Genomic DNA, 221,196 nt, shown 5'->3' on the forward strand with positions numbered 1-221,196 from the left:
GCGCAATGAAGTCTGGACCAGCCGTGGCTGCCAGGGCGATTTCGAGGTGGCCGACGAGGAGGGCCGCTTCGTCGATGTGCCGCGCCGCCTGACCTGCGAATCGAAGTCGAAGAAGCGCCGCTTCTGCGGCGCCAGCATCTCGGTGGGTGCTGTGGTCTCCGAGCAGCTGTCCAGCACGCCCTGCGAGGAAGGCAGCACCTGGGGCTGGAACCGCAACGGGATCTGGGTGGACGGCGGCTGCCGCGCCGAATTCTCGGTGAATTGAGCCGGGACAGGCTCCAACCACGCGGGGCGTGGCCCTACAATGGGCCCATGAACACTGCCTCCGACATCGACTACGCTCGTTACGACCACATCCGCCCGATCCTGTGGACCGGCGATGCCTTGCAACTGCTGGACCAGCGCAAGCTGCCGTTCGTGGTCGAGCACGTGGTCTGCCATGACAGTGACGAGGTTGCCAGCGCCATCCACGCGCTGACCGTGCGTGGCGCGCCGGCGATCGGTATTGCCGCCGCGTGGGGCGTGGTGCTGGCGGCACGCGAGGTGCAGGCCGCCGATGGCGCGCATGCGCTGCAGCAGCTGGAGCCGGCCCTGCAGCGCCTCAATGCGTCGCGCCCGACGGCGGTCAACCTGGCCTGGGCGCTGGCGCGCATGCGCCGTTGCCTGAACGCCGCCGGCGCAGACTGGAAGGCGTTGCTGGAGGCGGAAGCGCAGGCGATTGCCAATGAAGACCTGGCCGCCAACCGCCACATGGGGGCGCTGGGTGCTGGCCTGATCGAGGCCGGCAGCGGCGTGCTGACCCATTGCAATACCGGTTCGCTGGCCACCGCAGGCTTCGGCACGGCGCTGGGCGTGATCCGCGCTGGCATGGCCCAGCACCGCATCGCCCGCGTGTTTGCCGGCGAGACCCGGCCCTGGCTGCAGGGCGCCCGCCTGACCGTGTGGGAACTGCAGCAGGATGGCATCGACGCTACCCTGATCGCCGATTCGGCTGCCTCGCACCTGATGAAGACCGGCGCCGTGCAGTGGGTGATCGTCGGCGCAGACCGCATCTGCGCCAATGGCGATACCGCCAACAAGATCGGCACCTACCAGCTGGCCATCGCGGCCCGCCATCACGGCGTGAAGTTCATGGTCGTAGCGCCGTCCTCGACGGTGGACATGGACACCGTGGACGGCAGCCAGATCGAGATCGAGCAGCGCGATCCGGGCGAACTGTACGGCGTGGGCGGGACCCGCACCGTGGCCGAGGGCATCGCCGCCTGGAACCCGGTGTTCGACGTCACCCCGGGCGAGTTGATCGACGCCATCGTGACCGAGCGCGGGGTGATCCTGAACCCGACCGCCCACAACATGCGCACCGCCTTCGACGGCTGAGGCGGGACAGGATCGAGGATGTCTGTAGAGCCGAGCCCATGCTCGGCTCAGCCAGCGAATCCGCCGCAGCCGAGCATGGGCTCGGCTTTACAGGGCGGTATGGGGCCCTAAGTTCCTGATTTATGCCGGTAAAATCCCCATGAAGGGAGGCGGAAAACGGCCTGTTGTGGTAGTATCCACAGGTTGAATCGAGGTTCCGGCGCGACCCCCTCCCGCAGAGGGCTGCGCCGGACTGGACCGCTACCAGACAACGGAACCCGAATGGCAGAAACCGCCAAGGAAATCATCCAGGTCAACCTGGAAGACGAGATGCGCAAGAGCTACCTCGATTACGCCATGAGCGTGATCGTGGGCCGCGCGCTCCCGGATGCGCGCGACGGCCTCAAGCCGGTGCATCGTCGCGTGCTGTTCGCGATGAACGAGTTGAACGCGCACAGCAACAAGCCTTACTTCAAGTCGGCGCGTATCGTCGGTGATGTCATCGGTAAGTACCACCCGCATGGCGATCAGTCGGTATACGACACGCTGGTGCGCCTGGCTCAGCCGTTCTCGCTGCGCTACATGCTGGTCGACGGCCAGGGTAACTTCGGTTCGATCGACGGCGACTCCGCTGCGGCGATGCGATACACCGAGGCGCGCATGTCGCGCCTGGCGCATGAGCTGATGGCGGACATCGACAAGGAAACCGTCGATTTCCAGCCCAACTACGATGAAAAGGAACTGGAGCCGACGGTCATGCCGACCCGGTTCCCGAACCTGCTGGTCAACGGTTCGGCCGGTATCGCGGTGGGCATGGCGACCAACATCCCGCCGCACAACCTGAGCGAATCGATCAACGCCTGCATCGCGCTGATCGACAACCCGGACATCGATGTCGACGGCCTGATGGAATACATCCCGGGCCCGGATTTCCCGACTGCCGGCATCATCAACGGCACTGCCGGCATCGTCGCCGGCTACCGCACCGGCCGTGGCCGCGTGCGCATCCGTGCCAAGGCCGATATCGAAGTGGCCGACAACGGCCGCGAATCGATCATCGTCACCGAAATTCCCTACCAGGTGAACAAGGCGCGTCTGATCGAGAAGATCGCCGAGCTGGTCAAGGAAAAGAAGATCGAAGGCATCAGCGAGCTGCGCGATGAGTCCGACAAGGACGGCATGCGCATCTACATCGAGATCAAGCGCGGCGAATCTGCCGAGGTTGTGCTGAACAACCTGTACCAGCAGACCCAGATGGAGTCGGTGTTCGGCATCAACATGGTGGCGCTGGTCGATGGCCGCCCGCAGTTGATGAACCTCAAGCAGATGCTGGAGGCGTTCGTCCGTCACCGCCGCGAAGTGGTCACCCGCCGCACCGTGTTCGAGCTGCGCAAGGCGCGCGCCCGTGCCCATGTGCTGGAAGGCCTGACCGTCGCGCTGGCCAACATCGACGAGATGATCGAACTGATCAAGACCTCGCCGAACCCGAATGAAGCCCGCGAGCGCATGCTGGCACGCGTGTGGGAGCCGGGCCTGGTCGGTGCGATGCTGGGTGCCGCCGGTGCCGAAGCATCGCGTCCTGAAGACCTGCCCAAGGGTGTGGGCCTGATCGAGGGCGGCTACCAGCTGACCGAGATCCAGGCCACCCAGATCCTGGAAATGCGCCTGCACCGCCTGACCGGGCTGGAGCAGGACCGCCTGACCGACGAGTACAAGCAGCTGCTGGAAGTGATCGCCGGGCTGATCCACATTCTGGAAGATCCCGATCGCCTGCTGCAGGTCATCCGCGAGGAGCTGGTCAACGTCAAGGCCGAGTTCGGCGACGAACGTCGCACCGAAATCCGCCACAGCGAAGAAGACCTGGACATCCTCGACCTGATCGCACCGGAAGACGTGGTGGTCACCGTGTCGCATGCCGGTTACGTGAAGCGGCAGCCGGTGAGCGTGTACCGCGCACAGCGCCGCGGTGGGCGTGGCCGCAGTGCGGCGGCGACCAAGGAAGAGGATTTCATCGAACAGCTGTGGCTGGTCAACACGCACGACACGCTGCTGACCTTCACCAGCTCGGGCAAGGTGTTCTGGCTGCCGGTCTACCAGCTGCCGGAAGCGGGTTCCAACGCCCGCGGCCGTCCGATCATCAACTGGATTCCGCTGGAACCGGGCGAACGCGTGCAGGCCGTGCTGCCGGTGCGCGAGTACGCCGATGGCCAGTTCGTGTTCTTCGCTACGAAGAACGGTACGGTCAAGAAGACCCCGCTGGGCGAGTTCGCCTTCCGCCTGGCCCGCGGCAAGATCGCGATCAACCTCGATGAGGGCGATGCCCTGGTCGGCGTCGGCCTGACCGATGGCCAGCGCGACATCCTGCTGTTCGCCTCCAATGGCAAGACCGTGCGCTTCGGCGAGGACAAAGTCCGCTCGATGGGCCGTACCGCAACCGGCGTGCGTGGCATCAAGATGCCGGCCGGCGAGGAAGTGGTCAGCCTGATCGTGGCCGAAAGTGCCGGTGGCATAGAGGACGAGAACGAGGACGACAACGGTGTCGAGGAAGCCACCGCCAATGGCGATGCGGTGATCGATAGTGCCGATGACGCCAGCGTGCAGTACATCCTGACCGCCACCGAGAACGGCTACGGCAAGCGCACCCCGCTGCCGGACTACCCGCGCAAGGGCCGTGGCACCCAGGGCGTGATCGGCATCCAGACCACCGAGCGCAACGGCAAGCTGGTCGCTGCGGTGCTGATGGGCTCGAATGACGAAGTCCTGCTGATCTCCGATGGCGGCACCCTGGTGCGTACGCGTGGCTCGGAAATCAGCCGCGTCGGCCGCAACACCCAGGGCGTCACCCTGATCCGCCTGTCCAAGGATGAGAAGCTGCAGGCGGTGGAGCGCTTGGATGCCTCGATCGATGAGGACGAGGACGAGGTGGCGGTCGCCACCCCCGCCACGACCGACGGCGCGCCGGCTGCGGCCAGCAGCGAGGACGCCGCGCAGGAATGACCCTGCCGCTGTGAGAGGTACCCGACGACGCCGGCCCTGTGCCGGCGTCGTCATTTCTGCGGATCTTCGTGGTGGATTCTCCGATCGCTGCGGACCCTCCGATCGCTGCGGTAGAGTCGACTGTCAGTCGACTGCTCTGCGCAGGGCGATGAAAAGCCCGCGCTGCGCGCGATAGTCGACTAACAGTCGACTCTACCCAGCCGACAACCACCCAGCCGACGATCACCCCGTCAGGTCCACCCAGAAAATACGCGCGCGCTTCACATCGGCGGTGGGATAAGGGCGCATGCTGCCCCCGGAGATCGACGATGTCCGCCACGCCGCAGTCCGCTCCCGCCCGCGCCTCCCGGCATCCCCTTGTCACCGTGCTGTCGCTGCTGCTGGTCGTGCTCGGCCTGGTCATCGGCGGCCTGGGGGCGTGGCTGCTCAGTCTCGGGGGCTCGGCCTACTACGCCATCGCCGGGGCCGGCCTGCTGGCCAGCGGCATCCTGCTGTTCGGCAACCGCCGCAGCGGGGCGCTGCTGTACGCATTGGTGTTCATTGGTACGCTGCTGTGGACCTGGTGGGAGTCAGGCAGCGTCTACTGGCGCTGGGTGCCGCGGCTGGGCCTGGTGACCGCGCTCGGCATCGTGCTGGCGCTGCTCGCGCCGACCCTTCGCGAACCGGTTTCAAAGCGGCTGTCGCGCAGCGTGGCGGGCGTCCTGATGCTGGTGTTCGTGGCGGCCTTCGGTCTGGCTTTCGCCCCGCATGGCGAAGTGGATGGGCACTTGCCATTCCCGGAAGGCGCAGCCAGTGCCGGACTGGAACCTACGCGCGATACCACTGGCCTGCAGCCGGCTGACCAGCCCGCCGAAGGCGACTGGCCGGCCTGGGGGCGCAGCAATGCCGGCACCCGCTACTCGCCGCTGCAGCAGATCACCCCGGCCAACGTGGCCACGTTGCAGCTGGCCTGGCAGTTCCGTACTGGCGACATGCCGAACAAGCGCTGGGGTGCGGAAACCACGCCGCTGAAGGTCGGCGACCGCGTGTACCTGTGCACCGCGCGCAACCGCCTGATCGCACTCGACGCCGCCAGTGGCAAGGAATTGTGGCGGTTCGATCCAAAGGTGAGGGATGCTTCGATTCCGTATACCGCCGCCTGTCGTGGCGTGAGCTATTACGAGCAGCCCAGCACGCCGACCATTGCCGATGCGGCGTTGGCCGATGCCGCTGCGGATCTGGCCCTTCCCGAGCCACCGCCAACGGTCACCCGCAGCGCCGCACCCGGCAGCCGTCCGGCGTGCTGGGCGCGCATCATCGAAGGCACGCTGGACGGGCGCATCATTGCAGTGGACGCGGACAGCGGCCGTCCGTGCGTGAATTTCGGCAACAACGGCCAGGTCGACATCACCCTGGGCATGGGCGAGGTCCCACCGGGCTATGTTTCGATCACCTCGCCACCGGCCATCGTGCGTGGGGTGATCGTCACGGGTCACCAGGTGCTGGATGGGCAGCGCCGCGATGCGCCGTCGGGCGTGATCCAGGCCTACGACGCGGTCAGCGGCAAGCTGCGCTGGGCGTGGGACATGGACCAGCCCGAGCGCAGCGGACTGCCGCCACGCGAGCAGACCTATACGCGTGGCACCCCGAACATGTGGACCACGGCCACCGGTGATGAGGCGCTCGGGCTGGTCTACCTGCCGCTGGGCAATTCAGCCGGCGACTACTGGAGTGGCTCACGCACGGAAAACCAGAACCGCTACTCGACCTCGCTGGTGGCGATCGACGTTAGCACTGGCAAGCCGGCCTGGCATTTCCAGGCCGTGCGCAAGGATGTGTGGGACTACGACCTCGGTTCGCAGGCCAGCCTGATCGACTACCCGACGGCTGCAGGCAAGGTGCCGGCGATCCTGCTGCCGACCAAGCAGGGTGACATCTACATTCTCGACCGCCGCAACGGCCAGCTGCTGACCGCTGCCGAAGAGCGCAAGGTACCGGTGGGTGGCGTCGAGCCCGAGCAGCGTTCACCCACCCAGCTGTTCTCGCTGTACCACACGCTGCGTCGCGAGCATGACCTGACCGAGCGTGACATGTGGGGCATCACCCCGATCGACCAGCTGGTCTGCCGCATCCAGTTCCGCAAGGCGTACTACGAAGGCTTCTACACGCCGCCCAGCAGCGAGCGCCATTCCATCGAATACCCCGGCTACAACGGCGGCTCGGACTGGGGCAGCGTGTCCATCGACACGCGACGCGGCGTGATCGTAGCCAACTACAACGACATGCCCAACTACAACCGGCTGGTGCCACGCGCGGAGGCCGACCGGCTGGGCTGGTTGCCGCGCGAGAAGATCCGCGCCGACAAGGGCGCTGGCGAGGGCGCCGGCGATCCGCAGGTCGGCACGCCGTATGCCATCGACGTCAACGCCGGTTGGCGCCTGCCATTCACCGGCCTGCTGTGCAAGCAGCCGCCCTATGGCGGCATCCGTGCCATCGACCTGCGCACCGGCAAGCTGCTGTGGGACCGCCCGTTCGGCAGTGCGCGCGGCAATGGTCCGTTCGGCATCCGTTCCGGCCTGCCGATCGAGATCGGCACGCCGAACAACGGTGGTTCGGTAGTGACCGCCAGCGGCCTGATCTTCATCGCCGCCGCCACCGATGACCTGCTGCGCGCCATCGACCTGAAGACCGGCAAGGAGCTTTGGCATGCCAAGCTGCCTGCCGGCGGCCAGGCCAACCCGATGGTGTACGAGCAGGGTGGGCGCCAGTACGTGGTGATCATGGCCGGGGGCCACCATTTCATGGAAACCCCGAACGGCGATTACGTGATGGCGTTTGCGCTGCCCAGGTAGGGCCGACAGGGTATGACCGGCTGGGTAGAGCCGACCGGGTAGCGTCGACTGTTGGTCGACTGCTCTTCTCTCCCACGCTGGAAAGCCCGCGCTTCGCGCGATAGTCGACTAACAGTCGACTCTACCCAGTCGACTCCACATACCCTGATGCTGTATCGAGAGGATCCCTGATTCTGGCATTGGCAGAGAACCGATGCCGGAAATCCATGCGGGCGGGCATTCTCGAACTCATGCCAAGTCCCCAATTGCTTGCCGGCCGGCGATCCATCGCGGGCAACGTCTACACCATCACCATGGTGTGCCGGAACCGCCATCGCGTCTTCGATTGTCCTGCCAATGCCGACCTTGCCATGCAGCTCCTCGGATCGATGGATCGGGAAGGCCTGACTGCATCACTTGCCTGGATCATCATGCCGGATCACCTTCACTGGCTGGCTCAACTTCGTGGTCAATCGCTGGGCTACTGCGTGCAGCGTTTCAAGGCACGCAGCAGCTTTCTAATAAACCGACGGCGAGGGAGCCGGGGGGCAATCTGGCAGGCGGGTTATTACGATCATGCGATCCGCAGTGACGCGTCGCTGCACAGGCACGCTTGCTACATTCTGGCAAATCCCGTTCGAGCCGGTCTTGCCGCGCAGATCGGTGACCATCCGTATGGATGGTGCCGCTGGCCGTTGAGTGAGCTTGAATCCGCAGGCGAACGCGCATGGTGATGGAACCGGCCGGGCAGAGTCGACCGGGTAGAGTCGACTGTTAGTCGACTGCCTTTCTCGCTGCCGCCGAAGAGCCCGCGCTGCGCGCGTTAGTCGACTAACAGTCGACTCTACCAGTTGCCGCTACGCGGATGGTGCCGGCACCCGCACCATCTTCGTCATCAAGTGTTCCACCACGCCCGCCGGGTCCGCCGTGCGGCCCACATGCGTGCTCGACATCTGCACAACCGAACTGCGCTTGGCGGTAAGGAAATGGAAGCGCGCACGCGCGGGCAGCTGTGCGATCGGCCCGGCGCTGGCGTCGCCGCGACAGATCGCCACGATCGCATCCAGCCACGGCTGCAGCGCCTCCTGGTCCAGCGCCGGCGCGAAGGCGCGCAGGCGCGCAGGATCGATCTCGATGGCCGCCTCCAGATGACGCACACCAGGGCAGGAGACGATCACCCCGACGTTGATGAACTCCTCGCGTTCCACCCGCGGTACCACGCGGATGACCGCATAGTCATACGTGTGCAGCGTGGGCACGGATGGCCTCCTGCACGAACACCGCACGCACTTTCAGGCGATGCTTGAGATAGTCGATGTAGCCTTGGCGATAGGCCTGCGGGCTTTCGAATGCCGGCTCGTTGACCAGCCAGCTGTCCGGCACCAGGCCGACGATGCGCTCGATCTCGGCATCGGTCAGGCGCGCGGCCAGTTCGGCATCCACCTCGGCGACGCGGCTGGCGAACGACAGCAGCACGTGGTCGCGGATCAGCACGAACGGCTTTTCGCAGGCATCGCCGGCGTTGGCCCAGTCGTGATGGAAATACATGGCGGCACCGTGATCGATCAGGTACAGCTTTCGATGCCACACCATCAGGTTCGGATTGCGCGTGGTGCGATCGACATTGCTGGTGAGCGCATCGAACCAGACGATGCGCGAGGCCAGGTCGGCGTCCACCGGCATCGCCGCAGGGTCGTAGTTGATGGCACCGGGCAGGTAGTCCAGGCCCAGGTTCAGGCCCTCGCTGGCGCGGATCAGCTCCTGGATCTCCGGGTCCGGTTCGGTGCGGGCGAACTCGCGGTCCAGCTCGACGAACAGGATTTCCGGAATCGGCAGGCCCAGCGTGCGCGCCATTTCGCCGGCGATCAGCTCGGCGATCAGCGCCTTCGGGCCCTGGCCGGCGCCACGGAACTTCAGCACGGCCATGCCGTCGTCGTCGGTCTCGACCACGGCCGGCAGGGAGCCACCTTCCCGCAAGGGCGTGATGTAGCGGAGGGCATGTACGGTGCGCATGGGCGCATTCTAGCGTGGTGCAGGTGCAACCCCCTGATCGGCGAGGACCGAGTTCGGCCTTCACCTGTCCCTTCCGCCTGTGATGGCAGCATCGTGCTCCAGGAACCCTTGGGTTCATGGGCGTACTGGCACTCTCGATGCAGAGGCTTCAGGCCGGGCATTTGCTCGGCTGCCAGCGACGCGCACTGCGAAGCGGAAACCTCATCCACGATGTCCTGCAGGCTACGGAGGTGCACCGATGAGCGACGAATTCACTCCCATGCTGCCGCCCTTGGACGACGCCAAGGTCGAGGAAATGATCGGCAAGGTCGTACTGGTAGGGGTGACCCGCTATGGCGGCGACGGCCAGGTAAAGGGGCTGGAGCAGTATGCCGGCACGGTGCTGCGCATCAGCGCCGACGAGGGCGTGGTGCTGGCCGACGAGAATGATGGCCACGAGCGCTATCTGCCGCCGATGCTGGACCAGTACCAGCCAGCCGAGCCTGGGGAGTACCGCATGCACACCAGCGGCATGATCGTGGTCGATCCCGATTACCTGGCCACCTGGGACCTGCACGCGCAGCAGTAGTGCCAGGCCACGCCCGGCAGGTGCCGGCAGTTCCGCGGCACCTGCCGGGGCTGCACTTTGCCCCATCCGGCCACTAGCCCTTCCGGCCCATTCACGACAACCCCTGCGGTGCTAGATTCGGGTTCATGCCCGATTCCGGGTACCCATTCACACCCAGGGGATAAGGATGCTGATCCGTCGAACCTCTCTGGCGGCGGCCGTTGCCGTTGCCACCGTCGGCCTGCTGGCCGCTGGCCCGGCGCTTGCCGACTACGCCAAGCCGCCGGAACACCTGCTCAAGGTGCTGAAGGCACCGCCGCCGCCGGCGCCGAACGTGGCCCCGGGCGGCCAGCGCCTGCTGCTGACCACCGCGCAGACCTACCCGTCAATCAGCCGCGTCGCCCAGCCTTACCTGAAGCTGGCCGGCGTGCGCCTGGAGCCGAAGAACCGCAGTCGCCATGACACCCCCGGTGGCTACGGCATTCCGGCCTGCGTGGCCGACTTCACCCTGGTCGATATCGGCAGCGGCAAGGAGACCAAGGTCAACCTGCCGCAGGGCTGCGCCACCGGCGCGTTGTGGTCGGCCGATGGCAGCCACTTCGCCTTCCAGAATGCGGTCGATACCAGCGTGCAGCTGTGGGTGGGCGATGCGGCAACCGGCCAGGTGAAGCAGGTGCCGAATGTGCAGCTGAACCCGATTTTCGGCTATACCGTGCAGTGGCTGGGCGGCAGCCAGAACCTGCTGGTGAAGCTGGTGCCGGCCAACCAGGGCCCAGCACCGTCCAATGGCGGCGTGCCGACCGGTCCGGACGCGCAGGAGTCGCTGGGCAGCAGCGGCGAAAGCAGCACCTACGAAGCCCGCGACACGCTGACCAGCGTCCATGACGAGAAGCTGTTCGCCTATTACGGTACCTCGCAGCTGGCCGTGGTCGATACCGTCGCCAACCGCGTGCGCCCGGTCGGGCAACCGGCGCTGTTCAATGAAGTCAGCGCCGCGCCCGATGGCGTGCACGTGCTGACCGAATCGATCAAGGCACCGTATTCGCATGCGGTGACCTACCAGCGTTTCGCCAACGACGTGGCCGTGCTGGACATCGCCAGCGGCAAGTCCACGCCGATCGCCAGCCTGCCGTTGGCCGACCGCGTGCCGGTGCACGGCGTACCGGAAGGTCCGCGCGGTTTCGACTGGCGTGCCACCGATCCGGCCACCCTGGTCTATGCCGAAGCGCTGGACAAGGGCGACTGGAAGGTGAGCGTGCCGCATCGTGATCGCGTGCTGATGCTGAAGGCGCCGTTCAACGGCAAGCCGGTCGAGGTCACCCGCACCGCACAACGCTTCGAAGGCTTCGCATGGACTGCCGATCCGGCCGTGGCGTTCCAGTTCGAGAACGACGAGAACCGCCACTGGATGCAGACCCGCATCGTCGATGTGGACCAGCCGAAGAAGGAAGGCCGCCTGCTGTGGGACATGTCCAGCGATGAGCTGTACGGCAACCCCGGCAACCTGGTCTTTACCCGCCTGCCGAATGGCGCGCAGGTCGTGCGCCGTGAGGGCAACCATGTGTTCCTCAGCGGCCGTGGCGCGTCGCCGCAGGGCGACCGTCCGTTCCTGGACCGCCTCGACCTGGGCACGCTGAAAAGCGAGCGCCTGTTCCGCAGCAGCGCCGATGCCTACGAGCAGTTCCTCGGTTTCAGCAACACGCCGGGGCGCTACCTGACCTGGCACCAGTCGGTGATCGATCCGCCGAATGCCTTCGTCCGCCAGCAGGGTGAGGCGGTGGCCGACGCGAAGACCGGCGAGGCGCAGTTCGCGTCCACCGCGACCGCGCTGACCAGGCTGGTCGACCCGACCCCGGAAGTGCGCCAGATCAAGAAGCAGCTGGTGACCTACAAGCGTGCCGACGGCGTGGACCTGTCGTTCACCCTGTACACGCCGCCGGGCTACAAGGAAGGCCAGCGCGTGCCGGCGATCCTGTATGCGTACCCGGCCGACTTCGCCAATGCCGCGCAGGCCGGCCAGGTGTCCGGTTCGCAGCAGACCTTCACCCGCCTGCAGCCGTACCGCCTGATGCTGCTGGCCGGCTACGCGATCATCGACAACGCCTCGTTCCCGATCGTGGGTGACCCGAAGAACGCCTACGACACCTACCTGGAGCAGCTGGAAGCCGACGCCAAGGCGGCGGTGGACAAGGCCGTGGACATGGGCGTGGTCGACCGCAACCGCATCGGCGTGACCGGTCACAGCCATGGCGGCCTGATGACCGCCAACCTGATCGCGCACACCAAGCTGTTCAAGGCCGGTGTGGCGACCAGCGGTTCGTACAACAAGACCTTCACCCCGTTCGGCTTCCAGAACGAACGCCGCTCGGTCTGGCAGGCGCAGGACGTGTACCTGAAGGCCTCGCCGTTCTTCTATGCCGACAAGATCAAGCTGCCGCTGCTGCTGGTCCACGGCGAGGACGACGCCAACCCGGGCACCGAGCCGTTCCAGTCGCGCAAGCTGTACCAGGCGATCCGCGGCAACGGCGGCACCACCCGCCTGGTGATGCTGCCGAACGAACCGCACTGGTACACCGCGCTGGAATCGAACGAGCAGCTGGTGGCGGAAATGCTGAACTGGTTCGACACCTACGTGAAGAACGCCAAGTAAGGGAACAGAAAGGCCACCTCCGGGTGGCCTTTCTGTCTCGGGATGTGAGTGGGCAGACGGCCTGGATCCGGATGCGCAATCGGGAATCGGAAAGCCACCTGCCATGCGGCATCCGGGTCCACCCGGGCTGCTAAGCTGGGAATGGAAACGGACCAGGAGACATCGATGCATCGCAATGGAATGCGCGCCATCACTTTTGTCATCGCGACGCTGTTGGCCGGGATGACACACGGAGTGGAAGCGCAGGCTCTGCGGGCAGATGACCGCAGCTACTTTGGCAGCGCCTCCCTTGAACGTGAGGCATGGCAGAACCTCGAGCGCAGCACCCATGCCCTCAAGGCCCTTCAGGCGCCGCCAGACGTGCGGTTCCAGCAGGCCGAGCAGCTGTATGGCGAGTGCCTCCGGCATCATGGCTACCTGCATCTTCAGGCAGCGCGCAATGCTGATGATGCCCGGCTGGCCAACACCCAGGGCGAAGTGGCCGGCACATGTGGACGCATCGCGGCGATTGCCAAGCAGGCATTACGTGATGCGCCCGCGCAGGCTGCCTGGATCGAGCCGCATGCCGACCTGCGTGAACGGGCGTTGCGGGAGGGTGTGCAGCCGGCCAATGCAGCGCTGGTGGATGCGGTCGACACGTTGGCCGACCCGGCGCTGGACAGCTTCGGGCGACTGCACCGGCAGCTGCTGCAATCGGCGCCCTTTGCGCGCTTCGAACATGAAGGCGGCACGTTTGACAGCCGCACCGATGCGCGAGCCCTTTCCCGCCTGCCGGACCGTTCACTGCGCGAAGCGGCATGGCGTGCCTACTGGCAGGGAATGGCGTCGCGGCGCCGCGAAATGGCAACGGTGCTGCTGGGCCTGGTCCGCCTCAACGAGCAAGCGTCGGAACTGCAGGGCGATGGAACTGCGCCTGACCGCAGCTACCGGCACATGGGCCTGGATCAGGCCGCCGTCGACGCGACACTGGCGGCGGTAGCGCGCCACGCGCCGCTGCGACGCAACTATCAACAGATGCAGTTGACCCATCTTGAGCGCATGGGCCAGGCCTCCCCAAGGATCTGGGACATGGGCCTGCCTGATGCGGGCTATATCCCTCCGCCGCTTGACCTGGCGCAATTGCGTGATGCGGCAGCGGCATCGATGCAGGTGCTGGGGCCGGACTACGTGACAGGGCTGCGCGGGCTGCTCGATCCTGCGGGCGGACACATGGATCTGGGTGGATCGGCAGGGCGGCGCGCGATGGATGCGTTTTCGATCAGCGCCCCTGGCGCGCCTTCGCTGCTGTTCGTTGGTCATCGACAGGGCGATCTGGAGGGGGATGTCCAGATCGCTCACGAAGCCGGCCATGCCATGCATGGGCAGTGGATGCAGCGCGGTGGCGCATCCTCGTTCCAGCGCAACGGCAACAAGTGGTTGACCGAGGCCTTCGCCATCTACAACGAACTGAAGTTCCGCGATCAGCTCTATCGGCAGGCCAGCGATCCACGTGCCAAAGCGTATTACCTGAAGTCGTTGCTCGATGACATCATCCTGCAGCTGTTTGTATCGTCTGAAGAGGCCGATCTGGAACAGTCCATCTATCAGCAAGTGGCCGCCGATGAGGTTGGCAACGCAGACGCGCTTGATGCGCTGACGGTGAAGGTACTGGGCCGGTATGGGGGCGCATCGGAGCAGTATCCCGAGCTGCGCAGCACCTGGGTATCCAAGCGGCTGATGTATGAGGATCCGCTTTACCTGGCCAATTACCTGTATGCCGGATTGATTGCGGTGCAGCTCTTCGCACAGGACCAGCAGGATCCGGAGGGATTCAGGGAGCGCTACCTGGCCGTCCTGGGCGAAGGGTTTGATCGCCCGCCGCAGCAGCAGGTCGAGCAGTTGCTGAATGCGAAGCCCGACTGGCCACGCCTGGTCGAGGAGGATCTGGGCCTCTTCCCGCAGTACCTGGCGCAGCTGCAGGTACTGCACGCGGAAATCGAGCGCCAGCGCGGTCGCTGAGCAGGCGACAGCCTGCTGCTGCCGGCACCCGGGTGATGTACGCGGTGCGCAGCGAGCCGGACGCGCTTTCCGCGGTCCTCGACTCGGCCAGCAATGCGCTGGCCGCGCGCGAAGCGAACCGGATGGTGCCCCAGGGTGACCTCGTGTCATTGGCCGTTGCGATTGCGTAACCGTATGTGATGCGGGTGCAATGGCGTGCGGAAGCTGCGATACGCTGCAGGCCTGTTGCTGTCTGCCAGGGGTTTCACCAATGAAGTCCAAACGTATCGCTGCAGTGTTGGCGCTGGTGATGACGCCGATCCTGCATGCGCAATCACTCCCCTCCGAACTGGCGCAGCTGGGCATTGTTGCCGGCATGCCTTATGCCAAGGCCAAGCGCCTGATGGATGCGGCAGGGTGGCAGGCGAGTCCGGTCCAGGGCGCGCCTGAGTCACTCGAGGGCTTTCCGGAAGTTGGATGCCAGAAGGGCGCCAAGCAATGCGCAACAACCTTCGAAAAGGGCGGGCAGCAGGTCGCGATGCGGCTGGGCACTACCCTGGCAGGGCAGCCGTTCGTACAGGGCGCTGATTGAGCGCCTGCTGCGCTCACGCCAGCGGCAGACGGTCCTGCGCGTGCGACAGGCGGTCGTGCAGCGCACGCACGTGCTCGGCCTTGGCATGGATGCGCGCGGTATCACCGAAACTGCGCAGGTAGGTGCACGCGGCAAAGCCAGCGCTCTTCTTTTCGTATTCGGCAATCCAGGCCAGACGGTCCGGGTTGTTGGCCTGTTCGGCTGACCACGCGGCCACCGGTGGGCGGATGCGGTATTTCAGGCCGACGCGCCAGGGCTTCGGTGTCAGTCGCGCACGGAAGCAATGCTGCAGCCGACACATGCGCGCGTACAGGGCGTCGGTACCCAGCGCCTTGAAGAAGGCCTGCAGTTGCTCGTCCTCGGGCGAGAACGTGGCATGCATGACCAGCACGCGTAGTCCGGCTGGCGTGCGGTAGGCGCGCAGATGCCAGTCCGGATGCTGTTCGCTGAAGGCCACGACCCGCTGCAGCGCCACACCTTCGGCGCCACCGGCGGCGGCCAGCCGCCGCCTGCGCTGCATCAGCATCGCGGCATTCACCAGCACTACGGCCGCCACGCCCAATACTACTCCCACCAGCCAGTGCCACAGCAGGGTGCCGACGATGGCGCCAGCAAACAGCAGCGCTGCGGCGATGACAGCGGGCATCACGCAACCCGCCGGTGGCTGCGCATGGTCGATATCGGCGAACAGCACGTCAGGGGTATTGAGGCAGAGCGCACCGTAGCTGTTGCGGGTGATGATGACGTCGCCGTCGCGCTGCACGATCTGCTCGCGGATCGGAACGCCCTCCACGCCGTAGTTGCTGCGCACTTCGCGACGCGGCAGCACCTGCCCGGCGAGGATGGCATTGAGGGCTTCGTTGGCGCGGCGGTCGGCGTGCACCTGCGCCTCGGCAGGGCCTTCGTCGGACCAGCCGAAGCGGCGCACGACCACCGGCCGGCCACGGAAACGGGCCTGCAGGCGGGCTTCGGCCCAGTACGCGGGAACGATCATCATCGTGCGGTGCTCCATCTTCCATGGCAGGTGCCGAGGCGAGTCTGGCACAGCGCCGGTGCGCCCGCATCCGCCTGCTGCACTGGGCCGGGCGGAGTGATAGATTGCGCGCTTCGCATGCACTCCACCAAGAACGGAGCGATGTTCATGATCCTGCGCGGCCTGTTGGCCCTGGCCTGTGCCGGGGCGGTAGGCGTGGCCACCGCAGCGGTACCGGCAGGGCCGCAGATCCTCACCGAGGATGTCAGCCGTTTCTATGCACTTTATGACAGCGCTGGCGGCAAGCCCAGCGTTGCGCAGCTGCGTGGATACCTGGCCGAGGGTTCGGCGGGCCTGGCCGAACTGGCGAAGGTGCGCCGGGTCACCCCCGAGCGCATTGCCGAGTCCATCGCCAACCAGCCGGAACTGTATGCGCAGGGACGAAGCTGCCTGGCCGAACTGCCAGCGGTGAAGCAACGCCTGACGCAGGTGTTTTCCAACCTGCAGGCGATCTACCCGCAGACCCGGTTCCCGCCGGTGACCATCGCGGTGGGCCGTGGCCGTCCGGTCGGGCTGACCTCGAAAAGCGGGGTGATCATCGGCCTGGAAGCGCTGTGCGCAGCCGATTTCATGAATCCCAATGTGCAGGACCGCTTCGTGCACGTGATTGCGCACGAGTACGTGCACATCCAGCAGACGGGCCTGACCGACTTCGAGCCGGGAGACCCGCATGCGACGGTGCTGCGTGTTTCGCTGGGGGAGGGCATCGCCGAGTTCATCGCCGAACTGATTTCCGGCAACGTCGGCAACGGGCGCCACGCGGCCTGGACCCGTGGCCGGGAAGTGCATATCGAAAGCGCCTTCGCGCTGGATCTGGACAGCACCGATCTGTCGCCGTGGCTGTACAACTACATGCCGGGCTCGCAGGAACCCTACGACCTGGGGTACTGGGTGGGTTACCGCATCGCCAAGGCCTATTACCTGCAGGCCAAGGACAAGCGTGATGCGGTGCGCGCGCTGATCCAGCAGGACAACCCCAAGGCGATCCTGGCTGCCAGTGGCTGGACGCCCGGCATGTGGATGCCGGCCAAGGTGACCGGCGTGGCAGCGCGCGCGGCAGCACGCTGATTGCAGGCCGGGGCGCTAGACTGCCACCGTGAACCGGGAGAGTCTCCATGCGTATTCCTGTAGTGCTTGCCGGAACGTTGGCCATCGCCTTCAGCATTGGCTTGACCGTTCCGACCGCGGCTGCTGAAACGGGCGCGGTCAATCCGATGCTGCTCAAGCCCGTAGAGCAGCTGCGCCCTGATGAGATTCGTTTCATGCAGCAGCGCCTGGCTGATTGGCCGCAGCTGCAGCACTATCGTGATGCCAACGCGCGACTGCCCGCGGCGGCGCCGGGCCAGCCACGCGTGGTCTTCTTCGGCGACTCCATCACCGAAGGCTGGGGCAGGGAAGGCAGCGCGGCTTTCTTCCCCGGCAAGGGCTGGCTCAACCGCGGTATCAGCGGCCAGACCACGGCACAGATGCTGGTGCGCTTCCCGCAGGACGTGCTGGCGCTGAAGCCACAGGTGGTGGTGATCCTGGCCGGTACCAACGATATTGCAGGCAACACCGGTCCATCCACGCAGGCGATGATCGAAGACAACCTGCACGCGATGGTGGACCTGGCCCGCGCACATGGCATCGCCGTGGTGCTGGCATCGGTGCTGCCGGTCAGCGATTACCCATGGATGCCCGGGATCGCGCCTGCGCCCAAGGTGCGTGCGCTGAACACGGCGTTGAAGCGCCATGCCGATGCACAGCAGCTGGTCTATCTGGACTACCACACGCCGATGGCCAATGCCGCCGGCGGACTCGATCCGCAGCTGGCCGAGGATGACGTGCATCCTACGGCGAAGGGCTATGCGGTGATGGCGCCGCTGGCCGAAGCGGCAGTCAAGCGCGCGCTGCAGCAGAGGTCGCAGCGGCAGGCAGGCTTGTCGACCACCACGTATCGAAACTGATCAGCAGCGGATCTACCGCCCTGTACTGGGGCATCAGCCTACTGCGGCGCGGCGGAAAGCGCCCCATGCAGGTCGCCCCCATCTGTGCCTCAGGCATCGTCCTGCTTCAACGCCGCATCGGCCGCCAGCAGCGCCTCGGCGGCTGCACTGAGCGACGGCGACGGTGGGGCGACCACGCCGATCGCTTCCATCATCTTCGGCATGCCCAGGAACTGGCGCGCGCGGCGGTCGTAGATGCCGGTGACCAGCAGCGCACGTGTGGCGATCTTCTGCTCGGGCCCGATCAGCACGCGCTGCTCCATGATGCCGCGCGAGCCGACCCAGCCCACCAGGCGCGTTTCCAGGGTAAAGCGCTGGAACGGCTTGAGTTCGCGGCGGAACTGGATGGTGCCGGCACCGACGATCGGCGCCCACTTCTCGCGCAGCGCCACCCGGCCCAGGCCCATGCGCAGGATCAGGTCCAGCCGGCCCAGATCGAAGATGTTCCAGTAGCGGCCGTTGGTCATGTGCAGGTTGCTGTCCAGGTCGTTGGGCAGTACCCGGAACTGCAGCCGTGAGACCCCGAACGGGGCCTCCAGCTTGGGCCGGAACAGGCTGCAAAGCAGTAGATGGAGCAGGCGGAACCAGAGATTCATGGCTATGACGACTGTTATAGAACGGCCGGTACGCTAATCTATGACGACTGTCTTAGCAAGGCGATCGCCGTGAGTCCACGACCCTCTGATGCCCCGCAACGGGTGATTGATGCCGCAGCACAGATGCTGGCGCGGGTAGGCCTCAATGCCACCAGCATCCGTGAGGTGACCAAGCTGGCCGAGGCCCCATTGGGCTCGACCTACCACCATTTTCCCGGCGGCAAGCAGGAGCTGCTGGCGCGTGCCACTCACATGGCTGGCGACAAGGTGGAAGCGCTGCTGGTGGAGTTGCTGAAGGGCGGGGCGGTGCAGGGTCTGCAGCAGTTTCTGGCAATGTGGCGCGAGCGCCTGCTGCGCTCCGGGTTCCGGGCGGGCTGTCCGGTACTGGCCGCTGCCGTGGAGGAGCCGGTGGAGGCAGTGCCGAGCCAGCCCCGTGCAGCAGCTGCTGAAGTGTTCGCACGTTGGCAGGGGCATCTGGCCGCAGCCTTCATTGCCGACGGCCACCAACCTGCTGTGGCGGATGGGTTGGCCAGCCTGGTGATCGCCAGCGTGGAAGGCGCCGTGGCGATGTGCCGCGCACTGCAGGACATCGCCCCGTTCGACCAGGTCGCAGCGCAGTTGCTGAAGGCCGCCGCGCCACCTGAGCGCTAGAATGCACCCGAACGCGCTACTGCGTGCCCGGCAAGGATGTCCGCATGTTGCACCACCTTTCCCTCGGCGTTCGTGACCTTGATATCGCAGGCCGCTTTTATGACGCCGCGCTCGCCGCACTCGGGTACCGCCGGGTGTTCGAGGACGAGACCGCGATCGGCTATGGGGTGGCCGATGATGAAGACGCGTTGTGCCTGAAGCTGCGTGATGACGCCGCAGCGCCGGGCCCCGGCTTCCACCTGGCGTTCGCTGCAGCGTCCGCAGCGGCGGTGGATGCCTTCCACGCAGCAGCCATCGCCAACGGAGGCGCTGACAATGGAGCGCCCGGACTGCGCCCCGATTACGGTGACTTCTACTACGCCGCGTTCGTGGTCGACCCCGAGGGCCATCGCATCGAGGCGGTGACCAAGGCGCGGCCGGCGTGAAGCAGCCGGGCATTCCGGCGCCAGCCCGCTGAAGCTGCCAATCGCATGCCGTAGCCCGGCATGGCCCATACCAGGCCGACGATCGGCCAGCGCCCGTCCGCCCCTGGTACTCCCCAAGCCGTAGAGGCACGCGCAGTTTTCGATCCTGCCCGACTCTGCGCTATTATCCGCCGGGGGCCTCGGAACGTGGCCCGGCTTCAACCAACCCTGACAAGGACAAGCGCATGGATGTCGCTGCACGCAGGAACAGGACGTTGTTTCGTTGGATCATGGTGGCACTGCTGGCGGTACTGATGCCGTTTGCAGCGCTGGCACAGCCCGCAGCCGGGCAGGCCGATGGCGCCGAAGCCGCCACTGCTGCGGATGAGGCGCAATGTCGCGCCTGCAGCTATGAACGCATCGGGCCCAAAGTCGATATCGGGCTGGTTGCACTGGTGTCGCTGCTGGTGGTGGGTCTGCTGATCGCAGCGTCGCGGGAATGGGGCAGCACGTCGCAGCGCTGGACCTGCCGCACGCTGGCTCTGTTGCTGGTGGGCATCGGCCTGGCGTTGTTGTGGTGGGCTGGCAGCGTCGTCTACCTGGGCTACAACCCGTGGCAGGAAATGGCCGCCCCCGTCGGTGGCTCGCTCACCTCGACACTGCTCACTACCTCACCGAAGTGGCTGGCGGCGCTGGTGTTGATTGGTTTCGCGCCTTCCATCTGGAAGCGCAGCGAACGCCTGCCGGCCTGGCGTATCGGCTGACCCTGGAACGACGGCGCCGGGTCAGACCCGGCGCCGCCTGTGGCCATCAGTCAATGCGCCAGCGCACGCCCGCATAGACGCCACGCCCTTCGCCCGGGGTCGAGCGCGCGACATCCCTGCCGGCATCGTCGTAGCCCGGCGTGACCGTGGCCGAGTAGTGGCGGTTGCCGATGTTGCGCATCTCCGCCCAGGCCTGCCAGCGACCACCGGGTGCCTCGTAGCCGATGCGGCTGCCGAAGATCACGTGGCTATCGGCCCAGTAGCTGTTGGCGTAGTCCACCGCGATGCGCGAGGCGTATTCGCTGTTCAGCGCGGCGTACAGGCCGGAGGCATGATCGAAGCGCAGCTCGGCCTGGTAGCTGTGGCGCGGCAGGCCCGGCAGGCGGTTGCTGCCGAAGCGCGCATCGTGGCGGTAACCGAAATCACTGAAGGTGTACGCCTGGCGCAGTGACAGGCGCCCCGGCGCGGCCTGCCACAGCGTGCTGTCCAACCCGGCTTCGATGCCACGGTGCACAGTGGGGCTGGCATTGTTCTCGGCGATGAACAGGTTCGGCACCGGCTGCAGCTCCACGCTCAGCAGCTCGTGCTTGACGTGCGCGTAGTAGCCGGTCAGTTCCCAGCGACCCAGCGCCGCGTCACCGCGCGCGCCCAGTTCCAGCGTGGTGGCGGTCTGGTTCTGCATCGGCACCGGCGCGCGCTGGCGGCCGGTAGACGGGCCATTGCCCGGCCCGAAGTACTGGTTCGAGCCCCAGATCATCGACCACGGGTGCGGCGCCTCCACCGAACGGCTGAGGTTGCCGAACCACTGCGTCTGCGCGCTGTGCTGCCAGGTGAAGCCCAGTCGCGGCGCGTAGTCCCAGTCGTGGTCGCGCAGGCGGCCTCCGCTGCTCGGCCAGGTCACCTGCACGTCGCGGCGGGTGCTGATCAGTGCCAGCCCGGTCTGCATGCGCAGGCGGTCGTTGAAGGTGAGGGTGTTGCTGACGTGCAGCGTGCTGTCGGTGCCGTGGTGGCGGAAGTCACGCGTGCGCGTACCGGCGGCATAGCCGTTGCTGGCAAAGCGCAGCGACTCGCGCACATCGGCGTCCAGATCGTGGGTGACGCGCAGACCGATCGTGGTTTGGCTGTCCAGGCCGAACAGCCGGTGGCGGTGGTGGTAGTCCAGCGTGGCGTTGAGGTTGGCGTAGTCCAGCTGCTGGCGGTACAGGCTCTCGTTCAAGTCCATCGGGTACGTGTGGTAGACCAGCCCGGCCTGCAGCGAAGAATCCTCGTCGATCTGCAGCGTGGTGACATTGGCCACCCAGGTGCTGCCCGGCTGCGGGCGGCGCGCATCGATGGCCAGGTTGGCCGCGTTTGCCGCATGCGGATCGTTGCGGATCTGATCGCGGGTCAAGCGACCGGGCGTTTCGTGATTGGTTTCGCGGTAGCGCACGAAGAAACGCGTCTGCAGGTCGGGCGTGATCTGCCAGCCGATGTTGGCCATCGCGCCCTTGCCGTCGCCGCGCGCATGGCGCTGATAACCATCGAACTCGGTATCGGTGTAGGCCAGGAAGTAATCGAGATCTCCGTTGACACCGCCCCAGCTGATGCCGCGTTTCTGGTAGCCACGGCTGCCCGCTTCGTAGTGCAGCTGCACGCCGGCCGAATCACGGCCGCTGCGGCTTACATAGTCGATGGCACCGCCCAGCGCCAGCGCGCCGCGCTCGAAACCATTGGCGCCCCGCAGCACTTCCACGCGTGAAAGCCACAGCGGTTCGAGCAGCTCGTAGGGCGTGCCGCCCGGTCCGGTCAGCGGCAGCCCGTCGATCGAAACTGCAATACCAGACGCATGGGCACCCGGGCCACGGTTGATGCCCGAACCGCGGATCGAGATCTTGGTGCCCTCGTTGCCCGGCGACTGCGCGCTGATGCCGGGCTGGGAGGCCAGCACATCGGCGCTGCTGGAAAGGCGGCTGTCGGCCTTGGCCACGTCGATGACGTTGCTGGCGCCGGGTACACGCTTCAGCGCCTCGCGCGCCTGCGCGCTGGCATCGGCAGCAGCGGAGACCTGCACAGCATCCAGCGTGGTGGCCTGCGGGGCTGCGGCGGCGGTGGAGGAAAGGCCGAGGGAAACGGCCAGGAACAACTGCGACGGGGTGGGGCGGTACGACGAGAGCGACATACGGAAATGCTGTAAACCACGAAGGTGGCGCGCAAGTTAACAGGTCGACGGCGCCACGTCACCCATCGGCGGCGTATGGCCGCCCGCCGCGTTCCTGTAGAGCCGAGCCCGCGCTCGGCTAATCGCGCAGCGCGGGTTGTCTGCGATCGCCATGAAGATCAGCCGAGCATGGGCTTGGCTCTACAGCAGGGTTTACGGCGAAGGCTTCGCCAGCGTCTTGGCCTTCGCGTACAGCGCCTTGGCAATCTCTGCATCACCCAGCGCCGCATGACACTCGGCCAGGCTGTCCCACGCATTGGTCGAATCTGGATACAACGCGGTGTTGAGCGCGAATACTCTCAGTGCGTTGCCTGCACCGAGGCTTTCGCGGATGGCGTAGCCATCGGCATTGATCGCACGTTCCAGTTCGCCGGTGGGCACGCCATGGCCAACGCGCAGCCAGCTACGCATCTGCGTTGTCGCATCGGTGCTGTCATCCAGCGCATACGCGATCAGCCGCTCGGACAGCACCGCATGCGGAAACTCCTGCGGCGCGGCGACCGCCATCGTGCTCTCCACCAGCGTGCTGGACCAGACATTGCGGGCGCTGCCGTTGGTCAGGTACACGAACACCCAGTAGCCGCCGGCCAGCGTGCCTTTGTAGGCCAACCGCGCACGAACGCGGGTGCCGCCATCATGGCCGACCTGGGTGTAGCCGTCGCTGCGGGTGGTGTCCCAGCCGGTGGAGAAGAAATTGCTGCCGCCACCGCTCAGTTTCTGCGGCTGCCAGAGTTCTTCCAGGGTCGCCGTGCGCACCAGCTTGCCGGTGGCCAGTGCCTGCAGGAAGCGGTTCATGTCGCCCACGGTGGTCTGCAGGTCGGCATGGCCCCAGCCGTAGTCCGGCCAAGGGTCTTCATTGGCCGGCTGCAGTTGGCCGTCCTTGCCGATGTAGGGCACGGCCGCTCGTTGCGTCGGCACACTGGCCCCGCCCCAGGAGGTGCTGGCCATCTTCAGCGGTTGCAGGATGCGTTCGCGCGCGATGGCCGGGTAGGGCTTGCGATAGTGCGCTTCCAGCAAGGCGGTCAGCACCAGGTAGTTGGCCTGGGTGTACTGCACGCGGCTGCCGGTGGCGAACTGCATCGGTGCAGCACCGGCCACCTTCAGCGCAGTGCCAAGGTCAGGCGCTACACCGGGGTAGCCCTTGCTCACCCAGCGGTTATCCACCCGGTTGTAGTACTCGCCGATACCCGAGCTGTGGTTGAGGAAATCACGCACGTGGATCGCCTGCCATGCAATCGGCAGGTCCGGAACATAACGGCTGGCCGGCGCGTCAAGATCCACCTTGCCCCGGTCCACCAGTTGCATCACCAGCGTGCTTGTCAGCAATTTAGCCATTGACTGCGCGGCGAAGATGGAATCGACGGCGGCAGGTGTGTGCGTAGCGCGATCACGTTCGCCGCTGGCGCCCTGGTACAGCACCTGGCCGTTGTGTGCGACCAGTACCGCCTGGCCGGCGATGCCGTAGCGTTCGCGGTTGGCCTGCAGTTGGGTGTCGAGCTGATTGGAAAGATCGCCGGGGGACTCACGCGCCGAAGCGACCGGAGCAGCGAACAGGGCGCAGAGCAATGCGGCAGCAAGGGTGCGGTACATCGCGGTGATCCATCAGCGGTGATGGCGCATGTTGGTCAGCGGCGGTCGACGGGTCAAGCGGAGGCGGGCGCCTATGTGAATGCGTGAATTTCCAATGGCCTGTCGTAAACAGCTCTTCGCGACGGATGAGGCACCAGATATAAGAACGCCTCAGTCCAAACCGACGAGATAGCCTTGCATGGGAGGGTTAATGGAGGAGGATGAGGATTTCGCGCTCTTCATCGAGAGCTTCGGAGAGGCAACTGAACACGATCCGGTGCCAGAGACCAGCTTCTCCAAGTGGACGGGCATCTTGCCCGAATCGCTTTTGAGCTATTGGCGTCGGGATGGATGGGCGAACTATGGCAACGGACGCCTGTGGACGGTGAATCCCGAGGACTACGACGGCCTGATGCGCGCGTGGTTGGCCGGTACTCCATTTACACAGATCGATACCTACCATGTGTTTGCCAGAAGCGGGTTTGGACGCCTCTACCTGTGCGGCGAAGCATCAGGTGCGGGCTTGAACATCGATCCAGTCAGCAGTGAAGTGTTTGCTCTTCAGAACTGTTTGAGGCCGAAGTCTCTTGCGCGACAGGACGGTGGCATCAAGGCCTTCTTCGCCTGCGCGGAGCTCGACGATTTTGATCTGATGGATGGGGATGAAGAACTGCTCTTCGATAGGGCTGTGAACACTTGTGGGAACTTGCTGGCGGATGAGATGTCTGGCTTTGAGCCAGCGTTGGTTTGCGGCGGAGAAATCACCATTGAGAATGTGCGCAAGCTAAAGATTCAGCCGCACCTGCACATGCTCAGAGAGTTCGCCACACCTGCGTTTCCACGCTATGCGATTGATGTAAAACCGCTGGCCCGGAAGTGATCCAATCAAGTCGAATCATGTAGAGCCGAGCCCATGCTCGGCTGCCTTCCTGTCAGGCGTCGTGACCCTGGAAGCATTGAGCCGAGCATGGCTCGGCTCTACAGGTGCCTTGCGGCAGTGCCGGCTGCTGGCCGGCACCCCTGTGATCAGCCCAGGATTCCGGGCAGATCCAGTCCCTTCTCCTTCGCGCAGTCGATCGCGATTTCATAGCCCGCATCTGCATGGCGCATCACGCCGGTGGCCGGATCGTTCCACAGCACGCGGCCAATCCGCTTCGCCGCTGCCTCGGTGCCATCGCACACGATCACCATGCCGGCGTGCTGCGAGAAGCCCATGCCCACGCCGCCACCGTGATGCAGCGACACCCAGGTTGCGCCACTGGCGGTGTTGAGCAGGGCGTTCAGCAGCGGCCAGTCGGACACCGCATCGGAACCGTCGGCCATCGCTTCGGTTTCGCGGTTTGGCGAGGCCACGCTGCCGCTGTCCAGGTGGTCACGTCCGATCACCACCGGCGCCTTCAGTTCGCCGTTGGCGACCATCTCGTTGAACGCCAGGCCGAGTCGATCACGATCACCCAGACCGACCCAGCAGATGCGTGCCGGCAGGCCCTGGAACTTGATCTTCTCGGCGGCCATGTCCAGCCAGCGGTGCAGGTGCGGGTTGTCCGGAATCAGTTCCTTCACCTTTGCATCGGTCCTGGCGATGTCTTCCGGATCACCGCTCAGTGCCGCCCAGCGGAACGGGCCGATGCCGCGGCAGAACAGTGGGCGGATATAGGCCGGCACGAACCCCGGGAAATCGAAGGCATTGGCCACGCCTTCTTCCAGTGCCATCTGCCGCAGGTTGTTGCCGTAGTCCACGGTCGGCACGCCCAGCGCGTGGAAGCCGAGCATGGCGCGGATGTGGTTGGCCATCGATGCACGCGCAGCCTTCTCCACTTCCTTCGGTGCACTCACACGCTTCTCATCCCACTGTTCGACCGTCCAGCCCTGCGGCAGGTAGCCGTTCACCGGGTCGTGCGCGGAGGTCTGGTCGGTCAGCAGGTCCGGCTTCACGCCACGCTTGAGCAGTTCGGCCAGCACATCGGCAACGTTGCCGAGCAGGCCCACCGACTTCGGCGTGCCGGCCTTGCACGACTCGTCGATCATGCGCAGCGCTTCGTCAAGATTGTCGGTCCAGGTGTCGAGGTAGCCGGTGCGCAGGCGCATGTCGATGCTGCTCTTGCGGCACTCGACGGCCAGGCAGGAGGCGCCGGCCATCACGGCAGCCAGCGGCTGTGCACCGCCCATGCCGCCGAGGCCGCCGGTGAACAGCCACTTCCCGGTCAGGTCGCCACCGAAGTGCTGGCGGCCCATTTCCACGAAAGTCTCGTAGGTGCCCTGCACGATGCCCTGCGCGCCGATGTAGATCCAGCTGCCGGCGGTCATCTGGCCATACATGGCCAGGCCCTTCCTATCCAGCTCGTTGAAGTGGTCCCAGTTGGCCCAGCGCGGCACCAGGTTGGAATTGGCGATCAGCACGCGCGGTGCATCGGCGTGGGTGCGGAACACGCCCACCGGCTTGCCGGACTGCACCAGCAGGGTCTGGTCGTCGTCCAGGCGCTTGAGCGTTTCGACGATGGCATCGAAGCTCTCCCAGTCGCGCGCGGCACGACCGATGCCGCCATACACCACCAGTTCCTGCGGGCGCTCGGCCACATCGGGGTGCAGGTTGTTCATCAGCATGCGCAGCGGTGCTTCGGTCAGCCAGCTCTTGGCGTTCAGCGTGGTGCCGGTCGGCGCGGCGATGGTGCGGGACGGGTCGTTGCGGGTCATGCGGCGCTCCGGTTCGTAGCGAATTCAAGGCAGGCGTTGAGCACCTGCGCCAGGGTGTGGCGCAACGGTGCGGCGTGGTCGGGGTCGAGCGGGGTGGGCCAGCTGTGTTCGTCTACCTGGTCGGGCAGCGGCTCGTGCATGTAGCCGCGGCAGGCAAGTTCCATCTGCAGGCTGTGCACGCCGCCGGCGATGTTGCTGTAGTGGCGGGTGATCCAGCCGCCCTTGAAGCGGCCGTTGCGCACTTGGCTCATGCCGCTGATCTTCAGCAGGTTTTCCACCACGTCGCTCAGGGCGTTGTCGCAGGAGGTGTCCGGTGCGCCGGACGGACCGGCAGTCCCCAGGTTGAACTGCGGCAGTTCGCCCTCGAACAGGTGCGGGATATGCGAGCGGATCGAGTGCGCGTCGTACACCACCACGGTGCCGTGGCGTGCGCGCAGGCGCGTGATCTGCGCCGCCAGCGCATCGTGGTAAGGCAGGAAATACGTGTCGCGGCGACGGGCGATTTCCGCTTCATCCGGTTCGCGCCCGGCGTGGTATAGCGGCTGGTTGTCGAAGGTGGTCAGCGGGCACAGGCCGGTGGTGTTCTGCCCCGGGTACAGCGAGACGCCGCTGGGATCGCGGTTGAGGTCGATCACCGAACGCGAGATCGCCGAGCGCACCGTCGTCGCGCCCATGCCGCGCACGAAGTCGTACAGCTCGTGCACCCACCAGTCGGCATCGCGGCGGGCCAGCCACGGCGAGTGGTAGTCGCCGATCAGGTCGTGCGGCAGCTCGCTGCCGGTATGCGGGAAGCTGACGATGAGGGGGGCGTCGCCTTCGTGCACCGTCAGCCATTCGGGACGGGTATTCATGCGTGGGGTTCCACGGTTGGCAGCAGGTCGGTCAGGCCCTGCGCCAGCGCGCCACTGCGCACCAGATTCGTGGCGGTCACCATGTCCGGATGGAAGTAGCGGTCTTCTTCCAGCGTCGGCACCTGCGCGCGCAGCGTGGCACGCACGTTTTCCAGCGCGGCGCTGGAGCGCAGCGGCGCATGGAAATCACAGCCCTGCGCAGCGGCCAGCAGCTCGATGCCGATCACGTTGGCGGCGTTCTCGGCCATCTGCATCAGCCGGCGTGCGCCATGCGCGGCCATCGACACATGGTCTTCCTGGTTGGCCGAGGTCGGGATCGAGTCAACGCTGGCGGGGTAGGCGCGCTGCTTGTTTTCCGAGACCAGCGCCGCAGCGGTCACCTGCGGAATCATGAAGCCGGAATTCAGGCCCGGGCGCGGGGTCAGGAACGCCGGCAGGCCGGACAGCGCCGGGTCCACCAGCATCGCCAAGCGGCGCTCGCTGATAGAACCGATCTCGCACACCGCCATCGCCAGCATGTCGGCGGCGAAGGCTACCGGCTCGGCGTGGAAGTTGCCGCCAGACAGCGCTTCGCCGGTATCGGTGAACACCAGCGGATTGTCGGACACGCCGTTGGCTTCGATTTCCAGCGTAGTCGCGGCCTGGCGCAGGATGTCCAGCGCCGCACCCATCACCTGCGGCTGGCAGCGCAGGCAGTAGGGATCCTGCACGCGCACGTCGTTGTCACGGTGTGATTCGCGGATGCCTGAGCCCTGCATCAGCGTGCGGAGCGTGGCGGCGGTGGCGATCTGCCCGCGCTGGCCACGGATGGCATGGATGCGCGGATCAAACGGCGTGTCCGAACCCTTGGCCGCTTCCACCGACAACGCGCCGGTGACCAGTGCCGCCTGGAACACGGTTTCGATTTCGAACAGGCCGGCCAGCGCATAGGCGGTGGAGAACTGGGTGCCGTTGAGCAGGGCCAGACCTTCCTTTGCGCCCAGATCGATCGGCTGCAGGCCGGCCCGCGCCAGTGCGTCGGTTGCGGGCAGGCGTTCGTCACCGATGTAGGCTTCGCCCACGCCCAGCATCACGCCGGCCAGGTGCGAAAGCGGTGCCAGATCGCCGGAAGCACCCACCGAGCCTTGTGCCGGCACCACGGGCAATACGCCCTTGATCAGCATCGCTTCGAGCAGCAGCAGGGTTTCCTCGCGAATGCCCGATGCGCCTTGCGCCAGGCTGACCAGCTTCAGCGCCATCATCAACCGCACCACGCTGGCCGGCATCGGTTCGCCCACGCCAGCAGCGTGCGAGAGCACGATATTGCGCTGCAGGGTGGCCAGGTCTTCGCGCTCGATGCGCACGCTGGCCAGCTTGCCGAAGCCGGTGTTGATGCCATACACCGGTGCGCCTTTGGCGACGATGGCAGCCACCGCCGCAGCGCTGGCGCGCACCACCGGCAGCGCGGCCGGGTCCAGTGCAAGCGGCGCACCGCGATAGACCTGCCGCCACTGGGCGAGAGTGACATGGCCGGGGCGAAGAACCAGGGTGTTGCTCATGTGTTGCTCCAAGAGGCAGGCAGGTCGGGCTGTCCGCGCACCACGCGCGCGTGCAGCGGGTTGAATCCAATGCGATAGACCAGGTCGGCGGGGGCATCGATGTCCCAGATCGCCAGGTCGCAGTCCAGGCCCACGGCGAGGCGGCCGATGCGGTCGCTGCGCCCGAGCGCGCGCGCCGCTTCACGGGTGAAGCCGGCGATGCACTCGTCCACGGTCAGGCGGAACAGGGTGGCGCCCATGTTCATCGCCAGCAGCGGGCTGGTCAGCGGCGAAGTGCCCGGGTTGCTGTCGGTGGCCAGCGCCAGCGGCACGCCGGCCGCACGCAGCGCGGCGATCGGCGGGAGGGTGGTATCGCGGGTGAAATAGAAAGCACCGGGCAGCAGCACGGCGACGGTACCGGCAGCGGCCATCGCGGCAATGCCGGTATCGTCCAGATGTTCGATATGGTCGGCCGACAGTGCACCGAAGCTGGCGGCCAGTTCAGCACCATGCTGGTTGCTCAGCTGCTCGGCATGGATCTTCACCGCCAGCCCGTTGGCGCGCGCTGCTTCGAAGACCTGCCGCGCCTGCGCCGGCGAGAAGGCGATGTTTTCGCAGAACACATCCACCGCTTCGGCCAGGCCTTCCGCGGCGATGGCCGGAATCATCACGTCGCACACCTCGTCGGTGTACTCCTGTGCCTCGCGGCCCGGCGGAATCGCGTGCGCGCCGAGGAAGGTGGTCACCACGTTGACCCGGCATTGCTCGCCCAGCGTGCGTGCAACCTGCAGCTGCTTGCGTTCGTCGGGCAGGGTCAGGCCGTAGCCGGACTTGATCTCGATCGTGGTCACGCCCTCGGCGCGCATCGCCAGCAGGCGCGGGCGGCTCTCGCTGGCCAGTTGCTCGGGCGTGGCAGCGCGGGTGGCGCGCACGGTGGAGACGATGCCGCCGCCGGCGCGGGCGATCTCGGCATAGCTGACGCCCTGCAGGCGTTGCTCGAATTCGTTGGCGCGGTTGCCGGCGTAGACCAGGTGGGTGTGGCAGTCGATCAGGCCGGGCGAAATCCAGCGGCCTTCGCCGTCGATGCGGGTGGTCGGCTGCAGGTGAGCGTCGCTGCCGGCCGGGCCAACGTGGACGATGCGGCCGTCGGCGCTGGCCAGTACGCCATCGCGGATGACACCCAAGCCCTTGCCGTCGAGGGTGATCAGGTGGACGTTGGACCAGAGGGTATCGACGTGCATGGCATCCACAACGCGGCTGTGCTTATATGTCTATACAATATAGGCGTCCATTTCGGGTTGTCCAGCCATGTCCGATTCGCGTTCCCCGCACAGTTTCCATGCTGCCCACGCCCTGCTGGCCGAGGGATGGGCCCGCGATGTCCGCCTGCAGGTGCAGGACGGCCGCATCACCGCGATCCACACGGGGCAGGGCGCCCAGCACGGCGACACCCGCGTCGGCATCCTCGTGCCGGGCCTGCCCAACCTGCACAGCCACGCCTTCCAGCGCGGCATGGCCGGCCTGACCGAGATCGGCGGCGGTGACGGTGACAGCTTCTGGAGCTGGCGCGAGCTGATGTACCGCTTCCTGGCCCACCTGCGGCCGGACGCGGTGCAGGCCATCGCCGCCCAGGCCTACATGGAAATGCTCGAAAGCGGCTTTACCCGCGTCGGTGAATTCCACTACCTGCACCACGACGCCGATGGTCGCGCCTATGCCAACCGCGCCGAGATGAGTGCACGGATCGCGGCGGCAGCCGAGCAGACCGGCATCGGCCTGACCCTGCTGCCGGTGTTCTATGCGCATGCCGATTTCGGCGGGGCGGCGCCGAATCCAGCGCAGCGGCGCCTGATCCACGACGTGGAGGGTTTCGCGCAGCTGCTGGAGGCCGCCAAGCCGGCATTGGCCGCGCTGCCCGACGCGGTGCTCGGCATCGCACCGCACAGCCTGCGTGCGGTCACCGGCGAGGAACTGAGTGCGTTGCTGCCGCTGACCGACGGCCCGGTGCACATCCATATCGCCGAGCAGGTGCGCGAAGTGGAGGCCTGCCTGGCCTGGAGCGGCCAGCGCCCGGTGCAGTGGCTGTACAACCATGCGCCGGTGGATGCGCGCTGGTGCCTGGTGCATGCCACCCACATCACCGATGACGAGCGCGCGGCCATTGTGGCCAGCCAGGCCGTGGCCGGCCTGTGCCCGATCACCGAGGCCAACCTGGGCGACGGCCTGTTCCCGATGCAGGCATTCGCGCGCGAGGGCGGACGCTTCGGCGTCGGCTCCGATTCCAATGTGCTGATCGATGCGGCCGAAGAACTGCGCCTGCTTGAATACGGCCAGCGGCTGACCCAGCGCGGTCGCAACGTGCTGGCGCCGGATGCCACCCGCAGCACCGGTCGCTTCCTGTTCGAAGGCGCACTGCACGGTGGTGCACAGGCGCTGGGCGTGCCCGCTGGCCTGCAGGTGGGCGCCAGTGCCGACCTGGTCGAACTGGATGCCGGGCACCCCGCGCTGCAGGCGCGACAGGATGACGCATGGCTTGACAGCTGGGTGTTCGCCGCACGTAATGGCGCGCTGCGATCGGTCTGGCGCCATGGCCGCCAATGCGTGGCCGGGGGCCGCCACCTGCAGCGCGAGGCGATCACCACCGCCTTCGCCGCCGCCCTGCGCGGCGTGCTGGGCTGATCGCCTCCCGCTACCGAGACCCCATTACGTGAAGGCCAGCAAGTCCGCCACGCTCAACCAGCGTATCCGCAGCGATCTGGAAAGCCGCATCCTCAGTGGAGAGTGGGCGCCGGGCTTCCGGATTCCATACGAGCACGAGCTGATGGAGCAGTACGGCTGCTCGCGGATGACCGTGAACAAGGTGCTGACCGCGCTGGCCGAGAGCGGCATGATCGAGCGCCGCCGTCGCGCCGGTTCATTCGTGGCGCGGCAGCCGCCGCACCTGGAACAGGTGGCGCTGGAGATTCCCGATATCGCGATGGAGGTCGGCTCGCGCGGCCATCAGTACGCCTATCGCCTGCTGCAGCGCGATCTGCGGCTGGCCGATGCCGGCAATGCTGGTGAAGTCGAGCTGGCTGGGCAGGAGAACCTGCTGGCAATGCGCTGCCTGCACCTGGCCGATGGCCGTCCGCTGGCGCTGGAGCACCGCCTGATCAGCCCGGTGGGGGTGCCCGAGGTGCTGGAGGTCGATTTCAGTACCACCGCGCCGGGCAGCTGGCTGCTGCAGAACGTGTCGTGGACCCGTGCCCAGCACCGCATCAGCGCCTGGGGCGCGGATACCGCCACCGCCAGGCTGCTCGATGTGAAGCCCGGCACAGCCTGTCTCGTGATCGAGCGGCTGACCTGGCGCGGTGAACAGCCGATCACCCGCGTGCGCCAGGTGTTCCTGGGGGATGCCTGGGACCTGGTCGCGCGCTTCGCGCCGGGCGCGCGATAGGGATTCCATCCACGCGTGGCGTGGATCTACTGGGCCGGAACGACTGTCCTTGAACTCTGTCGGGGCGTGTGTGCGATGTGTATCGTCCCTGCATGAAGAGCAGGGACCTCATCCGGGATCTGGAAGCGGCAGGTTGGATCTGACGCCGGATCCGCGGATCCGATCATGTATTCGTGTACCCCCAGCACCCTCACATCATTACCGTTCCTCACCCAAGGAAGGATCCGGGGAAAGGGCTGGTGCAGGCGTTGCGGAAGCTCGCAGGACTGACGTAGGAGGGCCCATGCGATATCCAGTCTTGATCGAGGCAGGCGATGAGCGCACCGCGTGGGGTGTGGTCGTTCCAGATCTGCCGGGGTGCTTCTCGGCGGCCGACACGCTTGATGATGCGCTCAGCGCTGCCGAGGAGGCTGCACTCGCCTGGATTGATGCGGCCCTGGATGAGGGGCGCTCGATTCCGACACCTTCCGCGCCGCAGAAGATCGCCGCCGAGGCATCCAAGGACATCCGTTGGATTCTTGCGTACATCTGCATTGATCCGGCTCTGCTGGACGATACCATCGAGCGGGTCAATATCAGCCTGCCACGCCGGATCCTGGCGAGGCTGGATGCGCAGGCCAGAGCGGCGGGTGAATCGCGCTCCAGTTACATCGCCCATCTCGCAGCATTGGGCTGAGCTGGTGCCATGTGGCGCCGAGCCGATGCTCGGCTGCTGTTCGCGTGTGGCTCAACTCTACAAAGGCATCCACGCGTGGCGTGGATCCAACAAGGGGTCGCGCATCGGGGTTCAGTAAAACCACGCCACGCGTGGATGCGGCCCCATCAGTACGTGGCGCATTGGCGCCAGCGCACCGGCTCATCCACGCCGGGGCGGGCGTTGAGCTGGATGCGCACGTTGCGCAGGGCGGGGGAGTGCAGCACTTCCTCGCAGACCTGCGGCCACACCGCGTCCAGCTCGCCCGTGCGGTTGATCGCCAGCGTCTGCCGGGTCAGCCAGACCCCGCTGGCGATACCGGGCTTGCCGGCCAAGGCGCGGGACAGATCGGCCTGGAAACGCTCCAGCGTGGCGGCATCCGGGTTGGGGTTGCTGCGCGCGTCGGCTGAGGGCGTGGCCGGTGCAGGCGCAGCGGCCGGCGGCGTGGTGGCGGGGGCCGGCGCCGGTTCGGGCGCCGCTTCAACCGCAGGCGCAACCGGCGCGGGGGTGTCCGCCACCTCGGCAACAGGCGGGGTGTCCTGCACATGCAAGCCTTGCAGGCTCAATCCCACCAGCAGGCCCAGCGTGACCGCGCCGAGCGCGGCAATGGCGATCCGGCGCAGTGCTTCATGGCGGGCGCTGGCGCGCACACGGGTTTCGATTTCTGCCGGCAGGTAGGGCTGCAGCAACGGCCACAGGCGCGGACCGTCCAGTACTTCTACCGCCTGCTTCTCGGCAGCGCTGCGCCCGTCGCGTTCCATCCGGCCTTCGGTCAGCAGCACGCCGCCCTTGGCGCCGGCCAGGCGCGCAGCAGCGCCCAGCTCGTTCACTGCGGCGGTGCCGATACGGTAGGCAAGGCCATGCTTGCAGGAAACCAGCCACTGGTTGGGGCCGTCGCTGAGCAGGAAGTCGCTGCTCGGCTCGCGGGATTCCTCCGCCGGGTCATTCAGTTCACGCAGGCCGCGCTGTTCGCGCAGCATGCGCTTGACCAGTACCGAGAACTCGCGCCAGTGCATGCCGGCCAGGGCTTGCAGGCCGAGTTGCATCTCCTTCTGCCGCCGCTTGATCCACCACAGATAGACAACAGCCAGGGAACAGGTAAGCAGGGCCGACAGCAGGGCCAGGATCCAGGGGAGCATGCAGGAGTAGGGCGGAAGGGGCGAAAGCGGAGAACGACAGTGTAAAGGTCGCGGTACCTGGCCGGGTCAGGAGGTTCCTGACAGGAAGCGTGATGGAACGCCCAGTTCGGAATACAGCAGGCACGAAAAACCCGCCAATCCTGAAGCCGTGAGGGGAGGGAACAAACGGCAGCCGAAGCGATTGGCGGGTTGCTCGCGATTGTCAATCAAAGTTTATTGCATTGCAACAATGAGCCGGTCAGGGCAGGCCGCCTGGCGACTGATGGCTGCCCGGAGCAGGGGCGTCGGTGCCGGACGCGGCGCGGTTTTCCAGCTTGGCCAGGCGCGCGTGCAGGGCATCGATGCGGGCTTCGAGCGCCGTCACTTCGTCGGCGGTGGGTACATGCAACCGCTTGAGCACGCCCTGCACCTGGTCATCAAAGGCCTTCTCGACCTTGTTCCAGGTGCCCGAGGCCTTCTCGCGGGCTTCGTCCAGCGAGCTCTCGACGTTATCACGCCAGCCCGGGCCCTGTTCGCTGCTGCGCTCACGGCGGCGGGCTTCCCAGGCTTCGCCTTCCTTCACCAGGCCGTCAAAGAAGCGGCTGCCTTCGGCCTGTGCACGGCCGAGAGCGCCAAGACCGGCCAGCCACACCTGCTGCGCCGAGTCACTCAGCTTGCGCGAAAAGCGCTCGGCCTGGTCACCGAAAGAGGCGTCGTCGTTGCGGCGGTCGTCGTTCTCGTAGTGGTTCATCGCAGTTCCCGTGGGAGTTGGGCCTGCCCCGAGAGTAGCGCGCCGTGGCGTTGCACGGCCGTGATGGCCGCGGCCGGGGTTCAGCCCAGCTTTTCCTTCAGAACGCGCTGTATCTCGCCTTCGACCATGCCCTTCATCGCCGACAGCAGGAAGCCCAGTTTGGCCGTCACGCGCACGGCGCCTGGCTGCAGTTCGATCGCGCCGTCCACGCCGCTGCCGGAGAAGTTCAGTACATCGGCGGTCCACGACGACTTCAGGCCGAAGCGCTCGGACAGCTTGGCGGCGACCTGCTCGATCGCGGCGCGCGCCTGCGCGTCGGGCAGGCCGTGGGCGTGGCGGACATCGATGGTGGACATGCAGGCTCCTGGCGCAGGGCGGGGATGATCAATGAGGGCGAGCATTGTGCGCATGGAGGGCCTCCGCGCCAAGCACTCATCCTGGGTTCTTCTTCGTTGGCGACCAACCTGCTAGGCTGCGCCGCGTGCAGAACCTGCTTGTTCACTTCAGCCAACAACAACAGCCCGACCAGCCGCTGCGGCCCGGGGTGCAACGCATCGTGCGCCAGGCCAACGGCAGTGTGCGGCTCGGCGATGCCGGCCATGGTGCCCTGTTGCTGGCGCAGTTCTGCCTGGATGATCGCGGCCTGTGGCTGCAGGTCGGCAACGGGATCCGCGGCATTCATGTGAACGGTCGACCGGTGCGGCGCATGGCGCTGCTGCGTGCGGGCGATGCGGTGTATGTGGACGGCGTGGAGATGGTCCTGCAAGGTGAAGTCGAGAGCCTGCTGCAGGCGCCTGCGCCGAAGAACGAGGAAGGCAGCGACGAGCAGCAGCGGCTGTTGCGCGGAGTTGGCGGCCTGCACCACGGCCGCAGCTTCACCCTGTCGCGGGCCCGCCTGATCGGCCGCGGCGGCGACGTTGACATCGCTATTGACGATCCGGCCTTCGCCGAACGACACGCCCGCGTGGAAGTGCATGGTGATCGCGTGCTGCTGCGCGATCTGGGCAGTGCCGACGGCACCTGCGTCAATGGCGTGGCCGTGCGCCATTGCTGGCTGCAGGCCGGCGACCAGGTGGTGTTTGATGGCCAGCACCGGTTTGTGCTGGAAGTGCCGCATGACCCGCGCCGGCGCCCGCTGCCGGGTGAAGACGAGTCCAGCCAGGACGCCGAGCAGGCGCCGGTGCTGCCGGCCGTGCCGCGCAAGGTCCGGCGCTGGCCGTGGCTGCTGGTCAGTGCGCTGCTGCTGGCCGCGCTGCTCAGCCTGCTGCTCTGGTTCGGCGCGCGCTGACGCTAGTGCCGGCCGCTGGCCGGCAACCGCCGCCCCTGAATCCGTGAGGTGGCTGGCCAGCGGCCGGCACTACCCGGTCGCGTTGCCGATGGATTCCAATGAAACCAAATTTCCCTTGCGCCACAAGGCCGCAAGGCTGGTGCACTGCGGCATACTAGGGGTCTTGCCCCACAGGTGTGACATGACGCGCGCGTTCAACTTCAGTGCCGGCCCTGCAACCTTGCCGGAATCGGTCCTGCGCCAGGCGCAGGCGGAAATGCTGGACTGGCACGGGTCCGGTGCTTCGATCGTGGAAATGAGCCATCGCGGCGCGGAATTCATGTCCGTGGCCGCCGAGGCCGAAGCCGATCTGCGTCGCCTGCTCGACATCCCCGACGACTATGCGGTGCTGTTCCTGTCCGGTGGCGCCACCACCCAGCAGGCGCTGATCCCGCTCAATTTCGCCGCCCCGGGCCAGCGTGCCGACTACGTGGTCAGTGGCCACTGGGGCAAGACCGCGGTCAAGCAGGCCGGTGTCTACGTCGACGTCAACATCGCCGCCAGCAGCGAGGCCAACGGCTACCGCACGCTGCCGGCGCGTGCCGACTGGCAGCTGTCGCCCGATGCCGCCTACGTGCACATCACCGCCAACGAGACCATCCACGGCGTCGAGTTCCGTGATGCTCCCGATACCGGCAACGTTCCGCTGATCGCCGACTTCAGCTCGTCCATCGCCAGCGAACCGCTGGATGTGCGCCGCTATGGCGTGATCTATGCCGGCGCCCAGAAGAACCTCGGCCCGGTCGGCATCGCGGTGATGATCATCCGTCGCGACCTGCTCGAGCGCAGTGGCCAGCCACGTGCGGACATCTTCGATTACCGCTCGCACGTCGCCCGCGATTCAATGCTCAACACCCCGCCGACCTGGAACTGGTACCTGGCCGGGCTGGTGTTCAAGTGGATGCTGGCCGAAGGCGGCGTGGCCGAATTCGCCAAGCGCAATGCCGCCAAGGCCGCGCTGGTGTACAGAGCCATCGACGGCTCCGGCGGCTTCTACCGCAATGAAGTTGCACATGCGGCCCGTTCGCGGATGAACATCCCGTTCTTCCTGCCCGATGCCGATCTCGATGCCCGCTTCGTGGCCGAGGCCAAGGCGGCCGGCCTGCTGGCGCTGAAGGGCCACAAGGTCGTCGGTGGCATCCGTGCCTCGCTGTACAACGCCATGCCGCTGGCCGGGGCCGAGGCGCTGGTCGCCTTCATGGCCGATTTCCAGCAGCGTCACGGCTGAGCAATGAACGGCGCGCACCGTCGGGTGCGGGCCCCGCAACAAGGAATTCCGATGGCAAGCAGCAAATCCAGCAAGAAGGCGCCGAAGAAGGCCGAACCGGCCAAGGACAGCGCGCCCGCCAAGGCGAAGGGCAAGGCCAAGGCCGCCTCGAACCCGGCACCCACCCTGGCGCCGCTGGCGCTGGCCGATGTGCGCTCGAAGATCGACCAGATCGACCGCGACATCCAGAGCCTGATCGCCGAGCGCGCGCGCTTCGCCCATCAGGTCGGCAAGGCCAAGGGCAAGCTCGCCGCCGCCGTCGACTACTACCGCCCCGAGCGCGAAGCGCAGGTGCTGCGCATGGTGGCGGATCGCAACGAAGGCCCGCTCAGCGATGAGCTGCTGGTGCACGTCTACCGCGAGATCATGTCGGCCTGCCTGGCCCAGCAGGAGCCGCTGAAGATCGGCTACCTCGGCCCGGAAGGCACCTTCAGCCAGCAGGCCGTGCTCAAGCACTTCGGCCGCTCCGCGCTGGGCCTGCCGATGGCCAGCATCGAGGAAGTGTTCCAGGAAGTGGAAGCGGGCAACGCCGATTTCGGCGTGGTGCCGGTGGAGAACTCGGGGCAGGGCACCATCCAGATCACCCTGGACATGTTCCTGACCTCCAACCTGAAGATCTGCGGCGAAGTGGAACTGCGCGTGCAGCAGTACCTGATGTCGCGCAGCGGCCGCATCGAGGACATCGAGCGCATCTACGCACATCCGCAGTCGTTCATGCAGACCTCGGCGTGGCTGCGCGCCAACCTGCCGAAGGCCGAGAAGATTCCGGTGTCGAGCAACGCCGAGGGTGCGCGCCGTGCGCGCAACGCCGACGACGCGGCGGCCATCGGCGGCGAGAGTGCCGGCCACGTGTACGGCCTGAAGAAGGTGGTCACCAAGCCGATCCAGAACGATGCCGACAACACCACCCGCTTCCTGGTGGTGGGCCGCAACATCTTCCCGACCTCCGGCCACGACCGCACCTCGGTGCTGGTGTTCATCCATGACAAGCCCGGTGCGCTGTTCGACGTGCTCAGCCCGTTCGCCCGCCACGGCATCAGCATGAACCGCATCGAGTCGCGGCCGTCGCACCATGGCAAGTGGGAGTACGGCTTCTTCATCGACCTGGCCGGCCACATCGACGACGCGCCGATGCAGGCGGCGCTGGCCGAACTTGAAGCGCACTCGGCGCAGATCAAGGTGCTGGGTTCCTATCCTGTGGCCGTGCCCTGAGTGCTGCTGGGGCGGCCCCGGCCGCCACCCCCTGATGCATCGCCGGCGGGCTGCCGGCGTTTACGGAATGATCGAACGATGAGCAACGCGCAACACTGGATCGCCCGCAAGGGCCAGCCCCTGCAGGGCAGCCTGACCATTCCCGGCGACAAGTCGGTCTCGCATCGCTCGGTGATGTTCGCCGCGCTGGCCGATGGCACCTCGCATATCGAGGGCTTCCTGGAAGGCGAGGACACCCGCGCGACCGCGCGCATCTTCAGCCAGCTGGGGGTGCGCATCGAAACGCCCAGCCCGTCGCAGCGCATCGTGCACGGCGTCGGCATCGACGGCCTGAAAGCGCCGGATGCACCGCTGGACTGCGGCAATGCCGGCACCGGCATGCGCCTGCTGGCCGGGTTGCTGGCGGGCCAAGCGTTCGACTGCACGCTGATCGGCGATGAGTCGCTGTCGGGCCGACCGATGCGCCGCGTCACCGGCCCGCTGTCGCAGATGGGCGCGAAGATCGACACTCAGGATGACGGCACGCCGCCGCTGCACGTGCATGGCGGCCAGACGCTGCGTGGCATCGACTTCGCCTCGCCGGTGGCCAGCGCGCAGATCAAGTCGGCGGTGTTGCTGGCAGGCCTGTACGCACAGGGCGAAACCAGCGTTGCCGAACCGCATCCGACCCGTGACTATACCGAGCGCATGCTGTCGGCGTTCGGCGTGGACATCGAATTTTCACCGGGCAAGGCCCGCCTGCGTGGCGGCCAACGCCTGCGCGCCACGGACATCGTGGTGCCGGCCGACTTCTCGTCTGCGGCGTTCTACCTGGTGGCCGCCAGCATCATTCCTGGTTCCCAGCTGCGCCTGAAGCAGGTCGGCCTGAACCCGCGCCGCACCGGCCTGCTGCACGCGCTGCGCCTGATGGGGGCGGACATCACCGAAGAGAATCCTGCCGAGCAGGGCGGTGAACCGGTGGCAGACCTGGTGGTGCGGTACGCCCCGCTGAAGGGGGCACGCATTCCGGAGGAATTGGTGCCGGACATGATTGACGAGTTCCCGGCGCTGTTCGTGGCGGCTGCAGCCGCCGAAGGCCGGACCGTGGTCAGTGGCGCCGCCGAGCTGCGCGTGAAGGAATCCGATCGCCTTGCGGCGATGGCCACCGGCCTGCGCGCGCTGGGCATGCAGGTGGACGAGACCGAGGATGGGGCCACCCTGCACGGCGGTGTGCGCCTGGGCAGCGGCACCATCGAAAGCCACGGTGACCACCGCATCGCCATGGCATTCGCCATTGCCGGCCAGATCAGCGATGGCGAAGTGCGGATCAACGATATCGCCAACGTCGCCACGTCCTTCCCGGACTTCGATGGTCTGGCCCGCAGCGCCGGGTTCAACCTGGCCTGATCGGCATCGCGACCACCGGGCCATGCCCGGCGGATCGCATTGCCCGGCAGGTGCCAACTTTGTTGGCACGCTCACATCTCCCGGTAGGTGCCAACCTTGGTTGGCACGCTTTCCGCATAAAAGGACGGAGGCCGAAGCCTCCGTCTAAACATCACGAACCCCTCGTCCGCGATCAACGCTGCTCGGTACGGAAATCCACCGGGACCCGCACCACGCTGGCTACTGCGCGGCCATCCTGCACCGCGGGTTGGAACTTCCAGTTCTGCACGGTGCTGAGCACCGCACGATCCAGATCGCGACTGCGCTCGCCGCTGCGCGAGACGATCGCAGCGTTGGCGACATTGCCGCGGGTATCCACATTCAGGCTGGCGATCACGCTGCCCTGCACGCCGCTACGCAGCGCGGCGGCGGGGTAGGTGGGCATGCGATTGCTGGCCAGCGGGCGGGCCTCACGGTTGCGCACTACCGGCGCGGCCTTCCGCGAAGCGGTAGCCGGGGTTGCCGGACGCGCAGCAGGCGCCGCTGCATCCGTCACCGCGGGCTGCTCAGGGGCCGGCAGCATGCGCTCACCGACCGGCGCCGGTGCCACGTCTTCCTGGTTCGAATGACGCAGCCAGAGCAGGGCGCCGGCAAACATCGCCACGATCAGCGCGATCCACATCCAGGGCGACGTGGGCTTGTGCTGCGCGCCTGAATCCTGCGGCAGCTGCGGCGAATGAAGGTCTTCGTGGGTGGTGGCGGTCATCGCAAACTCCTTCCGTCAATGGACGACGTGGGCAGTGTTGCCCGAGCCACGGACGGGAAGTGTCAGCGTTGCGTCAACGCCACCGGCAGGGTTCAGTTTGCCTGCCGGGAAGTGTTCAGTTACTGCGTCTTGAAGTCGAACGGCACTTCAATGCTGCCGGGTACGGCCTGGCCGTTGCTCTGCGCCGGAGTGAAGCGCCAGCGGCGCACAGCGTCGGTGGCGGCACGGTCGAGCTCGCGTGAACCGCTGCGCTGGATCACCGTGGCGTTGTTCGGATAGCCGGTGGCGTCCACGTCCACGCGTACCACCACCGTACCGGTTTCACCGGCGCGCAGGGCGGCGGCGGGATAGGACGGCGGCGGCGACTGGCCGGCAATCGGCATCGGCTGGCTGTTGCCGGTGGTCGCCGGCTCAGGGCCCGGTGCAGCCGGGGTCGCTTCAGCCAAGGGCGCGGGCGGCGGCGGGGCCGTTTCCACCAGCTTCGGCGCTTCTTCCTCCACCGGTGCCGGCTTGGCATCGGGCATGTCGCTGGAACCGGCGGCAGCGGCCAGCGGTTCCGGCAGGGGCTCGATCTCGGCGGTTTCCTGCGGGGTCTGGGCAGCCGGATCGGCGCGGAAGAACTCCTTGTCGCGGCCGGTCAGCCAGACCAGCACGAACAGCAGTACGCCCACGCCGAAGGCGATGCCGGCGATCTTCAGGGCGTTGCGCGGGATATGCACAGTGAACGACTTGGCGGACGACGAGCGGGGTGCAGACATGGACCGGACCAGTACGGAATGGCTCGATTCTGCCACGGCGGGAATGAACCGGGCGGCAGAAATCCGTATAACAAGCGATAATCCCATCCCTGATACCCACCACGACACCTGCCATGCTTGATCCAGCCCTGCTCCGCCACCAGCCCGCCGACCTCGCTGAACGCCTGCGCACCAGCCGCGGCTTCGAGCTCGACGTGTCTGCCCTGGAGGCCCTGGAGGCTGATCGCAAGCGCATCCAGGTGCGGACCCAGGAACTGCAGAGCCTGCGCAACAGCCGTTCCAAGGCCATCGGCCAGGCCAAGGCCAAGGGCGAGGACGTTTCGGCCATCATGGCCGAGGTTGCTGCCTTCGCCGACGAGTTGAAGGCCTCGGAAGTGGCGCTGGACGAACTGCGCGAGAAGATCGAAGCGATCTCGATGGGCATCCCGAACCTGCCGGCCGATGACGTGCCGGCCGGTGCCGATGAGAGCGACAACGTCGAGCAGGCGCGCTGGGGTACCCCGCGCCAGTTCGATTTCAAGGTGCTGGACCACGTTGAACTGGGCGCCCGCAACGGCTGGCTGGACGGCGAGACCGCGGCCAAGCTGTCCGGTTCGCGCTTCACCGTGCTGCGCGGCCCGATCGCGCGCCTGCACCGTGCGCTGGCCCAGTTCATGGTCGACCTGCATACCGGCGAGCACGGTTATGAGGAAACCAACGTGCCGCTGCTGGTCAACGCCGATTCGCTGCGCGGCACCAGCCAGCTGCCGAAGTTCGAGGACGACCTGTTCAAGACCGCCGTGGGCGATTCCACGCGCTACCTGATCCCGACCTCGGAAGTGCCGCTGACCAACATCGTGCGCGACGAGATCGTCGATGCCGAGCGCCTGCCGTTGCGCATGACCGCCCACTCGATGTGCTTCCGTGCCGAGGCCGGCAGCGGCGGGCGCGACGTGCGCGGCATGATCCGCCAGCACCAGTTCGAGAAGGTCGAGCTGGTCTCGATCTGTCGCCCGGAAGAGAGCGATGCCGAACACCAGCGCATGACCCGCTGCGCTGAAGTGGTGCTGGAAAAGCTGGGCCTGCCGTACCGCAAGGTGCTGCTGTGCACCGGCGACATGGGCTTCTCGGCGGTGAAGACCTACGACCTGGAAGTCTGGCTGCCGTCGCAGGAAACCTACCGCGAGATTTCCTCGTGCTCGAACTGTGGTGATTTCCAGGCCCGCCGCATGCAGGCGCGCTGGCGCAACCCGGCCACCGGCAAGCCGGAGCTGGCGCACACGCTGAATGGCTCGGGCGTGGCCGTCGGCCGCGCGATGATCGCGGTGATGGAGAACTACCAGAACGCCGATGGCAGCATCACCGTGCCGGAGGCCCTGCGCCCGTACATGGGCGGACTGGAAACCATTGGCTGACAGCCGGCGCTTCGCGCTGCCGCCCGAGCATAGGCTCGGGCGCTACAGATGCAGGTAGAGCCGAGCCTATGCTCGGCTGCTCCTGCCCCTCGCGGGCCGCATTGATTATCGGCGCTTCGCGCCGCCGCCCGAGCATAGGCTCGGGCGCTACCGGGTTTCTGCTGCCCTCAGCTTCTCCAACGGCACCCATCCCGGTTCGCCGGTCTCCGGCACGCACCACGCCCAGCCATTGAGCGTGCGCATTCCTCGCAGCAGCTGCCCCGGATCCACATCCAACTCCCGCGCGCAGTAATCCTCCGTGGCATAGGCGTCACCCTGCGCATTGCGACCGATCACCGGCGCCGGCACGAAACCGGGCTGCTGCCCCTTGGCCTCGCACAGGAACCAGTCTTCCCAGCCCTCCGGGCCTTCATAACGTTCGCCCACCACCAGCGCCTGGCCACGGCGCAGGGTGATCGGGTGCGGAAATTCGCTGCGGTGCGCAGCCGTCACGATGTAGTTCATGACCCCAGCCTAACGCGCCCACAAAAAAACGGCCCCGCAAAGCGGGGCCGCCAGGGTGGGCCGGGATGGGGGAGGGGATCCCGGCCCGCGTTCAGCGCCCAGACGAGGAGAGAGGGGCGCCGAACGCTGGGACGCGTTATGCGGCGACGGGTTCGGCCGCTTCGTGCGACGGCAGCGCCGCCAGCGCACCGGCAATGGCGTCTTCACGGTGCTGCGGCGAATAGGCGATGCCTTCGGCGCGCACGAATTCGATCTCGTTGATGCCCATGAAGGCGAACACCTGGCGCAGGAACGGCTCCTGGAAGTCGGCCGGCGAGTCGGTGTAGATGCCGCCGCGGCTGCTGGCGATGATCACCCGCTTGCCACCGGCCAGGCCCACGGGGCCGTTCTCGGTGTACTTGAAGGTGCGGCCGGCCACGGCCACGCGATCGATCCAGGCCTTCAGGGTGGACGGGATGCTGAAGTTGTACATCGGCGCGCCGATCACAACGATGTCGGCCTCCAGGAACTGCTGCATCACCTGTTCAGCATCGGTCGCTTCAGCGGCGTCGGTCCTGGCCAGCGAGCTGCTGCGCAGATGCGGTACCGGATTGGCGTCAAGATCGCGATAATCGACCTGCAGGCCGTCGATCTGGCTGGCGAGGCGGGCGACCACGGCGGCCGACAGCTGGCGCGAGACGGAGTTGTCGCCAAGCACGCTGGCGTCGAGATGCAGAAGCTTCATGGCAGTCACCTATGTTCTGGGAGGAAGGGGCGGGGTGGCCCCGCCGACAGAGAGAACGATAGGTTGTTGCAATGGCGGAATAAAGGTGGTTGAATGCCACGTATTGTTCTAGATATGGAACTCGGGTATGCATGACCTGAATGACCTGTACTACTTCGCGATGGTGGTCGACCACGGCGGATTCGCCGCCGCCGAGCGCGCACTGGGTATTCCCAAGTCGCGCCTGAGCCGCCGCATCAGCCAGCTGGAAACCGACCTGGGCGTACGCCTGCTGCAGCGCTCCACGCGCCGTTTCGCGGTCACCGATGTCGGCACCAGCGTGCATCGCCATGCGCAGACGATGCTGGCCGAGGCCCAGGCCGCCCGCGAGGTGGTGGACCGCCTCAGCGCGGAGCCGCGCGGCGTGGTGCGCGCCAGCGTGCCGGTGTCGTTGGCGCAGATGCAGCTGCCCAAGCTGCTGCCCAAGTTCCTTGAGCAGTACCCGAAGGTGCGGCTGCAGCTGAACATCAGCAACCGCCGCGTGGACATCATCAACGAAGGCTACGACGTGGCCCTGCGCGTGCGTTCGCGCCTGGATGACGACGGCAGCCTGGTGATGCGCAGCTTCGGCCAGGTGCAGGAACTGCTGGTGGCCAGCCCCAAGTACCTGGATCGCGCCGGCCGCCCCAAGGACCCGGAAGAGCTGACCCAGCACGTCACCCTCAGCATCAGCGAAGACGAAGCACGCCAGCGCTGGGAACTGCATGGCCCGGAAGGCGAAGTGCGCCGGGTCGACTTGCAGCCGCGCGTGGCCGGTTTCGACTTCCCGCTGCTGCAGAGCATGGTGAAGGACGGTTTCGGCATCACCATGCTGCCGGAGACCGTGTGCGCCGACGCGGTGCGTAACGGCGAACTGGAAGTGGTGCTGCCGGACTGGTCGCTGCCGCAGGGCGTGTGCCATGCCGTGTTCGCCTCGCGTCGCGGCCTGCTGCCGGCAGTGCGCGTGTTCATCGACTTCCTGGCCGAGCACCTGCCGCCGCAGCTGGAGGCCTCGCGCCTGGATTGCGGTGGCGCCTGTGAAAAGGCCAAGGAGCGGATCAAGGCCAGTGCGCTGGGCGCGTTGGCAGTGGATGCGGGCTGAGGCACCTGCCCGCAACTGCACCGCCAATCTGTGAAACGGTAGCGCCGGGCCATGCCCGGCGTTGCTGCTTTCCGGCCCCGGTCAGTTCCGGCCGAACAGTCGGACCCAGAAGCCGCGCCGCGGCGGTGCGGCCGGTGTGGGCTCGGCAATGGCCGGTGCTTCCAGCACCGCCATCAGCTCCGCGCTGCGCGGCTTCTTCAGGAACCGCGCGTAGTCCAGATAGCCGGTCACCTTGCTCATGTGCAGGCGCTCGGGCATCGCCGGTAGCTCGCCACCCTGTAGCAGCACCCGCAATGCCTGCGGGCGGTCCAGGCGGATCGCCTCGTACAGAGCGGTGCCGCCACAGCCTGGTTCGATCTGGTTGGCGCGCTGCGGCGCGTCCTTCAACAGGACGTGCAGCGCATCCGGGTCGTCGCGTTCAACGGCCGCTACCAGCCGTGCCAGCGCTTCAGCTTCGTCGGGTGGAAGGCTGTCGCGATAGGCTTGGTCGGCAATCTCGCGCTCGTCGCGTCCATCGCCGCCCTGGATGCACAGGAAATCGGTGACCAGGGCGACCGGAATGCCGGACGTATCCAGCGCCCAGTAGCTGGGATAGACACCGTCGCCCCAGCCGCTGGTGAACACCACCAGGCCGTGCGGCGAGTCCTCGCCCCAAGGGCGGTACTCGGCGCCTTCGTCGAGGCCGTCGTGGTCGATCAGGGCATCCGACCACGCATTGTCTTCGTCGCCATCGGCCCGTTCGATCAGCGCCAGCAGTGCCTGTTGGGTGTCGGTATCCATGAAGCAGCCGATGCCGGCGTCGACCGGGTAGCCGATGAAGCTGTCCTCATCCAGGCCGGTCAGGTCCTGCGTGGTCCAGCGCGCCATCTGCCAGTGCAGGGCAGACGCAGTGAGGGCTTCGCGCGGCTTGAACCAGACCACGGCCAACGCCGGGCGGCCGCTGTGCACGATGATCTCGACCGGATGCCGGCCCAGCGGGGCGGTGTAGTCGGCCAGCGCTGGTGCTTTGGCCTGGACAAGCGGATCGCAGACCACCAGATGCCCGCTGCTGACCGGCAGATGGCCGGCGAAGGTGCGGTGCAGGGCCACAGCGGCCAGCTGGGTGTCGTCCAGCAGGGTGGTGCGCAGGTTGGCCAGGTCGAGGTGGGCCATGGGGGCTCCGAGTGCGGTGAAGGCCCCCACCGTGCCGGATGCGGAGGGCAGGGGCAAGGTGGTCTTGGGCAAATGGCCTTCACGTGCGAGAATATGCCGCTGCCCGGGCGACCGGGACCCGATTGGAGAGATGGCCGAGCGGTTTAAGGCACCGGTCTTGAAAACCGGCGAAGGGTCAAACCTTCCGTGGGTTCGAATCCCACTCTCTCCGCCAGTCCTTGCAAAAAGCTCCTAGAAATAGGGGCTTTTTCGTTTCTACAGCCCTTGCTACCCGCCCGCTTACCCATCCACCTGCAAAGGTCGATTCTGCGCGATCTGCTGCCGAACCCAGCCTTGCACCTCGGATTGTATCCAGAGTGCGCGGCGACCGATGCGGATAGAGCGAGGGAAGCGACCGGCCTTGATCTCTCCGTAGATGAAGGTGGTCCCCATGCCGGTCATCTGGCGCACGCGATCGAGCGATAGCAGTTCTTCGAGCCTTTCAGCCGCGCCCATGATGACCTCCGATGCGGCGAGCCTTTGGCGTGCGTTCGGTCAGGCCAAGCTGGAACTGCAGCACGTTGTCGGTGGCTTCTGGCGCCGCAGCAGGTCGCGCGCTGCGCTCGGGACGGTTGAGCCGTCGCCACGCTGCGATGGCCTTGTCGGGATCGGCATGCTTGCTGGTCGACCTGCAGGCGCACTCGACCAGGTGGCCACCGCCGGCGGAGGCGCAGCGCTTGTCGTGGATGTGGCGCGCGCGGTGGCCGGCGGCGCAGTTCGGCACCCCTTCCGGGTGGCTGATATGTACCTGGGTCATGGCTTGTTGCACTCCTCGATGTGGGCTTCGAGCTTTTCAATCAGGAAGGTGGCTTCGGTGGCCCTGCGGCGGCGCTCGTGCGTGCTAACCGGCGCCGGGCCGGCGTCCCGGATCCACTTCAGCGGCTCAAGGAACCAGCTCGGGTCGACAGGCAGCAGCTTGCGCGGGTCGGGCTTGTTGTCGGGTGGGAAGCAGTCCGGCCCTGCCCAGTCCTCGCTCATCCCGCAGCGCGTGCACACCCGCCGCTGGAAGTCGTGGACCTTCTCGGGCTGGATAACGCGCGGTGTCTCGAATAGTGCGCGGACAACGAGCCCACGTTGATGGGCGGCGTAGACGTGCCCTGCGTCGGCCTGCATCCAGCAGCCAGGCCGGTGATCGTCCTTGTTGCGGTATTCCCAGCGTACTGGCTGAGCGGTGTAGAGCGCTTTCAGCAGGGTGTCAGCCCAAGCGCGCACCTCGCGCCCGTCAACAGCAGTGGCCGGATCGACACACCGCATGGCAGAGACGACTGCGGCGACGGGCGACGATGCCTTGGTAGCCTCGACAACGGTGGCCGGGGAAACAGGAAGTGGTGCGGTCATGCGAACAGATCCAGTTGGGCCGGCAACGGCGGCGGCAGGGTGGGGGTGGGCGGTGGCACCGCAGCAGCACGGCGTGGCTTTGCCGGAGGCGGTGCACGGTGCACCAATTGCAGGTAGTCGCCGTCTCCGCGCATCTGCCAGGGACGCCCTTTGATCGGGCAAACGTCGTGGTAGCCCGCGTCGTAGTGGGTGGCTGGCGACCCTTCGCGATACCTGAGCTGCACTTGGTAGTGCGATCGACCGGCGAACTTTGCCGGTTCGAGATGTGGACCCGTCACGCTCTTGACGGTGAACAGCGGAAAGCACCGACTCCAGCGTGTGTCGTCGCCCGGCTGATCGGGTTGGCCATAATCAGCCCTGGGCTCGTCCTTGTACCAAGCCCAGACCTTGTCACCGACTTGGAACGGCTGCAGATCTTCAGTACCTGCATGGGTGCGCTCGGGAAGCGGCGGGAACAGGTCGCGGACTGAGTACCAGTACCCGCGACCGTTCATATCGCTCAGCTGCGTCATCGGGAAGAGGGCGACGACGATGACGCCACCGCGCATCAGGTAGAACGCACGCCCGCACGGCGACGGACCTCCCTCGATGCTGGATAGGATGGCTTGACGCGACCATCCCTTGACCAGTCTCCGCGAAACGATGCCGTCGGCGATTTTGAACGCCAGATCTTGATCGATGACGCCTTTGCATTTCCATGGTGCAGCGGTGAGCAGCTGCTCAGCCGCCAGACTGGATGCTGTCGCCTCGCCGCATTCAGCTGTACAGTGCACCAAGTCCCCTACCGCGCCCGGCCCATGACTACTCGTGGCTTTCATCGAACCCTGCGCGGTTTCCACGATGGCTACCATTTCGTGCTGACCATCACGAGCAGCGTGGATCACGTTTTCTCGTACACAGCCGAAGTCGACGGCATCGCTGTCGAGTTGCGATCCGAGGGCGTGATCAGGAGCAAGGGCGACGCTATGCAGCTCGGCATGGCTGCGGTTGAGCGCCACGTGGCGGGCCTCGCGTCCAGGCGCTGAAGGCGCGTTGGTAGAAGCTGTGGTGAGCAGCTGGTCAGCCATGGCTACCATGCGCCGACTCCGAACTGGTGGATCCCGTCCGACTCCACCTCGATAAACCGCTGTCGGTTGCCCAGGTCGTCTCCGCTCATGGCGTGGATTCCGCCTTCGGACTCGACGTAAATCCAAGCCTCAGGCCCATACAGTTCGACCGCCATGGCATGTGCCTTGCGGCTGTCGGCGCTGATCTTGTTCAGCAGCTTTTTCAGTTGCGCCTTAGTTGCCATTGCCCACCGCCTGACCGTCGATCTTGGACAGCACCTCCTCCATGACGGCGATCCCCTCGCGGTAGATACGCACGTCGTTGTTGTAGTCGTGCTCGCCCTTGGTCTCAATCTCGCGGGTTCCAGGTGCGCCAGGATCGGCGGGCAGGTGCGAGCGCCACTGCTCAATCCGTCGCTGCAACAGTGCACGCATCGCGTCCAGGTCCACGGCCTGTGCGGGGGTGGCATAGAGCGGCTTGGTGAACTGTCCGTCGCGCGTGAGGCGTGCCGGCAGGTACGCGCCGCCGTCTCCAGGTACGCGGTCCTTGTGAGCCGCCAGCTGGCCGGGACTGACCCAGATCACCGGCTCCCCAACCGGGTGGCGGGCGGCGAGGGCTTCTTCCAGCTCCTCGATCCTGTCGTCCTGCTGCAGGGCGCGGCCCGCGATCTTCTCGGCGACCTCGACCTGCCGATTAAACGAGTCCAGCAGCTTGTCGTAGTCCTGTTGCAGCGCTGCCAGCGCATCCTGATCGCCCGGGGAGTGCTGGGCGGAGAGGGCGGCGACTGCCTTGCGCACGGCTGCGCGGCGCGCGATGCCTTCGAATGGCAGACCCACTGCGCCTGCGGAATACGCATCAGCCAGGATGGCGTCGATCTCTGGCCAAGGGGCATCCCCCAGCCTCACCCTCCCACCGGGCTGCATGTCTGCCAAGGTCTTGTTGTCGTTGCTCATGCCTGCATGTCCTTGCTGTTGGTGGAGCGCGCGCTGTGCGCGGCGAGGTGTTCCCAGCGTTCGGCCTCGCCCACGTAATACGCGTAGCGTTCCTGCCGGACGGTGGCGGTGAACTGCACGTCGTGCAGTGCTCGCTCGGCGGCGGCGCGGTTGGCCGCTGCCATGCGGGCTGGGTCGTGATCGAAGATGTCGAGCTGATTACGCACGCTGGACTCCTGGAATGGGTTGCCGGCTGATGGAACCCGGCCGGCGCGGGTTCCCTGCGCTACAGGGGGAGAGCGCAGGGCAGGGGGTCAGTGGGTGTCGTCAGCGGCGAGCGGGGCGCGCTGTCGTTCATCGCTGCGGCGCTGCATCTCGGCCTTGAACGCTGGCCAGCTGGTGTGGAGGTCTTCCCAGCAGCGCCATGCGAAGAACACGGCGCCGATGGCGCAGGCGAGGGCGACGGCGTCGAGCTGGTTGCGCAGGGCCCAAGCGAGCAGGGCGACGAGCAGGCCTACGGCGACGGCGCAGAAGAAGGGCAGGGCCAGGTGGCGCATTACTCGCCCTCCCGGACCAGGCCGTAGTCGGCGAACCGGTGGAAGCTGGGGTTGTTCACTTCCCAGTAGACGGCACTGTCCGCGCTACGCACCCACGCTCCGATAAGCTCCGCCAGCTCGGCCTTCTTCTCGGCGGAAACGCTAGTCAGGAACGCGTCTGCGGCCTCGTCGACGATCTGGAACATGGCGTCCTGCAGCTGGTCGATCAGGTGGTCAACATCGACCAAGCGGCTGGCATCGACATAGTTGTTCTCGCCGACATTCACGCCCTCGGCGTCGACCCCGCTGTCGAAAGCATCCTGCACGGCCTCATCGATCGAACCAAAGTCGCCGGTGTAGGTATCGCAGTTGCTGGACCAGCTGTAGGTGGGCTTATCCATTGCTCTGTTCCTTCGGGAGGGTGGTCATTCGGGTGATCGTTCCGTCGGCTGCGACCTCGGCCACGACGGTTGTGTCGCTGCCGGTGGCCAGGTCGAGGCCGATACGGGGTGGCGGGGTGATGAGCGGGATGCCGACGGCCATGGCGGCGAAGAAGTCGTGGTCGGTCATGCGCGCGCTGCCTTGGCCTGCTCGTACTCGCTGCCCAGGATCTCGGTCATGCGCGGCATGGCCTTGCTGGTGGAGGCGTAGACGAACCCCTCGTGACGGAAGAGGGTCAGCCCCTCGAAGAAGAAGTCGCAGCTGCTGCTGAACCCGAGCGCGCGAATCACGGCATTGGTGTCGATCTTTCGAGTCGGCATATGCTCGTTCCACTCGGCTTGGAGTGCTTTGAGCGCGGCCTTGGTCTCAGCGGTTGCCCCTTTGAGTGGAGAGCTTCGGGGCCACTGCAAGCCGTTCCCGTCAGGGGCGCGCCACAGGTCGCGCGGCTTAGCGGGGGTGAACTTGATGCCGGCCAGGCGCGCAGGATCGGCGTACACCAAGCCCTTGCCGCCGAAGCGGTGGGCGAAGGCATCGACCTCGGCCTGCAGCAGCGCCTTTTCGGAGCGCTCCTTTTCGTAGGCTTCCAGCACGGCGGGATCGTTGGTCTTGTAGAAGCTCATGCGGCACCTGCCTGTGCGCGCGCTGCCCGGCGAGCGGCGGCGACGGCACCTGCAGCGCTCTGGCCGTGCCGCAGGACGGCATTGGCGGCGATGCTGGAGGCGATGACGACCTGGTAGGGGAGGAGGCCCCAGCGGCGCCCGGCGCGGGCGACGATGCCTGCGGCGGCTGCGGCGCGCTGAGCGTTTGAGTGGTGGGCGAGGACGGCGCTCATGCGGCAGCCGTCGTATTGCTGCGCAGTTCCAGCGCTGCTTGCTGAATATCCAGGGCGAGGCGATCCGCCTCCTCCTGCTCAACGTACAGGCAGGCAGCGCCTACCTTGATGGCGACCATGCCGATTGCGGGCATTGCTACTACGGAGGGCGGCGCCTTGCTGACGCCGAGGGACAGAGTTGCCATTGCGTGATCTCCTGCGCCGGCCCCCGGGGTGGGGCTTCATGGGCGGCTTGGAGATAGTAAAGCGGTGCTTTAGTCAAAAGTCAAGCTACGCTTTAGGTTGGCGGTAAAAAAAGAGCCCTGGACGAGGGCCGGGCTCTTTTCGGAAAGGTCACTTGAGTTTGGAGGGATCGTATCCCGACACGTCGAATTCCCAAGCGGGTGAACCTTCTTGGTAGACCTCAGCTTGAATCCTTACAAGGTCTGCAGACCCCATTCTCCGGACGAAGTCAGCGTACCCGAGGATGAACAGGAGCGTTGTTGAGTTGTCGCTCGGACCGGTAGCCCGGTAGGTCCGCGGCTTCTCATTGTCAAACCGGACCAGAACCCTGCATCCGGAATAGCTTCTGCATAGCAGCTGACCGCGCTCGATACTCAGGATCACGTCACTCCCATGTTGGGGGTGCTTTCGAATGGTGAGCGTCGCATGTTGCGGCTGGGAATATGGTCGATCGAACTCGTGGGTGTTGCTGCTCGTCACTTCCGCCGTGGTCCATGGCTTGCCGGTCATGGGATCCTCAGAGGAGCGATAGGCCCATTGTTTTCCCAGATTTGCCTTCCGCACGTCTTCTTCCAGCTGCGGAATCGCCTGCGAAGCTGCTACACCCTCAGACGAGTCCGGGAATGAGGCTACAAGTTCCCTTGCCGTTAGAAGGCGGGCGTCGGCGTAACGGCTAGCGTCGTTCATTTCCGAAAATAGGCGCGCTCTCCTCTGCTCATCGGTCTCGGTAGGAGCGGTCCCTGATGGTTGCCCAGGACTGGTGGCCGTGTGATCGACACGCGGCGAACACATGGCGACCAGAACTACTAGTGCACCAATGAACACAGCTACGGCCCATCCGGTGGCCCATCGACTGCTTGACGGATTGGCTGTTGGAGCCGCAGTGGCCACCGCTTTGGGCCTGTTTGGGTGGCCGCAGTTGGGACACGCCTCGGCTTGATCACTGATCTGCCGCCCACACTCCTCGCACGCGATAAGCGCCACAACATCCCCCTGTTCTGATCCGTCAGTTGAAACGATCAATCCGATTGCGCAGGTACACCTTGCCGCCAATGACAGTGTTCGGTGGCATTGGAAACGCGGGATACAGCCCCGCATTTGCGCTAACTACATACACAGCGTCACCTCGATCCTGCAGGGCTTTAACCTGCTGGCCGTTGCCGGTGTTCAGCAAGTAGATTCCGTCGCCGTCGAATGCCGTGACGCCTGTGTCTACCATCAAGGATTCGCCCGGGTTGATCACAGGGATCATCGAATCGCCGCGACCGGTCACCAGAACCAACCGTCCGGGCGGTGGTACGAAGCCAACTACGGACCGTATGTATGTTGGCGCAAAGTCCATTGCGCGAACGATGTCGGGAAAATCCTCGTTTACTGCCCCGTCCCCCATGTCGGCATCTCCATCCAGCTGCTGGACGCGAACATAGCTATGCACGGTCGCAGGACCGGAGACGGGTGCGGCCGCTTCGCCCATCCCGAAGTGGGATAGAGGCTTGCCAGTCAACTGGGCCAGCTTAGGCAACTTCCGTTTATCGACCTTGCCGGTTCGCAGCCATCCTGACACCGCCTGCTCGGTCACCCCAAAGGAATCTGCAATCCCCTTCTGAGTGAGTTTGGACTCTTCGATGGCCGAGCGAATGGCGGCCGCCATGGCGGAGTTGTCAAGCATCGCTTGATTGTCCAACGAGGCACCCCGCTTTGTAAGAAAGCATCGCTTGACCTTTAACTAAAGCGACGCTTAAGATGGGTGCATGAACCATATCGCTGCTGCCGTAGAGAAAGCGGGAACCGGCCAAGCCGGATTGGCACGCCTTCTTGGGGTATCGCCCCAGGCGGTGAACCAGTGGGTCAACGGCAACAGGCCGGTTCCCCCACGGCACGTTCTTGCTATCGAGAAGGCCACCGGCGTTTCCCGCCACGAGCTTCGCCCCGACGTGTTCGGGCCGGATGCAGCTTCTGAGAGGGCCGAGCACCGGCCGACCCTGGCCGAGCAGATCCGCAGCGAGGTGGACAGCCGGATGAGCAAGCGCGCGCTGCGCGCGAAGCTGGGGCTTCGGTCCGACAAGGATCTGGCCAAGATTCTGAAGCTGCCGACCGAGCAGGTTGAGGGCTGGCCGGAAGAGGGCGCCTTGCCGGCGCTGCCGGAGATCCAGCGGCTGCTGGGAGTCCAGGAACAACCGCAGGCGCAGCCCGCGCCGCATGACCCCGACGAGAACCGTTACGCCCCCCTGGAGGTGGCCTGATATGCGCGCGCTGAAGCGACGACTTGCGATCCACCGCCGACTGCTGGCCTTCCAGCAGTGGAGCGGGCTTGCTCGAAAGCTGAGCGATCCGCAGGGCATAGCCGTGCCCCGCCTCAACATCGTCCAGCTGCCGAGCGGCCGGATGGTCTGTCTTGGGGTTACGGCTTCTGAAGCCCCAGTCGGACGTTGTTCGCCACAGCCAGAAGCTCTCCTGCCACGCGCTGATGCTCCGCCACTGTTGTCTCTGAAAGCGGTGATTGCAGAAGGTCTGCGGCGATTCGTTCGTTGGCTGCAGCCAGGTTCGCCGTGAGCACGGCCGTCGAGTTCTCGCGGTCCGCGAGCATCTGGAACAGCACCCCGTGCACCGCGTTCAACCGGCCGATGAGGATGTCCAGCTCCTGCCGGTGCGCAACTGCCTCCCTTTCGAGTCGTTCGATCCGAGCCTTGTCGTCCATGTCGCCCTCCTTGCGGGCTGTTCGTGTGGAAACGCCAGCGTAGCGCAGGGAGGGCGACGCCCGTCGTCCGTGAGTTGTTGATGTCCATGGCGCACATGTTGCGCCGCAGTAGTGCCCACGTATCCATTCGAGTCCCTATCCCATGAATGTCACCGATGCCGCTTACGACACGGTCCACCAGTACCCCGGTGGAAGTGAGGCTTTGGCGCCCAGGCTGGGCATGTCGGCCGCGGTCCTTCGCGGCAAGGTCAACCCGAACACCGACCGCAACCTGCTGAGCCTGCAGGAGGCGGATGCGCTGATGGCGCGCACTGGCGACTTCCGCATCTTGCACACGCTGTGCGCGCAGCACGGTTTCGTGGCGCAGCGCAGCGATGCCCCGGAATCGGGTTCGCTCATCAGCGCGCTGCTGCAGGCGGCGGCAGCCAAGGGGGATCTGGCCGAGTTGGTTTCGGCGGCGCTGGACGACGGCAGGATCTCGCCGAACGAGGCTGACGCGATCGCACGCGGGTGCGCGGCGGTGATGGCCAGGCTGGTGCAGGTCAGCCAGCACGCCGAGGCGGCAGCAGAGCGGGGTGGGGCATGAGCACGATCAACCATCCTGCGCGCGCTAGCGATCTGAGCACCAGCCACGACGCGGCTCACTACGTGGTCGCCAGCGGCCTGCAGGCGCACCAGCACGCCCAGAGCGCCAAGGCGGTTACCGACTATCCGGGCATGACCAGCAACGAGCTGGCGCAGGCCACCGGCCTGGACCGATACATGCTGGCCCGCCGCCTGCCTGAGCTGATCAAGGCAGGCCGCGTGTGGCGCGGCCCCAACAAGCCGTGTCCGGTCAGCGGCCGCACCGCATGCACCTGGTGGCCGGTCGCGCCGGGCCAGAACCTGGCCCTGGGGATCTGACGTGAGCGCACGAGTTACAGGCATGGTCTTCGACCGCTACCCGAATGGCGGCGGCGAGATGCTGCTGGCGTTGGCCCTGGCCGACCACGCGCACGACGACGGCACGCACATCTTCCCGTCGATCGCTCGCCTGGCCGAGAAGACCCGGCAGTCAGAGCGTTCGGTGCAGTACCAGCTGCGCCGCATGGAGCAGTCCGGCTGGCTGGTGCTGGTCAACGCTGGCATCGGTGGCCGTCGCAGCGGGTTCGGCGAAGGCGGTCGTACCCGCCAGTACCGGATCAACCCTGAATGGATGAAGGGTGCAGAAATTGCACCCTTTGCAAAGGGTGCAAAACAGGCCTCCGAAGGGTGCAAAACGACGCAGGAAAGGGTGCAAAATGGCGTCGAAAAGGGTGCAACAGCTATTGCACCCGAACCAAGAGCAACCAAGAGCAACCAAGAGCAACCCTCACACCGCGAGTGTGAGCGCGAGGCCGATCCGCTGGCGCTGACCACCGAGCAGGTCGACCGCGAGCTGGCCGGTTTCGGCAGCACGCCGCCCGGCGTCGACCGCGAGCAGCTGGCCCGGTTCGTCCGGCACCGCACCGCGATCCGCCGCCCGCTATCGGTCCAGGGCTGGCTGCAGGTGCGCCAGCAGCTGCTGAACCTGATCGCCGCCGGCCACGACCCGAACGAATCCCTGAAGCAGACGATGGCCGCCGGCCTGGCGCTGCCCGTGATCCCTGTCGCCCAGCCATCCGCAGGAGCAACCCATGCAAGCCCTCAACACGGTTCTGCCGACCGCACCGAGCAGCTCGAACAGCAGTTCTACGCCCAACGCCGAGACGGTGGCCACGGTGGCGGCGCCGGGTTCGAGCCAAGCGATGTCGTCGACGCCGAGTTTGCCGTCGTCGGCTGAGCCGCTGAGCGAGTCGCAGTCGGCCTACCTGTGGGAATTCTGGAAGCAGATGACGGCCATGTTCCCGGGCAAGTGGGAGCGCGAGAACGGCGCGGCGCCGTTCAAGAAGGACGGCAGCCTGACCATCGCGGCCGGCACGTGGTTCCAGGTGCTGAAGGGCCGCAGCCGGGCACAGCACGCGCGCGGCATGGCCTGCTGCTTGACCGAGGGCAGGGAGTGGCCGCCGAACCCGCCGAGGTTCCTGACGATGTGCCTGGACATTCCAGTCATGGCGGCGGTGGAGCGGGAGATGGCACCGGGCCGGCCGCAGAGCGGCTTCACCGTGCTGGTGCGCTCGCTGCTGGACCTGCACGTCTACGCTTCGGCCGACCACGGATCTCAGCAACGGCGGATGTTGGAGGAGGCCTACACGCGCGCTGTCCAACACGTGGTCGACGGCAAGCCGCTGCCGCAGCCGTTCCTGGCGATCGAGCAGGAGAAGCACGGCGTGCGGCCGGTGCGTGACCGGGAGTCGGCGCGTGCTGCGATGGAGCGGGCAGCGGCCGAGCTGAACTTCGATGGTGACTGAAGCGGAGCTGGCCCAAGCCGAGCAGGCCGGGCGCTGGGCGCGGGATGCCTGCCGCAGCCGGGAATCAGCACCGCGGTACGAGATGGGGCAGGACGGTGTGACGCGGCGGCGCCGCTGGCAGGCCGGGTGGGACGAACGAGACGAGCAGATCAGGAGGAAGCGGGGATGAGCCATATGGGAACTACTCAGCACACCATGCGCAACCCGGGCTGGCCCGATCCAGGCGCGCAAAGCACGCTCCTGACGACTGCGATCAAGTTGGTGCGCATGTACAAGGACGATGTGCCCAGTGCTGAGAAGATTCGGCAAGACTTCGGCGTTAGCCGCGCAACGGCGTATCGGTGGAGAGCAGCACTGAAGGCCGCGAATCTCTCGGAGGTGAGCCTATGATGCGCACCTTCCTCATCGACCCGCCGAACAACCGCAACTGTCCGCAGGCGGTCTCCAACGTCGTGCGCGCCATCAACGAATGGCTCAAAGGCGGCCCGGTGCAGATCACCCTGGACGAGCCGAAGCGGACGCTGGACCAGAACGCGGCGATGTGGCCCGCGCCGAGCGACATTGCCAAGCAGGTGCCGCTGGTGATCACCCGCCGCGACGGCAGTACCAGGCAGGCCACGTCCTACGACTGGAAGGACGTGCTGACCGCAGCGTTCGAGGAAGAGACCGAGTGGGCGCCCGGCCTGCGCGGTGGCGTGGTGATGCTCGGCGCCCGAACCAGCAAGTACAGCCGCCGGAAGATAGGCGACTTCCTCACCTTCATCCACGCCGAGTTTTCGGACCGGGTGCGCTGGTCGGACAGCGCTGTGGAACGACTTGCGCAGTTCGCGCCGACCAAGAGGAGGGTTGCGTGATCACCTCAAAGTCGAGGCTGCAGGCCGAGGAGCTTGTCAAACTCTCCAATTACTTCGGAGCAGCTGGCCTGTATCTGCCTCAGCGCTTCGGAGTAATGCGCGTGGTCTTCCTTGCTGCGCAGGAAGCGTTTAGTCCCATCTGTGCCGGCTACGCCTATCTCGCGGGCCTTGAGCGAAAAGCCTATCGCCTTCGTGGCTGGTCCAGAGGCCGGTCCCATAACATGCAGGTCTCGAATGCATTCGTAGATAGGCTGAGGGATTGCATGCGAGTCAACCCCGAACAGCGGGTTGTAGGTTTCTCGGGGCGTAGCTTTCTCCTTCCAACGCACGAAGTCTTTGTAGAGGAGGGCGGCCATGCTCCGAGCATTTGCGAGATCGTCTTCCTGCTTCTGAAAAATCTCGGCGCGCCGCTGCCATCGTGCAATGAAGGCGGCAGCAAGAATCGCTCCGATACTGCCAAATGCCTGAACCCAAGCCGGCCATACTTGCCCAGCATCCTTGTCGACGTAGATGCGCACGGGGTCAAACCCCATTGCATAAGACAGGCCTACGCCAGCAACGATGGAAGCTCCGAGCCACCTCACCGTCTTCCAATTGATGGGCCGCATCTCACATCCCCTGTGTTGAATGCCGAGATTGTATGCGGGGGGGTAGCCTGATGCACGGCAACTACCGTGATCGAGCCCTGCTGGACCTCGCCTACCAGCTCAACTGCACCCTGCAGATCGAAGGGGTGTGCGAGGGAGGCCCGGGCGAGCCGTGCCACAGCAACCAGTCCCGCCACGGCAAGGGCGGCAGCATCAAGGCGCACGACTGCTTCTTCGCCAGCGGGTGCCGGAGCTGTCACCGCGAGTTGGACCAGGGGAAGCGCTTCACCCGCGAGGAGAAGGCCGAGATCTGGCAGCGGGCGCACGACCTGACCATGTTGCAGCTTTGGCAGCAGGGCTACCTGCGGGTGCGCGCATGAAGGAGCTGATCCTGCCGTGGCCGAGCAAGGACCTATCGCCGAACGGCCGGGTTCACTGGAGCCGGAAGGCAAAGGCCACGAAGCACGCCCGGCAGACGGCCGTGGTGCTGGCGCACGAGGCGGGTTGGCGCGCGCTGCAGCTGCCGGCGGGGAAGCTGCACCTGTGGGTGAGCTTCCACCAGGCGCCTGGGAAGGCGCTGCCGGACGACGACAACATGCTGGGGCGGTTCAAGGCGTACCGAGACGGAATAGCCCAGGTGCTGGGCATCGACGACAAGCGGTTCATCAGCCATCCGGTTGTGAGCAGCGAGCGCCGGCCGGGCGGCCAGGTGGTGGTGCGGATTACGGGCGGGCCGGCGGCGGCCGGCCACTCAACGACAGGGGAACGGGCATGAATCCACGAGAGACGATGGCGCGGCTGGGGCCGAGCACGGTGAAGTTCGACATCGGCCGGGGAGGCGGGAAGCCCGACCTGACGAACCAGGACATTGCCGCGGCGCTGGGGATGGTGCCGGCCGGGCTGGGCCGGGAGCTGCTGGAGGCGTGCTGGTGGCCGGACGGCGCCGCGCTGCGCCGGCATAAGCTACGGGACGCGGTGATCGCGCTGGTGACGCCGGAGCTGCAGCGGCAGCAGCGACGGCTGGCTGAGGCCCGGACGGATCTCGGCCTGGCCGAGGTGTGCATCGGCTGGGGCGGCGCGGCCACCGCGGAGCAGCGGGCGAACCGTGACGCAGCCCAGCAGCGGCTGGGCCGGATCAAGGCGCAATGCTGGCCGATCAGCACCCTGGAGTCGCTGCCGACCCTGGCGGCGGCGGTGATCAACGAGATCGCCAAGCGTCCGCATTGCGCGGCCTGCGAGGGCAGGGGGCGGGCGATGGTTGGGGAGCTGCTGGTGCCGTGCAAGGTGTGCGGAGGGTCCGGCCTGGACCCGGTCAGCGACCGGCGGCGAGCTGCTGCTATCGGCCGGGATGAAGCTGCCTATCGCCGGACATGGAAGCCCGTTTACGAATGGCTGATGGTTAAGATGGGAGAGGCTGAACAAGAGGCAGCATGGCATCTTTGCTCAGCGCTCTCCGCATCATAGAACTATCGAAGATTGTCTACGTTCTTGATGAGATCCACCTGCAATTTCTGGCATTCCGCATATGAGCCGCCCACCTTCAGTTCTTGACCGCCGATTAGATAGACGGTGAACTCTGCTTCGTACGCAGTGGTAGTCATTTTCTTGGGCGTAGAGACGGCCGAAACGTGCTCAGGACGAACAACAAAGCGAGGGCCTAGGGTGAACATAACGCTCCTTGTTGATGTGATTTGACTGCGGAGGTGACACATCCGCAGTTTTACCAGTAAATTTCTACTATCGCACGCGACCCTGCCCGGCCATAAAGCCGGGCTTTCTGTTTCTGGACCCGCCATGCTTCTGACCGCCTCGACAATTCAGCAGGCGGTCGGCTGTACTGCCGCCGTCGCCTCCCGGTGGGCCCAGCCCCTGACCGACGCCTGCACTGCGTTCGGCATCAGCACCCCGAAGCGGGTGGCGGCGTTCCTGGCGCAGGTCGGTCATGAGTCGGCGAGCCTGACCCGGATCGTCGAGAACCTGAACTACGGTGCGCAGGGCATGGCCGACACGTGGCCCAGCCGCTACGCCGTTGACCCCAAGGCCAAGCCGCGGAAGCCGAACGATTTGGCGCGCGCGCTGGAGCGGAAGCCGGTTGCGATCGGCAACAACGCGTATGCCAACCGGCTGGGCAATGGCTCGGAGGCGAGTGGCGATGGCTACCGCTATCGCGGCCGGGGTCCTATCCAGAACACTGGCCGGGCCAACTACGCGGCCATCCGCGACGCCCTGCGGGCGAAGGGCATCAAGGGCGTCCCTGACTTCGAGGCTAAACCCGAGGAACTGGAGCAGCCGAAATGGGGCGCCCTGGCCGCCGGAGCATTCTGGGATGCCCGATCCCTGAACAAGCTGGCGGATGCGAGCCGTTTCGATGAGATCACCGAGCGAATCAACGGAGGGCAGACCGGTGCTGCTGACCGAAGGGCGCGCTACGCCCGCGCGCTGAAGGCACTGTCCGCATGACGCCGAAGAAGAAGGCCGCCCGGCTATCGCCGGTAAGTCAGCTGCAGGGCGTGCTGGTGGTGTTGGAGAGTCAGAAGGCCAAGAGCCCCACGGCCGAGCTGCTGCTGGCCATCCGCGAGATGGTCAGCGACGCGCTTGCGGTGTTGCAGGAGCCTGATCCGACCAAGCAGCGCATCGCATTCGTGCTGCTGGCTGTTCAGCAGTCCACCCAGGTGGCCATCAAGGAAGTGCGCGGCAAGCGCCTCACGCGCGTGACCATCATCGACCAGCAGCTCTACCACTGGGCGCTGGAGGAAATTCATTCACTGGCAGGTGCCGCATGACCTTCGCGACCCGCAACATCGGCGCCGCTCGCGTCGGCATTGCCGTGCTGGTGCTGTTCCTGCTTGGGATGGCCATGGCCGCCCTGATTGCAGTGGCCATTCCGCCGGAGAACAAGGACTCGTTCGGCATGCTGATCGGCGGCTTGAACAACGCGACCGGCATGGTCATCGGCTACTTCTTCGGCATAACCCGCAAGGGCCCGGGAGCCTGAAATGAACCGAATTGCCATCTACCTTCTGGTGTTCGTCGCCTGGTCTGCTGGCATGTTCGGCGCAGGCTGGGCCTGGCGCGGTGATCGGGCTGAGACCGTAGACGCCCGGCAGCTGGCCGCCGCCAGCGCCGCCCAGGTCGAGCAGATCACCCAGACCCGTGCTGTAGAGCACAGCCAGGCCGAGGCGCTGGCCGCCATCGGAGCCAAGCATGAAGAAGACCGCACCGCGGCCACGGCCGTCCCTGCTGCTGTTGCTGCTGGTCTGCGCGATGGCAGCCTCCAGCTGCGCGACGATCTCGCCACCTGCAACACCGCTCGCCTGTCCCAAGCCGTCGCCGGCGCCGTCGAACGTGACCAGACAGCCCAACTACGAGCAGAGGTCGCGGGCGCTCTTGTTCAAATCGGACGAGACGCCGACGACCACGTCCGTGCCTGCCAAGCCGTGATCGAGGCAGACCGGAGCCGAGGACCAGGCTGATGCCACGCCGCGCGCCGAAGCACAACGCCATGCCGAGACCGGCGGTCGTGCACGTGCCGGCCGCAGCAGTGAGGCAGACCACGGCCGAGCGAGGCTATGGCAGCCGATGGCAGCGCGCCCGGGCGACCTTCCTGCTCAGGCATCCGCTCTGCGCAGAGTGCCAGCGGTCTGGCCACGTCACGGTCGCGACGGTGGTCGACCACATCAAGCCTCACAAGGGCAGCCAGGCGCTGTTCTGGGACACCGACAACTGGCAGCCCCTCTGCAAGCCCTGCCACGACCGCAAGACCGCGACCGAGGACGGCGGGTTCGGGAACTGGCATCGAGGTGCAAAGGCCAGCCCGAAATGCACGCGTGGACGCGAATGAATCGCAACAACGGCAGATAGGGCGGGGGAGGGTCAAAAGTTGGGGCGGTTCGCCTCCCTGACCGTGCGCCCAGAGTTTTTTTTGCACCGTCAGTTGAGAAAAACCATTTTTTCGCGGCCAGGTTGCCGCTCCTGGACTACCCATGGCGAACCCGCGCAAACCGACATCGCTGAAAGTGGTGGCCGGCACGGACCGCCCCGACCGCGCGCCGGCGGCGCCGGCCGCTGACCTTCCGCTGGTGTCGGATGTTCCACCGGCACCGGACTGGCTGCCGAATGCGCATGCCATCAAGGAGTGGGACCGGCTGGCGCCGATCCTCCACGCGAACAAGCTGCTCACCGAGGCCGGGCTTTCGGCGTTCGGCCAGCTCTGCGCTCTGCACGGCAACACCGTGCAGCTGTACGCCGCCGGGCTGGCGCCCGTGGCCTCGATGGTCTCCCAGCTGCGTGGGCTGATGAACGACTTTGGCCTGACGCCGGTTGCCCAGGGCAAGGTGAAGCCGTCGGGCGAGGCCGAGAAGACGGGGAACGCGTTCGCCAGCAATGGTGCGAAGCGGAAGCCCCGTGCGTGATTACGTCGGCATCGCCACGGCCTATGCAGAAGAGGCCGTAGCCGACAAGAAGGGCCGGAAGTTCGGGAAGTGGGTGCGTCTGGCCGCGAAACGGTTCCTCGCGGACCTGAAGCGAGCGCGGCGGAAGCGTCCGCCGTTTGCCTTCGATGAGTGGCATGCCTGCGACCCGTGCGACTTCATCGAGAAGCTGCCGCACGTCGAAGGAAAATGGGCGCGGCCTGAGATCGAGCTGCACCGGTCACATGTGTTCTTCGTCGTGCAGCTGTTCGGGTTCCGCAACCTGGACGGCAGCAGGCGCTTCACCTCGGCACTGTTCGCGGTGGCGCGCAAGAACGCCAAGTCGACCCTGGCGGCGGCGATCCTGCTGTACTGCCAGTGCTGCGAGGAGGAGGAGGGCGCCCAGATCATCTCGGCGGCCACCACCGGCAGCCAGGCACGCATCATCTTCAACGTCGCCAAGCGGATGACGGAGAAGACGCCGGACCTGCAGGAGGCCTTCGGCTTGGCATGTTGGGCCAACTCGATCAGCCGGATGGAGACCGGAGCCAGCTTCAAGCCCATCAACGCCAAGGCCAGCACGCAGGACGGCCTGAACCCATCCCATGTGGGCTTGGACGAGATCCATGCTCACAAGTCGGCGGACCTGCTGAACGTGCTGACCTCAGCAGCCGGCGCGCGCAGCAATCCGCTGTGGCTCTACACCACGACCGAGGGGTATACCAACCCGGGCCCATGGGGAGAAATCCGGCAGTTCGCCAAACAGGTGCTGCAGGGCATCCTCGGCGATTCGGCCGACCACTTCCTGGTGGTGTTCTACGCGGTCGATGAGGACGACGACGAGTTCGACGAGTCGGCGTGGCCCAAGGCCAATCCGCTGATGGACGCCAACCCGCACTTACTGAAGGCCATCCGCAAGGAGGCTGTCGAAGCGCGGCAGATGCCATCGAAGCTGGCCGAATTCAAGATCAAGCGGCTCAACCGCCCGGCATCCTCTGCAACGGGCTGGGTCGACCTGACGAAGTGGCAGAAGGGTGGAGGCGCGGTCGACCTGGACTGGCTTGCCGGCCATCCCTGCTGGGCGGGCTTGGACCTCGCGAGCAACCTGGACCTTACGTCCTGGCGGCTGGTGTGGAAGGTCGACGAGATCTACTACACATGGGGCCGCCGGTTCGTCCCAGAGGATGCAGTCCGCGCTCGAACAGAGCGTGGGGTTGTGCCTTACGCGGGCTGGGTCGCGGCCGGCCTGATCGAGGTGACTGAGGGCGAAGTCACCGACTACCAGGTGGTAGAGGCGCGCATGAGGGAGGACATCGCCAGGTTCAATCCGCTGGTGATCGGCTTCGACAAGTGGAACGCCCAGGAGATCACCCAGCGGCTGTTGGCGGAGGGTCATCCGCTGATCGAGTTCGGCCAGACCACGAAGAACTATCACCCGGCGATGCAAGAGCTCGAGCGCGCCTACATCAGCAAGAAGATCCGGCACGGGAACGACCCCGTTCTGAACTGGTGCGCGTCGAACCTCATTGCTGTGAAGGACGGAAACCTGAACATGAAGCCTGACAAGAAGCGCTCGCCGGACAAGATCGACGACATGTCGACGCTGTTGATGGCCATCGGGCTGAGCATGCCGGCGGCCTCCCAGGCTGACGATGCCGGTGATTTCATTGCCAGTCCGGTGATTGGATGAAGGCCGTGGCGAAGAAACCTGGGCGCCTGCGCGCTGCGGCGCTCAAGTGGCTTGGGGTTCCCATCCATCTGACCGACGGCGACTTCTGGGCGGACTACTTCGGTTCGAACTCGGCGGCTGGTGTGCCGGTCAACTATCAGACCGTACTGAAGTTGTCAGCGGTCTGGTCCTGCGTGCGCCTGATCTCGGAGACCATCTCCACGCTGCCCCTTTCGATGTACGAAAAGACGAGCACCGGCAAGCGCGTGGCGAGCCACCATCCGCTGCAGTTCATCCTGCACGATCAGCCGAACTCCGATACCACTGCCGCCGTGCATTGGGAAGCGAGCGTTGCGGCGATGCTGCTGCGTGGAAATGCTCGCTGCGAGAAGCTGATGATCGGAGGCCGGGTGGTTGGCCTGCAGTTCCTTCACCCCGACAGGCTGACCTGGTTCCGCCGCGATGGGGTGAAGGTCTGGCGGTACACGGATGAAAACGGCCTGCAGCGCGAGATACCAAACGACCGGGTTTGGAACATCCCTGGTTTCTCCCTCGACGGGAAGGAGGGAGTCTCTGTCATCGGCTATGGTGCCGAGGTGTTCGGCGCCGCCATCGGCGCTGACATGGCGGCAAGCTCAACGTTCTCCAAGGGACTGATGCCGACCACGGCTATTTCCTACCCGAGCACGCTTAAGCCCGACCAGCGCAAGGAGGCGCGGGAAACGCTGGAAACACTGAGCGGAGCCGTGAATGCCGGGCGTCCGGTCATCCTGGAAGCAGGTTCTGAAATCAAGACGATCGGCATCAACCCGGCCGATGCTCAGCTGCTTGAGTCGCGCGCGTTCTCGGTGGAGGAAATCTGCAGGTGGTTCCGAGTTCCTCCGTTCATGGTCGGCCATGCCGAGAAGTCGACCAGCTGGGGCACGGGGATCGAGCAGCAGATGATCGGCTTCCTGACTTTCACCCTCGGCCCCTGGCTACGTCGAATTGAACAGGCGATCAGTAAGGATCTTCTTTCGCCGGCTGAGCGCACCAAGTACTACCCGAAGTTCGCGGTAGAGGGGCTTCTTCGCGCCGATAGCGCGGGTCGCGCGGCCTTCTACGCAGCCATGGTCAACAACGGCATCCTGACCCGCGACGAAGTGCGTGAGCTGGAGGACCGAGAGCCCATGGGGGGAAACGCGGCTGTACTGACCGTGCAGACCGCACTTGCACCGCTGGACAAGCTCGGACAGTCCGAAGACGGCAATGCCGCTCGCGCGTCGATGCGCGCATTTCTTGGCGTTACCGACGCCGCCAGCAAGGAGTAATCGATGACCATCCGTGCAACCCCGGGCGTTCCGAGCGGACGGCCGCAGATGGATGTGCGCAGCTACATCGCACCGTCGGCGTTTGATCGCTGGGATTCCAGCATCCGCGCTGCGGTAGAGGATCAGGAAGACCGGACCATCGGCATCTACGACGTGATCGGCGAGGACTGGTGGACCGGTGGCGGCTTCACTGCGAAGCGCATGTCTGCGGCACTTCGTTCGCTGGGCAAGGGCCCGGTTACCGTCGCCATCAACTCTCCGGGCGGCGACATGTTCGAAGGCCTGGCCATGTACTCCATGCTTCGCGAGCACCCTGGCGAGGTCACGGTGAAGGTGATGGGTATCGCAGCCTCTGCCGCCTCCATCATCGCCATGGCCGGCGACCAAGTGCAGATTGCACGGGCGGGCTTCCTGATGATCCACAACTGCTGGCTCCTGGCCGCAGGCAATCGCCACGAGCTGCGGGAGATTGCCGACCAGCTGGAGCCATTCGATCAGGCAATGGCCGATGTGTACGCGGCCAGAACCGGCGAAGACCTCAAGGCCATGCAGAAGCTGATGGATCGCGAGTCTTACATCGGCGGCAGTGCTGCCGTGTCCCAGGGCTTCGCCGATTCGCTGCTCGACTCCGACGAGATCGGAAAGTCCGATGACAGCAAGAGCGCCTCTGCGGTGCGCCGGATGGAGGCCGCTCTGCGGGCCTCTGGCATGCCCAAGTCTGAGGCGATGCGGCTGATCAGCCAGTTGAAGCCCAGCGCGGGTGATCCCGCTGGCAGCGGTGAGGGCGAGCCCACCGAACACGGCCAGCGTGATGCTGCCGGCTTCACGACCACTGCGGCGCTGGCCGCAAACCTCACCACCATCCTGTAAGGAGAGCCTCAATGGCCCAGATCGACGACGACATCAAGAACATCAACGCCAGCCTCGGGCAGGTGAACGAGCAGCTGAAGAAGCATGCGGAGCAGGCGAAGGCCGATATCAGCGCCCATGCGCAGCTGTCCGAAGAAACCAAGGCCAAGGTCGACCAACTGCTGGTCACCCAGGGCGAGCTGCAGGCCAACCTGCAGGCCGCCCAGCAGGTCATCGCCAAGCTGGAGCAGGGTGGCGGTGCACCGGCCAAGGCCCTGACCATCGGCGAAGTGGTTGCCGCGTCGGATGCCTGCAAGAACTTCAACCCGGGCATGCAGGGCAGCTTCACGGTCAGGGCGGCGATCACCCGCGAAGACGCGTCGGCCGGCACCCTGATCCAGCCGCAGCGCGTGCCCGGTGTGGTTGCAACGCCGAACCAGCGTCTTTTCATCCGCGACCTTCTGACCTGGGGGCCCACCTCCTCGGACAGCATCGAGTACGTGCGCGAGACTGGCTTCACCAACAACGCGGACGTGGTGGCTGAAAACCCGACCAATCCGAAGCCGGAGTCGGATCTGGCGTTCGAGCTGGACTCGGCCAAGGTCGCCACCATTGCCCACTGGATTCGCGCGTCCAAGCAGGTGCTGCGCGATGCCAGCATGCTGCAGGCCTACATCAACGGCCGCCTGATGTACGGCCTGAAGCTGAAAGAAGAAGCGCAGCTGCTGAAGGGTTCGGGCGTCGGCCTGAACATCAACGGCCTCTACACCCAGGCCTCGACGTATGCGAACCCGGGCGTGACCGTGCAGAACGAGACGGCCATCGATCGTCTGCGCATCGCCATGCTGCAGGTGACCCTGGCCGAGTACGAAGCCGATGGCATCGTGCTGAACCCCATCGACTGGACGACCATCGAGCTGTCGAAGACCACCGATAACGCCTACCTGTTCGCCACGCCGCGCGGCCTGGCCGTCCCCGGCCTGTGGGCGCGCCCGGTCGTGGCTACCAAGGCTATGGACGTGGGCGACTTCCTGACCGGTGCCTTCAAGATGGCCGCTCAGGGCTGGGACCGCGAGCAGGCGAACATCACCGTCTCCAACCAGGACCGCGACAACTTCGTCAAGAACATGGTCACCATCCTCTGCGAAGAGGACGTGGGCCTGACTGTCTTCCGCCCCGAGGCCTTGGTGAAGGGTGGTTTCGACGGCCTGCCGGTCACCGACGGCGCTGGCGCCGGCGGCTGACACCACGCGGCGCCTAGCACAGCCGGGTGCCGCCCCTGACGAAGGAACCAGATAATGGCCAAGGTCATTGCACTCACCTCGTTCGAACACCACGGAAGCCGTAGCCGCGGCGCGGAGTTCGATGTATCCAACCAACACGCGGACTTGCTGGTCAAGCGTGGCCTCGTGAAGCTGGCTGGCGAGGCGGCGGCCGCCGGCGGTGGTCCGGCTGCTCCGACTGGCGAGGCCAACGATGGCGCTCAGCTCGTCCGCCAGAAGGCTGCCGACGCGATCGCGGCGATTGCGTCGGTGACCGACCTCGCGTTGCTGGACGCTGCGCTGAAGGCAGAGACCGCCAAGGGCGAAAAAGCCCGCGCCACCGTGATCGAAGCCATCGAAACCGCCATCAAGGCGGCGACGCCGGCCCAGGCCTGAGCCATGCAGCTGATCACCATCGAGCAGGCCCGGCAGCACTGCCGGGCCGATAGCGCCGACGACGCCATGCTGGAGCTCTACGGTGGCGCCGCAGAGGAGGCGGCGCAGGAGTTCATGAACCGGAAGGTGTTCCCTGACTCCGACAGCATGGCGGCCGCTGTGCTGGCCGGCACTGCAGGGTGCGACCCGATGGTGGTGACCGATGCCATACGCGCGGCGGTTCTGCTGATGCTGGGACACCTCTACATGACCCGCGAGGACGTGCAGTCCAGCGCAGGAGCCACGGTGAAGATCCCGATGGGTGCGCACAGCCTGCTGTGGCCGCACCGGGTCGGTCTGGGCGTCTGACGTGGCCTGCTCCGGCTGCGCGCGCCGGCGCGCCTGGCTCATGAAATGGATGCGAGAAGCGAATGAACGAGCAAAGCGAATTGCTGGCCGCCCTGCGAGCCCAGACCGAAGCGACGCACCAGCTGGTGGCGGCGCTGCAGGAAAAGACCAAGGCCGACCTGGAGAACGCCAAGGCGGTTAACCGTCTGGTGGACTACCTGTGCGACAGCGAAGGCGGCGAGGCGGAGGCGGCCGGCTCCGGCAACTACCTGAGCGGGAAGCCGCGATGATCGCCGCCGGCCGTCTGCGCCACCGGGTGCAGCTGCAGCGCCAGGTACACGGCCAGGCGCCCGAAACCGGCGCGCAGACCGTCAGCTGGGAGCCTCTGGCCGATGTGTGGGCCGAGGTGGCCGCGCTGTCGGCCCGGGAGTTGGTCGCTGCCAAGGCGGTGGACAGCGAGGTCACCATGCGGGTGACCATCCGCCAGCGCGACGATGTGACCGACAAGTGCCGGGTGATCCACCGCGGCAAGATCCTGAACATCCATGGTGTGCTGCCCGACCCGGTGAGCGGCCTGGAATACCTCACGCTTCCGTGTAGCGAGGGTGTCAACGATGGCTGATGGCATCCGATTCGACGTGAGCGGCCTGGACGGCATCCGCAACAAGATGGCGCAGGTGAAGCGCGAGGTGAACTACAAGGGGGGCCGGGCCGCGCTGCGCCGGGCGGCCAACGTGCTGCGCGACCAGGCGCAGAGCAACGCCCGCCGGGTGGACGACCACGAAACCGAGACCGCAATCTGGAAGAACGTCGCGGTTCGCTGGAATGGCCGCGCGTTCAAGCAGGATGGCGTGCTGGCGTTCCGTGTTGGCGTTCTGGGCGGTGCCCAGGCCGGCCGCGCCGCTCAGCAGGGGACGAGCAACCCCGGTGGCATCACCTGGTACTGGCGCTTGCTGGAGTTCGGCACTTCGAAGATGGCTGCGCAACCGATCTTCCGGCCGGTGCCGGACCAAGCCGGCCCGAAAGCCGTCGATGTGTTCGCGCGCAGCTTCAACCAGGCGCTGGACCGCGTGCTGGCCAAGCAGGGGGCGGCATGATCCCGCCCATCTTCCCGCTTTGCATCGCATCACCAGCGGTGCTGCTGGCCTTTGGCGACGCTCCGACCCGTGTCTATCCGTTCGGACTGATCGAGAAGCCGCCTGCACTTCCGTATGCGGTCTGGCAGACGGTCGGTGGTAGCCCCGAGAACTATCTGGCCCAGCGCCCTGACGTGGACGCGCTGACCACGCAGGTGGACGTTTATGCAAAGAACGAAGCATCCCTGATTGAGGGTGCCACCGCACTGCGTGATGCCTTCGAACCTCGCGGGTACATCACCCGCTGGGGCGGCCAGATGCTTGATCCCGAAACGAAGTTGTTGCGCCTGTCATTCGATGTGGACTGGTTGGTCCCCCGGTAACGCCCGCTACAAACCCACCCACGCCCCGCACTGCGGGGTTTTTTATTGCCCGCAGGAGAAACGATGAGCATCCTGACCCAAGGAACCCAGCTGTACGGCCTGATCAACGGCGCTGTCCGCGAGATCGAGTGCATCACGGCCTTCAACCCCGGCACCGCGCCGGCAGACCAGATCGACGACACTTGCCTGTCAGAGACCAACACGCGCACCTACAAAAAGGGCCTGCGCACGCCGGGCCAGGCGTCGGTGACCATCAACGCCGACCCGAAGAACGAGAGCCACTACCTGTTCTGGCAGCTGGCCGAGCAGGTGGACGGGGGCGACCCGATCCAGTGGGCCATCGGCTGGTCCGATGGGGTGGACATCGAACCCACCGTCCAGCAGGCCGGCAGCATCTCGAACATCGAAGTTACGAACGGCGGCACCGGCTACACGTCGGCGCCGACCGTGACCATCACCGGTGGCGGCGGCACGGGCGCCACGGCCACGGCCATCGTCGATTCCGGCTCGGTGATCGGCGTCAACATCACCAACCCCGGCACCGGGTACACCAGTGTTCCAACCGTTGCATTCAGCGGCGGCGCTGGCACCGGTGCGGCGGCGACGGCAGAGCGCTCGACGGTGGCCGAGCTGGTCCTGCCGAATACCCGCACCTGGTACACCTTCCAGGCCTACGTCAGCGACTTCCCGTTCGACTTCCAGGGCAATGCGGTGGTGACCACTGCCGCGTCCATGCAGCGCAGCGGGTCGGGCGTCTGGCTGCGTAAGGCTGAAACCCCGTGAGCCGGGGTGCCAAGAAGCCGGCCAACGCACGCGCAGTGAACCTGAGCGTGGCCGGCCTGCAGAAGGTCGGCGCGTTCACCGGCCGCCCGGTGGAGAAGGAAATCCGCTGGAAGCAGGGCGACGAGGAGCTGACAGCCACTGTCTATGTGCGGCCGCTGGGCTTCCAGGCGGCGGTGTCGGATGTGCTGTCGGCCACGAACAAGCACGACGGCGTGGCCGGCCGCATCGCGGCCAGCATCTGCGACCAGGACGGCAAAGCGGTTTTCACCGTCGCTGATATCACCGGCGAGGCCGATCCGGACCGCGGCGCCTTGGACGGCAACCTGTCGGTGGCGCTGCTGATGGCCATTGGCGAGGTGAACAACCTGGGAAAAGCTACGAGCTGACCCCGGAGGATGAGCTGTGGTGCGAGCTGGTCCTGAACGGGATCGGCGGCCGCAGCATCGGGGAGGCGAGGGAACGCCTCTCCATCCGGGAGTTCCAGCTCTGGAGCGTGTACCGCGCCAAGCGCGGCAGCCTGAACTTGGGTGGGCGGATGGATGCAGCTGTAGGGATGCTGGCCGCTTTGTTCGTCAACGCCAACAAGAAGCCTGGCTCGACCCCGTTCAAGCCTTCCGACTTCATTCCCTACGCGGACGCCGAGCCCATCAGCCTCGAGGAGGCGATGAAGCAGTGGTAGCTGGCGCGTAGGGCGCGCATCACCTGGCCGGCCACCGGTCAGCCCTTGCAGCAGAGAGAGCTATGTCCAGGAACCTTGGTACGCTGACCATCGACGTAATCGCCGAGGTCGGCGGCTTCGCATCCGGCCTGGACAAGTCCGAGCGCCGTGCGGAGAAGTGGCGGAAGAAGGTCGAGGCCGAGGCGAAACTGGCCGGCCTTGCGCTGGGCACTGCGATCGCTGCGGCGGTCGTGATGATCGGGCGTAACACCATCGCGGCCGAGCGCGAGGTGGCCCAGCTGGATGCCATCATCCGCTCCACCGGTGGCGCGGCCGGGTATACCCGGCAGCAGCTGCTCGATATGGCCGACACCCTGTCGAGCAAGTCGACGTTCAGCGGCGGCGAGATCGTCGAGGCCCAGACTCGCCTGCTGTCGTACTCGGGCATCCTGGCGTCCAACATCCCCCGTGCGATGCAGGCGGTCATCGACCAATCGGCACGCCTGGGCATCAGCGTCAGTCAGTCGGCGGAGACCATTGGCCGCGCGCTGGAATCGCCCAGCAAAGCGGCCGCCGCGCTCGCCCAGCAGGGCTTCGGCGCTGCCTTCACGAAGGAGGTGCGCGGCACGATCGACGAGCTGGTCAAGGCCGGCAAGGAAGGCGAGGCCCAGGTGATGATCCTGGAGATCCTTGAGGAGTCGTACGCCGGCGCGGCGCAGGCGGCCCGTGACACCTTGGGCGGTGCTCTGCAGGCCCTGGGCAACACCCTAAACGACATCACCACCGCCAAGGACGGGAGCCTGAAGGGGGCCACCGACGCGGTAAACACGCTGGTCGAGACGCTGAACGATCCGGCCACGAGGGAGGGTTTCAATAACCTGATCTCGGGCGCGGTTGAAGCAATCGGCACGATGGCAAAGTTCGCGTCCACTGCGGCCAACGTGACCAAGTTCGTGGCCGAGAGCCTGGCCGCCCGCGTCAGCGGTCCTGACATGGCCGACGTGGTGCGCGTTGAAGATCGCATTGAGCGCCTGCAGAAGACCCTGGCGGCTGTGCAGAACTCGAAGGGCACGCTGGGCTTCTCCATGCTCAACGCCAGCGAGCTGATTCCAGCGGACATGGTGTCTCGACCGGATACCGTGATTCGGCGCCTTCGCGGTGAGATCGAGATGGAGCAGCGCAAGCTGGCTGAAGGCCAGCGCATGCTGGAGCAGGCGGCGAAGGCTGCCAGCGCGGCCGCGTCCATCCCGGATGGGGTGACCGGAGACGCGGCTGCTCGTGCTGCTGCGGCCGCAGCAGCAGCGGACGCCGACAACGCCAAGGTGCGGCTGGCGGGGCAGCAGCAGCTGCAGCGCGCCTATGAGTCTGCTTCGCTGCAGCTGCAACGGCAGATCGAGCTGTTCGACACCAGCGCGGATCGCTCTGGCCGTGCCACGGAACTGCAGCGCCTGAACTTTGAAATGGCGCAGGGGAGCTTGAAAGGCCTGAACTCCGCCTCCCAGGAGCGCCTGCGCGCGCTGGCCACCGAGATTGACCGGTTGGCAGTCGTGAAGTCAGCAAACGAGGAAGCGGCCAAGGCCACTGAGGCTTTCGTCAAGTTGAAGGACGAGCTGAACAAGAAGGACTCGCTCGGCGTCGATCTTGCCCGAGACCGCCTGAAGATCCTTCAGGCGGCTGCGGATGTTGGTGCAGCGAATGATGAGGACTACGCAGAAACCGCCGCTAAGGTAATTCGGCAGGTCGGAGGAAGTGGCGCGGCCGACTACAAGGGGCCGGACGCTCTCTATGGTGGATCAAGCGGAGAGTTTGCAAAGATCGATTCTGCACAGGAAGCTGAGCGACAGAAGTTCGCGGCGCAGCTGGAAGCCCTGGAGGAGAATCGGCAGGCTCGGTTTGATCTCGAAGCAGAGTGGAATGCGCAGGAGCTGCAGCTGCGTGAGGAGCACGAAGCCAACTTGGGACGCCTCGACAGAGCGCGGTGGCAGGTTGCGGCCACAGAGGCTCAGTCGGCTCTCGGAAGCATCACGGACGTGATGCGGACGAGCTTTGGCGAGCAATCCGCGCTCTACAAGGCTGCATTCGTGGTCCAGAAGGCGGCAGCTATTGCGCAGTCTGTCATTGCGATCCAGCAGGGTATGGCTATGGCCGCCGCCAACCCTTGGCCGACCAATCTTGCTGCTATTGCTTCGGTAGCCGCTGCAACCGCTGGCATCGTCTCCAACATCGCAGCAGTAGGCATGGCCCACGACGGTATCGACAGCGTTCCCGAGACTGGAACTTGGCTGCTGCAGAAGGGCGAGAGGGTCACCACTGCAGCCACCAGCGCCAAGCTGGACGCAACCCTTGACCGCGTGTCGCGTGATTCCGCCGGCGGTGGCCGGGGGGACACCAACGAGTTCAATTTCAACGTGAACGGAACTATCAGCGAGCGGGAACGGCTGATGCTGGAGCAGACCGTCACGCGTGCGGTGACCCTGGCGCGGCAGGACCGTGTGGCGGACACGACGTCCGGAACCGGTCCGCAATCACGCGCGATGCGTTCGAACTGGAATGTCAGAAGGAAGGTCGGGTGATGGCGCTGATTATGCAGCCGAAGTGGTTGCCGGAACCGCTACGCGAGGGCTATGGGCTGCGCCACATATCACCGTTGACTCGTTCAACCTTCGTCAGCGGTAGATCTTTGCCGCGGCGAGCATACACCGCAACTCCAACACAGACAGAGGTTCGTTGGTTGCTCAATGACGGCCAGGCGGCCTTGTTTGAAAGGTGGTTTGAGGAAGAGCTGATCGATGGTGTGAGCTGGTTTGCCTGCCGGCTCCGCAGCCCGCTAGGAATGGATTACTACAAGGCTCGATTCACTGACATTTACGAGGGCCCGACATTGACCAACGCGAACCTGTGGATGTTTGCCGCGACGCTTGAGCTCTATCGACGACCACTTCTTGCTGAAGGATGGCTGGAGTATCCGGAGGGCGTGCTTCGGGCCAGCGTGATCGATCTGGCTGCTAATAGGGAATGGCCTGAGTCATGAGCATTCTGGAAAGACTGTATGCCTCTGGCGGCAGCGAGATCGAGCACGAGACGCTGGCTATCACCGTTGGTGGCGAAACCCACTATCTGACCAGGGGGTGGGAGGACCTGACTGCAGTTCTTGAAACGGGCCAGACCGTCACCTTCAAGGCCTGCGGTATGGACGTGGCCAAGCCGGCCCGCAATGCCGACGGTGTGCAGGATCTGCGGTTCGCCCTGACCAACATTGATGGAGTGGTGAGCACCAAGATCCGCGCCGCGCTCGCCGCGCGACAGGAGATGAAGGTAGCCCTGCGGGTCTACCTGAGCAGCGATCTGCTGGCGCCCATCAAGCGTCCGCTCTCGATGGTCATCAAGGGAGGGCAGTGGTCGGCTACCGAAGTCCAGATCACGGCCGGCTTCATGAACATCCTCGACACGGCCTGGCCGCGCGACCGCTTCAACCTCTCCAAGCACCCTGGTCTACGCTATATCTCATGACGATCGACCTTGAAAAGTACCTGGACGTCGTCTGGGTCAGCGGCGGCCGCGTGTTCCCCGAGCTGGACTGTTATGGCGTTGTCAATGAGGTTCGTCGGGATCTTGGGCTGCCAGCGTGGGATGAGCATCCCGGGGCTACCCGTGACGATCTGCCCGAGCTGGCACAGCAGGCGGTTCTGCAGCACGCCGGTAGCGACTTGGTAGAGGGCGCCGTGGCGTTCTGCTACGAGGGCAGCATGGTGACCCACGTTGCCGTGCTGGTAGAGGTAGACGGCCGCATGTGCACGCTCGAATGTAACGACGGCCGCAACGTGACGGTCCTGCCTGTGGCGCGCTTTGAGCGCCGCTTCAACCGTGTGGAGTATTACGCGTGATCCGGGTGTTTCCTTCCCGCATGCCCGGTGAAGCGCTGGAAACCCACCAGCATGGCCGGATGACGGTGGACAGCTGGCTGCGGGCGAACGTGCGCGGGTACACCGGAGAGCGTGAACAGCCGATCGAGCTGGAGGTGGACGGCGCACCGGTTGCGCCTGGGGCGTGGGCAAGAACCTGGATCGACGACGGCAGCGACGTGCGCATCTACCCGGTCCCTCATTACGAGGGCATTGCCGCGGTGATCTACTGGGTCGTGGTTGCGGTGGTGGCTGCGTATGCCATCTACATGGCCAACAACCTGCCTGGCAGTCGAAACGGGCAGGGCGACAACCTCAGCCTCGACACGGCGCGGGCGAACACGGCCCGGCTCGGGAGCCCCGTCCGCGAGGTTCTGGGACGGTGCCGAGTTTGGGCCGACTACCTGGTGCAGCCGGTGTCTCGCTTCGTGGGGGAGAAGTCTTATCGAACCCACATGTTCGTGTGCGTGGGGAAGGGCCGGCACATCATCCCCGAGGGTTCGGCCCGGCTGGGGAACACGCCCATCAGCTCGTTCGGCAGCGATGTGCAGATGACGATCTACCCACCGGGCACCGATGTCGGTGGCGACGTGCGCTCCGAAAACTGGGTTAACTCGACCGAGGTGGGCGCTACCGCCTCCGGCACCGCCGGCCTGGATCTGAGCGACACGGCAGACGTGTCTACGGGCATCAACGCAGACTCGGTGACGGTATCGGGGAACGTGATCACCCTGAACAACGCGACGGTCACCGACGCGAAGGGTAACGAGCGGCCGACCAGCTCCGTGCCCAGCAGCTGGGTTGTCGGCACCGTGCTCACGCTAAAGGTTGCGGCTTCCTTCACGGCGACCACCAGCGGCCTTTACTCGATCATCGCCGGCAGTGCTGTGGCGGAACTGGCGCCCTACGTGGGGATGCCGGTTTTGCTGACCTACAACGGAGCCGATTACGCGTTGTTCGTGGCCAGCTACGTTCCAGGCTCGCCCGCAGTGCCCGGTGTTGGGGGCAGTGCTGCCCGTGTGACGGGATCGGCCGCTGCGAGCAACTTCGACTTCAGCGGTTCTCCGGTCACCTTCGGGATCGGCTGGCGGGGAACCACCTACAGCGTTGCGCTGGTGGCCAACTACATCACCCTCGGCGTGCTACTGACCGCCATCAACGACCAGTTGGTGGACAGCGGCTTGGTGGCTACCCAGTCCGGCGGCGTGGTGACGATTGCTGAGGTGGCCAGCCCGTTCGCTGGCGGGAACATCACCTACAGCGGACTGCCAGCGCCTGTCTTCGGCAGCAGCCCAACGTCCACGGCGGGTGTGGCCACGACCGGTGGAACACCTGCGACGCAGCCCCGCGTGACGTTGGCCTATGACGGTCCGACCGGCACTGCTTTCGGGGGGCTTCCACCTGGTGTGGTGTCCCTGGCAATGTCGCGAGGCCAAAGCGACTATCGAATTGTGGCCGTGTCCGGGCTCACCTTGGCCGTGGAGCGGCTGACAGAGGCTGGCGTGGTCGACACGAGCTGGCCAGGTTGGATCAACCGGATAGCCACCGACTACAGCGCCACCGGGATCCAAGAGGGCGAGGAGTGGCTGGGGCCATTCCTGGTGTGCCCGAGCGGCGAAACCACAGATGCATTCGAGTACGACTTCAACTTCCCCAGCGGCCTAATCTGGTACACCAGCAAGGGCAACAAACGCACGTTCACCGTCAGCATCCGGGTTGGCTATCGGGTGTATGGATCGGGTGCGCCTTGGACGGTTCGGACCCACACCTATACCGGATACTCCGAGGATGCCGTGGGCTTCACCGAGCGCATCACCCTCGGCACCCCGGGGCAGGTCGAGGTTCGCGTCAGGCGGGTGACCGAGCGCGGAGGAAACTCAGCGAGGGATGCGTGCTACTGGCAGGGCCTGCGCGCGCGCCTTTCGCAGCGGCCAACGCGCTACGACGACCTAACGACCATTGGCCTGACGGTGACCACCGGGACGAAGCTGGCGGCGCAGACTGACCGCCGGTTCAACGTCGAAGCTACCCGGATTTACGAGCAAGGCACTGCACGCAGTATCAGCGGCGCCATGATCCATGTCATGCGGTCCCTTGGCCTGCCGGCGGACCAGATCGACACGGACACCCTGCAGCATCTGGAAGACACCTACTGGACGCCACGGGGCGAGTTCTTTGACTTCAGCGCGGAGAAATCCGGCACCAGCGCATTGGACATGCTGCAGATGGCGGCCCAGGCGGGAATGGGGTACTTCCTGCTGATCGATTCGATGTGCTCGGCCGGCCGTGAGGGGGTGAAGACGTGGCGAGGCGGGATCTCGCCGCAGCGCCAGCTTGAGCCGCTGAGCACGTCCTTCATTTCGCCGGGCCCAGACGACTATGACGGCGTTGACGTGACCTACATCGATGAGGTGACCTGGGCGGCAGAGACCGTGGAATGTCGGTTGCCTGGCGTCCCCGAGCCATGGAAAGTTGAGTCCTACGAGCTTCATGGTGTAGGGACGCGTGATCGCGCGTACCGGATCGGCATGCGTCGGCTGATGAAGCATCAGGGGCAGCGCCTGACCTACAAGACCAAGACCGAGATGATGGGCCTGGTCTACCAGTATGGTGACCGGGTGAAGCTGTTCGATGACATACCAGGGTCGAGCACGACCAGCACCATGATCGAGTCGGCACGATTGGAGGGCACCCGCCTCCTGATCGAGGTGGGCGAGTACCTGGACTGGACCCTTCCGGCGCCGCGGTGTCTGGTCCGTTTCCAGGACGGGACGCTATCGAACGTGATGGTGCCCACCCGGGTCGACGACCACCGGTTGACGATCGCCGCATCGGCGTTGCCGGGCGAGCACGCATTCAACACTTGGATCTTGGATGACCCAACGATCGACCCACCTGAGCTGATCTTCTGCGACAGCACGCGCGCTGGGTATGACGCCGTGCTTGCCGAACTGACGCCAGGCGAGGATGGCTCGGTCGAGTTGACCGCCCTGCAGTACGACCCGGATTTCTACATCTACGACGACGCAGCCGCGCCGTAGCTTCATCGGAGACGAAATTAAATGACCACTTTCAGTACTGGTAATCCCGTTCCTTCAAGCGCTGCGAAAGATCTGTACGACAACGCCGAGAACCTCGATCAATCGATAAACGGGGATTCGGATACTTGGAGGGATCGTCTTGGCCGATTGCGCATGTCAGTCGCTGGCGCAGTGCGTGTGCTTGCGAGCGCTGTATCAGCCGCTCAGCAGGCTTTAGCGCTTGAGATCGCGAGGATGCGGGCAGAAGCCGCCTTGGCGGTGGAGGATGTGAAGGCCCAATCGGAAGTCATACTGGCTGGCCTCGGCTACCTGGTCCCTGTGCCGTATTCCAGTGGTTTGATAGTGGAATCGGCGCGCTTCACGGTTTCCCACGACGGGGCCGTCTATGGCGCAGATCCAAATAGAATTCCCTTCGAAACTGGTGCGCAGTTCGATCCTGCGGAATGGCGGTTGCTGCAAGGCGTGACGATGGAGGATATGAAGGGCAATGGAGAGAGCATTGTTCAATTTACTCCGGCAGGCAGTGCCGGTGTACGGCGCGCCGTCAGGTCAAAGCTGCGAGAGACCATTAGTACTTCGGACTATGGTGCGGTCGGAAACGGCGTCTCGGATGACCTGTCTGCTATTCGCTCGGCGCTGAGCCAGGCAGACGTTGGCTCAATCAAGACCGTAAAGGTGATCGGCCGGGTGGGGGTTAGCGACACGGTGCAGGTTCCTGCCGGAGTGACCGTCGATTGCACGGATGGAATTCTGGTTGCGCTACCCGGTTTTCCACTGCAGCGACCTGTCTTGCGGTTCGGCGATAGCGCGAGCCCGGTTGCTGGTCGGTGGCGAGGAACTAGCCCCTGCTTGAAAGTTGACTGTGGTTCTCAGGCAATCGTCGGTATTGAGTTCTCCCGCGTCTGGGGCCGGACGGACATTCAGTACTGCGAGGTGATAAATAGCGCTTTTCGCGGCATTTACGTTGTATCAGGCTGGGGTCTATATCTTCACAATGCCGACGTAAGTGCTCCGACGGTCTTGAGCGGCGCTGCAGCAAATGCGGGGGTTGATAGCATTGGAATCGAGTTCGCTACGTCTGATTGCTATCTTGGGCCATCCGCGATCTACGGCTTCTTTGTTGGATGCCGGGTCCGCGGTCCAAACAACACCCTCGTTGGCGTTCATCCATTTGGCTATTACCAGAAGGACGGTGTTGCACAGAGTTGCCCAATGGGTGTGGGCATCCATGTCATGGGTGAATCAACCGCACTGTATGGGTGTATCCCGGATAGCCCATCGATGATCGACTACAACGGGAGCGCATCGCTCGCCAACGGTGGCTACGGAATCTTCTTCTCTCACGATGCTTTCAGGTTCAGAGCCAATGGTTGCACAGTGCTTGTTCCAAATCGTGCAGGATCCGGCGAGGTCGCACCGGTAGGGAAGCTGGTGGCTTTCCAGGTTGCTCAGTCTGGCTCATGCACGGACTGCGAGGTTCAAGACCAGACGAATGGCGCTATTCTGCAGCGCTTCGGTGGGCCTAACATCAGCACGAGCAACATCACAGGTAGGCGTGAGTCCTATACGTACTCTCAGGCCCAGCCAATCCACAACAGGAAGCCATTCTTTGCCAAAGGCATTGAGTTCGGTACTAAGGATTCAAATCCCGATGAGCAGCTGGAAACGTTCGGTGCCGTCGGCTTCTCTGTCCCCAATCGCGCCAGATTTAGAATTCTGAGCAACTACGAAGGTGACAAGCAGTCAATACTGGTGGAGCGGCTGCAACGCGGCGATACCCAGTTTCGGAATTCCACAATCTCGCCCATCCTTGGGACGATCGACGCCGGTTACAGGTTCTGGGACACATCCTTGGGTAAGCCGGTGTTCTGGAGTGGATCGCGATGGGTAGACGCTATGGGAGCATCGGTCTAAAGAGCGGCCTTTCTGGCAATCCGCCTACGGCGTGCTATAAATGCGCGCCGCTGAAAATTCAAGGGATGTGATGAGGAATCTGTACTGGGACGTTTGGAAAGGCATTGCCATCGTGGCTGTTGTAGCCATCCATGCCTGCGGCAGCGCATTGGCCTTTCCGGATGGCAGTGCGAACCAGACATTCGCCGTCGTTCTCCGGCAGTTCATCAACTTCCCGGTCGCCCTCTTCGTGTTCCTCTCGGGCATGTTTGCATCGCAAGGCCGGCCGGCGAATTCATACCTTTCAGGCGTGAGGAGTAGGGGGTCTAGGCTGCTTGTTCCTTACCTGGTATGGGCGATGGTGTACACATCAGCGAAAGCGGCCACTGGCAAGCTCGTACCTGCTGAGCTTCCGGTAATGTTGGCCACAGGGACTGTCATATCGGTGGGCTACTACGTGATCGTGATGCTCCAGATCGCCGTTCTCTCACCGGCTCTCGAGCGCTTGTCGAACACAGCGTTAAAGGTAGCGATCCCGTTGTCGATCGCGGCCTCTTGCGCTTTCACCTATGGAATACGCGCAGGTGGTCTCGACGGAACGTGGTCGCACTTCCCGTACAGCGCGCTGCCGTTCTTCCTATGGCTTCCCTTCTACTTGGCCGGCCTGGCTGTAGGCAAGAGTGATTTGGCCATGGGTTTCGGCCGCTGGCAGATAGCACTGGGGTTGGCGTCTGTTGCGGTTGCTTGTGCCGTTGTTGAGGCGTTCTTCTGGCTTCCTGGCTCAATGGAGCTGGCCATCTCGCAGCTGAAACTGTCATCGATGGTTACGTCGTTGCTGGTATGTGGTCTGGCGGTGTGTGTCGCGCGCACATGGACCACGGCGAGCGGCTGGCGCTGGGTTCTTGCTTGGCTCGGCGCGCGAAGCTTCTATTTCTATCTTTCCCACATGCTGGTGCTAGGGGTCGTTCAGGCAGCTCTGCGCAGGGTGCCGGGCCTCGACGCTGTGCAGCCCGCGTTTGTGCTGTTGGCCGTCATTGCCACGCTCGCCGTGTGCGCTGCTGGCGCCTTCGTGTTTGAGCGGCTGGTGAAGGGGAACAGGTCGATACTTCGCTGGGTCGGAATTGCGTGACCCCATGCCGCCTTACCGGCTCTCGATAGGAGCCGCTCAAGCTACCTGCATCAGCAGATCTTCGCGGTTGTTCCGCGGCGTGTTCACCGCCCGGCTGACGCGGTAGGCCTCCATCGCAGGCGGCTCGCTGGCCAGCAGCATGGCCATGGCGTCATCGGGGCTGGCTGCCATCCACTCGTCGATCTGGCCTGCCTGCAGCCACACCGGCATGCGGTCGTGGATGTCGGCCGAGACGCCGCTGCTGTCGCCGGTGATGATGGTGAAGGTGCCCAGGTTGCCCTCGGGCAGCAGGGGGCTGGCGTCCTCCCACAGGCCAGCGGCCAGCAGCGGCCCGGTGGCATGGATGAACCAGGGATCCTTCTTCTCGTCGATCGGGCTCACCGACCACTCGTAGTAGCCGGCCATGGGGATAACGCAGCGGCGCTTCTTGAAGGCCGACCGGAACGCCGGCTTGGTGGCCACCGTCTCGATCCGGGCGTTGATGGTCGAGCCCTGCAGGCCCTTGGCCTTGGCCCAGAACGGCAGCAGGCCCCACGCAAGGCGGGTGACCTGCCGGCCTTCGCCGCGATCCAGGATCACCGAGGCGCGCTGCGTCGGCGCCAGGTTGTAGCTGGGCTGGATCTCGGCCAGGCCGGGCGCGAGGTCAGCCAGCCCCGGCTGGCCGAAGTCGACAACGGGCAGCTGGACGAATCGGCCGCACATGGCAAGTCAGGCCGGCATCGCTTGGGGTAGCGTGTGCCCCAGCACGTGGTCGCACTCAACCAGGCGAGCATTGCTGACGGCTTGACGCTCGCCGCATCCGGCGCACGCGAGTAGCGTGCCGCCTGGCATGGTCTCCAGCTGCGGCGCCTTGGAATGGGTGATGTGCTTGCAGTGGTTGCAACGGACGCTGATTGCGCTGACTCGGTGGAGGTTGCCATCGCGGTCGCGTACTGCATCAAGATCGAGAACGTAGAAAAGGCCTGTATCGGGCATTGCGGTGTACCAAGGATTTTTGGGGATGCTGCCCTGATCGCTGCCTCCGTCTTGTGATGAAGGTCCGCATTCAGCATCACGCTTTCCTGAATTGTTGTGTAAGTTGTCGCCACCTCACGTAAACGTTCTCACGCGTCTGTTAGGGTCGTGCCTCATCAAGGAGGTGCGCAATGCCCATCAGGGCGGTTGTATACGTGAGCAGTGCCGGTGGGGAGATCGCCGGCGACAAGCTGGGCCTGTCCAACGGAAAGTTGGATCAGATTGTGGACGACGCGGCCCGGTTCAACCGTAATGCTGGCGTTACGGGGGTGCTCCTCTTCGATGGCGAACGCTTCCTCCAGTACCTGGAGGGGCCAGAGGATGGGCTATCAGTGGCCTATTCGAGAGTGCTGGGCGCCAGCAGCCACAACGAGATCGTAGAGCTGCAGAGGGGCAGAGTGGGGCAACGCCGCTTGCCATTCTGGCCAATGAAGTGGCTTCCAGTCGAACCAGCCGAACTGAAACGGTTGGCTCAAGCGGACTGGACCCGATTCAATCAGCGCGGCGACGCCGAGGATGCAAACCCAGCGGCCATGGATCTTTTGGCCGGTCTGGTCGAGCCCTACGCTGTAGCCGCTTGATCCCCTTGCCGATGCTCCCCGATCTGCTCGGTGAGCACGGTGAGCGACTGCTGGAAAGCGGCGGCGAACAGATCGCCGTCGCTTTGCATGTGCTTAGAGGCGATGCTGGGCAAAAGACCTAGCCAAGTATCGGAGAGCCGTTCGGGTGCTGGATGAGTCAGCGTGAGTACTCGAAGCGCGTATTCCGCTGCCTTGAGATAGCCGCGGTGAATCTGAAGTTCGGACTCGCACGCATGTAGGCGATCGAGGATTTCCGTGATTTCGGTCGTCATGACGGTCTCGACAGTCGGTGGTGGGGAAGGCGATAGTCTGGCGTCCTCCGGACGAGTCCGCTATGAGCATCCTCAACGTTCTGTTACGTCCTGACCAGCTCTTGGTCGCGGTCGATACCCTCGCGGAGGACGCCCGCACCGGAGCGCATTCGTCCGGCGCAAAGATGCTGCTTATCCCGCAGTACAACTTGGTGTTGGCGGCACGCGGGTCCACTCAGTTCTTTCTTCGCATCTACGAGCTCGCGCTCCAGGCAAGCTTCCGGGCCGATTTCACAATGGAGCAGCTGACAAAGGAGCTGGGGCTTGTGATCGACAAGGTATGGCCGAGCTATGAGCGCGCCGCGGTCGACGCGGGCCTTCCGAAGCAGAGCTTGGGCACAGAGCTTGTGCTTGGCGGCTGGTCGCCGAAAAGTGGGCGGATGGAGGCAACGGCCTACGCCAAGAACGACAGTGCTGTTCCTGCGATCGTGCAACCCCTCGTCGGGGGCTTGGCATCACCAGGCGAACCACTAAGAGGCCGCCCGGACAGTTTTGCGCCGCAGGATGTCCTGGCTGCGGCAAGGCTCCAAGCGAACTACCTCAATGAGCAGTTGGGCCGGCAAGTCGCAGGTGGCCGCCTGCTGATCGGGTTGCTTCAGCAGGGGCAGGCGGTCGTGAGGGACCTTGGAAGAATGTGAGCGCGTCGCTCGATCAGGAAGGAGCCATGCGCTGCGGTCCTTGCGAAGACCGCAGCGCACACATCAATTAGGCTGTCGCTTGATCAATCAAACTCGATGGCTTCGCGCATCGGTTGCGTCCAAGTGTCTGTCACCCAGCAGGTTCCCTCGTGGCAGAACGTCTGTGTGCATCGGGCCATGCCGCCGCCGGCAGGCACGCACGACGTGTGGAAAGAGGCAGCGTTAGCCGCGGGAACTACGCCTACAGCACCGGCCGCTCCAGCGGCAGCAATGATCAAACCAAGCAAGACACTTTGGATCTTCATGATCACTCCATTGTCAAGTTGATGAATGCCCGATGGGCAACTGGAAGGTGTCAACGGACTTGGATGATCGCAATAGGAAAACTGCTCACTGGCATGTAGGGAAAAGCCTAGGAGGTAGCGCTGGCAGGGGTGTAGCAGGGCCTCCTGAGCGGTTAAGACTTGCGGTTGAGCGAATCGCAGCGATTGAGACGGCCGGTCGTATCCTTCCGGCCATGTATTCCTCCCACGGCTTCCGCACTGCCTCGATTCCCTCTGGCTGGGTCCAGACCGGTGAGCGCTGGGCGCTCTGGTACAACGGCCGTGAGACGGCCAGCGTCACGCCCGATGGCGGTCCCGGAGTCCGGCTATGGATGGAAGGCCAAAAAATGTGGCAGGTGAAGGAAGTGCGCGCCGCCAACGTCCGCCAGGCGAAGCGCTACGCCGAGCGCTGGTGCGCCGCCAGGTTGTATCCCGAGCTGCCGCTGCGCGAGGCCGTCGCCCGGCTGACCGACAGCACTCCGATTCAGTTGCCCCCGCCACTGCCCGGCCTGCCGCCGACTCGTGAGCAGCAGCAACAGGCCCGGCGCCTAGCCGAGGCCGGGCGGTTGGAACTGGCGCGGATCAAGGAAGCGCTGGAACCGCGCCGACCGCCGAAGGAGACCAAGCCCAGGGCGAGGGATCCGATGAAGGCGTGGGTCAAGGCAGGTAGAGAGCAGCTGTCCCGCGCTCGAATCTGATCCCCCGTTCAGGGGAGGCGGTCGACTCAAACTGCTTGCCACACTTGCCCTTTCACCAGAGAGAGCAATGATGAACGCTACCAATCGAAAGACCGCCAGCTTCGGAGTGCCGTGGGAATCGGCCTATGGGTACGTACAGGCCGTCCGCGTCAACAACACGATCTTCGTGTCCGGCCAGCTCTCGCACACGCCGCAGGGAGAGCTGGTTGCGCCGGCGGAGCTGGGGGCTGACGGCCAGCCCGCCAACTTCGACACCATGGAAGCCCAGATGAGGCGGACTTACGAGAACGCCCAGGTGCTGCTGGCAGAGCTGGGAGGGTCGCTCGCAGATGTGGTCGAGGAAACGCTGTTCGTCATCGACGTTCCGGCGGCCTTCGCGGCAAGTGGCAAGGTTCGGCCGGCCGTGTATGGCCAGCCGGTGCCGCAGGTGGCCAGCAACCTGATTGGAGTCTCGGCGCTGGCTTTCCCCGAGCAGCTGATCGAGATTGCCTTCCGGGCGGAAGTGCAGAACTGAAGACGTGAGCGGGTGGGGCGGGTGTGCGCCCCATCCGCCAAGTCCGCGCCGTAGGCAGCGGACGGAGCGCGGGCCGCTGGGTGCGCCGAACGCCGGAGGAGACCCTGCCCAAGGCCAGGGATCCCGTGAGGGGCGTAGATCAGGGCGGGGCCCGCGCACCTCCGAGCGCTCGTGCGCGGTCAGGCATCACCTCCATCTGCCCCTGCGCGGGGCTTTTACCAGCCTGATTGACTGCACCCCGGATCCAGTCATCTCCGTCACTGCGCGGTCTACCGTCCAGCGGCTAACAGCAGTAGGTTCGGCGCTTGCCTGGAGCTGGAACGAAGGAGTCGGAGCGGTTTAGGGAAGAGCTGGAGCCGTGCCGGCAGCCTCTCGAGCAGAAATCCATTACCCAGGATCCGATGATGGAAGGGCTTGGGCGGAGCAGCTGAGCTACGGGAGCTGAAATTTCGTGAAACTTCGCTCGGCGCCAATTTCAGAATCCAATTCTGGTAAAGTTATTGTGCGTGGAAGCTCTGCTTCTATCGAAGTTGTGATTGAATTTGAAGTATGAAGTCTCGAAAAATCTCTAAACATGGTCGCCAAGGGGGGCGAGTGAAGAAGATCGCTTTGTTCAATCACAAGGGAGGGGTAGGTAAGACCACTCTGACTGTCAACATTGCTGATGCGCTTGCGGGGATTGGGAAGCGAGTCTTGCTTGTTGACGCCGATCCGCAGTGTAACCTCACTGCTTTCTACATTCGCGAAGACGAGCTGGAGCAGCTGCTGGGGGAGTCGGATGAGGAAGATTCCGCAGCTACTCTTTGGTCTGCGATTAAGCCGGTCGTGCTGGGCCGCGGCGACATTGCCCCAGTTGACATTTGGCGGGTTGGTGAGCGCAACACTCATCTTTTTCCCGGGGACGTCCTCCTTTCGGCGTACGAAGAAGAGCTTCCTCAGGCGTGGACAGAGTCTTTCGCCCGAAAGACACGTGGCTATGATGTTATGACGGCGATGTCTAGAGCTGTGACTTGCGCTGCGCAAGCAGTCAACGCCGATGTCGTCATTTACGATATGGGGCCCAACGTTGGCGCTCTAAACCGAGCTGTTCTGCTGGATTGTGATGCTTTCGTAACCCCAGTTGCTGCAGACCTTTTTTCTCTCCGTGCGCTCTCGACGGTGGGTCGTTCTGTTGCGCGATGGATACATGACTGGAATACCATTAAGAGTATTGCTGCGCCAGAGAATGTCGGAGATCTCTTGGAGGGTAGGCCTGCATTTCTTGGCTACGTGACATCAGCCTATAAGGTGAACGCCGGTCGAAATGCCGCGAACCCACATGCGGACTGGGAGCGAAGAATCGCTCCAAGGGTCAGGGACCGAATCGTCAACGACCTTCGGGCGGTGGGTGAAGACCTAGTTCCGGAAGGAGCCAATAAAATTGGTGCTGTGAAGCACTTCCACAGCCTAGCTCCTGAGGCACAAAAGCATGGCGTGGCCATCGGCAAGCTTCGTGGGCTGGTGAATTCGGGTCATTATCCAACAGTTGACGACGCTGCTGTTCAGTTCAGGCAGTTGGCTGAGGAGATCGCTCGCAGGATCGCCATCTAGGGGGCTAGCAATGTTGCGTAGCGCGCCCAGGCGGTCATTAGAGCCCGGCGCTTTTCGAGCATAGTGCCTCGTTTGTAGGCGGCCTTTGCTTTGTCACGAATTCGATGGGCCAGTGCGGCTTCAGACAAGTCGTCAGGATAGTCGGTTGCTTCACTGGCCCAGTCTTTGAACGTTGACCTGAATCCATGCACCGTGATGTGGCCATAACCCATGCGCTTCAGCAGTGCCAGCATGGCGTTCTCGCTGAGCCGTTCGTTGCTGACGTCGTTGGGAAACAGCAGGTCGCGTTCCATGCGCGTCCGCGCGATCGCCAGTGCTGGCTTAGAAAGTGGAATCGTATGCTCTACCTTGGCCTTCATCCGGTGACCTGGCACGGTCCACGTGCCGGCGGCAAGATCGATCTCCCATGGTGTAGCTCCAAGTGTCATTCCAGTGCGGGCCGCTGTGAGGATCGTGAACTCGAGGGCGCGCGCTGCTTCTCCGTGCCTTGACCGCAGGGCAGCGATGAACGAAGGAAGCTCGGCATAGGGGAGAGCGGCGAAGTTCTCCACCTTGGTCACCGCGGTGGGCTTCGGCAAGATCACCGCCAAGTGCCCGCGCCATCGCGCCGGATTCTCCCCGCTGCGCTTCTTCTGCACGGTCACGGCATCAAGCACAGCCTCCATTCGTTGCCGAACCCGGCTGGCAGTCTCCGTTTTGGTGGTCCAGATTGGCCGCAGCACGGCCAGGACATGCTCGGTCTCGATGCGATTCACCCGCAAGTCTCCAAGTACAGGCTTGGCATACGTCTCTAGCGTGCTGGTCCACTGACCGGCGTGCTTCGGATTGGTCCAGCCTGCTTCGCGCTCTGCGATGTATGCGGTCGCGGCCTCCCAGAACGTTGGGATGCTGGCCGTGGCCACGGCCGCAGCGCGCCTGCCTGCGAGCGGGTCCTGACCGGACCGCACCATCTTCCTCGCGGCCCCTGCCGCCTCCCGCGCCTCGGCCAAGCCGATCACGTGCAGCGGGCCTAAGCCCATTTCCGGGCGCCTCCCCTCAAATCGATACCTGAACACCCAGCTCTTGGCACCGGACGCGGTCACCTGGAGGTATAGGCCGCCACCGTCCGGGTGGTAGCCTGGCTCGACGATCGTCGCCACCCGTCTCGCCGTCAAGCGATTGATCTTCAATCCCATTTCCTACCCATCCATGTACCCGCCCAGCGAGCGCGGCTTTCCGCGAAGGCGTACGAACCAGACCGGATGGTGAAACGTAGCTGGCGCAAGGGCTGAGACTGGTTTCACGAAGGCGCACGGAAGCTAGGGAACGCCCTAAATTCAGACACTCTCTCCGCCAGGATTCCACAAGGCCCCTGGCGACAGGGGCCTTCTTGTTTTCTCAAGCTTCTCTACCCGCGACGCCCATCCTTCGGCTTGTTGTGGCACAACGGATAGCTGGAGCACGACCGGAACGCCCCATGCGGCCCATTGCGGTCCACGAACACGCCCACCCTGCACGCTGGGCAGCGCTCTTCCGAAATGGCCGCACCTGAAATCGCGGTCACTTCCACTGCTCCGTCCTTTACCAGCTCATCCAGGAATGGCGAGTGCTTGCCCTGCAGGGTGAACATCGCAACCGAGCGCCGCGCACGCGTCAGCGCGACATGGAACAACCGCCGTTCTTCGCTCAGTGGATAGGTATCCCCGTCCGGCATTGCCAGCGAAAGCACCGGGTCATCCGCACGCAGGCTCGGGAAGCTGCGGTTGATCATGCCCGGCAGGATCACGTAGTCCGCCTCGCGCCCCTTCGATCGATGTGCGGTCAGGAACTCGACGTCCATCGTGCTGCCAAAGGCCGTCTTCCAATCCGAAGGCATCGCACCGCGATCCGCGCGATACCGCCCCAGAACAAAGACCGTCACGCGTCCATTGCGGCCCTGCGCCACCGCGCCTGACAACAGTTGCTGGTGCAGCTTCGAAAGGTACTGGCGAACGCCATCCTGCACCTCCTCACGCCGGTTCATCTGGAACGCCTGCAGCACCGGGCCGACTGCCGGCGCAGCAGAGCGGACCTTCTTGGCCATCTGCGCGGGGTTGCGGCTGATGAAGCGGCTGGAAACATCACACAGTGCCTGCGGGCAGCGGAACGTCTGCTCCAGTTTCAGCACCTGGCCATGCCCCATCCACTCGCGGAAACCGGTCATCACCGAAACGTCGGCGCCAGCGAAGCGATTGATCGACTGCCAGTCATCGCCCACCGCAAACAGATGGCGGCCCGGTTGGCTGACCAGCGCACGGCAGAGGCGCGCACGGGCGCGCGAAGCGTCCTGGAATTCGTCGGCCATCACCAGTTCGTAGGGTGATTCATAGTGGCCCTGTTCCAGCAGCCCGGCGGCCATGTTGAGCATGTCTTCGAAATCAATGCTGCGCTCGTCAGCCAGTGCATCGTCCCAGGCCTGGAAAACCGGCCCGGCGATCTCCAGGAAGCGCCGGTAGCGTTCCTTGAACTGATCCTCAGGCATCTGCCGCAGGCGCGCTGCCATATCGTCCAGCGTCAGGCAGTTGCTCTTGGCGTGCGCAATGAAGGTCCGCATCAAGCCGATCAGGTCGGCATCGGGCATCGGCCTGGCACCCTGGTCAGGCAGCTCGCGATCCGGGTTCGGGTCGAGTTCGACACCAGACGCACCCAGCCGCTCGGCCAGATCCTGCAGGGCCTGTCCACTGCGCAGGCCGAACGACGTCGTTTCGACCACTGCGGTGCCGCGTGCCGCATGCTGCGGCCGCTTCCAGTGCATCCCTTCGTTGTAGTTGGGAAAGTGCTTCGGCGGCTGGCCATCGGCATCCAGCGCAAAGTGCTCGTGACAGAGCCGGGCGTCCGGATAGTAGAAGTCCGGGCGATACTGGCGATGGGTATCCGTCGCGGTATCGAACTCGTAGCGCCGCTCGTAGTCATACGCCACGCCGTTGTAGAACAGCCAGTTGGCGATCACGCACTCTTCCAGGCTCTTCACCCGCTCGCCCTGCAGGGTACGCATGTAGGGCGCACCATCGCGGTCGTAGCCATCGGCCATCATGTCGGCACCCAACGGCGGCAGATCGCGTCCGAACACCAGGCGGAACATGTCCCACTGGGTGCGGAAGTGGGTCGAGCGGTCCTTCAGGTCGTCCACCAGGTCGGCCAGCTTGTTGAAGCCCAGCGCCGCGTCGACCGCCCATTCCGGGATATCCGGCTTGCGCCCCGTGGCCTTGGCGATGATGGACAGGCCCAGGGCGTGAAAGGTCCGGGCCTCCACTACGGTGTCGCCCATGCCGAGCCGGCTGAAGCATCGCTGTGCGCGCTCCTGCAGCTCCTGGGCGGCATCCTTGTTGAAGGCGAGCATCACGATCCGTTCGGGTTCGACAAAGCCGCGATCAATGGCATACGCGGCCTTGGCGACCATCGTGGAGGTCTTCCCGGAGCCGGCCGCGGCCACGACCTGCACGCGGTTGTCGAAGCAGATGACGGCGCGAGCCTGCTCCTCGGTCAGCGGCCTGCTCTCGACCCGGTCCAGGAAGGGCTTGGCCAGACCCAGTTCGCGGGTCGCCATTGCCTCATTGGCGTCCGCCCACACGGCGGACCAATCCAGCTGCCAGTCGTGCAGTGCGTCCAGCGCGATGCGGTGGCCGGGCGCGTGCAGGTCGTCGTGCAGCTCCTCGTCGAGGAACAGCTGCTCCAGCTTGGCGGGCGGCAGGGGCAGGGCGGGGCGGTCGGCCAGCAACGCCTGCTGCTGTTCGTGCGTGATCCAGCGGCGGCCGGTGGTGGCTCGGTCGGTAAGCGCATCTGCCTCGGCCAGCCACGCCTGGATCTGCGCCAGAACGCGCTCAAACAGTGCCTTGCGCCCCCGCCTGGAGCGCGCGAAAAGCACGTGCTGCACGGCAGCCGCAAGCCGGGAGCCCTGGCTGTTGGGCAGCCCATCCACGGACAGTGCCTCACCGCGCTCGGTCGTCAGTTCGACCCTGGACCAGAGCACGCCGCGAACGACCCGCACGCTGTGTTCGTTCGCCACATGCTGGCGGTACTGCCTGCCGTCGATCAAAAGCGCGACCTGTTCGCCATCCAGCCGCAACTGCCAGTCCGGCGAGCGGGTCACACGCTGGCCCCAGCGCGAGGGGCGCCATTCCATAGACATCCAGATACTGCCTTGCGTACGTCACCGGGCGTAAAGCGCCCTTGCCGACCCATGATAAGGCGGCTTGGCATGGCACGCTGCGTTTCCGGTCACTCGCACACGCGAGCCAGCGATGGCATTGCACCCTCGCCAGCGCGACAGGCGTCAGGCGTTCACATCCACGACGATGCGGCCGCGCACCTTGCCGGGGATGATCTGCTCATAGACATCCAGCACCTCTGCCAGGCCGATCTGCTGCACGGTGCTTTCCAGCTTCCGCGGATCCAGGTCGGTCGCGAGCCGATCCCAGGCGCGCTGGCGAACCTCTTGTGGCGCATTCACCGAATCGATGCCGGCAAGGGTCACATTGCGCAGGATGAAGGGCAGCACCGAGCCGTGCAGCGCATCGCTCTGGGCCAGGCCACAGGCGGCCACGGCACCGCGGTACTTCGTTTCGGCGATGGCATTGACCAGCGTCGTGCCGCCGGCCACATCCACCACGCCGGCCCAGCGCTCGGCACTCACCGGCCGCTCGCGCGGTTCGGAAAGCTGCGCACGATCGATGATCTCGGCCGCACCCAGGTTGTGCAGATACTCAGCATGCTGCGGGCGTCCGGTGGCGGCCACCACGCGATAGCCCAGCTTCGACAGGATCGCCACCGCAATCGAGCCGACGCCGCCGTTGGCGCCGGTGACCAGCACATCGCCCTGTGCAGGCGCCACCCCGGCATGTTCCAGGGCCAGCACGCACAGCATCGCGGTGTAGCCAGCGGTGCCGATGGCCATGGCGTCGCGGGTTGTCAGGTTGTCGGGAATCCGGTTGAGCCACTCGCCCCGCACGCGCGCGCGCTGGGCCAGGCCGCCGTGGTGGCCCATGCTCAGGTCCCAGCCATTGAGCACGACGCGATCGCCTGGCTTGAAGTTGGCCCTGCTGGATTCCAGCACTACGCCTGCCAGATCGATGCCGGGAATGAGCGGAAACGTCCGGATGATCGGACTCTTGCCGGTGAGGGCAAGCGCATCCTTGTAGTTGAGCGTGGAGTACTCGACCTGTACCAGGACGTCGCCGTCCATCAGGTCGGCCTCGTCGAAATCGACCAGCTCGGTCGAGAGCTGGTTGTTCGTCTTGCGGGTCAGCAGTGCTTTGAACGTCATGGATGGCCTCACATTCATGGGATGGGGCCATGCTAGGCTCGCGCCTCTATCGCAACAAGAACGACGATTTTCCGTAGGTACTATGGTTTTCCGGAGTATGCATGCGTAGCAAACGGTGGGACGGCAAGAGTGGTTGCGCGGTGGAAGTCACGCTGTCGGTCATCGGTGGCGTGTGGAAGCCGATCATTCTGTTTCACCTGATGACCGGCAAGCGGCGTTTCATGGAGCTGACCCGGCGGGTGCCCAATGCCACCCAGTCCATGCTCACCAGCCAGCTGCGTGAACTGGAAGCAGATGGCGTTGTGATCCGCCACGTGTACCCGGAAGTGCCGCCGAAGGTGGAATACGAGCTGTCCGAGTTCGGCCGCACGCTGGTGCCGGTGCTGCTGGCCATGCGCGAGTGGGGAGAAACCTATCGCGGCCATGGAAGCACGGAAGGCGATTGCCAGGGTTGAAGACACTTCCGGTTCCACTGCGGCGGCGCATTCCAGGCCGGATGCGCTCGCGCTTGCACGCAATACGGATGGGTTGAATGACACCACCCGTAGCGGCTGGAGCGATGCCCCTGGCAGGAGGGGCATCACGGGTACTACGGAGCAGCTTTCGGTTGACGCGGATCGGCAATGATCCGCGAGGGGGATCCATACAGCACCAAGACCCGCGTGCCGGTGCTGAACACCGGGTCCGGGCCCTGCACAACGGTCATCAGATTGCCGTTCTCCGTCTGCACCACGTACTCCAGGCCCTTGGCCTGGGAGAGTGCGCGTTCAGAGGCCGCACCGGCAATCGCGCCTGCCACCAGGCCGCCAATGGCACCGATGGCCGCTGCCTGGTCGCTGCCGCCGATGGTGGAGCCGACCACCCCGCCAGCCGCAGCGCCGGCAACGGCTCCGCCTCCCTGCGAACCGTCGATACTGACCGCGCGAACGCTGATGACCGTACCGCCCACCGTGCGGTTGACCTGTCCCACCGAGCCGATGGAGTAACTGTCGGTGCGCACGTTGGGTGCGCAGGCCGTCAGCATTGCCGCCACCGAAGCGGTCAGCAACGGGCGTCTCACGGCGCTTCCTGCTTGTTGGGGAACATCGGCTTGGTGATGTCCACGGTCTCCAGCGCCTGCAGGAACTGGGCGATGTTGTTCTGCGCCGAGCGGCTGATGGATTCGCGAGCGCGAATGACACCGGCAAATGCATAGTTGAACGGCACCTCGCCGGAAGCGCTGACGTCCTGGGTGTAGACGATGCTGCCGGTGGCACGATCGATCAGCTCATAACGGGCGATCGTCTTTGTGGTCATCGATGCCCCGAAACTGGGAATGTCAATGGCCAGGATCTTCACCGACAGGCTCAGCTTCACCGGTGCATCGTCGCGGAACACCGCCATCTTGTTCAGTGCTTCGGTCAGCGCGTTCTGCCACATCTGCGGCACTTCGTGCTGGGCCTGCGCCGGGATCTTGCCTTTGGCCTCGTCCGGGCGTGCCAGTGTGACCGTCAGCGACTTCAGCTCACCGTCGATCTTCTTGCTGCTGACCCCGACGTTCGGCACCGAGAAATTGAGCGGCGGATTGGTGGTGCAGCCCACCAGCGACACAGCGAGGATCGCTGCGAACAGAAACTTCTTCATCCATTTTCCCCTGTGGTTACGCTGAAACATCCATGGTGTGTCTCGTGCTCGTCCGCAACGTCCGTGCTGCACCGCGTGCTTTGCCGCCGGCGACCTGCTGGTGTGGCTGAACGCGCGAAAGCATACCTGAATCGGGGGCGCATGCGCGGCCCGCCCCGCGGCTCGCCTGAATTCCTAAAAGGGGGGACCGGAGCAATGGCTCAGAAGCGGTAGGCCGCCTGCACATACACCCGTCGCGGCTCGCCCGGGAAATGCCCGTTGCGCTCGATGAAGCCGCTGGCCGCGTACACCTTGTCGAACAGGTTCTTGACGTTGGCCTGGAACTGCCACTGCTTCCACGTGGTCTTCCAGCTCATGTCGAACGCCGTGTAAGCCTTGACCGTCTGCCCATCCAGGCTGACACGCTGGCCCACATGGTCGGCGCCGAAGCCAATGGCCGAATTGATCGACGGCAGGTCGTAGCGCGTCCACAGGCCGAGCTTGTTGCGTGGCGCATTCGCGAAGCGGTCTCCGGAGGCATTGGTGATGCCGTTCGGGCCGGCATCCTTCACCCGTGCGTCGTTGTAGGCGTAGGTCAGGTTCACCACCCAGCGCTCGGTCACGTCGGCCAGCAGGTCCAGTTCCATGCCCGTGCTGCGTACCAGGCCCAGCGCGGCCAGCTGGTTCACGCCGTCCCGCACTTCGCCGGTGGCCTGCACGATCTTGCTGCGGTCGATGCGGTAGGCCGCCATGTTCAGGGTCACACGGTCGGCCAGCAGGGATTTCAGGCCGATTTCCCATTGCCTGCTGCGCTCAGCGTCGAAGGGCCCACCGGCTGCCGGATTCTGGTTGGCGGCACTCTGCGGCACGAAGCCGCTGGCGATGTTGGCATACAGGTTCACGCCGTCCCGGACGGTAAAGGTACTGCCCAGCCGCCAGCTGAGGTCGTTGCCATCCACGCTGCCACCAGTGATGCGATCGTCGTCCTGGAAACCATCCCAACGCAGTCCGGCCAGCACATGCCAGCGCGTGCCCAGTGCCAGCTCATCCTGCAGATAGCCACCGTAACGCTTGCTGCGGGCGGCGGTGCTGCGCCAGGGCAGGGCGACCAGGTTGTAGTCGTGCCAGGTGCTGGCGCCATAGACCGGGTTGAACAGATCGATGCCGCGCACCGGACCGGCGCCGCGTGCCAGGTCGGCACTGTTGGCGGTCTGCGCGGTGAAGTCGGCGTCGAGCTGGTAGACGTCGGCGCCGAACAGCACCTTGTGTTCGATACGGCCGGTGTTGATCCGCCATACGGCATTGCCGCTGGCGGTGAACGCCTCGTTGTCGCGGATCTGGTTGCGCAGCTGGCGCGTCATCCACTCGGCCACGCCATCGCGGTCACGGTCGATCAGCCCCATCGGTTCGTGGTACATCTGGTGCTCGTTGTTGCTGAACCAGCGCGCAGCAATATCCACGTCCAGCGTATCGAGCGGTGCGAAGCGATACTGCGCCAGCGCCACCCTGGCGCGCATGTCGAGGAAATCACTGGCCTCGTTGTGGTTCCATCGCCGGTCGGTCAGGAAGGTGCCGGCATCGTTCACTGGGACGCCCCGGAGCCGGTTGCCGCCCAGGTTCTGGGTGATGTCGGTGAACTGCAGCACCAGTTCGCCGGTCTGGCCGACATCGAAAGCCAGCGATGCATCGCCGATCACGCTTTCGCTGTCGGCGTTCCAGCGCACGCCCTGCTCGGTGTTGGCATACAGGCCGGCGCGATAGCGGATGCTGCCGCTGGCACTCAGCGGGCCGGTGCCTTCGATCGACCCGGCGCGGAAGTCCTTGTCGCCTGCCTGCAGCTCGATGCGGTGTTCGGCGCGCGCCTTGGGCTTGCGCGTCACATAGTTGATGACACCGCCCGCATCACCACCGCCGTACAGCGCACCGGCCGGACCCTTCAGCACTTCCACGCGTTCGATGTTGAACAGCTGCGGTACCGAGAAGCCTGCATAGGGATCACCGCGCAGACCGTCGTAGAGCACGTTTTCCTGGCGGAAACCGCGCAAGGTAACGCCGGCATAGCTGAAGAAGCTGATGCCGCTGATGCTGCGATACAGGTCGGTGACCTGACGCGCGGCCTGGTCGTCGATCAGCTCGCGCGGCACGACCTGGATCGACTGAGGGACCAGTTCCAGAGGCGTGTCAGTGCGGGTGCCGACAGCGGCATCGTTGGCGCGGTAAAGCGTCTGCGCGCGGCCGCGGACTTCGACCTTGTCCAGATCCTTCGGGGCGTCGGCCGGGGCTTGGGAGGCCAATGCAGGCGTCGCCAGGGAAAGGGACAGCGCCGCGCAGAGCGCGTTCTTCAGAAGGGCGGGAAGGGGCATGAGGGAGTCAGGATGGGCTGCAAATGAGAAAGATTAGCATTTGCAAAGGTTCGTGGCCCATCCCCCTTGGTGCGCTGTGGACGCAGGCTCGGGTGGGTGTACGGTGTGCCCGGCAAAGCCACCCGCACACCGGTGCGGCCCCGCACGTGCCATCAGCGGTGCGAGGTCGGCGACAAAGCGTCCGCGCTGGAGTCCTCACTGGAACGCGGATTCGGTTCGCTTCAGCAACGCGCCCGCTAGGGCGATGCCACCACGGCCTGCGCGCGGCGCGCGGCCTCGGTCATTACCGAGGCCAGCTGCTTCAACGAGTATGGCTTGCGCAGCAGGGTAAAGCCGTGGCCCGGATCCCGGGCAAGCAACTCGCTGTAGCCGCTGGTGAGGATGACGGGGAGCTCTGGCAGGCGGTCGCGGATGGTGCGGGCCAGATCCAGGCCGTTCATGCCCGGCATCACGACGTCGCTGAACACCACGTGGAAGCGCGAGGCATCCCGTTCCAGCTCCGCCAAGGCCTCGTCTGCATTGCGCGCAAGCATCACGCTGTAATCGAGCTCGCGCAGGGCGCCAACCGCAAATTCGGCCACGTCGACGTTGTCTTCCACCACGAGCACGCAGACGCCGTGGCCATGCTGCAGCCCCGATTGCGCCGCCGGCCGTTCCGTCGTTTCTCCTGCCTGCGCCAGCGGCAGGTACAGCGTAAAGCGGCTACCGGCGCCCGCCTGGCTCTGCACGTCCACCTCGCCTTCGGACTGCTTGACGAAACCGAACACCTGGCTGAGACCGAGCCCGGTCCCGGCACCGACGCTCTTGGTGGTGAAGAAGGGCTCGAAGATGCGGTCGACCACTGCAGGGTCGATGCCTGCGCCGGTATCGGTGACACTGATGGCAGCAAAGTCGCCCTTCATCGGGGCGGCGAAGCGCACCGAAGGCACCGCAGTGACCTGCTCCACTTCGATGGTCACCCTGCCGTGCCCGTCGATCGCATCGCGGGCGTTGACCGCGATGTTGATCAATGCGGTGTCGAGTTGGGTCCGGTCCAGCAGCACCGGCAACGGCGTACTGGGCAACGACAACGATACCTGGATGCGCGCGCCCAGAACCGTGGTGATGATATCCGAGAGCGCGCGCACGCTTTCGCACAGATCGAAGACCTCCGGCGACAGGCTCTGGCGGCGCGAAAATGCAAGGAGTTGCGCGGTCAGCTTGGTGGCGCGGTCCGATGCTGCTGCAATGGCCTGGATGTAGCGGCGTCGGTTGTCATCTGCCGGCCACGTGTGCAGGAGCATGTCCACCGAACCGGTGATGACCTGCAACAGGTTGTTGAAGTCGTGCGCCACGCCGCCGGTAAGCTGGCCGATCGCCTCCAGCTTCTGCGACTGGCGCAGCTGCTCGCGGGCGCGTACCAGTTCCAGGTGGGCTTCCCGCGCCTGCTCGGTGATCGCCGCGACCTGCCGGCTGTGCAGGTCGCGCTCGATCACCCGTTCGGTCTGCTCGCTCACCACGCACAGGATGCCGGCCACACTGCCGCAGCCGACGCGCAGCGGTGAATAGGAGAACGTCCAGAATGTTTCGCGCATCGAGCCGTCGCGATCCATCATCAATGGCAGGTTCTTGAAGCTGCGGCTGGTGCCGGCAAAGGCATCGTTGACCGCCTGCGCAACGTCCGGCCACACATCGGCCCAGACATCCTCCAGGCGGTTGCCCATCGCGCCGTGCAGCTTTCCTCCCAGCAAGGGCAGGTAGGCATCATTGAAGAAGAAGGCCTTGTCTTCCTTGCCCCAGGCGAGCCAGAGGGGTTCGGGCGAATCCAGGATCATCGCCAGCAACGTGCGAAGCTCGGCGGGGGCGCTGGCAGCATTGGCCGAGCGGGCCCAGTCACTGTCCTGCAGCAGTCGGTAGGCAAGCTGCTCAGGCGCCGAGACGGGCAGGGGAAAAGGATGCATGGCCGCCATTGGCGCAGGAAGGTGGCGCAGCATAGCCGAGTGGATGTCATGGCGCCCTGCACATCACCGGTATGAAGGGCATCACCACTTCGGTTGACGGGGCAGCGTTGCACCTCTGTCCTGCAGGTTGCCGCGATCGGGACCGCCGCGCGCTGCTCACTACGCCCGCGGACTCTGCCCCTGGCGGAAGGTCGCGAAGGCGGCCTGATCGCCGCGTCTAGTCCTCACGTGCGGTCCGCGCGGCGAGGGCGTCGCGGCCGGCGTCGGTGAGATCGATATCCCCGTCTTCCGCCTGTACCGCCAAACCCGCGTTGACTGCCCACGTCGCCGCGTCGCCGCGCACCGGTTGCGCAGCGGCGATTGCCTCCAGGATCTCCCGCTGTTGCGCCGTCATGCCCATGAGCCGGCCCTCAGATGCCCAGCAACGAGGTCGGTTGCCAATCCGACAGCCTGGCGTGGCTGACCGGTTGGTGGCAGCCGCACTCGTCGCAGCGGAACAGTGCTCCACCCGGAAGGTGAACCAGATTGTCTTCGCTGGCCGAACTGGTCGAGGAGCAATGCCGGCAGGTAACAGTGAGCGCAGTGATGCGCTGCACGCCGCCGGACAGATCGAACACGGCCTCGAATGCGCGAATGACAGGATGGGCAGTGTCCGGCATCTGGATCTCGACAGGGCAGGGAGGTTGGGAGATCGCATCGTCGCGCGTTGGCCGTGATGGCGCAGTCAGCCAGATGCATGGACACGATCAAGACAGGCGCGGCAATGGGGAGCGGTTCCTTTTCAGGGATCCTTTCCAATCAGGTCCCACGGCTTGTCACAGCCGTCGCGCTCGCTTGATCACACTCCACGCCCTTGTTGCAGCGGGTCCCGCAGGACAATGAAGGCGACAGAAGAAGTCCCGCCCTGCCGGCTCAGGCGATGCAGATCATCAGTACCGTGCACAGCACCAGCATCAGCACGAACACACGCCGGCTCAGCGCCAGGCACGCCAGATAGGCGGCCAGCGCCCATGCAGCCAGCAGCGCGCAGGCCACCAGCCACAGCCCGATGGCCATCACCGATCCGGCCGCCAATGCAGATAACGCGATGGCCTTGAACAGCGCCACGCCCAGCACACTGCCCAGCATGCCGGCCTGCAAGGCAATGGCATCGTGGTGGGCAGGAACGCGGTGGTGGCGCATTGCGGGTCCGGTGCAGGCCGAGGGGCGTCGGCTGCACTTTGCCCAAAGGCACATCCACGAAATGTGTTCATTGCACCCGAAGCGCGTGGTCGAGCATCCTTGGTGGAACACCCCTCGGCAGATTGCAGGTGCTGCCGGTACGAAGCGCCGTGCTGGTCAAGGCGCTGGCATCCACTTGCCTGTGAATGCCGGTTCTTCAGTGGCTGCCGGCGACGGCGGCCTTACGCTTCCTGTCCAGTGACACCGCCACGCACCACAGCAGCAGGCCGCCAATGGCAGTGGCCGCACCGACATAGCCGGTGCTGGCCGGGCTGAAGCCGGCGCTGATGGCCATGCCGCCCAGCCACGGGCCAAGTGCATTGGCAGTATTGAACGCAGCATGGTTGGAGGCCGCCGCCAGCGTCTGCGCTTCACCGGCCACGTCCATCAGGCGGGTCTGCAGCACTGCCGCCAGCGCGCCCATGGTGCCGACGGTGATGATCATCGGGCCGATCGTCCACACGGACTGCGCGGCCAGCGGATACAGCAGCAGCATCAGGATCGACCACAGCAGGACCACGGCGGCGGCCTTGAAGTGGAACCTGTCCACCAGCCAGCCACCGGCGATGTTGCCGATGATCGCGCCGATGCCGAACACGCCCACCGCCAGCGGCATCCACGATTCGGCCACGCCGGTGACCTGCACCAGGGTCGGAGCCAGGTAAGTGAACACGCAGAACATGCCAGCGAAGCCGACTGCGCCGATCGCCAACGCCAGCCACACCTGGGACGTGTTGAAGGCGCGCAGTTCGCGCATCGGCGAGGTGCGCACCTCGTCCGGATCCGGCAGCAGGAAGCGGGCGATCATCGCCACGGTGGCGATGGCCAGCACGCTGACCAGGGCAAAGGCGGTGCGCCAGCTCAGCTGCTGGCCCAGCCACGTGGTCAGCGGGTTGCCGACCAGGATTGCGATCGACAGGCCCAGCAGCACCCGCGACATCGCTTGGCCGCGCTGGCCGGCAGGGCTGATCGCCGCGGCCACCAGCATCGCAACGCCGAAGTAGGCGCCATGCGGGAGGCCGGCGACGAAGCGTGCCGCCAGCATGGTGCCGTAATTGGGTGCCAGCGCGCTGGCGAGGTTGCCCACCGCGTAGAAGCCCATCAGCGCCAACAAGAGCTTGCGGCGCGGGAAGCTGGCACCCACGAAGGCGAGGATCGGCGCACCGACGACAACGCCGATGGCATAGGCGCTGATCAGGTGACCGACCTGCGTTTCGGAGATCGACAAGCCGCGACTGATCTCCAGCATCAGGCCCATGCTGGCGAACTCGCTGGTCCCGATGGCGAAGCCACCCAGAGACAGGGCGAGGATGATCAGGGTGCGCTGACGGGGCGTCAGCCGCGCAGCCAGGGAAGAAGTGGGGCTCATGCGGGGGGCGCGACGGGGCGGGGGAGCCCCCCATTGTACTGCTGCACCGCAACAAGGGCAGCCGCGCTCAGGTAAATCAGCGTTCGATCAGTGACACGCCGCCCCCTGCTGTCCGTGCGGCCTGGTCAGATGCCCATCCCTGCCCGGGCGTGCGCGTACTTGCCGCGCAGGCGCCCGGCCGTCGCCGCGTCGAGCATCGCCAGGCGCTGCGGATCGGCGTTGTCATCCAGATCGGCCCTCTTCACCTTCAGTGCCAGCGGTGGGCGGCAATGCGCGCGTAGTAGCTGTCCGCGTCGGGGGCCGCGGCGCGCTTGAGCAGGTGCACCGCCTCGCGCAGCGGGGCGGGGAATGCCTCGATGCGTGCGGCAAACGCCGGGCAGTCCTCGGCCACATCATGCAGCCACGCCACCACTTCGGCGTCATCGTCGCCGCGCACCGCAGCCGCCACCCGTGCCACATGACCGATGTAAGGCTGGCCGGCCTTGTCCATCTGGCCGGCGTGCGCCTCGGTGGCCAGGGTGCGGGCAAGTGCTACCCAGTCCATATCGGTCTCCTTGGATATCGGCGCGCAGTTTCGCGCAAAAGCAGGGAGCGGTTGTCGATGCGGCGATGACACTGCGATGGGCATGATGGCTGGGCAGGGGCGCGGCGTCGCCCCGAGGAGGAGGAGTTCGATGCAGGAATTCAGGCATGTGCTGGAAACCCGTGGCCGCTACCAGCTGGTAGCGGTGTCCCACGAGCCGGTGTACGCTCCGGGCGATGTGGTCGGCCATGCGGTCGTTGCCGACGATGGGGATCGTCTGACCGACCTGGTATCGCTGGCCGAAGCGCGCCAGTTGCTGTTGCAACGGGTGCGTGAAGAGGGCGAAGAGCCCGGGCTGGAGAACGAAAATCACCTGCGGAAAAAGGCGTCGCGCTGGCGCCGCCGCTAGGCCGTCGCGCCCTCGTGCGCATCATGGAGGATTCGGGTGTTGCCCAGTAAGAAGTATCTGCTCATCGCCATCATCACGCTGGCGACCCTGCTGCTTGGTTTCGTGTTTTCCGGCTACCTGACGCTGCTGTTCCTGGGCCTGGATACCAAGCTGTTCACCTGGAACACCTACTACCAGTACTTCAACGCGCTGGACCAGCCACAGGTCGCGCCCTTCGTTGGCAAGATCCGATGGGCCGGCTACGTGGGCTTCGGCCTGCCGCTGCTGGTATTGGTGGTGACCGGCCTGGTGCTGCTGCTGAAGAAGGACAAGCGCTCGCTGCACGGCGATGCACGCTTTGCCACCGGCGCCGACCTGGCCAGGCATGGCATGTTCAAGAAGACCGGCCAGAGCATCGTGGTCGGCAGCCATGGTGGCAAGCTGGTGCGCCTGGATGGCCAGCAGTTCGTCATCCTGGCCGCGCCCACCCGCTCGGGCAAAGGCGTGGGCGTGGTCATCCCGAACCTGCTGGAGTACGGCGAATCGCTGGTGGTGCTGGACATCAAGCAGGAAAACTTCGACCTGACCAGCGGCTGGCGCGCCAGCCAAGGTCAGGAAATCTACCTGTTCAATCCTTTCGCCGAGGACCGGCGCACGCATCGCTGGAATCCGCTCAGCTACGTCTCCGACGATCCGGCGTTCCGCGTCTCGGACCTGATGAGCATCGCTGCGATGCTGTATCCGGATGGGGCCGAGGACCAGAAGTTCTGGGTCAGCCAGGCGCGCAACGCGTTCATGGCCTTCACCCTGTACCTGTTCGAGAACTGGGACGACGAGCGCAGCAGCGGTTTCCCGGGGGGCGCCGGCACGCCCACGCTCGGCGCGGTGTACCGGTTGTCCTCGGGCGACGGGACCGACCTGAAGAAGTACCTCAAGACCCTGTCGGAGCGGCCGTTCCTCAGTGCCAACGCACGTTCGGCCTTCGCCAACATGCTGTCGCAGGCGGACGAGACCTTCGCCTCGATCCTGGGCACCTTCAAGGAGCCGCTGAACCCCTGGATCAACCCGGTGCTGGACAAGGCCACCAGCAGCAACGATTTCCTGCTGACCGACGTCCGCAAGAAGAAGATGACCATCTACATCGGCATCCAGCCGAACAAGCTGGCCGAGAGCCGGCTGATCATCAACCTGTTCTTCAGCCAGCTGATCAACCTCAATACCAAGGAACTGCCCAGGTCCAACCCGGACCTGAAGTACCAGTGCCTGCTGCTGATGGACGAATTCACCTCGATCGGCAAAGTCGAGATCATCGCCTCGGCGGTGTCCTACATGGCTGGCTACAACATCCGCCTGCTGCCGATCATCCAGAGCATGGCCCAGCTCGATGCCACATACGGCCGCGAAGTCTCGCGCACGATCATCACCAACCATGCCCTGCAGATCCTGTACGCGCCGCGTGAGCAGCAGGATGCCAACGACTATTCGGACATGCTGGGCTACACCACGGTGCGCAAGAAGAACGTCACGCATGCCAGAGAGAAGACCCACAACTTCACCGAAGAGCGGCGTGCACTGATGCTGCCGCAGGAGCTGAAGGCGATGGGGCCCGACAAGGAAGTGTTCCTCTACGAAGGCATACCGCATCCGGTGAAATGCGACAAGATCCGCTATTACAAGGATCGCTATTTCACGTCCAGACTGCTGCCGAAGGTCGATGTTCCGATGCTTAACGTCTAATTCACGACGCTAAATTTGTGACTTGGATTCATATTCACTGAAGTGAAAACGTGAGGTAAGTCAAGAATTCGGCATCTGTTCATAGATTTTCAGACTTGTCTGACATGGAATTGACGCGTGGTTGTGCGACCCTATGTCTGTCGTCCAGAAATGTGTGCTGGATGTCAAAGATGTGGCAGTAGGGTGGCCAGGAGTTTGTGCCATGGAAACAAGGATGGTTTCGACGTTGGTGAGGTATGCGGGTGGGTTGTCGGCTATGTCCGGCGGCCCCGCAACTTGGTTGGCAGCCGTTGGCTGCAGGGGAGCCGGAGTGGGTGTGCCGCACGCAGCGCATCCCTCTGATTCCGGCGTGCGCGATGCAGCGCCGGACGACCAGGGGACCAATGCTCGGGACTGCTTTTTCGTACGTCAAAGTGAAGCCCGTATGAATCAGGCGTTTATCGCGAAAATGTCCATCGCCGCAGTGGCGGCGTTGATGGTGGCCGGTTGCGCCACCAAGTCCGCTCCCGATTTCGGAGGCCGCTGGAAGCCGGTCAACCGCTTTGCTGCGACAACGACCGAAATTCCGCTGTACTCCAGCTACGTCTACCAGGCCTCGCCGATGGATGGCACGCTCAAAGCCATGCTCGAGCGCTGGGCCAAGGATTCCGGGCGCACGCTGGACTACCGCCTCAGCTCGGATTTCACCCTGTATGGCGCGGTCTCGAAGATCGATACGACCAACGCGCAGCAGGCCGTGATCGATCTGACATCGGCCTATTCGGCGCAGGGTATCTCGGTCTCCATCGTTGGCAACCAGATCGTTGTGCAGAGCGCTGGCTCGACGCCGACCGCGTCGGCGCAGGGCGCTGATTCCAACAGCGGCACCTGAGTCCACCTCGAAATCATCGAACGTGCCGCTCCCCGCGCCTGTCGCAGGGGTGCCACGCCCATTGATGTTTCAGCAGTACGGAAGAATCCATGTTCCGCAAGAAGGATCCCGGCAATAGCCCCAAGGTCGAGCAGTCGGTCGCCAAGGCGGTCAGCTACGAGATCACCGTGGCCGACATGGCACGCCGCAGCGAGCGGCGTGCATGGTGGGTCGCCACAGGCTCATTGCTGATGTCGCTCGCACTGGCGGGCGGCTACTACTACATGCTGCCGCTGAAGGAAAAGGTGCCGTTCCTGGTGATGGCCGATGCCTACACGGGTACGGCGACCGTCGCGCGGTTGAGTGGCACCTTCCAGGGCGAGACGATCACCACCAACGAAGCGATCAATCGCAGCAACGTCGCCCAGTACGTGCTCGCGCGCGAATCGTATGACTCGGCGGTGATGGGCCTGCGTGACTGGGAACTGGTGTTCGTGATGTCCACCGATCCGGTGGCGCAGTCCATGCGTGTCCGCTATGCCGGCAACAATCCGCAGAACCCGTTCGTGATGTACGGTCGCGAGCGCGCCATCCGGGTCAAGATCCTCAGCATCACGCCATTGGGTGCCGAGCCGAACGGCAGCTTCCGCGGCGCTTCGGTGCGCATCCAGCGCAGCCTGCTGGACAAGCGCACCGGCGTCTCTACCTACCTGGACAACCAGCTGGTGACGATGCGCTTCGAGTACAACCAGAACCTGGCGTTGTCCGAACAGGATCGCATCCTCAATCCGCTGGCCTTCCAGGTCACCGAGTACCGCGTCGACAACGACTATTCGCGTGGCGTGCCGGTGCCGGATGACGGTGCCATGCAGGCGCAGGCGCAGCAGGCCGCACAGGCGGCGCAGCAGGCACAGGGTGTCTACGATCCCAACAATCCGGCCGCAGCCACCATGATCGACCCGGCCACCGGCCAGCCGGTCGCGGTGCCAGCCAACGGCCAGGTACCGGGCCAGGCAATGCCGGGACAGCCTGTACAGGGCCAACCGATGCCGGGTCAGCCGGTGCAGGGGCAAGCAATGCCGGGGCAGGCCATGCCCGGACAGCCGGCCATGAGGCCGGCGCAGAACAATTCCACCGGAACTGCTGATGGAGCAAGCAACCGATGAGTAGTCGAAATATCAGGGGAAGCGCGCTGGCGCTGCTGTCGATGTTGTCGTTGCTGTTCCCGGCAGCGGCGATGGCGCAGGCGGTTGACCACTACGAGTACGAGAAGGACCGCATCTATCCGGTTCGCACCGGCCTGGGCCTGACCACCCAGATCGAGTTGAGCCCGAACGAGAAGATCCTCGACTACAGCACCGGCTTCAGCAGCGGCTGGGAACTGACCCGTCGCGAGAACGTGTTCTACCTCAAGCCGAAGAACGTCGACGTCGACACCAACATGATGGTGCGCACCGAGACCCATTCCTACATCTTCGAACTGAAGGTGGTGGCCACCGACTGGCGCCAGCTGGAGCAGGCCCGTCGTGCAGGCGTGCAGTACAAGATCGCCTTCGTCTATCCCAACGACACCGTGTTCGGTGTCGCCCAGGAAGCGGTCGAGGAAGAGGCCAAACCGCTGTTGAGCTCGGAACTGGCCAAGGACCGCCAGTACAACTTCAACTACTCCTATTCGACCAGCAAGGCGAAGAAGATGGGGTGGCTGATCCCGGTCAACGCCTATGACGATGGCCGTTTCACCTATCTGAAACTGCCGAACTCGCCGGAGTACAAGACCGGCATCTTCCCGGCCGTGTTTGGTCGCGAAACGGAATACGGTGAAGACTTCGTGGTCAACACCACGGTTGAAGGCAATACGCTGATCGTGCACGGGACCTACCCGTACCTGGTCATCCGCCACGGCGACTTCGTCGTCGGCCTGCGAAGGAACGTGAAGAAATGAGCCAGCAGAACACTCCCGGAAACGACCCGAACAATGGACGCGACGAGAGCCAGAGCCCGTACGGCGCACAGGGTGCCGCGGACGCGCCGTCGAATCCCTACTTCGGCACGGCCCAGGCCGAGCCGGCGCCGGATCTGGACGCGGCCGCGCCGCAGCTGCGCTCGGCCGAAGAGCAGCGGCTGAACCGGAAGGCGCTGCTGTTCCTCGGTGGCATCGTGTTGCTGTTGGTGGCCATGGGCTTCCTGCTGTTCCGCAAGGGCCAGGATGACAAGGACGCTGCACAGAAGGTGCCGGAAGTCGCGCGTGTGTCCACGCCGACGCTGCCGGACGCTGTGCAGACGGATCCGGTTCCGTCTCAGGCGATGCAGCCCGTTGACCCGATTCCGATGCTGCCGCCGCCGCCGTCCGGGCCTACTCGCGCAGAACCGGCCTTCAGCATGAGCGAGCGCGAAGCCCCGCGGGGTCCGACGCTCGCCGAGCGCCGGATGGGAGCGTCGGGGAACGGCTTCGTTGGTGCTGGTGACAGCGCGGGCGGTGATGGGCAGGGGGGCCAGGAAGACGAGCTGACCCGTACCCTTCGCCTCCAGGCCCAGATGATGGGTGGACAGCAGAATGCAGCGCCGGCCCGGGTTCGTCGCGGCCCCGATGTTGATGACGTGTCCAATGCCAGCTACATCCGCAGTCCCGATGCGCTGCTGGTGCGGGGTACCTACCTGCGTTGCGTGCTGGAAACCCGCATCATCACCGATATCGCGGGCTACACTTCGTGCCTGCTGACCGAACCGGTGTACTCGATCAACGGCCGCAATCTTCTGCTGCCGAAGGGCTCCAAGATCTATGGCGCCTATGGCGGCGGTCCCACCGGCAAGCGGGTGGAAGTGATCTGGGATCGCATCACTACGCCGAATGGTATCGACGTGGCCATGTCCAGTCCGGGCGTGGATCAGCTGGGCGGCGCCGGGCATCCGGGCCAGTACAGCGCGCACTGGGGCAGCCGTATCGCCTCGGCGCTGATGATCAGTCTGCTGGCGGATGCGTTCAAGTACGCCGCTGCAGAGCATGGCCCGGAAACCACTACCGTGGCGAATAACGGCATGACCATCCAGTCGCCCTATGAGAGCGCCACCGCACGCACCATGGAGCGCTTGGCCAATGAATCGCTGAGCCAGCGTCGTCCGCCGACCGTCACCATCAACCAGGGCACGATCGTGAACGTCTACGTTGCAAAGGACGTTGACTTCACCAACGTGCTGAACCCCCGCCGGTAACCCAACGAACGATCATGGACGCCGAAGTGTCCCCCCTCGCCCTCGTCTCCAGCGATTTCCTGCGCTATCAGTACGAAGTGCTGGGCATCGCCGAGTACATGACTTCTCCGGAAGTGACGGAAATCTGCATCAACCGTCCCGGCGAGCTGTACCTGGAAACCCGGGCGGGGTGGCAGCGGGTGGACGTGCCGAGCCTGACGTTCGAGCGGGCCCGGCAGTTCTGCACGGCAGTGGTGAACGAGAGCAACACCGGCCAGCGCATCACCGATGCCGATCCGGTGGTGTCGCTCACGTTCCCCACCGGCCAGCGTGCGCAGTTCGTGATTCCGCCGGCCTGTGACGCGGGGAAGGTGTCGATCACCATCCGTTTGCCGTCCAAGCACACCAAGTCGCTCAGCCAGTATCACGAAGATGGTTTCTTCAACCAGATCCTGGAAAGCGATGGCAGCATCAGCGAGCAGGATCGTGAGCTGCTGGAGCTGCGCCATTCGCGCGAATACGCCGAGTTCTTCCGGCGTGCGGTGATGTACCGCAAGAACATCGTGGTATCCGGTGCGACCGGCAGCGGCAAGACCACCTTCATGAAGGCGCTGGTCAACCATATCCCGGACAACGAGCGCCTGGTCACCATCGAGGATGCACGCGAGCTGTTCCTGACCCAGCCCAACGTGGTGCACCTGTTGTATTCCAAGGGCGGGCAGAGCACCAGCAATGTGACGGCCAAGAGCTGCATGGAAGCCTGCCTGCGCATGAAGCCCGAACGCATCATCCTCGCCGAGCTGCGCGGTGACGAGGCGTTCTACTTCATCCGCAACTGCGCGTCCGGCCACCCGGGGTCGATCACCAGCTGCCACGCCGGCAGTCCGGAACAGACCTGGGACCAGCTGGCGCTGATGGTGAAGGCTTCAGCCGAAGGTTCGGGCCTGGAGTTCAACGTGATCAAGCGGTTGTTGATGATGACCATCGACATCGTCGTGCATATCAAGGCGCATGCCGGCTCGCGCTACATCACCGGCATCGACTTCAATCCTGGGCGTGCCCAGGGGCAGGAGGGCTGACCAATGCTGCCAGGACTGGAAATGATGGCGTGCCCGGAAATGGCCGTCTCGATGGACGTGATGCAACACGTCATCAACGTGGAGTCGTCGCGCAACCCGTATGCCATCGGCGTGGTCGGCGGTGCACTGGTGCGTCAGCCCAAGGCGTTGGATGAAGCGCTGGCGACGGTGCGCATGCTGGAAGAGAAGGGCTACAACTTCTCGATCGGGTTGGCCCAGGTCAATCGCTACAACCTGGGCAAATACGGGCTGGATTCCTACGAGAAGGCCTTCCAGCAGTGCCCGAACCTGCAGGCCGGCTCGCGCATTCTCGCCGAGTGCTACAAGCGCTCCGGTGGTGACTGGGGCAAGTCGTTCAGCTGTTACTACTCGGGCAATTTCGAGACCGGCTTCCGTCACGGCTACGTGCAGAAGATCTACGACTCGATCCGCCGCGGCCAGCAGGTCGCCAGCAATGGTGTCGCACCGATCGACGTGGTCAGTCGCGGTGAGCGCCGTGCAGTGAAGGTCGAGCATCATCCGCAGCTCGCTTCGCCGGCGCAGGCGCGCATCGTTGCACAGTCCAATGGCCCGGTGTACGTGCCGTCGGAAGATCCCGCACGCGCCTATGTCGTGTACCCGTCCACCGGTGCGATGGCGCGGGGCAGTCTGCTGAATCTCGCCGACCAGGCGCTGTCCAAGGTGGTGCTGGGTTCAGTGGACAGGATGATGCAGCCCCAGGCGCAGCCCAACCAAGAGGCCACCTATCCCCAGCAACAGGCCGGTGGCATGCCGCAGCAGCTGCCCAAACAGCGTGCTGCGCAGGCGATGGCCATGCCGCAGCAGTTGCCGGGCGCTGCCGGTGCCACCAATGAGGGGCCCGTGATGCTGCGGCCCTGGAGCGAGCGGAACCAGCCTGTGGCGGGTGCCGACAATTCGTACAACGCGCCGGTGCAGACCGCACCGGTGCAGCAGATTCCCGCAGGGGATGCGGCCTTCGTGTTCTGACGAAGTCGTGGTGCGGCCAGTCCCCCGGCTGGCCGATTCAGTTGTGTTAGTCCATCAACAAGGAAATCAATCCATGAAGCGATCCAATCTCGACCTCGTCCAGGCCCAGCGCACGCTGAAGACCCTGCTGATGGCCACGGTTTTCGTCGGCGCCATGTTCGCCCCGCAGGTCTTCGCCAACGGTGCCGTCGACTTCGGCGGCACCGACAAGAAGGTGTGCGGCTTCTTCAACAACATCAACGGCCTGCTGAACATCGCCTCGATCGCCGTGGTCACCATCGCGGTGATCTTCGCCGGTTATCAGATCGCGTTCGCGCACAAGCGCATCGCTGACGTTGCACCGATTCTGATCGGCGGCGTGCTGATCGGCGCTGCGGGCCAGATCGCGCGCATGCTGCTGGGTGATGGTAGCGACGGCAAGTGTGGTGGTGGCACCAGCACCTCCTACCTGATCAACCATGTGATCCAGTACTACAGTGCATAAGAACGTCGTGTTCCGCGGCTGCACGCGCCCAGCGATGTTCCTGGGCGTGCCCTATCTGCCATTTTTCATGGTGGCAGGTGGCTTGCTGCTGCTCAGCATGTACACGAACTTCTGGTTCCTGCTCACCATTCCGGTGGCGGTCTTCATCATGCGGCAGATGGCCAAGCGTGACGAAATGATCTTCCGCCTGTTGGGCCTGCGCCTGATGTTCAAGCTGAAAGTCCGCAACGTGCAGGAACACGATGGCATGTGGGTGTTCAACCCCAACCATTACCGCGACAAGCCGGCCCGAATGGATTGAGGTCCGGATCCGGCCTGGCGGGCGTCCGCGCCCGTCGGGTCTGTTGAAACTTTTTGGCAGTACCTCTTTGGAAGCAGTCGTATGTTCAGCCCAGACACCTCCATCAGCGAGTTCATTCCATTGTCGTCGCACGTCGCCCCGAACGTGGTCAAGACCACGGGCGGCGACTACCTGCTGACCTGGCATCTGGAAGGGCTGCCGTTCGTCGGCCGTGAGGAGTGGGAGCTTGAGCATCGCCACAACACGTTCAACCGCCTGCTGCAGACGCTGCGCGCGCCGGATTTCGTCAACGTCGCCTTCTGGGTGCACGACATCCGTCGTCGCCGGACCCTGAAGGGCAGGAGCAACTACAAGCAGCGCTTCAACCAGGATGTGTCCGATCAGTACATGGGCATGTTGTCCTCACAGCGCATCATGCAGAACGAGCTGTACCTGACCATGATCTACCGCCCCGTGGTGGCGGGTAAGCGTTTCGTCGAGAAGTCGGCGAACGTGGACAAGCTGCGCGCCGAGCAGGAGCAGGCAGTAGAAAAGTTGATGGAGCTGGCCGGCAACGTCGAGGCCGTCATCCGCGACTATGCGCCGTACCGCCTGGGAATGTACGAGGCAAAGAACGGCGTGGTGTTCTCTGAAACGCTAGAGCTGTTCGGCTACCTGATCAATCGCATCGACGAGCCGGTGCCGGTGCTGTCGGCACCGATCAAGGACTACCTGCCAGTGAGCCGGCACATGTTTTCGGCCAAGACCGGTGACTTCGTCATCAACACCCCCAACGGTGCCAACCACTTCGGCGCCATCCTGAACATCAAGGAATATGCTGAGGGAACGTACCCGGGCATCCTCAACGGCCTGAAGTACCTGGACTACGAGTACGTCATCACCCATTCGTTCAGCCCGATGGGGCGCCAGGACGCGCTCAAGGTGCTCGACCGCACCAAGGGCATGATGATCTCCTCCGGCGACAAGGCGGTCAGCCAGATCGTCGAGCTGGACCAGGCGATGGATCAGCTCTCGTCGGGCAATTTCGTGCTCGGCGAATACCACTTCATCATGGCAGTCTACGGCGACAGCCAGGCCAAGCTGTCACAGAACGTGGCCACGACGCGCGCCGAGCTGTCCAATGCCGGTTTTGTGTCGACCAAGGAAGATCTGGCGGTTACCTCGTCTTTCTACTCGCAGCTGCCGGCCAACTGGCGCTACCGCACCCGCCTGGCCAATGTCAGCTCGCTGAACTTCCTGGGCCTGTCGCCACTGCACAACTTCGCGACCGGCAAGCAGCACAACAACCCGTGGGGCGACTGCGTCACCACGCTGCAGACCACCAACGGCCAGCCGTACTACTTCAATTTCCACGCGACCCATCCGTCAGAGAACTCGTTGGGCGAGAAGGCGATCGCCAACACCATGGTGATTGGTAAGTCCGGTACCGGTAAGACCGCACTGATCAACTTCCTGCTCAGCCAAGTGCAGAAGTATGAGCCGTCACCGACCATCTTCTTCTTCGACAAGGATCGGGGTGCGGAGATCTTCGTGCGCGCCTGCGGTGGTAACTATCTGGCCTTGGAGAACGGCGCGCCGACCGGGTTCAACCCGTTCCAGTGCGAGAACAATGAAGCCAACGTGCAGTTCCTGGCCGACTTGATCAAGGTGCTGGCCGGCAAGCGTGAGTACAGCGCCCGCGAGGAAGAGGACATCTACCGCGCAGTGGAAAGCATGCTCGATACGCCCATGCACCTGCGCAGCATGACCAACTTCCAGAAGAGCCTGCCCAACATGGGCGACGATGGGCTCTATGCGCGCATGCGCCGCTGGACCTCAGGCAACTCGCTGGGCTGGGTGTTCGACAATCCGGTCGACACCGTTGACCTGAGCAAGGCCAACATCATCGGCTTCGACTACACCGATATCATCGACAATCCCGAAGTGCGCGTGCCGGTCATCAATTACCTGCTGCACCGCCTGGAGTCGCTGATCGATGGTCGTCCGCTGATCTACGTGATGGACGAATTCTGGAAGATCCTGGACGGCGAGGGTGGCCTGAAGGAATTCGCGAAGAACAAGCAGAAGACCATCCGTAAGCAGAACGGTCTGGGCATATTCGCAACGCAGAGCCCGGAAGATGCGCTGAAGAGTGACATCTCGGCTGCACTGATCGAACAGACCGCCACGCTGATCCTGCTGCCGAACCCGAATGCCAGCAAGAGCGATTACATGGACGGCCTGAAGCTGACCGAGGCCGAGTTCAGGGTGGTTACCGCCCTGGACGAGCGCTCGCGCTGCTTCCTGGTCAAGCAGGGCCATGCGTCCAGCGTCTGCCAGCTCAACCTGCGTGGGATGGACGACATCCTGTCGGTGATCTCGGCCTCGACCGACAACATCGACATCATGCATCGGGTGTTGCAGACCGCTGCAGTCCGCAATCGGATCACCGTGGACGAGCTCACGCCGGAACAGTGGTTGGAAGATTTCTACAAGAACCGGAAGGGTTCGGGGAAGGAACCCCGTTCCGACGCTGCCTGACGGCAGCGCAAGCAGGAGACAGGCAAGTGGATGTCAATCTGAACAACAGGAGTTTTGCCATGAACAACGTCAAGCGTCGGGCCAGCGCCCGCAAGGTACTCAAGCCGGTGGCCAAGGTGCTGGGTGTTGCCTTGGCGCTGTCTGCCACCAATGCTGGGGCATTTGGTCCGGTGCAGGAAACCGGTCCAGCGCTGATGCAGCACATCTGGAACCAGTTCAATACCCTGCAGTCCAAGGTGCAGGAGAAGACCCAGTTCGTCAGAGAAAATACACAGTGGCTTCAGGACTGGAACCAGACCATCAAGGAGTATGACGAGATGCTGGTTCAGGTGCAGGGTATCGTCAACAACTTCGGCCTTCCTTCCGCTGCACAGCTGACGCCCGTTTCGCCCAAGTACCTGGTCGCTGAAACCTGTGGCACCGGCGCAGATTTGAAAGACATGCTGCCCAACATCATTTTCAATTCAAAGGGCGACTGGAAGAGCCAGCAGACGCAGATCTGCGTGAACATCCGCATGATGCAGAATCGCAAATACAACGATGCGGTTTACTTCATGCAGACGACCGGGCCTGCGTTCCTGAAGAGCATGGATGACATCGCCCAGTTGCGTTTTGGTAGCAATCGGCTCGGTGACATGAACGCAGTGGCGAACGACTCGATGCGTACTGCGAACGAAATGAACGCAACGATCAAGAACTTTGAAGCCCGGATCAAGGCATACGACGCCTACATCGATGTGATGGAGGCCAATCAGAAGGTCGTGGCCCAGTCTGCGCTCAAGGGCGATCCAACCAAGACCGTCATCAGTGACCTGGTCAAGACAGCAGCGCTGAAGACGGCGTTGTCCATCGACTGATGCGTGGAATGAAGCACCTGAGGTTCGAGTCCCTACGGGGCGCCTCAAGCGATAGCGGTATCACCAAGGGAATGTGGGTATGACGATCAGGTCGATTGCCAACTTTGATTTTTCGGGCGGATTCCAGGATTTGATGGGGCACGTGGCGCGCGTCCAGTCGGTCGGCGACTTCGTTTTCTTCAAGCTGATCCTGGATTATCTGCGGGAGCGAATCGGCAAGTTCGGCTTCGACGTCATGGACAACATGATGGCGTGGGTGGGCGGAATGGCGCTGACCCTCATGACCTTGTGGGTCCTCATTCAGGGCTATCGTATCGTCACCGGACGTAGCCGCGATTCGATGATGATCTTGGTGACCAACATGGCGCGCGCCGCACTGATCGTGGCTGTAGCGACAAGCATGGGCATGTTTGGCCGGGATCTTCATGGATTCCTGACCGAGGACGTGAAGGGTCTCATCACCCATGTCGTTACCGGGAAGGATCAGAAGCCCGAGGAGCAGATCGACAAGAGCTTGGCCTGGATGCAGGTTGCGCTGTCCAGTGTGGATGGAATCAAGATCCTGAATGACCCGGGGCTGCAGGAAGACAAGACACGAGCCATGTGGTTCATCGGCTTGGGTACGGGCGGCCCGGCGGTGACTGCTGGCTCGATGCTGTTGCTCTATGAGGTCGCGATGGCGTTGTTCATCGGTTTCGGCCCACTGTTCATCCTCTGTCTGTTGTTCGATCAGACCAAACAATTGTTCCAGCGATGGCTGTTCTACGGAATCGGGACCATGTTCTCGATGGCGGTGCTGTCGGCAATGGTGTCCATTGCATTGGATATGGTGATCCGCGTGTCTTCCTCGTTCTGGGCGACGGCGCTGGTGAACAGGTTCCTGCTTGACGGGGCTTCCAGCGACGGTATGACCAGTCAGGCGATGCAGCAGGGTGGCATGGGCCTGATTCTCACGACCCTGATCCTGACCGCTCCCCCAATGGCAGCGATGTTCTTCCAGGGCACGCTGGGTAGCTTCATGGCATATTCGCAGATAGGCGGCAGCCCGGTTGCTGCTGCGCCGGGCCCGAATGGGCAGCCGCCGGGTAGCTACTACACGCCGGCCGCTCCGGAGAAGGGGCAGTCCGGCCAAGACAGTGGTGCGCATGATCGACATGCGACCGCACGTTCAACCCTTCCGTCGTCGGAATCCTCCAGGGTTGCCGAAACCGGTCTCAGAGCTGCACATCCCGGCAATCAATAGCCCCCATGCGTACGGAGTAGAAGTGTGAAATACATGTTTCCTCTCATTCTTGTCGGCTTGCTCCTATGTTTGTTTGTGGCGGGTGAGGCGAGAGCGGAAGGGCGTTGTCCGCCAGGGCAGTACCCCATTGGTGGTCAGGGCGTAGGTGGATGCGCACCTATTCCGGGCTCCGGTACCGGTGGCGTCCAGAGCGGCCCCATTGCTACTGGGCGTTGGATCAAGACTTGGGGGGCTATTGCGGGGGCGGCAAGCACGGGCGATATGGGGGCTTCCGTTGGAAGGCGCTCCAAGCGAGAGGCTGTCTCAGAAGCGCTTGCTCGGTGCGCGACACATGGAGCGAAAGACTGCAAGATCGATACAACGTACAAGAACCAGTGCGTCGCATATGCTGACCCTGAGCCGGGCAGTAAGGGAATAGTTTCTATTTCAGTCGCCGGCTCAAGAGAGGACGCGACCAGTCGGGTTCTCTCCTACTGCGCGAAGAACGGTGGAGGGCAGTGCAAGGTGTTGTACACGGATTGTGCTGAGCCAATATTTGAATCTTTCTAAGCTATGCCAGTCGAATCATGGACGGGATCCTTGAATCGGCCTTTGCATGTTGGGAATGGCCTGCTGAAGAGCAGGCCATCTCATTTGTGGGTGAGCTGGAACGGCCGATCTAGGTGGTAATGTTGAGTGTGTGACCTTGCCCCTGAATTTCGTATCCCATAGCCGGGACCAGGAAGCGGATGCAGGTGGCGCTGTCGAGCATTGATGGCATCAAGATCCTGAATGATCCAGGGTTGCAGGCGGACAAGACGCGGGCGCTGTGGTTCATCGGCATGGGCACGGGCGGTCCGGCCGTCACCGCTGGTGCGATGTTGCTGCTCTACGAGGTCGCGCTGGCGCTGTTCATCGGCCTGGGTCCCTTGTTCATTCTGTGTCTGCTGTTCGACCAGACCAAGCAGCTGTTCCAGCGATGGCTGTTCTACGGCATCGGCACGATGTTCTCGATGGCGGTACTGGCAGCGATGGTATCGATCGCGCTGGACATGGTGATCCGTATCTCGACCGCGTTCTGGACCACCGCCCTGGTCAACAAGTTCCTGCTCGAGGGCGCCTCCAGCGACGGCATGACCAGCCAGGCGATGCAGCAGGGCGGCATGGGATTGATCCTGACGACCTTGATTCTGACTGCGCCCCCAGTGGCGGCCATGTTCTTCCAGGGCACGCTGGGTAGCTTCATGGCATATTCGCAGATAGGTGGCAGCCCGGTGGCACAGGCGCCGGGGCCAAGTGGGCAGCCACCGGGTAGCTACTATGCGCCGGCCCAGACAAAGGATCATTCCAGTGCTCCATCGGTCAGTTCCGGCCATGGCGCGACTTCTGGTTACGGTATCGGGCGCTCAGGTGAGGTCAAGAAAGATACTGGAAAGTATGGGCAGGTGGGCGCCTGAGCGTGGATTGACAGTGTCGAATGATAAAGGTGTGCGTATGAAGTGCATTGTCGTACTTTTGCTGCTCGTTATTTCTAATGTGGCGTTGGCAGAAGGACGTTGCCCCCCAGGGCAGTACCCCGTGGGAGGTCAGGGTGTAGGAGGTTGTGCGCCAATTCCCGGTGGTCAAGCTGGTGGTGAGAGCAGTGGCCCCATGCCAACCGGTAAATGGGAAACCCGATGGGGTGCTTTGGCGCAAGACACAGACCATCAAGTCGGCCAGAATTTGGCGATTGGTGTGGCAGAGGTTAAAAAAACAAAGAGAGAAGCTAGGTCCCTCGCGCTTTCTGAATGTCAGCGCATGGGGGGGCAGAAGTGTAAAGTTATTCTTGAGTATCACAATCAATGCGCCGCGCTAGCTGGCCCGGTGATTGGTTCAGTACCCCTCGTCGACGTGAAAACTGTGGCGTATCGATCACCTAATGAAGAAGATGCGAAGGTGGAATCAGTGCGCCGTTGTGAGTCCGAGGGTAAGGGTCGCAGTTGTACTGTTATCTACTCTGCCTGCAGCATGTCTGAGTTTAAGCCCTTCCGCTGATGTGAATCCTGGCGTTGGGTTGATGTTGTGAATAATGACATTTTGTTTGTTGTTTTAGAGGGTGGCCTGCTGAGAAGTGGGCCGCTTCTATTTTTCGCTTGAGACGTCTACTTTGCACTAAGGTTGGGTGTCGCTGTTCACAGGTTTAGTCTACGTGAGAGTGTCGAGCGCTCTTGGAGAGCAAGCTTCGGTCTGAAATTCATTTGCCTGCTGGCTTATAGCTGCAATGCTGATTTCATTGGCATGGGGTGAAGTTAGTACTTTATCTATTGTTTGATCAGGACAAACAGTTGTTCCAGCGATGGTTCTTCTGCGGAATCGGGACCATGTTCTCGATGGCGGTGCTGTCGGCAATGGTGTCCATTGCATTGGATATGGTGATCCGCGTGTCTTCCTCGTTCTGGGCGACGGCGCTGGTGAACAGGTTCCTGCTTGACGGGGCTTCCAGCGACGGTATGACCAGTCAGGCGATGCAGCAGGGTGGCATGGGCCTCATTCTGACGACCTTGATTCTGACTGCGCCCCCAATGGCGGCCATGTTCTTCCAGGGCACCTTGGGCAGCTTCATGGCATATTCGCAGATAGGTGGCAGCCCGGTGGCACAGGCGCCGGGACCGAGCGGACAGCCGCCGGGTAGTTACAAGCCGGCAGCTCCAACCAATTCAGAGGAATCGGTGAGTAGCCAGAGCCTTACGATCCCGAAAATCGCGCCGGGTACTAGCAACTCGGTACATACGCCGGGGTCGCTTGGTAACGCCGCAGTTCGGTGAGCTATGTCATGGCAGTTGCTGAATGGGTAGGGTACTGGATGCAAGAGGTGAAAACGATGAAGCTGCTTTCTTTGCTCCTTTTCTTTGGGGTGCTGCTGGCTCCTGTGTCCGCACTTGCCGAAGGCGGTAGTTGTCCGCCAGGGTTCTACCCGATAGGAGGGCAAGGGGCCAGAGGCTGTGCTCCGATTCCTGATGGCGACAGCGGTGGCTCGGATCAGCTGCCGCTACTTCCTCCAACGCCGACGGGGGAATGGTTAAGTACGTGGGGAGCAATCGCTGCGTCCGAAGCTACTTCTGAGGTAGGAATGGCCTCCGGAATGAATTCCGCAGAAGCCGCCGCTGCCGAGGCTGTGAGGCGCTGTGGTGGTGGAGGAGCCACGGACTGCAAGGTTACTGTCTCTTACTCAAATCAGTGCGTCGCGTGGTTGATTCCTTCTTCAGGTGGCTCGGGGGCTAAATCCGCAGTTGGTAAGGCTCCAAAGAAAAGGCAAGCGATCTCCTTGGCGGGTAAAGGTTGCGTAGATCCCAGTGGAAAGAAGTGCAGGGTCTTTTACGCAGACTGTTCTGAACCTGTTTTCCGTAAGTTCTAGCGATGCAAGTTCGTCGATTCTCTTAAGTCGATTGATTGGTTGCGTCGGAGTCGCCTGGAGCTTGAAGGTGCATCCAGGGCTTGCGTAAATGGGCCGGAAATTCAGAGAGTTGGCTTGATGTTGATGCGTTGATTTAGATTCTTGCGCATTGTCAATCGTGGCCACTCTTTCGTAGTTTCCTGCGTTCTGCGGATTGGCGGAGCACGGGTGACTGTACCGGCTGCGAATGGCTAGCTGATAGTGGATTCTTCGGGATTTGGCTCTGGATGACAGGTGAAAAGCTTTCCTTCGGATGTTGGGGGATTTCGAACGTCATCAGGGGTTCGAAGGTCATGTATAGGTTCGCGGCGAGTCTAGCGGTAGTTCTAGCCCTTCCGTCCGACCTGGCTTGGGCGGAAGGAAGGTGTCCTCCAGGCCAGTATCCGATTGGCGGGCAGGGTGCCGGCGGATGCGCGCCAATACCTGCTGGTGGATCAGGAGCGGAAAGCCCGCGTCCAACGGGGCGGTGGATCAAGACTTGGGGAGCATTTGCCGCCTCGCCTTCCGGAATCGCAGGAGCGGCAAGTGGGTGGAGGAAGAAGGTGGATGCGGGAAGCGCGGCGGTGAGATCCTGCTCTGATGCAGGCGGTCGGGATTGCCAAGTGAAGTTCACCTATAAGAATCAATGCGCGACGGCGGCTGTTTCGAATGCGGGAGCCGGAGGGACTTTCTACTCTGCTGCAGCCACAAAGGAGGAGGCGGCAGGCCTATCCTTGGCGCAATGTCGTGCTGCTTCCAAACGGACATGTGAAGTTGTCATGTCCAATTGCACCGAGCCGGAGTTTGAGAAGTTTTGAATAATTGCCCGCATTTTTCTCATGATGCGGCGATAGAATGGCCCGCCGTTGAGCGGGCTGTTTCTTTTCTGCGCCCATCAAACTAAGAAGAACTCTACTCTTGATGTTGGGAGATTCTCGGTATGATCAGGCGTTCAGCAGCGACAAATTTGGCCGCAGCAATTGACGTGGCGGGTGCTGCGCTCACATCTGAGTAGGTCCGGGCAGCAGTAGCGCGACATGGGCTTGATCCTAGCGAACACTATCTGACTGTCGCCAATGGCGGCCATGTTCGTCTAGGGCGCCTCGGGCAGCTTCATGGCATATTTGCAGATGGGTGGCAGTGCAGTCGAATACGGGCAGGAGGCGCGATGTCTTGGAGGCTTACGCTTCTACGTAGTTGGCGGGTGATCCTGGGCCTTTTGTTCGCCGCAGTCTTCCAGTCGGCAGCGTTCGCGGAGGGCGGGTGTCCTCCGGGGCAGTATCCTATTGGCGGGCAAGGTGTCCAAGGATGCGCTCCGATCCCTGGGGCGGGTGACGGCTCGCTCAAGACGCCGCAGCCCGGAGGGAAGTGGATCAAAACGTGGGGCGCGATCTCTGTTTCTCCTGAGGGCGCGTCCGGAGTGTCTACCGGGAAGCGTAGTAAGTCTGAGGCAGAGGCAGAGGCTGTGATGCAATGCCGGCACTCAGGTGGTCGTGCCTGTCGAACTTCTTTTTCCTACGAGAATCAGTGCATTGCTGCGGTGGTCCCCAGTTCGGGTTCCGGCGGCACCAGCTTTGGTGGAAAGGCGACTGTTGATGAAGCAATTCAATTGGCAACTCGTCTTTGTATAAGGGATGGGGGTCAGGGATGCCACGTCGTGTACACCGCGTGCTCAGCTCCTGAGTATGTGCGGAAGTGAAGCGAGGATAGCGCCGCGCGAGCGCCCCGGTTGTTTCGTGGGGCCGGCCGTAGTGTTTTCAATTTTTTGGAAATTCTCATTGCGAATGACGGATCCCGAGCGCCGCAATGGTGCTTGTATTCGGGTGGGTTCGTTCACCTGATCCGTGTTCGCTGCACCCGTTCTGCTTGCGTCTGCACGAGCGTTAAGTGCCTGATCAGCGCTGCCGTCATCTCCAAGTAGGCATCCATTCACGTTAACCGCACTCTTTCTGTGATCAAGTGCGCTTTTCATCCCAAGCCCCCTTCGACGAGACCCGCCTCCTCGAAGTAAGCTGCGTGCGCGTCAAAATCCCGACGCGCCGGTGCCATCGAACGCAGGAGCTTTTCCGTCCATGAGGACTGTGTCCCCCCGCGGTGCGGGTGACGCTTGCCACCATCGCGGTTGCCGTGGGCTCGGGGCTATCATCCGCCATGGCGGCCGCCGGGCACGTGCGGGGCATCGCCCCGTTTCCGGCCTCCGCTCGGGAACTGGCAAGACGGGATTGAAGGAGTTGCAGGGGATGGAGAAGGGGAGTGGCACGCACATGGACAATGCCCTGGCGTTCGTTCCGTCCGGCGCGAACCTGCTGGAAGCCGTACGCGGCGATCTGACCGGCAATGGTTTCCAGGACCAGCTCCTGGTGATCGACCAACCTCCTCCGGAGGGCTTGTTGCCCGGCGAGCACGGACCGAACCGGGTCCTGCTGTTGCTGCTGGGCGATGCCACGGGCCGCTGGCAGCTGGCGGCACGCAACGACAAGCTGGTGCCGTGCTCAACGCGCGGTGGCATGGCCGGTGACCCCTTCGCCTACGTGACGATTGAAGACGGCGCGTTCAGCGTGATCACCAACGGCGGCAGCCGCGAACGCTGGAGCAGCGTCTACACCTTCCGGTATGCACCTGCCGAGCAGACGTGCTGGGTGCATGGCGTGCAGCGCAAGGTGGTGGACACCGAAACCGAAGCGACCCACACGCGCGATTTCTCCGCGGCCGAGCTTGGCCGGGTGCGGTTCGAGGATTTCGATCCGTCCGTCGTCGCCGACGTGAGCTTGCCCTGAGTGCCATGCCTGTGAGGAGGCGGGAGTATCCAACGATGATCGAGCAGGAGTTTCACCGTGTCGCAGGATAGGGAGTCGTTGCTGTTGCGGCAGGCCACGGAGGCCGGCATGACTTCGTCCCGGGAACTGGCCAACTTCATGGCGCAGGCCGGGCATGAATCCCGGGGCTTGAGCCGTCTCAACGAGAGTTTCAACTTCACCCGGGGCATCTCGCAGATCCCGGTGGAAGCGGCGTGGCGCAATGGCAACGCTGCGCTGGAGAGCGCCCGCCAGGAAGCGCTGCGTGGCCGCCCGGAAAACCTGGCTGAGCTGATGTACGGCGGGCGCATGGGCAACGACGCGCCTGGCGACGCGCTGAAGTATCACGGCCGCGGCTATCTGCCGCTGGTCGGCAAGGAGAACTATGAGCGTGCCGGCAAGGCGCTGGAACTGGACCTGGTGAATCACCCGGAACTGGCCGCGCAGCCCGAGCACGCAGGTCGCATTGCCGTGTGGCAGTGGCAGACGCGGGTGCCGGAGGCGGCGCGCGAGGATGTGCGCGAAGCCACGCGTGCCCTGAATGGTGCGCTCAACGGCATCGAAGCCCGCCAGCAGCGTTTTGACGTGTGGCAGCAGAAGCTGACCCCCGATGTGATGGCGCGCCTGGAGCGCGGCGAAGTGGGGGCGCCTGCCCACCAGGCAACGGGACGCGACATGTCGCAACCGGGCGAGCCGGGATACACGCTGTTCTCGGGAGCGCGCCAGCACCTGCAGCAGATGGGGCCGCAAAGCGGTCTGCGCAGCGTGCAGGAACTGGACAATGCTGCCGGCGCACTGGCGCTGAGCGCGCAGAAGGCGGGGATGTCGCGTATCGATCATCTACTGGCTGGCAACGACGGCCGCACGTTGTTTGCCGTGCAGGGCGCGCTGGGTGACCCGGCCATGCTGCGCGCATCGGTTGATCGCGAACAAGCGGCGCAGCAGCCGCTGGCGCAGAGCAGCCAGGAGTTGGCTGCCAATGTCGCCCAGCAGGACCCGGCGGCCGCGCTCGCCCGCGAGCAGGAGCAGCGTTCTCGATCCCTGTAGCACTTGATGCCGGCGGGCAGGGTGCCTGCAGGCGCTTTACGTACGACGCGTGGCGCCCTGTGGCGCCGACATGGAAACCCCTCGTAAGGACACCACATGCGAATCGTTACCTCGAATGCCCGGTACGCTGCTGCCCGCTGCAATGCATCCGCGCGCCGCCTGCCGCCACTCTGGCTGCTGTCACTTGGACTCGCCGCAGCGTCGGCACAGGCTCAGGAGGCAGCGGCGCCCGTCGTGGAGACGCACCCCGCTGCAGAGGCAACTGTTGACGCGCCTGCAGGGGCGGCGCCCGTTACAGCGCCCGCGGCGGCCGACGCCGTTGTCGTGGCGCCGGCTCCCGAAGTACCGGCTGCCGTGATATCCCCTGCGACACCCGTGGTGGACACGCAGCCGGCGCCGGCTGCGGACCCGGCGCCTGCGCCCGTTGCGCCCGCAGCGGCGGCACCTGTGGCTGCACCGCCCGCCTCCGTCGAGCCAACCGTTCCCGCGGTAGCCCCCGCTCCGCCCGCATTGGCCATCGTGCCGTTGCCGCCAGAGCAGGCGACCGAGCGGGCGCTCGGTGCCCGCTGCCCGGTGGATCTGGCCGGGCGGCTGGCGACCCAGGGCGACCTGCTGATTGGCGCCTGCCAGGGCACCATGCCGGCGCATCTGGCCGCGTTGCTGGTCGCGCTGCCCGTGCAGGACATCCACCTGCCGCGCAGCTGGCGCGAGCGCGAGGTGCGGCAGAAGGCCTGGTTCAAGGCTGTGCCGGGCTATGGCCAACGCCCGGACTTCATCGTTCGGATGGGCGACATCTGGGTGCGTTCGCTGGAAGGGCGCGACGCCGACAGCACGTTCTATCTGGTGTCAGCACCGTTCACCTGCAGCGACCAGGTCGCCAACCGCGATGAGTACGGCGCGGAGCCGGTCCGCGTGCCAGCGGGTGAATGCCGCGAGGCTCATGTGGCCCAGCGTGTGTACCAAGTCCGCGGGGACGCGGCGCCGAGGGATGTGACCGCCGATGCGTTGCCGGCCACGCCGCCGGTGACGGACGCCGACCGTGCGCGACAGCTGTCGCGTGAGGGCCGGCTCAATCTGGACCACAGCAAGTTGCAGTACGGCCCGGCGATGCGCTGGTTCGTGCAATACCCGGAAACGGCGCAGAAGGGCGGTCCGCGCGCCTACAGCGACTGGAACCGCGAGCACATCGCGTTCGTGGTCTGGACCGGCGATCGCTTCGAGCTGCGCGAGAAGGTCGCACGCGCGCAGTGGCCCTGTGATCCGGTGGCACCCGGCGATCGTGCCTGCGGTGCATTCCCGGATTCCGGCCCGGATCCGTTCGTGACTGCCGGAGGAGCCGTGCCAATGGCGGCCTCCAGTCCCTGAGCCGGAGTGCCGAAGGGTGCGGGAGCCGGGGTGAGTGGCTCCCGCGCCGCCATCAGGCCTGCATGCTGCGGGTCTGATGCTGCTGCTGTTCCAGCTGTTGGTCGCGCTCCAGCGCAAGCCGCTGGCCTGCGGCCTGCTGGTCGATGCGCTGGCTGCTCTGTTCCAGTGGGGTGTTCATCGCCACTGCCGTATCCACCGACACGCGAAGGTGGGCGGGATCGCCGCCCTGGCCCTGCACGGCGAAGCTGCGCGAGGCATCGGCATTCATGACCACTTCGTCGATGCGCTTGCCGCCCGCCGCGTGCATTTCGGCGGCCAGGCTGCCGGCCAGTTGCGTGCTCATTACGTCTGGTACGCGGCCGACGCGGACGTCCTGCGCGTGCACGCCACGGATCGCGTCGTTGAACAGTGGGTTGCCCACGTGGTTGGCATCGTCCATGCGCAACATGCTGGTGTGATGGCCGTTCTTCTCCGCTTCGCGGCGTGCCGGCTCACCGGGCTGCAGCGGGCCGCGGATGTGGTCGTACAGATCGACGGCGCCGCCTGGAATGCCCCGCGCCGCGCGGGTGACACCACGGCGCAGTGATTCAACGTCGTCGCGGTACTCCTCGATCATCCTGGCGTTGTCTTTTGCCAGCTTCTGCGTTTCCGGGTGTTTCAGCACCGAGCCGTCGCCGAGGAAGTTGCCCAGCTTGTGCGCGCCGAACGAGCTGCCTGCTGCGACGAGCGGGCTGTCCGGGATAAGGGCGCGCAACGAGTGATTGCTGAAGCCGTTTGCGGCGAGTGTCTTGATCTCATCCGGCTTGGCGTAGATGCGCACTTGGCCGAAGTGCGGCGAGGCAGAGCTGACCGGATCGGAGGCCATGACATGGTTGATCATGGTGTTGCCGCCTTCCGGGATGCGGTAGCTGAGGCTGACCGCGCCATAGGCGTTGAAGGTCTCGCCCTTGACGTTGAAATGGTGCGAGGTGATCTGGGCCAGCGCGCCACCGAGAGAGTGGCCGGTGACGGTGACTTCAGGTGCACGGCCTCCAAATGCAGCTTCCTGCTTTGCGTAGTCCAGCGCGCTCTTGGTCAAAGCGATGGCATCGGGGGCCTGCACATTGGTGCGGGCGACGACCATGCCGCCGTCGGTCAGGATGGCATCACGAGCTATCTGCTCGGTCCCGCGATGAGCGACCACGATCTCATTGGTGTCGGCTCGCTGATAAACCGTGCCTTGGTAACCATTGAGCCGATTATTGACGTGATCGAGAATCTTGTATTCATGCCCATTGATCGTGACGAGCTCTTCTTCCCCCGGACGCCTCCGACCGACAGCGCGATCCTTGTAGGCATCGTCGGAAAGCGCCGCATAATCCTGCGTGCTGATGGTCATTGGGTGACCTCGCTGGCGCTGAGACTCATCGTGAACAACTTGCCCTGAAGTTCAGCAACGTAGTCAGCCGGATCCGCCTTGCCGGTGGCTGGGTAGTTGGCAGCAAGCGGTGCGCGCGGATAGGCCGCGTCCGGATAGTAAAGCGTGTGGGTCTTACCGTCGGTCAGTGGATCGGCCTTGACGAAGGTCAGGAAGCGGGTCTCTTCTTCAGCGCCCGTTGCCTTCAACATCGCCCCAGCGCCAGTGAACTCCCAATGGCACACGCCGCGGCCGTAGTAGTCTTCATCCAGCATGCGATCCACATACAGCGTGCCGCGGTACTCACCATCAGCGACCTTGCGCAGTTCCACCGGTTCCTGGCTGGTAATCCGTGCAGCCGTGCCGGTGGCCGGCTCGATATAGCCACACTGGTCTTCGTTGGTGACGTCGTACTGCGCGACACCTTCGACCACCGCGAAATCGCCCGGGGCGTCCTTCAGGCGCAGCACCAGTTCATAGGCCTTGCGCGGGCTAGGGTTGAGCTTGGCGAGGCCGCGCCCACCCTGGGCGACATCGGCTTCAGCAGCGGCACGTTCCTGGTTCATGGCGGTCTCCGGATGGCAGGCGGTCAACAGAAGCAGAGCAAGGCACGGAATCATCTTGTGGCGCAATGTCGGCCTCCTGGTGTGTAAGGGTGAATGTGGCACTGGCGGCTCATGGCACGAGCTTCTGCACAGTGGTGGTGGTTGAGAACAGCGCATTGCGCAGATCGGCGCGGTAGCTGGAAGGATCTTCCTTGCCGCTAGCTCCGTATCCGGTAATCTCTTCGATCCGCGGGTAGTCGGCGCGTGGGTAGTACCGCGTCAATTGGCTCCCCGTGTCCATGCGCTTCTTGTCGATGAACGTCAGGAATCGCGTATCCGCCTTGCTGGTCGTGGCGCGTAACATCGCACCGACACCCGTCAGCGTCCAATGGCAGACGCCACGCCCGTAGTAGTCCTCATCCAGCATGCGGTCCAGATAAAACGTACCGCGGTACTCGTTCTCGCCGACCTTGTGCAGGGTGACGGGCTCTTGGCTGGTCATGCGGCTCGCAGTGCCTGTGGCAGGCAGTATCCGCCCGCAGTCTTCGTAGTTGCTGACGTCGTACTGGCCCACGCCCTCAACAACCGCGAACGGGCCCGGTGCATCCTTCACTGTCAGCACCAGTTCGTAGGCCTGCTTCGGCGCCGGGTTGAGCCTGGCCAGGCCGCGTCCACCCGCGGCGACGTCACGCTCGGCATCGGCGTAGGGCGAACATGCCGCCAGCGGGACGAGGGCGAGCAATGCCAGCAGCGGCCGTCCCCTTGGTTCGGGGCGAACTACACCCATGGCGCGATCCTGCATCGTGCGTCCGTGTCCATCTATCCTTCCTGGGTGGCAGGTATCTCGATTATGGAACGTGCCGGGAGCGCTGTGCCACCCTTGGAGACGGATTTTTGACGCGCTGGGGAGGCATTGCCCGGGCGGATCGCTTGCCGCACAAGGCTCGCGATCGTCACGGTGGCATTGCTGCCGGGGGCATCTCTGCGGCTGAATCCGTGACTGAAATCAATCATTCACATGTCCATCACTTTATAGAAGGCGCTTTCCTTGAACTGCATGATCCGCCCTGAAAACCGCGAAGACCGTGCTGTCATCCACGCACTCACCGAGGCAGCCTTCCGCGAAGCCCCGCACAGCAGCCATACCGAGCAGTTCATTGTGGATGCACTGCGTTCGCGTGGAGAGCTGAGTCTGTCGCTGGTCGCCGAGAAGGACGGGCAGGTCGTCGGGCATGTTGCCTTGTCGCCGGTGACGATCAGCGATGGCAGTACGGGCTGGTTTGGCCTGGGACCAATCTCGGTGCTGCCCGGATGGCAGGGGCAGGGTGTCGGCGCGGCGCTGATGCACGCGGCGCTTGGTGCATTGCGTGAGCAGGGGGCGCAGGGCTGCGTATTGCTGGGAGAACCCGCGTATTACGGTCGATTCGGATTCCGCGCCGAGCCGGGCCTGGTGCTGCCGGGTGTGCCGCCAGAGTACTTCCAGGCACTGTGCCTGCGGCCACCGATGGCGCAGGGAGAGGTGCAGTACTCACCGGCATTCGAAGCCACGGCCTGATGATCGGGGGCGGGCCTCGAACATCCGTCAGCCGTTGTGCCGGAGATGGATCAGGGGATACGGACGGCCCTGCGAATCGAGCGGTGAGCGGCCGGTTTCGACGAAGCCCATGCGCAGGTAGAAGCCAACGGCCTGTGCGTTCTGCTCATTGACGTCGGTAGTCAGCTGCGGATGCCGGGCCAGCGCGTGCTGCAGCAGTTGCCGGCCGATACCAGTGCCGCGCACGTCCGGATCGATGAACAGCGCTTCCATGTGCGTGCCGTCGATCAGCATGAAGCCCAGTGGCCGATCCTGTGCATCGACCGCAACGGTCATCGGCGCCTGCGGCAGGAAGCTGGCGACTTCGGCATCGATGGCCTGGCGGTCTTCGGCGCTGAGAAAGTCATGGGTGGCGTCGACGGCGCGGCGCCAGACATCGATGAGCGCGACGCCGTCGTCGGCGCGCGAGGGACGGAGGGTGGTCATGGGTTCACCAAGGTGCTTGCAAAGAGCGCGTAGTATGGCGCGTCCCGACCCAGCGCGCAGGCGTGGATTCATCCGGCGTTGCGATGGCGGATGAAGGGGCTGTAGGCAGTGGCCTCCGCGCGCAGCACCACGCCATCCTCGAAATCGCCGCTGTCGTTGAAGGGCACGGTGGGCCACCGCGGCCATTGCGCCAGGCGTTCGCGGTAGTAGTGGGTTGCTGCAGCCAATGCCTCGTCGTGTGCCTGCACGTGCTCCGCTGCCAGCCCGGAACGCACGCCATGCACCAGATGCGGCTCCAGCACGTCGAAGCCGACGTAGCGCAGGCTGTACATCAAGGGCCACAGCAACAACCGGGTATCTCCCTCGCGGCCGTCGACGGCGCAGGCCCGTGCCGATGAGCCGGTGGTGACGCTCAGCAACGCACGCTTGCCGCGCATCGCGCCGTGCTCGTGGCGCAGGCGGCTGTTGTACATCGGCCCGTAAACCAGCACGCGATCCAGCCAGCCCTTGAGGATTGCCGGCGGCGCGAACCACCACAGCGGGAACTGCAGGATGACCAGATCCGCGGCCCGCAGCAGCTGCAGATGGCGCTGCACATCGGCGGGCAGCCGACCCTGTTCGGCGCCGTGGCGTTGTTCGCGCTGGGCATCGAAACGGCCGGGCTGCAGGCGACTTGAATGATGGTGGGCCGCTTCGAGCGGATCGAAGCCCTCTGCATACAGGTCGACCACGTCCACCTGCAGCGCGTCATGCCGCAGCTGTTCGGCGGCCTGTGCGGCCAGGTGGGCGTTGAACGAGCGGGATTCGGGATGGGCAAGCAGGATGAGGGCGCGCATGGGGCGAGGTGTTGGTGGAGTGTGCGACCATCCTCGCGATGCCGGAGTGCCCCGGCAATTACGCACCTTGAGGTAACCATGGCCTATCCGGGCGATGTCTATGCCGCCGATTGCTCGGCACGCGATGCGCTGGCGCTGATCTCCGGCAAGTGGGTGATGCTGCTGTTGCCGGCGCTGGCGCAGGGCCCGCAACGCAATGGCGCGCTGCTGAGGAAGATCGAAGGCATCTCGCAGAAGGTGTTGACCCAGACCCTGCGGCAGCTGGAGCGCAATGGCCTGGTCGAGAGGTGTGATCTGGGGAGCAAGCCGCTGCATGTCGAGTACCGGTTGACCGAGGTTGCACGCAGCCTGGTAGACACCTTGACCGCGTTGGACCGTTGGGCCGAGCACAATTTCCCGGCGCTGGACGCTGCCCGCGAGCGCTTCGACGCGCGTTAGCGCCGCCTGCACGGCCGCGCGCGTACAATGCGGCCCCGGCGGCCATCCTGGCCCTGCAGACACGCGAGAACCGCCATGACCGACCCCCTGGGTGTACCGGTGCACGACGCCGATGAACACTGGATGCGCCATGCGCTGGCGCTGGCCGAGCGTGCGCAGCGCGAGTACGACGAGATCCCCGTTGGTGCGGTACTGGTGGGCGCCGATGGCCAGCTGCTGGGCGAGGGCTGGAACCTCAACATCGCCTCGCACGATCCCAGTGCGCATGCCGAGATCGTGGCCATGCGGGCCGGTGGCACGCGGCTGGCCAATCATCGGCTGCTCGGCAGCACCCTGTACGTGACCCTGGAACCGTGCGCGATGTGCGCGATGGCCATCGTGCATGCACGCGTCGCCCGCCTGGTCTACGGCGCCAGCGACCCCAAGACCGGCGCCTGCGGCAGCGTGTTCGACCTGCTCGGCGATGCCCGCCACAACCACCGGGTGGAGATCCATGGTGGGGTGCTGGCCAAGGAGGCCAGCATGCGCCTGACCAATTATTTCCGCGCCAAGCGTGGCAAGCCGCCGTTGCTGCTGGAAGACCACGCCGGCGAGGGCTGAGGGGCGAAAGGGTATGATGGGCGCCTCTTTCCCTTACCGGTAGGCCGCGCGCCTGCCCAGCAACGAGGCGACACATGGCGGACAACGGCGCGGCCAACGAGCGACTGATCTGGATCGACCTGGAAATGACCGGGTTGGATACCGACAACGATTCGATCATCGAGATCGCCACGGTGGTGACCGATGCCCAGCTCAATGTGCTGGCCGAGGGCCCGGAGTTCGCCATCCATCACCCGCTGGAAACGCTGGAAGCGATGGACGAGTGGAACCGCAACCAGCACCGCCGTTCGGGCCTGTGGCAGCGCGTGGTGGACAGCACCACCACGCTGGCCCAGGCCGAGGCGCAGACCGTGAACTTCCTGGCGCAGTGGATCCCGGCTGGCCTGTCGCCGATGTGCGGGAACTCGATCTGCCAGGACCGTCGCTTCCTGCACCGCCAGATGCCGCGCCTGGAGAAGTACTTCCACTACCGCAACCTGGACGTGTCCACGGTGAAGGAGCTGGCCAAGCGCTGGGCGCCGACCGTGGCCGCCGGCGTGGGCAAGAACAGCAACCACACCGCGCTGAGCGACGTGCACGACTCGATCGCCGAGCTGCGCCATTACCGCCAGTTCATGGGCGCGCTGTCGGGCTTGCCCACGGCCTGAACAACAACGCCGGGCATGGCCCGGCGCTACCGGATGACACGCGAACTGGTAGTGCCGGCCGCTGGCCGGCAATTCAGAAACGGGGGACAGAACCGCTCCCCCTGTTTCCACCGTCAAGGAGACCAGTTGGGTCCCGGGTCGGGACCACGGCCATACAGGTTGACTGGCCGGCCGCAAGTGAAATGAACCGGTCGGCAGCCGTTGGGGCAGGCCTGGCGTGCGACCTCGGTGCCGAGTGCCAATTCGTTGTCGCTGCGGAAGACCACTTCAAACTGGCCAGTGTCGTAGTGCTGCAATGCGTAGGCACATCTTTCAGTGAACGAGGCAATGATCTCGCACTGTGTTCCGCTGCGCTTGTTACAGGTCTTCAATGCCTCTTTCTCGGCAGCCTTCTGTTTGTGTTGGCGAACGCTCCATGCGAGGAGTGTGCCGTTCGGCGAGCGGGCAAATGCAACCCATTCGGAGCCCATCTTTACTCGGGTGGTTGGGATGGACGGAGCAAGTCCGGCATCGCCACCACCGCCTCCGGGAATCGGCGCACAACCCAACACGCCTTGCCCGCCAATAGGGTAGGAACCCGGTGGGCATCGACCTTCGGCCTTGACGATGTGAGGCAGGCCGAGAGCAGCGAGGGAAAGGGTGCAGAGCAGCAGTAGTCGGGCGAGCATGGGGCGTCCTTGCCTGGGTTGTTCCATGGCCCCATGAAAGCGGGGCTGCTGGCGGGATCATAGACCGGTGGCGAGGGTGCTACCACCCTCCGTTCAACTCCCTGGCGCTAAGATCGGCGCCATGAACGAGCCCATCCTGCTTCCCCGCGACATCGCCCACGACGCCCGCGACTGGTCCGACCTGCAGCGCGCGGTGGCCCTGCTGGAAGCGCCGACCCTGACCGCGCGCATGGCCAATCTGGTCGGCACGCCGCTGGAGTTCGCGGTGAAGGCGCTGCCCAGCTCGGTCTCCAACCGCATCCACGGTGCGGTGCAGGCAGCGCTGAGCAAATCGGCACAGGCCGCGCTGTGGAGCATGGACAATACCCCCGGCAAGGTGGCGTCCACCCGCTGGCACAAGCTGGCGGCGGCCACCTCGGGCGCGGTCGGCGGTGCCTTTGGTTTCGCGGCCTTGTTCATCGAACTGCCGGTGTCGACCACCATCATGATGCGCGCCGTGGCCGACGTGGCCCGCAGCGAGGGCTTCGACCTGTCCGACTTCAGCACCCGCCAGGCGTGCCTGGAGGTGTTCGCGCTCGGTGGCAACTCGCCGCGCGACGACGCCAGCGAGACCGGCTACTACCTGGCCCGCGGCTTCACCACGGATGTGATGCGCCACCTGTCGGCCGAGCTGGCCGGGCGGGTGGTGACCGGCCGCGACCTGACCCTGGGCGTGGCGCCGAAGGAAGCCGGCAAGCTGCTGGCGAAGCTGGTGGAGAAGGTGGCGGCGCGCTTCGGCGTGGTGGTCACCGAGAAGTTCGCCGCACAGGCGGTGCCGATCGTCGGTGCTGCCGCCGGTGCAACGCTGAATACCATGTTCACCGACTACTACCAGGACATGGCGCGTGGTCACTTCATCGTGCGCCGGCTGGAGTTGAAGTACGGGGAAGATGTGGTGCGCACCTGCTATGACCGCGTGGCACACGGTGCGGTAAAGATCGAGCCAAGGGTGGAGTAGATCCACGCCATGCGTGGATGAGCCCTCGTACCGGGTGATCCTTGCCGTGGGGGAACAACTGTTTTGCCAGCGCGTGCCTGTTGCGGGGCGGGCGCCATCCCCATTCTTTGCGGCACTCCTCCCGCAAGAGATCGCCGCCATGTTGTTCACTCCTCATCATCTGGGCGCACTGACGCTGCCCAACCGCATCGTGATGCCGCCGATGACCCGCTCGCGCTCGTCGGCCGGCAACGTGCCCACTGCCGAAATGGCCACGTATTACGCGCAGCGCGCCAGCGCCGGCCTGATCGTCAGCGAAGGCACCCAGATCAGCCCTCAAGGCCAGGGCTATGCCTGGACCCCGGGCATCCATAGCCCGGATCAGGTGAAGGGCTGGCGCCGGGTGACCGATGCCGTGCACGCTGCCGGCGGTCGCATCTACGCCCAGCTGTGGCATGTCGGCCGGGTCTCGCACGTGGCGCTGCAGCCGGGCGGCGCCGCCCCGGTGTCGTCGTCGGCGTTGTTGGCGGAAGGCGTGAAGGTGTTCGTCGACCCGAGCGGGGCAGGTCCCGAAGCCGGGGTGGGCGAAATGATCCAGCATTCGATGCCGCGCGCGCTGCGCGAAGACGAGATTCCGGGCATCGTCGCCGACTACGCCCAGGCCGCGCGCAACGCGCTGGATGCAGGTTTCGATGGCGTGGAGTTGCACGGTGCCAATGGCTACCTGATCAACCAGTTCATCGACTCGCAGGCCAACCAGCGCACCGATGGCTATGGCGGTTCGCTGCAGAACCGGCTGCGCTTCCTGCGCGAGGTCGTGCAGGCGGTGGTTGCGGTGGTCGGTGGTGATCGCATCGGCGTGCGCCTGGCGCCGCTGACCACGTTGCAGGGTGCGGTGGACGATACGCCGCAGGCGACCTATCTGGCGGCCGCGCATCTGCTGGGTGAACTGGGCGTGGGTTACCTTCACATTGCCGAAGCGGATTGGGAGGATGCACCGTTGATGCCGGCGGCGTTCAAGCAGGCGCTGCGCATGGTCTACCCGGGTACGCTGATCTACGCCGGCAAGTACACCGCCGAGCGTGCCGAGCAGGCACTGGCCGAAGGCTGGGCTGACCTGATTGGCTTCGGCCGGCCGTTCATCGCCAACCCGGATCTGCCTGAGCGCCTGCGACTGGGGGCGGAACTGAATCCGCCGGATCGTGCGACCTTCTTCGGTGGTGGAGCGGTCGGCTTCACCGATTACCCGACGCTGGAAGAGAGCGTCGCGGCCTGATCCTGAAGGCTGCCGGCCAGCGGCCGGCACTACCGGGAGGCGAGGGATAGTGCCGGCCGCTGGCCGGCATTCCAGTCAGGCGGCGAGGGGGTAGTGCCGGCCGCTGGCCGGCATTTCAGTCAGGCGGCGGGGGTAGTGCCGGCCGCTGGCCGGCATTTCAGTCAGGCGGCGGGTAGTGCCGGCCGCTGGCCGGCAGCCCGGGGATGGATCAGGGCTTGTCGCGCACCAGCGCGTCGGCCTCCACCACGCTGCCATCCTTTCCATGCAGGTACAGGTGCATGTCCTGCTGCGGATACGGAATGTTGATGCCGGCCTTGTCATAGCCCAGCTTCAGCTGCTCCAGCAGCGTGACCTTGGTGCCGAACCAGTCGGCCGACTTCACGTAGCAGCGGATGCCGAGGTTGATCGCATGCGCCCCCAGCTCGTACACCACCACGTCCGGGGCCGGCGTCTGCAGCACGCGCGGGTCGGCCTTCATCAGCGCCAGCGCGGTGTCGCGTGCCAGCTGGATGTTGTCCTCGTAGCCGATGCCGATCACCAGTTCGACGCGGCGGGTCGGTTCGGCGGTGAGGTTGATGATCGGTGCGGCGGTGATCAGCGTGTTCGGAATGGTGGTGTGCTGGTTGTCGGCACCGGTGATGACGGTCTGGAAGATGCGCACTTCGCGCACCGTGCCGGTCTGCCCGGCCACGGTCACCACATCGCCCACGCGGAACGGTCGCAGCGTCACCAGCATCACGCCCGAGGCGATGTTGGACAGCGAATCCTTCAATGCAAGACCGACCGCCAGGCCAGCGGTGCCGAGCACGGCGAGCAGCGGAGTGATCTGCACGCCCAGCGTGCCGATGGCGAGCACCACCACGATCACCAGCGACGCTGCGTAGACCACATTGCGCAGGAAGCTGCCCAGCATCGGGTCCACGCCCATGCGCGCGGTGGCGCGCGGCATGGCATTGGACAGGCGACGTGCCACCCACAGGCCCACCAGCAGCACTACGATGGCGGCCAGCAACGGCACACCGTAGGTTTCCAGCAGGCGCTCCCAGTCGAGCGAGTGGAACCAGGGCGTTGCGGCGGGGGCGGGAGGTGCGGCGGCGATCATGCGGAAGTCCTTTGCTGCGTAGCGATGTCTGCGTGGGGCAGGGCGTGCGTGGACGCCAGAAACAGCAAGCCCCGCAAAGGCGGGGCTTGCGTGCAGCAGCAGTATGCGCGGACGCCGATGAAAGCGACGTCAGCCCATCACGGCATCAGCCGTTGGCCTTCAGCTTGGCCAGGCGCAGCCAGGTATCAACCACGGTGTCCGGGTTCAGCGACACCGACTCGATGCCTTCCTGCATCAGCCATTCGGCCAGATCCGGGTGATCGGACGGGCCCTGGCCGCAGATGCCGACGTACTTGCCCTTGGCGCGTGCAGCCTTGATCGCCATCGACAGCAGCTTCTTCACTGCCGGGTTCCGTTCGTCGAACAGGTGCGCGACGATCGACGAGTCGCGGTCCAGGCCCAGGCTCAGCTGGGTCAGGTCGTTGGAGCCGATCGAGAAGCCGTCGAAGATCTCCAGGAACTCATCGGCTAGCAGTGCGTTGGACGGCACTTCGCACATCATGATGATCTTCAGGCCGTTTTCGCCCTGCTTCAGGCCGTTCTGTTCCAGCACCTCGACGACCTTGCGGCCTTCTTCCAGGGTGCGCACGAACGGAATCATGACCCACAGGTTGTCCAGGCCCATTTCGTTGCGCACGCGCAGCACGGCCCTGCACTCCAGCGCGAAGGCGGCCGAGAAGCTCGGGTCGACGTAACGGCTGGCGCCGCGGAAGCCGATCATCGGGTTCTCTTCGTGCGGCTCGTAGTTGCTGCCGCCGATCAGGTTGGCGTACTCGTTGGACTTGAAGTCCGACAGGCGCACGATCACCGGGTTCGGTGCAACCGAGGCGGTGAGGGTGGCGATGCCTTCGGCCAGGCGGTCCACGTAGAAGCTGACCGGATCACCGTAGCCGGCGATCTTCTCGTCGATCTTCTTCTTGGTCGCGGCGTCCTGGCGGTCGTATTCCAGCAGCGCGTTCGGATGGATGCCGATGTGGCTGGCGATGATCATTTCCAGGCGGGCCAGGCCGATGCCGGCGTTCGGCAGCTGGCCGAAGTCGAAGGCACGTTCCGGGTTGGCCACGTTCATCATGATCTTCAGCGGGGCCGGCGGCATGTTGCCCAGATCGGTCGTGGTGCGTTCGAAGCCGAGCTTGCCTTCGTAGATGAAGCCGGTATCGCCTTCAGCGCAGCTGACGGTGACCAGCTGGCCATCCTCGATGACCTGGGTGGCGTTGCCCGAACCGACCACGGCTGGCACGCCCAGCTCGCGCGCGATGATCGCGGCGTGGCAGGTGCGGCCACCGCGGTTGGTGACGATGGCCGAGGCGCGCTTCATCACCGGTTCCCAATCGGGATCGGTCATGTCGGCGATCAGCACGTCGCCCGGCTGCACGCGGTTCATGTCGTCCAGCGTCTTCACCACGCGGGCCACGCCCGAACCGATCTTGGCGCCGACGGCACGGCCCTCGGCCAGCACCTTGCCGCCCTTCTCGGTCAGCGCGAAGCGCTCGATCTGGGTGGCGTGGCTGCGCGACTTCACCGTTTCCGGGCGCGCCTGCACGATGAACAGCTTGCCGCTGACACCGTCCTTGGCCCACTCGATGTCCATCGGGCGGCCGTAGTGCTTTTCGATGACCAGCGCCTGCTTGGCCAGTTCCTGCACGTCCTCGTCGCTGATCGAGAAGGTGGTGCGCAGTTCGGCCGGGGTGTCTTCAATACGGACGCGCTCACCGGGGACATCCGAATACACCATGCGGATCGCCTTGCTGCCGAGCGAGCGGCGCAGGATCGCCGGCTTGCCGGCCTGCAGGGTGGGCTTGTAGACGTAGTATTCGTCCGGATTGACCGCGCCCTGCACGACCATCTCGCCCAGGCCGAACGAGGAGGTGACGAACACCACGTCGCGGAAGCCGGACTCGGTGTCCAGGGTGAACAGCACGCCGGAGGAGCCGACGCCCGAACGCACCATCAGCTGCACGCCGGCGGACAGGAACACGTCCTCATGCTTGAAACCGTGGTGCACGCGGTAGGCGATGGCGCGGTCGTTGTACAGCGAGGCGAACACTTCCTTGACCTTGTGCACGACGTCGTCGGCACCGGTCACGTTGAGGAAGGTTTCCTGCTGTCCGGCGAAGGACGCATCCGGCAGATCCTCGGCAGTGGCAGACGAACGCACGGCCACGGCCACGTCGCCGCCGCCATTCTCGGCGCTCAGCTTGGCGTAGGCGGTGCGGATGTCCTGGTCCAGCTGCGGCTGCAGCGGGGCGTCAATTACCCAGCCGCGGATTTCCTTGCCGGCGGCGGTCAGCGCATTGACGTCCTCGACGTCCAGCGTGGCCAGCCTGTCGAAGATGCGCTTGGACAGGTCGTTGTGCGCGATGAAGTCCTTGAAGGCTTCAGCGGTGGTGGCATAACCGCCCGGCACCGAAACGCCCAGACCGGCCAGGTTGCCGATCATCTCGCCCAGGGACGAATTCTTGCCGCCTACGCGGGCCAGATCGGCCAGACGCAGTTCGTGCAACCACAGGATGTTCTCGTTCAAGCGCGATGCTCCGTTTGGCCATCGCCCGAGGCGGGCTGAGTGGCCGCGTCCGTAGGAAGAAGCCGATATGATGCCGGGCAGAGCACCGTCGGCACAAGCTTGTGCTGGCGGCCTTTTTAAGCTTCGTAGGGGGTAAAAGCGCGCATGTCGACCATCCGTCCGGTGTTCTACGTTTCCGATGGAACCGGTATCACCGCTGAAACCATTGGGCATAGCCTGCTGACCCAGTTCTCCGGATTCAGCTTCATTACCGACCGAATGTCGTTTGTCGACGACCCCGAAAAAGCGCGTGAAGCCTGCGCCCGGATCCAGGCGGCAGGTGAGCGCTACCAGGTCCGGCCGATCGTGGTGAACTCCTGCGTGGACCAGAGCCTGAGCCTGATCCTGGCCGACAGCGGGGCGCTGATGCTGGATGTGTTCGCGCCGTTCATCGAGCCCCTGGAACGTGAACTGGCCAGCCCGCGCCTGGCCCGGGTCGGCCAGGCCCACGGCATGGTCGATTTCGATACCTACCACCGCCGCATCAACGCGATGAACTTCGCCCTGACCCATGACGACGGCATTGCGGTGAACTACGACGATGCCGACGTGATCCTGGTGGCGGTGTCGCGCGCCGGCAAGACGCCCACCTGCATCTACCTGGCCCTGCATTACGGGGTGCGCGCGGCCAACTACCCGTTGACCGACGAGGACCTGGAAAGCGACCGCCTGCCGCCGCGCCTGCGCAACTACCGACGCAAGCTGTTCGGGTTGACCATCGACCCGGACCGCCTGCAGCAGATCCGCCAGGAGCGCCGCCCGAACTCGCGCTACGCCAACCTGGACACCTGCAAGCGCGAGGTGGCCGCGGCCGAGACCATGTTCCGCATGGAGCGGATTCCGACCCTGAGCACCACGCATACCTCGATCGAGGAGATCTCCAGCAAGGTGCTGGCCACGCTGGGGCTGCAGCGCGAGCTGTATTGATTCCGGTAGAGCCGGTAGAGCCGGCCGCTGGCCGGCTGATCGATGGACCCTCGGCCGCGATATTGCGCTGCCGGCCAGCGGCCGGCACTACCTCAGGGCTTGGCTTGCGCCTGTACGCCCCCACGTTGAAGCACCAACGTGTAGGATCGACCCATGGCCCGAGCCTTGCCCCGTACCGAACGCATTCCCCGCCTGAGCCGGCTGAGCTGGCTCATGGGCCTGTACGCGGAGAACTACCGCCATCTGGTGCGCCTGTTCGAACCGGCTGGACTGACGACGGGCAGCTACGTCTCCTCGGTCGGCGATGGCCTGGACGTTCGCCTGGACGTGATCGAGTGCCACCGCTATACGGTGGAACTGCGGCTGACCTACGACCTGGCCGACCCGGTCACTGGCGAACCTGATCCGTCGGCCTATGTTCGCCTGTACCGTGACGCGCGCCAGGCCGAGACCACCCACTGCTACGTCGGCCGCCGCTGGCAGGACACCATGGGGCTGTACCCGCCGCCGGCGGAGCTGATCAGCCACCGCATGCGGATGAACACCTTCCTCGGCAAGTGGCTGGAGTACCTGGCCGAGCGCGGCCACGGCGTGGCCACGCTGCGCCGCGATGCCGATGGCGTCGGTGCGCCCGCCGAACGCCGCCTGTCGCTGGTGCGCTGATCGGCCATAATCGACGGCTCACCTGCCGCTGGATGCTGCCCATGCCGTACACCCCGATCGTCGCCACCCTGGGCTACGTGCTGTCGCCCGATCGCCGCCAGGTGCTGATGATCCATCGCAATACCCGTCCCGGTGACCATCATCTGGGCAAGTACAACGGGCTGGGTGGCAAGATCGAACCGACCGAAGACGTCGCGGCAGGCATGCGCCGCGAGATCGCCGAGGAAGCCGGCATCGACTGCACCGGCATGCGCCTGCGCGGCACCATCAGCTGGCCGGGATTCGGCAAGCACGGTGAGGACTGGCTGGGCTTCGTGTTCGTCATCGATGGATTCGAGGGCACCCCGCACGGCGGCAACCACGAAGGCACGCTGGAGTGGGTGGACCTGGACAAGCTGGACACGCTGCCGATGTGGGAGGGCGACCGCAACTTCCTGCCGCTGGTGTTCGACGCCGACCCGCGCCCGTTCCACGGGGTGATGCCGTACAGGGACGGCCGCATGGTGAGCTGGTCCTTCAGCCGCCTGTGAACCAGGGAATCGGGTTGGTGCCAACCATTCCGGTGGGTGCCAACCTTGGTTGGCACGCTCTTCTGTTTTATTAATGCCCGGGTGATATTGACGGGGGGGTAAATTACCCGGGCAATATTTGCACATCGCCCCTGATGCCATTGCCATGCCCGCGTCCCGATTGCCCCCCTTCAGCTGCTTCGACGGCCCTCGCCTGGTCGTTTCCGGTACGCCGCAAGTGGCCGCGCTGGCCCTCAAACAGCTGCGCGCCGACAACGCCTCTGGTCCATTGCTGGTGTTCGACAATGCCACCGGCCGCACCCGTGATTTCGATACGCGCGGCAGCGACGCGGAACTTGTGGCACGGGTCGCCGAAGCGTTTCCGGCGCCGCTGCAGACGGACGTTGAAACCCACGCCGATGATGCCGGAGATGCACCGTCACCCCCACGTGGCCGCGGTCGCCCGAAGCTGGGCGTGGTTGCGCGCGAAGTGACGTTGCTGCCGCGCCATTGGGCGTGGCTGGCCGAACAGCCGGGTGGGGCCTCCGTCGCCCTGCGCAGGTTGGTCGAAGCGGCCAGCCGTGCGGGTGCCGACAAGGACCGGCAGCGCCGCGATACCGAGCGTGCCTATCATTTCCTGCAGGCCATTGCCGGTGACCTGCCCGGCTTCGAGGAAGCCATCCGCCTCCTGTTCGCGCATGACCGCGCGGGCCTGGAGGCGGCGTTGCACCGCTGGCCCGGGGACGTGCGCGATCACGCCCTGCGGCTGGCCTTTGATGCCCCACCTTTCTAAGTAATGACGACCGACCCAGGGCGCCGTGGATGAACGACGGCGCCGCTTGATCGCGGGCGACTGCCCGCTTCCCTCGTGCTTGCTTTGCTGGCGGAAACGCCGGCAGGGCAGCGCCTTGCCCAGAGAAACCCCATGAGCCTTTCCGCACACGCGACACCTCCGGTTGCGCCGCCGCTGTCGCGCACCTACCTGGCCCTGCTGCTGCCCATGCTGATGACCAATGCACTGCAGCTGGCCGCCGGCACGCTGGACAACGTCTACCTCGGCCATCTGCTTGGCACGCAGGCGGTGGCTGCCGCCGCTGCGTTCTTCCCGGTGTTCTTCCTGCTGATGGCCCTGGTGATGGGCCTGGCGACGGGCGCAATGGTGCTGATCGGCCAGGCCTGGGGCGCTGGCCAACCGCAGCGGGCACGCGCCGTGGCCGGCAGCGCGGTGGCGCTTGCCCTGCTGTTGTCGCTGCTGGTGATGGGCGTGGGCGGCGTGTTCGCGCCGCAGATGCTGGCGGCACTGGGGACGCCGGCACCGATCCTCGGTGAGTCCATCGTCTATGCGCGGGTGCTGCTGCTGAGTGCGCCGGTGTTCTTCCTGCTGTGGCTGGCGACGGCCGTGAGCCGCGCGGTGGGTGATGCAAAGACGCCGCTGCACGCGCTGCTGCTGGCGACCGTGCTCGGCCTGCTGTGCACGCCACTGCTGATCCTCGGCTGGGGCGGCCTGCCGCAGCTGGGCGCGGCCAGTGCCGCGGTGTCGGCAGCATTTGCCTCGCTGCTGGCGTTGGTCTGGTTGCTGTGGAGCTGGCATCGCCTGGGGCATCCGCTGGCACCCGGCCATGAGCTGCTGCGGGCCATCCGTTTCGATGGCGCGATCATTCGTTCGATGCTGCGCATCGGCGTGCCGTCCTCGCTGCAGATGCTCAGCCTGGCCATTGCCGAGATCGTGTTGCTCGGCTGGATCAACCGCTATGGCTACACCGCCACGGCGGCCTACGGTGCGGTCAACCAGTTGATGAGCTGGGTGCAGCTGCCGGCCATGTCGCTGGGCATCACCGCCACCATCCTCGCCGCGCATGCGATGGGGGCAGGACGTGCGGCACGATTGCCCGCCATTGCCCGCACCGGGGTGCTGCTGGGCCTGGCGATGCTGACGGTCGTGGTGCTGCTGGTGATGGCGCTGGCGCCGTGGCTGACCGGCCTGATCCTGGCGGCGCCGGAGGTGCGCGAACTGGCCGCACTTCAGCTGCGCACGGTGGTGTGGGGCGTGCTGGCGATGGGCGGCACCACGGTGCTGGTCGGCGTGATGCGTGGCAGCGGGACTGTGCTGCTGCCGGCGTTGCTGGGCATGACAGCGGTGTTGCTGCTGGAGCTGCCACTGGCGATGTGGCTGCAGGCGCGGCACGGGCTGACCGGCCTGTGGTGGGCGTGGCCGCTGGGACTGGTGGCGATGCTGGTGTTGCAGATGATGTGTTTCGCGAGGTGGCGCAGCCGGTTGCCGGCGGCGGCCTGACCGCAGCGCCATTGCCGGGGCAGCCGGCCAGCGGCCGGCTCCACCGCTCGGTCGGATCGCATCCGGCGAAAATCCACGCCGATGCGGGTCGGGTAGCGCCGGGCCATGCCCGGCGGCAATCAGCGCCGATGCGCCAGCAGCAGGTGGAAATGCTTCTCCCGCGTCTGCCCGTCATTGCCGGCAGCAGTTTCGCGATGGCTGCGCCAGGCCGAGATGTTGAATCCCGACACGCGCATCGCCAGCTCAACTGCGTCCAGTTCGTGCAGCTGGAAATCGGCGGCAAACGGCAGGCTGCGCATGAAGGCCGCATCGCCGAACGCCAGGCACAGCCGCCCTCCCCGGCGCAGTACGCGCGCAAGCTCGTCCAGCACCGGGGCCAGGTTGGGCCAGAAGTACAGGGTGTTGACCGCCAGTGCGGCATCCACGGATGCCTCGTCCACCGGCAGCGCATGGGCATCGCCAAGCCGCATCGCGGCCCGGTCGCCCAGGCCGGCACTGGCCAGCCGCCGGTTGCCGGCCTCGACCATGGCGGCGGACAGTTCAACGCCCAGGTACTGGCTGCCCGGCGCTTGCAACAGCTGGGGCGCGAAGGCCGCATTGCCGGGGCCGATCTCCAGGATGCGTTCGCCGGCCGCCACCGCCAGCAGCCCGATCGCGGCCAGGTTCAGGGCGCTGTTGCTGCGGTTCATCGAGTCGGCCACCGCCAGTGCGGCGTCGCCATGGGGCTGCCGCAGCTGCGCGGCCAGGGTGGAAGCATCCAGCATCGTCGTCGTCCATCGAAGAGATTCGGACGTGGCGGCGGCGGGTCCGCCGATGACCATAGCGCTGACCTTGCGGCTTGGGAAGTAGGGAAACCCCGCTGCAGGGTGATGAGGAAATGTCCAGCGTCGCAGTCGGTGAGATCTGGTTGTCCACAGGGGGTGTGGATTACGCGTGGGCAACTTTGTGGATAAACCGCGACAGGCGCCACCCCCCTAGGCTGTCAAGATGGGTGGCGAAAAATTCACCGCCGGTGAGGGCGCGTGAGGGAACGGTGAAGGCCGCGGCCTGCCGGCGCTGTCGCCGGCAGCGGCGCTCGCGGTAACCTGTGGGCCTCGATGCTCCGTGAGACCCCATGAAACGTCACTTCTCGATGCTGCGCGAATTCCAGCTGGCCGACTGGTTCACCTTGGCCAATGCTTTCTGCGGCACCGGTGCGGTGTTTGCCGCAATGCGCTTCCTGCAGGACGGCGAGCGCGGCTACCTGCTGTTCGGCATGGCGCTGATACCGCTGGCCTTCATCTTCGACGCCCTCGACGGCCGCATCGCGCGCTGGCGCAAGTCCAGCTCCACCCTGGGGCGCGAGCTGGATTCGCTGTCCGACGTGATCTCGTTCGGCGTCGCGCCGGCGGCGCTGGCCTATGCATGTGGCATGCAGGGCGGCTGGGACTGGCTGGTGCTGAGCTATTTCGTCTGCTGTGGCGTCAGCCGCCTGGCGCGCTACAACGTCACCGCCGAGGCAATGACCGGCGACGAGGGCAAGGTCACGCATTTTGAAGGCACCCCTATCCCGACCAGCCTGGTGCTGGTGATCGTGCTGGCGATCGCCGCCGGTACCGATGCCATCGGCCAGAACATCTGGTTCGGCCAGTGGCAGATCGGTCCGTGGCAGCTGCACCCGATGGTGCTGCTGTTCGCCCTGTCCGGGTCGCTGATGATCAGCAAGACCCTGCGCATTCCCAAGCCATGAGCCAGCCCTGCGGAGGCCTGCGATGACCAGCTCGGCCCACGACGCCGGCAGCAGTGATTTCGAGACCCTGGCCCGGCAGTACTTCGGCGCCTGGGGCGATGCCCTGCGCCACGCGGGCACGCCCAGCGCACCGGCGGGCGACGACCCGGGCAGCTGGCAGCGCCTGTTCGACTGGTGGGGCCAGCTGTTGCCGGAACAGGGCCCAGGCGCGCCGGAAGATGCCGTGCGCCGGTTCCGCGAACAGGCCGGGAGCTGGTACGGCACCATGCAAGAGGTCGCCGCTCGGTTTGCCGGCCGCGACGCCAGCAGTGCCGATGTGGCCCAGGCCTGGCGTGAGGCGGTGCAGGGGCAGGGCGATGGCATGCTGCAATGGATGCTGCAAGGGGCCCGTGGCAGCACCCACGCCGGCGCCGCCGTGCCCGAATTCGCCGCATGGCTGCAGCAGTTCCAGCTGCAGGCGGGCCCATGGCTGCAGAGCCCGGCATTCGGCCCCGGCCGCGAGCACCAGGCGCGCTGGCAGGCCCTGCTGCGTGCGCAGGAAGAATACCAGCAGCATTCGCGCGCCTATGTCGACCTGATCAAGCGGGCACTGGACGAGGCCTTTGCGTTGTTCGAGCAGCGCCTGGCCGAGCACGAACAGCCGGGCAGCCAGCTGACCAGCGCCCGCGCGATGTTCGACCTGTGGATCGAAGTGGCCGAGGAGGCCTACGCCAAGGTCGCCATGTCCGAACCGTTCCAGCAGGTGTACGCCTCGCTGGGCAACGCGCAGATGCGCCTGCGTGCCGGCCTGCAGCGCGAGGTGGAACAGATGAGTGAACGTATCGGCCTGCCGACCCGCAGCGAGATGGATGCCGCACACCGCCGCATCGCCGAGCTGGAGCGCAGCCTGCGCCGCCTGCAGGCGCAGGTGGCAGTGCTGGCCGGAACCGCTGCGGTCGATCCGGTTGCGCAGCCGGCGCCGGCAAAAGTGAAGCCTGCCGCGCGCAAGGCCGCGAACAAGACCGCACCGGCAACGAAGGCGCCTGCAAAAAAGGCGGCTGCGAAAAAGCCCCAATCTCGCACCTCCTCACGGGCGCGTGACCGATGAAGGGACCGTTGGGCTTCAACGCCGATGACCTGATGCAGGAGACCCTGGCCATGCAGCGCAAGCTGATGGAGGGGCTGAAGCTGCTGCCGCAAGTGGAAGACGTGGACTATGGCGTGACCGCGCGCGAGGAAGTCTGGCGCGACGGCAAGGTGGTGCTGTACCGCTTCGTCGGCGAACAGGCGCCGACCCGGCGCACGCCGCTGCTGATCGTGTACGCGCTGGTCAACCGGCCGTACATGGTCGACCTGCAGGCCGACCGCTCCCTGGTGCAGAAGCTGTTGGCGCTGGGTCAGGACGTCTACGTGCTGGACTGGGGCTACCCGGATCGCTCGGAGCGCTTCCAGACCCTGGAGGACTACCTGCTGCGCTACATCGACGGCGCGGTGGATGCGCTGCGTGCGCGCAGTGGTGGCCCGGTCGACCTGCTCGGCATCTGCCAGGGTGGCGTGTTCGCGCTGTGCTACGCGGCGCTGCGCCGGCAGAAGCTGGGCAAGCTGATCACCATGGTCACCCCGGTCGATTTCCAGACCGCCGACAACATGCTCTCGCACTGGGCGCGGCAGGTGGACGTGGACCTGCTGGTCGACACGCTGGGCAACATCCCGGCCGACCTGATGAATGCCAGCTACCTGATGCTCAAGCCATTCCGCCTGAACGTGCAGAAGTACGTCGGCCTGCTCGACATCCTCGATGACAAGGCGGCGCTGGAGGACTTCCTGCGCATGGAAAAGTGGATCTTCGATTCGCCGGACCTGGCGGGCGAGGCGTTCCGCGATTTCATCAAGCAGTTCTACCAGGCCAATGGCCTGATGAAGGGCACGGTACGGATCGGCGAGGAAGCGGTGGATCTGTCGCAGGTGACGCTGCCGGTGTTGAACATCTACGCCGAGCAGGACCATCTGGTGCCGCCGGACGCCTCGCGCGCGATGCGCGGGCGCCTGGGTACGGATGACTACACCGAGTCCAGTTTCCGCGGTGGCCATATTGGTATCTACGTGTCCGGCCGCGCGCAGCGCGAAGTGCCGGCCACGATCGATGGCTGGCTGAAGGCGCGCGACCTGTAGAGTCGAGCCATGCTCGACTGACCTGGGGGGATGATGACGTACCGGATTTTGTTGATTCTTGCAGCACTGCTGGCAGCGCCACTTGCCCAGGCCGCACCCAGTGCGGATGCACGCCGGGAGATCGCCCAGCTGATCGCCAGCCTGGACGGCTCGCAGTGCCGGTTCCAGCGCAATGGCAGCTGGTACGACGCCAGTGATGCGCGCGCGCACCTGCAGCGCAAGTACGACTACCTGCTGAAGAAGGACATGGTGGACAGCGCCGAGCAGTTCATCGAGCGCGCCGCCAGCCAGAGCAGCATGAGCGGCAAGCCTTACCGCATCCAGTGCCCGGGTCAGCCTGAACAGACCGCAGCCACCTGGTTCGGCGCACGCCTGCAGGCCCTGCGCCACCGCACGCCGTAGACATCGGGGCGGTGTAGAGTCCAGCCATGCTCGACTGCCTTGTCCGTTTCCCGGAGCCGCTGCCATGAACACCACGCCCAAGACGCTGTCGCGCTCATTGAACGATCGCATGATCGCCGGCGTGATGGGCGGCATCGCCCACCGCTTCGGCTGGAACCCCACGCTGGTGCGGATCGTGTTCGTGCTGATATCGATTGGCTCGGCCGCCTTCCCCGGCATTCTGATCTACCTGATCCTGTGGCTGCTGATGCCGAACGAGGCCGATTGAACACGGCCGCTCGACCCTGGCCGCTGTGGCTGCGTGCGCTGCAGATGCTGGGCGCAGCATGGACGTTGCCCAATTCGCTGCTCGGCCTGATTGGCGGCCTGGCCGGTATGCTCGGCGGCGCGTCATTGCGTTGGAGCGCGCGCGACTGTGCGCTGGTGTTCGACCGCTGGCCGTGGGGGCCAGGCGGGGCGATCACGCTGGGGAACGTGATCCTGCATACCGGCCATGACCTGGGCATTTCCTGCCGCACCTATGCGCATCAGGCGGGGTGGGGCGTGGAACCGCTGATCCGGCTGGATGATCACGAACGTGCGCACGTGTACCAGTACATGGTGCTGGGCCCGCTGTACCTGCCGGTATACCTGCTGTGCGGCGGGGTGAGTGCGCGCAACCCGTTTGAACGGGCGGCCGATCATTTCGCCCGGTTCGGGCGTGGCTGGTGGCCGTAGTTTCCAGCCAACGGCGCAGCCCCTCGTGGCTTGGTCGCGGAATACGTTTCATGTGATCGGGCCGGGCGGGGTGGGTTCGCGGGACACGCCGTAAACCCGTCCTTGGGGGCTCGATGGCGCCATCCATGGCGCCAACGGTCCCGCGAACCCATCCCGCCCGGCCGCTGACAGTTCTCGGCCGCGTCCAGCCACGGAAAAGAAAAAGAACAGCAGAAGCGGGTCGCGCGCTGCGCTTGCTCGTGTAGAGCCGAGCCCGCGCTCGGCTGCTTTCAGGCCAGCTCGCGAAGCCGAGCGCAGGCTCGGCTCTACAACAAAAAAGCGGCCAGCCCGGCTGCTTCTGCTTTTGATCTTCTTTCTATTCTCCGTGGGTGGCGGCAGGCACCAGGAATCTGTCAGCGGCCGGGAGGGTGGGTAGGGCGGGGTGTCCGCGGCATGGATGCCGCGGCCAAGCCCCCATGGATGGGTTCACGGCGTCCCCGGCCTACCCACCCTCCCGGCCAGCCCACAGGAAACCGGCTTTCCGCGACCAACCAAACCACCCACGAGGGGCTGCGCCGTTGGCGGGAATCCCGTACTGATTCGTTAGCCGGAAGTTAAAGATCCGTAAGCATTCTGCTGCGATCCCGCCGTCATCTGCATGCAACCGATCGTCATTAGCCTTCGTGACGTTCCAGTCAGGTTCGACGCGGTAAGCTCTCCCTCGATGAGCTCGCAGCATCGCTCATCGAGTGCAGTACGCAGTAGCAATTTGGAGGAATACATCACATGGCAATCGTTCTTTATGTCGGTGGTAGCAAGGATGGCGAGAAGGGCGTGGTGCCCTACGGCTTCAGCAAATCCCGCGCCGACACCGCGCTGGGGCCGGAGTTCTACACGGAGCGGTTCATGGAACTGCAGGGTGTCGGCAAGGTCCGCCTGATGGCCCTGGAAGGCATGCGTGACGAGATCGTCATGCAGCGCGCCGCCCGCCACTACCGCTGACCTTCGTAACACGCGGCAGGGCGCGCCCACCATCGCGCGCCCGCGCCGGCATCCCAGCCCAGGGCCAGTCCGGGCCCGCGCTTTGCCAGGATGCCGGCGTCCAATCCGGCTACGCCGCTGAACCTTGCGCCCTGTCAATGCCTTGTCCGGCTCCGTCGCGGGTTGCCAGAATGGGGTCTTCCCGTAATGCGGCACAGACCTGAAGCAATGCACGACGCCAAGAACGCCCAGAGCGCGCTCGCCCAGCAGATCGCCCAGACCATCGCCGACGAGATCGGTGCCCAGTCCGCCCAGGTGCGCGCCGCCGTCGGCCTGCTCGACGAGGGCGCCAGCGTTCCGTTCATCGCGCGCTACCGCAAGGAAGTGACCGGCGGCCTGGACGACACCCAGCTGCGCAACCTGGAAGTGCGCCTGACCTACCTGCGCGAGCTGGAGGACCGTCGCGCAGCGGTGCTGGCCAGCATCGGCGAACAGGGCAAGCTCAGCGACGAACTGCGCAACGACATCCTGGCCGCCGATACCAAGAGCCGTCTGGAAGACCTGTACCTGCCGTACAAGCCCAAGCGCCGTACCCGCGCCCAGATCGCCCGCGAGGCGGGGCTGGAGCCGCTGGCCGATGGCCTGCTGGCCGACCCGACGCAGGACCCGCAGAGCTTTGCGGCCAGCTTCGTCAATGCCGACAAAGGCGTGGCCGACACCAAGGCTGCGCTGGAAGGTGCGCGCGCGATCCTGATGGAGCGCTGGGGTGAAGACGCCGCGCTGGTCGGCGAACTGCGCACCTGGCTGGGCGAAACCGGCGTGATCCGCGCGCGCGTGGCCGAGGGCAAGGAAACCGAAGGCGCCAAGTACCGCGATTACTTCGATCACGCCGAGTCGTTGGCGAAGATTCCCTCGCACCGGCTGCTGGCGCTGTTCCGCGCGCGCCGCGAGGAGATCCTGTTCCTGGAGCTGGACCCCGGCAGTGATGCCGAGGCCGGCCACCAGTACGCCGAAGGGCGCGTGGCGCGCAGGGCCGGCATCGCCGACCAGGGCCGCGCCGCCGACCGCTGGCTGCTGGACGCCTGCCGGCTCACCTGGCGCGCCAAGCTGCACACGCACCTGCTGCTGGACCTGTTCAACCAGGCCCGCGAGAAGGCCGAAGCCGAGGCCATCGCGGTGTTCGGCGACAACCTGAAGGACCTGTTGCTGGCGGCACCCGCCGGCCCGAAGACCGTGCTCGGACTGGACCCGGGCATCCGCACCGGCTGCAAGATCGCCGTGGTCGATGCCACCGGCAAGCTGGTGGCCACCGACACCATCTACCCGCACGAGCCGCGTCGCCAGTGGGAGCAGTCGCTGCAGACGATCAAGCAGCTGTGCGCCAAGCACAACGTGGAACTGATCGCGATCGGCAACGGCACCGCCAGCCGTGAAACCGACAAGCTGGCCGGCGAAGCGATCAAGGCCGCTGGCAACCCGAAGCTGCAGAAGGTGGTGGTCAGCGAGGCCGGCGCGTCGGTGTACTCGGCGTCCGAGTTCGCGGCCAGGGAGTTCCCGGAGCTGGACGTGTCGCTACGTGGGGCGGTGTCGATCGCCCGCCGCCTGCAGGACCCGCTGGCCGAACTGGTGAAGATCGAACCCAAGGCCATCGGTGTCGGCCAGTACCAGCACGATGTGGACCAGTACCGTCTGGCGCGCGCGCTGGATGCCCGCGTGGAGGACTGCGTGAACGCGGTGGGCGTGTACGTGAACACCGCTTCGGCTGCACTGTTGTCGCGGGTGTCCGGCCTGTCGGCCACGGTGGCCGAGAACATCGTGCGCCACCGTGATGCGAACGGCCCGTTCAAGCGCCGCAAGGACCTGCTGAAGGTGGCGCGCCTGGGCGAGAAGACCTTTGAACAGTGCGCGGGCTTCCTGCGCATTGCCGACGGTGATGAGCCGCTGGATGCTTCGGCGGTACACCCCGAGGCCTACCCGGTGGTCGAGCGCATTGTGGCCAGCACCGCGCGCCCGATCAAGGCGCTGATCGGTGATGGCAGCTTCCTGCGCGGCCTGAAGGCCGAGCAGTTCACCGATGCCACCTTTGGCGTGCCGACCGTGCGTGACATCCTCAAGGAACTGGAGAAGCCGGGCCGAGATCCACGCCCCGAGTTCAAGGCGGCACGCTTCGCCGAGGGCGTCGAGGACATCAAGGATCTGCGCGAGGGCATGGTGCTCGAGGGTGTGGTAAGCAACGTGGCGGCCTTTGGTGCCTTCGTCGATATCGGTGTGCACCAGGATGGCCTGATCCACATTTCGGCCCTGTCCGATACGTTCGTGAAGGACCCGCGCGACGTGGTCAAGGCCGGCGATATCGTCAAGGTGAAGGTGCTGGAGGTGGACGTGGCGCGCAAGCGCATCGCCCTGACCCGGCGCCTGGATGATACCCCCGGCCAAGCCACCAGCCGCCCGGGCCAGCGTGATGAGCGCGGCCATGGGCAGGGTCCGCGCCGCGATGCAGGCGGCCAGAACCGCGGGCCGAACCGGGGCCAGGGCAATGGCGGCCGTCCCGCCGCGTCCGCGCCCCCGGCCAACAACGCCTTGGCCGAGGCCTTCGCCCGCGCCAAGCGCAGTTGAGGACCGTGTTCCCCGTCACGCTTGATTCGTGGCGGGGGACTTGTCGATTTTCCCCGTGATTGCGCACACTTGCGCTTGAGGGGAGGCGTCCGGCCACCCCGCTGTTGCTGGGGAGGGCCATGACGCCAGCAGGACCCGTCGTCTTCGTTGAGGTCTGCAGCGTCGCGCTGCGGCCGCGGCCTCCCTGTGCGGGCCGGGGTACGGGTTGATGGCCGGCCAGGGAACCAACGGCAACGGGTTGCTGGAGCGGCGCCTGCAGGCGCTGGCCGAAGAGCGTCGTCGCCTGGCGATGATCATTGACGGCACCGCCGCCGGCACCTGGGAGTGGAACGTGCAGACCGGCGAGATGCGGGTCAATGCGCGCTGGGCGGAGATCGTCGGTTATCGCCTGGAAGAGCTGGAGCCGGTGTGCCAGAAGACGTTCCTGAAGCTGGTCCATCCCGATGACATCGTCCTGTCCGACGCGGCACTTGAGGATCATTTTGAAGGCCGCAGCGACAACTATGTCTGCCTGCTCCGCATGCGCCACAAGAACGGCCAGTGGATATGGATCCACGACCGTGGCCGCGTGTTCGAATGGGATGGGCAGGGACGACCGCTGTGGATGGCCGGTGCGCATGCCGACGTGACCGAGCTGCAGCAGGCGCGGCAGGACGCCGCCGAAAGCCGGCAGCGGCTGCAGGCCGTGGTCGATGCGTCCGACGAGGTGGCGGTGATCGCGACCGATACCGAAGGCACCATTACCCTGTTCAATACCGGTGCGCAACGCCTGCTGGGATACAGCGCGGAGGAAGTGGTCGGACAGCGGCGACTGGGTGATTTCCACGATCCGGACGAGTTGGCGGCATGGCTGCGCCCGCTGGCGGCTGCGGACGGACGCCTGCCGGGCGCGTTTGAAGCCCTCAGCGCCCGTGCCGATGCGCAGACCTATTCAAGGCAATGGACATTGCGGCGCAAGGACGGCCAGCCACGCCAGGTGCGCCTGTCGATCAGCCGCATGGATGGTGCCGGCGGCGCTCGCATCGGCTACGTCGGCATGTCCATCGACATCACCGAGATCCTGCAGGCACGTGCCGAAGCACGCCTGGCGGCGGAGAAATTCGCCGGTGCGTTCACGTCGGCGGCGCTGGGCATGGCGCTGGTGTCGCTGGAGGGGCGCTGGCTGGACGTCAATGACGCCCTGTGCCGGATCCTGGGCTACCCCCGCGAGGAACTGCTGCAGGTTGATTTCCAACGCCTGACCCACCCCGATGACCTGCAGGCCGACCTGGCCCTGGTGCAGGATCTGCTGGCCGGGCGGCGCAGTCACTATCACCTGGAAAAGCGCTATCTCGATCGCGACGGCAAGGTGATCTGGGCGCGGCTGTCGGTCTCGCTGGTGCGCAACGAGCATGGCGAGCCGCTGCATTTCGTGTCGCAGATCCAGGACATCAGCGCCCAGCGCAGCAGCGAACAGCGCCTGTTCGAGAGCGAGCAGCGCAGCCGCATCACCCTCGATGCCGTGGCCGATCTGGTGCTCAGCGTCAGTCTGGACGGTCGTATCGATTACGCCAACGCCGCTGCTGTCCGCACCCTCGCCGGTGATGGCGCGCTGTCGCTGGCAGGGCACAACGTGCAGGACGTGCTGGCGCTGACCACCGAATACGCGCCCGGCTCGGTGCTTGATGTATCCGTGCTGCTGGACCCGGAAAGCAATGCGGTGGACCTGCATGCCGACCTTCTGCTGCGCCTGGGCACGGCCACGATCCCGGTCGATCTGACCCGCGCCTGGCTGCGCGATGACGAGGGCCATGTGCGCGGCGCGGTGTGGGTGCTGCGCGACGACACCCAGCAGCGGGCGCGGCAGCGCGAAGCCCGCCACCTGGCCGAGATCGATCCGCTGACCGAGCTGAGCAACCGTCGTGGCTTCGAGGTGCATCTGCAGCAGGCGATCACCCGCGTGGAGCGTACCGGCCAGGCCGCCTCGCTGATGTACATCGACCTGGACCGCTTCAAGCCGGTCAACGACACCTGGGGCCATCTGGCCGGTGACGCCGTGCTGTGGGCGGTGGCCAGCGTGCTGCGCCACGGCGTGCGGGATTCGGATGTGGTGGCGCGGCTGGGTGGCGATGAGTTCGCGGTGATCCTGTCCGGTTGCACGCCGCGTCGTGCAGCGCGCATTGGCGGCGAGCTGCTGCACACCCTTGCGTCACTGTCGATTCCGTGGGACCAGGACCGCCTGCATGTGGGCGCCAGCATCGGCATCGCACCCTTGACGGGCGGGATGAGCGTCGACCAGGCCGTGGCGGCGGCCGATGCCCAGTGCTACCGGGCCAAGGCAATGGGCCGCAACAACGTGCAGGTACAGGGCGAGGCGAGTGAGCTGCCGGGCGGCGACATCGATCCGACCGAGGGCTGATCTCAACCTGTGAGAGGGCGTGCGCGAATACTCCGCGCACTTCCCCTCCTACAGGTGGTCCCATGAATGTCTGCAACCCGGTGACGCTGCGTGCCTACGCCCCGGCAATGGTCGGCTGGTGCCTGGCCCTGGCCGCCTGCCTGCGTGCGGAACAGCTGCGCGGCGACCTGCACGCGCAGGCCCTGCTGCCGGTGCTGCAGGGCGGCGCGGTCGCCTTGCTGGTGTTCACGCTGTCCTGCATCGGTGCCGCCAGCATCATGCTGTGGCGGGTGGGCAGGAACGCGGTGGAGTGATGCGGCGGATGGTTACCGCATCCCCCATGCGCAGTTGCGTCAGCGCAGTACTTCATCCGAACTGACCAGCTGCACGTCATGCATCAGGTTGAGGTAAGCCTCGTAATAGCCCTTGTGTGACGCGCCGACGATGGTCAGCATGCGGGTGCCTGGATGCTGGCCGAGCACGTCGCGCATGTTGGCGACCATGCGCAGGTTACGGGTTTCCCAGTAGCCCAGGTAGTTGCGGCCGAAGCCTTCCGGTGAGGGTTCGACAAGCGTCGCGCCGAAGTCGCTGTTGAACGCCACCATCGCGGTCTCGGGTGCGTTGTAGGCGCGATACATCGCGAGCAATCCTTCCGGCTGAACAAGATTGGCTCCGAGCCGTTCATCAGCCGCCCTGCGTGCTTTGACGAAGGCGTTGTCCCAGGCGCCGCGTATGGCGGCAGCGTAGGCCTTCTGCTGCGATTCCGGTGTGGGCGAATCCGCAGTGTGGTCGTCCACCGACCACAGGCGCTCCAGTCCGAGGCGTGCGGCAAGCACGCCGGCCACCAGGACGGCCTCGTTGCGGCGGGTCATGCGCGTGTCGAGGAACTGCACCAGCTCCGGAGTCAGGCTGTCGGCCGCACGGCGCTCTTCCCGGGGCAGCCGCAGCCATTGGACGACTGCCGAGCTGCTCTCGCCCGCAGCCAGGAAGACTGCAGCCAAGCGACGTCGCTGGGCAGCGCTTGGCGCCTTGGGCCAATCTGCAAGCAGGCGTTCCATTTCCACGTTGGCGCTGGGCACGTCCAGACCGGTGGCGGCCTGCGCCGGTGCCGGATCGACGCAGTAGTCCGCGACGCTCTCCGCGTATCGGGCCGGATTGCGGCGCATGAAGTCACACTGCAGGCCGGACAGGTTCTCCACTGCGATCGCGGTGGGCCGCCAGGCTTCCAGGCGCTGCAGCAGAGGTTCCAGCATCGCCGGCGTGAAGGTCTCCGGCAGGCTGGACAGGTGTGGGCTGCCCAGCACCAGCACTTCGTTCGGGCGTCCTGCGGGCGGTCCCTTCAGCTGGTCCGGGTGGAAGGCCGGTCGATAGGCGGTGCCGGTGGCCAGCGCATTGCTGCTGCATAGGGCCAGGAGAAGAAGGCTGGCAAAGCGAGGGAACATGCGATCTCCATGTAGATGAGCATCCTGCGGGACCTTCATGCTGGTCGTTTTCCCCTGCGGGCGAACCCCGCATCGGTCATGTAAACCTTTTTTCCTTGAGCTGCATCCTTCTGTGGGCGATGTGGTCGGCTGCCTTCCCGGCGCCTGCGCTGTACAGCGTTCCGCCAACCGGTGGCGGAACGGATCCGGTCCAGCCGTTCATTGGCCCAATGCCTTGGTGTGAGGGCGGGGACACGTGAGAAAGGTGTGAAGTACACGGCAATTGTCCACCGCATTCCGCCTGTAATGGACGGAGTTGCGACGGACGTCGCGGAATGCCGCTAAAGCGGCCGACGGCATCGCCGATACTCCCTCTGGATCCCGCTCCAGTTACCCGCCGCAGGACCCCAGACTGCCCCCGATGGGCGGTCCGCGCAGTGTGTTCCGCCGCTTCCAGATGCCGATCGCAGCCGCAGCAGACGTTCTTGGCAGTCGCTCGAGAGGTGCCGGTTGGCACCTGTAGTCCCTGGCAACTGATGTTGCCGCCGGGCATCCCGCCCGGCGGGTCACAACCGCTTACCGGACACCGAGGATCAGACAATGCTCATTCCAGGCTTCATGGCAGGCGCGCAGGCGCCGGACGAGCTGCATACCCGATGGTCGCCGTGGCGTACGCTGCTTGGCGTGCTGGCGCCGCAGCAACGCACCGGCACAGCGAAGGCGATGACCGACCGCACCGAGCTGGAGGCGCAGGTGGCCGCGCTGCATCGCGTGCAGGCCGTCATCGAGTTCGCGCTCGACGGAACCATCCTGCAGGCCAATGACAATTTCCTGCAGGCGATGGGGTACCGGCTGGAGGAGATCCAGGGCAGGCATCATTCCCTGTTCGTCGACCCCGAGCAGGCGCGCAGCGCCGAGTACCGCGACTTCTGGGCGCGCTTGGGGCGCGGCGAATATGACGCCGGACAGTACCGCCGCTTCGGCAAGGGCCAGCGCGAGATCTGGATCCAGGCCTCGTACAACCCGGTGCTGGACCGCCAGGGGCGGCCGTACAAGGTGGTCAAGTTCGCGACCGACATCACCGCGCAGAAGCTGCAGGCGGCCGACTCGGCGGGGCAACTGGCCGCGATCGCCAAGTCGCAGGCGGTGATCGAGTTCAGCATGGATGGCCGCATCCTGTCGGCCAACGACAATTTCCTCGCCGCCACCGGCTACAGCCTGGACGAGGTGCGCGGGCAGCACCATTCGTTGTTTGTCGAGCCCGGGCATCGCAGCAGCGTGGAATATCGCCAGTTCTGGGAGAAACTTGGGCGCGGCGAATATGATGCGGGCCAGTATCGGCGCCTGGGCAAGGACGGGCGCGAGGTCTGGATCCAGGCTTCCTACAACCCCATCCTGGACCTCAACGGAAAGCCGTTCAAGGTCGTGAAGTATGCCGCCGACATCACCGCGCAGGTGCACGAGAACCAGGCCATGCAGCGCGCCGTGGCGCAGACCCGAGAGGTGGTGGCTGCCGCCAAGCTGGGTGACTTGACCCAGCGCGTAGCCACCGCCGACAAGAGCGGGCCGATTGCCGAGTTGTGCGAAGGCGTGAATTCGCTGGTCGAGGCGATGGCCGCGATCATCGGCCAGATCAAGTTCGCGGCCGACACCATCGCCGTGGGTGCGACTGAAATCGCGCAGGGCAACAGCGACCTGTCGCAGCGCACCGAGCAGCAGGCGGCCTCGCTGGAGGAGACTGCGGTGTCGATGAAGGGTCTTGCCGAGACGGTGCAGCGCACCGCAACCAATGCCCGCCAGGCCAGCCAGCTGGCCGGTGGGGCAGCCGATGTCGCCGCGCGGGGCGGCAATGTGGTGCATGAGGTGGTCGAGACGATGGCGGTGATCAATGCCTCATCGCGGCGCATCGTCGACATCATCGGGGTGATCGACGGCATCGCCTTCCAGACCAACATTCTTGCGCTGAACGCAGCGGTGGAGGCCGCGCGCGCCGGTGAACATGGTCGTGGCTTCGCCGTGGTTGCCACCGAGATCCGTGAGCTGTCGCAGCGTTCGGCCAGCGCAGCCAAGGAGATCAAGCACCTGATCGATGCGTCGGTGGCCAATGTCGGCGCCGGTACCGCGCAGGTCGAGAGCGCGGGCCGCACCATGGATGAGATTGTGACAAACGTGCGCCGGGTCAGTGACCTGATGAGCGAAATCAGCACGGCCGCGCAGCAGCAGAGCGACGATATCCAGCAGATGAACCAGGCCGTCGATCTGATTGACCAGGGCACCCAGCAGAATGCCGCGTTGGTCGAGGAGGCATCGGCGGCGGCACGCAGCATGGAAGAACAGTCGGCGCAGCTGCTGCAGACCGTGGCCAGCTTCCGCGTGCAGGGCGCGGCAGGGCAGCGGCAGGGAGCGGCGGCGCTGCACGCCGTCTAGGCCCGGCGGTTGCATCTGTCTTCCGTAGTATCTGCGTCGCCATATACGCGGTTGCGCCCGGCGCGTTTGGCCCGATACAGGGCCTGGTCGGCGCGTTCGACCAGGTCGCGCGGATCGTGCTCTTCGCCCGGTGCCTGCCACGCCACGCCGACGCTGATGGTGACGGTGGCCTCGGGGGCGGGCAGGGCAGCCGCTTCGACCGAAGCGCGGACCCGCTCGCCCAGGGCCATGGCGTGGGCGGCATCGGGCGAGGGCAGGGCAGCGATGAACTCCTCGCCGCCATAGCGGGCCAGCAGATCGTCACCCCGTTGCAGGCAGCCATCAAGAATGGCGGCGACCGACTGCAGGCGCTGATCTCCTTCCGGGTGGCCATAGGTGTCATTGAGGCGCTTGAAGTGGTCGATATCGATCATGAGAACGGCCAGGCCCAGACCTTGGCGCCGCGCGCGGCGGTGGGCCGCGCCAAGCGATTCATCGAAGCTGCGTCGGTTGCCCAGGCCGGTCAGTGGATCACGCCGTGCCAGTTTTTCCAGCTCGTCGCGCTGGCGCTGGATCTCCACCTGGCTCAGCACGCTGCGCAGGGCATAGCCGAGCAGGGAGCCGATGAAGCCGACCGTGGCCAGGGTCGGCTGCAGGCGCGCGACCAGAAGCGCCACCAGCATCAGCAGCAATGGCAGCATCAATGGTACGCCGGCATCGATGATGCGCCGCAGGCTGCGGGATACCTCCACTGTCGGGTAGCGACGATGGCTGCCCGCCAGGGTGGCCAGCAGCACGAACAGTCCACTGATCAGCAGGTCGCCCCAACTGCCGTCGGGCACCTGCGGCTGATAGGTATTGATGTAGAAGGCCAGCAGGAAGTAGCCCAGCGCGTAGATCGTCAGAGTCCGGAAAAAATCGCGGCGGTCCGGATCGTCCTCGGCCAGGAAACGGATCAGTGCGAAGCAGAACACCAGGCTGTTCTGCATGCTGCTCATGGTGTTCAGGCACTGCGTCCACAAGGCGGTGTTCAGCGGCGCCATGGCCCGCGCATGCAGGTAGTACAGCAGCCAAAGCAGGGCAATGATCCCGAGGTCCACCGCACGGACGTAGCGGTTCCCGCCACCCGGGCTTGCAGCGACGTAGGTCAAGGGGATCCGGTAGAACACGTACAGGATCAGTGCTGAGGCGGTCATCTGCGCAGGGGCCAGGCCGGCCACATTGCGGTACAGCAGGGCCAGCAGGGCCAGCGAGAACAGGCCCACGGCCGCGCCCAGCGTCCGCCATTTGCAGGCGGCCTGGTGGCTGTCACGTGCACGCCGCACGCAGGCCAGTGCAGCCAGCAGCGGTGCGGTGATCAGCATCAGGTAGGAGCCGACCGGGTCCTGCGGGCCGATAAAGGCAATGACGAGCGCGTGCGTAACCAGAAAAAACAGCGCCGCACGCAACGTCATGCATTCCCCCACCCCCAGCTCCGGCTGGGATCACGATAGGCAGAAGCACGTGAGGCTTGCAAGAAAAGTGTGCGCTGTGTCTATTTAAATACTTGCCGGAAGTCGCAGTTGCGTTCCTCTGTGTTGGCGCGGAGCCTGTGCCGCGGGCGTTCATCCAGAGCACGGGTGTCCCCACGTGGTCGAGGGTGCAGCCGCGCTTGGCCACGCCCGGCAGTGAGAAGCAGCGCGACCAGGGCGTCGTGTCATCCGCGTGAGGTGGACGCAGCCGTGCGGTCGGGATCTCGGGGAGCGAGGGCAGGGCGGGCGTTGGCATCGATCCCAGTTCCGGCGCCCGGCACTGGAAATGCAGAAGGCCAGGTCAGGGACCTGGCCTTTGATGCAGTGGTGCCGGTGAAAGGACTCGAACCTTCATGGGGTTACCCCCGGCTGATTTTGAGTCAGCTGCGTATACCATTCCGCCACACCGGCAGGCAGCGTGCGAGTGTAACCGAGGTCGGCAGGGCTTTCATAGAGGCAAGGCCAATCGGGGCGCTTCCTGTCGGCATCGGCTCTGTGGTGGCTATACTGCGCCGGCTTGAATGCCTCCAGGAGCGGTGCCGGATGACAGTGTTGCAGGACCTGAGGGTGCTGGTGGTCGAGAACGACGAGATGAGCGCAGCCTTGCTGCAGATGCAGCTGGTGCATGCCGGCGCGACCGTGGTCGGGTTGGCGGCGAGCGTGGCTGAAGCATTGCGCATGCTGGAAGACTCGGCCCCGGATGTGGCCCTGCTGGACTATCGCCTGGCCCGCAATGAGACCAGCGAGCCAGTGGCGGCAGCACTGTCGGCGCGCGGCGTACCATTCGTGCTCGCCACCGGAATGCTGGCTGAGCAGCTGCCCGAGTCGATGCTGGCCGGAGTACTGCTGGTCAAGCCGTATCTGTCGGCGGATCTGACCAGGGCGCTGGCCCGTGCGGTGGGTCGTTCCAGCGCAACGGCGTGAGAACGGCGCTTCAGCCGGCCTCCTCGTACACGTAGCGGATGTCCTCGCGGTCGTCGAGGACGCGGTACTGCCCGGCCAGGTTGTCCGGATCGGGATTGAGCCACGCATCCAGATGCTCCCTGCGGATCGGTATCACCCCGCGATCGTGACCTGCGGCGGCGACATCGCGTGGCGGGGTGTCGGTGATCGTGGCGAACGAGAGCAGGCGGCCTTCCGGTCCCTCCCATTCGGCCCAAAGGCAGGCCAGCAGCAGGTCACGTGGCGGATCGGGGCGGAACTCGAGCACCACGTCCTGTTCCTTCTCGTCGGCACCCAGCATCCGGCCGGCGATGGCATGGCGTGGGACGTGCTCATAGAACGCCTGCACCACCACGACGCCGTGGCGCAGGCCAAACGCACCGCGCCAATAGCCTTCCAGGCTGTCGCGCCTGGCGTTGTAGGTGCCGGGGTACAGGACATCGTTGCGCGCCGTCTTGTCCGGCAGCCGGCATTGGTAGCGCATCGGCTTGATCACGCGTTTGCCGCCATCGCTGACCATGACCGGTGCATAGGTGCCGGGAAAGATGCGGTTGTCGCGTGGCAGCAGCTGCACCCGGTGCAGGTCTTCCAGTCGGGCTTGCGCGCGGCCGATGCGGTTGCCGGCCACGCGCAGGTCGTTGCGGGCTTTCTGGGTGGGGCGGGTCGCCAGCGTGGCATTGGCGATATCGCGTCGCTCGCGCTGGCGGGCCAGTTCCGCTTCCAGTTGCTGCCGTTCCTGCGCATGCCACTGCTGGATTTTCGCGACGATATCGCGGCCCTGCTCGGTGCGCGCGCCGGCAAAGCCGTCGTCCATGGCCTTCGGGGTCTTCGGTCGCTTCTTGCCGGGATCGTGCGCGTACAGCTCGGCGAACTCTTCCAGCGACAGGATGGCACCGAATTCGCGCACCAGCTTGGCGTAGTCGGCGCGGATCAGGGCGGAGTAGCACATGGGAACTCTGCGGGCGTGGGTCGCAGCGGCTGCGACATGGATAAGGCAGGATAGCCCGACCTACAGGGAGATAGCGCATGAATGATTCCGTCGCCTGCCAGTTCCGCGACGCCGTGCCCACGGTTGAAGACTATTGCCAGCTGCGTGTACTGGCGGGCCTCAGTGCCAAGAGCCAGGAGGCGGCGGCACGCGCGCTGCCCAATACCCTGTATGGCGTGTGTGCCTACCAGGGCAACGAGCTGGTGGCGATGGGACGCATCGTCGGCGATGGCGGCTGCCACCTGCAGGTCTGCGATATCGCCGTGTTGCCGCGCCTGCAGGGGCAGGGCCTGGGCAAGGAGGTGATGCGTCGCCTGGATGGTTGGATGCAGGCCAACCTGCCGCCATCGGCATATGTCAGCCTTCTGGCAGATGGCGAAGCGCACCGTTTGTACGCGCGGTTTGGTTTCGCTCCCACCGCGCCTGCATCGATCGGGATGTACCGGCGGTTCTGAAGGCGGGTGGCGGTGAGGGCATCCACGCATGGCGTGGATCTACCCGGGCCCTGCAGTAGATCCACGCCATGCGTGGACAGGGCCTTCCCAGGAATCACAGGCAAAGAAAAACCCCGACCAGGGTCGGGGTTTTCAAGAATTGGCGTCCCCACGGGGATTCGAACCCCGGTCGCCACCGTGAAAGGGTGATGTCCTAGGCCTCTAGACGATGGGGACGCACGAAAACTTCAAGTTGTAGATGCTTCGACGGCCTAATGTCGAAGTGGTGGAGCCAAGCGGGATCGAACCGCTGACCTCCTGCATGCCATGCAGGCGCTCTCCCAGCTGAGCTATGGCCCCAGTGAAACTCCGGATGATCTGCCGGGAGCAGAGTCCGTTTTGAAACTGGCGTCCCCACGGGGATTCGAACCCCGGTCGCCACCGTGAAAGGGTGATGTCCTAGGCCTCTAGACGATGGGGACGCACGAAAACTTCAAGTTGTAGAACCTTCGACGGCCTAATGTCGAAAGTGGTGGAGCCAAGCGGGATCGAACCGCTGACCTCCTGCATGCCATGCAGGCGCTCTCCCAGCTGAGCTATGGCCCCGTGTTACCGAGCCGCCTATCATACCTGCGTGTTCACCTTTGTGGAAGCTTTTTTCGAGCTTTTTTCGTTTCGGTTCAACCGCGGCCACGGGGGCAGGGGAACCGCTACGCCACAACCTGAATGCCGGTAGGCGGTGAACAAAAAAGACCCGGTTATCGGCCGGGTCCTCATTGTTCGTGATGAGTGGCGTCCCCACGGGGATTCGAACCCCGGTCGCCACCGTGAAAGGGTGATGTCCTAGGCCTCTAGACGATGGGGACGCAATTCTCATCAATGTTCTTTAGCGACCTTTCGACGGCCTAATGCCGAAAGATTGGTGGAGCCAAGCGGGATCGAACCGCTGACCTCCTGCATGCCATGCAGGCGCTCTCCCAGCTGAGCTATGGCCCCACGTCGCTGAGGAGCGAAATAATAGCCTCGCCCCAGGGGGTTGGCAAGCATTTGTTGCACTTTTCTTCACGCGCGTTGCGACGCCGATATCAGTCCGCTGTCGCCTGCGCAGCGTCGTCGGTCAGCGCCGCCAGGATTGGGCACTGGTCCAGTGTGCCGTGGCCGGGGCAGGCGTCGACCAGCTGCGAAAGTGCGGTGTGCATGCGTTGCAGCTCCGTCATTCGCTGTGAGATGTCCTGCAGGCGTGCCTGCGCGGTATCGCGCACGCTGGCCATGTCCTGTGAGTGGTGATCGCTCAGTGCGAGCAGATCGCCGATCTCTTCCAGGCTGAAGCCCAGTGCCTTGGCGCGGCGGATGAATCGCAGCCGGCGCAGGTCCTGCTCGCCGAAGATGCGGTAACCGCCCGCCGAGCGGGCAGCGGTCGGCAGCAGCTGCTGCCGTTCGTAGTAGCGCACCGTATCGATCGGCACGCCCGCCTGGCGGGCCAGTTGTCCAATGTTCATGGCGGATTCCTGCGGATGCTGCCGGTCATTTTGAAGGATGGAGTCTGGTCGAGAGTCAAGGCTGGGTCCGGGGGCGCGCATTCAGGGCACTTTGCAACTTTCTTCATAGCCCCGCCGCTGGCCCAGTTCCTACCCTTCGCCTGAACCGGCCGTTCGATGGCCTGCAACGAAGCGAGGAGGGGCTGTGGAAGGATTCAGGAACGAAGGATTCGTCGAGATCGCGGTGGTCGAGTACCCCGGAGGTGATCCGTCCGCCGCCTCCGTTCTGGCCGAAATGGCGCACGTTGCCAATCGCCTGGCCCAGCAGCAGCGTCGGCCGTTCAAGCGGGTGCTGGTCACCCGCTGGATCGTGCCGGCCAGCCAGAGCGGTGTGCATCGTATTGCCGGTGCGGAAATGCTTGATGCGGCCATTCCGGCCGTGATTGCGGTTCCCGGCCAGATCAGTGCCGGCGCGTGCCTGCGCGCGGACGAGGTCCTGCTGGACTGGCTGCGCGCACACTACGACGGCGGCAGCCTGCTGGCCGCTGCCAGTGATGGCGTCAGCGTGCTCGCACGGGCAGGGTTGCTGGCGGGACGCACGGTCAGTGGCCCCGATCTGGGGCGCCATCCAGGCCTGCTGGCGCAGGCAGCGAGCTGGGTGCCGAGCGAGCGGGCACTGGTGGATGACGGCGACCTGCTGACGGTCGGTGGGGTCCAGGCCTGGCGCTTCCTGGGGCTGCGCCTGCTGTACCGGCTGCATGGGCAGGGCGTGGCCAGCGCGGTCGCGCAGCAACTGGGCATCACCGTGCCCGCCACGATCCAGCAGGATCTTGAACGCTTCAGTGCCAACTTCGCACATGGCGATCGTGATGTGTTGAAGGCGCAGCGCTGGCTGCACACCACGGCCGCACGCGGCGCCACGCTTGCCGCGATCTGCGAGGTTTCCGGGCTGGAGCCGCGCACGCTGCAGCGGCGGTTCCTCAAGGCCACCGGCCTGCGGCCGATCGAATACTGCCAACGGCTGCGCATCGCCAAGGCCCAGACCCTGTTGCAGCAGGGAGCAGGCATCGACGAGGTGGCCTGGGGCGTCGGCTACGCTGACCAGAGTGCTTTCCGCAGGTTGTTTCTACGCATCGTGGGCATGACGCCAGCCAACTATCGGCGTCACGTCAACAGCAAGCGCCGCGAGCGGCCGTTGATGCCATCGGTGGCGGGCAGCCTGCGTGGGCTGCAATCGCCGTCGGTGATGCAACACGGGCGAAGCGCGGCCTGACGGCGCCAACATCGTCGCGCTTGCAACCGGGGCGCGACACTTCGACCATGCAGTCAGTGGACGATTGAACAGGTGGTTTGATGTCGAGCGTTGGGCCGGTGCCGATGCCGGTGGTGTTGATTCTCGCGTGCGTTTTGCTGGCGATGGCTGTGGCTCGCCTGTGGTCACGCAGGAAGGACGGCATGCCGCTGCCTTCTGCACCCAGCATGGTTCTGGACATGTTGCTGGTCGGCCTGCTGTGCGGCCGCATCAGTTTCGTAGCCTTGAACTTCACGCTGTACCGCGAGGCGCCGTGGGGCATTCTGCAGATTGCCGATGGCGGTTATCACCTGGTGATCGTCCTGGTTGCGGGATTGGCATGGGGGCTGTGGCGACTACGCCCGTGGCGGGCGTTACGCATGCCCGTGCTGGGCGCGTCGTTGGCAGGGGTGCTGCTGTGGGCGGGTGGCAGCCAATTGCTGTCCGCATGGCAGGCGCGGCAGATGCCCCTGCCAGCAGTGCAGGTTGCTGACCTGGAGGGGGGCAGGGTTGATCTGCAGCAGTTCCGTGGCAAGCCACTGGTGTTGAACCTCTGGGCCAGCTGGTGTGGTCCCTGTCGACGCGAGATGCCGGTATTGGCAGCCGCGCAGGAGGCGCATGCGGAGGTGCGGTTCGTGTTCCTCAATCAGGGTGAAACCCTCGACGAGGTCCAGGGTTTTATTACGCGCGAACGCCTTGTGCTGGACAACGTATTGCTGGACGGCGACGCTGCGGCTTCTACGGCGCTGGGCGTGCAGGCCTATCCCTCGACCCTGTTCTTCGACGCGGAAGGGCGCCTGCGAGAGCTGCACCTCGGCGAACTGACGGCAGCCGGTCTTGAACACAAACTGCGTCGGCTGCGGTAGCCTGCGCGGGCATCTCACTACGGAGTTCCCATGTTGTCGACTTCCCTGCGCGCCGCCCCCGCGGTGCTGTTGCTGCCGGTCCTGCTGGCATTGGCCGCCTGCAGCCAGGCACAGACGCCGCCGGGCAAGAGCGCTGCGCCACCGGCCGCGAGCGCCGCAGCTGCTGCCAACAAGGGCGACCGCCCTGCGGTGCTGAAGGGCATCGAGAAGCACGGTTTCGAGGTCGTTGCCGAGTTCGATGCCCCCGAAGGCCTGCGGGGCTTCGCTGGCGTGGTCGGTGGCCAGCAGCCGGCGGCGGCCTATGTCACTGCCGATGGCAAGCACGTACTGGTCGGCAGTCTGTTCGACGCGGAAGGCAATGATGTAGCCGCAGAGGCGGTTGAGAAGCTGGTCGCCTCGCCGATGTCCGCCAGGATGTGGAGCAAGCTGGAAGCCAGCGCGTGGGTGCCTGACGGCAAGGCCGATGCGCCACGCGTGGTCTACACCTTCAGCGATGCCAATTGCCCTTACTGCCACAAATTCTGGGAGGCGGCGCGTCCGTGGGTGGATGCAGGCAAGGTACAACTGCGCCACATCATGGTCGGCGTCATCCGTGAGGACAGTCCGGCCAAGGCGGCAGCGATCCTCTCCGCGCGTGACCCGAGCGCGGCCCTGCTTCAGAACGAGCACCAGTTCGACCGTGGCGGCATCAAGGCCCTGCCGAGCATCAGCCGCGATATCGCGGGCAAGCTCGACGCCAACCAGGTGCTGATGGTCGAGATGGGGTTCCAGGGCACGCCGGGTATCCTGTTCCAGGATGCGCAGGGCCAGGTGCAGCGCCGCGCCGGTCTGCCGCAGGGGGATGACCTGCAGACGGTGCTCGGCCCGCGCTGATCTGAGCCTGCATCATGATGTCGACCACAGGCCCGCATGGTGACGTGCGGGCCTGTTGCGTTCCAGGCCCCAGGCGAACACAACCGCTTGCGCATGGGCTGTTCGTCGTCACGGCTGAATCGTGACTGAGATCAAACATCACGCCTTGATTCCAATCAAGGCCAAAAACGACAGGCGGACTAGCCTGTGACGCATGGAATACAGCGTCAACGCGCCATGGATGCCGCGCCGCGGCTGCCCGGATGCGGGCAGGTCGGCACAGCCATTCACGACACTCTCACTCCCTGATTGTTACCCAGACTGCTGCGGTCGCCACCTCTCTGGCTGCGCGGCCTTGATGGAAGCGACATGGATAGAGGCAGGGCAGTGTCATTGTCCTGTTGTCTGCCGCGTGCAGGCTGACTGGTGTCGTCGACGCAGTACCCGCATTTCCAGCAACGGCAACGCGAGGCCAGGGCGGCGCATGCGTGCGCTCCGGAACCGTGATGCGAGTGTTCGTCCGGGGAGGATGCAATGCGTATGGCGGTACTGAATCTGGCATGTCTCGGGGCACTGGCGGTCATGCCGGCGTACGCGCAACAGGGTGATGCGCAGGATGCGCAGGCATTGCGGCGTGAGATTGCCGCCATGCGCCAGGCGCTGGAAGGCATGCAGCAGCGGTTGGATCGGCTGGAGCAGCGGGATCATGCGCCTGTGCAGGCGCAGCCGCAGGCACAGGCGAAGCCCGGAGCGTTATCTTTCGCCCCCACAGCGGCCACGACGGGGGTGATCCATCCCACCCAGGTGCCGGGTGTCGCCCAGCCCGTATTGCCACAACGCGATTCGGTCGCCGATCCATCCACGGCGGCATCGCGTCCGGACAGTGCCGCGGGCCCGACCGATCCCGATCTGAAGGGGTTTTTTGCCATTCCCGGCACTGATACGGTGATCCGCATCGGCGGCTATGCCAAGTTGGATGCCATCGCGGATTCCCGCGCAGCCGGTGACGAGGACCAGTTCATTCCTTCGTCGATGCCGGTCGGTGGCAGCCACCGTGACGTGTCCAACTTCAACATCCACGCCAAGCAGACCCGCTTCAGTTTCGAGGCGCGGCGCCCGACCACGCACGGCAACCTCCGCTTCTACCTGGAAAACGACTTCTTCGGCAGCAGCGATGGCTACGAATTCCGCCTGCGTCACGCCTATGGCCAGCTCGGCAACACCTATGCCGGCTATGGCTATTCCAGTTTCATGGATCCGGACAGCCTGCCCGACACGCTGGATTTCGCTGGTCCAGGCGGCGCGGGCTATCTGCTGGTGGCCGGCATCCACCACAGCTTTGCGCTGGGCAAGGGCAACACCCTGACCGTCGCCGCCGAAGATCCGAAGACCGAACTTGCCGGTGCCAGCGAAGAGCGCGCTGCAGTGAACCGTCTGCCGGACGTGACCGTCACTGCGCGCATGGAACGCGACTGGGGCCACCTGCAACTGGGCGCAGTGGCACGCAGCCTGGCATACGACGGTGACAACGAGCGCGACCGGCGCATGGCTGGCGGCGTGCAGTTGAGCGGCTCGGCGTCGGTGGGCGAGCGCGACCTGCTGTTGTTCGGTGCGCTGGGAGGGCGCGGTCTCAGCCGCTATACCGCCGACCTGACCGGCTCCGGGCTGGACGCGGTGGTCGGTGCCGATGGCCGCCTCGACGCGTTGGACCTGCACGGCGGCTTCGTCGGCTATACCCACTACTGGTCCGAGCTGTGGCGATCGAACCTGATCTTCGGCCAGTTGACCCTGGAGCGGAATGCCGCACTGGCGGCCGATGCCTTCCGGCAGAGCCGGTACGGCGTATTCAACCTGATCTGGAGCCCCGCGCCGTCGTGGACGATGGGCATGGAGCTGCTGTACGGCCGCCTGGAACAGCAGGGCGGCGCACGCGGCGACACGGTCCGGGTGCAGGGCAGCCTGCAATACAACTTCATCAAATAGGCGCCAGCGGTCGTAAGCCAGCGCAACCGTCCCCACGCCCGGTGCTGCCGGGCTCATGCCAGTACCGGAGATCGTCATGGCAGAAGCAAAGAAAATCGGGGTGGTCGGAGCCACCTTCCTCGTCGCCGGCAACATGATGGGCTCAGGCGTGTTCCTGCTGCCGTCCAGCCTGGCCAAGATCGGTACCGCCTCGATCTGGGGCTGGCTGATCACCACCGCCGGTGCGCTGCTGCTGGCCTTCGTGTTCGCCAAGCTGGGCAAGCTCGCCCCAAAGGCGGGCGGTCCCTATGCCTACGCGCGCGACTGGTTCGGGCCGTACATGGGCTTCCAGACCAACACCATCTACTGGTTCGCCAACTGGATCGGCAACGTCGCCATCCCGATCGCAGCGGTGGGCTATTTCAGCTATTTCTTCCCGATCCTGTCCGAGCCACTGGTGCGTTGCATCGCGGTGCTGGTGCTGGTGTGGGCACTGAGCTTTGCCAACGTGATCGGCCCGGCCTTCGTCAGCCGCGTGCAGACGGTCACCACCAGCTTTGCGTTGGTGCCGATCCTGGGCATCGCCATTTTCGGCTGGTTCTTCTTCGATGCCGACATCTTCAAGGGCGCCTACAACGTGTCTGGCGAGTCGAACTTCGGTGCGATCTCGAGCGCCGCGGCACTGACCCTGTGGGCCTTCATCGGCGTCGAGTCTGCATCGGTGACTGCCGGTGTGGTCGAAAATCCGGAGAAGAACGTCGCCCGCGCGACGCTGGCCGGCGTGTTCCTGGCTGCCATTGCCTACATCGCCAGTTCCTCGGTAATCATGGGCATGGTGCCGAACGCGGAACTGCAGGTGTCCGACGCACCGTTCGCGTTGGCCGCGGCCAAGGCCGTCGGTGGCTGGGGCGGTGCACTGGTCAGCCTGTGCGCGTTCATCGGCGCGGCCGGTTCGCTGGGTGGCTGGATCCTGCTGACCGCGCAGAGTGCCAAGGCGGCCTCCGATGATGGCCTGTTCCCGAGCATCTTCAGCAAGACCAACAAGGACGACGTGCCGGTCAAGGGCGTGCTGATCGTGGCCGTGCTGATGACCCTGGCAGTGCTGGTCACGTCCACCTCGGAAACCGCATCGGCCCAGTTCGACGTGATCACGTCGGCGGCGGTGGTGCTGACCCTGCTGCCCTACATCTACTCGTGCGTGGCCTGCTACTTCGTGGTCGAGCGCTCGCACACCCTGGTCCACACCGGTGCGTTCTGGACGCTCACCAGCCTGACCGTCGTGTACTGCCTGTGGGCGATCTACGGCTCGTCGGGAACCATCGTGCAGTACGCCTTCCTGTTCGTGCTGTTCATCACCGTGTTCTATCCCTTCTTCAGCGAGGAGCGCCGCCAGCAGCGGCAGCGCGCCCGCGAGGCATCGGCCATCAGCGCCGGCGCCCGGCATTCCTGAGTTCGACAAGGAGAATCGACGTGTACTTCAAGTCCCTGGACTATCCGGTCATTGTCATCGACAACGACTACGAGTCGCCGCGCATCGGCGGCATCCTGATCCGTGCGCTGGTGGAAGAGCTGCGCAGCAATGACCAGCGCGTGCTGTGCGGGCTGAACCTGGATGATGCCCGGGCCGGCGCCCGCACCTACGTGGCGGCCTCGGCGGTGCTGATCTCGATCGACGGCAGTGAAGAGGTGGATGGCGAGTTCCAGCGCCTGACCGCTTTCCTGCGCGAGCAGAGCGCGCGCCGCGCCAACCTGCCGGTGTTCCTGTACGGCGAGCGCCGCACCATCGAGAAAGTGCCGAGCAAGCTGCTCAAATACATCCACGGCTTCATCTTCCTGTTCGAAGACACCAAGAGCTTCATCTCGCGGCAGGTGATGCGCGCGGCCGAAGACTACATGAAGAACCTGCTGCCCCCGTTCTTCAAGGCGTTGATCCACCATGCGGCCGAGTCGAACTACTCCTGGCACACGCCGGGCCATGCCGGCGGTGTGGCGTTCACCAAGTCACCGGTGGGCCGTGCATTCCACCAGTTCTACGGTGAGAACACCCTGCGCAGCGATCTGTCGATCTCGGTGCCGGAGCTGGGCTCACTGCTGGATCACACCGGCCCGATCAAGGATGCCGAGGAAGAGGCGGCGCGCAACTTCGGTGCCGACCATACCTTCTTCGTCACCAATGGCACCTCCACCGCCAACAAGATCGTCTGGCATGGCACGGTGGCGCGCGGCGACGTGGTGTTCGTCGACCGCAACTGCCACAAGTCGCTGCTGCATGCGTTGATCATGACCGGCGCGGTACCGGTGTACTTCACCCCCAGCCGCAATGCACACGGCATCATTGGCCCGATCAGCCTGGATCAGTTCACGCCGGAATCGTTGCAGCAGCGCATCGCCGCCAATCCGCTGGCCAGCAAGGCCTATCAGGCTGGCTCCAAGCCGCGCATCGCGGTGGTGACCAACTCGACCTACGACGGCCTGTGCTACAACGCCGAGAAGATTGCCGACGAAATCGGCAGCGCGGTCGATTTCCTGCATTTCGACGAAGCCTGGTACGCCTACGCCGCGTTCCATCCTTTCTACGAGAACCACTACGGCATGGCCAAGGGCAAGCCGCGTGAGCAGGATGCGATCATCTTCACCACGCATTCCACCCACAAGCTGCTGGCGGCGTTCTCGCAGGCGTCGATGATCCACGTGCGCAACTCGGCGCAACGGAACCTGGATGCCGAGCGCTTCAACGAGTCGTTCATGATGCATACCTCGACCAGCCCGCATTACGGGGTGATCGCGGCCTGTGACGTGGCCTCGAAGATGATGGAAGGCGATGCCGGCCGCTCGCTGGTGCAGGAAATGCATGACGAGGCGATTGCCTTCCGCCGCGCGATGCTGCATGTCCGCGATGACCTGGGGCGCGACGACTGGTGGTTCAGCGTATGGCAGCCGACCAGGCTCGAGCGCAGTCTGGACAAGGGCGATACGCCGGCGCCGATGGTGGCCAAGCGCGAAGAGTGGTACCTGCAACCGGACGCACACTGGCACGGCTTCGAGAACCTGGTCGACGACTATGTGCTGATCGACCCGATCAAGGTGACCCTGCTGACCCCAGGCCTGGCGATGGACGGCAGCATGGGCAAGCTGGGCATCCCTGCGGCGGTGCTGAGCAAGTTCCTGTGGGGCCGCGGCATTACCGTGGAGAAGACCAACCTGTACTCGGTGCTGTTCCTGTTCTCGATGGGCATCACCAAGGGCAAGTGGAGCACGCTGGTCACCGAACTGATGGCATTCAAGGAACTGTATGACCGCAACGCGCCGCTGAGCCAGGCACTGCCCACGCTGGCGGCTGATTATCCGAACGCGTACGCCGGTTGGGGCCTGCGCGACCTGTGCGACGCGCTTCATTCGTTCAACCAGGAATTCGCCGTGGCCAAGGTGATGCGCGAGATGTACGTGGATCTGCCGACACCGGTGATGACCCCGGCCGACGCCTACAACCACCTGGTGAAGGGCGAGATCGAGCGGGTCGATATCGAGCAGATCAGTGGCCGTATTGCGGCGACCATGCTGGTTCCGTACCCGCCGGGCATCCCGACCATCATGCCGGGCGAGCGCTTTGGCGACAGCGATGAGCCGATCATCCAGTCGCTGCGCATCGCCCGTGAGCAGAATGCCCGCTTCCCGGGCTTCGAGTCGGACGTGCACGGGCTCATCATCGAGCACGACGGCGACGTGACCTCGTACAAGGTGGAGGTACTGAAGGCCTGACCGGCGACGGTCGGCCCTTCGGCGAACGATGGATACCGCGCGCGAGCAACGCATCCTGAAGTTCTCGATCGGGGTCACCATCGCGGTCAGCGTGGTCGGCTTCAGCGGTGGCCTGCTGGTGGGATCGCAGGCCATCCTGTTCGACGGCGTGTACAGCCTCGTCGACGTTGCGTTGACCCTGGTGTCGCTGTCGGTACTGCGGCTGGTGGCGCGGGAACAGAGCCCGCGCTTCCAGTACGGCTACTGGCACCTGGAACCGATGGTCGAGGCACTGGGCGGGGTGATCCTGTCGCTGGCCTGCGTGTATGCGCTGGCCAACGCCGTGATCGGCTTGACCACGGGCGGGCACGAGGTGAAGTTAGGGCCCGCGCTGTGGTGGGCGGCATTGCTGAGTGCCAGCAACCTGGCGATGGCGGCGTTCGTCGCCCAGCGGGCGCGGCGCCTGCGCTCGGCGCTGTTGTGGCTGGATGTACGGGGCTGGCTGCTGGGTGGGTTGATGAGCCTGGCGGTAGTGCTGGCCTTCATACTGGCCCTGGTCCTGCATGGCGGTGAGTGGCACCACTGGGTGCCGTATCTGGATTCGATCGTGCTGGCGTTGATCAGCCTGGCGGTATTGCCGGTCCCGGCGCGCAGCGCGTGGAAGGCCATGCGTGAAGTGCTGCAGGTTGCGCCGGACGATCTGGACCGGCGCGTGCAGCAGGTGATGCAGGCGTTCGTGGCCGAGCGTGGCTACCTCGGTTTCACCAGCCACGTGGCGAAGATGGGGCGGATGCGCTTCATCGAGATCCATGTGCTGGCTGATCCGGCCACGCCGCTCGGCTCAGTGGGGGAGGTCGATGCGATGCGCGACGAGATCGCCGTGCGGCTGGACGCGCGGGGCAGCACGTTCTGGCTGACCATCGATTTCACTGCCGATCCGGCGTGGACGTGAGCCGGGATCTACACGTGGGCGCGATCGTTGCGCGTGGCGGACCGGTCTGTTGCACCGGATCTGTTTGACCTGAACCAATGTTTAGGTCGCAGACTGGCTCGCATCCCCCACGAGGCGCGCGGCATGAACCTGTTGACCACCCCGGGCCTCGGCCATGGCCTGCTGGAACTGTTCAATCCTGCGGGGCTTTACGATCCTTCGGCCAACGGCTACTCGCACGTGGCGGTGGTGCGCCTGCCCGCGCGGGTGATCCATATTGCCGGGCAGGGCGGTGAGGATGCCAATGGCCATCTCTCCCCCGGTTTCGAGGAACAGGTCGGGCAAGCGCTGGACAACCTGGAGATCGCGCTGCGCTCGGCGCAGGCCAGCCTGGCTGATGTGGCGCGGTTGCGCATCCTGGTGGTCGACCACGACGAGGACCGGCTGGGCATCATCGCCCATCAGGTGCGGCGGCGCTGGCCGAACCGCTCGGCGCCCACCTGCACGCTGATCCCGGTGCCGCGGCTGGCGCTGGACGGCATGCTGTTCGAGATCGAGGCGGAGGCTTATGCCGCCTAGCGCAGGTAGTACTCCACCGGCACCACCAGCTCCTGCGGTGCCTTCAGTTCATCTGGAATGCGCGGCAGCGGCTGCGCGCGACGGAAGGTCTGCAGCGCTGCGTCATCCAGCATCGGCTGGCCACTGGACTGCTCCAGCCGCAGCGCCAGCAGGCGACCTTCGCGGTCGATGCTGGCCCTGACCCACGCAGTGCCCTGCTGCCGGCGCGAGCGCGCGGCGGCAGGGTAGTAGCGGTAACGCTCCAGCCGCGCCATCAGGCGGGCTTCCCACTGGTCGCTGGCGGCGCCGGCCTGGAAGTCTGCCGGTGGTGCGTCTGGAGCGGGCGGCGCGGCCGTGATCGATGCCGGTGCGGGACTGGCATCGGTCGCGGCCGCAGGCGGGGCGACCGGCAGCGGCTTTCGACCCGTCCCGCTTGTTTCGCTGGCGGCCAACTCGCCCTCGTGCGCAGCGGTGGGTTTTGGCGGCGGGGGCGACTTTGCCGGTTGCGACGCACGCGCGTGCTGCGCCTGGCTGGGGGTATCGGCCTGGCGCTCCTCCACGGGCTGCGGGGGCGTGGCCGGTGCCAGCAGGCGCAGGCTGATGCGCACGTCCTGTTCCGGTGGCGGGAGCATGGGCGGCGTCGCGACCCAACCCAACAGCAGCAGGGGCAGCAGGTGCAGGCCGATGGTGATGGCAATCGCCTGCCAGTGTTGGCCGCGTTCACTCATCGGCCAGCACCCACAGCAGGTCGGCATCAATCGCATCGACGGTTTCACCCGGCGAGGCCAGTGCGATCACCAGCGCAGGCGTACCCGGTGACAGGTACCCCGGTACCCCGGTACCGCGCAGGACGTGCCACCGGCCCGCCACCAGCAGCGCTGGCGCGGGCGCATCGACCAGTACCTGCGCCATGCGCGTGTCGCGGCCCTGCTGCACGGCCAGCATCCCATCCAGCATCGGTGCCGCGTCTGCATGCTGGGCCAGCACCACCGCCGACAGGCGCTGGCGGGCATCGGCCACCGGGAACTGCACGTCCTCAGTGGAGGCGAGCAGCAGGTTGACCTCGGCACGCGACAGGTTGCCGCCGAACAACGGCGTGCCTGCATCGGCAGCATCCTTGACCAGCCCGCCATAAGCGGCCCACGGCCAGCGCGCATCCCAGTCCAGCAGCTCCTGCAGGCGTGCATCTTCGGCCCGGTTGCCCTTCGCCAGCCAGCGCTGCACCCGCTGCAGGCGTGGCTGGCGCTCGCTGGCGATCATTTCCAGCACCAGTGAACCCTGCGGACGCCGCCGCTGCAGGGCCTGCAGCAGCCAGCGCTGGGCGGCATGGTCTCCGGCGAGGTCGTGGCGTTCACCCAGCAGCAGCCGCTGGGCGTCCGCCGCACGCGTCACGAATGCGGTTTCGTCCAGGCGCTGGCCGTTGGCCAGGTCGATCACCGTGCCAGGCATCGGCTGCGCGCTGGCCATTGCGGCCAGCGCGAGCAGGCACAGCGGCAGCCAGGGGCGGCTAGAACGCCACGTTGACGCCCATCGAGACGGTACGGCCACGGCCGTTGCCGCGGTCCAGGATCGGGCTGAAGATGCTGTCGATCGAGGCATTGTTGTCATAGGCTTTGTTCTGCAGGTTTTCGATGTTCAGCCACAGCGTGGTGTTGGCCTGGGGCCTGAAGCTGGCGTAGAAGTCCAGCAGCACGCCGGTGCCGCCGGTCTTGCGGGTCTGGAAGAAGTCGTAGCCTTCCTCGGTCGGCCCCGAGTACTCGGCGCGCAGGCCGGCCTGCACGCGCTGCTGCCACCAGCGGCCGCCCACGTCCAGCGTCCAGTAGCGGTCGGGCAGGGCGGTGATGTCTTCCAGGTTGACGAATTCGATGGCGGGCGCACTGGTACGCGAGCGGGTCCAGCTCAGCGTGGCGTGGTAGCGCTCGCTGGCGTAATGCGCTTCCAGTTCGATACCGCGCATGCGAACCACGCCGGGGTGGTTCATCCAGCGCGTGGTGGTGCTGAAGTCGTCCACGTCCAGTGCATCGGTCCAGGCAGTGAGTTGCAGATCGCCGTCGATCGGCACCACGAACGGTTCCACTTCCGGCGGATGCACGATCAGCAGGTACTGCGGCTTGATGTAGTCGCGGATGCGGTTGTCGAAGCGGGTGACCCGCAGCTGCGCCAGGTCGCCGTCGACCAGCAGCGAGGAGGCGCTGAGGTTGGCGCCGAACTGCAGGTTGCGCGATCGCTCACGGCGCAGGAACGGGTTGGCGCCAACGCCATCGGCATCACTCATGCCTTCCAGCGGGATCTTCTCGAAGAACATCTCCTGCACGCGCGGCGGACGCGACGTCCGCGAGACCTCGGCGAACAGCTGCAGCCAGTCAGTGGCCTGCAGTGAAACCGCCAGGCTCGGGCTGAGTGCGCGCTCGCTGCGCCGCACGCCGATGCCGCCGCCATTGATCTCCGCGCACTGGCCGGGGATATCCGAGCACACCGGGATGTGGCCACGGATGCCGAACCGGTCCTGGCGCAGGCCGGCAGTCAATGCGTAGATGTCGTACTGCAGCTCCAGCGTGCTGAACATGCTGTCCAGCTGGCTGCGACCTTGCGGGTTGGCACCGCGCAGGTTGGGAGTATCGGCCACAAAGATGTCCGATTGGTGCTTGAGGCCGGTGTTCCAGCGCGCCTGCAGTGCCCCGATGTCGAAGCGGCTGGTGTTGTCCACGGTCCAGCTGTTCAGGCTGCTGTGGGTGCGGCGGCCGATGTAGCTGGAATCCTCCACCGGGGGGTAGAACAGCCGGGTCTTGTTGCTGGCAAAAGTCGCGCGCAGGTCGATCCACGGCGAATAGGGCGTGTAGCGGTAGCTGGCGCGTTGGTTGCGCGCGGAAATCTGCCACGGATAGTTGTGGTAGAAGTCGTTTTCGTAACGCATGTGGCTCAGGTCCAGCCGGTGCTGGTCGCTGGGCTGCAGGCGTGCTTTCAACAGCCAGCTGCTGGGCTGCTGGCTGCCCGGGTCGGCGTTGTTCTTCTGCCCACGCGCGGTCGCGTATTCGCTGCTGCGGCTGCTGCTGGCAGCGGCCAGCAGGCCGAACTGGCGGTCGCCACCCTCTTCACTGTGGCGCCAGGCACCGGCGAAGGTACGGCCGCTGCCGTAGCCGTTGTTGCCGTGGCGATAGCCTGCACGCAGGCCCCGGCCACGGCCCTCACCGAGCAGATCGTCGATATCCAGCGTACGGAAGTTGGCACTGCCGGCCAGCGTGCCCGCACCATCACCACCGACGACCGCACCGCGTTGCACGTCCACGCCGGCCAGCAGGAAAGGATCGACATAGGCGAACGGACCGCCCGAGCCATGCCCGGCATTGTTGCGGAAGGTCTGGGTGACACCGTCGATCATGGTGTTGACCCGGCCGGCACCGGTCATGCCGCGGATGTTGACCTGCAGGCCCGGCTGGCTGCGTGAATGGAAGCTGTGGGTGCCGGGCATCGAGCGCAGCAGGCTGTTGCCTTCCTGGCGTTCGGCCATCGCCACGCGCTCGCTGCCGACCGAGGGCGCAAAGCCATCGCGGGTGGCCGGTACATACTGGCTGGCGCCGCCCCCCGGTGCCTGGCCGTGCGCGGTAGTGCCCTGCACCCGCAGCGGGCCGGTGCGACGGCTGCCATCGGCGCGTTCAGCCGGCGCCGGTTCCAGGGCGGCGCGGCGCGCATCGACGAAGCGCGGTCGCAGGCCGCTGCCTGCCAGCAGGCGCGACAGGGCCTGCGCATCGTCGAAGTCACCGCGCAGAGCAGGGGCCGAATGCCCGGCAGGCAGCGCCGCGCCTATCACCAGGTCGACACCGGTCAGCCGGCTGTAGGCGTCCAGCGCGGCCGCCAGCGGCTGGGCGGGCAGATCGTAGGTGCGTGTGGCGGTCTGTGCGTGGGCACTGCCGGGCAGCAGCGGAAGGGCGCTGGTGCAGGCCAGCGACAGGGCAAGGACAAGGGGGCGGGGGCACAGCATCGGGGGCTCCAGGGGCTGACGCAGAACGTCGTCATCCTGGGTAGACGCCGTCGCAGGCCGGATGTCAGGGTCCACCACGCTGCTCCCTGCGTGGCGGCAGCCACACCTGTATGCCCGCGCCGAGGCGCAGCACACGCACCTGCAGTTGCGTGGCCAGCTGGTCGCGATTGCGGGCTGCACCGTCGGCACTGCCGAGCAGGGTGACCGGCTGCTGGCGCAGCTGCTCGCCGACGACCCACGTATGTCCGCCATGCCAGCGGTCCAGGCCCTGCGTGACGGCGGCCAGCGGGGCCGAGACCCAGTGCAGGCGCCGCTCGCGCCAGGCCAATGTTCCGGGGGCAGCCGTTGTTGCATGGGCTGTTGCCTGCCCATCGAAGCGCAGCTGCTCGCCGTCGTCGGCCAGCATGCTGACGTTGCCGCTGTCCACGCGCACGCGATGCTCGGTAACGGTGACCACACTGCTGTTGCCCTGCACGGCAAGATCGAATGCGGTCCCCAGTGCAGTGACGGTGCCCTGTGGGGTATGCACCTGGAAGGGCCGGTCGGCATCGGCGGCGACCTGGAACCAGGCCTGGCCGCGCTGCAGCTGGAGCTGGCGGCGCTGCCCATCGATGCGCACCTTCACTTCGCTGCCAGGTGACAGCAGGACATGCGAACCATCCGGAAGAGTTTCCTCGCGGATCTCGCCAGCGGCTGTACGCAGTACCTGCGCCACCGGCGGCGAGGCATGGCGGCTGTAGAGACCCAGCGCACACAGCAACAGAACCGCAATGCCGGCTTCGCGCAGTCGACGGCGTTGCCTGCGCTGCTGTTGCCGCTGCAGGCTGGGCAGCGTCGCGCCTGCCTGCCACAGGTACTGCAGATACTGGTACTGCGCGGCGTGTCGGGGGTCGGCCTGGTACCACTGGTCGAACGCGTTCTCGTCGCGGTCACCGTCGTGCCCGTCCAGCCACCAGCGTGCGGCTTCGCGCGCGATCGCGTCCTGGCTCATGCGCCGGGCACCTGCTGCAGGGCGACGAGGGCGCGCAGCAGATGGCCGTGCGCGGTCTGCCGGCTGATCCCCAGCTGGCGCCCGATCTCGGCCAGCGCCAACTGTTCCACACGGGCCAGCAGGAACACCTGGCGCGAGCGTGGCGGCAGCGCGGCGATGATCGCGTCGAGGTGGCGCAGTTGTTCGGCGTCGAGCAGTCGCTGCTCGGGCAGCGGCGCAGGATCGGCGATGGCATTCAACTGCGTGTCATCCAGCACCTCTTCGCGACGGCGCTGGCGTTGCCGGTAGTGATCGGCGATCAGGTTGTGGGCGACGCGGTACAGATAGGCGCGGCCATTGCTCAGCAGGCCACTGGTGGCGACTTTGACGACACGCAGCCAGGTTTCCTGGACGACGTCATCAGCGTCGCTGCGTTGCGGGAGTTTGCGGCGGACATGGGCGTGCAGCGGCCGGTAATGGGCTGCGCACAGCTGCGCGACATCCGTCGGTTCGACAGGCGTGGACACGGGGCGGGCGACAACTGGGAAAGGGAACAGCCCGCGGCGGCAAGGGCAGCGGCTGCACCTTACAGCAAAAGAGAATCATTTGCATCTATGGCATGAGGCGCAGTACACATGGGCCACCGCAGCGTCAGCGCGGGCGGTAGTCGCAGTGGATCTGCAGGGCTTCGGTGGGGTTGCGATGCAGCTCGAAGCCGCAATGCTGCAGGCTGCGCTTCACCTGCGCGACCGCTTCGGCATGATGGGCGACGCGACGATCCTGCCAGCGCGGTGGGGTGAATACGCCCAGAGGCAGCAGTCGCAGCCGCTTGCCGTGCAGTACCAGTGAGACATCGATATGACGGCCATCGATGTCGTGGCCGTTGGCACCGAAGATGGCATCGATCTCATCGCGGCGCTGCGGGTAGCAGGTGCGGAACACTGCAATGCCGAGCCGTCGCACCACGCGGCGGAAGCCACCGAGACGGCTGTGGCTGGGTTCGAAGCCACGAGTGAGCAGCAGGCGCAGCCCGGCAGGCAGCATTGCCTGCGCGTCGAGCAGGCGTTGCAGTACCTCTTCTTCCAGTTGGATACGGGTGGAGGGCCAGCGCGGGGCGATGAGCAGTCCGTGGTGGCTGCCGCGTTGCAGGGTCAACATGGTGGAAGGTTGGCATGCCGGAATGCCGTCGGGTAGCAAACCTGTTCTCCCGTCGGATGCCGACCAGCGGCCGGCACTACCATCGTCGGGTCAGATGTCGCGGTACTGGATCTGCGAAGCCAGTACGCGCAGGCCATCGGCATTGCTGGACAGGATGCGCTCTTCGCTGACCCCTTTCTGCCGTTTCAGCTGGAAGCCCTGATCGGCAGGCAGCTGTGCGGCGATGGCGTCCATGCGTTGCAGGGCATCGGGGCCGCTGCAGTCGAAGTGGCCCCAATGGGCACCATCGCGGTGGATCTGCAATCGGTAGTTCATTGTGGTGTCTCCGGCAGGTCCTGCAGCCAATGGTCGAACATCGCGGTGGCGGCCGCTGCCAGCGGTGCGCCATAGCGACGCGCCTGCGCGCGCAGGTCGTTGGGATCGATGCCGGCCTGGGCCAGCTCCAGCGTGTGGCCGATCAGCCAGCGCTCGAACTGGCGGGCGTCCAGTTCCGGATGGCATTGCAGGGCCAATGCGTGGCTGCCGATGGCGAACGCCTGGTGACGGCAGGCCGGCGTACTGGCCAGGCGGCGTGCATCGGCCGGAAGTTCGAACGCCTCACCATGCCAATGCAGTACCGGAATGCCCTGCAGGGACTGCAGCGGAGAACGCTGGCCTTCATCGGTCAGCAGCAGTGGCGCAAAGCCGATTTCCTTGCCACCACTGGGAGCGACACTGGCACCGAGTGCGCGCGCCATCAGCTGTGCACCCAGGCAGATGCCGAGGGTGGGCCGCTGCCGCTGCAGCCGGCGCTGCAGCAGGGCAATGCTGTCGTTGACGAAGGGGTAGGTCCCTGTGTCATTGGCACTGATGGGACCGCCCAGCACGACCAGCAGGTCGGCGGTTTCGGCGCCATCGAGCGCATCGACGCCGACCTGCAGCAGCTGCAGTTGCCAGCCCAGCGCCAGCAGCAACGGTTTCAGGGTGCCGAGGTCTTCAAAGGCAACGTGTTGCAGGACAACCGCGTGCTTCATGCCGGTGCTCCGCTGTTCGGCCAGTAGAAACTGTCCGGGGTGGCACGGGCACCGAAGATGGCCTGGCCGACGCGGACCACGGTGGCACCTTCCTCGATGGCCACTTCGAAATCACCGGACATGCCCATCGACAGCTGCGACAGGTCGAGGCCGGGCGGGGCGGTGCGTTGCAGCTGGTCGCGCAGTTCGCGCAGGCGCACGAAGCAGGCGCGTACGCGCTCGACATCGGGGGTGAAGATGGCCAGGGTCATCAGGCCGCGCACGTGCAGGCGATCGAAGGCCGGCAGCTGCTGCACGAAGGCCTCGACCGCGTCGGGCTCCAGGCCGTACTTGCTCGGTTCGGCCGAGGTGTTGACCTGCACGAATACATCCAGCGTGCGGTCTTCCAGTTGCAGGCGCTGCTGCAGGGCCTCGGCTACGCGCAGGCTGTCCAGCGCCTGGAACTCGCTGGCAAAGCGCGCCACGTAGCGCGCCTTGTTGGTCTGCAGATGGCCGATCACCGACCAGTGCACGCCCAGGTCGGCCATCGTTTCAGCCTTGCGTTGTGCCTCCTGCACCTTGTTCTCGCCCAGTTCGTGGCAGCCTGCGGCTACCGCCATGCGGATGCGGGCGTCATCGACGGTCTTGCTGACCGGCAGCAGGCGCACACTGGCCGGGTCCCGGCCGACGCGGGCGCAGGCATCGGCGATGCGTTGGCGCACCGTGACCAGGTTGGCGGCGATCTGTTCAACGGACTGGGCGACGGGCCAGTCGGCAGCGGCAAGGGGCATGCGGGCACCTCCAATGCAGGGTGGCCAGGGTGGGATACACTGGCACAGGACAAGAGATATTTTGGCATAGGACAAAATGAAAATCACCGGGCATAGCGCCGAGTCGATCTTCGACAGCATCCGCGACGGCATCGGCAAGGGCCGCCTGCAGGCCGGCAGCGTGTTGCCGCCGGTGCGTGAACTGGCCGAGCAGCTGGGCGTGAACCGCAACACCGTGGCTGCTGCCTACAAGCGCCTGGATGCGGCGGGCCTGGCCAGCACGGCGGGCCGCCGCGGCACGGTGGTGCGTGGCCTGCCGCCGCCGCTGGCGCGTGAAGGCAGTACGCCCGGGCTGGCCCTGCAGGACCTGGCCGGTGGCAACCCGGATCCACGCCTGCTGCCGAACCTGCGCCTGGCCCCGGCCGCACCACGGCTGTATGGCGTGGGCACGGTCGAACCGAGGTTGGAGGCGCTGGCACGCGCCTCGCTGGATGCGGACTGCCCGGCGGGTTATGCGCTGGAGCTGACCCATGGCGCGGTCGATGGCATCGAACGCCTGCTGTCGGCGTGGCTGCTGCCGGGGGATCGCATCGCGGTGGAGGATCCGTGCTTCCTCGGCAGCCTCAACGTGCTCAACGCGGTGGGTCACGCGCCGTTGCCGGTGGCGGTGGACGCGCATGGCATGCAGGTCGATTCGCTGCGGCAGGCACTGGAGGCCGGTGCACGCGCGGTGTTGCTGACCCCGCGGGCACACAACCCGACCGGGGCCAGCCTGGATGCGAAGCGGGCGCGGGCGTTGCGGCAGCTGCTGGCCGCCTATCCGCAGGTTGCGGTGTTGATCGACGATCACTACGCGCTGCTCTCGCAGCAGGCCTATCACTCGGTGCTGCCGCTGGATGGCCGGCGCTGGGCGCTGCTGCGTTCGTTGTCCAAACCGCTCGGCCCGGACCTGCGGCTGGCCTGGCTGGCCTGCGATGAAGAGACCGCGATGCGGTTGCGGCTGCGATTGGCGTCCGGCACCGGCTGGGTCAGTCACCTGCTGCAGGATGCGGCGACCTCGGTGCTGTCGTCGGCAACGCAGCGGGCGAAGATCGCTTCGGCAGGTGAGCGTTACCAGCAGCGCCTGCGCTCGCTGCAGGAGTTGCTGCATGCGCGTGGCCTGCCGACACCGTTGCCGATGGAAGGATTGAACCTGTGGCTGCCGTTGCAGGCCGACAGCCATCCGCAGGTGCTGGCCCTGGCTTCGCGCGGATGGCATGTGCGCGCGGGCGAAGTGTTCGCGGTGGCAGCGCCGGGGCATGGCCTGCGCATCACCTGCGCTGCGCTGGGGGCAACGCAGCTGCGGCAGCTGGCGGATGACCTGGCGGCGGTGTTCGCTCTGTAGCGTCGAGCCATGCTCGACGTTGCTTCGCCTTTGTAGAGCCGAGCCATGCTCGGCTGCTGTTGATAGAAGCAGTCGAGCATGGCTCGACTCTACACAAGCAGATCAGGGCGCGGCGTTGGCGCCGGGACGCACGTAGTAGGACTGGCCGCTGTCATCGACGAACATCAGCTCCGGCTTGCCCTGCCAGGAGGTGAGCATGGCGCCGGTGTTGTTCTGGTGCTTGACCATCAGGCTGGCGCCGCGGTCCGGGTTGGCGACGACTTTGAATACTTCAGTGGTGCCGGTGGCATCGTCAAGGGTGAGCAGGGCTTCGCCGCCGCGGTCGCTGGTGCCGTAGCCGCCGCGTTCGGAACCATCGGGACCGAGCAGGATCAGGCCCGACAGGGCGGTGGCACGCGGCCCCTGGGTGCGGCCCTGGCTGAGCGGGTCGGGGACCGGTGCGCCGAGGATCACCCGCGGCTGGCCGCTTGCATCGTGGATGACCAGGCCGCGTGCTTCGATGATGCGCTGTGGCGATTGGCTGCGATGCAGGCTCCAGGCGGTCCAGCCGGAAACCAGCAGGGCGAGGGTCGAGACCACCAGGGTGGTCAGCAGCAGCGCACGGGGCATCGGGTCGTCCTTCCTTGGATGTGCCGACGATAGCGGATGCGGACCGGCTATGGCCAGTTCGTTGTGTGACGTTGTGTATCGTCAGTGGAAATCGCGGCTGTGGCTGCGCAGTCCCTGCAGCAGTTCATCCAGGCAGTGCATGCGTTGCACGATGACGTGCTGGACGCCATCGACGCGTTCCAGGCGACCATCGATCTGCATCAGCTGGGTATCGACCAGCACCCGGTGCTGGCGATCGGCCAGGTGCCGCCAGACCACGGCGTTGACCATGCCGGTCTCGTCCTCGAGGGTGAGGAAAGTCACCCCGCTGGCGGTCTGTGGCCGCTGGCGCATGCGCACCAGTCCGGCGATGCGCACACGGCGGCCGTGGCCGTGCCCGGCCAGCTGTGCGGCATCCAGGCAGCCACGGCTACGCAGCTGCGCGCGCAGGAACGAGATCGGGTGACGGCCGAGGGTGGTGCCCGTGCTGCGGTAGTCGGCCTGCATGTCCTCCCAGGCGCTGGGCAGTGGCAGGGGCACGCGGGCTTCGGCAGTGGCACGGGCCTGGTCGAACAGCGGCAGCCGGTTCTCTACGCCCGAGATATCCCAGCGTGCACGATGGCGATGGCCGCTGAGCCCGCGCAGTGCCCCGGCATCGGCCAGCAGGCCCTGCTGGCGGCGGTCCAGTGCGGTGCGCTGGCACAGGTCGCCGACGTCGTCGAACGGGCGCCGCGCGCGCTCGCGCATGATGGCCTGCACGGCACCTTCGTTGCAGCCGTCGATCAGGCGCAGGCCCAGGCGGATCGCCGCCGGCCCCCTGCTGAAGTCCAGCGTGCAGTCCCAGTCGCTGTGGCGTACGTCCAAGGGAAGAACGGTAATGCCATGCCGCCGCGCGTCCTGCAGCAGCTGGTCGGGGCTGTAGAACCCCAGCGGCTGGCTGTTGATCAGGCTGGCAGTGAATGCGGCCGGGTGGTGGCACTTCAGCCAGCAGCTGTTATAGGTCAGCAGGGCGAAGCTGGCGGCGTGGCTTTCCGGGAAGCCGTAATCGCCGAAGCCCTTGATCTGCTCGAACAGGTGCTCGCCGTATTCGCGGCTGAAGCCGTTCTTCAGCATGCCGGCAAGCAGCTTCTCGCGATGCGGTTCCAGACCGCCACGGCGCTTCCACGCCGCCATCGAGCGGCGCAGGGCATCGGCCTGGCCCGGCGTGTAGCCGGCTGCTTCCACCGCCAGTTGCATCACCTGTTCCTGGAACAGCGGCACGCCCAGCGTGCGTGCGAACACGCGTTCCAGCTGCGGTGGGTAGAGCGGGTTGTCCGGGTCGTTCAACGCGTCCGGGCCTTGTTCGCGCAGGATCCGGCGCCGCTCCAGATAGGGGTGCACCATGTCGCCCTGGATCGGGCCAGGGCGCACGATCGCCACCTCGATCACCAGGTCATAGAACGTGCGTGGCTGCATGCGCGGCAGCATCGCCATCTGCGCGCGCGATTCGATCTGGAACACGCCGATGGTGTCAGCGGCGCAGATCATGTCGAAGGTCTTTGCATCCTTGGGCGGGATGGCGTCCATGCGCCCTTCGTGCAGGCCATGCTGTTTCAGCATCGCCAGGCACTTGCGGATGGCCGTAAGCATGCCCAATGCCAGGCAGTCGACCTTCATCAGGCCGGTGGCATCCAGATCGTCCTTGTCCCACTGGATGACGGTGCGATCGGCCATCGCCGCGTTCTCCACCGGCACCAGGGTCGACAGCGGATGCTCGGAGATGACGAAACCGCCCGGATGCTGCGACAGGTGGCGCGGGAAGTCGATCAGCTCGGCGGTCAGCGCCAGCAGGCGCCGCATCAAGGGCGTGTCCGGATCGAAACCGCGCTCGCGCAGGGTTTCCGGCAATGGGATGTTGCCGCCCCAGTGGTCCATCGCCGCGCCCAGTTCGTTGACCTGGTCCATCGGCAGGCCCAGTGCGCGGGCCACGTCACGGATCGCGCTGCGGCCACGGTAGCTGATCGCCACCGCGGTCAGTGCGGCGCGCTCGCGGCCGTAGCGCTTGAACACGTACTGCAGCACCTCCTCGCGACGCTCGTGCTCGAAGTCGATGTCGATATCCGGCGGCTCGTCGCGCTCGGCGGAAATGAAGCGCTCGAACAGCAGGTTGCTGCGTGCCGGGTCGATCTCGGTCACGCCCAGCACGAAGCACACCGCTGAGTTGGCCGCTGAGCCACGGCCCTGGCAGAGGATGTCCTGGCTGCGCGCAAAGCGCACGATGTCCTGCACGGTGAGGAAGTAGGAGGCGTAGTTCTTCTGCTTGATCAGCGCCAGTTCGTGCTCGATCTGCGTGCGTTGCTTCGCTTCGATGCCGCCTTTCCAGCGCCACCGGATGCCGCGCTCGACCAGCACGCGCAGCCAGCTGTCCGGATCGTGTCCTTCGGGCACCAGCTCACGCGGATAGGTGTACTGCAGCTGTTCCAGGGTGAAGTGGCAGCGTTCGGCGATGCGCAGGGTTTCAGCCAGCAGTTCGGGCGGATACAGCTGGGCCAGCGCGGTACGCGGGCGCAGGTGGCGCTCGCCATTGGGAAACAGGCGCCAGCCGGCCTCGGCCACGCTGCAGCGGTGGCGGATCGCGGTCAGTGTGTCCTGCAGGGCACGGCGGCGGCGCACGTGCATATGCACATCGCCACTGGCGACCAGGGGCAGGCGGTGGCGTTCGCCGAAGGCCCGCAGCTGCTGCAGGCGGCGTGCGTCATCGTGTTCACGGTGCAGTTCCACCGCCAGCCACAGCCGATCATCGAAGCCGGTGCGCAGCAACTCGAGATCGGTGGCGGATGGCTGCCGGTCCAGCCACAGGCACAACAAACCGTCGGGCAGGCCGAGCAGATCGTCGCGCAGGCAGCGGTACTCGCCCTTGGCAGCCCGCCGCCGACAGGTCGTGATCAACTGGCACAGCCCGGCATAGGCGGTCTGGTCGGTGCACAGCAGGGCCAGCTTCGGCCCGTCCTCGACCTGGAATTCAGCGCCGACGATCAGTGCCACGCCATGTGTCTTCGCTGCCTGCCAGGCGCGCACGATGCCAGCCAGCGAGCATTCGTCGGTGATCGCCAACGCGCGGTAGCCTTGGCCCGCGGCGCGCGCGAACAACTCTTCGGCGATCGAAGCACCGCGCTGGAAACTGAAGGCCGACAGGCAGTGCAGTTCGGCGTAGCCGGGCAGTTCGCTGTGCATGGCGGCTCAGCCGAACCAGCCGTGCAGCATCCACGGCGCATGTGGATTGTTGCGGTCACGGAAAGCCCAGCCGCGCTGGCCATGCGCGGTTTCCACCACGTAATAGTCGCGGCGCGCGTCGGCCTGGTCCCACCAGCCCGATTCGATCCGCTCCGGTCCGGTGACGATGCGCAGCCTCGGATCACGCAGCGGTTGCGGCGCATCCAGCAACCAGCCGGGGCGCAGTGGCCAGTACGACGGGGGCTTGGCCGGTGGCTGGGTGCCACTGGCGCGTTCGGGACGATGGTCGGCCTGCACTGCCAGCGGCTGCACGGCGTCATCGCCGAGCCGCGCGCGCAGGCGCTCACGCAGCTGGTTCCACGGCATCGCCTGCGCCGGACGGGTATCGAACAGGTCACGCGCGGCGGGTACGAACGGCGGCAGCTGTTCGGCCTGCAGTCGCAGTGCGCGGCTGCCGGCCGGCAGGACGAACGCTTCCATGCGGTTGCGTGCGATCTCGAACAGCAGCGTGGGATCGCGCTCGGGCGCCAACAGGCCGATGGTCAGCACGCTGGCCGGCAACAGGTCATGCTCGAAATGCAGGTCGAAGCGCTGCACGCCGCCATCGCGCGAGCACAGGAAGGCGGCCAGGTCGAGCAGCAGGCGGCGCAGCGGGAACAGCAGGGCCTGGCTGGATTCGATCTCGTATTCGAATTCGATGCGCGCATCGAAACGGTCCGGTGGCTGGTAGTAGCGCAATGGCGCGGTGGGCAGCCCGCGCAATGCATCCAGCTGCTGCAGGACCTCGGGGGCGAAGCGCCGGGCCAGGCTGTCGCGCGGCAGCTTGAGCACCGCGCCCAACGTGCGCAGGCCGGAACGGCCAAGCACCGTCACCGCCTCGCTGGGCAGGCCACAGCGCGCCAGGGGCAGCTGCGCCAGCGCCGCCGGCAGCTGCTGCGCATCAAGGCCGAGGCCATCGTGGACGTTGGCCAGCACGCGCGCGGCATGTGGGGTAGGCGCGGCCACCAGGCGGTGGCGGAAGCCGAGTTCGTGCAGTTCGTTGCGCAGGCGCTGCTGGATCGTCAGCCAGTCACCGAACAGGGCGCGGCTGGCACCGATTTCCAGCACCAGCGCATGCGGAAAATCGAGGCTGACCTGCGAGCTGTAGGCATAGGCCCAGCTGGCCAGCAGCTGCCGGGTGTGCTGTTCGGCACTCGGGTCGTAGTCGTGCAGCTGCATGTCCTGCACCAGTACCTGCGCAGCCGAAAGCAGCATGCCCGGGCGCAGCCCTGCTGCACGTGCCGACGGGCTGACCGCGCGCAGCACGCGACGCTGCGCCGGCCCCTGCAGCAGGACCAGCGGCCGCTGCGGATCCGGCTGCAGGCGCAGCACGCTGTCCAGCGCCAGCTGCGGCAACAACAGGCAGGCCCAGTGCATGGCGCGTCCTCAGTGGGCGATGGCCAGCGGCAACGGCTGCGCCGGCGGCAACCCGCCACGGCACTTCAGCACCCGCACCTGGCCGTGGTCGAGCTGCAGGCGCAGGCTGGCCGGGGAGGGATTGCGCGCGGCCTGCGCCTCGCGGAACACGAAGCCCAGGCACTGGCCGCTGTCGGCAGCCACCTGCAGCCGGCGCAGTGAACGGTCGTCGGCCTGGTGCGGCCAGCACAGTACCGCCGCGCAGGCCGCAGAGCGCAGGCACTGTTCGGCGGCCCACAGTGCCTGCTTCGGCGCGGCGTGGATGATCTGCAACTGGCCCAGGTCCAGCCCGGCGGCGGCCCAGGCCGGGGCATGCGGACGGTAGGGCGGAGCGACCAGGACGATCGGGCGGTCGCGCTGGCTCAGCCTGGCCAGTGCCGGCCATACCAGCGCCAGTTCGCCAACGCCGGGCGCCGCCTGCAGCACCTCGCACAGTCCGCTGGCCGGCCAGCCGCCGCCGGGCAGGCGTGCATCCAGTGCCGGATGGCCGCTGGCCAGATGGTCGCTGGCTGGGCCCTGGCGGGCCGGGCCGCGCCACAGCTGGCGCCCGTCCAGCAGCCGGTCGAGGGCAACGACCGCACCCATCAGCCGATCCTCCCGGGGAGGCGCCGGGTGGGCTGGAAACGGCAGGAACGGGCGGAAACGGCGGGCATGGCGCGAGTATCGACGGGCCGGTATCAGGGGCTGAGACCAGACATGCTACTCGTCTTGTGAGTAGAATTACTAATGAAATCGGAGGGCCCGGTTTCAGGTTGCTGAAGGAAGGAAAGCATCCACGCATGGCGTGGATCTACTGCAGGTTACGAGAAGCTATCGAAGGCGGGGTGGGTCCGGTTGCGGGGGCGTGAGCGCCATGGATGGCGCGACCGAGCCTCCATGGACGGATTCACGGCGTCCCCCGCAACTGGACCCATCCCGCCACCCCACGGATAGCCGCCTTTGCTTTTGAGGTTGCCGGCCAGCGGCCGGCACTACCGCGGGGGTCGGGCGCAGCCCGGCCGTGCGCACCCTCACCGGCCGTGCGGGTCGGGCCGGTGATGCACGTACTCGACCACCGTGCCATCGGGATGCACCGCATTGAACGCCGCCCCGGTCGGCACCACCTGCAGCGGGAAGATGATCTCGGCACCGGCCGCGACCAGTTTGTCGTGATAGGGCCGAACGTCATCGACCAGCAGTGTCCCCGTGGTCGAAGTGAACGGGGCCAGCGCCGCCTGGCTGCCTTCGATCAGCAGGAAGGCGCCGACCATGGCCAGGCGCAGCCCGGCTTCCGGGAACGGGAAGCCCGCATCGGCCACCACGCCCTGCAACTGCTCGTAGAAGGCCACGCTGCGCTCCAGCTCGCCCGGAGCCACGAACACCCGGATCAGCACGCGCGGTGCGCGCTGGCTGGAGGTGTCACAGCGGTCGCGCCAGAGATGGTCGAAGTCGCGATGTACGTTCATGGGCTCGATTCGTGGCCAGGGACCTGCATTATCGGCAGCCCTGCGCGGCGCGCTGATGACCGCCAGTGATGGCCTGATAACTGCGGGCCAGGTTGCCCCTGTGACTTAGGTCCTGTTGACAGGTGTGAACGCCCTCGCACAATCTTCACAGGATTGGGTCGCCCTGCGCGGCCCGGGCAGGCAGGTTGTCACGCCGGGAGGAGGGTCCCGCGCGCAGACCGGCCCGCCCTTCGGCCTGCGGGACGTTGCCCGGCAACCCCTGCGCGGCATGAACGCTGCACCCTTCGGCGGCACTTTCCCTGGACCGATTGCCTTGGCAACGGAATTACGCCTGCCGATGAAAACGTTTACAAAACCGCTTGCACTGTCTCTGGCCCTGTCTGCCGCACTGGCCGCTCCGGCCTGGGCCGACCCCGCCGCGTTCACTGTGCTGACCCTGGAACAGGCGCCCAACGCCGAGGCGATGCCGGCCCTGGCGGCGCAACTGAAGAGCCTGAAGGTGGACGCGGTGAGCGTGCGCCAGGTGCAGCGCGGCATCGGCCAGGTCGATCCGCTGCAGGTGCTGGCCGATGGCCTGGGCTATGAATACCGCTTCATCGCCGCCGGCAAGGACGATGGCCAGACCCAGCGCGGCCAGGCCGTGCTGACCCGGCTGCCGATCGCCGCCGAATCCGGCCCCGACCAGCCAGGCCTGAACTACCTGCGCCTGGACGATGGCCGCCACACCGTGGCGGTCTACACCGATGCCGGTGCAGGTGCGGCGCAGCTGCCGGCGCTGGTCACGCGTTCGCGGTTGGGCGCCCCGGCAGTGCTGCTCGGCGCGGTGGCCGGTGAATCGGCCAAGGCCGCAGGCTTCGATCCGGCGCGTGTCGCCCTGGAAGCCGATGCCAGCTATTTCAGCGATGGTTTCCAGGCCGCCAGCAGTGCGCCGTTCAAGATGGAGGGCAGCACCCTGCGCGCGACCCTGCTGACCCTGGCCTATGCCCCCGACAAGCACGGCGAAAAGCCATGGATGGACACCGCCCTCAACGCCGATGCGCGCGCTGCGCTGCTGCTGAAGGCGATGACCGAGGATGAGAAGTTCCAGATGCTGCACAGCTACTTCGGGCTGGGCAAAGACGGTGGCCCGCTGCCGGAAGGTGCGGTCGGTTCGGCCGGCTTCGTGCCGGGCGTACCGCGGCTGGGCATCCCGTCGCAGCAGTCGGCCGATGCCGGTGTCGGCGTGACCAATCCGGGCGGCATCCGCCCGGGCGATTTCGCCACCGCAATGCCGTCCGGCCCATCCACCGCCTCCAGCTGGAACCGCGAAGTCGCCTTCGCCGGCGGCGCGACCATGGGCCGCGAGGCATGGCAGCAGCGCTTCAACATCCTGCTGTCGGGCAGCGTCAACCTGCAGCGCGACCCACGCAACGGCCGCAACTTCGAATATGCCGGTGAAGATCCGCTGCTGGCCGGTTCGATGGTCGGCGCGCTGATCCAGGGCGTGCAGAGCCAGCACGTGATCTCCTCGATGAAGCACTTCGCGCTGAACGACATGGAGACCCGCCGCAACTTCCACGACGTGCGCATTGGCGAACAGGCCATGCACGAGTCGGACCTCCTGGCCTTCGAGATCGCGCTGGAAGCCGGCCGCCCGGGCGTGGCGATGTGCTCGTACAACAAGATCAACGGCACCTACGGCTGCGAGAACGGCTACCTGATGAACCAGGTGCTGAAGCAGGAATGGAAGTTCCCCGGTTTCGTGATGTCCGACTGGGGTGGCGTGCACAGCGGTTCGAAGGCGGCGCTGGCCGGCCTGGACCAGCAGTCGGCCGGCGAAGTGTTCGACGCGGCGGTGTTCTTCGATGAGCCGCTGCGCCTGGCCGTGCATGGCGGCGTGGTGCCGCAGGCGCGCCTGAATGACATGGTCGCGCGCATCCTGCGCACGATGTTCCTGCATGGCAACTTCGACAACCCGCCGCAGCACCAGAAGGTCGATGCCGAGGCCGGCTTCGCCGTCGCCCAGCGCACGGTGGAAGAGGGCAGCGTGCTGCTGCGCAATGAAGGCAACCTGCTGCCGCTGGCCGACACGGTGAAGCGCATCGTCATCATCGGTGGCCACGCCGACAAGGGCGTGATCGGTGGCGGTGGTTCGTCGATGGTGGGCGTGACCGCCAAGGGCACCAATGCGGTGCCGGGCGTGCTGCCGACCACCTGGCCGGGCCCGGTGATCTTCCACCCGTCCTCGCCGCTGGAATCGCTGCGCGCAGCGCGTCCGGACGCGGCCATCGAGTACGTGGACGGCACCAACGTCGCCGCCGCGGCCAAGGCGGCCGCGCAGGCGGATGTGGCCATCGTGTTCGCCACCCAGTGGGCCGCCGAATCGGTGGATCTGCCGGACATGCAGCTGCCGGACAACCAGGACGCGCTGATCTCGGCGGTGGCCAAGGCCAACCCGAAGACGGTGCTGGTGCTGGAAACCAACGGCCCGGTGCGCACGCCGTGGCTGGCGCAGGTGCCGGCGATGCTGCAGGCCTGGTACCCGGGCATCCGCGGTGGCGAAGGCATCGCCGCGCTGCTGACCGGCCAGGTCAATCCGTCGGGCCGCCTGCCGGTGACCTGGGTGACGGACGAATCGCAGCTGCCGCGCCCGCACATCGACGGCCTCGGCTTCAAGCCCGCCAAGCCGTTCGGTGATGTGTTCGATTTCGATATCGAAGGCGCCAACGTCGGCTACAAGTGGATGGCGGCCAAGGGCCTGACCCCGACCTTCGCCTTTGGCCATGGCCTGTCCTACACCTCATTCGCCTATGAGAACCTGAAGGTGAGCGTGGAGGGCTCGCGCCTGGTCGCCAGCGTCGATATCCGCAATACCGGCAAGCGCGCCGGTGCCGACGTGGCACAGCTGTACCTGAAGCTGCCGGCCGGCAGCACCACGCCGATCCGCCTGATCGGCTATGACAAGGTGAACCTGCAGCCGGGCGAACAGCGCCGCATCCGCATCGAAGCCGAGCCGAAGACCCTGGCCCACTACGATGCACAGGCGCGCCAGTGGAAGATCGACGGCGGCACCTACCAGGTGCAGCTGTCGCGCAATGCGGCCGAGCCGCTGCAGACGGTGGACGTGCAGCTGGTGGAGCAGGTGCTGCGCTGATACTGCGGGTTGTTGATGCTTGAAGGAACGGCCCCGAAAGGGGCCGTTTCTGTTTGTGGGGTGCCGCTGCGCTCGCCGGGCCATGCCCGGCGGACGATGGAACAGCAGGCGCCGGGGCGGATAGTCATGTCGCTTCTGCCACTGGAGGTCAATTGCCGGTCAGCCAATACTGGAAGGCTGGCGCAGGAGGGCCAGCGAATGATCGCGAGCGCATGGGAATTCAAACGGTTGTGTGAAAACGAGTCGGATACCTCGTTCGCTTTGCGGCACGCTGACGATCAGACGTGGCGCGATATCCTGTCGACCTATCCGGAGCTGGCGCGTTGCGTTGCCGGAAACAAAACGATTCCCCTAGCCATCATCGAGCAGTTGGCTGCCAGCGATGACGTAGATGTCCGCTGGAAAATTGCGAGCAAGCGCCGGCTGGATCCAGCATTGATGTCACGCCTTGCAAGGGATTCCGATGCAAGCGTCCGTCACCGAATCGCCTGCAATCCAAAGGTATCCAGGGAGGTCCTGGAGCTGCTAACGGGTGACCCTGACGAGATGGTGGCGGCGTCAGCCCAGCGAAGGCTGCAGCAGGTGTGATCTCGAGCCGAGCAGCATGGAGTGCACTCACTCGGTCAACTCAGTATCAGTGCCAATTCAAGCGAGTGCTACGAGGATCGAACAATGAACAAGATCTTTGAGGAACACGTTTCAGACGCTCAGGCGAGCATGGTTCGACTCGCGCTCGATTATGCCGGTGCGACGGCTGACGAAGTATTCATCTTCGTTGCGAGTGAAGATGGGATTTCAATGTTTGATTTCTTCTACAGAATCAACGGTTCTGTGGTGGAGAAGGAACAGCTGAATGACGTCCGAAAATCTGGAGGTGGGATGTATGACTCGTTGAATGAGAGCTTGGCTTGGGTGCTTGATGCTGGGCTGGATGAAATAGATGCGCTTGAAGAAAAGTGCAATGAGTCGGCGCTGAGACGCCTACTGAGATCCGCATTCACTACGTTGTGGGGAGCAATGAGATGCGGGCGAAAATGTCGTATGAACCAAAGTTCTCACACAGTGACGATCTGACACCGGGGAGTTTGTTCGATAGCTGGGTTGGCGATGTTCGTGGAGGCTCGTACCCTCTGTAACTTCACTGCGGCCTGGCGATTGGCCGCAGGAGGCTACCCGCGCCCGCTTTCAGACCACCCGCGCAGGAAATCGATCAGCTGCCGCACCTTCGGCGAGGGCTGCGTGCTGTGCGGGTAGACCGCGTACACGCTCTGCTGCGGGAAGCGGTGCTGGCGCAGCACCGGGCGCAGCCGGTCCTGGGCCAGGTCGTCCTCGATCAGCCAGCGTGGCAGCACGGTGACCCCGGCGCCGGCCAGGGCGAACGCGCGCAGGCTGCTGGCACCATCCACGCGTACCACCGCGTTGCCCGGGTTGGTGGCAAACAGGGCGCCGCTGCCATCAGGCGCGATCACCGGCACGTCGGCCAGGCGCGGGTAACCGAGGCGGGGCAGGGCGCCCAGCTGCACGGGGTCGTCGGCAGCATCGGCAGAGGGCAGGCGTGCCAGTAGGGACGGAGCCGCCACGGGGCACAGTGGATGGCGTTCCAGTTCGCTGGCGTGCAGGCCCGAATCCGGCAGGCGGCCAAGACGGATTGCCAGGTCGAACCGCTCGGGAATCAGGTCGGCCGGTGCCGGTGAGGTCGACAGGTGCAGCTGCAGGGCCGGGTGCCGCGCACGAAACGCCTCCAACGCAGCAATCAAGCGTAGCTGGGCGTACTCCGGCGTGGTGGTCAGGCGCAGCACACCCTGCAGCTGGTGCTGGTCGCGGCGCGCGGCATCGATGGCTGCCTGTGCGGCATCCAGTGCCTGCACGCAGTGTTGCAGGAACTGTTCGCCGGCCTCGGTCAGGGCCAGGTGGCGGGTACTGCGCAACAGCAGGGTCACGCCCAGCTCCTGCTCCAGCCGCTTCAGGTTGAAGCTGACCACCGCGCGGCTGAGGCCGAGGCGATCAGCCGCAGCGGTGAGGCTGCCGGCCTCGACCACGGCGCGGAAGATATCGAAGCGATTGAGGCTGACCATGGCAATTCATTGTCAAAGTGGATTTGACAGTGTTGCAGTTGCTGTCGTGTTTTTCCAACAAGGCCCGCACGGCATGCTGGCCGCTTCCCTGTTGGAGCGCCGCCGATGCCGTCTCCCCGCCTGCGCCATGAGGCGATCTTCCTGCTGGTGTTCGCTCTGGATCTGGTCAACATGTTCATCGCCACGGTGGCCTATCCGGTATTGGCAGCGGAGCTGCACGCCGATATCAGCACCCTGGCCTGGGTGGGCACCGCCTACATGCTGGGCCTGAGCGTGGTGATCCCGCTGGCGCCCTGGCTGGCCGCGCGCTGTGGTGAGCGTCGCCTGCTGCTGGTGGCGTTGCTGCTGTTCGCGGTTGCCGCTGCGCTGGCCGGCGCAGCAGCGGGTATTGGCTGGCTGCTGGGCTGGCGCCTGCTGCAGGGCCTGGCCGGTGGCCTGCTGATTCCGGTGGCACAGGCGGCAGCGTACCGGCAGTGCACGCCCGACCAGCGTGGCGCGCTGACCCGCCGCATCCTGCTGGTTGCGCTGCTGCTACCAGCACTGGCGCCCGCGCTCGGTGGGCTGCTGGTGCAGTGGTTGTCCTGGCGCGGCGTGCTCTGGGCCAGCCTGCCGCTGGCCGTGGTGGCGATTGGACTGGTGCTGGCGTGGATGCCGGCCGATGGCGCGCGCAGTGCGCCGCGCCTGCAGGCCTATGCGCTGTCCACCGCGATGCTGGCGCTGGGCGCGCTGCTGCTGGCGTTGACCTGGCTGGGTGAACCCGGCCATCGGGCCGCCGGTGCCGTACTGCTGTTGATCGCAATGCTGTTGGCGGCGGCCCACCTGCGGTATGCACGGCAGCAGGCGCAGCCCCTCCTGCGCTGGTCGTTGCTGTCGCATCGTGGGCTGCGGCTGGCGATGCTGATCTATCTGGCCGTACCCGGTGTATTCATCGGCAGCCAGCTGGTCAGTACCCTGCAGCTCCACCAGGCCGGTTACAGCGCGGCACGCATCGGCGCGCTGATGCTGCCGTGGGCGCTGGCCTCGGCCACTGCGATCACGGCCAGCAAGCGCCTGCTGGCCCGTTTCGGCCCGGCCACGGTACTGCGCGTTGGCATGCTGCTGCAGGCCAGCGGCATGCTGTTGATGGCGCTGCTGCCGCAGCCGGCCTTCGCGTTGGCCGGGCTGCTGTTCGCGCTGATGGGCGCCGGCGGCAGCCTGTGCAGCAGCACCGCGCAGACGCTGGCTTTCCACGGCGTGGAGGGTGAAGCGCTGGGCGATGCCAGTGCCCTTTGGAACCTCAACCGTCAGCTCAGTTTCTGCCTGGGTACTGCCGCCATTGCGCTGTTGCTGGCGCTGGCCATGCAGTGGCTGCCAGCACGCGCCACCAGCGTGGCTCTGGGTCTGGCCGCCGCAATGACGCTGTTGCCGATGGCGTTGCTGCGTCGGCCGCAGAGGATCACCCTTTCGCAACCGGAGAACACTTGATGGCTACGACCGCAGAACATGAAATCCACCACCTGCACGACAAACTGCAGGCCTGGTTCCGGGCCGAGGTGGCTGCGGATGCGCTGGATGATCTGATGGCGCATTTCTGCGCGGACTTCAGCATGGTCGGCATCGCGGGTCGCAGGCTGGACCGTAATGCCGTGCAGGCACTGTTCGCGGGTGGCCATGGCGCGCGGCCGGGGCTGCAGATTTCCATCGAAGCCGTGCAGGCGGTGGATGCGATATCACCGCTGGCGGTGCTGCGCTATCGCGAAGGTCATTCGATCGACGGTGGCGCACCCGCATGGCGGGAGTCGCTGGCGGTACTGAGGCAAGAACAGGGGCGCTGGTGCTGGCTGGCGCTGCATGAGGTAACGGCAGATTGATCGGTGGTGCCGGCCGCTGGCCGGCAACCGTCGTAACGCGCCGCAGGATCATGAAGTTGCCGGCCAGCGGCCGGCACTACCTGTCGTCGGCAAACGTAGCGGCACATGTGCCATCAGTCCTGCCCGCATCCACCGCAGAATGCAAAGCCTGCACACACTTCACGGCCCGGGGCAGGAGTAGGCTTGAGGCTTTCCTGCCGGGAGGGGTTGTCCATGCGTGTGCGTGCCGTCGCTGTAGCCATTGCCCTTTGCCTGTCCAGCACCGCGCTGGCCGCCGATACCCCGCCGATGACCCCGGACATCAGCGGCAAGCCCTTCGTTGCCCCCGATGTCGGTCGTGACTACGACAAGCGCGTGGTGATGGTGCCGATGCGTGATGGCACCAAGCTGTATACGGTGATCGTGGTGCCCAAGGGCGCCCACAATGCCCCGATCCTGCTGACCCGCACGCCTTACGACGCTGCGGGCCGTGCCAACCGCAGTGATTCGCCGCGCATGCGCGATCTGCTGCCGCAGGGCGACGAGGTGTTCGTCGACGGCGGTTACATCCGCGTGTTCCAGGACATCCGCGGGAAGTACGGCTCCGAAGGCGATTACGTGATGACCCGGCCGCTGCGCGGGCCATTGAACAACACCAAAGTCGACCATTCCACCGACGCTTGGGACACCATCGACTGGCTGGTGAAGAACGTGCCGGAGAGCAATGGCAAGGTCGGCATGCTCGGTTCGTCGTACGAGGGTTTCACCGTGGTGATGGCGCTGACCGACCCGCACCCGGCACTGAAGGTGGCCGCACCGCAGAGCCCGATGGTTGATGGCTGGATGGGCGACGACTGGCTCAACTACGGTGCGTTCCGCCAGGTCAACTTCAACTATTTCGCCATGCAGACCGAGAAGCGCGGCAAGGGTACGCCGCTGCCCAGCCTCGGCTACGACGACTACAGCACCTTCCTCCGCATCGGCTCGGCAGGCGACTACGCGCGTTTCACCGGCGTGGACCAGTTGACCTGGTGGAAGAAGCTGGTCGAGCATCCGGCCTACGACGGCTTCTGGCAGGGCCAGGCGCTGGACGCGGTGATGGCAAAGACACCGCTGAAGGTGCCGACCATGTGGCTGCAGGGCCTGTGGGACCAGGAGGACATGTGGGGTGCCAACCACGCCTACCAGGCGATGGAAGGACGCGATAGCGGCAACAACCGCAATTACCTGGTGATGGGCCCGTGGCGACACAGCCAGGTGAACTACAGCGGCAGCGAACTGGGTGCGCTGAAGTTCGACGGCGATACCGCGCTGCAGTTCCGCCGCGACGTGCTCAAGCCCTTCTTCGACCAGTACCTGGTGGATGGCGCGCCGAAGGCCGATACGCCACCGGTGCTGGTCTACAACACCGGCGAAAACCACTGGGACCGCTTGAAGGGTTGGCCGCGCAGCTGTGACAAGGGCTGTTCCGCCAGCAGCAAGCCGCTGTATCTGCGTGCCGGCGGCAAGCTGGCGTTCCAGGCGCCAGCGGCGGGCGAGGGCGACTTCGAGGAGTACGTGTCCGACCCGGCCAAGCCGGTGCCGTTCGTGCCGCGCCCGATCCGCTTCGGCGACCGCGACATGTGGACCACCTGGCTGGTCAAGGACCAGCGCTTCGTCGATGGGCGCCCGGACGTGTTGACCTTCATCACCGAACCGCTGACCGCGCCGTTGCGCATCGGCGGCGCGCCGGTGGTTCACCTGCAGGCTTCGACCAGTGGCACCGACAGCGACTGGGTGGTGAAGCTGATCGACGTGTATCCGGACCAGGAAGCGTCCACGCCGGAGATGGGGGGCTATGAGTTGCCGGTGTCGCTGGCGATCTTCCGTGGCCGCTACCGCGAGAGCTTCAGCGATCCGAAGCCGCTGGCCGCCAACCAGGTGCTGCCGTATCGCTTCGATCTGCCCAACGCCAACCACACGTTCCAGAAGGGCCACCGGGTGATGGTGCAGGTGCAGTCCAGCCTCTTCCCGCTGTATGACCGCAACCCGCAGACTTACGTGCCGAACATCTACCTGGCCAAGCCAGGCGATTACCAGAAGGCCACGCAGCGGGTCTGGCATAGCGCGGCACAGGCGAGCTACATCGATCTGCCGGTGTATTGAAGCGGCCAGGGTGACGCCGGGCATGGCCCGGCGCTACCCAGGGATGTGCGGTGTCGGTAGCGCCGGGCCATGCCCGGCGGCGTTGGTAGTGCCGGCCGCTGGCCGGCATCCGCGATGGCGCAGGAGCGTGTCGACCAAGGTCGACACCTGCCAGGGCCCGGGCCTTCAGTCCACCTTCGATGGGCCCGTGCGCCAGCGGCTGGGCACCAGTCCGAAGCGCTTGCGGAACGCCGCAGCGAAGTTACTGGGATGGCGGTAACCGCAGGCCGCAGCGGCCTGTTCAACTGTCCAGCCGTCCTCGCGCAGGCCCTGTTCGGCGTGGCGCATGCGCTGTTCGTGCAGATAGTCGAACACCGAGCTTCCATACTGCTGTGCGAAGTGGCGGCGCAGCGAACTGGGACTCATGCAGGCCAGCTGGGCCAGTTCGATCAGGCTGTGGGCATGGCTGGGGTCGTCATGCAGGTAGGCACGCACGCGCTCCAGCCGCTCGCGCTGGCCGGCGCGCAGCGTGCGTACATGCTCGGTCTGCATATCCTCGGCCTGGAGGCCGACGGCCAACACCTGCAGGGCCACGCCTTCGCGCCACAGCGCATCGATGTCGTCCTGCCAGGGACTGTCGAACAATTGGGCGAGCGTCGGCAGCAAGGCATGCGGAATGGCCCAGTGGCGGCACTGCAGAGGGGAATGAAGGGCCCGTTGCAGTGCCGGCAGGCGCAGCATGTCCACGTCCAGATCGGCCGGTACGCTCAAGCTGACCCCGCGCAGGTGGCTGCCACCAGGATGCAGACCGGCCATGGAAACAGGTTCATGGTGGCTGGTGGTCATGCCTGTGCCGGCGCGCAGCGTGAACCCCTTGCGACGAGGAAACTGGACATCCACTTCGCCCTGCAGCATCAGGCGGATGGTCAGGCCGGCACCGTGCACAGCGGTGGCCGTGTAGGTGAACCGGTTGTGCACGTCCGAGGCGATCAGGCCCAGGCCGCCGCGCAGTGACTGCTCGTGGACGTCGCCACGCCCTGCCCATTGGTCGTCGCGCAGTTCACTCCCTTCGATCCGGTAGTCGTAGCCATGGCGTTCGCCGAAGTGGCGGTAATCAGCAAAAGTGAAATATCGGGACATCGCTCTGCGCAAACACAGGTTGAATTGGATGTGTCGAAGAAACTGGAAGTGTTTCCCATTGTCGCCGCGATTCGCGCGCTTTTGACCTCAATAAGGTCAAAACGATTGGCGATTACGGCCAAAGTGAAAATGCCGCCGAACATACGCCGGCGTTTGCATGCATATCCGTACGTAATTCCATACATAAACTTCAGTTGAGGTCTTATGGCTGGAACGATCACCTGAAGATGCGATGTCAGCCTGGCCGTCACGGGCGCGCGCGTAGGGTGGGGCGGTTGGCTGTTGCAGGCCACTTAGATACCCCCACCGACGGAGAACGCAGATGATTGACTACCAACTCACAGGCAAGACCGCGATCGTGACCGGCGGTGTGTCCGGCATTGGTCTGGCCGTGGCGCAGACCCTGGCGGCGTCCGGCGCGCGGATCTCGGTCTGGGACTTGAAGCAGGATGCGGTGGATGCCACCGTGGCGCAGTTGCGCGATGCCGGTGCACACGCGATTGGCATCGCGCTGGACGTCACCGACGATGCAGCGGTGGAGGCGGCGGTGCAGCGCACCATCAAGGAACTCGACGGCCTGCACGTGGCGGTCAACAACGCCGGCATCAGCGGGCCGGCGGCCAGCAGCGGCGATTATCCGATTGATGGCTGGCAGCGCGTGATCGATGTCAACCTCACCAGCGTGTTCCTGTGCCAGCGTGCGCAGATCCAGGCCATGCGCGCGGCCGGCACGGGCGGCAGCATCATCAACATGGCCTCGATCCTGGGCCAGGTGGGCTATGCCGGTTCCACCGCGTACGTGGCGGCCAAGCACGGCGTGGTCGGGCTGACCCAGACCGCAGCGTGGGAACATGCGGCTGACGGCATCCGTGTCAACGCAGTGGGGCCGGGCTTCATCAGCACACCGCTGCTGGAGAAGATGGACCCGAAGGTGCGCGCCACGCTGGAAGGGCGGCACGCGTTGAAGCGGCTGGGTACGCCGGAGGAAGTGGCCGCATTGGTAGCCTGGCTGGCCAGCGACGATGCCTCGTTCGCGACCGGCACGTACTACGCCATCGATGGTGGCTACCTCGCGCAGTGATGCGCTGAACGCGGGTTACGGGGTCGCCGGGCATCGCCCGGCGCTACCGGGTGAACGCACTGTGGGGTGGCCTTCACCTCTGTGCCACGCATTCCACGCGACGCTCAGGGAAATTCCCGGAGCCTGCCCATGGAACTTACCCAGGATGTCTCGATCCTGCTGCGCGTTGCCGCAGCGATGCTGTTCGGCGGCGTGCTCGGCGTCGAGCGCGAGATGGGCAAGCACGCCGCTGGCCTGCGTACGCACATGCTGATCGCAGGGGCCGCCGCGTTGATCGTCGGCCTCGGCGACTCGGTGGCCGAGCATTTCCAGCAGGAGCGTTACCGCGACCTGTTGCAGGTTGATCCGGTGCGCCTGATCGAAGCGGTGGTGGCCTGTGTCGGCTTCGTTGCCGCTGGCACCATCCTGCGTGGGGCACGCGAGGACCAGGTCAGCGGCCTGACCACGGCCAGCTCGCTGATCATGGCAGCGGCCATCGGGATTGCGGTGGGGATCAGCAAGTACGTGATCGCCATCGGGGTGAGCGTGCTGTGCGTGCTGGTGCTGGCGGTGATGCGGCGGTTGGAGAAGAAGATCTAAGGGGTTGAGGGAGTGGGATCAGAGTCCCTTCGGGGGATCTGATCGTGATTCCAAGGCGGAGTTGAAGCAGTCAGGTCTGCTGCGAAGTGTTGCGCTGCAGGATGGCCAGTGCTCTGGCCAGCATCTGGTCAGGAACATCCGTCGTAGCGCCGTACAGATCTGCGATTCCCACTTCAACGCAGGAACAGATCAGGTCATTCAACTCCTCGTGCTTGTCTGTGGCGATCTGCCCCAACAGAGATGGCGGCAATGGATCGCCTCGACCCGCGATCTGAAGCTCTGAGCCTGCCTGATCCCAGTCTGGCAGGGCCATGGGTTCGCCCGAATCCGGATATGCGCGCAGGTGGGCGATGAGCGCATCCAAGCCCGCATGATTGAGAAGGTTCGCTTCAGCGTAGCCGGCCAGGCAGTCAGCTGCCTGTTGCTGCATGGACTGCAGGTCGCGGGTGGGGGCGAGTGTCATTCGTGTACCAGAGATGGGGCAGGATCCAGTGTGGTGGATGCGCGCCACTGTCTCAACCGCCTTAATGGTCGTACCAATAATTGATTCTAGCCCTATGGTCTAATAGGCTCTTCGCGCAATCAGCGGTTCAATCTGCGTCCAGTGGCTCCATAAATCCATTATTGGTACGACCAATAATGCTGAAGCCCATGACCGCCCACCCCTGCGGTGTTGAACCCGTCCCCCAGTCGAGAGTCTTCATGCAGCCCTGGCAACACCTGTACGACCCCGCCGGCAACCTGTGGTTGTCGAGCCTGATCGCGCTGCTGCCGATCGCGTTCTTCTTCGTTGCCCTGGCCGTGCTGCGCATGAAGGGCTGGCTGGCCGGCACGATCACCGTGGCCATCGCACTCGGCGTGGCCCTGCTGTTCTACCGCATGCCGGTGCCGCAGGCGCTGGGCGCGGCCGGCTTCGGTTTCGTCTACGGCCTGTGGCCCATCGCGTGGATCATCATCGGTGCGGTGTTCCTCTACAAAGTTTCGGTCAAGACCGGGCAGTTCGACATCATCCGCGCCTCGATCCTGTCCGTGACTGAAGACCAGCGCCTGCAGATGCTGATGGTCGGTTTCGCGTTTGGTGCCTTTCTGGAAGGCGCGGCCGGCTTCGGTGCGCCGGTGGCGATCACCGCAGCGCTGCTGGTCGGGCTGGGCTTCAAGCCGCTGTATGCCGCCGGCCTGTGCCTGATCGTCAACACCGCGCCGGTGGCGTTCGGTGCAATGGGCATTCCGATCATCGTGGCCGGGCAGGTCACCGGCCTGGACGCATTCGAGATCGGCCAGATGGCCGGCCGCCAGCTGCCGTTCCTGACCATCATCGTGCTGTTCTGGATCATGGCGATCATGGATGGCTGGCGCGGCATCAGGGAAACGTGGCCGGCGGTGCTGGTTGCGGGTGGCTCGTTCGCCATCGCGCAGTACCTGACCTCCAACTTCATCGGCCCGGAACTGCCGGACATCACCGCGTCGCTGGCGTCGCTGGTGTGCCTGACCCTGTTCCTGCGCCGCTGGAAGCCGGTACGGATCTTCCGTTTCGACACCGAAACCAGCGCCGAGGCGGCCGCACAGGCACTGGAGGCACCGCGCCACAGCGTCGGCCAGATCGCCAGGGCGTGGTCGCCGTTCCTGATTCTCACCGCGATGGTCACGCTGTGGAGCATCAAGCCGTTCAAGTCGCTGTTCGCGGCGGATGGCCCGCTGGAAAGCTGGGTGCTCAAGATCCCGGTGCCGGGCCTGGACCAGATGGTGCAGAAGATGCCGCCGATCGTGGATGCACCGTTGAGCTACGAAGCCGTCTACAAGTTCGACTGGTTCTCGGCCACCGGTACCTCGATCATCCTCGCTGCGGTGATCGCGATCATCGCGCTGCGCATGCCGGCCCGTTCGGCGCTGCGCACCTTCGGCGAAACCGTGCGTGAGCTGCGCATGCCGATCTACTCGATCGGCATGGTGCTCGCCTTCGCCTTCATCGCCAACTATTCGGGCCTGTCGGCGACGCTGGCGCTGGCACTGGCGCACACCGGCGACGCGTTCCCATTCTTCTCACCGTTTCTGGGCTGGCTGGGCGTGTTCCTGACCGGCTCGGACACCTCGTCCAATGCCTTGTTCTCGGCACTGCAGGCCACCACCGCACAGCAGATCGGCGTGTCCGACGTGCTGCTGGTAGCGGCCAACACCACCGGTGGTGTCACCGGCAAGATGATCTCGCCGCAGTCGATCGCCATTGCCTGCGCGGCAGTCGGCCTGGCCGGCAAGGAATCGGATCTGTTCCGCTTCACGGTCAAGCACAGCCTGATCTTCACCACCATGGTCGGCCTGATCACCCTGGCCCAGGCTTACTGGCTGACCTGGATGATTCCCTGAGCCATGCGCGGCTGGCCGACCACCCGCTGCGCGCTTCGGGCCACAATGGCGCCATGAGCACGCAACGTATTTCGGACAAGGTGGCTGCGCAGCTGCGCGGCCTGGTGCAGGAACAACAGCTGCGGCCGGGCGACCGGCTGCCGGCCGAGCGCACCCTGGCGGTGCAGCTGGGGGTCTCGCGCACCGCGCTGCGCGAGGCCATCGCGCAGCTTGCCAGCCAGGGTCTGTTGACCGCACGGGTCGGTGGCGGCACCTACGTGGCCGAGCCTGCGGCGCGCGCGCGGCAGGCGCTGGATGAACCGCTGGCGCCGTACCTGCCGCTGTTCCAGGGCGACCCGGAATACCGCTTCGACGTGCTGGAGATCCGCCACGCGCTGGAAGGTGCCACCGCCTGGCATGCGGCGCTGCGTGCCACCGACGAGGACCGCGCGCGCATCGCACAGGCCTTCCAGACCATGATGGACGCGCACGGCAAGGACGACCCCACCGGCGAGGCGGAGGCCGACGCGGCCTTCCACCTGTCCATCGCCGAGGCCTCACACAACCTGGTGCTGCTGCAGGTGATGCGCGGGCTGTTCGAACTGCTGCAGACCAACATCTCGCAGAGCCGCGAAAAGCTCTACACCTCGGCGAGGACCTTCTCGCCTTTGTCCGACCAGCACCGCGAGATGATGGACGCGGTGCTGGCGGGCGACCCCGAACGCGCGCGCGCCGCCGCGCATGCCCACCTCGAATTCGTGCACACCACGCTGCGCACCCTCGATGACAACGAAGCCCGGCGTGCGCGGGCCTCGCGCCTGCCTTCCCCACACGGTTGACCCCATGATCATCTCCGCCTCCACCGATTACCGTGCCGCAGCGCAGCGCCGGCTGCCGCCGTTCCTGTTCCACTACATCGATGGCGGCGCGTATGCCGAGCACACGCTGAAGCGCAACGTTTCCGACCTGTCCGACATCGCGCTGCGCCAGCGCATCCTGCGCAACATGTCCGACCTGAGCCTGGAAACCGAGCTGTTCGGCGAAAAGCTGGCAATGCCGGTGGCGCTGGCGCCGGTCGGCCTGACCGGCATGTATGCCCGGCGCGGTGAGGTACAGGCGGCGCGCGCGGCCGACAGCCGCGGCATCCCGTTCACCCTGTCCACCGTATCGGTGTGCCCGATCGAGGAAGTGGCACCGGCCATCCAGCGGCCGATGTGGTTCCAGCTGTATGTGCTTCGCGACCGTGGCTTCATGCGCAACGCGCTGGAGCGGGCGCAGGCCGCGGGCGTGACCACGCTGGTGTTCACCGTGGACATGCCGGTGCCGGGCGCGCGCTACCGCGATGCGCACTCCGGCATGAGCGGCCCGAACGCCTCGCTGCGCCGTATCGGCCAGGCCATCACCCATCCGCACTGGGCGTGGGACGTGGGCCTGTTCGGGCGCCCGCATGACCTGGGCAACATCTCCACCTACCGCGGCAACCCGACCGGGCTGGAGGACTACATCGGCTGGCTGGGCAGCAACTTCGATCCCTCCATTTCCTGGAAGGACCTGGAGTGGATCCGCGAATTCTGGAAGGGCCCGATGGTGATCAAGGGCATCCTCGACCCGGATGACGCGCGTGATGCGGTCAAGTTCGGTGCCGATGGCATCGTGGTCTCCAACCACGGTGGCCGCCAGCTGGACGGCGTGCTGTCCACCGCACGCGCACTGCCGGCCATCGCCGACGCGGTGCAGGGCGACCTGAAGATTCTCGCCGATTCGGGCATCCGTACCGGCCTGGACGTGGTGCGCATGCTGGCGCTGGGTGCCGATACCGTGCTGCTGGGTCGCGCCTTCGTCTATGCGCTGGCTGCGCAGGGCGAAGCCGGGGTGGCCAACCTGCTGGACCTGATCGCCAAGGAAATGCGCGTGGCGATGACGCTGACCGGCGCGCGCCGCATCGCCGACATCGGCCGCGATTCGCTGGTCAGCCTGCCATGAGTGGCCACGATGCCGTGCTGGCACAGTTGCGCGACGCGGTCGGCAGCCGCCATGTACTGACCGGCGACAAGGCCACGCGCCGCTTCCGTCGCGGCTACCGCTTCGGCGATGGCCCGGTACTGGCGGTGGTGCGTCCGGGTACCTTGCTGGAACTGTGGCACGTGCTGCAGGCAGCGGTGCAGGGCGGCGCGGCGATCATCCTGCAGGCGGCCAACACCGGCCTGACCGGCGGCTCGACCCCGGACGGCGATGACTATGGCCGGCCGATCGTGCTGGTCAGCACGCTGCGCCTGACCGGCATCCAGTTGTTGAACGAAGGCCGCCAGGTGCTGTGCCTGCCGGGTGCCACGCTGGACCGCCTGGAGCAGACGCTGGCCCCGCTGGGTCGCGAACCGCATTCGGTGATCGGCTCGTCCTGCATCGGTGCCTCGGTGCTGGGCGGCATCTGCAACAACTCCGGCGGTGCGCTGGTTCGCCGTGGCCCGGCCTACACCGAGCTGGCACTGTATGCGCAGGTCGATGCGCAGGGCCAGCTGCAGCTGGTCAATCATCTGGACATCGCGCTGGGTGATACGCCCGAGCAGATCCTGCAGCGCCTGCAGGCCGGTGACTACACGGCCGCCGACGTGGGCAATGGCGACGGCCGTGCGGCTTCCGATTCACGCTATGCCGAGGAAGTGCGCAAGGTCGATGCCGATACCCCCGCACGTTTCAACGCCGATCCCAGTCGCCACTACGAAGCGGCCGGTTCGGCCGGCAAGCTGGCGGTGTTCGCGGTGCGCCTGGATACCTTCGAGAAGGAGGCCGCCGAGGTCTTCTACATCGGTAGCAACCGCACCGGCAGCCTCACGGCGATCCGGCGCCAGCTGCTGACCGGCTTCGAGCGCCTGCCGATTGCCGGTGAGTACATCCACCGCGATGCCTATGACATCGGCGAGCGCTACGGCAAGGACAGCTTCCTGCTGATCGACCGCCTTGGCACTTCCCGCGTGCCCGCCGCGTTCGCGTTGAAGAGCCGTGTCGATGGCTGGTTCGAGCGGTTGGGCCTGCGCGGCGTGACCGACCGTGTGATGCAGGTGCTGACGGGCCTGCTGCCCTCGCACCTGCCCAAGCGCATGGGCGAGTTCCGCCAGCGCTATGAGCATCACCTGCTGCTGAAGGTGTCCGCACAGGACGCAGCGCAAACCGAAGCCTGGCTGCGCGACTTCTTCGCTGGCCACGAAGGCGGGTATTTCCACTGCACGGCAGAGGAGGGGCGCAAGGCGTTCCTGCATCGCTTTGCCGTGGCCGGTGCCGCAGTGCGCTACCGTGAAGTGCATCGTGACCAGGTGCAGGACATCGTCGCGCTGGACATCGCGCTGCGACGTGACGACGCCGACTGGTTCGAGCAGCTACCGGCGGATATCGAAGGCCGCCTGCTGCACAAGCTGTATTACGGGCACTTCCTCTGCCACGTGTTCCACCAGGACTACATCGCGCGCAAAGGTGAAGACCCGATGGCGATCGAGCATGCGATGTGGGCATTGCTGGACCAGCGGGGCGCCGAGTATCCGGCCGAGCACAATGTCGGCCACCTGTATCCGGCCAAGCCGGCGCTGGCGGGCTTCTACAGGCAGCTGGACCCGAGCAATACGTTCAATCCCGGCATCGGCCAGACCTCGAAGGCCAAGGGGTGGGGTGGCTGCGACTGTAGTGGGCATTGACGGATACAAACTGGCTTTGCTGTAGAGCCGAGCCTATGCTCGGCTGCTCTTTCCGACAGACAGCAGTCGAGCATGGCTCGACTCTACAACGGCAGCGGTTACCATCTGGATCCCACGAGCAGGAATCTCCTCAATGCCCATCATCGTTGCCCGCACGACCATGGGCGTCGCATTGCTGGCGACCCCGCTGCTGGCACTGGCCCAGAGCGCGATCCTGCCGCAGCAGCGCGATACCGCCGGCAACGTGATGGAGCCGCTGGGACAGGTGCTGATCGCGGGTGAGACTGGACCGTCGGGGCTTTATGACTGCACGCGGGACGGCAACTGGTGCATGCGCGTGCAACCGGTTGCCGAGGAGGGTGACCGGCCGAGCGTGCTGGAAGTGCTTGAGAAGGTGCAGGGCCGGGGCAAGCCGCACACCTACCACGTCAGCATCGACGTGCCGCAGGAAAGCGAGCTGTCGCTGTGGCCATGGATCGTGCGGCTGGCCCCTGGCGTGGGCAGCGATGAACCGGTGACCGACCCGCAGCAGCGCGCTCACCAGAATGTGCTGGTAGGCGGCATCGTCAAGTTCAGCACCATGTACTCCGGTGGAGGTGCCGACGCGTCCACGCTGCAGCTGGCACGCGTGCGCCACCTGCAGAACGACATCCAGGTGGACGACGACGTGCTGACCGTGCCATGGCTGGGCAATGCGATGATCCGCGCCTGTTTCAGCGAGCAGGACATCAGGCAGCGCGCCGGTGCTTGCCACGACGAATACGGCTTCTCGGCGAGGCTGGCGCTGGACACGGCTGCCGAGGGTATGCCGGTGCTGCGCTACCAGACCGTGGCGACCCGGTTCCCGGCCGGTGTTTCGCGCTTCGAGGATTCGCTGGCCAAGGGGCCGCTGAAGAAGCAGGATCTGCGCACCGAACAGGACCCTGCGTGTACCTACACGCGGCTGTTCCGCTTCGGGGCGGGGATGTTCCACCCGGACCAGGCGCTGCCGGACTGTGCCGGCTATACCGAACCCTGAAGTGTAGAGTCGAGTCATGCTCGACTGGGGTTCTCGCGTGGCCGGACCAGAGAGCAGCCGAGCGTGGGCTCGGCTCTACAGAAGCCTGTGGCGGCGCTTACTCGCAGCGCGTGGACGTGATGACGTTGTCCTTGTCCACGAACACGCGCAGGCGGTCCTGGCGGATGTCCTTGGTGGTGATGGTGCTGGGGCCGATCGGGTTGACCAGGCCGGCACCACTCTCGCGGGACAGGCGGCGGATGTTGGGCTCATTGGCCGGCTGGCCGATCGCCCAGCCCAGCTGGCTGGCGTCGCAGCGGCCGCTGCCTTTGACTTCCGGGCCAGGGGTGCTGACGCAGGCCGACAGCAGCAGGGCAGAGGCTGGCAGCAACAGGGACAGACGGAATGCGGACATGCGAGCGCTCCTGCGCAGGGGAAGATGACGGGAACGATAGCACCGGGCGTGCGAAAGGCGTCAGCGATCCGGTCATTGCCGGCACAGCGTGGTCATTGCATAGTGGGAGCAATGGCTGGCAGTACGCCAGCAGGCAGGCCGGGCCCTTCCGGCGCAGGTGTTGGGTACGGTATGACGGCAGGCAGTTTCCGCGGCAAGGACAAGACGATGACGGCGCTGGTGTTGTCGTTGCTGGGCATGGCGTTTGCCGCCTCCGCTGCCGATCCGGAACCCGCGCCGGTCGAAACCCCGGTATTCGGCGCCTGGCGCAACCTGCAGACCGAATCCGGCTACGCGCCGGCCCAGCGTAACCTGGCCTTCGCCATGCTGCCGCAGGCGGCCACCCGCGGTGACCGTTTCGCCATTCTTGACCGTGAGGGCAAGCGCACGGTGTGCTGCCTGCAGGTGGCCAGCCCCTCGCTGGGCGTGGCCGCGCTGCGCGAGCAGTACCACCTGCCGCAGGCCTGGGTGACCGACCTGAGCAATGGCCGCAGCTCCGCACGTCCCTATGTGCCGCACGTCTATGCGATGCAGCGGGTTGACGAGCTGGCCGACTACAGCTTCGCCGATGTGCCTGGCGCGTACAGTGACCTGGGCGGGCTGCTGATTCCGGAAGGTGCAGCGCTGGAGGCCGACGGCAGCGCCGTGCGCCTGGGGGACACCCGCTACCCGCTGCATTTCCAGCGCCAGCCGCACGCCGATGACGATGGGGCGCTGGACCGCTACAGCCTGCAGGCCGGCGAGGGTGCCGCCCCGATCGTGGTTGAAGTGCCGTTCGGCACCTACTGATTGCAGCTTCGCACTGGCTAGAATGCAGCGCGGCGCTGTCTGCCGTGCCTGCTCCGTGAGTCGTTGCCGTGTCCCTGCGCCGCTTCCTGCTGTCGTCCCTGCTGCTGTTGTCCGCCTGTGCCAGTGCGCCGCCACCGCCGGCCCATTCCGATGCATTGTGGCGATTGATCGAACGTGACTGCCGGGGCGCCGAAGGTCCACGCGGCGACTGCCTGCGCGTGGAGACGGCCGCAGACCGCCGCGATGTGCTGGTCAAGGATGCGCACGGCGACTACCAGTTCCTGCTGATGCCGCTGGACAAGGTCAGCGGTATCGAGAGCCGCAGCCTGTACCAGCGCGGTGCACCGAACTACTTCGCTGCGGCCTGGCAGGCGCGCAGCCACACCGAGCAGGCCTTGCGGCAACCGCTGCCGCGCAACGTCGCGAGCCTGGCGTTGAACTCGCCGCACGGCCGCTCGCAGCACCAGCTGCACATCCACGTGGATTGCCTGCGTGCCGACGTGCTGCAGGCGTTGGACGCGCATGCCGTTGCCCTGGGCAGCCGCTGGGCACCGCTGCCGGTGCCGCTGCGTGGTCATCAGTACCAGGCCCGCCTGTTGCCGGGCGCGGAACTGACCGCCAATCCGCTCAATCTGCTGGCCTATGACCTCGCCGGCGTGGGCGACGTGGGCCAGTGGAGCCTGGTGGTGGCCGGCCGGGAACCCGTGCAGGGTGGCCCCGGCTTCATCCTGCTGGCCACCCGTGTGGACCCCGGCACCGGTAACGAGGCCAGCGCTGAAGAGCTGCAGGACCACGCCTGCGCAGTGCTGACCGGCGCAGGTGCATCGCTGGAGCGGGTCCGCTAACTCTCGGGGTGCTGGCGGCTGCGCCAGACCGGCGCGGTCAGCGCCAGCAGCTGGCGATCCTGCCAACCGTCCAGATCCAGGTGATGGTCGCGCAGCAGCCCTTCCTGTTCGAAGCCGAAGGCGTGCAGTGCAGTGGCGAACGGGCTGCTGCAGTCCGGTGGCAGCATCACGAACAGGCGGTGCACGCCCACATCCTCGAAAAGGAACGGGCACAGCGCCCGCAGCGCTGCATCCGCGTGCGGGTGCCAATGCTGCAGCGACAGCAGCTCGGCGCAGCGCGTCTGCACGCACTGCAGGCGGACATGCAACTGGTCCAGTACTGTGCCGTGCTCGTCATCGAATACTCCCAGCATCAGCTGATCGTTGTCCTGCTCCAGCCGCGAACGGTGCATGTGGGCCAGGAAGCGGGCTTCCTCGTCGATACCCGCCGGATGGCGTCGGCCGCGCCGGCGGCGATCATCGAACAGGCGCCAGCGCGGCAGGTCGGTACGCTGGAACGGGCGCAGGGTGACCGGTGCGGCCTGCAGCTGCAGCAGGTGACGGCGCAGCACCGGCCGCAACGGGGGGAGAAGCGGGGTGGGATACGGGATCATCATCCCCGGCACGATGGCCGTGCCCGCCCCCCTGCACCATTCAAAACATTGCAAAAATGCGGTGAGCGGCGCCGGGGGACTGATTCGGTTCAGGCATAAGGCCATCAGGCCTGGTCATTTCCGTTGAAACCACCCATTCAGGACACTTTCGTTACGGGATCGTTATGTGCCCCACAGGCCGCTCCCGCTACTACCCGCCCAACTCCCCCCAGGAAGCCCATGTCCGCCTCCCCCAAGGCGCTGCGCCCGCGTCCGCTGGTGCTCGCACTGTCGTCCCTGATGCTGGTTTCGCTGCCGGCCTTCGCGCAGGAAAGCGCGCCCACCACATTGCAGGAAGTGAAGGTCACCGGCTCGCGCATTCCGCGCGCCAGTGTCGAGGGGCCCTCGCCGGTGACGGTGATCAGCCGCGAGCAGATCGACGCGCAGGGCTACCGCAATGCCTTCGATGCGCTGAGCGCGCTGACCGAGAACACCGGCAACGTGCAGGGCGAGGACTTCGGCAATACCTTCACCCCGGCCGCCAACACCATCAACCTGCGCGGGCTGGGCCCGAACCGCACGCTGGTGCTGGTCAACGGCCGCCGCCAGGCCGACTATCCGCTGGCCTACGAGGGCTCGGTGAACGTGGTCAACCTGGCCAACATCCCCAGTGCGCTGATCGAGCGCATCGAGGTGCTGGCGGCCGGTGCGTCGGCGGTGTACGGCTCCGATGCCATCGCCGGTGTGGTCAACATCATCCTCAAGGACCGCTTTGAGGGCGTGGACGTGAACGTGCGGGCCGGCGGCACCCAGCAGGGCGGGGGTGACAACCAGCGCGCGCAGGTTGTGGGTGGCAGTTCCGGCGAGCGCTGGGATGCCCTGTTCGGCTTCGAGTTCGACGTGCGCAAGGCGATCCATGCGCGCCAGCGCGATTTCATGGACTCGCTGGATGATGACCCCGCCGGCAAGGCGCCGCAGGCGACCGCGATCGCGTATCGCCGCAACGCCGCTACCGGTCGCAACATCGATCCGGGCGCCAATGGCTGCGACGCGGCGTCGGACATCTATGGCGGCAGCGTGTTCCGTGCCTTCAACCCGCGCCAGGGCTGGTACTGCGGCAGCAACGAGGCCGCCGCCAGCTACTGGACGGTGCAGACCGAGAAGCGCAACCTCAACGGCTACGGCCTGCTGACCTTCCACGTCAACGAGACCACCGACCTGTTCGCCGATCTGGCCGTGGGCAGTGCACGCATCACCAACAACACCCGTGCGCCCACCTGGACCTCGGCGCGCAACTACTTCTACAACCAGACCACCGGCAACCTGGAAAGCTGGTACCGCCGCTTTGCGCCCGAGGAAATCGGTGGCCTGCCGCGCAACGCCAACCGCTTCCTGGAAAACTCGTGGTCATTCAACGTCGGCGCGCGCGGCCAGATCGGCGACAGTGGCTGGGACTATGAGGCGGTGTACAGCCGCTCGCGTTACGAGAACCGCACCCGCCGCCCGGTGCTGCTGGCCGGTATCAACGAATACCTGCTTGGCCCGAAGCTGGGCGTGCGCAATGGCGTAGAGGTCTATGCGCCGGATCCGGCGCGCCTGTTCCAGCCGCTGAGCCCGAACGAGTACCAGAGCCTGTCCGGCTACCAGGAGAGCCGCAACGCGGCGTGGCTGCAGACCTTCAGCGCCAGCGTCAACGGCCGGCTGTTCGCACTGCCCGGTGGCGACGCTGCGCTGGCCGCGGTGGTCGAGGCTGGCAGCCAGGGCTATCGCAATCGACCGGACCCGCGACTGGGAACCGGCGAGTTCTGGAACACCAGTGCAGGCGTCGGCGCCGGTGGCGAGCGTGACCGTTACGCCGCAGGTGTGGAGCTGCAGCTGCCGTTGCTGCAGTCGCTCACCACCACCCTGGCCGGGCGCTATGACCAGTACCGTGCCGGTGGTGAGCACATCGGCAAGGCGACCTGGAGCTTCGGCGTCGAGTTCCGCCCGATCGAGAGCCTGCTGATCCGTGGTACCGCTGCCACCAGCTTCCGGGCGCCGGACATGAACTACGTGTTCGCGACCGAGACGCGTGGTTACAACCCGGGCATGACCGATTACTGGCGCTGCCGCACCGCAGGCCAGTCGTATGACAACTGCGATTACAACGGCCTGTCGATCGACTACAGCAACCGCGCCAACGCACAGCTGCAGCCGGAAACCGCCAAATCCTATGGTTTCGGCGTGGTCTGGTCGCCGCTGTCCGGGCTGGATTTCAGTGCTGACTACTACGACATCCGTATCGACAATGAGGTCACCAGCCTCGACACCAGCCGTATTCTTCGTGATGAAGCCGATTGCCGCCTGGGCCGCACGTTGGGTGGCGAAGCACGCGATATCGGTTCACCGCTGTGCCAGGACGCGCTGTCGCGGGTGATCCGCAACCCGTCCAATGCCACGGTGCAGCCGGACCAGGTAACCCGCGTGCTGATCAACCCGATCAACGCGGCCTCCGAATCGGTGCGCGGCCTGGACCTGAAGGGCAACTGGCGTTTCGATGCCGGCCACTATGGCCGGTTCACCACGCGCCTGGCCTACACCGTGGTGCTGGAGCACAAGTACCGGCAGTTCTCCGATGATCCGGAGCGTGACATCCGCAATTCGCTGGATGACTACCAGTGGCGCAGCAAGGCCAACGGCAGCATCACCTGGAACCAGGGTGACTGGACCACTACGCTGTACGGCAACCGCTTCGGCTCGCTGCCGAAGACCGATGGCAGTGGCCGCATCGCGCCGTACATGACCTACAACGCCAGCGTGTTCCGCCAGTTCGGCGAGAACCTGTCGGTGGGCGTGATCGTCAACAACCTGCGCGACAGCCGCCCGCCGGCGGACAGGAACGGTGGCGGCTGGCCGTTCTACCCGGTCGGCAACTACGACCCGTATGGCCGCCAGTACTGGGTGCAGCTGGACTACCGGTTCCGCTGATCGGGCGGGCAGACAGAAGGCCCGGCAATGCCGGGCCTTCTGCTGTGTCCCTATCCGCTGTGATGGCGCGCGCCGGCGGCCTAGGGCAGTGCCTGCTGCAGGTACGACTCGATGACGTAGCTGAAAGGCTGCTGCTGGCGGTCGCGCAACAGGGCACGCACCTCCAGGATCACGCCGCGGTCGCCTTCGCCCCGCGGCGGCCAGAACGTCTGGTCGGCCAAGGTCTGGCGCTGGAAACCGAGCGGGCCGACCACGCGACCGAAGGGTTCGTCGGTGCTGTCCAGCACCTGGTTCATGGCCGGGCTGAGATGGCCGGGCAGGTACCAGTTGTCGGCCTCGGACAGCACGCGGCTGCCGCAGACCAGCTGCACGCGGCGATAGCGCAGGTCGGCACCCGGCTTCGCACCCAGCGCCTGCAGCACATCGGCGGGGGCAGGCTTGTCCTGGCCGTGCACACGCACCGCGCGCACCCGCGCCAGTTCGGCCAGGCCGTGCTCGGCGCACCAGTATTCCAGCGTGGCAGTGGCGCTCTGCCCGGACAGCACGCGCTGGTGCAGGCGCTCGACCAGTGCAGCCGGGGCAATGCGCTGCTGGCCCGGCGGCGACTGCAGCGGCGCAGCGGTCGCCGCATCAGTGGCGGACAGGCTGGCGATCGGGGCGGCGGCAAGCAGGGACGCGGCCTGCCAGCGGCGGAGACGATCGTGGCGGTCGGACGGGCCCATGCGGCATCACAGCGGAAACAGGCGCCCATGTTACCCGTTCAGGGGTGTGCACGGCGTGGCTGCGACCGGTTGTCGCAGGGCAGTCATCGTTCTGGTGAATGCGTGCCATCCAGATATTTCGTTGGCCGATGGCTGCGGCGAGGCGCACGATGGCGCCATTCTTGGCATTCCGGGAGTTCCCGATGACCCTCCAGTTCGTCCATGGCGGTGTCGACCGCGACGGTGCGCCACTGCATTTCCATATCCGTGATGGCCGCATCAGGGGGCTTAATGGCGAGGCGGCGCCAGCCGACGGGGCGGAATGCGTCGACCTGCAGGGCTTCGCGGTGCTGCCCGGGCTGGTCGACGGCCACATTCACCTCGACAAGAGCTTCGTCGGCGACCGTTGGCACCCGCACCAGCCGGTGAACAGCCTGCGCGAGCGGCTGGCGGTGGAGAAGGCGGCGGTGGCGGGTGCGGCACCGATGGTGGACCGTGCCGAGGCGCTGATCCGCCAATGCAGTGCTTTCGGTACGGTGGCGATGCGCTGCCATGTCGATATCGACGGCAGCACCGGTCTCGGCCATCTCGAAGCGGTGCGCGAGGCGGCACTGCGCTGCGCCGACATCATGCGGATCCAGCTGGTGGCGTTTCCGCAGGCCGGGGTGATGTCCTGTCCCGGCACCGCCGCCGTACTGGAGCAGGCGCTTGCCGCGGGCGTGGAGGTGCTCGGCGGCATCGACCCGACCACGCTCGATGGTGATGCCGAAGGCCAGCTGGCGCTGCTGTTCGGCCTGGCCGAGCGTTACGGCGTGCAGCTGGACATCCATCTGCACGAGCCCGGCGAAACCGGCCTGGCCCAGCTGCTGCGCATCGCGGCGCGGACGCGGGCTGCCGGCCTGCAGGGGCGGGTTGCGGTCAGCCATGCCTATTCGCTGGGCGAAGTGCCGCTGGCGCGCGCGCTGCAGGTGGGCGAAGCACTGGCCACGGCGGGTGTGGCGATCATGAGCAACGCGCCGGGCGATCATCCGTTCCCGCCGCTGCGCGCGCTGCATGATGCCGGTGTGCGCGTGTTCGCAGGCAATGACAACATCCGCGACTGCTGGTGGCCGTATGGCAATGGCGACCTGCTGCAGCGCGCGATGTTGCTCGGCTATCGGTCGGGCTTCTACACCGATGCCGACCTGATGCTGGCGCTGGACATGGTCACCACCCATGCCGCGCAGGTAATCGGTCTACCGCGCTACGGTATTGCCGAAAGCCTGCCGGCTACGTTCGTGGCGGTGCGCGCCGACCACGGCCCGGCCGCGGTGGCTGCGGTGCCGGTGGAGCGCCGCGTGGTGGTTGATGGCCGCTGGCTCTAGATCCACGCCGCGCACCCCCCTGTAGTGCCGAGCCATGCTCGGCGACCTTTCAGGCGTAATCGTCGGCGCGGGTGGCGATGAATTCCTCAAGCCACGCCAGCAGATGTGCGATGTCGATGACCTCGCCCTGCTCCACGCGCTTGAGCAGCAGTGTGCTGGCGCCGATCTGCAGGCTGCTGTCGGCATAGCGCAGCACTGCATCGATGCCCCAGGCATCGGTGACCTGCATCCAGGCCAGGCCCGGCACGCGCTGGGCCAGGATGTCACCGAACGCAACGCCCAGCGCTTCCCAGCCATCGCCGTCGTCACGATCGATCAGCTCGGCATCGACCACGCGCTGCAGGGTGGTGGCCGCCAGCGGCCACTGCACCGGCAACGTCGGAAAGCCGGCGGCCACGCGCGCGGCGATCAGCGAACGCTGGTGCTGCAGATGCGTCTGCAGGGCTGCAGGCAGGGGATCGAAGCGGGTCGGGGTTTCGTCGGACATGGCGAGGCGCCGTGGAGCACGGAAACAGGCACTGTAGCCAGAGATGTAGTGCCTTGGTGCGGCAGGTCTGATCAGATATCGATGATCAATGCGCGAACTCTGATTGCTCCCGCAGGTGCAGCATCAAGGTCCGTATACGTCATTCTGCGCGGCTCAATCGTCCTCTCATGGGCTCAGTTGGACTTTAGCGCTTGCTGGATGATGAGCTCCTCGAGGGCTTCAAGCAGATGATTGATCTCGATGGCCTCGCCTTCTTCGACGCGCTTGATCAACATGGTGACGGCGCTGACGATGCTGTTGGCCTCTCCATAGCGTAGAACCGCATCGACGCCCCAGGCATCGGTTACCTGGGTCCAGGCAAGTTCCGGTACACGCTGTGCTAGACAGTCACCGAATGCGACCCCTAGTGCTTCCCAACCGTCACAATCATCGCGATCGATCAGTTCTGCATCGACTACGCGTTGCAGCGTGCTCGGCAGCAGCGGCCATTGAACAGGAACGGTGGGGAACGCAGATGCGACGAGGGCAGCAACCTGTGCACGCTGCTGCTGCATGTGCGCGATGAGTGCAGGTGGCAGCGGATCGAACCGCATGTCGGCTTCGTCCTTCGGAGCAGGGGTCAAAGTAACCTGGTACGTGCTGGTCATAGGCGGGGTAATCCGGAGAAGGGCGTTCACCACCCTATCGCCCAGACTTTGGGTACGCCATCAGTGGGCCGTTTGCGACAAGCATGTATTTGCTGGCGCACCAGTGCCCTTTTCGATGCCGGAGGGTCGTTTCGATCCACACATGGCGTGGATCTACTGTGGTCAGTCCGGTTCGCGCTGTACCTGCCGCCACAGCTCGCTGGCCAGCGCACGCACGGCGTCATCAGCGTCCGCGCGATGCAGCAGGCCGATCTCGTAGTTGTCGATCACCGGCAGCTCGCGCTCGCCATCGATGATGCGGTGCTCGCGGCTGACCGCGCGGCGTGGCAGCAGGCTGATGCCGATGCCATCGGCCACCGCGCCCTGGATGCCGCTCAGCGACGAGCTCGTGAAGGCGATGCGCCAGCGCAGGCCCAGCGCTTCCACGGCATGGATCATCTCGTCGCGGTACAGTCCGCGCGGCGGGAAGGTGACCAGCGGCAGCGGGTCCTGCTGCAGGCAGCTGCTGCGCAGGCTGTCGATCCAGTGCATCGGCTCGCGCCGGCAATGCACCGCCTGGCGGCTGTTGCGGCGTTGCTTGACCAGCACCAGGTCCAGCTCACCGTGGTCGAAGCCCTGCGCCAGGTCGCGGCTGAGGCCGCTGCTGATCTCCAGCTTCACCTGCGGGTGGCGACGGCTGAAGGCGGCCAGCATGCGGGTGGTCTGCGGGTTGACGAAGTCCTCCGGTACGCCGATGCGGACCGCGGTTTCCACCGTCGCGCCGGCCAGCGCCTGTGCCATTTCCTCGTTCAGGTCGAGCATGCGCCGCGCGTAGCCGAGCAGGGTGTGGCCGGCATCGGTGGGGTGCACGTCGCGATGGCCGCGCTCGAGCAGGCGATGCCCGGCCAGTTCCTCCAGCCGCCGCACCTTCTGGCTGACCGTGGACTGGGTCGAATGCAGGCGCGTGGCCGCCGTGGTGAAACTGCCGCAGTCGGCCACCATCACCAGCGCCCGCAGCAGGTCCAGTTCGAACAGGGTTCTATTCGATTTGGCACTGTCTTGCATTTGAACATTTCACTTCTGGATACCCAGGCCGACTTCTACCATGCGGGGCAGGGGCCGGCAATGCGCGGCTGTTGCTACCGTCGCACGGCGTTCCGTGGCGACGGACACGAGGAGATACTGTCATGCGCGTCCATCATTCCGCTGGCTGGCCTGCGCCCTTCGCGCGCGCGCTGCTGTTGTGCCTGCTGGCCATGGTCACCCCCGCCTGCACCGCCATGTCCCGGGCCGACGCAGACGCGCGCCTGCGGGATGCTGCCAGCCGCGGCGACGCCGATGCGGTGCGACAGGCGATCGAGGAGGGCGCCACGCTGGAGGCGCGCGATGGCCAGGGCCGCACCGCGCTGCTGCTGGCCACGCACGGCAACAACGTGGAGGCCGCGCGCGAGCTGATCGAAGCCGGTGCCGACGTCAATGCCAAGGACGCGATGCAGGACAGCGCCTACCTGTACGCCGGCGCGCGGGGCCTGGATGAGATCCTGGCGATGACCCTGGCGCACGGCGCCGATCTGCGCAGCACCAACCGCTATGGGGGCACTGCGTTGATTCCGGCCGCCGAGCGCGGCCACGTCAGCACCGTGCGCATGCTGCTGCGTGCAGGTGTGGCGGTGGACCACGTCAACCGCCTGCACTGGACCGCGCTGCTGGAAGCGATCCTGCTTGGCGATGGTGGTAAACGCCATGTGCAGATCGTGCAGCTGCTGCTGGAGGCCGGTGCCGACCCGGAGCTGGCCGATGGCGATGGCGTAACGCCACTGGCGCACGCGCGCCAGCGTGGCTATGCCGGCATTGAAACCCTGCTGCGCCAGCACGGCGCGGCGCGCTGAACCGCTACCCCTTCCACCCGCACGCTGGGCGTGCCCATCAGGATGCTGTCCATGTTCCGTTCCCGTCCGTTGTCCCTTGCCATCCTCCTTGCGGTAGCACCTCTGTCGGCGTCTGCCGCCGAGCGCGCCGACCTGCTGATCCGCAATGCCACCGTGGTCGATGTCGAGCACGCCAGCACCCTGGCCGGGCAGAGCGTGGTGATCCGCGGCGAGGACATCGTCGCCGTCGGTCCAGATGCGCAGCTGCGCAGCCAGTGGAGCGCGGCCCGCCAGATCGATGCCAAGGGCAAGTACCTGATCCCGGGGCTGTGGGACATGCACGTGCATTTCGGCGGTGGCCCGGCGCTGATCGAAGAGAACAAGGCACTGCTGCCGCTGTACATCGCGCACGGCATCACCACCGTGCGTGATTGTTCCGGCGATCTGCCCGAGCAGGTGCTGCAGTGGCGTGGCGAAATCGCCAAGGGCACGCTGTTCGGCCCGCGCCTGCTCAGTTCCGGCGCGAAGATCGAGGGCATCAAGTCGGTGTGGAAGGGCACGATCGAAGTGGGCAGCGAGACCGACGTCGACAAGGCGATCACCCGACTGCAGCACGACAGGGTCGATTTCGTGAAGATCACCGACAGCACGCTGAAGCCGGAACTGTTCCTGTACTCGGCCGGACCCTCAACGGTGGCCGCATCCTCGATTTCCTTGACCAGGATGACCACGCCAACGACCCGTACCTGGCCTACATCGGCCCCGGCCTGCGCGCGACCTACCAGTGGCGCGTGGACCGCGCGGCGAAGGCGACGCCGGCGCAGATCGAAGCGCGCCACGCGCAGTACCACCAGGTGGCCGCGGTGCTGCCGATGCTGCAGGAGGCCGGCGTGACGATCATCGCCGGTACCGATGCGGGCTTCCTCAATTCGTTCAATTTCCCGGGCATCGCCCTGCACCAGGAGCTGCAGCTGTTCGTGAAGGAGGGCCTGAGCGCGCCGCAGGCGCTGTCGGCCGCCACCCGTTCCGGCCCGGCCTGGTTCGGCCAGATGGACCGCTACGGTGGCGTTGCACAGGGCAAGGCTGCCGATCTGGTGCTGCTGACCGCCAACCCGCTGCAGGACATCGCCGCCACCGAGAAGATCGACAGCGTCATCCTGCGTGGCAACGTGTATGACCGCGCCGCGCTGGACAGGATGCTGGCCGACACCAAGGCCAAGGTCGCGGCGTGGAATGCCGAGGCGGCGAAGGCCAATTGAGGGTGGGGCGGGGCGGAATCCACGCATGGCGTGGATCTACCGGTTGCCGTCCGGGCATCCATACCCGCGATCAGCAGTAGATCCACGCCATGCGTGGATGATGCGGCCGATGACCTAACGCGGTGCCGGCCGCATGCCATGCAGCTGCGGCAGTGCGGCCTTCATCGCATCGATGAAGGCGCGCAGCCGCGGCGGCTGCTGGCGCGCGGCAGGAAACACGACATGCACCGGCAGTGCCGGCGCCTGCCAGTCCGGCAGCAGCTGCACCAGACGCCCTTGGGCGAGGTCGTCGGCCACCAGCCAGGCCGAGACCACCGCTGCGCCCAACCCGGCGCGTGCAGCCTGCTGCACCACGAACAGGTTGTCGCTGAGCAGGCGCGGGCTGATCGAAAGGGTATGCGCGCGCCCCTGCGCGTCATGCAGCAGCAGGCGTTCGCGGTAGTAGGTGACCAGCGAGATCCATGGCAGTGCCTGCGCCTGTTCCGGCGTACTGACCGCCGTGGCGTCCACCAGCGAGGGCGCTGCCACGACGATGCGCGGCACTTCGGCCAGCGGTAGTGCCACCATGCGCGGTTCGTCGACCGGTCCCACACGCACCGCGCAGTCGATGCCTTCGGCGATGAAATCCGGGCGACGATCTTCCAGGATCCACTCCAGGCTCAGCTGTGGGTGCTGGGCGAGGAACGCGAGCATGGTCGGAAGCAGCTGCGCCTGGCCAAAGGCATGCGGCACCATCACCCGCAGGCGTCCGCGCAGCGTTTCCGGTTCGCCGTTCAGTTCGGCCTGCAGCGACTCCCATTCGTCGACCACGCGTTGTGCATGACGCTGGCAGCGCAGGCCGTCCTCGGTCAGTTGCAGGCCGTGGGTGGAGCGCTGCAGCAGGCGCAGGCCGAGCTGTCGCTCCAGTGCCTGCAGGCGTCGGCTGACCGTCGGCTGGGTGGTGCCCAGCTGCAGGGCCGCAGCAGACAGGCTGCCGGCATCGACGATGCGTAGGAAGGTGCGCAGCAGATCCAGGCGATCAGCGCCGGTGGCGAGGTCATTCATGCATGTTGCGTATGAAATATATGTACCAGAGCCTACTACAGACGTCTGGCGAATACAGGCAGGATACGCCCACTTCCTATCCGGGCTCTCCCATGTCTACCCCCTCGCTGTCTGTTGCGGCCGCACCGGCGACCGTACCTTCCACCCCGTTGGTGCTGGCAATGGCTGCCGGTGCCGGCTTCTCGGTCGCGTCGCTGTATTACAGCCAGCCCATGCTGGGCCTGATAGCCCAGGACCTCGGCGCAGGTGAGCGCGCCGCCGGCCTGGTGCCAACCCTGACCCAGCTCGGCTACGCACTGGGCATCCTGCTGCTGGCACCGCTGGGCGATCGCTTTGACCGCCGCCACCTGATCCTGTTGAAGTCCGCGCTGCTGGCGCTCGCCCTGGGCGCAGCAGCAATGGCCGGGCAGCTGCCGGGCCTGCTGGTGGCCAGCCTGCTTGTCGGGCTGACGGCCACCCTGGCGCAGGACATCGTGCCCGCCGCTGCGGTGCTGGCGCCGGACGCGCAGCGCGGCCAGATCGTCGGCCGGGTGATGACCGGCCTGCTGCTCGGCATCCTGCTGTCGCGGGTGGTCAGTGGCGTGGTGGCTGAAGCGTGGGGTTGGCGCACGCAGTTCGTGCTGGCGGCGGTATCGGTGGCGGCGATGGGCGCGGTGATGGCGCGTGCGCTGCCGCGCTTCGCGCCGACCAGCACGCTGCGCTATCCGGCGTTGTTGGGTTCGTTGTTGGCGTTGTGGCGCGAGCAGCCGCAGCTGCGCCGTGCGGTGGCCAGCCAGTCGCTGCTGGCCGTGGGATTCAGCGCGTTCTGGTCGACCCTGGCGCTGATGCTGCATGCCCGCCTGGGGCTGGGTAGTGCGGCGGCGGGTGCGTTTGGTATTGCGGGTGCGGCCGGTGCACTGGCCGCGCCGTTTGCCGGCCGTTTTGCTGATCGACTGGGGTGCCATGCGGTGGCACGGCTGGCGATTGCGGTGGCGCTGCTGGGCTTCGGCCTGCTGCTGGCCGAAGCCTGGTTGCCGGCCACCGCGCTGCTGCCGTTGCTGGTGGTGAGTGCGCTGCTGTTCGACTTCGGCTTCCAGTCGGCGCTGGTGGCGCACCAGACCCTGGTCTACGGCCTGGTACCGCCGGCACGCAGCCGGCTCAATGCGCTGTTGTTCACCGGCATGTTCATCGGCATGGCCGCCGGCGGTGCGCTGGGCAGCTTGGCGCTGGCGCAATGGGGATGGCACGGCGTGGCCTGGTTGGCGGTGGTGTGTGCGGGCAGCAGCCTGCTGCTGCGTTTGAAGTAGGGGGGTGTTTGGCAGGGCTTGCAGCCCTGCACCTGCTGGAGGCAACAGCAACAGCAACAGCAACAGCGGGGTTACTGTAGGGAGGCGGGGTGGGTCCGGTTGCGGGGGACGCCGTGAATCCCCAGTCCGGCCCAGCCGCTGGCGGCTGGGCGTTCGGGCGCTTGCGAAGCAATGCTTCGCAAGCGAAGCGCCCTCACCCATGGGGGCTCGGTCGCGCCTTGCTCGTGTGCGCT

The 221,196-nt window shown here is 65.5% G+C and carries 226 protein-coding genes, 8 tRNA genes and 3 pseudogenes (1 of these 237 cut by a window edge); 144 read left to right on the forward strand and 93 right to left on the reverse strand.

The window, feature by feature from the left end; all coding sequences use genetic code 11:
* The 5 genes from VG543_RS08465 to VG543_RS08485 all read left to right on the forward strand — a co-directional run.
* Nucleotides 1–265: the 3' portion of a DUF3011 domain-containing protein gene (locus VG543_RS08465; RefSeq protein ID WP_058981310.1), read on the forward strand. The gene continues 464 nt to the left of window position 1, outside the view; the window shows 265 of its 729 coding nt (coding positions 465–729); its start codon lies beyond the left edge, outside the window; its stop codon occupies nt 263–265.
* A 47-nt stretch (nt 266–312) separates the two neighbouring features.
* On the forward strand, nt 313–1,377 hold the full coding sequence (gene mtnA, locus VG543_RS08470; RefSeq protein WP_111102642.1) for an S-methyl-5-thioribose-1-phosphate isomerase: 1,065 nt from the start codon (nt 313–315) through the stop codon (nt 1,375–1,377).
* Nucleotides 1,378–1,638: 261 nt separating this feature from the next.
* On the forward strand, nt 1,639–4,353 hold the full coding sequence (gyrA, locus tag VG543_RS08475; RefSeq protein WP_164144615.1) for a DNA gyrase subunit A: 2,715 nt from the start codon (nt 1,639–1,641) through the stop codon (nt 4,351–4,353).
* Nucleotides 4,354–4,661: 308 nt separating this feature from the next.
* Entirely contained in the window at nt 4,662–7,184 is a 2,523-nt protein-coding gene (locus VG543_RS08480) for a membrane-bound PQQ-dependent dehydrogenase, glucose/quinate/shikimate family (protein ID WP_423178462.1), read from the forward strand.
* A gap of 206 nt (nt 7,185–7,390) precedes the next feature.
* Nucleotides 7,391–7,897, forward strand: a complete 507-nt coding sequence (locus VG543_RS08485; RefSeq protein WP_423178461.1) for an REP-associated tyrosine transposase — start codon at nt 7,391–7,393, stop codon at nt 7,895–7,897.
* Nucleotides 7,898–8,020: 123 nt separating this feature from the next.
* On the opposite strand, the gene VG543_RS08490 is transcribed toward VG543_RS08485, so the two are convergent.
* Entirely contained in the window at nt 8,021–8,422 is a 402-nt protein-coding gene (locus VG543_RS08490) for a DUF3037 domain-containing protein (protein WP_251103162.1), read from the reverse strand.
* Nucleotides 8,400–9,176 carry a HipA family kinase gene (locus VG543_RS08495; protein ID WP_251103163.1) on the reverse strand — a complete coding sequence of 259 codons (777 nt, stop codon included), beginning with the start codon at nt 9,174–9,176 and terminating at the stop codon, nt 8,400–8,402. The genes VG543_RS08490 and VG543_RS08495 overlap by 23 nt, the downstream gene beginning before the upstream one ends.
* A 238-nt stretch (nt 9,177–9,414) precedes the next feature.
* On the opposite strand from VG543_RS08495, the gene VG543_RS08500 reads away from it, so the two are divergent.
* The 5 genes from VG543_RS08500 to VG543_RS08520 all read left to right on the forward strand — a co-directional run bounded on the left by VG543_RS08500 (nt 9,415) and on the right by VG543_RS08520 (nt 14,942).
* Nucleotides 9,415–9,744 carry a hypothetical protein gene (locus tag VG543_RS08500; RefSeq protein ID WP_010480503.1) on the forward strand — a complete coding sequence of 110 codons (330 nt, stop codon included), beginning with the start codon at nt 9,415–9,417 and terminating at the stop codon, nt 9,742–9,744.
* A gap of 166 nt (nt 9,745–9,910) precedes the next feature.
* On the forward strand, nt 9,911–12,373 hold the full coding sequence (locus VG543_RS08505) for a S9 family peptidase (RefSeq protein WP_329848401.1): 2,463 nt from the start codon (nt 9,911–9,913) through the stop codon (nt 12,371–12,373).
* Between the two features lie 165 nt (nt 12,374–12,538).
* A complete protein-coding gene (locus tag VG543_RS08510; RefSeq protein ID WP_423178479.1) occupies nt 12,539–14,371 on the forward strand; it encodes a M3 family metallopeptidase in 1,833 nt (610 codons plus the stop codon).
* Nucleotides 14,372–14,406: 35 nt separating this feature from the next.
* Complete coding sequence (locus VG543_RS08515) at nt 14,407–14,541, forward strand: hypothetical protein (protein ID WP_274601436.1); 135 nt, start codon at nt 14,407–14,409, stop codon at nt 14,539–14,541.
* An 80-nt stretch (nt 14,542–14,621) separates the two neighbouring features.
* Nucleotides 14,622–14,942, forward strand: a complete 321-nt coding sequence (locus VG543_RS08520) for a hypothetical protein (protein WP_058981328.1) — start codon at nt 14,622–14,624, stop codon at nt 14,940–14,942.
* Nucleotides 14,943–14,955: 13 nt separating this feature from the next.
* Here the strand turns inward: VG543_RS08520 and VG543_RS08525 are convergent, their stop codons facing one another.
* Nucleotides 14,956–15,939: a hypothetical protein gene (locus VG543_RS08525; RefSeq protein WP_279936493.1), complete on the reverse strand. Its 984-nt coding sequence runs from the start codon at nt 15,937–15,939 to the stop codon at nt 14,956–14,958.
* A gap of 138 nt (nt 15,940–16,077) precedes the next feature.
* Between VG543_RS08525 and VG543_RS08530 the strand changes: the two genes are divergently transcribed.
* Both VG543_RS08530 and VG543_RS08535 read left to right on the forward strand, forming a co-directional pair.
* Nucleotides 16,078–17,043 carry a DUF2268 domain-containing putative Zn-dependent protease gene (locus tag VG543_RS08530; RefSeq protein ID WP_423178478.1) on the forward strand — a complete coding sequence of 322 codons (966 nt, stop codon included), beginning with the start codon at nt 16,078–16,080 and terminating at the stop codon, nt 17,041–17,043.
* A gap of 47 nt (nt 17,044–17,090) precedes the next feature.
* The gene (locus VG543_RS08535; RefSeq protein ID WP_423178460.1) at nt 17,091–17,921 is read left to right on the forward strand and encodes an SGNH/GDSL hydrolase family protein; all 831 of its coding nucleotides are present in this window, start codon (nt 17,091–17,093) and stop codon (nt 17,919–17,921) included.
* 89 nt (nt 17,922–18,010) lie between these two features.
* On the opposite strand, the gene VG543_RS08540 is transcribed toward VG543_RS08535, so the two are convergent.
* Complete coding sequence (locus tag VG543_RS08540; RefSeq protein WP_019660345.1) at nt 18,011–18,556, reverse strand: thioesterase family protein; 546 nt, start codon at nt 18,554–18,556, stop codon at nt 18,011–18,013.
* Nucleotides 18,557–18,625: 69 nt separating this feature from the next.
* Between VG543_RS08540 and VG543_RS08545 the strand changes: the two genes are divergently transcribed.
* The 3 genes from VG543_RS08545 (at nt 18,626) to VG543_RS08555 (ending at nt 20,375) form a co-directional block, all read left to right on the forward strand.
* Nucleotides 18,626–19,207 (forward strand): TetR/AcrR family transcriptional regulator, encoded by a 582-nt coding sequence (locus tag VG543_RS08545; protein ID WP_329848396.1) that lies wholly within the window; start codon nt 18,626–18,628, stop codon nt 19,205–19,207.
* Between the two features lie 44 nt (nt 19,208–19,251).
* Nucleotides 19,252–19,632, forward strand: coding sequence for a VOC family protein (locus VG543_RS08550; RefSeq protein WP_031269802.1), 381 nt, complete (start codon nt 19,252–19,254; stop codon nt 19,630–19,632).
* 224 nt (nt 19,633–19,856) lie between these two features.
* The gene (locus VG543_RS08555) at nt 19,857–20,375 is read left to right on the forward strand and encodes a hypothetical protein (protein WP_171952795.1); all 519 of its coding nucleotides are present in this window, start codon (nt 19,857–19,859) and stop codon (nt 20,373–20,375) included.
* 46 nt (nt 20,376–20,421) lie between these two features.
* Here VG543_RS08555 and VG543_RS08560 read toward each other — a convergent pair whose 3' ends face one another.
* Nucleotides 20,422–22,533 (reverse strand): TonB-dependent receptor family protein, encoded by a 2,112-nt coding sequence (locus tag VG543_RS08560; protein WP_423178459.1) that lies wholly within the window; start codon nt 22,531–22,533, stop codon nt 20,422–20,424.
* A 192-nt stretch (nt 22,534–22,725) separates the two neighbouring features.
* Nucleotides 22,726–24,162: a serine hydrolase domain-containing protein gene (locus VG543_RS08565; RefSeq protein ID WP_423178458.1), complete on the reverse strand. Its 1,437-nt coding sequence runs from the start codon at nt 24,160–24,162 to the stop codon at nt 22,726–22,728.
* A 190-nt stretch (nt 24,163–24,352) separates the two neighbouring features.
* Between VG543_RS08565 and VG543_RS08570 the strand changes: the two genes are divergently transcribed.
* Nucleotides 24,353–25,021 (forward strand): GAD-like domain-containing protein, encoded by a 669-nt coding sequence (locus VG543_RS08570; protein WP_423178457.1) that lies wholly within the window; start codon nt 24,353–24,355, stop codon nt 25,019–25,021.
* 146 nt (nt 25,022–25,167) lie between these two features.
* Here VG543_RS08570 and hutU read toward each other — a convergent pair whose 3' ends face one another.
* The 4 genes from hutU to hutI are packed head-to-tail and all read right to left on the reverse strand — an operon-like array spanning nt 25,168 to nt 30,444.
* Complete coding sequence (gene hutU / locus VG543_RS08575; protein ID WP_329848388.1) at nt 25,168–26,835, reverse strand: urocanate hydratase; 1,668 nt, start codon at nt 26,833–26,835, stop codon at nt 25,168–25,170.
* A complete protein-coding gene (gene hutG / locus VG543_RS08580) occupies nt 26,832–27,686 on the reverse strand; it encodes an N-formylglutamate deformylase (protein ID WP_251103175.1) in 855 nt (284 codons plus the stop codon). The genes hutU and hutG overlap by 4 nt, the downstream gene beginning before the upstream one ends.
* Entirely contained in the window at nt 27,683–29,224 is a 1,542-nt protein-coding gene (hutH, locus tag VG543_RS08585; RefSeq protein WP_058981343.1) for a histidine ammonia-lyase, read from the reverse strand. The genes hutG and hutH overlap by 4 nt, the downstream gene beginning before the upstream one ends.
* Nucleotides 29,221–30,444: an imidazolonepropionase gene (gene hutI, locus VG543_RS08590; protein ID WP_423178456.1), complete on the reverse strand. Its 1,224-nt coding sequence runs from the start codon at nt 30,442–30,444 to the stop codon at nt 29,221–29,223. The genes hutH and hutI overlap by 4 nt, the downstream gene beginning before the upstream one ends.
* A gap of 67 nt (nt 30,445–30,511) precedes the next feature.
* On the opposite strand from hutI, the gene VG543_RS08595 reads away from it, so the two are divergent.
* From VG543_RS08595 to VG543_RS08610, 4 genes are all read left to right on the forward strand, one after another.
* Nucleotides 30,512–31,882 (forward strand): formimidoylglutamate deiminase, encoded by a 1,371-nt coding sequence (locus VG543_RS08595; protein WP_423178455.1) that lies wholly within the window; start codon nt 30,512–30,514, stop codon nt 31,880–31,882.
* 28 nt (nt 31,883–31,910) lie between these two features.
* Nucleotides 31,911–32,639: a histidine utilization repressor gene (hutC, locus tag VG543_RS08600; protein WP_033835268.1), complete on the forward strand. Its 729-nt coding sequence runs from the start codon at nt 31,911–31,913 to the stop codon at nt 32,637–32,639.
* Nucleotides 32,640–32,788: 149 nt separating this feature from the next.
* Nucleotides 32,789–32,914, forward strand: a complete 126-nt coding sequence (locus tag VG543_RS08605; protein ID WP_329848475.1) for a type II toxin-antitoxin system HicA family toxin — start codon at nt 32,789–32,791, stop codon at nt 32,912–32,914.
* Nucleotides 32,915–32,937: 23 nt separating this feature from the next.
* The gene (locus VG543_RS08610; RefSeq protein ID WP_229295552.1) at nt 32,938–33,315 is read left to right on the forward strand and encodes a type II toxin-antitoxin system HicB family antitoxin; all 378 of its coding nucleotides are present in this window, start codon (nt 32,938–32,940) and stop codon (nt 33,313–33,315) included.
* Between the two features lie 146 nt (nt 33,316–33,461).
* Here the strand turns inward: VG543_RS08610 and VG543_RS08615 are convergent, their stop codons facing one another.
* The 3 genes from VG543_RS08615 to VG543_RS08625 all read right to left on the reverse strand — a co-directional run bounded on the left by VG543_RS08615 (nt 33,462) and on the right by VG543_RS08625 (nt 35,558).
* Nucleotides 33,462–34,472 carry a restriction endonuclease gene (locus VG543_RS08615; protein ID WP_423178454.1) on the reverse strand — a complete coding sequence of 337 codons (1,011 nt, stop codon included), beginning with the start codon at nt 34,470–34,472 and terminating at the stop codon, nt 33,462–33,464.
* A 238-nt stretch (nt 34,473–34,710) separates the two neighbouring features.
* Nucleotides 34,711–35,202: a phasin family protein gene (locus VG543_RS08620; protein WP_019660330.1), complete on the reverse strand. Its 492-nt coding sequence runs from the start codon at nt 35,200–35,202 to the stop codon at nt 34,711–34,713.
* An 80-nt stretch (nt 35,203–35,282) separates the two neighbouring features.
* The gene (locus VG543_RS08625; RefSeq protein WP_019660329.1) at nt 35,283–35,558 is read right to left on the reverse strand and encodes a polyhydroxyalkanoic acid system family protein; all 276 of its coding nucleotides are present in this window, start codon (nt 35,556–35,558) and stop codon (nt 35,283–35,285) included.
* A 125-nt stretch (nt 35,559–35,683) separates the two neighbouring features.
* Here VG543_RS08625 and VG543_RS08630 point away from each other — a divergent pair, with 125 nt between their 5' ends.
* The 4 genes from VG543_RS08630 to aroA all read left to right on the forward strand — a co-directional run bounded on the left by VG543_RS08630 (nt 35,684) and on the right by aroA (nt 40,394).
* Entirely contained in the window at nt 35,684–36,490 is an 807-nt protein-coding gene (locus VG543_RS08630; RefSeq protein ID WP_423178453.1) for an FHA domain-containing protein, read from the forward strand.
* A 181-nt stretch (nt 36,491–36,671) separates the two neighbouring features.
* Nucleotides 36,672–37,757: a 3-phosphoserine/phosphohydroxythreonine transaminase gene (serC, locus tag VG543_RS08635; protein WP_188250506.1), complete on the forward strand. Its 1,086-nt coding sequence runs from the start codon at nt 36,672–36,674 to the stop codon at nt 37,755–37,757.
* A 51-nt stretch (nt 37,758–37,808) separates the two neighbouring features.
* The gene (gene pheA / locus VG543_RS08640) at nt 37,809–39,008 is read left to right on the forward strand and encodes a prephenate dehydratase (protein ID WP_423178452.1); all 1,200 of its coding nucleotides are present in this window, start codon (nt 37,809–37,811) and stop codon (nt 39,006–39,008) included.
* A gap of 78 nt (nt 39,009–39,086) precedes the next feature.
* Nucleotides 39,087–40,394 carry a 3-phosphoshikimate 1-carboxyvinyltransferase gene (gene aroA, locus VG543_RS08645; protein WP_423178451.1) on the forward strand — a complete coding sequence of 436 codons (1,308 nt, stop codon included), beginning with the start codon at nt 39,087–39,089 and terminating at the stop codon, nt 40,392–40,394.
* Between the two features lie 172 nt (nt 40,395–40,566).
* Here aroA and VG543_RS08650 read toward each other — a convergent pair whose 3' ends face one another.
* Together VG543_RS08650 and VG543_RS08655 are read right to left on the reverse strand one after the other, a co-directional pair.
* Nucleotides 40,567–41,139: an energy transducer TonB gene (locus VG543_RS08650; protein WP_058981358.1), complete on the reverse strand. Its 573-nt coding sequence runs from the start codon at nt 41,137–41,139 to the stop codon at nt 40,567–40,569.
* Between the two features lie 119 nt (nt 41,140–41,258).
* Nucleotides 41,259–41,897, reverse strand: a complete 639-nt coding sequence (locus tag VG543_RS08655) for a TonB family protein (protein WP_423178450.1) — start codon at nt 41,895–41,897, stop codon at nt 41,259–41,261.
* A 113-nt stretch (nt 41,898–42,010) separates the two neighbouring features.
* Between VG543_RS08655 and serS the strand changes: the two genes are divergently transcribed.
* Nucleotides 42,011–43,291, forward strand: coding sequence for a serine--tRNA ligase (serS, locus tag VG543_RS08660; protein WP_312544428.1), 1,281 nt, complete (start codon nt 42,011–42,013; stop codon nt 43,289–43,291).
* Between the two features lie 147 nt (nt 43,292–43,438).
* Here the strand turns inward: serS and VG543_RS08665 are convergent, their stop codons facing one another.
* Together VG543_RS08665 and VG543_RS08670 are read right to left on the reverse strand one after the other, a co-directional pair.
* Complete coding sequence (locus VG543_RS08665) at nt 43,439–43,795, reverse strand: ligand-binding protein SH3 (RefSeq protein WP_180877825.1); 357 nt, start codon at nt 43,793–43,795, stop codon at nt 43,439–43,441.
* A gap of 136 nt (nt 43,796–43,931) precedes the next feature.
* Nucleotides 43,932–44,519: an FMN-dependent NADH-azoreductase gene (locus VG543_RS08670; protein ID WP_171952781.1), complete on the reverse strand. Its 588-nt coding sequence runs from the start codon at nt 44,517–44,519 to the stop codon at nt 43,932–43,934.
* Nucleotides 44,520–44,646: 127 nt separating this feature from the next.
* On the opposite strand from VG543_RS08670, the gene VG543_RS08675 reads away from it, so the two are divergent.
* On the forward strand, nt 44,647–45,639 hold the full coding sequence (locus tag VG543_RS08675; RefSeq protein ID WP_005410175.1) for a LysR family transcriptional regulator: 993 nt from the start codon (nt 44,647–44,649) through the stop codon (nt 45,637–45,639).
* An 81-nt stretch (nt 45,640–45,720) separates the two neighbouring features.
* Here VG543_RS08675 and VG543_RS08680 read toward each other — a convergent pair whose 3' ends face one another.
* A complete protein-coding gene (locus VG543_RS08680; RefSeq protein WP_312544432.1) occupies nt 45,721–46,791 on the reverse strand; it encodes a DUF4241 domain-containing protein in 1,071 nt (356 codons plus the stop codon).
* A 124-nt stretch (nt 46,792–46,915) separates the two neighbouring features.
* Between VG543_RS08680 and VG543_RS08685 the strand changes: the two genes are divergently transcribed.
* Nucleotides 46,916–47,005, forward strand: a tRNA-Ser gene (locus VG543_RS08685).
* Between the two features lie 65 nt (nt 47,006–47,070).
* On the opposite strand, the gene VG543_RS08690 is transcribed toward VG543_RS08685, so the two are convergent.
* The 14 genes from VG543_RS08690 to VG543_RS08755 all read right to left on the reverse strand — a co-directional run bounded on the left by VG543_RS08690 (nt 47,071) and on the right by VG543_RS08755 (nt 53,847).
* Complete coding sequence (locus VG543_RS08690) at nt 47,071–47,286, reverse strand: helix-turn-helix transcriptional regulator (RefSeq protein WP_010480570.1); 216 nt, start codon at nt 47,284–47,286, stop codon at nt 47,071–47,073.
* Nucleotides 47,273–47,587, reverse strand: coding sequence for a hypothetical protein (locus VG543_RS08695; RefSeq protein WP_423178449.1), 315 nt, complete (start codon nt 47,585–47,587; stop codon nt 47,273–47,275). Before VG543_RS08695 ends, VG543_RS08690 begins: the two co-directional genes overlap by 14 nt.
* Nucleotides 47,584–48,168 carry a hypothetical protein gene (locus tag VG543_RS08700; protein ID WP_423178448.1) on the reverse strand — a complete coding sequence of 195 codons (585 nt, stop codon included), beginning with the start codon at nt 48,166–48,168 and terminating at the stop codon, nt 47,584–47,586. Before VG543_RS08700 ends, VG543_RS08695 begins: the two co-directional genes overlap by 4 nt.
* Nucleotides 48,165–49,235, reverse strand: a complete 1,071-nt coding sequence (locus VG543_RS08705) for a hypothetical protein (RefSeq protein WP_423178447.1) — start codon at nt 49,233–49,235, stop codon at nt 48,165–48,167. The genes VG543_RS08700 and VG543_RS08705 overlap by 4 nt, the downstream gene beginning before the upstream one ends.
* Before the next feature lie 2 nt (nt 49,236–49,237).
* Nucleotides 49,238–49,459 carry a hypothetical protein gene (locus VG543_RS08710; RefSeq protein ID WP_100450404.1) on the reverse strand — a complete coding sequence of 74 codons (222 nt, stop codon included), beginning with the start codon at nt 49,457–49,459 and terminating at the stop codon, nt 49,238–49,240.
* The gene (locus VG543_RS08715) at nt 49,449–50,168 is read right to left on the reverse strand and encodes a hypothetical protein (protein ID WP_423178446.1); all 720 of its coding nucleotides are present in this window, start codon (nt 50,166–50,168) and stop codon (nt 49,449–49,451) included. The genes VG543_RS08710 and VG543_RS08715 overlap by 11 nt, the downstream gene beginning before the upstream one ends.
* Nucleotides 50,165–50,374 carry a hypothetical protein gene (locus tag VG543_RS08720; RefSeq protein ID WP_111187845.1) on the reverse strand — a complete coding sequence of 70 codons (210 nt, stop codon included), beginning with the start codon at nt 50,372–50,374 and terminating at the stop codon, nt 50,165–50,167. The genes VG543_RS08715 and VG543_RS08720 overlap by 4 nt, the downstream gene beginning before the upstream one ends.
* An 87-nt stretch (nt 50,375–50,461) precedes the next feature.
* Nucleotides 50,462–50,704, reverse strand: coding sequence for a hypothetical protein (locus tag VG543_RS08725; RefSeq protein ID WP_423178445.1), 243 nt, complete (start codon nt 50,702–50,704; stop codon nt 50,462–50,464).
* A complete protein-coding gene (locus VG543_RS08730; RefSeq protein ID WP_423178444.1) occupies nt 50,704–51,084 on the reverse strand; it encodes a hypothetical protein in 381 nt (126 codons plus the stop codon). The genes VG543_RS08725 and VG543_RS08730 overlap by 1 nt, the downstream gene beginning before the upstream one ends.
* Nucleotides 51,077–51,253: a hypothetical protein gene (locus VG543_RS08735; RefSeq protein WP_423178443.1), complete on the reverse strand. Its 177-nt coding sequence runs from the start codon at nt 51,251–51,253 to the stop codon at nt 51,077–51,079. Before VG543_RS08735 ends, VG543_RS08730 begins: the two co-directional genes overlap by 8 nt.
* Nucleotides 51,250–51,744, reverse strand: a complete 495-nt coding sequence (locus VG543_RS08740; protein WP_353089156.1) for a hypothetical protein — start codon at nt 51,742–51,744, stop codon at nt 51,250–51,252. Before VG543_RS08740 ends, VG543_RS08735 begins: the two co-directional genes overlap by 4 nt.
* Entirely contained in the window at nt 51,741–51,956 is a 216-nt protein-coding gene (locus VG543_RS08745) for a hypothetical protein (RefSeq protein ID WP_423178442.1), read from the reverse strand. Before VG543_RS08745 ends, VG543_RS08740 begins: the two co-directional genes overlap by 4 nt.
* Nucleotides 51,953–52,141 (reverse strand): hypothetical protein, encoded by a 189-nt coding sequence (locus tag VG543_RS08750; protein WP_423178441.1) that lies wholly within the window; start codon nt 52,139–52,141, stop codon nt 51,953–51,955. The genes VG543_RS08745 and VG543_RS08750 overlap by 4 nt, the downstream gene beginning before the upstream one ends.
* A gap of 1,043 nt (nt 52,142–53,184) precedes the next feature.
* Complete coding sequence (locus VG543_RS08755; protein WP_279914494.1) at nt 53,185–53,847, reverse strand: LexA family transcriptional regulator; 663 nt, start codon at nt 53,845–53,847, stop codon at nt 53,185–53,187.
* An 82-nt stretch (nt 53,848–53,929) separates the two neighbouring features.
* Between VG543_RS08755 and VG543_RS08760 the strand changes: the two genes are divergently transcribed.
* Complete coding sequence (locus tag VG543_RS08760) at nt 53,930–54,421, forward strand: transcriptional regulator (RefSeq protein ID WP_423178440.1); 492 nt, start codon at nt 53,930–53,932, stop codon at nt 54,419–54,421.
* A gap of 158 nt (nt 54,422–54,579) precedes the next feature.
* Here VG543_RS08760 and VG543_RS08765 read toward each other — a convergent pair whose 3' ends face one another.
* Nucleotides 54,580–54,876: a hypothetical protein gene (locus tag VG543_RS08765; RefSeq protein WP_295573715.1), complete on the reverse strand. Its 297-nt coding sequence runs from the start codon at nt 54,874–54,876 to the stop codon at nt 54,580–54,582.
* Nucleotides 54,877–55,018: 142 nt separating this feature from the next.
* Here VG543_RS08765 and VG543_RS08770 point away from each other — a divergent pair, with 142 nt between their 5' ends.
* The 5 genes from VG543_RS08770 to VG543_RS08790 all read left to right on the forward strand — a co-directional run bounded on the left by VG543_RS08770 (nt 55,019) and on the right by VG543_RS08790 (nt 58,099).
* A complete protein-coding gene (locus VG543_RS08770) occupies nt 55,019–55,462 on the forward strand; it encodes a phage regulatory CII family protein (RefSeq protein ID WP_423178439.1) in 444 nt (147 codons plus the stop codon).
* The gene (locus VG543_RS08775) at nt 55,459–55,779 is read left to right on the forward strand and encodes a MarR family winged helix-turn-helix transcriptional regulator (RefSeq protein ID WP_262920283.1); all 321 of its coding nucleotides are present in this window, start codon (nt 55,459–55,461) and stop codon (nt 55,777–55,779) included. Before VG543_RS08770 ends, VG543_RS08775 begins: the two co-directional genes overlap by 4 nt.
* Before the next feature lie 22 nt (nt 55,780–55,801).
* Complete coding sequence (locus tag VG543_RS08780) at nt 55,802–56,677, forward strand: helix-turn-helix domain-containing protein (protein WP_423178438.1); 876 nt, start codon at nt 55,802–55,804, stop codon at nt 56,675–56,677.
* Complete coding sequence (locus VG543_RS08785; protein WP_423178437.1) at nt 56,643–57,245, forward strand: hypothetical protein; 603 nt, start codon at nt 56,643–56,645, stop codon at nt 57,243–57,245. Before VG543_RS08780 ends, VG543_RS08785 begins: the two co-directional genes overlap by 35 nt.
* A 386-nt stretch (nt 57,246–57,631) precedes the next feature.
* Entirely contained in the window at nt 57,632–58,099 is a 468-nt protein-coding gene (locus VG543_RS08790) for a recombination protein NinB (protein WP_423178436.1), read from the forward strand.
* A 5-nt stretch (nt 58,100–58,104) separates the two neighbouring features.
* On the opposite strand, the gene VG543_RS08795 is transcribed toward VG543_RS08790, so the two are convergent.
* A complete protein-coding gene (locus VG543_RS08795) occupies nt 58,105–58,617 on the reverse strand; it encodes a hypothetical protein (RefSeq protein WP_295573728.1) in 513 nt (170 codons plus the stop codon).
* A gap of 140 nt (nt 58,618–58,757) precedes the next feature.
* Here VG543_RS08795 and VG543_RS08800 point away from each other — a divergent pair, with 140 nt between their 5' ends.
* The 29 genes from VG543_RS08800 to VG543_RS08940 all read left to right on the forward strand — a co-directional run bounded on the left by VG543_RS08800 (nt 58,758) and on the right by VG543_RS08940 (nt 81,773).
* A complete protein-coding gene (locus VG543_RS08800) occupies nt 58,758–59,066 on the forward strand; it encodes a nuclease domain-containing protein (RefSeq protein ID WP_197628464.1) in 309 nt (102 codons plus the stop codon).
* Nucleotides 59,063–59,461, forward strand: coding sequence for a hypothetical protein (locus tag VG543_RS08805; RefSeq protein ID WP_423178435.1), 399 nt, complete (start codon nt 59,063–59,065; stop codon nt 59,459–59,461). The genes VG543_RS08800 and VG543_RS08805 overlap by 4 nt, the downstream gene beginning before the upstream one ends.
* Nucleotides 59,458–60,150 (forward strand): hypothetical protein, encoded by a 693-nt coding sequence (locus VG543_RS08810; RefSeq protein WP_423178434.1) that lies wholly within the window; start codon nt 59,458–59,460, stop codon nt 60,148–60,150. The genes VG543_RS08805 and VG543_RS08810 overlap by 4 nt, the downstream gene beginning before the upstream one ends.
* A 330-nt stretch (nt 60,151–60,480) precedes the next feature.
* Nucleotides 60,481–61,146, forward strand: coding sequence for a glycoside hydrolase family 19 protein (locus VG543_RS08815; protein WP_423178433.1), 666 nt, complete (start codon nt 60,481–60,483; stop codon nt 61,144–61,146).
* A complete protein-coding gene (locus VG543_RS08820; RefSeq protein WP_049441606.1) occupies nt 61,143–61,469 on the forward strand; it encodes a hypothetical protein in 327 nt (108 codons plus the stop codon). The genes VG543_RS08815 and VG543_RS08820 overlap by 4 nt, the downstream gene beginning before the upstream one ends.
* Nucleotides 61,466–61,681, forward strand: coding sequence for a hypothetical protein (locus tag VG543_RS08825; RefSeq protein WP_423178432.1), 216 nt, complete (start codon nt 61,466–61,468; stop codon nt 61,679–61,681). Before VG543_RS08820 ends, VG543_RS08825 begins: the two co-directional genes overlap by 4 nt.
* A 1-nt stretch (nt 61,682) precedes the next feature.
* A complete protein-coding gene (locus tag VG543_RS08830) occupies nt 61,683–62,159 on the forward strand; it encodes a hypothetical protein (RefSeq protein WP_423178431.1) in 477 nt (158 codons plus the stop codon).
* The gene (locus tag VG543_RS08835; protein ID WP_423178430.1) at nt 62,159–62,527 is read left to right on the forward strand and encodes an HNH endonuclease; all 369 of its coding nucleotides are present in this window, start codon (nt 62,159–62,161) and stop codon (nt 62,525–62,527) included. The genes VG543_RS08830 and VG543_RS08835 overlap by 1 nt, the downstream gene beginning before the upstream one ends.
* 142 nt (nt 62,528–62,669) lie before the next feature.
* Complete coding sequence (locus tag VG543_RS08840; RefSeq protein WP_423178429.1) at nt 62,670–63,098, forward strand: hypothetical protein; 429 nt, start codon at nt 62,670–62,672, stop codon at nt 63,096–63,098.
* Complete coding sequence (locus tag VG543_RS08845; RefSeq protein ID WP_423178428.1) at nt 63,091–64,785, forward strand: terminase large subunit; 1,695 nt, start codon at nt 63,091–63,093, stop codon at nt 64,783–64,785. The genes VG543_RS08840 and VG543_RS08845 overlap by 8 nt, the downstream gene beginning before the upstream one ends.
* The gene (locus VG543_RS08850; protein WP_423178427.1) at nt 64,782–66,074 is read left to right on the forward strand and encodes a phage portal protein; all 1,293 of its coding nucleotides are present in this window, start codon (nt 64,782–64,784) and stop codon (nt 66,072–66,074) included. The genes VG543_RS08845 and VG543_RS08850 overlap by 4 nt, the downstream gene beginning before the upstream one ends.
* A 3-nt stretch (nt 66,075–66,077) precedes the next feature.
* The gene (locus tag VG543_RS08855; protein ID WP_423178426.1) at nt 66,078–66,944 is read left to right on the forward strand and encodes a head maturation protease, ClpP-related; all 867 of its coding nucleotides are present in this window, start codon (nt 66,078–66,080) and stop codon (nt 66,942–66,944) included.
* Between the two features lie 11 nt (nt 66,945–66,955).
* Nucleotides 66,956–68,167 carry a phage major capsid protein gene (locus VG543_RS08860; RefSeq protein ID WP_423178425.1) on the forward strand — a complete coding sequence of 404 codons (1,212 nt, stop codon included), beginning with the start codon at nt 66,956–66,958 and terminating at the stop codon, nt 68,165–68,167.
* 54 nt (nt 68,168–68,221) lie between these two features.
* A complete protein-coding gene (locus VG543_RS08865) occupies nt 68,222–68,581 on the forward strand; it encodes a hypothetical protein (protein ID WP_227852768.1) in 360 nt (119 codons plus the stop codon).
* A 3-nt stretch (nt 68,582–68,584) separates the two neighbouring features.
* Nucleotides 68,585–68,929, forward strand: coding sequence for a head-tail connector protein (locus VG543_RS08870; protein WP_227852770.1), 345 nt, complete (start codon nt 68,585–68,587; stop codon nt 68,927–68,929).
* Between the two features lie 62 nt (nt 68,930–68,991).
* The gene (locus VG543_RS08875) at nt 68,992–69,198 is read left to right on the forward strand and encodes a hypothetical protein (protein WP_227852772.1); all 207 of its coding nucleotides are present in this window, start codon (nt 68,992–68,994) and stop codon (nt 69,196–69,198) included.
* Complete coding sequence (locus VG543_RS08880; protein ID WP_423178424.1) at nt 69,195–69,530, forward strand: phage head closure protein; 336 nt, start codon at nt 69,195–69,197, stop codon at nt 69,528–69,530. Before VG543_RS08875 ends, VG543_RS08880 begins: the two co-directional genes overlap by 4 nt.
* Entirely contained in the window at nt 69,523–70,005 is a 483-nt protein-coding gene (locus VG543_RS08885; protein ID WP_423178423.1) for an HK97-gp10 family putative phage morphogenesis protein, read from the forward strand. Before VG543_RS08880 ends, VG543_RS08885 begins: the two co-directional genes overlap by 8 nt.
* Nucleotides 70,002–70,367 (forward strand): tail completion protein gp17, encoded by a 366-nt coding sequence (gene gp17, locus VG543_RS08890; RefSeq protein WP_423178422.1) that lies wholly within the window; start codon nt 70,002–70,004, stop codon nt 70,365–70,367. Before VG543_RS08885 ends, gp17 begins: the two co-directional genes overlap by 4 nt.
* 63 nt (nt 70,368–70,430) lie before the next feature.
* The gene (locus VG543_RS08895; RefSeq protein ID WP_423178421.1) at nt 70,431–71,150 is read left to right on the forward strand and encodes a phage tail tube protein; all 720 of its coding nucleotides are present in this window, start codon (nt 70,431–70,433) and stop codon (nt 71,148–71,150) included.
* Nucleotides 71,147–71,536 carry a phage tail assembly chaperone family protein, TAC gene (locus tag VG543_RS08900; protein WP_423178420.1) on the forward strand — a complete coding sequence of 130 codons (390 nt, stop codon included), beginning with the start codon at nt 71,147–71,149 and terminating at the stop codon, nt 71,534–71,536. The genes VG543_RS08895 and VG543_RS08900 overlap by 4 nt, the downstream gene beginning before the upstream one ends.
* Before the next feature lie 83 nt (nt 71,537–71,619).
* Nucleotides 71,620–71,829, forward strand: coding sequence for a phage tail assembly protein T (locus VG543_RS08905; RefSeq protein WP_423181116.1), 210 nt, complete (start codon nt 71,620–71,622; stop codon nt 71,827–71,829).
* Between the two features lie 62 nt (nt 71,830–71,891).
* Nucleotides 71,892–74,381, forward strand: a complete 2,490-nt coding sequence (locus VG543_RS08910) for a phage tail length tape measure family protein (protein ID WP_423178419.1) — start codon at nt 71,892–71,894, stop codon at nt 74,379–74,381.
* Nucleotides 74,381–74,839: a hypothetical protein gene (locus VG543_RS08915; RefSeq protein WP_423178418.1), complete on the forward strand. Its 459-nt coding sequence runs from the start codon at nt 74,381–74,383 to the stop codon at nt 74,837–74,839. Before VG543_RS08910 ends, VG543_RS08915 begins: the two co-directional genes overlap by 1 nt.
* Nucleotides 74,836–75,318, forward strand: coding sequence for a DUF1833 family protein (locus VG543_RS08920; RefSeq protein WP_423178417.1), 483 nt, complete (start codon nt 74,836–74,838; stop codon nt 75,316–75,318). Before VG543_RS08915 ends, VG543_RS08920 begins: the two co-directional genes overlap by 4 nt.
* A complete protein-coding gene (locus VG543_RS08925; protein WP_099559396.1) occupies nt 75,315–75,692 on the forward strand; it encodes a nitrite transporter in 378 nt (125 codons plus the stop codon). The genes VG543_RS08920 and VG543_RS08925 overlap by 4 nt, the downstream gene beginning before the upstream one ends.
* Nucleotides 75,689–78,751 (forward strand): host specificity factor TipJ family phage tail protein, encoded by a 3,063-nt coding sequence (locus VG543_RS08930; RefSeq protein ID WP_423178416.1) that lies wholly within the window; start codon nt 75,689–75,691, stop codon nt 78,749–78,751. Before VG543_RS08925 ends, VG543_RS08930 begins: the two co-directional genes overlap by 4 nt.
* Nucleotides 78,752–78,772: 21 nt before the next feature.
* Nucleotides 78,773–80,665 carry a hypothetical protein gene (locus VG543_RS08935; protein ID WP_423178415.1) on the forward strand — a complete coding sequence of 631 codons (1,893 nt, stop codon included), beginning with the start codon at nt 78,773–78,775 and terminating at the stop codon, nt 80,663–80,665.
* Nucleotides 80,666–80,705: 40 nt separating this feature from the next.
* Nucleotides 80,706–81,773 carry an acyltransferase gene (locus tag VG543_RS08940; RefSeq protein WP_423178414.1) on the forward strand — a complete coding sequence of 356 codons (1,068 nt, stop codon included), beginning with the start codon at nt 80,706–80,708 and terminating at the stop codon, nt 81,771–81,773.
* A 36-nt stretch (nt 81,774–81,809) separates the two neighbouring features.
* Here the strand turns inward: VG543_RS08940 and VG543_RS08945 are convergent, their stop codons facing one another.
* Nucleotides 81,810–82,475 carry an SOS response-associated peptidase gene (locus tag VG543_RS08945; RefSeq protein WP_423178413.1) on the reverse strand — a complete coding sequence of 222 codons (666 nt, stop codon included), beginning with the start codon at nt 82,473–82,475 and terminating at the stop codon, nt 81,810–81,812.
* A gap of 443 nt (nt 82,476–82,918) precedes the next feature.
* On the opposite strand from VG543_RS08945, the gene VG543_RS08950 reads away from it, so the two are divergent.
* Complete coding sequence (locus tag VG543_RS08950) at nt 82,919–83,368, forward strand: BLUF domain-containing protein (RefSeq protein ID WP_423178412.1); 450 nt, start codon at nt 82,919–82,921, stop codon at nt 83,366–83,368.
* On the opposite strand, the gene VG543_RS08955 is transcribed toward VG543_RS08950, so the two are convergent.
* Nucleotides 83,350–83,640, reverse strand: a complete 291-nt coding sequence (locus tag VG543_RS08955) for a hypothetical protein (RefSeq protein WP_423178411.1) — start codon at nt 83,638–83,640, stop codon at nt 83,350–83,352. The genes VG543_RS08950 and VG543_RS08955 overlap by 19 nt on opposite strands.
* Before the next feature lie 62 nt (nt 83,641–83,702).
* Here VG543_RS08955 and VG543_RS08960 point away from each other — a divergent pair, with 62 nt between their 5' ends.
* Nucleotides 83,703–84,317 carry a hypothetical protein gene (locus VG543_RS08960; RefSeq protein WP_188250171.1) on the forward strand — a complete coding sequence of 205 codons (615 nt, stop codon included), beginning with the start codon at nt 83,703–83,705 and terminating at the stop codon, nt 84,315–84,317.
* An 83-nt stretch (nt 84,318–84,400) separates the two neighbouring features.
* On the opposite strand, the gene VG543_RS08965 is transcribed toward VG543_RS08960, so the two are convergent.
* The gene (locus tag VG543_RS08965) at nt 84,401–84,622 is read right to left on the reverse strand and encodes a hypothetical protein (RefSeq protein WP_180832881.1); all 222 of its coding nucleotides are present in this window, start codon (nt 84,620–84,622) and stop codon (nt 84,401–84,403) included.
* A gap of 212 nt (nt 84,623–84,834) precedes the next feature.
* On the opposite strand from VG543_RS08965, the gene VG543_RS08970 reads away from it, so the two are divergent.
* The 3 genes from VG543_RS08970 to VG543_RS08980 all read left to right on the forward strand — a co-directional run bounded on the left by VG543_RS08970 (nt 84,835) and on the right by VG543_RS08980 (nt 87,442).
* Nucleotides 84,835–85,338 (forward strand): hypothetical protein, encoded by a 504-nt coding sequence (locus VG543_RS08970; protein ID WP_180832882.1) that lies wholly within the window; start codon nt 84,835–84,837, stop codon nt 85,336–85,338.
* A 70-nt stretch (nt 85,339–85,408) separates the two neighbouring features.
* The gene (locus VG543_RS08975) at nt 85,409–85,852 is read left to right on the forward strand and encodes a RidA family protein (protein ID WP_227853617.1); all 444 of its coding nucleotides are present in this window, start codon (nt 85,409–85,411) and stop codon (nt 85,850–85,852) included.
* 594 nt (nt 85,853–86,446) lie between these two features.
* Nucleotides 86,447–87,442, forward strand: coding sequence for a ParA family protein (locus VG543_RS08980; protein ID WP_423178410.1), 996 nt, complete (start codon nt 86,447–86,449; stop codon nt 87,440–87,442).
* On the opposite strand, the gene VG543_RS08985 is transcribed toward VG543_RS08980, so the two are convergent.
* From VG543_RS08985 to VG543_RS08995, 3 genes are all read right to left on the reverse strand, one after another.
* Nucleotides 87,439–88,617 carry a tyrosine-type recombinase/integrase gene (locus VG543_RS08985; RefSeq protein ID WP_423178409.1) on the reverse strand — a complete coding sequence of 393 codons (1,179 nt, stop codon included), beginning with the start codon at nt 88,615–88,617 and terminating at the stop codon, nt 87,439–87,441. The genes VG543_RS08980 and VG543_RS08985 overlap by 4 nt on opposite strands.
* 212 nt (nt 88,618–88,829) lie before the next feature.
* The gene (locus tag VG543_RS08990; protein ID WP_423178476.1) at nt 88,830–91,583 is read right to left on the reverse strand and encodes a UvrD-helicase domain-containing protein; all 2,754 of its coding nucleotides are present in this window, start codon (nt 91,581–91,583) and stop codon (nt 88,830–88,832) included.
* 150 nt (nt 91,584–91,733) lie between these two features.
* Nucleotides 91,734–92,723, reverse strand: a complete 990-nt coding sequence (locus tag VG543_RS08995) for an MDR family oxidoreductase (RefSeq protein WP_423178408.1) — start codon at nt 92,721–92,723, stop codon at nt 91,734–91,736.
* A 101-nt stretch (nt 92,724–92,824) separates the two neighbouring features.
* Here VG543_RS08995 and VG543_RS09000 point away from each other — a divergent pair, with 101 nt between their 5' ends.
* A complete protein-coding gene (locus VG543_RS09000; protein ID WP_019660307.1) occupies nt 92,825–93,178 on the forward strand; it encodes a winged helix-turn-helix transcriptional regulator in 354 nt (117 codons plus the stop codon).
* Between the two features lie 134 nt (nt 93,179–93,312).
* Here the strand turns inward: VG543_RS09000 and VG543_RS09005 are convergent, their stop codons facing one another.
* From VG543_RS09005 to VG543_RS09045, 9 genes are all read right to left on the reverse strand, one after another.
* Complete coding sequence (locus VG543_RS09005; RefSeq protein ID WP_423178407.1) at nt 93,313–93,783, reverse strand: hypothetical protein; 471 nt, start codon at nt 93,781–93,783, stop codon at nt 93,313–93,315.
* Complete coding sequence (locus tag VG543_RS09010; RefSeq protein WP_019660305.1) at nt 93,780–94,346, reverse strand: hypothetical protein; 567 nt, start codon at nt 94,344–94,346, stop codon at nt 93,780–93,782. The genes VG543_RS09005 and VG543_RS09010 overlap by 4 nt, the downstream gene beginning before the upstream one ends.
* 200 nt (nt 94,347–94,546) lie before the next feature.
* The gene (locus tag VG543_RS09015; RefSeq protein ID WP_423178406.1) at nt 94,547–96,688 is read right to left on the reverse strand and encodes a TonB-dependent siderophore receptor; all 2,142 of its coding nucleotides are present in this window, start codon (nt 96,686–96,688) and stop codon (nt 94,547–94,549) included.
* 236 nt (nt 96,689–96,924) lie between these two features.
* Nucleotides 96,925–98,628, reverse strand: a complete 1,704-nt coding sequence (locus VG543_RS09020; protein ID WP_423178405.1) for an ATP-binding protein — start codon at nt 98,626–98,628, stop codon at nt 96,925–96,927.
* Between the two features lie 217 nt (nt 98,629–98,845).
* A complete protein-coding gene (locus tag VG543_RS09025) occupies nt 98,846–99,028 on the reverse strand; it encodes a hypothetical protein (RefSeq protein ID WP_058981376.1) in 183 nt (60 codons plus the stop codon).
* A 10-nt stretch (nt 99,029–99,038) separates the two neighbouring features.
* Complete coding sequence (locus VG543_RS09030; RefSeq protein ID WP_019660301.1) at nt 99,039–99,287, reverse strand: hypothetical protein; 249 nt, start codon at nt 99,285–99,287, stop codon at nt 99,039–99,041.
* A 253-nt stretch (nt 99,288–99,540) separates the two neighbouring features.
* Nucleotides 99,541–99,810 (reverse strand): hypothetical protein, encoded by a 270-nt coding sequence (locus VG543_RS09035; RefSeq protein WP_019660300.1) that lies wholly within the window; start codon nt 99,808–99,810, stop codon nt 99,541–99,543.
* A gap of 196 nt (nt 99,811–100,006) precedes the next feature.
* Nucleotides 100,007–101,218, reverse strand: coding sequence for an MFS transporter (locus VG543_RS09040; protein WP_019660299.1), 1,212 nt, complete (start codon nt 101,216–101,218; stop codon nt 100,007–100,009).
* 247 nt (nt 101,219–101,465) lie between these two features.
* On the reverse strand, nt 101,466–101,762 hold the full coding sequence (locus tag VG543_RS09045) for a hypothetical protein (RefSeq protein WP_227844464.1): 297 nt from the start codon (nt 101,760–101,762) through the stop codon (nt 101,466–101,468).
* Between the two features lie 130 nt (nt 101,763–101,892).
* Between VG543_RS09045 and VG543_RS09050 the strand changes: the two genes are divergently transcribed.
* The 23 genes and pseudogenes from VG543_RS09050 to VG543_RS09160 all read left to right on the forward strand — a co-directional run bounded on the left by VG543_RS09050 (nt 101,893) and on the right by VG543_RS09160 (nt 123,974).
* Nucleotides 101,893–102,150, forward strand: a complete 258-nt coding sequence (locus tag VG543_RS09050) for a hypothetical protein (RefSeq protein WP_019660298.1) — start codon at nt 101,893–101,895, stop codon at nt 102,148–102,150.
* 36 nt (nt 102,151–102,186) lie between these two features.
* The gene (locus VG543_RS09055) at nt 102,187–103,866 is read left to right on the forward strand and encodes a type IV secretory system conjugative DNA transfer family protein (RefSeq protein WP_019660297.1); all 1,680 of its coding nucleotides are present in this window, start codon (nt 102,187–102,189) and stop codon (nt 103,864–103,866) included.
* Nucleotides 103,867–104,290: 424 nt separating this feature from the next.
* The gene (locus VG543_RS09060; RefSeq protein WP_021202791.1) at nt 104,291–104,737 is read left to right on the forward strand and encodes a hypothetical protein; all 447 of its coding nucleotides are present in this window, start codon (nt 104,291–104,293) and stop codon (nt 104,735–104,737) included.
* A gap of 89 nt (nt 104,738–104,826) precedes the next feature.
* Entirely contained in the window at nt 104,827–105,882 is a 1,056-nt protein-coding gene (locus VG543_RS09065) for a virB8 family protein (protein ID WP_019660295.1), read from the forward strand.
* Nucleotides 105,879–106,658: a TrbG/VirB9 family P-type conjugative transfer protein gene (locus VG543_RS09070; protein ID WP_019660294.1), complete on the forward strand. Its 780-nt coding sequence runs from the start codon at nt 105,879–105,881 to the stop codon at nt 106,656–106,658. The genes VG543_RS09065 and VG543_RS09070 overlap by 4 nt, the downstream gene beginning before the upstream one ends.
* A complete protein-coding gene (locus VG543_RS09075; RefSeq protein WP_019660293.1) occupies nt 106,655–107,926 on the forward strand; it encodes a TrbI/VirB10 family protein in 1,272 nt (423 codons plus the stop codon). Before VG543_RS09070 ends, VG543_RS09075 begins: the two co-directional genes overlap by 4 nt.
* 14 nt (nt 107,927–107,940) lie before the next feature.
* The gene (virB11, locus tag VG543_RS09080; RefSeq protein ID WP_049415061.1) at nt 107,941–108,984 is read left to right on the forward strand and encodes a P-type DNA transfer ATPase VirB11; all 1,044 of its coding nucleotides are present in this window, start codon (nt 107,941–107,943) and stop codon (nt 108,982–108,984) included.
* A gap of 3 nt (nt 108,985–108,987) precedes the next feature.
* Nucleotides 108,988–109,464, forward strand: a pseudogene (locus tag VG543_RS09085) (lytic transglycosylase domain-containing protein); the annotation flags it as partial.
* 580 nt (nt 109,465–110,044) lie between these two features.
* Nucleotides 110,045–110,455: a TrbC/VirB2 family protein gene (locus tag VG543_RS09090; protein WP_058981388.1), complete on the forward strand. Its 411-nt coding sequence runs from the start codon at nt 110,045–110,047 to the stop codon at nt 110,453–110,455.
* Nucleotides 110,448–110,756 (forward strand): type IV secretion system protein VirB3, encoded by a 309-nt coding sequence (locus tag VG543_RS09095; protein WP_019660289.1) that lies wholly within the window; start codon nt 110,448–110,450, stop codon nt 110,754–110,756. The genes VG543_RS09090 and VG543_RS09095 overlap by 8 nt, the downstream gene beginning before the upstream one ends.
* 81 nt (nt 110,757–110,837) lie before the next feature.
* Nucleotides 110,838–113,276, forward strand: a complete 2,439-nt coding sequence (locus VG543_RS09100; RefSeq protein WP_155029776.1) for a VirB4 family type IV secretion/conjugal transfer ATPase — start codon at nt 110,838–110,840, stop codon at nt 113,274–113,276.
* A gap of 59 nt (nt 113,277–113,335) precedes the next feature.
* Nucleotides 113,336–114,133, forward strand: a complete 798-nt coding sequence (locus VG543_RS09105; protein ID WP_423178404.1) for a hypothetical protein — start codon at nt 113,336–113,338, stop codon at nt 114,131–114,133.
* Nucleotides 114,134–114,212: 79 nt separating this feature from the next.
* A complete protein-coding gene (locus VG543_RS09110; protein WP_312544454.1) occupies nt 114,213–115,376 on the forward strand; it encodes a type IV secretion system protein in 1,164 nt (387 codons plus the stop codon).
* 33 nt (nt 115,377–115,409) lie between these two features.
* The gene (locus VG543_RS09115; RefSeq protein ID WP_088375208.1) at nt 115,410–115,925 is read left to right on the forward strand and encodes a DUF4189 domain-containing protein; all 516 of its coding nucleotides are present in this window, start codon (nt 115,410–115,412) and stop codon (nt 115,923–115,925) included.
* A 179-nt stretch (nt 115,926–116,104) separates the two neighbouring features.
* Nucleotides 116,105–116,812: pseudogene (locus VG543_RS09120) on the forward strand (type IV secretion system protein); the annotation flags it as partial.
* Between the two features lie 193 nt (nt 116,813–117,005).
* Nucleotides 117,006–117,389 carry a DUF4189 domain-containing protein gene (locus VG543_RS09125; protein WP_160314159.1) on the forward strand — a complete coding sequence of 128 codons (384 nt, stop codon included), beginning with the start codon at nt 117,006–117,008 and terminating at the stop codon, nt 117,387–117,389.
* Nucleotides 117,390–117,637: 248 nt separating this feature from the next.
* A complete protein-coding gene (locus VG543_RS09130) occupies nt 117,638–118,159 on the forward strand; it encodes a conjugal transfer protein TrbL (protein ID WP_423178402.1) in 522 nt (173 codons plus the stop codon).
* Nucleotides 118,160–118,215: 56 nt separating this feature from the next.
* On the forward strand, nt 118,216–118,749 hold the full coding sequence (locus tag VG543_RS09135; protein ID WP_423181117.1) for a DUF4189 domain-containing protein: 534 nt from the start codon (nt 118,216–118,218) through the stop codon (nt 118,747–118,749).
* 332 nt (nt 118,750–119,081) lie between these two features.
* Nucleotides 119,082–119,585 carry a DUF4189 domain-containing protein gene (locus VG543_RS09140; protein WP_312545122.1) on the forward strand — a complete coding sequence of 168 codons (504 nt, stop codon included), beginning with the start codon at nt 119,082–119,084 and terminating at the stop codon, nt 119,583–119,585.
* A gap of 350 nt (nt 119,586–119,935) precedes the next feature.
* Nucleotides 119,936–120,466: a DUF4189 domain-containing protein gene (locus VG543_RS09145; protein ID WP_279936380.1), complete on the forward strand. Its 531-nt coding sequence runs from the start codon at nt 119,936–119,938 to the stop codon at nt 120,464–120,466.
* Between the two features lie 541 nt (nt 120,467–121,007).
* Complete coding sequence (locus VG543_RS09150; RefSeq protein ID WP_069118276.1) at nt 121,008–121,544, forward strand: hypothetical protein; 537 nt, start codon at nt 121,008–121,010, stop codon at nt 121,542–121,544.
* 57 nt (nt 121,545–121,601) lie between these two features.
* Complete coding sequence (locus VG543_RS09155; RefSeq protein WP_312544456.1) at nt 121,602–122,609, forward strand: XVIPCD domain-containing protein; 1,008 nt, start codon at nt 121,602–121,604, stop codon at nt 122,607–122,609.
* A gap of 96 nt (nt 122,610–122,705) precedes the next feature.
* Entirely contained in the window at nt 122,706–123,974 is a 1,269-nt protein-coding gene (locus tag VG543_RS09160) for a hypothetical protein (protein WP_423178399.1), read from the forward strand.
* A gap of 52 nt (nt 123,975–124,026) precedes the next feature.
* Here VG543_RS09160 and VG543_RS09165 read toward each other — a convergent pair whose 3' ends face one another.
* From VG543_RS09165 to VG543_RS09175, 3 genes are read right to left on the reverse strand one after another with little or no spacing between them, the layout of a single operon-like run.
* Nucleotides 124,027–125,352 (reverse strand): XVIPCD domain-containing protein, encoded by a 1,326-nt coding sequence (locus tag VG543_RS09165; RefSeq protein ID WP_312544458.1) that lies wholly within the window; start codon nt 125,350–125,352, stop codon nt 124,027–124,029.
* Nucleotides 125,349–126,002: a hypothetical protein gene (locus VG543_RS09170; protein ID WP_180834934.1), complete on the reverse strand. Its 654-nt coding sequence runs from the start codon at nt 126,000–126,002 to the stop codon at nt 125,349–125,351. Before VG543_RS09170 ends, VG543_RS09165 begins: the two co-directional genes overlap by 4 nt.
* A 43-nt stretch (nt 126,003–126,045) precedes the next feature.
* Complete coding sequence (locus tag VG543_RS09175; protein WP_423178398.1) at nt 126,046–126,717, reverse strand: hypothetical protein; 672 nt, start codon at nt 126,715–126,717, stop codon at nt 126,046–126,048.
* A 246-nt stretch (nt 126,718–126,963) separates the two neighbouring features.
* Between VG543_RS09175 and VG543_RS09180 the strand changes: the two genes are divergently transcribed.
* The gene (locus VG543_RS09180) at nt 126,964–127,470 is read left to right on the forward strand and encodes a GNAT family N-acetyltransferase (RefSeq protein ID WP_423178397.1); all 507 of its coding nucleotides are present in this window, start codon (nt 126,964–126,966) and stop codon (nt 127,468–127,470) included.
* A gap of 27 nt (nt 127,471–127,497) precedes the next feature.
* On the opposite strand, the gene VG543_RS09185 is transcribed toward VG543_RS09180, so the two are convergent.
* Entirely contained in the window at nt 127,498–127,935 is a 438-nt protein-coding gene (locus tag VG543_RS09185; protein ID WP_058981403.1) for an acetyltransferase, read from the reverse strand.
* Nucleotides 127,936–128,003: 68 nt separating this feature from the next.
* Nucleotides 128,004–128,771, reverse strand: coding sequence for an NAD(P)H-dependent oxidoreductase (locus tag VG543_RS09190; RefSeq protein ID WP_423178396.1), 768 nt, complete (start codon nt 128,769–128,771; stop codon nt 128,004–128,006).
* A 78-nt stretch (nt 128,772–128,849) separates the two neighbouring features.
* Between VG543_RS09190 and VG543_RS09195 the strand changes: the two genes are divergently transcribed.
* From VG543_RS09195 to orn, 3 genes are all read left to right on the forward strand, one after another.
* Nucleotides 128,850–129,209, forward strand: coding sequence for a winged helix-turn-helix transcriptional regulator (locus tag VG543_RS09195; RefSeq protein WP_014037629.1), 360 nt, complete (start codon nt 128,850–128,852; stop codon nt 129,207–129,209).
* A gap of 75 nt (nt 129,210–129,284) precedes the next feature.
* Nucleotides 129,285–129,809, forward strand: a complete 525-nt coding sequence (gene tadA, locus VG543_RS09200) for a tRNA adenosine(34) deaminase TadA (RefSeq protein WP_312544466.1) — start codon at nt 129,285–129,287, stop codon at nt 129,807–129,809.
* Between the two features lie 74 nt (nt 129,810–129,883).
* Nucleotides 129,884–130,456, forward strand: coding sequence for an oligoribonuclease (gene orn / locus VG543_RS09205; RefSeq protein WP_423178395.1), 573 nt, complete (start codon nt 129,884–129,886; stop codon nt 130,454–130,456).
* Nucleotides 130,457–130,569: 113 nt separating this feature from the next.
* Here orn and VG543_RS09210 read toward each other — a convergent pair whose 3' ends face one another.
* A complete protein-coding gene (locus tag VG543_RS09210) occupies nt 130,570–131,124 on the reverse strand; it encodes a DUF4189 domain-containing protein (protein WP_152525789.1) in 555 nt (184 codons plus the stop codon).
* A 121-nt stretch (nt 131,125–131,245) separates the two neighbouring features.
* Between VG543_RS09210 and VG543_RS09215 the strand changes: the two genes are divergently transcribed.
* Together VG543_RS09215 and VG543_RS09220 are read left to right on the forward strand one after the other, a co-directional pair.
* Nucleotides 131,246–132,121 carry an EcsC family protein gene (locus VG543_RS09215; protein WP_423178394.1) on the forward strand — a complete coding sequence of 292 codons (876 nt, stop codon included), beginning with the start codon at nt 131,246–131,248 and terminating at the stop codon, nt 132,119–132,121.
* A gap of 139 nt (nt 132,122–132,260) precedes the next feature.
* Nucleotides 132,261–133,376 carry an alkene reductase gene (locus tag VG543_RS09220; RefSeq protein ID WP_312544471.1) on the forward strand — a complete coding sequence of 372 codons (1,116 nt, stop codon included), beginning with the start codon at nt 132,261–132,263 and terminating at the stop codon, nt 133,374–133,376.
* Between the two features lie 208 nt (nt 133,377–133,584).
* On the opposite strand, the gene VG543_RS09225 is transcribed toward VG543_RS09220, so the two are convergent.
* Both VG543_RS09225 and ppsA read right to left on the reverse strand, forming a co-directional pair.
* Nucleotides 133,585–134,478: a mechanosensitive ion channel family protein gene (locus VG543_RS09225; protein ID WP_312544473.1), complete on the reverse strand. Its 894-nt coding sequence runs from the start codon at nt 134,476–134,478 to the stop codon at nt 133,585–133,587.
* Nucleotides 134,479–134,623: 145 nt separating this feature from the next.
* Nucleotides 134,624–137,002, reverse strand: a complete 2,379-nt coding sequence (gene ppsA, locus VG543_RS09230; protein WP_111099058.1) for a phosphoenolpyruvate synthase — start codon at nt 137,000–137,002, stop codon at nt 134,624–134,626.
* Between the two features lie 144 nt (nt 137,003–137,146).
* On the opposite strand from ppsA, the gene ppsR reads away from it, so the two are divergent.
* From ppsR to VG543_RS09255, 5 genes are all read left to right on the forward strand, one after another.
* Nucleotides 137,147–137,968 (forward strand): posphoenolpyruvate synthetase regulatory kinase/phosphorylase PpsR, encoded by an 822-nt coding sequence (ppsR, locus tag VG543_RS09235; RefSeq protein WP_005417170.1) that lies wholly within the window; start codon nt 137,147–137,149, stop codon nt 137,966–137,968.
* A 153-nt stretch (nt 137,969–138,121) separates the two neighbouring features.
* Entirely contained in the window at nt 138,122–138,631 is a 510-nt protein-coding gene (locus VG543_RS09240; RefSeq protein WP_423178393.1) for a DUF1249 domain-containing protein, read from the forward strand.
* Between the two features lie 41 nt (nt 138,632–138,672).
* Nucleotides 138,673–139,161: an NUDIX hydrolase gene (locus VG543_RS09245; RefSeq protein ID WP_423178392.1), complete on the forward strand. Its 489-nt coding sequence runs from the start codon at nt 138,673–138,675 to the stop codon at nt 139,159–139,161.
* 145 nt (nt 139,162–139,306) lie between these two features.
* Complete coding sequence (locus VG543_RS09250) at nt 139,307–139,933, forward strand: DUF2239 family protein (protein WP_423178391.1); 627 nt, start codon at nt 139,307–139,309, stop codon at nt 139,931–139,933.
* Between the two features lie 132 nt (nt 139,934–140,065).
* Nucleotides 140,066–141,433, forward strand: coding sequence for an MATE family efflux transporter (locus tag VG543_RS09255; RefSeq protein WP_423178390.1), 1,368 nt, complete (start codon nt 140,066–140,068; stop codon nt 141,431–141,433).
* 119 nt (nt 141,434–141,552) lie between these two features.
* Here VG543_RS09255 and VG543_RS09260 read toward each other — a convergent pair whose 3' ends face one another.
* Nucleotides 141,553–142,197, reverse strand: coding sequence for a class I SAM-dependent methyltransferase (locus VG543_RS09260; protein WP_227844450.1), 645 nt, complete (start codon nt 142,195–142,197; stop codon nt 141,553–141,555).
* Between the two features lie 350 nt (nt 142,198–142,547).
* Between VG543_RS09260 and VG543_RS09265 the strand changes: the two genes are divergently transcribed.
* The 10 genes from VG543_RS09265 to VG543_RS09310 all read left to right on the forward strand — a co-directional run bounded on the left by VG543_RS09265 (nt 142,548) and on the right by VG543_RS09310 (nt 152,699).
* The gene (locus VG543_RS09265) at nt 142,548–143,162 is read left to right on the forward strand and encodes a CDP-alcohol phosphatidyltransferase family protein (RefSeq protein ID WP_164145441.1); all 615 of its coding nucleotides are present in this window, start codon (nt 142,548–142,550) and stop codon (nt 143,160–143,162) included.
* A 22-nt stretch (nt 143,163–143,184) separates the two neighbouring features.
* The gene (gene phaE / locus VG543_RS09270; protein WP_423178389.1) at nt 143,185–144,249 is read left to right on the forward strand and encodes a class III poly(R)-hydroxyalkanoic acid synthase subunit PhaE; all 1,065 of its coding nucleotides are present in this window, start codon (nt 143,185–143,187) and stop codon (nt 144,247–144,249) included.
* On the forward strand, nt 144,246–145,313 hold the full coding sequence (phaC, locus tag VG543_RS09275; protein WP_423178388.1) for a class III poly(R)-hydroxyalkanoic acid synthase subunit PhaC: 1,068 nt from the start codon (nt 144,246–144,248) through the stop codon (nt 145,311–145,313). Before phaE ends, phaC begins: the two co-directional genes overlap by 4 nt.
* Before the next feature lie 33 nt (nt 145,314–145,346).
* Nucleotides 145,347–145,715, forward strand: a complete 369-nt coding sequence (locus VG543_RS09280; protein WP_423178387.1) for a YfeK family protein — start codon at nt 145,347–145,349, stop codon at nt 145,713–145,715.
* A 64-nt stretch (nt 145,716–145,779) separates the two neighbouring features.
* A complete protein-coding gene (locus VG543_RS09285) occupies nt 145,780–145,983 on the forward strand; it encodes a PspC domain-containing protein (protein WP_058981420.1) in 204 nt (67 codons plus the stop codon).
* Complete coding sequence (locus tag VG543_RS09290) at nt 145,980–146,432, forward strand: hypothetical protein (protein WP_019660259.1); 453 nt, start codon at nt 145,980–145,982, stop codon at nt 146,430–146,432. Before VG543_RS09285 ends, VG543_RS09290 begins: the two co-directional genes overlap by 4 nt.
* Nucleotides 146,433–147,197: 765 nt before the next feature.
* On the forward strand, nt 147,198–147,413 hold the full coding sequence (locus tag VG543_RS09295) for a hypothetical protein (RefSeq protein WP_005410085.1): 216 nt from the start codon (nt 147,198–147,200) through the stop codon (nt 147,411–147,413).
* 207 nt (nt 147,414–147,620) lie between these two features.
* Nucleotides 147,621–150,008 carry a Tex family protein gene (locus VG543_RS09300; protein ID WP_019660258.1) on the forward strand — a complete coding sequence of 796 codons (2,388 nt, stop codon included), beginning with the start codon at nt 147,621–147,623 and terminating at the stop codon, nt 150,006–150,008.
* A gap of 208 nt (nt 150,009–150,216) precedes the next feature.
* Nucleotides 150,217–152,406 carry a PAS domain S-box protein gene (locus tag VG543_RS09305; protein WP_111099252.1) on the forward strand — a complete coding sequence of 730 codons (2,190 nt, stop codon included), beginning with the start codon at nt 150,217–150,219 and terminating at the stop codon, nt 152,404–152,406.
* Nucleotides 152,407–152,468: 62 nt separating this feature from the next.
* On the forward strand, nt 152,469–152,699 hold the full coding sequence (locus VG543_RS09310) for a hypothetical protein (protein ID WP_155029760.1): 231 nt from the start codon (nt 152,469–152,471) through the stop codon (nt 152,697–152,699).
* Nucleotides 152,700–152,738: 39 nt separating this feature from the next.
* Here VG543_RS09310 and VG543_RS09315 read toward each other — a convergent pair whose 3' ends face one another.
* Nucleotides 152,739–153,827 carry a DUF5694 domain-containing protein gene (locus tag VG543_RS09315; RefSeq protein WP_155029759.1) on the reverse strand — a complete coding sequence of 363 codons (1,089 nt, stop codon included), beginning with the start codon at nt 153,825–153,827 and terminating at the stop codon, nt 152,739–152,741.
* Between the two features lie 579 nt (nt 153,828–154,406).
* On the opposite strand from VG543_RS09315, the gene VG543_RS09320 reads away from it, so the two are divergent.
* On the forward strand, nt 154,407–156,233 hold the full coding sequence (locus VG543_RS09320) for a methyl-accepting chemotaxis protein (RefSeq protein ID WP_134730751.1): 1,827 nt from the start codon (nt 154,407–154,409) through the stop codon (nt 156,231–156,233).
* On the opposite strand, the gene VG543_RS09325 is transcribed toward VG543_RS09320, so the two are convergent.
* Both VG543_RS09325 and VG543_RS09330 read right to left on the reverse strand, forming a co-directional pair.
* Entirely contained in the window at nt 156,230–157,666 is a 1,437-nt protein-coding gene (locus VG543_RS09325) for a GGDEF domain-containing protein (protein WP_423178386.1), read from the reverse strand. The genes VG543_RS09320 and VG543_RS09325 overlap by 4 nt on opposite strands.
* A 382-nt stretch (nt 157,667–158,048) precedes the next feature.
* Nucleotides 158,049–158,134, reverse strand: a tRNA-Leu gene (locus VG543_RS09330).
* A gap of 132 nt (nt 158,135–158,266) precedes the next feature.
* Here VG543_RS09330 and VG543_RS09335 point away from each other — a divergent pair.
* Nucleotides 158,267–158,647, forward strand: a complete 381-nt coding sequence (locus tag VG543_RS09335) for a response regulator (RefSeq protein WP_021204524.1) — start codon at nt 158,267–158,269, stop codon at nt 158,645–158,647.
* 10 nt (nt 158,648–158,657) lie between these two features.
* On the opposite strand, the gene VG543_RS09340 is transcribed toward VG543_RS09335, so the two are convergent.
* Nucleotides 158,658–159,614: an SOS response-associated peptidase family protein gene (locus VG543_RS09340; protein WP_019660251.1), complete on the reverse strand. Its 957-nt coding sequence runs from the start codon at nt 159,612–159,614 to the stop codon at nt 158,658–158,660.
* A gap of 77 nt (nt 159,615–159,691) precedes the next feature.
* Between VG543_RS09340 and VG543_RS09345 the strand changes: the two genes are divergently transcribed.
* A complete protein-coding gene (locus tag VG543_RS09345; RefSeq protein ID WP_019660250.1) occupies nt 159,692–160,108 on the forward strand; it encodes a GNAT family N-acetyltransferase in 417 nt (138 codons plus the stop codon).
* 140 nt (nt 160,109–160,248) lie between these two features.
* On the opposite strand, the gene VG543_RS09350 is transcribed toward VG543_RS09345, so the two are convergent.
* The 7 genes from VG543_RS09350 to VG543_RS09380 form a co-directional block, all read right to left on the reverse strand.
* Nucleotides 160,249–160,324: transfer RNA gene (locus VG543_RS09350), tRNA-Glu, on the reverse strand.
* 47 nt (nt 160,325–160,371) lie between these two features.
* A tRNA-Ala gene (locus tag VG543_RS09355) sits at nt 160,372–160,447 on the reverse strand.
* Between the two features lie 46 nt (nt 160,448–160,493).
* Nucleotides 160,494–160,569, reverse strand: a tRNA-Glu gene (locus VG543_RS09360).
* A gap of 48 nt (nt 160,570–160,617) precedes the next feature.
* A tRNA-Ala gene (locus VG543_RS09365) sits at nt 160,618–160,693 on the reverse strand.
* A gap of 184 nt (nt 160,694–160,877) precedes the next feature.
* A tRNA-Glu gene (locus tag VG543_RS09370) sits at nt 160,878–160,953 on the reverse strand.
* Between the two features lie 54 nt (nt 160,954–161,007).
* Nucleotides 161,008–161,083, reverse strand: a tRNA-Ala gene (locus VG543_RS09375).
* A gap of 89 nt (nt 161,084–161,172) precedes the next feature.
* Nucleotides 161,173–161,586, reverse strand: a complete 414-nt coding sequence (locus tag VG543_RS09380; protein WP_019660249.1) for a heavy metal-responsive transcriptional regulator — start codon at nt 161,584–161,586, stop codon at nt 161,173–161,175.
* Nucleotides 161,587–161,770: 184 nt separating this feature from the next.
* Here VG543_RS09380 and VG543_RS09385 point away from each other — a divergent pair, with 184 nt between their 5' ends.
* From VG543_RS09385 to VG543_RS09420, 8 genes are all read left to right on the forward strand, one after another.
* Nucleotides 161,771–162,838 carry a GlxA family transcriptional regulator gene (locus VG543_RS09385; RefSeq protein WP_155029758.1) on the forward strand — a complete coding sequence of 356 codons (1,068 nt, stop codon included), beginning with the start codon at nt 161,771–161,773 and terminating at the stop codon, nt 162,836–162,838.
* Nucleotides 162,839–162,918: 80 nt separating this feature from the next.
* The gene (locus tag VG543_RS09390) at nt 162,919–163,722 is read left to right on the forward strand and encodes a redoxin family protein (protein ID WP_423178385.1); all 804 of its coding nucleotides are present in this window, start codon (nt 162,919–162,921) and stop codon (nt 163,720–163,722) included.
* 30 nt (nt 163,723–163,752) lie between these two features.
* Complete coding sequence (gene dsbG / locus VG543_RS09395) at nt 163,753–164,595, forward strand: thiol:disulfide interchange protein DsbG (protein ID WP_134730743.1); 843 nt, start codon at nt 163,753–163,755, stop codon at nt 164,593–164,595.
* Between the two features lie 513 nt (nt 164,596–165,108).
* Nucleotides 165,109–166,557: a DcaP family trimeric outer membrane transporter gene (locus VG543_RS09400; RefSeq protein ID WP_164145156.1), complete on the forward strand. Its 1,449-nt coding sequence runs from the start codon at nt 165,109–165,111 to the stop codon at nt 166,555–166,557.
* A 76-nt stretch (nt 166,558–166,633) separates the two neighbouring features.
* Entirely contained in the window at nt 166,634–167,986 is a 1,353-nt protein-coding gene (gene adiC / locus VG543_RS09405; RefSeq protein WP_021204506.1) for an arginine/agmatine antiporter, read from the forward strand.
* A gap of 20 nt (nt 167,987–168,006) precedes the next feature.
* A complete protein-coding gene (locus tag VG543_RS09410) occupies nt 168,007–170,295 on the forward strand; it encodes an Orn/Lys/Arg decarboxylase N-terminal domain-containing protein (protein WP_019660243.1) in 2,289 nt (762 codons plus the stop codon).
* Between the two features lie 28 nt (nt 170,296–170,323).
* Nucleotides 170,324–171,226 carry a cation diffusion facilitator family transporter gene (locus VG543_RS09415; RefSeq protein ID WP_019660242.1) on the forward strand — a complete coding sequence of 301 codons (903 nt, stop codon included), beginning with the start codon at nt 170,324–170,326 and terminating at the stop codon, nt 171,224–171,226.
* A 123-nt stretch (nt 171,227–171,349) separates the two neighbouring features.
* Entirely contained in the window at nt 171,350–171,784 is a 435-nt protein-coding gene (locus VG543_RS09420; protein ID WP_019660241.1) for a RidA family protein, read from the forward strand.
* On the opposite strand, the gene VG543_RS09425 is transcribed toward VG543_RS09420, so the two are convergent.
* From VG543_RS09425 to VG543_RS09465, 9 genes are all read right to left on the reverse strand, one after another.
* Nucleotides 171,781–172,491 (reverse strand): energy transducer TonB family protein, encoded by a 711-nt coding sequence (locus VG543_RS09425; protein WP_423178384.1) that lies wholly within the window; start codon nt 172,489–172,491, stop codon nt 171,781–171,783. The two genes, VG543_RS09420 and VG543_RS09425, sit on opposite strands and share 4 nt — an antisense overlap.
* Nucleotides 172,484–173,230, reverse strand: coding sequence for a ChaN family lipoprotein (locus VG543_RS09430; RefSeq protein WP_058981868.1), 747 nt, complete (start codon nt 173,228–173,230; stop codon nt 172,484–172,486). The genes VG543_RS09425 and VG543_RS09430 overlap by 8 nt, the downstream gene beginning before the upstream one ends.
* 40 nt (nt 173,231–173,270) lie before the next feature.
* Nucleotides 173,271–175,742: a TonB-dependent receptor domain-containing protein gene (locus VG543_RS09435; protein ID WP_423178383.1), complete on the reverse strand. Its 2,472-nt coding sequence runs from the start codon at nt 175,740–175,742 to the stop codon at nt 173,271–173,273.
* 64 nt (nt 175,743–175,806) lie between these two features.
* Nucleotides 175,807–176,733, reverse strand: coding sequence for a FecR family protein (locus VG543_RS09440; protein ID WP_423178382.1), 927 nt, complete (start codon nt 176,731–176,733; stop codon nt 175,807–175,809).
* The gene (locus tag VG543_RS09445; RefSeq protein WP_043402056.1) at nt 176,730–177,239 is read right to left on the reverse strand and encodes an RNA polymerase sigma factor; all 510 of its coding nucleotides are present in this window, start codon (nt 177,237–177,239) and stop codon (nt 176,730–176,732) included. Before VG543_RS09445 ends, VG543_RS09440 begins: the two co-directional genes overlap by 4 nt.
* A gap of 124 nt (nt 177,240–177,363) precedes the next feature.
* Nucleotides 177,364–177,870: a hypothetical protein gene (locus VG543_RS09450; RefSeq protein ID WP_241877259.1), complete on the reverse strand. Its 507-nt coding sequence runs from the start codon at nt 177,868–177,870 to the stop codon at nt 177,364–177,366.
* A 90-nt stretch (nt 177,871–177,960) separates the two neighbouring features.
* Nucleotides 177,961–178,185, reverse strand: a complete 225-nt coding sequence (locus VG543_RS09455) for a hypothetical protein (protein WP_010485009.1) — start codon at nt 178,183–178,185, stop codon at nt 177,961–177,963.
* Nucleotides 178,182–178,883 carry a glutamine amidotransferase gene (locus VG543_RS09460; protein ID WP_423178381.1) on the reverse strand — a complete coding sequence of 234 codons (702 nt, stop codon included), beginning with the start codon at nt 178,881–178,883 and terminating at the stop codon, nt 178,182–178,184. The genes VG543_RS09455 and VG543_RS09460 overlap by 4 nt, the downstream gene beginning before the upstream one ends.
* Nucleotides 178,880–179,653 (reverse strand): YggS family pyridoxal phosphate-dependent enzyme, encoded by a 774-nt coding sequence (locus VG543_RS09465; protein ID WP_010485014.1) that lies wholly within the window; start codon nt 179,651–179,653, stop codon nt 178,880–178,882. The genes VG543_RS09460 and VG543_RS09465 overlap by 4 nt, the downstream gene beginning before the upstream one ends.
* A 76-nt stretch (nt 179,654–179,729) precedes the next feature.
* Between VG543_RS09465 and ptsJ the strand changes: the two genes are divergently transcribed.
* Nucleotides 179,730–181,016: a transcriptional regulator PtsJ gene (gene ptsJ / locus VG543_RS09470; protein WP_058981858.1), complete on the forward strand. Its 1,287-nt coding sequence runs from the start codon at nt 179,730–179,732 to the stop codon at nt 181,014–181,016.
* A gap of 102 nt (nt 181,017–181,118) precedes the next feature.
* On the opposite strand, the gene VG543_RS09475 is transcribed toward ptsJ, so the two are convergent.
* The 5 genes from VG543_RS09475 to VG543_RS09495 all read right to left on the reverse strand — a co-directional run bounded on the left by VG543_RS09475 (nt 181,119) and on the right by VG543_RS09495 (nt 187,717).
* Nucleotides 181,119–181,625 carry a hypothetical protein gene (locus VG543_RS09475; protein WP_019336451.1) on the reverse strand — a complete coding sequence of 169 codons (507 nt, stop codon included), beginning with the start codon at nt 181,623–181,625 and terminating at the stop codon, nt 181,119–181,121.
* Nucleotides 181,626–181,706: 81 nt separating this feature from the next.
* Complete coding sequence (locus tag VG543_RS09480) at nt 181,707–184,817, reverse strand: error-prone DNA polymerase (protein WP_423178380.1); 3,111 nt, start codon at nt 184,815–184,817, stop codon at nt 181,707–181,709.
* Nucleotides 184,818–184,823: 6 nt separating this feature from the next.
* A complete protein-coding gene (locus tag VG543_RS09485) occupies nt 184,824–186,233 on the reverse strand; it encodes a Y-family DNA polymerase (protein ID WP_346474899.1) in 1,410 nt (469 codons plus the stop codon).
* A gap of 9 nt (nt 186,234–186,242) precedes the next feature.
* Entirely contained in the window at nt 186,243–186,857 is a 615-nt protein-coding gene (gene imuA / locus VG543_RS09490; RefSeq protein WP_019660229.1) for a translesion DNA synthesis-associated protein ImuA, read from the reverse strand.
* Between the two features lie 425 nt (nt 186,858–187,282).
* A complete protein-coding gene (locus tag VG543_RS09495) occupies nt 187,283–187,717 on the reverse strand; it encodes a VOC family protein (protein WP_134731497.1) in 435 nt (144 codons plus the stop codon).
* 337 nt (nt 187,718–188,054) lie between these two features.
* Here VG543_RS09495 and VG543_RS09500 point away from each other — a divergent pair, with 337 nt between their 5' ends.
* The 3 genes from VG543_RS09500 to VG543_RS09510 all read left to right on the forward strand — a co-directional run bounded on the left by VG543_RS09500 (nt 188,055) and on the right by VG543_RS09510 (nt 191,924).
* Nucleotides 188,055–190,850 carry a beta-glucosidase family protein gene (locus VG543_RS09500; RefSeq protein WP_423178379.1) on the forward strand — a complete coding sequence of 932 codons (2,796 nt, stop codon included), beginning with the start codon at nt 188,055–188,057 and terminating at the stop codon, nt 190,848–190,850.
* A gap of 9 nt (nt 190,851–190,859) precedes the next feature.
* The gene (locus tag VG543_RS09505; RefSeq protein ID WP_134955606.1) at nt 190,860–191,438 is read left to right on the forward strand and encodes a hypothetical protein; all 579 of its coding nucleotides are present in this window, start codon (nt 190,860–190,862) and stop codon (nt 191,436–191,438) included.
* A gap of 84 nt (nt 191,439–191,522) precedes the next feature.
* Entirely contained in the window at nt 191,523–191,924 is a 402-nt protein-coding gene (locus VG543_RS09510; RefSeq protein ID WP_423178378.1) for a hypothetical protein, read from the forward strand.
* A gap of 95 nt (nt 191,925–192,019) precedes the next feature.
* Here VG543_RS09510 and VG543_RS09515 read toward each other — a convergent pair whose 3' ends face one another.
* Nucleotides 192,020–192,925 carry a LysR family transcriptional regulator gene (locus tag VG543_RS09515; protein ID WP_423178377.1) on the reverse strand — a complete coding sequence of 302 codons (906 nt, stop codon included), beginning with the start codon at nt 192,923–192,925 and terminating at the stop codon, nt 192,020–192,022.
* Nucleotides 192,926–193,030: 105 nt separating this feature from the next.
* Here VG543_RS09515 and VG543_RS09520 point away from each other — a divergent pair, with 105 nt between their 5' ends.
* From VG543_RS09520 to VG543_RS09530, 3 genes are all read left to right on the forward strand, one after another.
* Nucleotides 193,031–194,389: an MFS transporter gene (locus VG543_RS09520; protein WP_423178376.1), complete on the forward strand. Its 1,359-nt coding sequence runs from the start codon at nt 193,031–193,033 to the stop codon at nt 194,387–194,389.
* Nucleotides 194,389–194,775 carry a DUF4440 domain-containing protein gene (locus tag VG543_RS09525; RefSeq protein WP_134735614.1) on the forward strand — a complete coding sequence of 129 codons (387 nt, stop codon included), beginning with the start codon at nt 194,389–194,391 and terminating at the stop codon, nt 194,773–194,775. Before VG543_RS09520 ends, VG543_RS09525 begins: the two co-directional genes overlap by 1 nt.
* Nucleotides 194,776–194,988: 213 nt before the next feature.
* The gene (locus VG543_RS09530; protein WP_423178375.1) at nt 194,989–196,899 is read left to right on the forward strand and encodes a CocE/NonD family hydrolase; all 1,911 of its coding nucleotides are present in this window, start codon (nt 194,989–194,991) and stop codon (nt 196,897–196,899) included.
* A 165-nt stretch (nt 196,900–197,064) separates the two neighbouring features.
* Here VG543_RS09530 and VG543_RS09535 read toward each other — a convergent pair whose 3' ends face one another.
* Nucleotides 197,065–198,018, reverse strand: a complete 954-nt coding sequence (locus VG543_RS09535) for a helix-turn-helix transcriptional regulator (protein WP_423178374.1) — start codon at nt 198,016–198,018, stop codon at nt 197,065–197,067.
* A 322-nt stretch (nt 198,019–198,340) separates the two neighbouring features.
* Here VG543_RS09535 and VG543_RS09540 point away from each other — a divergent pair, with 322 nt between their 5' ends.
* Together VG543_RS09540 and VG543_RS09545 are read left to right on the forward strand one after the other, a co-directional pair.
* Nucleotides 198,341–199,099: an SDR family NAD(P)-dependent oxidoreductase gene (locus VG543_RS09540; protein WP_423178373.1), complete on the forward strand. Its 759-nt coding sequence runs from the start codon at nt 198,341–198,343 to the stop codon at nt 199,097–199,099.
* A gap of 129 nt (nt 199,100–199,228) precedes the next feature.
* Nucleotides 199,229–199,678, forward strand: coding sequence for an MgtC/SapB family protein (locus VG543_RS09545; RefSeq protein ID WP_423178372.1), 450 nt, complete (start codon nt 199,229–199,231; stop codon nt 199,676–199,678).
* A 70-nt stretch (nt 199,679–199,748) separates the two neighbouring features.
* Here VG543_RS09545 and VG543_RS09550 read toward each other — a convergent pair whose 3' ends face one another.
* Nucleotides 199,749–200,141 carry a hypothetical protein gene (locus VG543_RS09550; RefSeq protein WP_049422813.1) on the reverse strand — a complete coding sequence of 131 codons (393 nt, stop codon included), beginning with the start codon at nt 200,139–200,141 and terminating at the stop codon, nt 199,749–199,751.
* A 239-nt stretch (nt 200,142–200,380) separates the two neighbouring features.
* Between VG543_RS09550 and lldP the strand changes: the two genes are divergently transcribed.
* The 5 genes from lldP to VG543_RS09575 all read left to right on the forward strand — a co-directional run bounded on the left by lldP (nt 200,381) and on the right by VG543_RS09575 (nt 206,722).
* Complete coding sequence (lldP, locus tag VG543_RS09555) at nt 200,381–202,039, forward strand: L-lactate permease (RefSeq protein ID WP_058981825.1); 1,659 nt, start codon at nt 200,381–200,383, stop codon at nt 202,037–202,039.
* Nucleotides 202,040–202,092: 53 nt separating this feature from the next.
* A complete protein-coding gene (gene lldR, locus VG543_RS09560) occupies nt 202,093–202,857 on the forward strand; it encodes a transcriptional regulator LldR (RefSeq protein ID WP_005417039.1) in 765 nt (254 codons plus the stop codon).
* A 4-nt stretch (nt 202,858–202,861) separates the two neighbouring features.
* Nucleotides 202,862–204,001, forward strand: coding sequence for an FMN-dependent L-lactate dehydrogenase LldD (gene lldD / locus VG543_RS09565; RefSeq protein WP_010485059.1), 1,140 nt, complete (start codon nt 202,862–202,864; stop codon nt 203,999–204,001).
* The gene (gene dld, locus VG543_RS09570; protein ID WP_423178371.1) at nt 203,998–205,704 is read left to right on the forward strand and encodes a D-lactate dehydrogenase; all 1,707 of its coding nucleotides are present in this window, start codon (nt 203,998–204,000) and stop codon (nt 205,702–205,704) included. Before lldD ends, dld begins: the two co-directional genes overlap by 4 nt.
* A gap of 133 nt (nt 205,705–205,837) precedes the next feature.
* On the forward strand, nt 205,838–206,722 hold the full coding sequence (locus VG543_RS09575; RefSeq protein WP_423178370.1) for a hypothetical protein: 885 nt from the start codon (nt 205,838–205,840) through the stop codon (nt 206,720–206,722).
* A gap of 97 nt (nt 206,723–206,819) precedes the next feature.
* Here the strand turns inward: VG543_RS09575 and VG543_RS09580 are convergent, their stop codons facing one another.
* Nucleotides 206,820–207,116 carry a hypothetical protein gene (locus VG543_RS09580; protein ID WP_005410030.1) on the reverse strand — a complete coding sequence of 99 codons (297 nt, stop codon included), beginning with the start codon at nt 207,114–207,116 and terminating at the stop codon, nt 206,820–206,822.
* Nucleotides 207,117–207,287: 171 nt separating this feature from the next.
* Between VG543_RS09580 and VG543_RS09585 the strand changes: the two genes are divergently transcribed.
* Both VG543_RS09585 and VG543_RS09590 read left to right on the forward strand, forming a co-directional pair.
* A complete protein-coding gene (locus VG543_RS09585) occupies nt 207,288–207,944 on the forward strand; it encodes a decarboxylase (protein WP_165710542.1) in 657 nt (218 codons plus the stop codon).
* Nucleotides 207,945–208,012: 68 nt separating this feature from the next.
* Nucleotides 208,013–208,789: a CDP-diacylglycerol diphosphatase gene (locus VG543_RS09590; protein WP_423178369.1), complete on the forward strand. Its 777-nt coding sequence runs from the start codon at nt 208,013–208,015 to the stop codon at nt 208,787–208,789.
* Here the strand turns inward: VG543_RS09590 and VG543_RS09595 are convergent.
* On the reverse strand, nt 208,786–209,385 hold the full coding sequence (locus VG543_RS09595) for a GNAT family N-acetyltransferase (protein ID WP_423178368.1): 600 nt from the start codon (nt 209,383–209,385) through the stop codon (nt 208,786–208,788). The genes VG543_RS09590 and VG543_RS09595 overlap by 4 nt on opposite strands.
* A gap of 216 nt (nt 209,386–209,601) precedes the next feature.
* Here VG543_RS09595 and VG543_RS09600 point away from each other — a divergent pair, with 216 nt between their 5' ends.
* Complete coding sequence (locus tag VG543_RS09600) at nt 209,602–212,328, forward strand: TonB-dependent receptor plug domain-containing protein (RefSeq protein ID WP_021204477.1); 2,727 nt, start codon at nt 209,602–209,604, stop codon at nt 212,326–212,328.
* Nucleotides 212,329–212,408: 80 nt separating this feature from the next.
* On the opposite strand, the gene VG543_RS09605 is transcribed toward VG543_RS09600, so the two are convergent.
* Entirely contained in the window at nt 212,409–213,050 is a 642-nt protein-coding gene (locus VG543_RS09605; RefSeq protein ID WP_423178367.1) for a hypothetical protein, read from the reverse strand.
* A 182-nt stretch (nt 213,051–213,232) separates the two neighbouring features.
* Between VG543_RS09605 and VG543_RS09610 the strand changes: the two genes are divergently transcribed.
* A complete protein-coding gene (locus tag VG543_RS09610; RefSeq protein ID WP_423178366.1) occupies nt 213,233–214,393 on the forward strand; it encodes an amidohydrolase family protein in 1,161 nt (386 codons plus the stop codon).
* A gap of 49 nt (nt 214,394–214,442) precedes the next feature.
* On the opposite strand, the gene VG543_RS09615 is transcribed toward VG543_RS09610, so the two are convergent.
* From VG543_RS09615 to VG543_RS09625, 3 genes are all read right to left on the reverse strand, one after another.
* Nucleotides 214,443–214,880 (reverse strand): DUF3806 domain-containing protein, encoded by a 438-nt coding sequence (locus VG543_RS09615; protein ID WP_329842040.1) that lies wholly within the window; start codon nt 214,878–214,880, stop codon nt 214,443–214,445.
* A 173-nt stretch (nt 214,881–215,053) separates the two neighbouring features.
* The gene (locus VG543_RS09620; protein WP_329842039.1) at nt 215,054–215,527 is read right to left on the reverse strand and encodes a DUF3806 domain-containing protein; all 474 of its coding nucleotides are present in this window, start codon (nt 215,525–215,527) and stop codon (nt 215,054–215,056) included.
* 162 nt (nt 215,528–215,689) lie between these two features.
* Nucleotides 215,690–216,571, reverse strand: a complete 882-nt coding sequence (locus tag VG543_RS09625) for a LysR substrate-binding domain-containing protein (protein WP_024957553.1) — start codon at nt 216,569–216,571, stop codon at nt 215,690–215,692.
* Nucleotides 216,572–216,693: 122 nt separating this feature from the next.
* Here VG543_RS09625 and VG543_RS09630 point away from each other — a divergent pair, with 122 nt between their 5' ends.
* Nucleotides 216,694–217,395 carry an ankyrin repeat domain-containing protein gene (locus VG543_RS09630; RefSeq protein WP_164145473.1) on the forward strand — a complete coding sequence of 234 codons (702 nt, stop codon included), beginning with the start codon at nt 216,694–216,696 and terminating at the stop codon, nt 217,393–217,395.
* Nucleotides 217,396–217,446: 51 nt separating this feature from the next.
* Nucleotides 217,447–218,633 (forward strand): annotated as a pseudogene (locus VG543_RS09635) (amidohydrolase family protein).
* A gap of 114 nt (nt 218,634–218,747) precedes the next feature.
* Here the strand turns inward: VG543_RS09635 and VG543_RS09640 are convergent.
* Entirely contained in the window at nt 218,748–219,677 is a 930-nt protein-coding gene (locus VG543_RS09640; protein ID WP_206621739.1) for a LysR family transcriptional regulator, read from the reverse strand.
* A 92-nt stretch (nt 219,678–219,769) separates the two neighbouring features.
* On the opposite strand from VG543_RS09640, the gene VG543_RS09645 reads away from it, so the two are divergent.
* Complete coding sequence (locus tag VG543_RS09645) at nt 219,770–220,963, forward strand: MFS transporter (protein WP_423178365.1); 1,194 nt, start codon at nt 219,770–219,772, stop codon at nt 220,961–220,963.
* The last annotated feature ends 233 nt before the right edge of the window (nt 220,964–221,196 follow it).

Origin of the sequence: Stenotrophomonas sp. CASM101, from assembly GCF_049384845.1 — a bacterium.
Lineage (GTDB): Bacteria > Pseudomonadota > Gammaproteobacteria > Xanthomonadales > Xanthomonadaceae > Stenotrophomonas > Stenotrophomonas hibiscicola.

Bases quoted from the DNA above. Each gene is read 5' to 3' on its own strand.
- VG543_RS08810 (WP_423178434.1), top strand. From the start codon at position 59,458: ATGAATCCACGAGAGACGATGGCGCGGCTGGGGCCGAGCACGGTGAAG.
- VG543_RS09435 (WP_423178383.1), bottom strand. From the start codon at position 175,742: ATGCTGTGCCCCCGCCCCCTTGTCCTTGCCCTGTCGCTGGCCTGCACC.
- VG543_RS08940 (WP_423178414.1), top strand. From the start codon at position 80,706: ATGCGCGCCGCTGAAAATTCAAGGGATGTGATGAGGAATCTGTACTGG.
- VG543_RS09190 (WP_423178396.1), bottom strand. From the start codon at position 128,771: ATGCGCGCCCTCATCCTGCTTGCCCATCCCGAATCCCGCTCGTTCAAC.
- VG543_RS09500 (WP_423178379.1), top strand. From the start codon at position 188,055: ATGAAAACGTTTACAAAACCGCTTGCACTGTCTCTGGCCCTGTCTGCC.
- VG543_RS08675 (WP_005410175.1), top strand. From the start codon at position 44,647: ATGCATGACCTGAATGACCTGTACTACTTCGCGATGGTGGTCGACCAC.
- VG543_RS09640 (WP_206621739.1), bottom strand. From the start codon at position 219,677: ATGAATGACCTCGCCACCGGCGCTGATCGCCTGGATCTGCTGCGCACC.
- hutH (WP_058981343.1), bottom strand. From the start codon at position 29,224: ATGAGCAACACCCTGGTTCTTCGCCCCGGCCATGTCACTCTCGCCCAG.
- hutU (WP_329848388.1), bottom strand. From the start codon at position 26,835: ATGACCCGCAACGACCCGTCCCGCACCATCGCCGCGCCGACCGGCACC.
- VG543_RS08895 (WP_423178421.1), top strand. From the start codon at position 70,431: ATGAGCATCCTGACCCAAGGAACCCAGCTGTACGGCCTGATCAACGGC.
- VG543_RS09185 (WP_058981403.1), bottom strand. From the start codon at position 127,935: ATGACCACCCTCCGTCCCTCGCGCGCCGACGACGGCGTCGCGCTCATC.
- VG543_RS09345 (WP_019660250.1), top strand. From the start codon at position 159,692: ATGAATGATTCCGTCGCCTGCCAGTTCCGCGACGCCGTGCCCACGGTT.
- VG543_RS08510 (WP_423178479.1), top strand. From the start codon at position 12,539: ATGCATCGCAATGGAATGCGCGCCATCACTTTTGTCATCGCGACGCTG.
- VG543_RS08705 (WP_423178447.1), bottom strand. From the start codon at position 49,235: ATGGCTGACCAGCTGCTCACCACAGCTTCTACCAACGCGCCTTCAGCG.
- VG543_RS09140 (WP_312545122.1), top strand. From the start codon at position 119,082: ATGTATAGGTTCGCGGCGAGTCTAGCGGTAGTTCTAGCCCTTCCGTCC.
- VG543_RS08745 (WP_423178442.1), bottom strand. From the start codon at position 51,956: ATGAGCGCCGTCCTCGCCCACCACTCAAACGCTCAGCGCGCCGCAGCC.
- VG543_RS09150 (WP_069118276.1), top strand. From the start codon at position 121,008: ATGGAGAAGGGGAGTGGCACGCACATGGACAATGCCCTGGCGTTCGTT.
- VG543_RS09110 (WP_312544454.1), top strand. From the start codon at position 114,213: ATGACGATCAGGTCGATTGCCAACTTTGATTTTTCGGGCGGATTCCAG.
- VG543_RS08515 (WP_274601436.1), top strand. From the start codon at position 14,407: ATGTACGCGGTGCGCAGCGAGCCGGACGCGCTTTCCGCGGTCCTCGAC.
- serC (WP_188250506.1), top strand. From the start codon at position 36,672: ATGACGCGCGCGTTCAACTTCAGTGCCGGCCCTGCAACCTTGCCGGAA.
- VG543_RS08520 (WP_058981328.1), top strand. From the start codon at position 14,622: ATGAAGTCCAAACGTATCGCTGCAGTGTTGGCGCTGGTGATGACGCCG.
- VG543_RS09525 (WP_134735614.1), top strand. From the start codon at position 194,389: ATGGCTACGACCGCAGAACATGAAATCCACCACCTGCACGACAAACTG.
- adiC (WP_021204506.1), top strand. From the start codon at position 166,634: ATGGCAGAAGCAAAGAAAATCGGGGTGGTCGGAGCCACCTTCCTCGTC.
- VG543_RS08710 (WP_100450404.1), bottom strand. From the start codon at position 49,459: ATGGCAACTAAGGCGCAACTGAAAAAGCTGCTGAACAAGATCAGCGCC.
- VG543_RS08915 (WP_423178418.1), top strand. From the start codon at position 74,381: ATGGCGCTGATTATGCAGCCGAAGTGGTTGCCGGAACCGCTACGCGAG.
- VG543_RS08525 (WP_279936493.1), bottom strand. From the start codon at position 15,939: ATGATGATCGTTCCCGCGTACTGGGCCGAAGCCCGCCTGCAGGCCCGT.
- VG543_RS08550 (WP_031269802.1), top strand. From the start codon at position 19,252: ATGTTGCACCACCTTTCCCTCGGCGTTCGTGACCTTGATATCGCAGGC.
- VG543_RS08800 (WP_197628464.1), top strand. From the start codon at position 58,758: ATGCACGGCAACTACCGTGATCGAGCCCTGCTGGACCTCGCCTACCAG.
- VG543_RS08935 (WP_423178415.1), top strand. From the start codon at position 78,773: ATGACCACTTTCAGTACTGGTAATCCCGTTCCTTCAAGCGCTGCGAAA.
- VG543_RS08805 (WP_423178435.1), top strand. From the start codon at position 59,063: ATGAAGGAGCTGATCCTGCCGTGGCCGAGCAAGGACCTATCGCCGAAC.
- tadA (WP_312544466.1), top strand. From the start codon at position 129,285: ATGACCGACCCCCTGGGTGTACCGGTGCACGACGCCGATGAACACTGG.
- VG543_RS08855 (WP_423178426.1), top strand. From the start codon at position 66,078: ATGACCATCCGTGCAACCCCGGGCGTTCCGAGCGGACGGCCGCAGATG.
- VG543_RS09035 (WP_019660300.1), bottom strand. From the start codon at position 99,810: ATGCGCCACCACCGCGTTCCTGCCCACCACGATGCCATTGCCTTGCAG.
- VG543_RS09645 (WP_423178365.1), top strand. From the start codon at position 219,770: ATGTCTACCCCCTCGCTGTCTGTTGCGGCCGCACCGGCGACCGTACCT.
- VG543_RS09400 (WP_164145156.1), top strand. From the start codon at position 165,109: ATGCGTATGGCGGTACTGAATCTGGCATGTCTCGGGGCACTGGCGGTC.
- lldP (WP_058981825.1), top strand. From the start codon at position 200,381: ATGCAGCCCTGGCAACACCTGTACGACCCCGCCGGCAACCTGTGGTTG.
- VG543_RS08790 (WP_423178436.1), top strand. From the start codon at position 57,632: ATGATGCGCACCTTCCTCATCGACCCGCCGAACAACCGCAACTGTCCG.
- VG543_RS08665 (WP_180877825.1), bottom strand. From the start codon at position 43,795: ATGAACTACATCGTGACGGCTGCGCACCGCAGCGAATTTCCGCACCCG.
- VG543_RS09540 (WP_423178373.1), top strand. From the start codon at position 198,341: ATGATTGACTACCAACTCACAGGCAAGACCGCGATCGTGACCGGCGGT.
- VG543_RS09575 (WP_423178370.1), top strand. From the start codon at position 205,838: ATGCCCATCATCGTTGCCCGCACGACCATGGGCGTCGCATTGCTGGCG.
- VG543_RS09310 (WP_155029760.1), top strand. From the start codon at position 152,469: ATGAATGTCTGCAACCCGGTGACGCTGCGTGCCTACGCCCCGGCAATG.
- hutI (WP_423178456.1), bottom strand. From the start codon at position 30,444: ATGCACGTCGATACCCTCTGGTCCAACGTCCACCTGATCACCCTCGAC.
- dsbG (WP_134730743.1), top strand. From the start codon at position 163,753: ATGTTGTCGACTTCCCTGCGCGCCGCCCCCGCGGTGCTGTTGCTGCCG.
- VG543_RS09220 (WP_312544471.1), top strand. From the start codon at position 132,261: ATGTTGTTCACTCCTCATCATCTGGGCGCACTGACGCTGCCCAACCGC.
- VG543_RS09495 (WP_134731497.1), bottom strand. From the start codon at position 187,717: ATGAACGTACATCGCGACTTCGACCATCTCTGGCGCGACCGCTGTGAC.
- VG543_RS09610 (WP_423178366.1), top strand. From the start codon at position 213,233: ATGACCCTCCAGTTCGTCCATGGCGGTGTCGACCGCGACGGTGCGCCA.
- imuA (WP_019660229.1), bottom strand. From the start codon at position 186,857: ATGGGTGCGGTCGTTGCCCTCGACCGGCTGCTGGACGGGCGCCAGCTG.
- VG543_RS09605 (WP_423178367.1), bottom strand. From the start codon at position 213,050: ATGGGCCCGTCCGACCGCCACGATCGTCTCCGCCGCTGGCAGGCCGCG.
- VG543_RS09455 (WP_010485009.1), bottom strand. From the start codon at position 178,185: ATGAACTACCGATTGCAGATCCACCGCGATGGTGCCCATTGGGGCCAC.
- VG543_RS08875 (WP_227852772.1), top strand. From the start codon at position 68,992: ATGAACGAGCAAAGCGAATTGCTGGCCGCCCTGCGAGCCCAGACCGAA.
- VG543_RS09280 (WP_423178387.1), top strand. From the start codon at position 145,347: ATGACGTACCGGATTTTGTTGATTCTTGCAGCACTGCTGGCAGCGCCA.
- VG543_RS08540 (WP_019660345.1), bottom strand. From the start codon at position 18,556: ATGAATCTCTGGTTCCGCCTGCTCCATCTACTGCTTTGCAGCCTGTTC.
- hutG (WP_251103175.1), bottom strand. From the start codon at position 27,686: ATGAATACCCGTCCCGAATGGCTGACGGTGCACGAAGGCGACGCCCCC.
- VG543_RS08485 (WP_423178461.1), top strand. From the start codon at position 7,391: ATGCGGGCGGGCATTCTCGAACTCATGCCAAGTCCCCAATTGCTTGCC.
- VG543_RS08480 (WP_423178462.1), top strand. From the start codon at position 4,662: ATGTCCGCCACGCCGCAGTCCGCTCCCGCCCGCGCCTCCCGGCATCCC.
- VG543_RS09630 (WP_164145473.1), top strand. From the start codon at position 216,694: ATGCGCGTCCATCATTCCGCTGGCTGGCCTGCGCCCTTCGCGCGCGCG.
- VG543_RS08755 (WP_279914494.1), bottom strand. From the start codon at position 53,847: ATGCTTGACAACTCCGCCATGGCGGCCGCCATTCGCTCGGCCATCGAA.
- VG543_RS09625 (WP_024957553.1), bottom strand. From the start codon at position 216,571: ATGCAAGACAGTGCCAAATCGAATAGAACCCTGTTCGAACTGGACCTG.
- VG543_RS09510 (WP_423178378.1), top strand. From the start codon at position 191,523: ATGAACAAGATCTTTGAGGAACACGTTTCAGACGCTCAGGCGAGCATG.
- VG543_RS08570 (WP_423178457.1), top strand. From the start codon at position 24,353: ATGGAGGAGGATGAGGATTTCGCGCTCTTCATCGAGAGCTTCGGAGAG.
- VG543_RS09215 (WP_423178394.1), top strand. From the start codon at position 131,246: ATGAACGAGCCCATCCTGCTTCCCCGCGACATCGCCCACGACGCCCGC.
- VG543_RS08925 (WP_099559396.1), top strand. From the start codon at position 75,315: ATGACGATCGACCTTGAAAAGTACCTGGACGTCGTCTGGGTCAGCGGC.
- VG543_RS08500 (WP_010480503.1), top strand. From the start codon at position 9,415: ATGAGCGACGAATTCACTCCCATGCTGCCGCCCTTGGACGACGCCAAG.
- VG543_RS09615 (WP_329842040.1), bottom strand. From the start codon at position 214,880: ATGTCCGACGAAACCCCGACCCGCTTCGATCCCCTGCCTGCAGCCCTG.
- VG543_RS09050 (WP_019660298.1), top strand. From the start codon at position 101,893: ATGCAGGAATTCAGGCATGTGCTGGAAACCCGTGGCCGCTACCAGCTG.
- VG543_RS08985 (WP_423178409.1), bottom strand. From the start codon at position 88,617: ATGGGATTGAAGATCAATCGCTTGACGGCGAGACGGGTGGCGACGATC.
- VG543_RS08715 (WP_423178446.1), bottom strand. From the start codon at position 50,168: ATGAGCAACGACAACAAGACCTTGGCAGACATGCAGCCCGGTGGGAGG.
- VG543_RS08885 (WP_423178423.1), top strand. From the start codon at position 69,523: ATGGCTGATGGCATCCGATTCGACGTGAGCGGCCTGGACGGCATCCGC.
- VG543_RS08560 (WP_423178459.1), bottom strand. From the start codon at position 22,533: ATGTCGCTCTCGTCGTACCGCCCCACCCCGTCGCAGTTGTTCCTGGCC.
- VG543_RS09535 (WP_423178374.1), bottom strand. From the start codon at position 198,018: ATGTCCCGATATTTCACTTTTGCTGATTACCGCCACTTCGGCGAACGC.
- VG543_RS09260 (WP_227844450.1), bottom strand. From the start codon at position 142,197: ATGCTGGATGCTTCCACCCTGGCCGCGCAGCTGCGGCAGCCCCATGGC.
- VG543_RS09305 (WP_111099252.1), top strand. From the start codon at position 150,217: ATGGCCGGCCAGGGAACCAACGGCAACGGGTTGCTGGAGCGGCGCCTG.
- VG543_RS08975 (WP_227853617.1), top strand. From the start codon at position 85,409: ATGAACGCTACCAATCGAAAGACCGCCAGCTTCGGAGTGCCGTGGGAA.
- dld (WP_423178371.1), top strand. From the start codon at position 203,998: ATGAGTGGCCACGATGCCGTGCTGGCACAGTTGCGCGACGCGGTCGGC.
- VG543_RS08965 (WP_180832881.1), bottom strand. From the start codon at position 84,622: ATGAAGATCCAAAGTGTCTTGCTTGGTTTGATCATTGCTGCCGCTGGA.
- VG543_RS09465 (WP_010485014.1), bottom strand. From the start codon at position 179,653: ATGCCCCTTGCCGCTGCCGACTGGCCCGTCGCCCAGTCCGTTGAACAG.
- VG543_RS09040 (WP_019660299.1), bottom strand. From the start codon at position 101,218: ATGAGCCCCACTTCTTCCCTGGCTGCGCGGCTGACGCCCCGTCAGCGC.
- VG543_RS08970 (WP_180832882.1), top strand. From the start codon at position 84,835: ATGTATTCCTCCCACGGCTTCCGCACTGCCTCGATTCCCTCTGGCTGG.
- VG543_RS08670 (WP_171952781.1), bottom strand. From the start codon at position 44,519: ATGAAGCTTCTGCATCTCGACGCCAGCGTGCTTGGCGACAACTCCGTC.
- VG543_RS09090 (WP_058981388.1), top strand. From the start codon at position 110,045: ATGAAGCGATCCAATCTCGACCTCGTCCAGGCCCAGCGCACGCTGAAG.
- VG543_RS08620 (WP_019660330.1), bottom strand. From the start codon at position 35,202: ATGAACCACTACGAGAACGACGACCGCCGCAACGACGACGCCTCTTTC.
- VG543_RS09315 (WP_155029759.1), bottom strand. From the start codon at position 153,827: ATGTTCCCTCGCTTTGCCAGCCTTCTTCTCCTGGCCCTATGCAGCAGC.
- VG543_RS08760 (WP_423178440.1), top strand. From the start codon at position 53,930: ATGAACCATATCGCTGCTGCCGTAGAGAAAGCGGGAACCGGCCAAGCC.
- VG543_RS08850 (WP_423178427.1), top strand. From the start codon at position 64,782: ATGAAGGCCGTGGCGAAGAAACCTGGGCGCCTGCGCGCTGCGGCGCTC.
- VG543_RS08770 (WP_423178439.1), top strand. From the start codon at position 55,019: ATGAATGTCACCGATGCCGCTTACGACACGGTCCACCAGTACCCCGGT.
- phaE (WP_423178389.1), top strand. From the start codon at position 143,185: ATGACCAGCTCGGCCCACGACGCCGGCAGCAGTGATTTCGAGACCCTG.
- VG543_RS08735 (WP_423178443.1), bottom strand. From the start codon at position 51,253: ATGACCGACCACGACTTCTTCGCCGCCATGGCCGTCGGCATCCCGCTC.
- VG543_RS08825 (WP_423178432.1), top strand. From the start codon at position 61,466: ATGACCTTCGCGACCCGCAACATCGGCGCCGCTCGCGTCGGCATTGCC.
- gyrA (WP_164144615.1), top strand. From the start codon at position 1,639: ATGGCAGAAACCGCCAAGGAAATCATCCAGGTCAACCTGGAAGACGAG.
- VG543_RS09265 (WP_164145441.1), top strand. From the start codon at position 142,548: ATGAAACGTCACTTCTCGATGCTGCGCGAATTCCAGCTGGCCGACTGG.
- VG543_RS09020 (WP_423178405.1), bottom strand. From the start codon at position 98,628: ATGCATCCTTTTCCCCTGCCCGTCTCGGCGCCTGAGCAGCTTGCCTAC.
- phaC (WP_423178388.1), top strand. From the start codon at position 144,246: ATGAAGGGACCGTTGGGCTTCAACGCCGATGACCTGATGCAGGAGACC.
- VG543_RS08960 (WP_188250171.1), top strand. From the start codon at position 83,703: ATGAGCATCCTCAACGTTCTGTTACGTCCTGACCAGCTCTTGGTCGCG.
- VG543_RS09595 (WP_423178368.1), bottom strand. From the start codon at position 209,385: ATGATGATCCCGTATCCCACCCCGCTTCTCCCCCCGTTGCGGCCGGTG.
- lldR (WP_005417039.1), top strand. From the start codon at position 202,093: ATGAGCACGCAACGTATTTCGGACAAGGTGGCTGCGCAGCTGCGCGGC.
- VG543_RS08820 (WP_049441606.1), top strand. From the start codon at position 61,143: ATGACGCCGAAGAAGAAGGCCGCCCGGCTATCGCCGGTAAGTCAGCTG.
- VG543_RS08700 (WP_423178448.1), bottom strand. From the start codon at position 48,168: ATGACCGCACCACTTCCTGTTTCCCCGGCCACCGTTGTCGAGGCTACC.
- VG543_RS09075 (WP_019660293.1), top strand. From the start codon at position 106,655: ATGAGCCAGCAGAACACTCCCGGAAACGACCCGAACAATGGACGCGAC.
- VG543_RS08990 (WP_423178476.1), bottom strand. From the start codon at position 91,583: ATGGAATGGCGCCCCTCGCGCTGGGGCCAGCGTGTGACCCGCTCGCCG.
- VG543_RS09485 (WP_346474899.1), bottom strand. From the start codon at position 186,233: ATGCACTGGGCCTGCCTGTTGTTGCCGCAGCTGGCGCTGGACAGCGTG.
- VG543_RS09070 (WP_019660294.1), top strand. From the start codon at position 105,879: ATGAGTAGTCGAAATATCAGGGGAAGCGCGCTGGCGCTGCTGTCGATG.
- VG543_RS09025 (WP_058981376.1), bottom strand. From the start codon at position 99,028: ATGGGCATGACGGCGCAACAGCGGGAGATCCTGGAGGCAATCGCCGCT.
- VG543_RS08765 (WP_295573715.1), bottom strand. From the start codon at position 54,876: ATGGACGACAAGGCTCGGATCGAACGACTCGAAAGGGAGGCAGTTGCG.
- VG543_RS08530 (WP_423178478.1), top strand. From the start codon at position 16,078: ATGTTCATGATCCTGCGCGGCCTGTTGGCCCTGGCCTGTGCCGGGGCG.
- VG543_RS09600 (WP_021204477.1), top strand. From the start codon at position 209,602: ATGTCCGCCTCCCCCAAGGCGCTGCGCCCGCGTCCGCTGGTGCTCGCA.
- VG543_RS08835 (WP_423178430.1), top strand. From the start codon at position 62,159: ATGCCACGCCGCGCGCCGAAGCACAACGCCATGCCGAGACCGGCGGTC.
- lldD (WP_010485059.1), top strand. From the start codon at position 202,862: ATGATCATCTCCGCCTCCACCGATTACCGTGCCGCAGCGCAGCGCCGG.
- VG543_RS08815 (WP_423178433.1), top strand. From the start codon at position 60,481: ATGCTTCTGACCGCCTCGACAATTCAGCAGGCGGTCGGCTGTACTGCC.
- VG543_RS08910 (WP_423178419.1), top strand. From the start codon at position 71,892: ATGTCCAGGAACCTTGGTACGCTGACCATCGACGTAATCGCCGAGGTC.
- VG543_RS08775 (WP_262920283.1), top strand. From the start codon at position 55,459: ATGAGCACGATCAACCATCCTGCGCGCGCTAGCGATCTGAGCACCAGC.
- VG543_RS08920 (WP_423178417.1), top strand. From the start codon at position 74,836: ATGAGCATTCTGGAAAGACTGTATGCCTCTGGCGGCAGCGAGATCGAG.
- VG543_RS09250 (WP_423178391.1), top strand. From the start codon at position 139,307: ATGCCCGCGTCCCGATTGCCCCCCTTCAGCTGCTTCGACGGCCCTCGC.
- VG543_RS08495 (WP_251103163.1), bottom strand. From the start codon at position 9,176: ATGCGCACCGTACATGCCCTCCGCTACATCACGCCCTTGCGGGAAGGT.
- orn (WP_423178395.1), top strand. From the start codon at position 129,884: ATGGCGGACAACGGCGCGGCCAACGAGCGACTGATCTGGATCGACCTG.
- VG543_RS08690 (WP_010480570.1), bottom strand. From the start codon at position 47,286: ATGGGCGCGGCTGAAAGGCTCGAAGAACTGCTATCGCTCGATCGCGTG.
- VG543_RS09115 (WP_088375208.1), top strand. From the start codon at position 115,410: ATGTTTCCTCTCATTCTTGTCGGCTTGCTCCTATGTTTGTTTGTGGCG.
- pheA (WP_423178452.1), top strand. From the start codon at position 37,809: ATGGCAAGCAGCAAATCCAGCAAGAAGGCGCCGAAGAAGGCCGAACCG.
- VG543_RS08680 (WP_312544432.1), bottom strand. From the start codon at position 46,791: ATGGCCCACCTCGACCTGGCCAACCTGCGCACCACCCTGCTGGACGAC.
- VG543_RS09335 (WP_021204524.1), top strand. From the start codon at position 158,267: ATGACAGTGTTGCAGGACCTGAGGGTGCTGGTGGTCGAGAACGACGAG.
- VG543_RS09460 (WP_423178381.1), bottom strand. From the start codon at position 178,883: ATGAAGCACGCGGTTGTCCTGCAACACGTTGCCTTTGAAGACCTCGGC.
- VG543_RS09425 (WP_423178384.1), bottom strand. From the start codon at position 172,491: ATGAGTGAACGCGGCCAACACTGGCAGGCGATTGCCATCACCATCGGC.
- VG543_RS09000 (WP_019660307.1), top strand. From the start codon at position 92,825: ATGCGTAGCAAACGGTGGGACGGCAAGAGTGGTTGCGCGGTGGAAGTC.
- VG543_RS09240 (WP_423178393.1), top strand. From the start codon at position 138,122: ATGGCCCGAGCCTTGCCCCGTACCGAACGCATTCCCCGCCTGAGCCGG.
- VG543_RS08725 (WP_423178445.1), bottom strand. From the start codon at position 50,704: ATGCGCCACCTGGCCCTGCCCTTCTTCTGCGCCGTCGCCGTAGGCCTG.
- VG543_RS08655 (WP_423178450.1), bottom strand. From the start codon at position 41,897: ATGTCTGCACCCCGCTCGTCGTCCGCCAAGTCGTTCACTGTGCATATC.
- VG543_RS09320 (WP_134730751.1), top strand. From the start codon at position 154,407: ATGCTCATTCCAGGCTTCATGGCAGGCGCGCAGGCGCCGGACGAGCTG.
- aroA (WP_423178451.1), top strand. From the start codon at position 39,087: ATGAGCAACGCGCAACACTGGATCGCCCGCAAGGGCCAGCCCCTGCAG.
- VG543_RS08565 (WP_423178458.1), bottom strand. From the start codon at position 24,162: ATGTACCGCACCCTTGCTGCCGCATTGCTCTGCGCCCTGTTCGCTGCT.
- VG543_RS08780 (WP_423178438.1), top strand. From the start codon at position 55,802: ATGGTCTTCGACCGCTACCCGAATGGCGGCGGCGAGATGCTGCTGGCG.
- VG543_RS09245 (WP_423178392.1), top strand. From the start codon at position 138,673: ATGCCGTACACCCCGATCGTCGCCACCCTGGGCTACGTGCTGTCGCCC.
- VG543_RS09420 (WP_019660241.1), top strand. From the start codon at position 171,350: ATGAACCTGTTGACCACCCCGGGCCTCGGCCATGGCCTGCTGGAACTG.
- VG543_RS09165 (WP_312544458.1), bottom strand. From the start codon at position 125,352: ATGACCATCAGCACGCAGGATTATGCGGCGCTTTCCGACGATGCCTAC.
- VG543_RS09620 (WP_329842039.1), bottom strand. From the start codon at position 215,527: ATGACCAGCACGTACCAGGTTACTTTGACCCCTGCTCCGAAGGACGAA.
- ppsR (WP_005417170.1), top strand. From the start codon at position 137,147: ATGTCGACCATCCGTCCGGTGTTCTACGTTTCCGATGGAACCGGTATC.
- VG543_RS08870 (WP_227852770.1), top strand. From the start codon at position 68,585: ATGCAGCTGATCACCATCGAGCAGGCCCGGCAGCACTGCCGGGCCGAT.
- VG543_RS08950 (WP_423178412.1), top strand. From the start codon at position 82,919: ATGCCCATCAGGGCGGTTGTATACGTGAGCAGTGCCGGTGGGGAGATC.
- VG543_RS08860 (WP_423178425.1), top strand. From the start codon at position 66,956: ATGGCCCAGATCGACGACGACATCAAGAACATCAACGCCAGCCTCGGG.
- VG543_RS09340 (WP_019660251.1), bottom strand. From the start codon at position 159,614: ATGTGCTACTCCGCCCTGATCCGCGCCGACTACGCCAAGCTGGTGCGC.
- VG543_RS09010 (WP_019660305.1), bottom strand. From the start codon at position 94,346: ATGAAGAAGTTTCTGTTCGCAGCGATCCTCGCTGTGTCGCTGGTGGGC.
- VG543_RS08555 (WP_171952795.1), top strand. From the start codon at position 19,857: ATGGATGTCGCTGCACGCAGGAACAGGACGTTGTTTCGTTGGATCATG.
- VG543_RS09015 (WP_423178406.1), bottom strand. From the start codon at position 96,688: ATGCCCCTTCCCGCCCTTCTGAAGAACGCGCTCTGCGCGGCGCTGTCC.
- VG543_RS08880 (WP_423178424.1), top strand. From the start codon at position 69,195: ATGATCGCCGCCGGCCGTCTGCGCCACCGGGTGCAGCTGCAGCGCCAG.
- VG543_RS09160 (WP_423178399.1), top strand. From the start codon at position 122,706: ATGCGAATCGTTACCTCGAATGCCCGGTACGCTGCTGCCCGCTGCAAT.
- VG543_RS09380 (WP_019660249.1), bottom strand. From the start codon at position 161,586: ATGAACATTGGACAACTGGCCCGCCAGGCGGGCGTGCCGATCGATACG.
- VG543_RS09520 (WP_423178376.1), top strand. From the start codon at position 193,031: ATGCCGTCTCCCCGCCTGCGCCATGAGGCGATCTTCCTGCTGGTGTTC.
- VG543_RS08730 (WP_423178444.1), bottom strand. From the start codon at position 51,084: ATGGATAAGCCCACCTACAGCTGGTCCAGCAACTGCGATACCTACACC.
- VG543_RS08750 (WP_423178441.1), bottom strand. From the start codon at position 52,141: ATGGCAACTCTGTCCCTCGGCGTCAGCAAGGCGCCGCCCTCCGTAGTA.
- VG543_RS09045 (WP_227844464.1), bottom strand. From the start codon at position 101,762: ATGGACTGGGTAGCACTTGCCCGCACCCTGGCCACCGAGGCGCACGCC.
- VG543_RS09060 (WP_021202791.1), top strand. From the start codon at position 104,291: ATGAATCAGGCGTTTATCGCGAAAATGTCCATCGCCGCAGTGGCGGCG.
- VG543_RS08995 (WP_423178408.1), bottom strand. From the start codon at position 92,723: ATGACGTTCAAAGCACTGCTGACCCGCAAGACGAACAACCAGCTCTCG.
- VG543_RS09430 (WP_058981868.1), bottom strand. From the start codon at position 173,230: ATGGCCAGCGCGCAGCCGATGCCTGGCACGGTGATCGACCTGGCCAAC.
- VG543_RS09515 (WP_423178377.1), bottom strand. From the start codon at position 192,925: ATGGTCAGCCTCAATCGCTTCGATATCTTCCGCGCCGTGGTCGAGGCC.
- VG543_RS09450 (WP_241877259.1), bottom strand. From the start codon at position 177,870: ATGTTGACCCTGCAACGCGGCAGCCACCACGGACTGCTCATCGCCCCG.
- VG543_RS09210 (WP_152525789.1), bottom strand. From the start codon at position 131,124: ATGCTCGCCCGACTACTGCTGCTCTGCACCCTTTCCCTCGCTGCTCTC.
- VG543_RS09415 (WP_019660242.1), top strand. From the start codon at position 170,324: ATGGATACCGCGCGCGAGCAACGCATCCTGAAGTTCTCGATCGGGGTC.
- VG543_RS09105 (WP_423178404.1), top strand. From the start codon at position 113,336: ATGAACAACGTCAAGCGTCGGGCCAGCGCCCGCAAGGTACTCAAGCCG.
- VG543_RS08785 (WP_423178437.1), top strand. From the start codon at position 56,643: ATGTCGTCGACGCCGAGTTTGCCGTCGTCGGCTGAGCCGCTGAGCGAG.
- VG543_RS08740 (WP_353089156.1), bottom strand. From the start codon at position 51,744: ATGAGCTTCTACAAGACCAACGATCCCGCCGTGCTGGAAGCCTACGAA.
- VG543_RS09550 (WP_049422813.1), bottom strand. From the start codon at position 200,141: ATGACACTCGCCCCCACCCGCGACCTGCAGTCCATGCAGCAACAGGCA.
- VG543_RS09480 (WP_423178380.1), bottom strand. From the start codon at position 184,817: ATGCACAGCGAACTGCCCGGCTACGCCGAACTGCACTGCCTGTCGGCC.
- VG543_RS08695 (WP_423178449.1), bottom strand. From the start codon at position 47,587: ATGACCCAGGTACATATCAGCCACCCGGAAGGGGTGCCGAACTGCGCC.
- VG543_RS08955 (WP_423178411.1), bottom strand. From the start codon at position 83,640: ATGACGACCGAAATCACGGAAATCCTCGATCGCCTACATGCGTGCGAG.
- VG543_RS08535 (WP_423178460.1), top strand. From the start codon at position 17,091: ATGCGTATTCCTGTAGTGCTTGCCGGAACGTTGGCCATCGCCTTCAGC.
- virB11 (WP_049415061.1), top strand. From the start codon at position 107,941: ATGGACGCCGAAGTGTCCCCCCTCGCCCTCGTCTCCAGCGATTTCCTG.
- VG543_RS09390 (WP_423178385.1), top strand. From the start codon at position 162,919: ATGTCGAGCGTTGGGCCGGTGCCGATGCCGGTGGTGTTGATTCTCGCG.
- VG543_RS08865 (WP_227852768.1), top strand. From the start codon at position 68,222: ATGGCCAAGGTCATTGCACTCACCTCGTTCGAACACCACGGAAGCCGT.
- VG543_RS09580 (WP_005410030.1), bottom strand. From the start codon at position 207,116: ATGTCCGCATTCCGTCTGTCCCTGTTGCTGCCAGCCTCTGCCCTGCTG.
- VG543_RS09295 (WP_005410085.1), top strand. From the start codon at position 147,198: ATGGCAATCGTTCTTTATGTCGGTGGTAGCAAGGATGGCGAGAAGGGC.
- VG543_RS09440 (WP_423178382.1), bottom strand. From the start codon at position 176,733: ATGAGCCAGGACGCGATCGCGCGCGAAGCCGCACGCTGGTGGCTGGAC.
- VG543_RS09585 (WP_165710542.1), top strand. From the start codon at position 207,288: ATGACGGCAGGCAGTTTCCGCGGCAAGGACAAGACGATGACGGCGCTG.
- VG543_RS09300 (WP_019660258.1), top strand. From the start codon at position 147,621: ATGCACGACGCCAAGAACGCCCAGAGCGCGCTCGCCCAGCAGATCGCC.
- VG543_RS08840 (WP_423178429.1), top strand. From the start codon at position 62,670: ATGGCGAACCCGCGCAAACCGACATCGCTGAAAGTGGTGGCCGGCACG.
- VG543_RS08945 (WP_423178413.1), bottom strand. From the start codon at position 82,475: ATGTGCGGCCGATTCGTCCAGCTGCCCGTTGTCGACTTCGGCCAGCCG.
- mtnA (WP_111102642.1), top strand. From the start codon at position 313: ATGAACACTGCCTCCGACATCGACTACGCTCGTTACGACCACATCCGC.
- VG543_RS09065 (WP_019660295.1), top strand. From the start codon at position 104,827: ATGTTCCGCAAGAAGGATCCCGGCAATAGCCCCAAGGTCGAGCAGTCG.
- VG543_RS08595 (WP_423178455.1), top strand. From the start codon at position 30,512: ATGTCCGATTCGCGTTCCCCGCACAGTTTCCATGCTGCCCACGCCCTG.
- VG543_RS08625 (WP_019660329.1), bottom strand. From the start codon at position 35,558: ATGTCCACCATCGATGTCCGCCACGCCCACGGCCTGCCCGACGCGCAG.
- VG543_RS09145 (WP_279936380.1), top strand. From the start codon at position 119,936: ATGTCTTGGAGGCTTACGCTTCTACGTAGTTGGCGGGTGATCCTGGGC.
- VG543_RS08650 (WP_058981358.1), bottom strand. From the start codon at position 41,139: ATGACCGCCACCACCCACGAAGACCTTCATTCGCCGCAGCTGCCGCAG.
- VG543_RS09030 (WP_019660301.1), bottom strand. From the start codon at position 99,287: ATGCCGGACACTGCCCATCCTGTCATTCGCGCATTCGAGGCCGTGTTC.
- VG543_RS09135 (WP_423181117.1), top strand. From the start codon at position 118,216: ATGAAGCTGCTTTCTTTGCTCCTTTTCTTTGGGGTGCTGCTGGCTCCT.
- VG543_RS09225 (WP_312544473.1), bottom strand. From the start codon at position 134,478: ATGATCGCCGCCGCACCTCCCGCCCCCGCCGCAACGCCCTGGTTCCAC.
- VG543_RS09255 (WP_423178390.1), top strand. From the start codon at position 140,066: ATGAGCCTTTCCGCACACGCGACACCTCCGGTTGCGCCGCCGCTGTCG.
- ptsJ (WP_058981858.1), top strand. From the start codon at position 179,730: ATGAAAATCACCGGGCATAGCGCCGAGTCGATCTTCGACAGCATCCGC.
- VG543_RS09175 (WP_423178398.1), bottom strand. From the start codon at position 126,717: ATGCAGGATCGCGCCATGGGTGTAGTTCGCCCCGAACCAAGGGGACGG.
- VG543_RS08615 (WP_423178454.1), bottom strand. From the start codon at position 34,472: ATGCTCCCCTGGATCCTGGCCCTGCTGTCGGCCCTGCTTACCTGTTCC.
- serS (WP_312544428.1), top strand. From the start codon at position 42,011: ATGCTTGATCCAGCCCTGCTCCGCCACCAGCCCGCCGACCTCGCTGAA.
- VG543_RS09100 (WP_155029776.1), top strand. From the start codon at position 110,838: ATGTTCAGCCCAGACACCTCCATCAGCGAGTTCATTCCATTGTCGTCG.
- VG543_RS09125 (WP_160314159.1), top strand. From the start codon at position 117,006: ATGCCAACCGGTAAATGGGAAACCCGATGGGGTGCTTTGGCGCAAGAC.
- VG543_RS09325 (WP_423178386.1), bottom strand. From the start codon at position 157,666: ATGACGTTGCGTGCGGCGCTGTTTTTTCTGGTTACGCACGCGCTCGTC.
- gp17 (WP_423178422.1), top strand. From the start codon at position 70,002: ATGATCCCGCCCATCTTCCCGCTTTGCATCGCATCACCAGCGGTGCTG.
- VG543_RS08830 (WP_423178431.1), top strand. From the start codon at position 61,683: ATGAACCGAATTGCCATCTACCTTCTGGTGTTCGTCGCCTGGTCTGCT.
- VG543_RS09285 (WP_058981420.1), top strand. From the start codon at position 145,780: ATGAACACCACGCCCAAGACGCTGTCGCGCTCATTGAACGATCGCATG.
- VG543_RS09475 (WP_019336451.1), bottom strand. From the start codon at position 181,625: ATGCCCCGTGCGCTGCTGCTGACCACCCTGGTGGTCTCGACCCTCGCC.
- VG543_RS08505 (WP_329848401.1), top strand. From the start codon at position 9,911: ATGCTGATCCGTCGAACCTCTCTGGCGGCGGCCGTTGCCGTTGCCACC.
- VG543_RS09195 (WP_014037629.1), top strand. From the start codon at position 128,850: ATGGCCTATCCGGGCGATGTCTATGCCGCCGATTGCTCGGCACGCGAT.
- VG543_RS09530 (WP_423178375.1), top strand. From the start codon at position 194,989: ATGCGTGTGCGTGCCGTCGCTGTAGCCATTGCCCTTTGCCTGTCCAGC.
- VG543_RS09545 (WP_423178372.1), top strand. From the start codon at position 199,229: ATGGAACTTACCCAGGATGTCTCGATCCTGCTGCGCGTTGCCGCAGCG.